This is a genomic window from Enterobacter sp. ECC-219, assembly GCF_043966805.1.
GTDB classification, from domain to species: domain Bacteria; phylum Pseudomonadota; class Gammaproteobacteria; order Enterobacterales; family Enterobacteriaceae; genus Enterobacter; species Enterobacter cloacae_N.
The window spans coordinates 3,199,598-3,428,732 of sequence record NZ_CP143680.1 but is presented as its reverse complement, the minus strand read 5'-3'; the positions used below and the strand labels follow the sequence as shown (position 1 = coordinate 3,428,732).

221 protein-coding genes and 3 pseudogenes (2 of these 224 cut by a window edge) are annotated in these 229,135 nt (G+C 54.1%); 141 read left to right on the top strand and 83 right to left on the bottom strand.

The window, feature by feature from the left end:
• A protein-coding gene (locus V1603_RS16285; protein WP_395312954.1) for a YciK family oxidoreductase crosses the window boundary here: on the bottom strand, nt 1–216 show its 5' end (the start). Its footprint begins 546 nt before the window's first position; 216 of the gene's 762 nt are visible here — the first part of the coding sequence; it begins with the start codon at nt 214–216; its stop codon lies off the left edge, out of view.
• A gap of 251 nt (nt 217–467) precedes the next feature.
• Here V1603_RS16285 and sohB point away from each other — a divergent pair, with 251 nt between their 5' ends.
• Nucleotides 468–1,514 carry a protease SohB gene (gene sohB, locus V1603_RS16280; RefSeq protein ID WP_395312953.1) on the top strand — a complete coding sequence of 349 codons (1,047 nt, stop codon included), beginning with the start codon at nt 468–470 and terminating at the stop codon, nt 1,512–1,514.
• A 34-nt stretch (nt 1,515–1,548) separates the two neighbouring features.
• Here sohB and V1603_RS16275 read toward each other — a convergent pair whose 3' ends face one another.
• Entirely contained in the window at nt 1,549–1,800 is a 252-nt protein-coding gene (locus V1603_RS16275; RefSeq protein ID WP_003856804.1) for a YciN family protein, read from the bottom strand.
• A gap of 399 nt (nt 1,801–2,199) precedes the next feature.
• Between V1603_RS16275 and topA the strand changes: the two genes are divergently transcribed.
• The 6 genes from topA (at nt 2,200) to acnA (ending at nt 9,686) form a co-directional block, all read left to right on the top strand.
• Complete coding sequence (gene topA / locus V1603_RS16270; protein ID WP_395312952.1) at nt 2,200–4,797, top strand: type I DNA topoisomerase; 2,598 nt, start codon at nt 2,200–2,202, stop codon at nt 4,795–4,797.
• Between the two features lie 187 nt (nt 4,798–4,984).
• The gene (gene cysB / locus V1603_RS16265; RefSeq protein ID WP_061097998.1) at nt 4,985–5,959 is read left to right on the top strand and encodes an HTH-type transcriptional regulator CysB; all 975 of its coding nucleotides are present in this window, start codon (nt 4,985–4,987) and stop codon (nt 5,957–5,959) included.
• A gap of 338 nt (nt 5,960–6,297) precedes the next feature.
• Complete coding sequence (locus V1603_RS16260) at nt 6,298–6,438, top strand: YmiA family putative membrane protein (protein WP_213743510.1); 141 nt, start codon at nt 6,298–6,300, stop codon at nt 6,436–6,438.
• A gap of 2 nt (nt 6,439–6,440) precedes the next feature.
• Nucleotides 6,441–6,611: a hypothetical protein gene (locus V1603_RS16255; protein WP_032644881.1), complete on the top strand. Its 171-nt coding sequence runs from the start codon at nt 6,441–6,443 to the stop codon at nt 6,609–6,611.
• Between the two features lie 137 nt (nt 6,612–6,748).
• The gene (ymiC, locus tag V1603_RS16250) at nt 6,749–6,847 is read left to right on the top strand and encodes a small membrane protein YmiC (RefSeq protein ID WP_226857662.1); all 99 of its coding nucleotides are present in this window, start codon (nt 6,749–6,751) and stop codon (nt 6,845–6,847) included.
• A 163-nt stretch (nt 6,848–7,010) separates the two neighbouring features.
• Nucleotides 7,011–9,686: an aconitate hydratase AcnA gene (acnA, locus tag V1603_RS16245; protein ID WP_116339493.1), complete on the top strand. Its 2,676-nt coding sequence runs from the start codon at nt 7,011–7,013 to the stop codon at nt 9,684–9,686.
• A gap of 37 nt (nt 9,687–9,723) precedes the next feature.
• On the opposite strand, the gene ribA is transcribed toward acnA, so the two are convergent.
• Nucleotides 9,724–10,314, bottom strand: coding sequence for a GTP cyclohydrolase II (ribA, locus tag V1603_RS16240; protein WP_028013401.1), 591 nt, complete (start codon nt 10,312–10,314; stop codon nt 9,724–9,726).
• A gap of 197 nt (nt 10,315–10,511) precedes the next feature.
• Between ribA and pgpB the strand changes: the two genes are divergently transcribed.
• The 5 genes from pgpB (at nt 10,512) to yciH (ending at nt 14,159) form a co-directional block, all read left to right on the top strand.
• Nucleotides 10,512–11,279, top strand: coding sequence for a phosphatidylglycerophosphatase B (pgpB, locus tag V1603_RS16235; protein ID WP_395312951.1), 768 nt, complete (start codon nt 10,512–10,514; stop codon nt 11,277–11,279).
• A gap of 148 nt (nt 11,280–11,427) precedes the next feature.
• Nucleotides 11,428–11,736, top strand: coding sequence for a LapA family protein (locus V1603_RS16230; RefSeq protein ID WP_014884085.1), 309 nt, complete (start codon nt 11,428–11,430; stop codon nt 11,734–11,736).
• A gap of 6 nt (nt 11,737–11,742) precedes the next feature.
• The gene (gene lapB, locus V1603_RS16225) at nt 11,743–12,912 is read left to right on the top strand and encodes a lipopolysaccharide assembly protein LapB (RefSeq protein ID WP_116339499.1); all 1,170 of its coding nucleotides are present in this window, start codon (nt 11,743–11,745) and stop codon (nt 12,910–12,912) included.
• Nucleotides 12,913–13,095: 183 nt separating this feature from the next.
• Nucleotides 13,096–13,836 (top strand): orotidine-5'-phosphate decarboxylase, encoded by a 741-nt coding sequence (gene pyrF, locus V1603_RS16220; RefSeq protein WP_116341110.1) that lies wholly within the window; start codon nt 13,096–13,098, stop codon nt 13,834–13,836.
• Nucleotides 13,833–14,159 carry a stress response translation initiation inhibitor YciH gene (yciH, locus tag V1603_RS16215; protein ID WP_063942363.1) on the top strand — a complete coding sequence of 109 codons (327 nt, stop codon included), beginning with the start codon at nt 13,833–13,835 and terminating at the stop codon, nt 14,157–14,159. Before pyrF ends, yciH begins: the two co-directional genes overlap by 4 nt.
• 104 nt (nt 14,160–14,263) lie before the next feature.
• Here yciH and osmB read toward each other — a convergent pair whose 3' ends face one another.
• The 9 genes from osmB to V1603_RS16170 form a co-directional block, all read right to left on the bottom strand.
• On the bottom strand, nt 14,264–14,482 hold the full coding sequence (osmB, locus tag V1603_RS16210) for an osmotically-inducible lipoprotein OsmB (protein ID WP_008501216.1): 219 nt from the start codon (nt 14,480–14,482) through the stop codon (nt 14,264–14,266).
• A 261-nt stretch (nt 14,483–14,743) separates the two neighbouring features.
• Nucleotides 14,744–15,496, bottom strand: a complete 753-nt coding sequence (locus V1603_RS16205; protein ID WP_116339501.1) for a DNA-binding transcriptional regulator YciT — start codon at nt 15,494–15,496, stop codon at nt 14,744–14,746.
• A gap of 43 nt (nt 15,497–15,539) precedes the next feature.
• Entirely contained in the window at nt 15,540–15,722 is a 183-nt protein-coding gene (locus V1603_RS16200; RefSeq protein ID WP_041909652.1) for a hypothetical protein, read from the bottom strand.
• A gap of 118 nt (nt 15,723–15,840) precedes the next feature.
• Nucleotides 15,841–17,832: a cyclic di-GMP phosphodiesterase gene (gene pdeR / locus V1603_RS16195; protein WP_163330857.1), complete on the bottom strand. Its 1,992-nt coding sequence runs from the start codon at nt 17,830–17,832 to the stop codon at nt 15,841–15,843.
• Between the two features lie 324 nt (nt 17,833–18,156).
• A complete protein-coding gene (locus V1603_RS16190; RefSeq protein WP_395312950.1) occupies nt 18,157–20,091 on the bottom strand; it encodes an exoribonuclease II in 1,935 nt (644 codons plus the stop codon).
• An 88-nt stretch (nt 20,092–20,179) separates the two neighbouring features.
• Nucleotides 20,180–21,166, bottom strand: coding sequence for a CMD domain-containing protein (locus tag V1603_RS16185; RefSeq protein WP_116339507.1), 987 nt, complete (start codon nt 21,164–21,166; stop codon nt 20,180–20,182).
• Between the two features lie 156 nt (nt 21,167–21,322).
• On the bottom strand, nt 21,323–22,111 hold the full coding sequence (gene fabI / locus V1603_RS16180; RefSeq protein WP_003856831.1) for an enoyl-ACP reductase FabI: 789 nt from the start codon (nt 22,109–22,111) through the stop codon (nt 21,323–21,325).
• Nucleotides 22,112–22,364: 253 nt separating this feature from the next.
• A complete protein-coding gene (locus tag V1603_RS16175) occupies nt 22,365–25,460 on the bottom strand; it encodes a multidrug efflux RND transporter permease subunit (protein WP_395312949.1) in 3,096 nt (1,031 codons plus the stop codon).
• Between the two features lie 228 nt (nt 25,461–25,688).
• On the bottom strand, nt 25,689–26,075 hold the full coding sequence (locus V1603_RS16170) for a transporter (protein WP_302218150.1): 387 nt from the start codon (nt 26,073–26,075) through the stop codon (nt 25,689–25,691).
• 271 nt (nt 26,076–26,346) lie between these two features.
• On the opposite strand from V1603_RS16170, the gene V1603_RS16165 reads away from it, so the two are divergent.
• Together V1603_RS16165 and V1603_RS16160 are read left to right on the top strand one after the other, a co-directional pair.
• Complete coding sequence (locus V1603_RS16165; RefSeq protein WP_395312948.1) at nt 26,347–27,051, top strand: response regulator; 705 nt, start codon at nt 26,347–26,349, stop codon at nt 27,049–27,051.
• Nucleotides 27,048–28,112 carry an ATP-binding protein gene (locus V1603_RS16160; protein ID WP_395312947.1) on the top strand — a complete coding sequence of 355 codons (1,065 nt, stop codon included), beginning with the start codon at nt 27,048–27,050 and terminating at the stop codon, nt 28,110–28,112. Before V1603_RS16165 ends, V1603_RS16160 begins: the two co-directional genes overlap by 4 nt.
• 14 nt (nt 28,113–28,126) lie before the next feature.
• Here the strand turns inward: V1603_RS16160 and V1603_RS16155 are convergent, their stop codons facing one another.
• From V1603_RS16155 to pspF, 7 genes are all read right to left on the bottom strand, one after another.
• Nucleotides 28,127–29,041, bottom strand: a complete 915-nt coding sequence (locus V1603_RS16155; protein ID WP_395312946.1) for an ATP-grasp fold amidoligase family protein — start codon at nt 29,039–29,041, stop codon at nt 28,127–28,129.
• Nucleotides 29,042–29,202: 161 nt separating this feature from the next.
• Nucleotides 29,203–30,009, bottom strand: coding sequence for a putrescine export ABC transporter ATP-binding protein SapF (sapF, locus tag V1603_RS16150; RefSeq protein ID WP_028013385.1), 807 nt, complete (start codon nt 30,007–30,009; stop codon nt 29,203–29,205).
• A 1-nt stretch (nt 30,010) separates the two neighbouring features.
• The gene (sapD, locus tag V1603_RS16145) at nt 30,011–31,003 is read right to left on the bottom strand and encodes a putrescine export ABC transporter ATP-binding protein SapD (protein WP_047958816.1); all 993 of its coding nucleotides are present in this window, start codon (nt 31,001–31,003) and stop codon (nt 30,011–30,013) included.
• Complete coding sequence (gene sapC / locus V1603_RS16140) at nt 31,003–31,893, bottom strand: putrescine export ABC transporter permease SapC (RefSeq protein ID WP_061098012.1); 891 nt, start codon at nt 31,891–31,893, stop codon at nt 31,003–31,005. Before sapC ends, sapD begins: the two co-directional genes overlap by 1 nt.
• Nucleotides 31,880–32,845, bottom strand: coding sequence for a putrescine export ABC transporter permease SapB (sapB, locus tag V1603_RS16135; protein ID WP_061098013.1), 966 nt, complete (start codon nt 32,843–32,845; stop codon nt 31,880–31,882). The genes sapC and sapB overlap by 14 nt, the downstream gene beginning before the upstream one ends.
• The gene (gene sapA / locus V1603_RS16130; protein WP_116339519.1) at nt 32,842–34,482 is read right to left on the bottom strand and encodes an ABC transporter substrate-binding protein SapA; all 1,641 of its coding nucleotides are present in this window, start codon (nt 34,480–34,482) and stop codon (nt 32,842–32,844) included. The genes sapB and sapA overlap by 4 nt, the downstream gene beginning before the upstream one ends.
• Nucleotides 34,483–34,570: 88 nt before the next feature.
• Nucleotides 34,571–35,563, bottom strand: coding sequence for a phage shock protein operon transcriptional activator (gene pspF, locus V1603_RS16125; RefSeq protein ID WP_163330862.1), 993 nt, complete (start codon nt 35,561–35,563; stop codon nt 34,571–34,573).
• 151 nt (nt 35,564–35,714) lie between these two features.
• On the opposite strand from pspF, the gene pspA reads away from it, so the two are divergent.
• From pspA to V1603_RS16050, 15 genes are all read left to right on the top strand, one after another.
• Entirely contained in the window at nt 35,715–36,383 is a 669-nt protein-coding gene (gene pspA, locus V1603_RS16120; RefSeq protein WP_116339523.1) for a phage shock protein PspA, read from the top strand.
• Nucleotides 36,384–36,436: 53 nt separating this feature from the next.
• Nucleotides 36,437–36,661 carry an envelope stress response membrane protein PspB gene (gene pspB, locus V1603_RS16115; RefSeq protein WP_116339525.1) on the top strand — a complete coding sequence of 75 codons (225 nt, stop codon included), beginning with the start codon at nt 36,437–36,439 and terminating at the stop codon, nt 36,659–36,661.
• Complete coding sequence (pspC, locus tag V1603_RS16110) at nt 36,661–37,020, top strand: envelope stress response membrane protein PspC (RefSeq protein WP_116339527.1); 360 nt, start codon at nt 36,661–36,663, stop codon at nt 37,018–37,020. The genes pspB and pspC overlap by 1 nt, the downstream gene beginning before the upstream one ends.
• Before the next feature lie 12 nt (nt 37,021–37,032).
• The gene (pspD, locus tag V1603_RS16105) at nt 37,033–37,257 is read left to right on the top strand and encodes a phage shock protein PspD (RefSeq protein ID WP_028013376.1); all 225 of its coding nucleotides are present in this window, start codon (nt 37,033–37,035) and stop codon (nt 37,255–37,257) included.
• Between the two features lie 195 nt (nt 37,258–37,452).
• Nucleotides 37,453–39,138: a sugar phosphorylase gene (locus V1603_RS16100; protein ID WP_395312945.1), complete on the top strand. Its 1,686-nt coding sequence runs from the start codon at nt 37,453–37,455 to the stop codon at nt 39,136–39,138.
• Nucleotides 39,139–39,151: 13 nt separating this feature from the next.
• A complete protein-coding gene (locus V1603_RS16095) occupies nt 39,152–40,444 on the top strand; it encodes an ABC transporter substrate-binding protein (RefSeq protein WP_395312944.1) in 1,293 nt (430 codons plus the stop codon).
• Nucleotides 40,445–40,466: 22 nt separating this feature from the next.
• Nucleotides 40,467–41,348 carry a carbohydrate ABC transporter permease gene (locus V1603_RS16090; RefSeq protein WP_028013373.1) on the top strand — a complete coding sequence of 294 codons (882 nt, stop codon included), beginning with the start codon at nt 40,467–40,469 and terminating at the stop codon, nt 41,346–41,348.
• Entirely contained in the window at nt 41,335–42,177 is an 843-nt protein-coding gene (locus tag V1603_RS16085) for a carbohydrate ABC transporter permease (protein ID WP_151413656.1), read from the top strand. Before V1603_RS16090 ends, V1603_RS16085 begins: the two co-directional genes overlap by 14 nt.
• Before the next feature lie 30 nt (nt 42,178–42,207).
• Nucleotides 42,208–43,260, top strand: coding sequence for a zinc-binding alcohol dehydrogenase (locus tag V1603_RS16080; RefSeq protein WP_395312943.1), 1,053 nt, complete (start codon nt 42,208–42,210; stop codon nt 43,258–43,260).
• A gap of 17 nt (nt 43,261–43,277) precedes the next feature.
• Complete coding sequence (locus V1603_RS16075) at nt 43,278–44,066, top strand: sugar phosphate isomerase/epimerase (RefSeq protein ID WP_166711400.1); 789 nt, start codon at nt 43,278–43,280, stop codon at nt 44,064–44,066.
• 11 nt (nt 44,067–44,077) lie between these two features.
• A complete protein-coding gene (locus tag V1603_RS16070; RefSeq protein WP_302218172.1) occupies nt 44,078–45,136 on the top strand; it encodes a Gfo/Idh/MocA family protein in 1,059 nt (352 codons plus the stop codon).
• A complete protein-coding gene (locus V1603_RS16065; protein ID WP_395312942.1) occupies nt 45,130–47,409 on the top strand; it encodes a glycoside hydrolase family 65 protein in 2,280 nt (759 codons plus the stop codon). The genes V1603_RS16070 and V1603_RS16065 overlap by 7 nt, the downstream gene beginning before the upstream one ends.
• A complete protein-coding gene (gene pgmB / locus V1603_RS16060) occupies nt 47,399–48,064 on the top strand; it encodes a beta-phosphoglucomutase (RefSeq protein ID WP_116339541.1) in 666 nt (221 codons plus the stop codon). The genes V1603_RS16065 and pgmB overlap by 11 nt, the downstream gene beginning before the upstream one ends.
• Before the next feature lie 13 nt (nt 48,065–48,077).
• Nucleotides 48,078–49,160 (top strand): ABC transporter ATP-binding protein, encoded by a 1,083-nt coding sequence (locus V1603_RS16055; protein ID WP_061098026.1) that lies wholly within the window; start codon nt 48,078–48,080, stop codon nt 49,158–49,160.
• A gap of 66 nt (nt 49,161–49,226) precedes the next feature.
• The gene (locus tag V1603_RS16050) at nt 49,227–50,141 is read left to right on the top strand and encodes an OmpG family monomeric porin (protein WP_302218179.1); all 915 of its coding nucleotides are present in this window, start codon (nt 49,227–49,229) and stop codon (nt 50,139–50,141) included.
• Nucleotides 50,142–50,174: 33 nt separating this feature from the next.
• Here V1603_RS16050 and V1603_RS16045 read toward each other — a convergent pair whose 3' ends face one another.
• Nucleotides 50,175–51,185, bottom strand: coding sequence for a LacI family DNA-binding transcriptional regulator (locus tag V1603_RS16045; protein WP_163330868.1), 1,011 nt, complete (start codon nt 51,183–51,185; stop codon nt 50,175–50,177).
• 155 nt (nt 51,186–51,340) lie between these two features.
• Between V1603_RS16045 and V1603_RS16040 the strand changes: the two genes are divergently transcribed.
• From V1603_RS16040 to tyrR, 3 genes are all read left to right on the top strand, one after another.
• Entirely contained in the window at nt 51,341–52,738 is a 1,398-nt protein-coding gene (locus V1603_RS16040) for a YcjX family protein (RefSeq protein ID WP_302218180.1), read from the top strand.
• Nucleotides 52,735–53,787: a YcjF family protein gene (locus V1603_RS16035; RefSeq protein ID WP_302218182.1), complete on the top strand. Its 1,053-nt coding sequence runs from the start codon at nt 52,735–52,737 to the stop codon at nt 53,785–53,787. The genes V1603_RS16040 and V1603_RS16035 overlap by 4 nt, the downstream gene beginning before the upstream one ends.
• Nucleotides 53,788–53,899: 112 nt before the next feature.
• Nucleotides 53,900–55,441, top strand: coding sequence for a transcriptional regulator TyrR (gene tyrR / locus V1603_RS16030; RefSeq protein ID WP_163330870.1), 1,542 nt, complete (start codon nt 53,900–53,902; stop codon nt 55,439–55,441).
• 33 nt (nt 55,442–55,474) lie between these two features.
• Here the strand turns inward: tyrR and V1603_RS16025 are convergent, their stop codons facing one another.
• Both V1603_RS16025 and tpx read right to left on the bottom strand, forming a co-directional pair.
• On the bottom strand, nt 55,475–56,683 hold the full coding sequence (locus V1603_RS16025) for an aldose 1-epimerase family protein (RefSeq protein ID WP_395312941.1): 1,209 nt from the start codon (nt 56,681–56,683) through the stop codon (nt 55,475–55,477).
• 275 nt (nt 56,684–56,958) lie between these two features.
• Nucleotides 56,959–57,465 carry a thiol peroxidase gene (tpx, locus tag V1603_RS16020; RefSeq protein ID WP_116339558.1) on the bottom strand — a complete coding sequence of 169 codons (507 nt, stop codon included), beginning with the start codon at nt 57,463–57,465 and terminating at the stop codon, nt 56,959–56,961.
• A 107-nt stretch (nt 57,466–57,572) separates the two neighbouring features.
• On the opposite strand from tpx, the gene ycjG reads away from it, so the two are divergent.
• Nucleotides 57,573–58,538, top strand: coding sequence for an L-Ala-D/L-Glu epimerase (ycjG, locus tag V1603_RS16015; protein ID WP_116339560.1), 966 nt, complete (start codon nt 57,573–57,575; stop codon nt 58,536–58,538).
• Here the strand turns inward: ycjG and mpaA are convergent.
• On the bottom strand, nt 58,529–59,242 hold the full coding sequence (mpaA, locus tag V1603_RS16010; protein WP_116339562.1) for a murein tripeptide amidase MpaA: 714 nt from the start codon (nt 59,240–59,242) through the stop codon (nt 58,529–58,531). The two genes, ycjG and mpaA, sit on opposite strands and share 10 nt — an antisense overlap.
• A 185-nt stretch (nt 59,243–59,427) precedes the next feature.
• On the opposite strand from mpaA, the gene V1603_RS16005 reads away from it, so the two are divergent.
• Nucleotides 59,428–61,044: a peptide ABC transporter substrate-binding protein gene (locus V1603_RS16005; RefSeq protein WP_163330873.1), complete on the top strand. Its 1,617-nt coding sequence runs from the start codon at nt 59,428–59,430 to the stop codon at nt 61,042–61,044.
• A gap of 96 nt (nt 61,045–61,140) precedes the next feature.
• Here the strand turns inward: V1603_RS16005 and V1603_RS16000 are convergent, their stop codons facing one another.
• Nucleotides 61,141–61,896, bottom strand: a complete 756-nt coding sequence (locus V1603_RS16000; RefSeq protein WP_395312940.1) for an SDR family NAD(P)-dependent oxidoreductase — start codon at nt 61,894–61,896, stop codon at nt 61,141–61,143.
• Between the two features lie 157 nt (nt 61,897–62,053).
• On the opposite strand from V1603_RS16000, the gene V1603_RS15995 reads away from it, so the two are divergent.
• Complete coding sequence (locus V1603_RS15995; protein ID WP_116339568.1) at nt 62,054–62,923, top strand: AraC family transcriptional regulator; 870 nt, start codon at nt 62,054–62,056, stop codon at nt 62,921–62,923.
• Here the strand turns inward: V1603_RS15995 and V1603_RS15990 are convergent.
• Nucleotides 62,916–63,845: an aromatic alcohol reductase gene (locus V1603_RS15990; protein WP_395312939.1), complete on the bottom strand. Its 930-nt coding sequence runs from the start codon at nt 63,843–63,845 to the stop codon at nt 62,916–62,918. The genes V1603_RS15995 and V1603_RS15990 overlap by 8 nt on opposite strands.
• 142 nt (nt 63,846–63,987) lie before the next feature.
• Between V1603_RS15990 and V1603_RS15985 the strand changes: the two genes are divergently transcribed.
• Complete coding sequence (locus V1603_RS15985) at nt 63,988–64,887, top strand: LysR family transcriptional regulator (RefSeq protein ID WP_395312938.1); 900 nt, start codon at nt 63,988–63,990, stop codon at nt 64,885–64,887.
• Nucleotides 64,888–65,077: 190 nt separating this feature from the next.
• On the opposite strand, the gene V1603_RS15980 is transcribed toward V1603_RS15985, so the two are convergent.
• The 3 genes from V1603_RS15980 to V1603_RS15970 all read right to left on the bottom strand — a co-directional run bounded on the left by V1603_RS15980 (nt 65,078) and on the right by V1603_RS15970 (nt 68,747).
• The gene (locus V1603_RS15980; protein WP_162874963.1) at nt 65,078–65,218 is read right to left on the bottom strand and encodes an Ecr family regulatory small membrane protein; all 141 of its coding nucleotides are present in this window, start codon (nt 65,216–65,218) and stop codon (nt 65,078–65,080) included.
• Nucleotides 65,219–65,292: 74 nt separating this feature from the next.
• Nucleotides 65,293–66,525, bottom strand: a complete 1,233-nt coding sequence (locus V1603_RS15975; protein WP_395312937.1) for a diguanylate cyclase domain-containing protein — start codon at nt 66,523–66,525, stop codon at nt 65,293–65,295.
• A gap of 92 nt (nt 66,526–66,617) precedes the next feature.
• Nucleotides 66,618–68,747: a putative bifunctional diguanylate cyclase/phosphodiesterase gene (locus V1603_RS15970; RefSeq protein ID WP_395312936.1), complete on the bottom strand. Its 2,130-nt coding sequence runs from the start codon at nt 68,745–68,747 to the stop codon at nt 66,618–66,620.
• 454 nt (nt 68,748–69,201) lie between these two features.
• On the opposite strand from V1603_RS15970, the gene V1603_RS15965 reads away from it, so the two are divergent.
• The 4 genes from V1603_RS15965 to dbpA all read left to right on the top strand — a co-directional run bounded on the left by V1603_RS15965 (nt 69,202) and on the right by dbpA (nt 73,339).
• The gene (locus V1603_RS15965) at nt 69,202–70,344 is read left to right on the top strand and encodes a methyl-accepting chemotaxis protein (protein WP_163330880.1); all 1,143 of its coding nucleotides are present in this window, start codon (nt 69,202–69,204) and stop codon (nt 70,342–70,344) included.
• Nucleotides 70,345–70,498: 154 nt separating this feature from the next.
• Nucleotides 70,499–71,482, top strand: coding sequence for a zinc transporter ZntB (zntB, locus tag V1603_RS15960; RefSeq protein ID WP_116339581.1), 984 nt, complete (start codon nt 70,499–70,501; stop codon nt 71,480–71,482).
• A 291-nt stretch (nt 71,483–71,773) separates the two neighbouring features.
• The gene (locus tag V1603_RS15955; protein WP_306464030.1) at nt 71,774–71,938 is read left to right on the top strand and encodes a hypothetical protein; all 165 of its coding nucleotides are present in this window, start codon (nt 71,774–71,776) and stop codon (nt 71,936–71,938) included.
• Between the two features lie 27 nt (nt 71,939–71,965).
• The gene (gene dbpA / locus V1603_RS15950) at nt 71,966–73,339 is read left to right on the top strand and encodes an ATP-dependent RNA helicase DbpA (protein WP_395312935.1); all 1,374 of its coding nucleotides are present in this window, start codon (nt 71,966–71,968) and stop codon (nt 73,337–73,339) included.
• Between the two features lie 42 nt (nt 73,340–73,381).
• Here the strand turns inward: dbpA and ttcA are convergent, their stop codons facing one another.
• The 9 genes and pseudogenes from ttcA to V1603_RS15905 form a co-directional block, all read right to left on the bottom strand.
• Nucleotides 73,382–74,317, bottom strand: a complete 936-nt coding sequence (gene ttcA, locus V1603_RS15945) for a tRNA 2-thiocytidine(32) synthetase TtcA (RefSeq protein WP_193055551.1) — start codon at nt 74,315–74,317, stop codon at nt 73,382–73,384.
• 49 nt (nt 74,318–74,366) lie between these two features.
• The gene (locus V1603_RS15940) at nt 74,367–75,605 is read right to left on the bottom strand and encodes a site-specific integrase (protein ID WP_248198111.1); all 1,239 of its coding nucleotides are present in this window, start codon (nt 75,603–75,605) and stop codon (nt 74,367–74,369) included.
• Nucleotide 75,606: 1 nt separating this feature from the next.
• A complete protein-coding gene (gene xisR / locus V1603_RS15935; RefSeq protein WP_014884030.1) occupies nt 75,607–75,819 on the bottom strand; it encodes an excisionase family protein in 213 nt (70 codons plus the stop codon).
• Nucleotides 75,820–75,883: 64 nt separating this feature from the next.
• The gene (locus tag V1603_RS15930) at nt 75,884–76,126 is read right to left on the bottom strand and encodes a DUF4060 family protein (RefSeq protein WP_020882485.1); all 243 of its coding nucleotides are present in this window, start codon (nt 76,124–76,126) and stop codon (nt 75,884–75,886) included.
• A 38-nt stretch (nt 76,127–76,164) separates the two neighbouring features.
• Nucleotides 76,165–77,250 carry a RecT family recombinase gene (locus tag V1603_RS15925; RefSeq protein ID WP_248198112.1) on the bottom strand — a complete coding sequence of 362 codons (1,086 nt, stop codon included), beginning with the start codon at nt 77,248–77,250 and terminating at the stop codon, nt 76,165–76,167.
• 9 nt (nt 77,251–77,259) lie between these two features.
• On the bottom strand, nt 77,260–80,397 hold the full coding sequence (locus V1603_RS15920; protein ID WP_248198113.1) for a RecE family exodeoxyribonuclease: 3,138 nt from the start codon (nt 80,395–80,397) through the stop codon (nt 77,260–77,262).
• A 140-nt stretch (nt 80,398–80,537) separates the two neighbouring features.
• Nucleotides 80,538–80,702 (bottom strand): YdaE family protein, encoded by a 165-nt coding sequence (locus tag V1603_RS15915; RefSeq protein ID WP_047651444.1) that lies wholly within the window; start codon nt 80,700–80,702, stop codon nt 80,538–80,540.
• Nucleotides 80,695–80,850: pseudogene (locus tag V1603_RS15910) on the bottom strand (hypothetical protein); the annotation flags it as partial. The pseudogene V1603_RS15910 and the gene V1603_RS15915, both read right to left, overlap by 8 nt.
• A 365-nt stretch (nt 80,851–81,215) precedes the next feature.
• Nucleotides 81,216–81,608, bottom strand: a complete 393-nt coding sequence (locus V1603_RS15905; protein WP_022651301.1) for a helix-turn-helix domain-containing protein — start codon at nt 81,606–81,608, stop codon at nt 81,216–81,218.
• 99 nt (nt 81,609–81,707) lie between these two features.
• Between V1603_RS15905 and V1603_RS15900 the strand changes: the two genes are divergently transcribed.
• From V1603_RS15900 to V1603_RS15880, 5 genes are all read left to right on the top strand, one after another.
• Nucleotides 81,708–81,935 (top strand): YdaS family helix-turn-helix protein, encoded by a 228-nt coding sequence (locus tag V1603_RS15900; protein WP_022651300.1) that lies wholly within the window; start codon nt 81,708–81,710, stop codon nt 81,933–81,935.
• A 2-nt stretch (nt 81,936–81,937) separates the two neighbouring features.
• Nucleotides 81,938–82,489, top strand: a complete 552-nt coding sequence (locus V1603_RS15895) for a toxin YdaT family protein (RefSeq protein ID WP_047651446.1) — start codon at nt 81,938–81,940, stop codon at nt 82,487–82,489.
• 84 nt (nt 82,490–82,573) lie between these two features.
• On the top strand, nt 82,574–83,491 hold the full coding sequence (locus tag V1603_RS15890) for a replication protein (RefSeq protein WP_164712085.1): 918 nt from the start codon (nt 82,574–82,576) through the stop codon (nt 83,489–83,491).
• A complete protein-coding gene (locus tag V1603_RS15885; RefSeq protein ID WP_100121961.1) occupies nt 83,488–84,174 on the top strand; it encodes a replication protein P in 687 nt (228 codons plus the stop codon). The genes V1603_RS15890 and V1603_RS15885 overlap by 4 nt, the downstream gene beginning before the upstream one ends.
• Nucleotides 84,175–84,344: 170 nt before the next feature.
• Entirely contained in the window at nt 84,345–84,869 is a 525-nt protein-coding gene (locus V1603_RS15880) for a phenolic acid decarboxylase (RefSeq protein ID WP_100121962.1), read from the top strand.
• A 532-nt stretch (nt 84,870–85,401) separates the two neighbouring features.
• On the opposite strand, the gene V1603_RS15875 is transcribed toward V1603_RS15880, so the two are convergent.
• Both V1603_RS15875 and V1603_RS15870 read right to left on the bottom strand, forming a co-directional pair.
• Complete coding sequence (locus tag V1603_RS15875) at nt 85,402–86,343, bottom strand: DMT family transporter (RefSeq protein WP_164712086.1); 942 nt, start codon at nt 86,341–86,343, stop codon at nt 85,402–85,404.
• Nucleotides 86,344–86,398: 55 nt separating this feature from the next.
• Nucleotides 86,399–86,731, bottom strand: coding sequence for a gamma-glutamylcyclotransferase family protein (locus V1603_RS15870; RefSeq protein WP_100121963.1), 333 nt, complete (start codon nt 86,729–86,731; stop codon nt 86,399–86,401).
• A 115-nt stretch (nt 86,732–86,846) separates the two neighbouring features.
• Between V1603_RS15870 and gcvA the strand changes: the two genes are divergently transcribed.
• From gcvA to V1603_RS15855, 3 genes are all read left to right on the top strand, one after another.
• A complete protein-coding gene (gene gcvA, locus V1603_RS15865; RefSeq protein WP_238139164.1) occupies nt 86,847–87,749 on the top strand; it encodes a transcriptional regulator GcvA in 903 nt (300 codons plus the stop codon).
• A gap of 271 nt (nt 87,750–88,020) precedes the next feature.
• Nucleotides 88,021–88,239: a hypothetical protein gene (locus V1603_RS15860; protein WP_100121964.1), complete on the top strand. Its 219-nt coding sequence runs from the start codon at nt 88,021–88,023 to the stop codon at nt 88,237–88,239.
• 443 nt (nt 88,240–88,682) lie between these two features.
• Nucleotides 88,683–89,666 (top strand): MDR family oxidoreductase, encoded by a 984-nt coding sequence (locus V1603_RS15855; RefSeq protein ID WP_248198114.1) that lies wholly within the window; start codon nt 88,683–88,685, stop codon nt 89,664–89,666.
• Between the two features lie 51 nt (nt 89,667–89,717).
• On the opposite strand, the gene V1603_RS15850 is transcribed toward V1603_RS15855, so the two are convergent.
• Both V1603_RS15850 and V1603_RS15845 read right to left on the bottom strand, forming a co-directional pair.
• Nucleotides 89,718–90,374 carry a TetR/AcrR family transcriptional regulator gene (locus V1603_RS15850; protein ID WP_045903081.1) on the bottom strand — a complete coding sequence of 219 codons (657 nt, stop codon included), beginning with the start codon at nt 90,372–90,374 and terminating at the stop codon, nt 89,718–89,720.
• Nucleotides 90,375–90,645: 271 nt separating this feature from the next.
• Entirely contained in the window at nt 90,646–91,827 is a 1,182-nt protein-coding gene (locus tag V1603_RS15845; RefSeq protein WP_248198115.1) for a diguanylate phosphodiesterase, read from the bottom strand.
• A gap of 488 nt (nt 91,828–92,315) precedes the next feature.
• On the opposite strand from V1603_RS15845, the gene V1603_RS15840 reads away from it, so the two are divergent.
• The 35 genes from V1603_RS15840 (at nt 92,316) to V1603_RS15670 (ending at nt 120,257) form a co-directional block, all read left to right on the top strand.
• Nucleotides 92,316–92,765, top strand: a complete 450-nt coding sequence (locus V1603_RS15840) for a VOC family protein (protein ID WP_028013337.1) — start codon at nt 92,316–92,318, stop codon at nt 92,763–92,765.
• A 365-nt stretch (nt 92,766–93,130) separates the two neighbouring features.
• Nucleotides 93,131–93,355, top strand: coding sequence for a DinI family protein (locus V1603_RS15835; protein ID WP_028013336.1), 225 nt, complete (start codon nt 93,131–93,133; stop codon nt 93,353–93,355).
• 105 nt (nt 93,356–93,460) lie between these two features.
• Nucleotides 93,461–93,703, top strand: a complete 243-nt coding sequence (locus tag V1603_RS15830) for a hypothetical protein (protein WP_224065701.1) — start codon at nt 93,461–93,463, stop codon at nt 93,701–93,703.
• 39 nt (nt 93,704–93,742) lie between these two features.
• The gene (locus V1603_RS15825) at nt 93,743–94,345 is read left to right on the top strand and encodes a DUF1367 family protein (protein ID WP_025913039.1); all 603 of its coding nucleotides are present in this window, start codon (nt 93,743–93,745) and stop codon (nt 94,343–94,345) included.
• Nucleotides 94,345–94,551 carry a hypothetical protein gene (locus V1603_RS15820; RefSeq protein WP_248198116.1) on the top strand — a complete coding sequence of 69 codons (207 nt, stop codon included), beginning with the start codon at nt 94,345–94,347 and terminating at the stop codon, nt 94,549–94,551. Before V1603_RS15825 ends, V1603_RS15820 begins: the two co-directional genes overlap by 1 nt.
• 2 nt (nt 94,552–94,553) lie before the next feature.
• Nucleotides 94,554–94,916, top strand: coding sequence for a crossover junction endodeoxyribonuclease RusA (gene rusA / locus V1603_RS15815; RefSeq protein WP_248198130.1), 363 nt, complete (start codon nt 94,554–94,556; stop codon nt 94,914–94,916).
• Nucleotides 94,913–95,746, top strand: coding sequence for an antitermination protein (locus tag V1603_RS15810; RefSeq protein ID WP_395312934.1), 834 nt, complete (start codon nt 94,913–94,915; stop codon nt 95,744–95,746). The genes rusA and V1603_RS15810 overlap by 4 nt, the downstream gene beginning before the upstream one ends.
• A gap of 192 nt (nt 95,747–95,938) precedes the next feature.
• Complete coding sequence (locus V1603_RS15805; RefSeq protein ID WP_048223536.1) at nt 95,939–96,130, top strand: hypothetical protein; 192 nt, start codon at nt 95,939–95,941, stop codon at nt 96,128–96,130.
• Nucleotides 96,131–96,797: 667 nt separating this feature from the next.
• Nucleotides 96,798–97,100: a hypothetical protein gene (locus V1603_RS15800; protein WP_014832171.1), complete on the top strand. Its 303-nt coding sequence runs from the start codon at nt 96,798–96,800 to the stop codon at nt 97,098–97,100.
• Nucleotides 97,100–97,636, top strand: a complete 537-nt coding sequence (locus V1603_RS15795; RefSeq protein WP_100170183.1) for a lysozyme — start codon at nt 97,100–97,102, stop codon at nt 97,634–97,636. The genes V1603_RS15800 and V1603_RS15795 overlap by 1 nt, the downstream gene beginning before the upstream one ends.
• Entirely contained in the window at nt 97,633–98,151 is a 519-nt protein-coding gene (locus tag V1603_RS15790) for a hypothetical protein (protein WP_248198814.1), read from the top strand. Before V1603_RS15795 ends, V1603_RS15790 begins: the two co-directional genes overlap by 4 nt.
• Before the next feature lie 389 nt (nt 98,152–98,540).
• A complete protein-coding gene (locus tag V1603_RS15785) occupies nt 98,541–98,954 on the top strand; it encodes an Ivy family c-type lysozyme inhibitor (protein ID WP_248198816.1) in 414 nt (137 codons plus the stop codon).
• 451 nt (nt 98,955–99,405) lie between these two features.
• A complete protein-coding gene (locus V1603_RS15780) occupies nt 99,406–100,392 on the top strand; it encodes a terminase small subunit (RefSeq protein WP_248198817.1) in 987 nt (328 codons plus the stop codon).
• Nucleotides 100,370–101,677 (top strand): terminase large subunit domain-containing protein, encoded by a 1,308-nt coding sequence (locus tag V1603_RS15775; RefSeq protein ID WP_085841759.1) that lies wholly within the window; start codon nt 100,370–100,372, stop codon nt 101,675–101,677. Before V1603_RS15780 ends, V1603_RS15775 begins: the two co-directional genes overlap by 23 nt.
• A 1-nt stretch (nt 101,678) precedes the next feature.
• The gene (locus V1603_RS15770; protein WP_395312933.1) at nt 101,679–103,043 is read left to right on the top strand and encodes a DUF4055 domain-containing protein; all 1,365 of its coding nucleotides are present in this window, start codon (nt 101,679–101,681) and stop codon (nt 103,041–103,043) included.
• 79 nt (nt 103,044–103,122) lie between these two features.
• On the top strand, nt 103,123–104,076 hold the full coding sequence (locus V1603_RS15765; RefSeq protein ID WP_038419633.1) for a major capsid protein: 954 nt from the start codon (nt 103,123–103,125) through the stop codon (nt 104,074–104,076).
• An 8-nt stretch (nt 104,077–104,084) separates the two neighbouring features.
• The gene (locus V1603_RS15760) at nt 104,085–104,357 is read left to right on the top strand and encodes an Ig-like domain-containing protein (protein WP_136343382.1); all 273 of its coding nucleotides are present in this window, start codon (nt 104,085–104,087) and stop codon (nt 104,355–104,357) included.
• Nucleotides 104,358–104,393: 36 nt separating this feature from the next.
• Nucleotides 104,394–104,876 carry a DnaT-like ssDNA-binding protein gene (locus tag V1603_RS15755; protein WP_395312932.1) on the top strand — a complete coding sequence of 161 codons (483 nt, stop codon included), beginning with the start codon at nt 104,394–104,396 and terminating at the stop codon, nt 104,874–104,876.
• Nucleotide 104,877: 1 nt separating this feature from the next.
• Entirely contained in the window at nt 104,878–105,228 is a 351-nt protein-coding gene (locus tag V1603_RS15750; RefSeq protein WP_248198823.1) for a hypothetical protein, read from the top strand.
• Nucleotide 105,229: 1 nt separating this feature from the next.
• Nucleotides 105,230–105,814, top strand: a complete 585-nt coding sequence (locus V1603_RS15745; protein WP_042713350.1) for a hypothetical protein — start codon at nt 105,230–105,232, stop codon at nt 105,812–105,814.
• A complete protein-coding gene (locus V1603_RS15740) occupies nt 105,811–106,221 on the top strand; it encodes a DUF4128 domain-containing protein (protein WP_248198825.1) in 411 nt (136 codons plus the stop codon). The genes V1603_RS15745 and V1603_RS15740 overlap by 4 nt, the downstream gene beginning before the upstream one ends.
• Before the next feature lie 69 nt (nt 106,222–106,290).
• Nucleotides 106,291–107,226, top strand: coding sequence for a phage tail tube protein (locus V1603_RS15735; protein ID WP_248198827.1), 936 nt, complete (start codon nt 106,291–106,293; stop codon nt 107,224–107,226).
• A 39-nt stretch (nt 107,227–107,265) separates the two neighbouring features.
• Nucleotides 107,266–107,577 (top strand): phage tail assembly chaperone, encoded by a 312-nt coding sequence (locus tag V1603_RS15730; protein ID WP_038419624.1) that lies wholly within the window; start codon nt 107,266–107,268, stop codon nt 107,575–107,577.
• Entirely contained in the window at nt 107,574–107,888 is a 315-nt protein-coding gene (locus V1603_RS15725) for a DUF1799 domain-containing protein (protein ID WP_248199021.1), read from the top strand. Before V1603_RS15730 ends, V1603_RS15725 begins: the two co-directional genes overlap by 4 nt.
• Nucleotides 107,885–110,797 carry a phage tail tape measure protein gene (locus tag V1603_RS15720; protein ID WP_248198829.1) on the top strand — a complete coding sequence of 971 codons (2,913 nt, stop codon included), beginning with the start codon at nt 107,885–107,887 and terminating at the stop codon, nt 110,795–110,797. The genes V1603_RS15725 and V1603_RS15720 overlap by 4 nt, the downstream gene beginning before the upstream one ends.
• Nucleotides 110,798–110,874: 77 nt before the next feature.
• Complete coding sequence (locus V1603_RS15715; protein WP_203466050.1) at nt 110,875–111,312, top strand: hypothetical protein; 438 nt, start codon at nt 110,875–110,877, stop codon at nt 111,310–111,312.
• A gap of 56 nt (nt 111,313–111,368) precedes the next feature.
• Nucleotides 111,369–111,716, top strand: a complete 348-nt coding sequence (locus V1603_RS15710; protein WP_248198830.1) for a phage tail protein — start codon at nt 111,369–111,371, stop codon at nt 111,714–111,716.
• Complete coding sequence (locus V1603_RS15705) at nt 111,713–112,468, top strand: phage minor tail protein L (protein ID WP_248198832.1); 756 nt, start codon at nt 111,713–111,715, stop codon at nt 112,466–112,468. The genes V1603_RS15710 and V1603_RS15705 overlap by 4 nt, the downstream gene beginning before the upstream one ends.
• A gap of 1 nt (nt 112,469) precedes the next feature.
• Nucleotides 112,470–113,180 carry a C40 family peptidase gene (locus V1603_RS15700; protein ID WP_248198834.1) on the top strand — a complete coding sequence of 237 codons (711 nt, stop codon included), beginning with the start codon at nt 112,470–112,472 and terminating at the stop codon, nt 113,178–113,180.
• Between the two features lie 312 nt (nt 113,181–113,492).
• On the top strand, nt 113,493–113,996 hold the full coding sequence (locus V1603_RS15695; RefSeq protein WP_248198836.1) for a DUF4365 domain-containing protein: 504 nt from the start codon (nt 113,493–113,495) through the stop codon (nt 113,994–113,996).
• Entirely contained in the window at nt 113,993–115,132 is a 1,140-nt protein-coding gene (locus V1603_RS15690) for a hypothetical protein (RefSeq protein ID WP_248198839.1), read from the top strand. The genes V1603_RS15695 and V1603_RS15690 overlap by 4 nt, the downstream gene beginning before the upstream one ends.
• A 68-nt stretch (nt 115,133–115,200) precedes the next feature.
• The gene (locus V1603_RS15685) at nt 115,201–115,830 is read left to right on the top strand and encodes a tail assembly protein (protein ID WP_248198842.1); all 630 of its coding nucleotides are present in this window, start codon (nt 115,201–115,203) and stop codon (nt 115,828–115,830) included.
• A 52-nt stretch (nt 115,831–115,882) separates the two neighbouring features.
• Nucleotides 115,883–119,323 carry a host specificity protein J gene (locus V1603_RS15680; RefSeq protein ID WP_395312931.1) on the top strand — a complete coding sequence of 1,147 codons (3,441 nt, stop codon included), beginning with the start codon at nt 115,883–115,885 and terminating at the stop codon, nt 119,321–119,323.
• Nucleotides 119,317–119,619: a hypothetical protein gene (locus tag V1603_RS15675; RefSeq protein ID WP_395312930.1), complete on the top strand. Its 303-nt coding sequence runs from the start codon at nt 119,317–119,319 to the stop codon at nt 119,617–119,619. The genes V1603_RS15680 and V1603_RS15675 overlap by 7 nt, the downstream gene beginning before the upstream one ends.
• The gene (locus V1603_RS15670; protein ID WP_395312929.1) at nt 119,616–120,257 is read left to right on the top strand and encodes a hypothetical protein; all 642 of its coding nucleotides are present in this window, start codon (nt 119,616–119,618) and stop codon (nt 120,255–120,257) included. The genes V1603_RS15675 and V1603_RS15670 overlap by 4 nt, the downstream gene beginning before the upstream one ends.
• Here the strand turns inward: V1603_RS15670 and V1603_RS15665 are convergent.
• Nucleotides 120,222–120,584, bottom strand: coding sequence for a hypothetical protein (locus tag V1603_RS15665; RefSeq protein ID WP_395312928.1), 363 nt, complete (start codon nt 120,582–120,584; stop codon nt 120,222–120,224). The two genes, V1603_RS15670 and V1603_RS15665, sit on opposite strands and share 36 nt — an antisense overlap.
• A 126-nt stretch (nt 120,585–120,710) precedes the next feature.
• Between V1603_RS15665 and V1603_RS15660 the strand changes: the two genes are divergently transcribed.
• Entirely contained in the window at nt 120,711–121,892 is a 1,182-nt protein-coding gene (locus V1603_RS15660) for a tail fiber domain-containing protein (RefSeq protein ID WP_395312927.1), read from the top strand.
• A gap of 53 nt (nt 121,893–121,945) precedes the next feature.
• On the opposite strand, the gene V1603_RS15655 is transcribed toward V1603_RS15660, so the two are convergent.
• Nucleotides 121,946–122,905 carry a tail fiber domain-containing protein gene (locus tag V1603_RS15655; protein ID WP_395312926.1) on the bottom strand — a complete coding sequence of 320 codons (960 nt, stop codon included), beginning with the start codon at nt 122,903–122,905 and terminating at the stop codon, nt 121,946–121,948.
• A gap of 200 nt (nt 122,906–123,105) precedes the next feature.
• Between V1603_RS15655 and V1603_RS15650 the strand changes: the two genes are divergently transcribed.
• The 3 genes from V1603_RS15650 (at nt 123,106) to V1603_RS15640 (ending at nt 125,526) form a co-directional block, all read left to right on the top strand.
• Complete coding sequence (locus V1603_RS15650) at nt 123,106–123,663, top strand: recombinase family protein (RefSeq protein WP_395312925.1); 558 nt, start codon at nt 123,106–123,108, stop codon at nt 123,661–123,663.
• A 172-nt stretch (nt 123,664–123,835) separates the two neighbouring features.
• Nucleotides 123,836–124,255 (top strand): translesion error-prone DNA polymerase V autoproteolytic subunit, encoded by a 420-nt coding sequence (locus V1603_RS15645; protein WP_395312924.1) that lies wholly within the window; start codon nt 123,836–123,838, stop codon nt 124,253–124,255.
• Nucleotides 124,256–124,257: 2 nt separating this feature from the next.
• A complete protein-coding gene (locus V1603_RS15640; RefSeq protein WP_395312923.1) occupies nt 124,258–125,526 on the top strand; it encodes a Y-family DNA polymerase in 1,269 nt (422 codons plus the stop codon).
• A 113-nt stretch (nt 125,527–125,639) separates the two neighbouring features.
• Here the strand turns inward: V1603_RS15640 and V1603_RS15635 are convergent, their stop codons facing one another.
• From V1603_RS15635 to V1603_RS15625, 3 genes and pseudogenes are all read right to left on the bottom strand, one after another.
• On the bottom strand, nt 125,640–126,680 hold the full coding sequence (locus V1603_RS15635) for a hypothetical protein (protein WP_395312922.1): 1,041 nt from the start codon (nt 126,678–126,680) through the stop codon (nt 125,640–125,642).
• Nucleotides 126,681–126,819: 139 nt separating this feature from the next.
• Nucleotides 126,820–127,491, bottom strand: a complete 672-nt coding sequence (locus tag V1603_RS15630) for an SOS response-associated peptidase (protein ID WP_395312921.1) — start codon at nt 127,489–127,491, stop codon at nt 126,820–126,822.
• Nucleotides 127,492–127,867: 376 nt separating this feature from the next.
• A pseudogene (locus tag V1603_RS15625) lies at nt 127,868–128,007 on the bottom strand (site-specific integrase); the annotation flags it as partial.
• Between the two features lie 374 nt (nt 128,008–128,381).
• On the opposite strand from V1603_RS15625, the gene V1603_RS15620 reads away from it, so the two are divergent.
• The 6 genes from V1603_RS15620 to V1603_RS15595 all read left to right on the top strand — a co-directional run bounded on the left by V1603_RS15620 (nt 128,382) and on the right by V1603_RS15595 (nt 131,828).
• Nucleotides 128,382–130,007: a mechanosensitive ion channel domain-containing protein gene (locus V1603_RS15620; protein WP_395312920.1), complete on the top strand. Its 1,626-nt coding sequence runs from the start codon at nt 128,382–128,384 to the stop codon at nt 130,005–130,007.
• 123 nt (nt 130,008–130,130) lie between these two features.
• Nucleotides 130,131–130,475, top strand: a complete 345-nt coding sequence (locus V1603_RS15615; RefSeq protein WP_192985269.1) for a DUF1294 domain-containing protein — start codon at nt 130,131–130,133, stop codon at nt 130,473–130,475.
• A 95-nt stretch (nt 130,476–130,570) separates the two neighbouring features.
• Complete coding sequence (locus V1603_RS15610; protein WP_116339591.1) at nt 130,571–130,993, top strand: VOC family protein; 423 nt, start codon at nt 130,571–130,573, stop codon at nt 130,991–130,993.
• Between the two features lie 65 nt (nt 130,994–131,058).
• Complete coding sequence (locus V1603_RS15605; protein WP_116339592.1) at nt 131,059–131,256, top strand: hypothetical protein; 198 nt, start codon at nt 131,059–131,061, stop codon at nt 131,254–131,256.
• Nucleotides 131,257–131,259: 3 nt separating this feature from the next.
• Nucleotides 131,260–131,682, top strand: a complete 423-nt coding sequence (locus V1603_RS15600) for a GFA family protein (protein WP_116339594.1) — start codon at nt 131,260–131,262, stop codon at nt 131,680–131,682.
• Between the two features lie 68 nt (nt 131,683–131,750).
• Nucleotides 131,751–131,828, top strand: a complete 78-nt coding sequence (locus tag V1603_RS15595; protein ID WP_223239581.1) for a hypothetical protein — start codon at nt 131,751–131,753, stop codon at nt 131,826–131,828.
• A 332-nt stretch (nt 131,829–132,160) separates the two neighbouring features.
• Here V1603_RS15595 and ompC read toward each other — a convergent pair whose 3' ends face one another.
• Nucleotides 132,161–133,270 (bottom strand): porin OmpC, encoded by a 1,110-nt coding sequence (ompC, locus tag V1603_RS15590; RefSeq protein ID WP_116339596.1) that lies wholly within the window; start codon nt 133,268–133,270, stop codon nt 132,161–132,163.
• 389 nt (nt 133,271–133,659) lie between these two features.
• Complete coding sequence (gene nifJ, locus V1603_RS15585) at nt 133,660–137,184, bottom strand: pyruvate:ferredoxin (flavodoxin) oxidoreductase (RefSeq protein ID WP_395312919.1); 3,525 nt, start codon at nt 137,182–137,184, stop codon at nt 133,660–133,662.
• Nucleotides 137,185–137,455: 271 nt separating this feature from the next.
• Here nifJ and V1603_RS15580 point away from each other — a divergent pair, with 271 nt between their 5' ends.
• Nucleotides 137,456–137,722: a DUF333 domain-containing protein gene (locus V1603_RS15580; RefSeq protein WP_028013313.1), complete on the top strand. Its 267-nt coding sequence runs from the start codon at nt 137,456–137,458 to the stop codon at nt 137,720–137,722.
• Here the strand turns inward: V1603_RS15580 and hslJ are convergent, their stop codons facing one another.
• From hslJ to V1603_RS15560, 4 genes are all read right to left on the bottom strand, one after another.
• On the bottom strand, nt 137,723–138,160 hold the full coding sequence (hslJ, locus tag V1603_RS15575) for a heat shock protein HslJ (RefSeq protein ID WP_116339600.1): 438 nt from the start codon (nt 138,158–138,160) through the stop codon (nt 137,723–137,725).
• 126 nt (nt 138,161–138,286) lie between these two features.
• Entirely contained in the window at nt 138,287–138,415 is a 129-nt protein-coding gene (locus V1603_RS15570) for a DUF2474 domain-containing protein (protein ID WP_008501283.1), read from the bottom strand.
• Nucleotides 138,415–139,425, bottom strand: coding sequence for a cytochrome d ubiquinol oxidase subunit II (gene cydB / locus V1603_RS15565; protein ID WP_116339602.1), 1,011 nt, complete (start codon nt 139,423–139,425; stop codon nt 138,415–138,417). The genes V1603_RS15570 and cydB overlap by 1 nt, the downstream gene beginning before the upstream one ends.
• Complete coding sequence (locus tag V1603_RS15560; protein WP_116339604.1) at nt 139,425–140,825, bottom strand: cytochrome ubiquinol oxidase subunit I; 1,401 nt, start codon at nt 140,823–140,825, stop codon at nt 139,425–139,427. Before V1603_RS15560 ends, cydB begins: the two co-directional genes overlap by 1 nt.
• A 391-nt stretch (nt 140,826–141,216) precedes the next feature.
• On the opposite strand from V1603_RS15560, the gene V1603_RS15555 reads away from it, so the two are divergent.
• The 9 genes from V1603_RS15555 (at nt 141,217) to V1603_RS15515 (ending at nt 149,735) form a co-directional block, all read left to right on the top strand.
• On the top strand, nt 141,217–141,405 hold the full coding sequence (locus V1603_RS15555; RefSeq protein ID WP_058654517.1) for a hypothetical protein: 189 nt from the start codon (nt 141,217–141,219) through the stop codon (nt 141,403–141,405).
• 82 nt (nt 141,406–141,487) lie between these two features.
• Nucleotides 141,488–142,897 carry a PLP-dependent aminotransferase family protein gene (locus V1603_RS15550; protein WP_116339607.1) on the top strand — a complete coding sequence of 470 codons (1,410 nt, stop codon included), beginning with the start codon at nt 141,488–141,490 and terminating at the stop codon, nt 142,895–142,897.
• Between the two features lie 271 nt (nt 142,898–143,168).
• Nucleotides 143,169–144,314 carry a putative ABC transporter substrate-binding protein YdcS gene (ydcS, locus tag V1603_RS15545; RefSeq protein WP_395312918.1) on the top strand — a complete coding sequence of 382 codons (1,146 nt, stop codon included), beginning with the start codon at nt 143,169–143,171 and terminating at the stop codon, nt 144,312–144,314.
• 17 nt (nt 144,315–144,331) lie between these two features.
• Nucleotides 144,332–145,345: an ABC transporter ATP-binding protein gene (locus tag V1603_RS15540; protein ID WP_395312917.1), complete on the top strand. Its 1,014-nt coding sequence runs from the start codon at nt 144,332–144,334 to the stop codon at nt 145,343–145,345.
• A gap of 7 nt (nt 145,346–145,352) precedes the next feature.
• Entirely contained in the window at nt 145,353–146,291 is a 939-nt protein-coding gene (locus V1603_RS15535) for an ABC transporter permease (protein ID WP_395313993.1), read from the top strand.
• Complete coding sequence (locus tag V1603_RS15530; RefSeq protein WP_166711343.1) at nt 146,281–147,087, top strand: ABC transporter permease; 807 nt, start codon at nt 146,281–146,283, stop codon at nt 147,085–147,087. The genes V1603_RS15535 and V1603_RS15530 overlap by 11 nt, the downstream gene beginning before the upstream one ends.
• A gap of 24 nt (nt 147,088–147,111) precedes the next feature.
• Complete coding sequence (gene patD, locus V1603_RS15525; protein WP_395312916.1) at nt 147,112–148,536, top strand: aminobutyraldehyde dehydrogenase; 1,425 nt, start codon at nt 147,112–147,114, stop codon at nt 148,534–148,536.
• 183 nt (nt 148,537–148,719) lie between these two features.
• Entirely contained in the window at nt 148,720–148,893 is a 174-nt protein-coding gene (locus tag V1603_RS15520; RefSeq protein ID WP_013096478.1) for a GhoT/OrtT family toxin, read from the top strand.
• A gap of 86 nt (nt 148,894–148,979) precedes the next feature.
• On the top strand, nt 148,980–149,735 hold the full coding sequence (locus tag V1603_RS15515; protein ID WP_395312915.1) for an alpha/beta fold hydrolase: 756 nt from the start codon (nt 148,980–148,982) through the stop codon (nt 149,733–149,735).
• 71 nt (nt 149,736–149,806) lie between these two features.
• Here the strand turns inward: V1603_RS15515 and V1603_RS15510 are convergent, their stop codons facing one another.
• Genes V1603_RS15510 through V1603_RS15500 form a run of 3 tightly spaced genes read right to left on the bottom strand, consistent with a single transcriptional unit; the run spans nt 149,807 to nt 156,304 of the window.
• Entirely contained in the window at nt 149,807–151,981 is a 2,175-nt protein-coding gene (locus tag V1603_RS15510; RefSeq protein WP_395312914.1) for a virulence factor SrfC family protein, read from the bottom strand.
• Complete coding sequence (locus V1603_RS15505; RefSeq protein ID WP_395312913.1) at nt 151,978–154,959, bottom strand: virulence factor SrfB; 2,982 nt, start codon at nt 154,957–154,959, stop codon at nt 151,978–151,980. The genes V1603_RS15510 and V1603_RS15505 overlap by 4 nt, the downstream gene beginning before the upstream one ends.
• A 4-nt stretch (nt 154,960–154,963) precedes the next feature.
• Nucleotides 154,964–156,304, bottom strand: a complete 1,341-nt coding sequence (locus V1603_RS15500) for an SrfA family protein (RefSeq protein ID WP_395312912.1) — start codon at nt 156,302–156,304, stop codon at nt 154,964–154,966.
• A gap of 283 nt (nt 156,305–156,587) precedes the next feature.
• On the opposite strand from V1603_RS15500, the gene V1603_RS15495 reads away from it, so the two are divergent.
• Both V1603_RS15495 and V1603_RS15490 read left to right on the top strand, forming a co-directional pair.
• A complete protein-coding gene (locus V1603_RS15495) occupies nt 156,588–158,186 on the top strand; it encodes an ABC transporter substrate-binding protein (protein ID WP_163329578.1) in 1,599 nt (532 codons plus the stop codon).
• 95 nt (nt 158,187–158,281) lie between these two features.
• Nucleotides 158,282–158,515 (top strand): YdcY family protein, encoded by a 234-nt coding sequence (locus tag V1603_RS15490; protein WP_116339629.1) that lies wholly within the window; start codon nt 158,282–158,284, stop codon nt 158,513–158,515.
• A gap of 3 nt (nt 158,516–158,518) precedes the next feature.
• Here V1603_RS15490 and V1603_RS15485 read toward each other — a convergent pair whose 3' ends face one another.
• Nucleotides 158,519–158,968, bottom strand: a complete 450-nt coding sequence (locus tag V1603_RS15485) for a DMT family transporter (RefSeq protein ID WP_116339631.1) — start codon at nt 158,966–158,968, stop codon at nt 158,519–158,521.
• Nucleotides 158,965–159,483, bottom strand: a complete 519-nt coding sequence (mddA, locus tag V1603_RS15480) for an L-methionine sulfoximine/L-methionine sulfone acetyltransferase (protein WP_395312911.1) — start codon at nt 159,481–159,483, stop codon at nt 158,965–158,967. The genes V1603_RS15485 and mddA overlap by 4 nt, the downstream gene beginning before the upstream one ends.
• Nucleotides 159,484–159,631: 148 nt before the next feature.
• Between mddA and V1603_RS15475 the strand changes: the two genes are divergently transcribed.
• The 3 genes from V1603_RS15475 (at nt 159,632) to V1603_RS15465 (ending at nt 162,236) form a co-directional block, all read left to right on the top strand.
• Complete coding sequence (locus V1603_RS15475) at nt 159,632–160,207, top strand: XRE family transcriptional regulator (RefSeq protein ID WP_116339635.1); 576 nt, start codon at nt 159,632–159,634, stop codon at nt 160,205–160,207.
• 65 nt (nt 160,208–160,272) lie between these two features.
• The gene (locus tag V1603_RS15470) at nt 160,273–161,313 is read left to right on the top strand and encodes an NADP-dependent oxidoreductase (protein WP_395312910.1); all 1,041 of its coding nucleotides are present in this window, start codon (nt 160,273–160,275) and stop codon (nt 161,311–161,313) included.
• 254 nt (nt 161,314–161,567) lie between these two features.
• The gene (locus tag V1603_RS15465; protein ID WP_116339639.1) at nt 161,568–162,236 is read left to right on the top strand and encodes a GntR family transcriptional regulator; all 669 of its coding nucleotides are present in this window, start codon (nt 161,568–161,570) and stop codon (nt 162,234–162,236) included.
• A gap of 119 nt (nt 162,237–162,355) precedes the next feature.
• On the opposite strand, the gene pqqU is transcribed toward V1603_RS15465, so the two are convergent.
• Entirely contained in the window at nt 162,356–164,470 is a 2,115-nt protein-coding gene (gene pqqU, locus V1603_RS15460; RefSeq protein ID WP_163329575.1) for a TonB-dependent receptor PqqU, read from the bottom strand.
• A gap of 242 nt (nt 164,471–164,712) precedes the next feature.
• Here pqqU and V1603_RS15455 point away from each other — a divergent pair, with 242 nt between their 5' ends.
• Entirely contained in the window at nt 164,713–165,774 is a 1,062-nt protein-coding gene (locus V1603_RS15455; protein WP_116339643.1) for a YncE family protein, read from the top strand.
• 50 nt (nt 165,775–165,824) lie between these two features.
• Here the strand turns inward: V1603_RS15455 and ansP are convergent, their stop codons facing one another.
• Nucleotides 165,825–167,321: an L-asparagine permease gene (ansP, locus tag V1603_RS15450; protein WP_032640809.1), complete on the bottom strand. Its 1,497-nt coding sequence runs from the start codon at nt 167,319–167,321 to the stop codon at nt 165,825–165,827.
• A gap of 416 nt (nt 167,322–167,737) precedes the next feature.
• Between ansP and V1603_RS15445 the strand changes: the two genes are divergently transcribed.
• The 11 genes and pseudogenes from V1603_RS15445 to V1603_RS15395 all read left to right on the top strand — a co-directional run bounded on the left by V1603_RS15445 (nt 167,738) and on the right by V1603_RS15395 (nt 178,016).
• Entirely contained in the window at nt 167,738–168,277 is a 540-nt protein-coding gene (locus V1603_RS15445) for an AAA family ATPase (RefSeq protein ID WP_116339645.1), read from the top strand.
• Between the two features lie 110 nt (nt 168,278–168,387).
• Nucleotides 168,388–169,389: an LLM class flavin-dependent oxidoreductase gene (locus tag V1603_RS15440; RefSeq protein ID WP_395312909.1), complete on the top strand. Its 1,002-nt coding sequence runs from the start codon at nt 168,388–168,390 to the stop codon at nt 169,387–169,389.
• Nucleotides 169,386–170,507 carry an amidohydrolase gene (locus tag V1603_RS15435; RefSeq protein ID WP_116339649.1) on the top strand — a complete coding sequence of 374 codons (1,122 nt, stop codon included), beginning with the start codon at nt 169,386–169,388 and terminating at the stop codon, nt 170,505–170,507. The genes V1603_RS15440 and V1603_RS15435 overlap by 4 nt, the downstream gene beginning before the upstream one ends.
• 16 nt (nt 170,508–170,523) lie before the next feature.
• Nucleotides 170,524–172,787: pseudogene (locus V1603_RS15430) on the top strand (NtaA/DmoA family FMN-dependent monooxygenase).
• A 9-nt stretch (nt 172,788–172,796) separates the two neighbouring features.
• Nucleotides 172,797–173,306 carry a GNAT family N-acetyltransferase gene (locus V1603_RS15425; RefSeq protein ID WP_395312908.1) on the top strand — a complete coding sequence of 170 codons (510 nt, stop codon included), beginning with the start codon at nt 172,797–172,799 and terminating at the stop codon, nt 173,304–173,306.
• A gap of 9 nt (nt 173,307–173,315) precedes the next feature.
• Nucleotides 173,316–174,242, top strand: coding sequence for an amino acid ABC transporter permease (locus V1603_RS15420; RefSeq protein ID WP_116339655.1), 927 nt, complete (start codon nt 173,316–173,318; stop codon nt 174,240–174,242).
• Nucleotides 174,226–174,999, top strand: a complete 774-nt coding sequence (locus V1603_RS15415) for an amino acid ABC transporter ATP-binding protein (protein WP_163329568.1) — start codon at nt 174,226–174,228, stop codon at nt 174,997–174,999. The genes V1603_RS15420 and V1603_RS15415 overlap by 17 nt, the downstream gene beginning before the upstream one ends.
• A 9-nt stretch (nt 175,000–175,008) precedes the next feature.
• Complete coding sequence (locus V1603_RS15410; RefSeq protein ID WP_116339659.1) at nt 175,009–175,896, top strand: ABC transporter substrate-binding protein; 888 nt, start codon at nt 175,009–175,011, stop codon at nt 175,894–175,896.
• A 41-nt stretch (nt 175,897–175,937) separates the two neighbouring features.
• Nucleotides 175,938–176,555 (top strand): glutathione S-transferase family protein, encoded by a 618-nt coding sequence (locus V1603_RS15405; protein WP_116339661.1) that lies wholly within the window; start codon nt 175,938–175,940, stop codon nt 176,553–176,555.
• 37 nt (nt 176,556–176,592) lie between these two features.
• Nucleotides 176,593–176,823 carry a tautomerase PptA gene (gene pptA / locus V1603_RS15400; RefSeq protein WP_047348369.1) on the top strand — a complete coding sequence of 77 codons (231 nt, stop codon included), beginning with the start codon at nt 176,593–176,595 and terminating at the stop codon, nt 176,821–176,823.
• A 191-nt stretch (nt 176,824–177,014) separates the two neighbouring features.
• Entirely contained in the window at nt 177,015–178,016 is a 1,002-nt protein-coding gene (locus V1603_RS15395; protein ID WP_116339663.1) for a Kdo(2)-lipid IV(A) acyltransferase, read from the top strand.
• Nucleotides 178,017–178,102: 86 nt separating this feature from the next.
• Here the strand turns inward: V1603_RS15395 and V1603_RS15390 are convergent, their stop codons facing one another.
• Complete coding sequence (locus tag V1603_RS15390; RefSeq protein ID WP_116339665.1) at nt 178,103–178,564, bottom strand: helix-turn-helix domain-containing protein; 462 nt, start codon at nt 178,562–178,564, stop codon at nt 178,103–178,105.
• A 60-nt stretch (nt 178,565–178,624) separates the two neighbouring features.
• On the opposite strand from V1603_RS15390, the gene V1603_RS15385 reads away from it, so the two are divergent.
• The gene (locus tag V1603_RS15385) at nt 178,625–178,861 is read left to right on the top strand and encodes a tautomerase family protein (protein WP_116339667.1); all 237 of its coding nucleotides are present in this window, start codon (nt 178,625–178,627) and stop codon (nt 178,859–178,861) included.
• A gap of 40 nt (nt 178,862–178,901) precedes the next feature.
• Here V1603_RS15385 and V1603_RS15380 read toward each other — a convergent pair whose 3' ends face one another.
• The gene (locus V1603_RS15380) at nt 178,902–179,201 is read right to left on the bottom strand and encodes a helix-turn-helix transcriptional regulator (RefSeq protein ID WP_116339669.1); all 300 of its coding nucleotides are present in this window, start codon (nt 179,199–179,201) and stop codon (nt 178,902–178,904) included.
• Between the two features lie 160 nt (nt 179,202–179,361).
• Here V1603_RS15380 and fusA point away from each other — a divergent pair, with 160 nt between their 5' ends.
• Nucleotides 179,362–181,461, top strand: coding sequence for an elongation factor G (gene fusA / locus V1603_RS15375; RefSeq protein WP_395312907.1), 2,100 nt, complete (start codon nt 179,362–179,364; stop codon nt 181,459–181,461).
• Between the two features lie 213 nt (nt 181,462–181,674).
• Here the strand turns inward: fusA and V1603_RS15370 are convergent, their stop codons facing one another.
• Nucleotides 181,675–182,247 (bottom strand): flavin reductase family protein, encoded by a 573-nt coding sequence (locus tag V1603_RS15370; RefSeq protein ID WP_192982130.1) that lies wholly within the window; start codon nt 182,245–182,247, stop codon nt 181,675–181,677.
• Between the two features lie 108 nt (nt 182,248–182,355).
• On the opposite strand from V1603_RS15370, the gene nhoA reads away from it, so the two are divergent.
• On the top strand, nt 182,356–183,192 hold the full coding sequence (gene nhoA, locus V1603_RS15365) for an N-hydroxyarylamine O-acetyltransferase (RefSeq protein WP_395312906.1): 837 nt from the start codon (nt 182,356–182,358) through the stop codon (nt 183,190–183,192).
• An 8-nt stretch (nt 183,193–183,200) separates the two neighbouring features.
• Here nhoA and V1603_RS15360 read toward each other — a convergent pair whose 3' ends face one another.
• The 3 genes from V1603_RS15360 to V1603_RS15350 all read right to left on the bottom strand — a co-directional run bounded on the left by V1603_RS15360 (nt 183,201) and on the right by V1603_RS15350 (nt 185,957).
• Complete coding sequence (locus V1603_RS15360; protein ID WP_395312905.1) at nt 183,201–184,154, bottom strand: GlxA family transcriptional regulator; 954 nt, start codon at nt 184,152–184,154, stop codon at nt 183,201–183,203.
• Nucleotides 184,155–184,215: 61 nt separating this feature from the next.
• Nucleotides 184,216–184,929, bottom strand: coding sequence for an isochorismatase family protein (locus tag V1603_RS15355; protein WP_395312904.1), 714 nt, complete (start codon nt 184,927–184,929; stop codon nt 184,216–184,218).
• Nucleotides 184,930–185,030: 101 nt separating this feature from the next.
• Nucleotides 185,031–185,957 carry a LysR family transcriptional regulator gene (locus tag V1603_RS15350; RefSeq protein ID WP_116339681.1) on the bottom strand — a complete coding sequence of 309 codons (927 nt, stop codon included), beginning with the start codon at nt 185,955–185,957 and terminating at the stop codon, nt 185,031–185,033.
• Between the two features lie 154 nt (nt 185,958–186,111).
• Here V1603_RS15350 and V1603_RS15345 point away from each other — a divergent pair, with 154 nt between their 5' ends.
• The 12 genes from V1603_RS15345 (at nt 186,112) to V1603_RS15290 (ending at nt 199,400) form a co-directional block, all read left to right on the top strand.
• On the top strand, nt 186,112–187,200 hold the full coding sequence (locus tag V1603_RS15345) for a 4-oxalomesaconate tautomerase (protein ID WP_233003353.1): 1,089 nt from the start codon (nt 186,112–186,114) through the stop codon (nt 187,198–187,200).
• A gap of 75 nt (nt 187,201–187,275) precedes the next feature.
• Nucleotides 187,276–188,520 (top strand): MFS transporter, encoded by a 1,245-nt coding sequence (locus V1603_RS15340; protein ID WP_395312903.1) that lies wholly within the window; start codon nt 187,276–187,278, stop codon nt 188,518–188,520.
• Between the two features lie 70 nt (nt 188,521–188,590).
• The gene (locus V1603_RS15335; protein WP_116339687.1) at nt 188,591–189,454 is read left to right on the top strand and encodes a fumarylacetoacetate hydrolase family protein; all 864 of its coding nucleotides are present in this window, start codon (nt 188,591–188,593) and stop codon (nt 189,452–189,454) included.
• An 18-nt stretch (nt 189,455–189,472) separates the two neighbouring features.
• Nucleotides 189,473–190,540: a [citrate (pro-3S)-lyase] ligase gene (citC, locus tag V1603_RS15330; RefSeq protein ID WP_395312902.1), complete on the top strand. Its 1,068-nt coding sequence runs from the start codon at nt 189,473–189,475 to the stop codon at nt 190,538–190,540.
• Between the two features lie 24 nt (nt 190,541–190,564).
• A complete protein-coding gene (citD, locus tag V1603_RS15325) occupies nt 190,565–190,855 on the top strand; it encodes a citrate lyase acyl carrier protein (RefSeq protein ID WP_116339691.1) in 291 nt (96 codons plus the stop codon).
• Nucleotides 190,855–191,730, top strand: coding sequence for a citrate (pro-3S)-lyase subunit beta (citE, locus tag V1603_RS15320; RefSeq protein WP_116341116.1), 876 nt, complete (start codon nt 190,855–190,857; stop codon nt 191,728–191,730). Before citD ends, citE begins: the two co-directional genes overlap by 1 nt.
• Before the next feature lie 30 nt (nt 191,731–191,760).
• A complete protein-coding gene (citF, locus tag V1603_RS15315; RefSeq protein WP_395312901.1) occupies nt 191,761–193,281 on the top strand; it encodes a citrate lyase subunit alpha in 1,521 nt (506 codons plus the stop codon).
• A 5-nt stretch (nt 193,282–193,286) separates the two neighbouring features.
• Nucleotides 193,287–193,826, top strand: a complete 540-nt coding sequence (citX, locus tag V1603_RS15310; protein WP_116339695.1) for a citrate lyase holo-[acyl-carrier protein] synthase — start codon at nt 193,287–193,289, stop codon at nt 193,824–193,826.
• A complete protein-coding gene (gene citG, locus V1603_RS15305; RefSeq protein WP_395312900.1) occupies nt 193,801–194,676 on the top strand; it encodes a triphosphoribosyl-dephospho-CoA synthase CitG in 876 nt (291 codons plus the stop codon). Before citX ends, citG begins: the two co-directional genes overlap by 26 nt.
• 27 nt (nt 194,677–194,703) lie before the next feature.
• Nucleotides 194,704–195,252: an alpha/beta hydrolase gene (locus tag V1603_RS15300; protein ID WP_116339699.1), complete on the top strand. Its 549-nt coding sequence runs from the start codon at nt 194,704–194,706 to the stop codon at nt 195,250–195,252.
• Nucleotides 195,253–195,269: 17 nt separating this feature from the next.
• Nucleotides 195,270–197,864, top strand: coding sequence for a bifunctional aconitate hydratase 2/2-methylisocitrate dehydratase (gene acnB / locus V1603_RS15295; protein ID WP_395312899.1), 2,595 nt, complete (start codon nt 195,270–195,272; stop codon nt 197,862–197,864).
• Between the two features lie 96 nt (nt 197,865–197,960).
• Nucleotides 197,961–199,400 (top strand): anion permease, encoded by a 1,440-nt coding sequence (locus tag V1603_RS15290; protein WP_395312898.1) that lies wholly within the window; start codon nt 197,961–197,963, stop codon nt 199,398–199,400.
• An 82-nt stretch (nt 199,401–199,482) separates the two neighbouring features.
• Here V1603_RS15290 and narI read toward each other — a convergent pair whose 3' ends face one another.
• The 6 genes from narI to V1603_RS15260 form a co-directional block, all read right to left on the bottom strand.
• Nucleotides 199,483–200,163, bottom strand: a complete 681-nt coding sequence (gene narI, locus V1603_RS15285) for a respiratory nitrate reductase subunit gamma (RefSeq protein ID WP_233003347.1) — start codon at nt 200,161–200,163, stop codon at nt 199,483–199,485.
• Nucleotides 200,160–200,855: a nitrate reductase molybdenum cofactor assembly chaperone gene (narW, locus tag V1603_RS15280; RefSeq protein ID WP_395312897.1), complete on the bottom strand. Its 696-nt coding sequence runs from the start codon at nt 200,853–200,855 to the stop codon at nt 200,160–200,162. Before narW ends, narI begins: the two co-directional genes overlap by 4 nt.
• On the bottom strand, nt 200,855–202,399 hold the full coding sequence (narH, locus tag V1603_RS15275) for a nitrate reductase subunit beta (protein WP_008501747.1): 1,545 nt from the start codon (nt 202,397–202,399) through the stop codon (nt 200,855–200,857). The genes narW and narH overlap by 1 nt, the downstream gene beginning before the upstream one ends.
• The gene (locus tag V1603_RS15270; protein WP_116339708.1) at nt 202,396–206,136 is read right to left on the bottom strand and encodes a nitrate reductase subunit alpha; all 3,741 of its coding nucleotides are present in this window, start codon (nt 206,134–206,136) and stop codon (nt 202,396–202,398) included. The genes narH and V1603_RS15270 overlap by 4 nt, the downstream gene beginning before the upstream one ends.
• Before the next feature lie 67 nt (nt 206,137–206,203).
• Entirely contained in the window at nt 206,204–207,589 is a 1,386-nt protein-coding gene (locus V1603_RS15265; protein WP_395312896.1) for a NarK family nitrate/nitrite MFS transporter, read from the bottom strand.
• A gap of 209 nt (nt 207,590–207,798) precedes the next feature.
• A complete protein-coding gene (locus tag V1603_RS15260; protein ID WP_163329529.1) occupies nt 207,799–208,374 on the bottom strand; it encodes a TetR family transcriptional regulator in 576 nt (191 codons plus the stop codon).
• Between the two features lie 116 nt (nt 208,375–208,490).
• Between V1603_RS15260 and V1603_RS15255 the strand changes: the two genes are divergently transcribed.
• Nucleotides 208,491–209,978 (top strand): MFS transporter, encoded by a 1,488-nt coding sequence (locus V1603_RS15255; RefSeq protein ID WP_395312895.1) that lies wholly within the window; start codon nt 208,491–208,493, stop codon nt 209,976–209,978.
• Nucleotides 209,979–210,039: 61 nt separating this feature from the next.
• On the opposite strand, the gene V1603_RS15250 is transcribed toward V1603_RS15255, so the two are convergent.
• From V1603_RS15250 to V1603_RS15220, 7 genes are read right to left on the bottom strand one after another with little or no spacing between them, the layout of a single operon-like run.
• Nucleotides 210,040–211,266, bottom strand: coding sequence for a Zn-dependent hydrolase (locus tag V1603_RS15250; RefSeq protein WP_395312894.1), 1,227 nt, complete (start codon nt 211,264–211,266; stop codon nt 210,040–210,042).
• Entirely contained in the window at nt 211,263–211,745 is a 483-nt protein-coding gene (locus V1603_RS15245; RefSeq protein WP_116339718.1) for an L-2-amino-thiazoline-4-carboxylic acid hydrolase, read from the bottom strand. The genes V1603_RS15250 and V1603_RS15245 overlap by 4 nt, the downstream gene beginning before the upstream one ends.
• An 18-nt stretch (nt 211,746–211,763) precedes the next feature.
• A complete protein-coding gene (locus V1603_RS15240; RefSeq protein WP_395312893.1) occupies nt 211,764–212,921 on the bottom strand; it encodes a branched-chain amino acid ABC transporter substrate-binding protein in 1,158 nt (385 codons plus the stop codon).
• A gap of 28 nt (nt 212,922–212,949) precedes the next feature.
• The gene (locus tag V1603_RS15235; protein WP_302218283.1) at nt 212,950–213,669 is read right to left on the bottom strand and encodes an ABC transporter ATP-binding protein; all 720 of its coding nucleotides are present in this window, start codon (nt 213,667–213,669) and stop codon (nt 212,950–212,952) included.
• A complete protein-coding gene (locus V1603_RS15230) occupies nt 213,662–214,429 on the bottom strand; it encodes an ABC transporter ATP-binding protein (protein ID WP_395312892.1) in 768 nt (255 codons plus the stop codon). The genes V1603_RS15235 and V1603_RS15230 overlap by 8 nt, the downstream gene beginning before the upstream one ends.
• Nucleotides 214,426–215,532: a branched-chain amino acid ABC transporter permease gene (locus tag V1603_RS15225; RefSeq protein WP_395312891.1), complete on the bottom strand. Its 1,107-nt coding sequence runs from the start codon at nt 215,530–215,532 to the stop codon at nt 214,426–214,428. The genes V1603_RS15230 and V1603_RS15225 overlap by 4 nt, the downstream gene beginning before the upstream one ends.
• 8 nt (nt 215,533–215,540) lie before the next feature.
• Nucleotides 215,541–216,491, bottom strand: a complete 951-nt coding sequence (locus V1603_RS15220) for a branched-chain amino acid ABC transporter permease (RefSeq protein ID WP_395312890.1) — start codon at nt 216,489–216,491, stop codon at nt 215,541–215,543.
• 170 nt (nt 216,492–216,661) lie between these two features.
• Here V1603_RS15220 and V1603_RS15215 point away from each other — a divergent pair, with 170 nt between their 5' ends.
• The gene (locus V1603_RS15215; protein WP_116339731.1) at nt 216,662–217,606 is read left to right on the top strand and encodes a LysR substrate-binding domain-containing protein; all 945 of its coding nucleotides are present in this window, start codon (nt 216,662–216,664) and stop codon (nt 217,604–217,606) included.
• Nucleotides 217,607–217,655: 49 nt separating this feature from the next.
• Here the strand turns inward: V1603_RS15215 and V1603_RS15210 are convergent, their stop codons facing one another.
• Together V1603_RS15210 and yddG are read right to left on the bottom strand one after the other, a co-directional pair.
• Nucleotides 217,656–218,765: a porin OmpC gene (locus V1603_RS15210; protein ID WP_061098128.1), complete on the bottom strand. Its 1,110-nt coding sequence runs from the start codon at nt 218,763–218,765 to the stop codon at nt 217,656–217,658.
• A 476-nt stretch (nt 218,766–219,241) separates the two neighbouring features.
• Nucleotides 219,242–220,120 carry an aromatic amino acid DMT transporter YddG gene (yddG, locus tag V1603_RS15205; protein ID WP_116339733.1) on the bottom strand — a complete coding sequence of 293 codons (879 nt, stop codon included), beginning with the start codon at nt 220,118–220,120 and terminating at the stop codon, nt 219,242–219,244.
• A 220-nt stretch (nt 220,121–220,340) separates the two neighbouring features.
• Here yddG and fdnG point away from each other — a divergent pair, with 220 nt between their 5' ends.
• The 3 genes from fdnG to fdnI are packed head-to-tail and all read left to right on the top strand — an operon-like array spanning nt 220,341 to nt 224,933.
• A complete protein-coding gene (gene fdnG, locus V1603_RS15200) occupies nt 220,341–223,388 on the top strand; it encodes a formate dehydrogenase-N subunit alpha (protein ID WP_395312889.1) in 3,048 nt (1,015 codons plus the stop codon).
• 11 nt (nt 223,389–223,399) lie between these two features.
• Complete coding sequence (gene fdxH, locus V1603_RS15195; RefSeq protein ID WP_166711265.1) at nt 223,400–224,284, top strand: formate dehydrogenase subunit beta; 885 nt, start codon at nt 223,400–223,402, stop codon at nt 224,282–224,284.
• Nucleotides 224,277–224,933 carry a formate dehydrogenase-N subunit gamma gene (fdnI, locus tag V1603_RS15190; RefSeq protein ID WP_080329188.1) on the top strand — a complete coding sequence of 219 codons (657 nt, stop codon included), beginning with the start codon at nt 224,277–224,279 and terminating at the stop codon, nt 224,931–224,933. Before fdxH ends, fdnI begins: the two co-directional genes overlap by 8 nt.
• A gap of 60 nt (nt 224,934–224,993) precedes the next feature.
• On the opposite strand, the gene ppk2 is transcribed toward fdnI, so the two are convergent.
• Nucleotides 224,994–225,812 carry a polyphosphate kinase 2 gene (ppk2, locus tag V1603_RS15185; RefSeq protein ID WP_080329185.1) on the bottom strand — a complete coding sequence of 273 codons (819 nt, stop codon included), beginning with the start codon at nt 225,810–225,812 and terminating at the stop codon, nt 224,994–224,996.
• A gap of 165 nt (nt 225,813–225,977) precedes the next feature.
• Between ppk2 and araJ the strand changes: the two genes are divergently transcribed.
• A complete protein-coding gene (gene araJ, locus V1603_RS15180; protein WP_116339739.1) occupies nt 225,978–227,153 on the top strand; it encodes an MFS transporter AraJ in 1,176 nt (391 codons plus the stop codon).
• 6 nt (nt 227,154–227,159) lie between these two features.
• Here the strand turns inward: araJ and V1603_RS15175 are convergent, their stop codons facing one another.
• Together V1603_RS15175 and V1603_RS15170 are read right to left on the bottom strand one after the other, a co-directional pair.
• Complete coding sequence (locus V1603_RS15175; RefSeq protein WP_166711259.1) at nt 227,160–228,251, bottom strand: alkylhydroperoxidase domain protein; 1,092 nt, start codon at nt 228,249–228,251, stop codon at nt 227,160–227,162.
• 10 nt (nt 228,252–228,261) lie between these two features.
• On the bottom strand, nt 228,262–229,135 hold the 3' portion of the coding sequence (locus V1603_RS15170; RefSeq protein ID WP_395312888.1) for a putative FMN-dependent luciferase-like monooxygenase. 116 nt of this gene lie beyond the right edge of the window; 874 of the gene's 990 nt are visible here — the last part of the coding sequence; its start codon lies off the right edge, out of view — the gene reads right to left on this strand; its stop codon occupies nt 228,262–228,264.

Here is a 229,135-nt window from a genome sequence, read left to right as displayed (position 1 = left end):
CAGCAAATCGAGCGTGTACCAGGGGGCCGGCGTGCCGCCTGCGGCTTCAATTTCCTTTGCGACCCCTTTGAGCTTTTCTTCGTTGCGCCCAATCAGAATGACGCTCGCGCCATACTCGGCATACGTCAGGGCCGCTTCGCGACCAATACCATCGCTGGCGCCGGTGACAAGAATGATCCGGTTCTGCAGCAGGTTTTTTTGCGGTTGATAATGCACGGTGACTCCTCAGGCGCACGGTATCTCAATCACGCCTTCATAATGACTTTTCGGCTTTATGCCCGAATTAGCGTGAGAATTCAATCAGTCTACAGGACGTATTACTGTAAAATTAACAATTTGCAAATATTTAAACCGCGGAGCGGGGATTCCTGAAGACGGCTCGCAGAGGTAATGTCACGGGCGAGACGCAGAGGCAGGGCTGTTGTACACTGCCGTGAAAGATTCGTGGTTAAATCAAGGTGGAACGCGTGGAATTACTTTCTCAATATGGGTTGTTTTTGGCCAAAATCGCGACGGTGGTAATTGCCATTGCGGTGGTTGCCGTTCTGATTGTTAACCTGACGCAGCGCAAGCGTCAGCGTGGGGAGTTACGCATTACCCGCCTGAGCGTACAGTATAAAGAGATGCAGGAAGAGATGTCCCTCTCGCTGCTTGATAGTCATCAACAAAAGCTGTGGCTGAAAGCCCAGAAGAAAAAGCATAAGCAGGAAGCCAAAGCCGCGAAGGCGAAAGCGAAGCTCGCGACGCCACAGTCTGACGCAAAACCTCGCGTCTATGTGCTCGATTTTAAAGGCAGCATGGATGCGCATGAAGTCGCCTCGCTGCGCGAAGAGGTGACTGCCGTGCTGGCTGTGGCAACGCCTCAGGATCAGGTCGTGGTGCGTCTTGAGAGCCCGGGCGGGGTGGTTCACGGTTACGGGCTGGCCGCCTCACAACTGCAGCGCCTGCGAGAGAAGCAGATCCCGCTTACCGTGGCGGTGGATAAAGTCGCGGCGAGCGGTGGCTATATGATGGCCTGCGTGGCGGACAAAATTGTTGCGGCGCCGTTTTCCATCATTGGTTCAATTGGCGTGGTCGCACAGATCCCTAACTTTAACCGCTTCCTGAAAAATAAAGAGATTGATATCGAACTCCACACGGCGGGTCAGTACAAACGCACCCTGACGCTGCTGGGTGAAAACACGGAAGAGGGGCGTCAAAAATTCCGTGAAGATCTGAATGAAACCCATCATCTGTTTAAAGACTTCGTACACCGCATGCGCCCAACGCTGGATATCGAACAGGTGGCCACCGGTGAGCACTGGTATGGCATTCAGGCGCAGGAAAAAGGGCTGGTGGATGAAGTGGGTACCAGCGATGACCTGCTGCTCAACCTGATGGAAGGCCGTGAACTGGTAGGCGTGCGCTTTACCCAGCGCAAACGACTTATGGACCGCTTTACCAACAGTGCGGCGGAAAGCGCGGACCGCCTGCTGCTTCGCTGGCTACAGCGCGGACAAAAACCGCTGCTGTAAACAAAAACGCGAGGCATCTGCCTCGCGTTTTGCATTAATCGACCAGGTGATATTTCTCTGAAAGCGTATGCGCCAGGTATTTGAACATATTAAACACGGCGGTGCTTTTCGGGGTCGGTAACCCCTGCTCGTCAAGGAAGTATTCGCCGCTGAAAACCAGCACGCCATTACGCTGCTCAACGCCGGTGGCTTCAATGCCGGCGAGCGTATCTTCATGGTCACGAATAAGCTTGTTTGCTTCGATAAGCAGAGAGGCTCGGTCAATAGGTTGGGTCGTATTCTGCATAATCCACTCCTTAAACAGTGACAATAGTCTACGCCGGGGGCGCTTTGGGGGCAAATTTTCCCTGTAATGTGAGGGGATAAGATGCAGAGGGCAGGTTGGCGGGATTTGCTTTTGCATGCTAATAAAGTTGCGTAACGAATTTTATCAGGTAGAGTGTGCGCTTTCGTCATTCTGGCAACAGAATTGCTTGACATTCGACCGGGAATTCGTCACGAATTATACGAGATGTGAGAAAAATACCCGATAACTCAATGACCTGGATGTCGCCATTCTGACGTTCGGTAAGACATAGGGGTTGATATCCCCTGACGCAGTCGCAATATCATTGGCTCGTCGTCAGCGGAAGGGAAATCAACGTGCGGCGTATTCCTGGAAGAATTAAATTAGGTAAAGGTGAATATGGGTAAAGCTCTCGTCATCGTTGAGTCCCCGGCAAAAGCCAAAACGATCAATAAGTATCTGGGTAATGACTACGTGGTTAAGTCCAGCGTTGGTCACATCCGCGATTTGCCGACCAGTGGCTCAGCCAGCAAAAAGAGCGCAGACTCTACCTCCACCAAAGGGGCTAAAAAGCCTAAAAAGGATGAACGTAGCGCGCTTGTCAACCGCATGGGTGTTAACCCATGGCACAACTGGGATGCACAATATGAAGTGCTGCCCGGGAAAGAAAAAGTCGTTAACGAGCTGAAGCAGCTTGCTGAAAAAGCAGACCACATCTATCTCGCAACCGACCTTGACCGCGAAGGGGAAGCCATTGCGTGGCACCTGCGGGAAGTGATCGGGGGAGATGACAAACGCTACAGCCGCGTAGTGTTTAACGAAATTACAAAGAATGCGATTCGTCAGGCGTTTGAGAAGCCGGGCGAGCTGAATATCGACCGTGTAAACGCCCAGCAGGCGCGTCGCTTTATGGACCGCGTTGTGGGTTACATGGTTTCTCCACTGTTGTGGAAAAAGATTGCCCGCGGCCTGTCTGCGGGACGCGTGCAGTCGGTAGCCGTGCGTCTTGTCGTTGAGCGTGAACGCGAAATTAAAGCCTTCGTGCCGGAAGAGTTCTGGGAAGTTGACGCCAACGTCACCACCCCGGGCGGTGACGCGCTTCCGCTGCAGGTCAGCCATCACAACGATAAGCCTTTCCGCCCTGAAAACCGCGACCAGACCATGGCCGCCGTGGCGCTGCTGGAAAAAGCGCGATATCAGGTGCTGGAACGCGAAGATAAGCCGACCAGCAGCAAGCCTGGCGCGCCGTTTATCACGTCCACACTGCAACAGGCGGCGAGCACCCGTCTGGGCTACGGCGTGAAGAAAACCATGATAATGGCCCAGCGTTTGTATGAAGCAGGTTACATCACCTACATGCGTACTGACTCAACGAACCTGAGCCAGGACGCGGTGAACATGGTGCGCGGCTATATCAGCGACAACTTTGGTAAAAAATACCTGCCGGAGAGCGCCAACCAATTCGCCAGCAAAGAGAACTCTCAGGAAGCGCACGAAGCGATTCGCCCTTCTGATGTCTCTGTGCTTGCCGAGTCGCTGAAAGATATGGAAGCCGACGCCCAGAAGCTGTATCAGTTGATCTGGCGTCAGTTCGTCGCGTGTCAGATGACGCCGGCGAAGTACGACTCCACTACGCTGACCGTTGGCGCGGGCGATTTCCGTCTGAAAGCGCGCGGCCGTATCCTGCGCTTCGACGGCTGGACGAAAGTGATGCCTGCGCTGCGTAAAGGTGATGAAGACCGTACGCTGCCTGCGGTAAACAAAGGCGACGAGTTGTCGCTTGTCGATCTGGTTCCGGCCCAGCACTTCACCAAGCCGCCTGCGCGCTTTAGTGAAGCGTCGCTGGTTAAAGAGCTGGAAAAACGCGGAATTGGCCGTCCGTCAACCTACGCGTCAATCATCTCAACCATCCAGGACCGCGGTTACGTTCGCGTAGAAAACCGCCGTTTCTATGCCGAAAAAATGGGGGAGATTGTCACTGACCGTCTGGAAGCTAACTTCCGCGAGTTGATGAACTATGACTTCACCGCGCAGATGGAAGACAGCCTCGACGAGGTGGCCAGCCACAAGGCTGAGTGGAAGAAGGTTCTCGACAGTTTCTTCAGCGACTTTACCAACCAGCTTGAGAAAGCGGAGAAAGATCCTGAAGAGGGCGGCATGCTGCCTAACCAGATGGTTCTTACCAGCATCGACTGCCCGACCTGTGGCCGTAAGATGGGTATTCGTACCGCGACAACAGGCGTCTTCCTGGGCTGTTCAGGCTACGCGCTGCCGCCAAAAGAGCGCTGCAAAACCACCATCAACCTGGTGCCGGAGAACGAAGTTCTCAACGTGCTGGAGGGTGATGATGCGGAGACTAACGCCCTGCGCGCCAAGCGCCGCTGCAAAAAATGCGGCACGGCGATGGACAGCTACCTGATCGATCCTAAACGCAAATTGCACGTTTGCGGTAATAACCCAACCTGTGATGGGTATGAGATCGAAGAGGGCGAGTTCCGCATTAAAGGCTATGACGGCCCGATCGTGGAGTGCGAGAAGTGTGGCTCTGAAATGCACCTGAAAATGGGGCGTTTCGGTAAGTACATGGCGTGCACCAACGACGAGTGTAAGAACACGCGTAAGATACTGCGTAACGGTGAAGTGGCTCCGCCGAAGGAAGATCCGGTTCCGCTGCCAGAACTGCCGTGTGAGAAATCCGACGCGTACTTCGTGCTGCGTGATGGCGCTGCAGGAGTCTTCCTGGCCGCGAACACCTTCCCGAAATCGCGTGAAACGCGTGCGCCGTTGGTGGAAGAGCTGTATCGCTTCCGCGATCGCCTGCCTGAAAAACTGCGTTATCTGGCCGATGCGCCACAGCAGGATCCTGAAGGCAATAAGACGGTGGTCCGTTTTAGCCGTAAAACGAAGCAGCAGTACGTGGCGGCAGAGAAAGAGGGCAAAGCGACCGGATGGTCCGCCTTCTATGTCGATGGTAAATGGGTTGAAGGCAAGAAATAATCTTCCTTAACCGTAACTTACCTGTAAAAGGGCCGGACATCCGGCCCTTTTTTATTACCTTATTATTATTTTTTGTTCCGTACTATACAGTCGGGCTATAAATGATATAGTGGTTATAGTTAACCCTTTTCTTATTATCAAATCGTCTTAAGCGATTGACCGCGTGCGCTAAATCGGATGGTCTGGCATGAAATTACAGCAGCTTCGTTATATCGTTGAGGTGGTGAATCACAACCTTAATGTCTCTTCTACCGCCGAGGGGCTCTATACCTCGCAACCGGGCATCAGCAAGCAGGTTCGCATGCTGGAGGACGAATTAGGTATTCAGATTTTCGCCCGCAGCGGTAAGCACCTTACCCAGGTGACGCCAGCAGGGCAGGAAATCATCCGTATTGCGCGGGAAGTCCTCTCCAAAGTCGATGCGATTAAGTCTGTGGCGGGGGAACATACCTGGCCGGATAAAGGCTCGCTGTATATTGCCACGACGCACACCCAGGCGCGCTATGCGTTACCGGGTGTTATTAAGGGCTTTATCGAGCGCTATCCGCGCGTCTCTCTGCATATGCACCAGGGTTCGCCGACGCAAATTGCTGAGGCGGTGTCGAAGGGCAATGCAGATTTTGCCATCGCGACGGAAGCGCTCCATTTGTATGACGATCTGGTCATGCTTCCGTGCTATCACTGGAACCGCTCCATTGTGGTGACTCCCGATCACCCGCTGGCGGGCAAAGGGTCGGTGACAATCGAAGAGCTGGCGCAATATCCTTTAGTCACCTACACGTTTGGCTTCACCGGACGTTCTGAGCTTGATACCGCCTTCAACCGGGCCGGGTTAACGCCGCGGATTGTCTTTACCGCAACCGATGCTGACGTGATTAAGACCTATGTACGGCTTGGCCTGGGGGTAGGGGTGATCGCCAGCATGGCGGTCGACCCGGTATCAGACCCCGACCTGGTGCGTCTTGATGCGCATGATATTTTCAGCCATAGCACGACAAAAATTGGCTTCCGTCGTAGTACCTTCCTGCGAAGCTATATGTATGATTTTATTCAGCGCTTTGCCCCGCATTTAACGCGTGACGTGGTGGATACCGCCGTGGCATTACGCTCAAATGAAGATATTGAAGAGATGTTTAAAGATATCAAACTCCCCGAAAAATAATCACACCCGGTATCTTTCCCTGAGGGAAAGATACCGAAATATCGGCTTAAAGCTAAATTAGAATTATCATCATCTGCACTTTCCCTGTCATATATTGCCATTATCCTTTTAATTTGTGTGGTTTTAATGTCGTGAATTGGCGACAAAAATAGAAACTAATTAACGGCTACGCAAATTTTTCTTTTCAAATATTTATTTCTGGTCAAAAGATTGAATATTTCATGCCTCCTGATGCGTAAATTCACTGGCTTTTCGGCTAAAGTTTCTTTAGGATTTATCTCAACAGATGATTAATTGTACCAATTGTTTGGTCCTAAATGATAAGCGATATCGATTGTATGAGGTTAGCAATGCCTTCAGGAAGTGAAGAACCGCAAAGGGATCCTGCGCTCAAGCGTAAAGCCTGGCTGGCGGTCTTTCTCGTTTCCGCCCTGTTCTGGGTGATGGTTGCTCTCCTGGCCTGGAAATATTGGGGTTGAATATGGCAGTGACGGTACGTACAGAAACGGCAAAACGGATGTGTCAGCATCATGACACTGTTCACAAAGGACGCAAAGCCCCTGCGACAGCTGTGCCAGCGTCCTGGAAACTGACGCCGCAGCAGCAGGCTTTTATTGATGTGTTCGCGGAAGACGAACCCAAAAAACAATAATTTAGTTTATTGCGTAATGATGCAGCTAGTCTGAATAATGATTGTGCACCTTTGTACTCTTTAATAAATACACATCAGCAATATAGCACGAGGACCTGCCTCGGAATGTTTAATAAATAATGCCTGGTGTCCCTATGATGAATAACATGATGTCTCAAAAATACTGGTCATGGATCGGCGTTTTTACCCTGTCGATTCTTTTCTGGAGTCAGCTCATCTGGCTGGCCATCCACTAAATGATAAAACCTCGCTGCGGCGGGGTTTTTTGTTTTGCTCTCCTCTGGACCATTCCTAAATTTATCAATTCGGGTTGTTATCAAAACGTTACGACATCTTTGTGTTATCTTTAATTACGGCCCTGATGATTGTCAGGACATCTCTGTAATTAAGGAGGAGCTTATGTCGTTAACCCTACGCGAAGCCAGTAAGGACACATTACAGGCAGAAAATAAAACCTGGCACTACTATAGCCTGCCGCTGGCTGCCAGAACGCTTGGGGACATTTCGCGTTTACCCAAGTCATTGAAAGTTTTGCTGGAAAACCTATTGCGCTGGCAGGACGGTGATTCCGTCACTCTCGACGATATTCAGGCGCTGGCGGGGTGGCTTAAGAATGCCCATGCCGACAGAGAAATTGCCTACCGCCCGGCAAGGGTCCTGATGCAGGACTTCACCGGCGTGCCTGCCGTGGTGGATCTCGCCGCCATGCGTGAGGCGGTTAAACGCCTCGGTGGCGATACGGCTAAAGTGAACCCGCTTTCCCCCGTCGACCTCGTGATTGACCACTCCGTAACCGTTGACCACTTCGGTGATGACGATGCCTTTGGCGAGAACGTGCGTCTTGAGATGGAGCGTAACCACGAGCGTTACGTCTTCCTGAAGTGGGGCCAGCAGGCGTTCAGCCGCTTTAGCGTAGTTCCACCCGGCACCGGTATCTGTCACCAGGTTAACCTTGAATATCTCGGTAAAGCCGTCTGGAGTGAATTGCAGGACAAAGAGTGGGTGGCTTATCCGGACACGCTGGTGGGCACAGATTCCCATACCACTATGATTAACGGCCTCGGCGTGCTGGGCTGGGGTGTCGGCGGTATCGAAGCGGAAGCCGCCATGCTCGGTCAGCCGGTCTCCATGCTCATCCCTGATGTTGTGGGCTTTAAGCTCACCGGGAAGCTCTCTGAAGGCATTACCGCCACCGATCTGGTGCTCACCGTTACCCAGATGCTGCGTAAGCATGGCGTAGTGGGCAAATTTGTTGAATTTTACGGTGACGGGCTGGATTCGCTGCCGCTGGCTGACCGTGCGACCATCGCCAACATGGCGCCAGAATATGGCGCAACCTGCGGCTTTTTCCCCATTGATGACGTCACGCTGGAGTACATGCGCCTGAGCGGTCGCAGCGAAGAGCAGGTGGCGCTGGTGGAGGCGTATACCAAAGCGCAGGGCATGTGGCGTAATCCGGGCGATGAGCCGGTATTTACCAGCACGCTCGCGCTCGACATGGGAAGCGTTGAGGCGAGCCTCGCCGGTCCGAAGCGTCCGCAGGATCGCGTGGCGTTAAGCGACGTGCCAAAAGCGTTTGCCGCCAGCAATGAGCTGGAAGTCAACGTGGCGAAAAAGGACCATCGCCCAATCGACTATGTTCTGAACGGACATCAGTATCAGCTCCCGGACGGCGCGGTTGTCATTGCCGCCATTACCTCCTGCACCAATACCTCGAACCCCAGCGTGTTGATGGCGGCCGGTCTGCTGGCTAAAAAAGCGGTTGAGCTGGGGCTGAAACCCCAGCCGTGGGTCAAGGCCTCGCTGGCACCAGGCTCGAAAGTGGTTTCGGATTACCTGGCACAGGCCAGGCTAACGCCGTATCTTGACGAGCTGGGCTTTAACCTCGTGGGCTACGGCTGTACCACCTGTATAGGTAACTCCGGCCCGCTGCCTGAACCTATTGAAACGGCAATCAGGCAGGGCGATCTGACGGTTGGCGCAGTCCTTTCCGGCAACCGTAACTTTGAAGGGCGTATTCACCCGCTGGTGAAAACCAACTGGCTCGCTTCGCCGCCGCTGGTGGTGGCCTACGCGCTGGCCGGAAACATGAATATTAACCTGGCGACCGATCCCATTGGTCACGACCGCAAGAATGAGCCTGTCTACCTGAAAGATATCTGGCCGTCCTCGCGTGAAATTGCGATGGCCGTTGAAAAGGTTTCTACCGAGATGTTCCGCAAAGAGTATGCGGAAGTGTTTGAAGGTACGCCGGAATGGAAAGCCATCAACGTTGTGGGCTCGGACACCTATGACTGGCAGGACGACTCAACCTATATTCGTCTGTCGCCGTTTTTTGATGAGATGCTGGCCGAGCCTGCACCGCTTAAGGATATCCATGGCGCGCGCATACTGGCGATGCTGGGAGACTCCGTCACCACTGACCACATCTCTCCGGCGGGGAGTATCAAAGCCGACAGCCCGGCAGGCCGTTATCTGCAAAGCCGGGGAGTGGAGCGCCGCGATTTTAACTCTTACGGCTCGCGCCGCGGTAACCATGAAGTGATGATGCGCGGAACGTTTGCCAACATCCGCATTCGTAACGAAATGGTTCCGGGTGTGGAAGGGGGGATGACGCGCCATCTGCCGGGGACTGAAGTCGTGTCGATTTATGACGCAGCCGTCAAATATCAGCAGGAAGGTACGCCGCTGGCGGTTATCGCCGGGAAAGAGTATGGTTCCGGCTCCAGCCGTGACTGGGCGGCGAAAGGTCCACGTCTGCTTGGCGTTCGCGTGGTCATTGCCGAGTCATTTGAACGTATTCACCGCTCGAATCTAATTGGCATGGGGATCCTGCCGCTTGAGTTCCCGCAGGGCGTCACGCGCAAAACGCTGGGCCTGACCGGGGAAGAGCAGATTGATATTAGTGGCCTGCAAAACCTGCAGCCGGGCAAAACGGTGCCGGTGAAATTAACGCGGGCAGACGGGAAAACCGAGGTACTGGAATGCCGCTGTCGTATTGATACCGCAACCGAACTGACCTACTACCAGAACGACGGCATTTTACATTATGTGATCCGTAAGATGCTGGATTGATAAAAAAAGCCCGGCGTTTGTGCCGGGCTTTTTACTCTCACTCTTTCAGCAGATGGCCCATTTTGGCCGCTTTGGTATCGAGATAGTGGGCGTTTTTCGGGTTGCGGCCGACAATCAGCGGCACGCGCTCGACGATGTTGATCCCCGCTTCGGTGAGGATCTCAACTTTTTTCGGGTTATTGGTTAGCAGGCGAACCTCGTCCACGCCCAGCAGCTTGAACATATCGGCGCACAGCGTGAAGTCGCGTTCATCGGCGGCAAAACCGAGCTGGTGGTTGGCTTCCACCGTATCGTAACCCTGGTCCTGCAGTGCATAAGCGCGGATTTTATTCAGCAGACCAATGTTACGCCCTTCCTGACGGTGATAGAGCAGCACGCCGCGGCCTTCTTCGGCGATATGGGTAAGGGCTGCTTCGAGCTGGAAACCGCAATCACAGCGCAGGCTGAACAACGCGTCGCCGGTCAGACACTCCGAATGGACGCGGGAAAGTACCGGCGTCTGCCCTGAAATGTCGCCGTAGACCAGCGCGACATGATCCTGTCCGGTTGCCAGTTCTTCAAACCCCACCATCAGGAAATCGCCCCATGGGGTTGGCAGTTTGGCTTCTGCCACACGTTTAAGCTGCATGTGATTCTCCAGAGTAGGCTGACACGTTTCGTGCCTTACGCCTGTTTTGCTTTCTGTATTTGTTCATTTTGCCACAAGCTCAGCACGTTCGCCTAATGGGCACCATGCTATATGAACGTTAAACGCACGATCCGACATATCCACCCATCGAATGAATTTCAGTTATGATTGTGAGGCTTAGCGAAAAAGGAGAAGACATGCTTTCAATCGCCAGACGTACGGCAGCAGGCGCGGCCATTTTACTGATTATGCCTTTGGCCGTGTGGGTCTCCGGCTGGATGTGGCAGCCGGGGCAGAATGCCACGTGGCTGAAAACGTTATACTGGATAACGGAAACGGTCACGCAACCGTGGGGAATTATTACCCACGTCATCCTTTGCGGCTGGTTCTTGTGGTGCTTGCGCTTTCGATTGCGCGCGGCGCTAATGCTCTTTGCTATCCTCGGCGGCGCGATCGTTATTGGACAGGGTGTGAAGTCCTGGGTAAAGGATCATGTTCAGGAGCCAAGACCTTTTGTCGTCTGGCTGGAAAAAGCGCACCATGTTCCGGTGGATGAGTTCTACAATTTAAAGCGTAAAGATCGCGGTGCGCTGGTGAAAGAACAGCTTGCGGAACAGGAAGATATACCCAAATTCCTGCGTAAGCACTGGCAAAAAGAGACGGGTTTCGCGTTTCCTTCCGGCCATACGATGTTTGCGGCCAGCTGGGCGTTGCTGGGCGTTGGGCTGCTTTGGCCTCGACGTCGCACGATGACCATCGCGATTTTACTGGTTTGGGCGACAGGGGTTATGGGCAGCCGCTTGCTGCTGGGGATGCACTGGCCGCGGGATCTGGTGGTTGCTACGCTGATCTCCTGGATGCTGGTAACGCTGGCAACCTGGCTTGCAGAACGGTTCTGCGGCCCGCTCACGCCACCGCCTGAAGAGAAAGAAGAGATCGCCGAAAGGGAGCAAAGCGACGCCTGACGGTTGATATTGTGCATTTCGCCCATAAATCCATGACGTGCGCGTTACTTTTTCCGTTTCGCGCCCGTCGCTAAAATGGTAGTTTATAAGGCTGATTGCGGTGGGTTGAACACACTTTATTCGCTTGAACCACATAACGGGAAGTAATGTGAAATATTTACTCATTTTCTTACTGGTATTGGCGATTTTTGTCATTTCAGTCACATTGGGTGCACAAAACGATCAGCAGGTGACGTTTAACTATCTGCTTGCGCAGGGCGAGTATCGCGTATCAAGTCTGCTGGCGGTCCTGTTTGCTGCAGGCTTTGCCATAGGCTGGCTGGTTTGCGGCCTGTTTTGGTTGAAGGTTCGTGTTTCTCTTGCGCGCGCTGAACGTAAAATTAAACGACTTGAGCATAATATTGCGCCTGCGTCCGACATTCCGGAAAGCTCAGGTGTGCCGGTCGTGAAGGAATAATCGACTATGCTGGAGTTGTTGTTTCTGCTTTTGCCTGTAGCCGCAGCCTATGGCTGGTATATGGGCCGCAGAAGTGCGCAACAAACAAAACAGGATGAGGCTAACCGACTCTCCCGCGACTACGTTGCGGGGGTGAACTTCCTCCTGAGCAATCAGCAGGACAAAGCGGTAGACCTGTTCCTCGATATGCTGAAAGAGGATACGGGGACCGTAGAAGCCCATCTCACTCTCGGTAACCTGTTCCGCTCTCGCGGCGAGGTTGACCGCGCCATCCGTATCCACCAGACCCTGATGGAAAGCGCCTCCCTGACATACGAACAGCGTCTCCTGGCGGTACAACAGCTGGGCCGAGACTATATGGCCGCGGGGCTGTACGATCGCGCTGAAGATATGTTCAACCAGCTGGTAGATGAAACGGATTTCCGCATTGGCGCGCTGCAGCAGTTGCTGCAGATTTACCAGGCCACCAGCGACTGGCAGAAAGCCATTGATACGGCCGAGCGTCTGGTGAAGCTGGGTAAAGACAAGCAGCGCGTTGAAATTGCGCATTTCTACTGCGAGCTTGCCCTACAGCAGATGGGCAACGACGACATGGATAAAGCCATGGCGTTACTGAAGAAAGGCGCCGCCGCGGACCGCAATAGCGCGCGCATCTCTATCATGATGGGGCGTGTTTTTATGGCCAGCGGCGACTACGCTAAAGCCGTTGAAAGCCTGCTGCGGGTTATTGACCAGGACAAAGAGCTGGTCAGCGAAACGCTTGAAATGCTGCAAACCTGCTATCAGCAGTTGGACAAGCAGGAAGAGTGGGTGGCATTCCTGCGCCGTTGCGTGGAAGAGAATACCGGCGCGACCGCTGAGCTGATGCTCTCAGACGTGGTTGAGCAATATGAGGGGAGCGACACCGCACAGGTTTATATTACCCGTCAGCTGCAGCGTCATCCCACGATGCGCGTATTCCATAAGCTGATGGATTACCATCTTAACGATGCGGAAGAAGGGCGCGCCAAAGAGAGCCTGATGGTGCTGCGCGACATGGTTGGTGAGCAGGTGCGCAGCAAACCGCGTTACCGTTGTCAGAAGTGTGGTTTTACCGCGTATACGCTCTACTGGCACTGTCCTTCCTGCCGTGCCTGGTCTACCATCAAGCCTATTCGTGGCCTTGACGGGCAGTAATTTTTTAAAATCCCTCATTTTAGTTACAACATACTAAAGTTTTACCTCTCTCTCAGCACCGTGCGGTTTGTCGGTCTGGCAGGCACGTAAATGGATTCTGTCAATTTAGGGCGGCGGCAGGTAGAATGCTGGCCGTTTATCTGTTCCGCGCCGCTGCGCGCCCATAGACGAAAAGGGCTGGTCATGACGTCTGTTACTTCTTCCACTTCCCGCGTTATTACGGATTCTCCTGTTGTTGTCGCGCTTGATTACAATAAGCGCGATGCTGCACTGGCCTTTGTCGACGGTATCGATCCCCGCGATTGTCGTCTGAAAGTTGGTAAAGAGATGTTCACGCTGTTTGGACCGCAAATCGTCCGCGATCTGCAGCAGCGCGGTTTCGATGTCTTCCTCGATCTTAAATTCCATGATATCCCGAACACCACGGCGCACGCCGTTGCCGCCGCTGCGGAACTGGGTGTGTGGATGGTCAACGTGCACGCGTCGGGCGGGGCGAGAATGATGACAGCCGCTCGCGAAGCGCTCCTGCCGTTCGGCAACGATGCGCCATTACTGATTGCGGTCACCGTGCTGACCAGCATGGACGAAAGCGATTTGCGCGACCTTGGCGTGACGTTGTCACCAGCCGAGCACGCTGAACGCCTGGCGCGTCTGACGCAGAACTGCGGCCTTGATGGCGTCGTCTGCTCTGCTCAGGAAGCGGTGCGCTTCAAGTCAGAGCTGGGCAACGCGTTTAAGCTGGTTACGCCGGGCATTCGTCCGGCAGGCAGCGACGTGGGCGATCAGCGCCGTATTATGACGCCTGAGCAGGCGTTGGCCGCAGGCGTTGATTACATGGTTATCGGGCGTCCGGTGACGCAGTCTGCGCACCCGGCAGAGACGCTTAAGGCTATCAACGCATCACTGAAAAAGGGGGCGCAATGACCGATTCCAACAGTCGTCTGGTTTACTCAACGGAGAGCGGGCGCATAGACGAACCGAAAATGAAAGCGGAGCGTCCGAAAGGTGACGGTATTGTCCGCATCCAGCGTCAGACCAGCGGACGAAAAGGAAAGGGGGTCTGCCTGATCTCCGGGATTGATCTGGATGATGCGGAACTGAACAAGCTGGCAGCCGAACTGAAAAAGAAATGTGGCTGCGGCGGTGCCGTTAAGGACGGCATTATCGAAATACAGGGCGATAAACGCGATTTAATTAAATCGCTGCTTGAAGCCAAAGGCATGAAAGTTAAACTGGCAGGCGGTTAAAATAAATAAGCCACGGCAAATGCCGTGGCTCGTGTTATATACGTGCGTTAGTCAGACCTGAAATGCGATGCTAAATCGCCATAACGGGAAGGCTTATAGAATAATTATTTGCCGACCTGGTGACCGATAATACCACCGACAGCGGCGCCGCCTAATGTACCCAGCGTACTACCATCCGTTAATACTGCACCACCGAGCGCACCAGCACCGGCGCCAATAGCGGTGTTACGGTCACGTTTAGACCAGTTAGAGCACGCGCTCAGGGACATTGCTACAGTGATTGCCAGAACAGCGGCGGCTAATTTTTTGCTGGTTAAGGTCATAATACTTTCTCCTGAATTATCGATTCACGGAAAGATGTACACGTTAAGTATAGTCAAAATGAATACTTAATTCTTTTCCCGTGAAAGCTGGTCGCGCAGGCGTTACGTAATCACGCAAGTGATAGTCACTTCCTGTTATATCGCTAACATTAATTTTACGACTTTACGGCAGGTTAAACAGGTAAAAACTCTTAAAGGAAGGTTAGGAATCCTCTCAGACGAAGGGGGCATATGCGCCCGGCATACGGGCGCAAAATGGAGTCAGGCGGAGGTTTTAATAATATCGACAATGAGACCGTCTTCTTCCAGTTTAATACGATGTTCGTCGCTTAACCTTTCGTCGGTAATTACGCGGCTGAAGCGCGCGGCTGGACCCATGGTGTAAGGATGAACGGCACCAAATTTGGAACTGTCGGTCAACACAATGGCTTCACACTCTTTTTCCAGGACGGCATTAACCACGTCAGATCGCATCATATCCCGGCCGGTGAAGCCTGTCTCCGGCTGCCAGCCGTCAATCCCGATAAACGCCTTACTGAAATGAACCTGCTGGACATACTGCCGGGTCAGCGGGCCTACCATGCTCTCACTCTTTTTCTGGTAAATGCCGCCCAGTAAAATCACCTCACAGCGTGTCTCTTTGAGCAAATGGGCGATATAGCTGCTGACGGTGATGATGGTAACGTCTTTTTGTTCGGCAAGCGTACGTGCCAGCAGGGCGTTGCTGCTGCCGTTTTCAATAAAGACCGTCTCGCCTGGGTTTACCAGCGATGCGGCAAATTCTGCCAGTTCTCGTTTAAGCGCGTAGTTATTCATCATGCGCGTCTCAACGTCGTCGCTGTCCAGCGGCACGGCATAGCCATGCGCACGGCGCAGGTAGCTCTGTTTTTCCAGCAGATTAAGATCCTGACGGATGGTGACTTCGGAAACGCCGGTGGTTTTCGCGAGTTCGACTACGCTTACGCGCCCCTGATCGATGACCATCTGCAAAATGAGTTGTTGTCGGGAATTCATAGCATCCAATTAATAAAGCGAAACGAGGTCTTGGACAGTGGGATTAAACTTCCCACGGCGCTTTAGGCTGTCGGTTTTCGGGGGCATTGTCAGCGCCATCCTGAGCGAGGAGTTCAGACTTCAGGATCTCGAGATTACGGATCGCAGAGTGATAATCACCCGCCACCAGGATATCCAGCACGGTATCAATACGTTGTGCTACAGCTTGTGGATCAATAGTAGACATAATCTCTCCCCAGGAACGAAAAGTTAATAATTTCAATGATGCAGAAAATAGGGTCAAAAGAGAAGGGAAAAAACGCCATAACGAAATTACATAAACGAAAGTGAACCTCTTTATGGCCTTAACGCTGTTGTCGCGCTTGATATCGTTTTAGCCAGCGCTCGAATGCGGCAGCGGGCATCGGCTTAGCGAAAAGAAAACCCTGTCGTTCGTTGACGCCGTTCTTGGTCAGAAAGGCGTCCTCTTTTGCGTTCTCCACCCCTTCGGCAATCACCTGCAGATTTAGCGCCTGCGCCACTGCGACAATGGCGCGCACCAGAGACTGGGAGACAGAGTGCTTATGAATATCTCTGACAAAAGCCTGATCGAGCTTAATAGCGTCAATAGGAAAACGCGCCAGCTGTGAGAGAGAAGAGTAGCCGGTACCGAAATCGTCCAGATGAATTTGTGCCCCGAGCCGGCTGAATTGCTGGATCACAGAGAGCGCCAGCTCTTCGTTTTCGATAAGACAGCTTTCGGTCAACTCGACATCGATAGGGCAGTACTCAAAATGCAGATCCTTAAGCGCCTGCTTTAACTCACTGAAAATTGTCTGGTCGGCGAGCTGACGTGCTGAGACGTTCACCGCCACGCGCAGGTTAATTCCCTTGTCTCGCCATTTTGCCACCTGTCGAACCACATCAAGCATCACCCAGCGACCCAGCGGGACAATCAAACCGGACTCCTCGGCATAAGAGATAAATTCCAGAGGAGGGATCAGCCCGCGCTCGGGCGACTGCCAGCGGACCAGCGCTTCAAGGCTTCTGACCTCTCCGCGCCAGGTGATTTTTGGCTGGTAGTGGATCAGGAGCTGATCGTTATCCAGCGCTTTACGCAGGTTGGTGTCCAGCCACAGATACTCAAACACGCGCTGGTTCATCTCGGGGGAGAAGACGCAGAACTTGCCACGGCCGTTTTCCTTGGCGGTGTACATAGCGGTATCGGCATTGCGAATCACGCTTTCCCGATCGTTCCCGTGTTGCGGCGCGAGGGCGATTCCCAGGGAGCAACCGGTGTAAACCTCAATCAGACCGATTCTGAACGGCTGACGCAGGCGGGTCAAAATGCGCGACGCCATCGCTTCCAGAGAGCCCTGAGAGGTATGGGTGGCCATAACGATAAACTCATCGCCACCGAGCCGCGCTAAAACTTGCCCCTCATCCAGGCAACTCAGAAGGGCAAGTGCAACCGCCTGCAGCAGCTGATCGCCGAACATATGTCCGTAGGCATCGTTGACCTTTTTGAAGTTATCCAGGTCGAGGTACACCACGCCAACCTGCGTATCACCGCGGTTGGCTATGGCGCCTGAAATCAGCTCGTGGATCGCGTTGCGGTTTGGCAAGCCGGTGATGGTATCAGTATTGGCCAACACGCGCAGGCGCTCCTGCGCCCGCCGTTCTTCGGTAATGTCGGTCCCTGAACAAATAAGAAAAATTTCATTTTTACCGCTGCCGCTGTGAACGAATTTATTTCTGAACAGAAACAAGCGTTGCCCTTTCCGCGTTTTGATCCAGCGTTCGACTTCGTAGGAGCTGCTGTTGCGAAAGATACCCGCAATGTTGCGCTTCGAAGCTGCCGCTTCACTGCGGCTCATGAACAGTTCAAACACGTTCTGGCCAATGACTTCGTGTTCTTTCAGACCGGTGTACTCTTCACTCAGGCGGTTAAAACGCTGGATATTGCCGTTTTGATCGAGAATAACAATGACGGAATTCGCTTCAGAAACAACCTGTTCTGCAAAGGAGAGCCCCTGAGCCAGATCGCGTGCCACGGAGGGTGTATCGTTCCAGGCGGAGGCCGTGCCGGCCCACTCGTTGCGGGTTATTTTTCGTCCGACAAGATGGACGGGAACTTCTTCGCCATAAAGAGACAGGTTCATAGAAATGCTGGAGGTAATCACCGTTAGCTGGCGGATCAGTGCGGCCTGATCGTCGGCCAGCGTGACCACCTGAGTGACGTCTGCATTTTCGCTGGCAGCAAGGTGCAGAGCGTTGCTATCAGCCGACAATCGCCACCACGGGCTGTGAGTACCCGTGTAACGAAACAGCAAATTCTGCACAAGTTCGTCGATCATGATTTCTCCCGCCGCGACGTATTAGCGCACAAATTATTCATTTGCCGTCGACTTTTCCGTTGAAAATTGCGGCAAAGCCGCAGTGAAAGTATTGTTTTTCTGAGCTTTTTTATAATAAAACGCATCAGGCATATAAAAATGCTGAGCGTATAAAATCCACGTGCCCGAACAGGACAGCACTCTTTTACTGTAGATAATTATGGCCATTTTGGGCGAGCCGGGACTGAAAAAAGTAAGAAAAATGATGCTTTTGCGGGGGGAAAGACGGGAGAAAAAATTGTCGGCCTTTCCGAACGGAAATGACCGACAATTTAGCAGAGGTTATCAGGCGACAGGGCGCGCAATAATACTGCGGGTTTCCATGCGAACTTCAGCGATAGTCACCTCAATCACGTCAGTGACTTTGTAAACCGTCTCGCCTTTAATTTGCACGGTGCCGCTTTCCTGACTGCAGATCAGTTCGTCACGAACGGCGTGCAGGAACGGAGCAGGGATAAAGGCTACCGCACCGTTATCCACCAGGCGTACGCGCATTCCGCCGCGGCTGATATCAACGATCTCCGCCGCGAAGCGGGTATCGGTACCGGCTTTATCCTGCAGGAAACGCGCATAAAGCCAGTCTCCCACGTCACGTTCCGCCATGCGATTCAGACGGCGACGCTCGGCCATCTGCAGGGTCGTGTCGTCCTGAGGCCGGGCAATGGTTTCGCCCTTGATAATCGCTTTTAGCAGGCGGTGGTTAACCATATCGCCGTACTTGCGGATTGGGGATGTCCAGGTGGCGTAGGCCTCCAGACCGAGGCCGAAGTGCGGGCCTGGCTCGGTGCTGATTTCCGCGAAGGACTGGAAGCGGCGAATACGGCTATCCAGGAAACCGGACGGCTGAGCGTCCAGCTCGCGGCGAAGCTTGCAGAAGCCTGGCAGCGTCAGCACTTCTTCCGGATCAACATGCACATCGTGATTCTTCAGCAGAGCCGCCAGCGCTTCGGTATTGGCCGGATCGAATCCGGTGTGAACGTTGTAAATACCAAAGCCCAGCCTGTCGCGCAGCACGCGTGCGGCACAGATGTTGGCGGAAATCATTGCCTCTTCAACGATGCGGTTCGCAATGCGTCGCGGTTCGGCCACGATGTCCAGCACTTCACCTTTCTCGCCCAGAACAAAGCGATAATCCGGTCGGTCTTTGAACACCAGCGCGTGGGTTTTACGCCACTCGCCGCGGTTCAGACAGATGCGGTGCAGCAGACGGAGCTGCGCGGCTATGGCGTCTGATTCAGGTTTCCAGCTGCCGGTATTTTCCAGCCAGTCGGAGACGTTATCGTAGGCCAGCTTGGCTTTGGATTCGACGGTGGCAGCAAAGAACTCGATGTCGTCTTCAATCGCGCCATCGGCGGCAATGGTCATGCGGCAGGCAAGAACCGGACGCACCTCATTTGGGCGCAGCGAGCAGAGGTCGTCAGACAGTTCGCGCGGCAGCATCGGGATGTTAAAGCCCGGCAGGTAGTTCGTGAACGCGCGGATTTTCGCCGTTTCGTCCAGCTTGCTGCCTTCTACGATCCAGGCGGTGGGATCGGCAATGGCGACGGTCAAATGCAGTTTGCCATCGGCGATCTCTTCAGCGTAGAGCGCATCGTCCATATCTTCGGTGCTGGCGCTGTCGATGGTGACAAACTCCAGCGCGGTGAGATCGCGGCGCGTCAGACCTTCATCCTGCATCTCGGTTGCCACGCCGTTCGGCGCTTCTTTTTCAAGATTATGGCGCGCCAGCGTGACCCACCACGGGACGAAATGGTCGTCGCCAAAGGTGATGAACTGGGTCAGTTCAGCATAGAAACCGCGGTCGCCTTTCAGAGGATGACGGCGCATTTCTGCTACGGCCCAGTCACCTTCTTTAAAATCATGCTCAACGCCGCGGGCGGCGCGGCACGGAATGGCATCTTTCAGCAGGGGGTGATCCGGCACGACAGAAAGACGATCGTCCTTTCTCTGCACTTTGCCCACAAAGCGGGTCAGGAACGGCTCGATCAGTTCTTCCGGCTCGGCGGATTCACGTTCTTTCTCGGTATGGATGACGGCCATGACGCGATCGCCATGCATCACTTTCTTCATCTGCGGTGGCGGAATGAAGTAGCTTTTCTGCGCGTCAACTTCAAGGAAGCCAAAGCCCTTTTCCGTGGCTTTCACGACCCCTTCTGCACGCGGCGTCTGGGAATGCAGTTGCTGTTTAAGCTGCGCTAGCAGCGGGTTGTCCTGAAACATAATGTTCTATTTTCGTAGCCATTGAGCGGCTGACAGTTTTACGCGATTCTCACTGCTACAGCAAGCGCTCTTTGGGGAAAGAGTGTGGTTATTCCGCTTTGCCGGAAGCGACTTTTAGCCGATTGAGCCAGCCCTCCAGCGCACATTGGCTCAGCAGGTTGATCGCCTGAACGGCAGTAAGTCCTTCTTCCGTTAGCGGGGTAAATTGTGCGGCACTGAAGCGGTCCGGCGAGCGTGTCAGCAATTCGGCTGCTGCCGTAAGCGCCGGAGGAGGATGCGAAATCGTTTCCCGGCTGTTTATCAGGATCTCACCCGTCAGGTCGAGCAAGGTCGGTTCATGACACAGTACCGGCGTCAGCGCCTCAAGCGCGGGCTCTGCCTGCCAGCGGGAGAGGGACTCAAGTTGATGCGCACTGGCATAGCGAAGCTCGACCACTGGCAGAAGCACTATCCACGCGTCGGAGCACGCCGGCAGGCTGTGTGGCTGAATATGATGGCCCGGCAACCAGCGAACGGGATGGCCAAGCAGCGCCTGAAAGACGGCGACCACGCGCGCCTGAAAACCGATAAAGCCGATTATCTGGTTAATCACCACTATGTCATAGGTAGACAGACCTACCTCATCAAGCTCGTTTCGCGCCTTATCATCAATGACGTCAGGCGAGCTGGCGAGCTGGCGGGCGTACTGGGTGATTTGCGCCAGCCGTCGGTTACTTTCGCGGGAGGAGTCGGGACCCGGCAGCGGGGCGAGGAGGGCGGCGTAGTGGTTGCACAGCCGCTGAACGCCGCAGGCCTGCGCCACCGTCAACGCGGTACTTAACCGATCGTAGGCGCTGAGCGTTCGCAGGCGGTTTACGGGAAGTGAGAGTGGGAACAGCTGGTGGCATAAGGATCTGGCTGGAGCAAGCCAGCCGGTACAGGCGGCGACAATCTCATCTGGCAGGGCTAAATCGAGCAAAAAACGATCGTCGACGTTAGCGGCTTCGGGCACCAGAGGCAGCACATCCGGCTGCGCGTGGTTTGACTGGGTTTCGTGATACCAGTGGCCTTTGCCGGAAAAACGGCGTTGTTCCATGTGCGTTCCTTGATCTCAAAATGGCGATCAATATCCTGGCGTAAGGCAGATAAAGGGAAAAATATTGTTAGGTGATAACAAATAGCAGAACGGAATAACGAAGGGGGGAGTGCGGAGGGGGAAAGCTCTCTTCCCGTGCGGGAAGAGAGCCACAGCTTATTTAATTTCCAGCTCGTTCATTGCAGCGATGTTGAAGCCGCCGTCAACGTGAACCACTTCGCCGGAGATACCTGCGGAAAGATCAGAGCACAGGAATGCAGCAGAGTTACCCACATCTTCAATGGTAACGGTACGACGAATCGGGGTAACCGCTTCGCAGTGTGCCAGCATTTTACGGAAATCTTTGATGCCGGACGCCGCCAGGGTACGGATAGGACCCGCAGAGATGGCGTTAACACGCACGCCTTCAGGACCCATTGCGTTTGCCATGTAGCGTACGTTGGCTTCCAGAGACGCTTTCGCCAGACCCATAACGTTGTAGTTAGGGATAGCACGTTCAGCGCCCAGGTAGGACAGGGTCAGCAGGGCTGCACCCGGGTTCAGCATCGCGCGGCAGGATTTTGCCATCGCTACGAAGCTGTAGGAGCTGATGTCGTGAGCGATTTTGAAGCCATCACGGGTAACCGCGTTCACGTAGTCGCCGTCCAGTTGGTCGCCAGGAGCGAAGCCAATGGAGTGAACGAAACCGTCGAATTTCGGCCATGCTTTTGCCAGTTCAGCAAACATGCCGTCGATGCTTTCGTCTTGTGCAACGTCACATTCCAGAACAATGCTGGAACCCAGCTGCGCGGCAAACTCTTCAACACGGCCTTTCAGCTTGTCGTTCTGGTAGGTGAACGCCAGCTCAGCGCCTTCGCGATGCATTGCCTGTGCGATGCCGTATGCGATGGACAGTTTGCTGGCAACGCCAGTCACCAGAATGCGCTTACCGGAAAGAAAACCCATAGCTTTAATCCTTATATTCATTGCTTATTTTGCCTTGTAATTCATAGCGTTACAGGCAGTATTTCAAAATCATTCGAAATTAGCTCGAAATTATAGCCCACTCACGGCCCCTTGTGTCACGATATTTCTCGCCGATCTCTGAAGACGAATGCCCTAAAAGGTGAGGCGCGGGCTGGCGGGGGCTCAAAATTTCAGCATTCGTCCAGTATATCACCCGGCAGCAGCTTCGCCTCATCCAACCAGCGAGGATCCGCTATCCGTCCCTGGCGTCTTCAACGAAACGCGCAACGACAATAAAGAATACCGGGACGAAGAAGATCGCGAGAAGCGTGCCGCTAATCATGCCGCCAAACACCCCGGTGCCGATAGCGTGCTGCGTGCTGTCACTCGCGCCACGCGCCAGCATCAGTGGCACCACTCCTAACGTAAAGGCTAACGATGTCATCAGAATAGGGCGCAGACGCTGGCTTGCGGCCTGTATCGTTGCCGCCAGCAGGGATTGTCCTTCCCGGTGGAGCTGCCTTGCAAACTCGACAATCAGAATGGCGTTCTTGGCGGAGAGGCCTATCAGGGTAATAAGACCGACCTTAAAGAAAACATCATTCGTCATGCCCGCAACGGAAACGGCAGCCACCGCACCGATAAGCCCCAGGGGAACGACCAGCATCACCGCAAAGGGAATTGACCAGCTCTCATACAGGGCAGCGAGCACCATGAACACGACCAGTATCGACAGAACGATCAGACCCGGGAGTTGAGATTCGGATTTTCTCTCCTGCAATGAACTCCCGGCCCACTCGCCGGCCATCCCCTGCGGTAAATCTCGTGACAACGTCTCCATGGCCTTCATTGCGGTACCGCTGGATGTGCCCGGGGCTGCACTGCCGGTAATGCGGATAGCAGAATATCCCTGATAACGCGTCAACTGCTGCGGCGCAACGTTCCAGGAAAGCGTCGCAAACGTAGATACTGGCACCATCTGCCCCATACGGTTTTTTACCGATAATTTCAGGATCTGCTCAGGCTGCATGCGGTAAGGGGCATCGGCCTGAATAATGACCTGCTGAACGCGGCCATTGTTCGTGTAGTCATTAACGTAGTTCGACCCCATGGTGACCGAGAGCGTCTGGTTGATTTCATCAAATGAAACGCCCAGTGCTTCTGCTTTTTCCCGGTCAATGTGAAGGGCCAGGCTTGTTCCTTCCGGCAGACCGTCTATATACACGTCACTCAGTTCAGGACGCTGATTAGCCTTCACAACCAGCGCATCGGCCGCACTCTTTAACGCCTCGTAGCCCAGTCCCGCCCTGTCCTGCACGTACCAGGTGAAGCCCGAGGAGGTGCCCATATCCGAAATGGCCGGCGGGAGCAGGCTCATCGTGACGGCATCAGAGACGCTCGCCATGCTGGCCTGTATATGGTCAGCTTCATTTTGTGCCGTCGAGCCCTGCCGATCTTTCCAGTCTTTCAGCGTGGTGAAGCCCATGGCCGAATTCGGGCCCGATCCTGAAAAACCAAACCCCAGGATCATAATGTTGCTTTCAATATCCGGCCGGGCCGCAATTTCCTCTTCAAATTTTTTAACCACGTTCAGGGTGCGCTGCATTGTGGCATCGGAAGGCAGCTGAATTGAGGACATAAAATAGCCCTGATCTTCATCCGGCAGAAAGGACGAGGGCAGCGAAGAAAGCCCCAAAAACAGCGCAGCGCAAAGCGCAACGTACAGCAGCAGCATACGCCCGGTTCGTCTCAGCACCGCGCCCAGCCCGGATTCGTACCACCTCGTGAGCGTACGAAAGCGGGCGTTAAACCCTGCCGCGAACCTGCCACCACCGTGCTTCTCTGCGCTGTGAGGTTTAAGTAGCGTCGCGCAAAGCGCGGGAGTCAACGTGAGGGCAAGAAATGCCGACAACAGTATCGATACCGCCATGGAGATACAAAATTGTCGATAAATAATACCGACGGATCCTTCGGCGAAACCCATGGGAATAAAGACGGCGGTAAGCACCAGCGTGATCCCGATAATTGCCGGCGTGATTTCATTCATGGCCTCCCGGGTCGCGTCGCGCGGAGAGCGTTTTTTTTCTTCCATCAGACGCTCAACGTTCTCCACGACCACAATAGCGTCATCTACGATAATCCCTATCGCCAGAACCATGCCGAACATGGTCAGAATATTGATGGAGTATCCACTCAGTAGCATCACCGTGAAGGTGCCAAGAAGTGCGACGGGGGCAACAATCGCCGGGATAAGCGTACAGCGTATCTTGTGCAGAAACAGCAGCATCACGAGGAAGACCAGGACCATCGCTTCCACAAATGTCTGCACCACCTTCATGATGGAAAGCTTCACAAAAGGCGCGGTATCGAAGGGAACCGTAAACATCATTCCTTCCGGCAACACCTGAGAAAGTTCGTCGATGCGCGCGCGTACGCCTGCAGCCGTACTCATCGCATTGGCGCCGGGCGATAACTGGACTGCCGCAGCCGTTGCGGGTACCCCATTTTCGCGGATGCCGAAAGCGTAGCTTTGCAGGCCGGACTCAATGCGTGCGACGTCGGACAGCTTCAGCCTTGCGCCGGACGCCTCTGATTTCAGTGTAATATTCCTGAAAGCCTCTACGGAAGCGAGCTGCCCCTTGACGGCGATCGGATACGTTACGCCTTGCCCTTCAGATGCCGGTTCATCTCCCGTCTTGCCGGGTGAAACCAGGGCATTTTGCTGGCCAACAGCGGTAAGCACATCGCTCACAGAAAGTCCGTAGCTATGAAGCTTCATTGGGTCCAGCCAGATGCGTAGCGCTTTTTCGCCACCAAAAAGCTGAATTTTCCCTACTCCAGGTACGCGGCGAAGTTCGTCGCTGACATGCCGGGCGAAATAATCGCTTAAATCGGCCTCCTCAAATTTACCGGTTGGAGATTTCAATCCCACCATCATTAAAAATCCGGAATTTGCCGCCTCGACGTTGATACCATTTTGCCTGACCGCCTGTGGCAAACGCGGCTCCACAATTTTGATCTGGTTCTGAAGGTCCATCTGCGCCAGCTTGATGTCCGTGCCGGGCTTAAACGTCACGGTAATAGACGCAGAACCGGTTGTGTCACTGGATGATTCGAAGTAGAGCAAATTATCGACGCCAGATATTTCGCGCTCAATTAACGACACCACTGAAGTATTCATAATATCGGGGCTGGCACCCGGGTAGGTGACAGAAATAATGATCCCAGGCGGTGCCACCGCCGGATACTGCGCAACCGGCAGCCGGGGGATAGACAAAACACCTGCCAGGACGATAAAAAGCGCCACTACCCAGGCGAAAATTGGACGTTCAATAAAAAAATGAGGCATTAATTTAACTTCCAGATACGTGAATTTCGTCGTCGGTTGACACGCGCTAGCCGGTATCCCTGAGGAGAACGACGGTTATTAGTGAGGTTTATCATTATGGGTAACAGGTATATGGCTATTTCAGTGAGTTATTTTTGTTCAAATGGTGTGATGGAAACTCTACAGCTCGCCTGTTTAGCGGACATGGGCGGTTTATGGAGAGAGTGTGGAGCGAAACAGCGCGGTTGTTTAAATCATTCTCATGATGAGGTAAAGCGGTGCACCGCCAAAAAACAGAATTAAATAACACTCGTAGTAAAACACCAGATCGTTAAAATCTGGCGTAGCGTTCAGCAGAACAGTGAACGTAATAATGAGATAAACAAAAATCACCATCAGCCAGAAGGCGATGAGAAGTAATTCTGTGAACGCACCTGCTTTGTTTTGTATTATCAGAGAGACAACCGACAAGGCAATGCAGCCATAGATAATGGGGGAAGAGGGCAGCGTTGTGGCGACTTTTTCATCCATTTTATGCATCAGTATCAGCCACGTATAAAGTAATCCCCACGTTAGCAGCAGGAACAGGGAAAATATGCCGATTTTTTTAGGAGAGAGGTATTTCGAAAGTTCCATGTTCATTATCTCAACCAAATTCAGAAAGCCTTTAAGCGACAGGGGTATTTACTACGTTAAACGGAAGACGGTTTAACTCCGAATAACTATTCTGGACTGTTATTGTCGAGCCTTTATTGACTGAATGTGTAGGCTGTATGGAGAAATTGCCGGACACTTAAATTAACCCAGGAAATTTTCGCGGCCACGGCACTTTTTCCCGGAGCCTGTGTCTTATTGTGCTAAAGATATCTGATAGCGTGCTCAAAGGGATTTCACCCGCGGAGATAAAATGAACAAAAATACTCTAATCCTTGTTGTTGAAGATGAAGACGAAATTGCCGATATACTGATGAGTTACTTAGAGCGTTCAGGGATGAAAACGCTGAGAGCCCGGCAGGGCGAACAGGCGATAGCGCTCAATCGACTCCATAAACCGGATCTTATCTTGCTGGACATCCATTTGCCCCTGTGCGATGGCTGGAGCGTACTCACGACGCTCCGCCAGGAAAGTACCGTGCCTGTTATTATGGTGTCCGCTCTCGATCAGGACGTGGATAAGCTTATGGGGCTGCGGCTTGGCGCGGATGATTACGTCATCAAACCTTTCAACCCATCCGAAGTGGTCGCGCGGGTTGAAGCGGTGCTGCGCAGAACCAAACCGGCTCTCCAGCAGGCGGGGGCCGTGCCTCTCAGGACGCCTTTTATTACGGTCTATCCGGACGATTTCTACGTTGAGGTCACCGCTGGCGAAGAGGTGGTCTCGCCGGTATTAACGACGACGGAATTTAAACTTCTTACTTATCTGGTGAGATACCCGCGTAAGGTCTGTTCCAGGGAAGAGTTACTCAACGCATGTCTGCCGGAGGGCGATACGCTCGACAGAACGGTAGACAGCCATATGAGCAAGCTGCGTAAAAAGCTGGAGCTTGCGGGCCTTTATGGCATTCCTGAAAGTATTCGGAGGATGGGCTATCGGCTTGGGGAGAAAAAATGAACAGAGATTCTGTCCTGAGTCGGCAGATCTTAACGTATATGCTGCTGCTGACGTTTACGATAATTGCCATTGCGGTACTGGGCTCCTGGTTTTTTTACTCTTTTATTCTCGATCACCTCCCCGGCGGCGCCGTTGCGGGTGATGATGAGCAGATGACGATGTGGGACTGGGTGTGGATCGGGACCGCCACAACAATCAGTCTGATAATCGCGATATTTTTAACGATCAAACTTTCTTCGCGAATACTCACCCCGTTAAACGCGGTAGCGTCCAGCCTGAGAAAAATTTCTCAGGGTCAACTGGACGCCCGGGCTTATTGTGCCAGCTCCCGGCTCGGAGAGGTCAATCATCTGGTCACGGATTTCAATGAAATGGCGGAAAAACTCCAGACGCTGGATATTCAGAGGAAATCCTGGAATGCCGCCATTGCCCATGAGCTGAGAACCCCGGTTACGATTTTACGCGGTCGGCTTCAGGGGCTGGTTGACGGCGTCTTTGAGCCAGATCCGCAACTCTTTAATAACCTTCTCAGGCAGACTGAGGGGTTAACCCGTTTGATTGAAGATCTCCGGGTGATCAGCTCGGACGGCGGGGCGGGTTATACGTTGTATAAATCCAGAACAGACCTCAAAGCCACAATCCAGGATGCGTTTGATACTTTCATGCCCGAGTTCAAACGCAACCAATTTACGCTTAAGACTGAGCTGAGAGAACAGCGATGCGTGTTCGACCCCTTGCGCATCAATCAGTGTCTGGCCGTTCTGTTTGACAACGCATTACATTATTCAACTTCGCGGAAACTCATCGTAAAAAATGGCGTCTCTGATAAAGGCAATTTTATTCTTATTCAGGATGGCGGGCCGGGCATCCCCAGAGAATTTCATGATTTCTTATTTCAACCCTTCCAGCGGGATAATGGTGCCAGAGAGTTGAATCCTGAAGGATGTGGTTTAGGCTTATCGGTGGTAAAAGCCATCATGCTGGCTCATGGTGGCGACGTAACGTATACCTTATCGAAGCAAAACCACTCCCTGTTCAAGCTGACCTGGCCCGATGCCTGAGCCCTGGCGGGAGGTCAGCCTGGCCTGTCCGCCGATAGCGGCAACTGCCATATAGCGCCTAATTTTGTATCCCACTCCAGCGGGGTAATACGCAGTTTGCCTCGTTTTGGGCTTAAGGTTATTTCACTGAAGTAAATTTCATTGCTTTTTAGCATGAGGTCAACGCGGCAGTAGTCAAGGCCATTCGCCAGCTCCTGAGCGGCCAGCAAAGCCTCACGGAACAACTCCGGCTCGCCGGGCGCTACCGGCGTATTAGGGTATTCCATCCGGAAAGGCTGTAAATTCCAGTATCGGTCGTAAACGTTGATAAACTCTCTGCCGCGGTCATCCGTAAAATCGGCCTCAACATAGTGTGCGATGCCGTGAAAACAGTGAATTCGCAGCATTTCCGGCGTGCTGTTCCTGTCCGCATTATTGAAAAGATCGACATAAGGCTCACACAGTATAACGGGTATAATATTTTTGTACTGCCACTCGCGCGTGGTGTAATACAAATTCTTCTTTAATGCGAGATTGAGCTTTTTTCGGGCCTGCCGGTAATTGAACTGGTCTTTGTTTGTACAGATTATTGTGCTACCACTATCATGATTGCACTTAAGGACGAATTGATCGGGCAGTGTTGAAAAATCAATATGCGAAAACCTGCGGTATACTCCAATCAGAGGGACCGCTTTTACTCGCGTTGTTCTGGACGCAACGTATTCGCGGACGGCGAGTTTATCGGCAAGCATTGTGTAGAGATTATTATGGTCATAGACCAGTCGATGGCATATTTTTTCACTCAACGTAGTGGGTGATTTAATGTCAGGGGTTTTCCCTGATGTCTTTTCGAGCCTTGCAGTATGAAAATTAAGGTCCGTCATTAAATATGAACGGCATTTTCTGATGAGATACTCTGCGTATTTCAGAACATAGGTGGCGGTGTTCATTTCTTCTCCTCCGTAATATCCGGATATTCTGGAGAAGAACTGTTGATGGATAGTGCTTAAACTATGGAGCAGAGATGGAGACAAAAAATTAAAGGATTAAATAGCGCGTGCAGACTATTTAATCCTTATTTAAGCGGAGCAATCTGTGTTTACCGCGGCACTTAACGGTCCTTTCTCCACGCATCGGCGGTCAATGCTTCACCGAAATGACCGGCAATCAGCCTTTTCGTCAGCTCATGAAGCGGGGAGGCCATCACATCCGCCGTGCTGCCGCGCTCGACGACTTCCCCCTGGTGCATAACCATCACCTGGTCGCTGATGTGCTTCATCATTCCCAGATGCTGGGTGACGTAGATATATGAGATCCCCTGTTTTTCCTGCAATTCCAGCATCAGGTTAATCAGCTGCGAACGCATCGACATATCCAGCGAGGCAAGCGCTTCGTCAGCAACGATCACTTTCGGGCGCAGAATCAACGCGCGCGCCAGGCCCAGACGCTGTTTCTGACCCGGGGCCAGCATATGCGGGTAGTAGCTTTCATGATCCGGTAACAGCCCAACCATACGCAGGGTTTCGAAGATACGCTTGCGGCGCGCCTCTGGCTCCAGTTCGGTATTCAGACGCAGAGGGAAATCAAGGATCTGCGAAATGCGCTGGCGTGGATTAAGCGAGGTTGACGGATCCTGGAAGATCATGCGGATGCGCTGGCTGCGGAAAGAGTAATCGCCAAACTGCAGAGGATGATCGTCAATCAACACTTCTCCAGCGGTGGGCTCGACCATGCCGGCAAGCATCTTCGCCAGCGTGGATTTGCCGGAGCCGTTTTCGCCAATGATCGCCAGCGTCTGTTTTTCACGCAGGGTAAAACTCAGCGGCTTCACCGCTTCGACAGTCTGACGATGAAACAGCCCCGTGCGGTAGCGAAAGGTCTTACTCAGATTGCGGACTTCCAGCAAGGTTTCGACCATTTCACTCTCTCTCCATGTTCAGCGGGAAATGACAGGCATAAAGATGATTTTTGGCGCCGGTCAGGCGCGGTGTTTCGATACATTTACGCTGAGCATACGGACAACGCGGCCCCAGACGACAGCCTATTGGCAATGATTCCAGCAGCGGAATCGCCCCGGGCAGGGTATTCAGACGGCTCTTGTGCGGCATGGCGCTGCCAAAATCCGGAATGGCGCGGATAAGCGCCTGCGTGTACGGATGGTGCGGCGCGGTGATCAGGTCTTCACTGGGGGCAGTTTCGACCGTTTGTCCGCAGTACATCACGTCAATTTTATCCGCCCACTTGCTGAGCATTTGCAGGTCATGGCTGATCAGCAATATGGTGGTATTGTTGTTCTGGTTCAGGCGCGACAGCAGGCGGAAAATTTGCGCCTGCGTGGTTGGCTCCATTGCGTTCGTCGGCTCATCCGCAATCAGCAAACGCGGCTGATTAGCCAGCGCGATGGCAATCATCACTTTCTGGCACTCGCCGTCGGTAAGCTCGTACGGGAAGCTGCGCATCGCGTCTTTATGATCTTTGATCCCGACGCGGTGCAACAGCTCAATGGCGCGGCGTTTGCGCCAGCCGAAACGCTGCCACCAGCGGCCTTTATAGGTCCAGCCGGGAATGTTCTGCATCAGCTGTTTGCCTACGCGCTCGGACGGATCGAGGCAGGACTGTGGCTCCTGGAAAATCATCGAGACGTTATGGCCGACCAGCTTACGCCGCTCGCGCGGGGAGAGGCGCAGCAGGTCGATATCGTCAAACCGCATACGGTCGGCGGTCACGCGCCAGTTATCTTTCGCCACGCCGCAGATAGCTTTGGCGATCAGGCTTTTGCCCGAGCCGGATTCCCCCACCAGCCCGCGAATCTCGCCCTCTGCGAGGGTGATGCTGATGCGATCGACGGCTTTTACCCAGCCTTCACCGGTTTTGAATTCAATGGTGAGGTTGCGAATATCAAGAAGCGGCATTATTGCACCCCCGCGTTAATTGCACGGCGAATACCGTCGCCCAGCAGGTTGATCAGCAACACGCTTACCATAATCGCCGCCCCCGGCAGCATAACCGTCCACGGTGCCACGTAGATCAATTCCAGCGCGTCACCGAGCATCGCCCCCCATTCAGGGGACGGCAGCTGCGCACCGAGGTCGAGGAAGCCGAGCGCAGCGATGTCCAGGATCGCCATCGACAGCGCCCGGGTGATTTCGGTGACCAGCCCGGCAGCGATGTTTGGCAGAACGGCAAACCACAGAATGTTGAAGGTCGTCGCACCGTCCAGACGGGCCGCAACGACATACTCTTTTTCCAGCTCGTCATGCACCATGCTGTAAACCGAGCGCACGATGCGGGGCAGGATAGCCAGCCAGACGGCGAACATGGCATGTGACAGATGCGGGCCGGCAAAGGCAACCACGATGATTGCCAGCAGCAGAGAAGGAATCGACAGCAGCGTGTCCAGAATGTGGTTCAGCACCGCCGAGCGAAGGCCATGCGTGGAGCCCGCGAAAATACCGAGCGCCAGTCCACAGATCGTCGCCGCGAGCGTCACGACAAACGCGCCGCCCACCGTCGGGGCGGCCCCGCTTAACAGACGGCTTAACACGTCGCGTCCGAGGTCGTCAGTGCCGAGGAAGAAAGAGACTTCGCCGTAGCGAGACCAGGAAGGCGGCAGCAGCTGATAGCCAAGGAACTGCTGATCGATGCCATAAGGCGCAAACCACGAGCCAAAGAGGCAAAGCAATACCAGACCGGCACAGCCATAAAGACCAATCATTGCCGTGGTGTCACCATAGAACTTACGCCACACGGTACGCAGCGCACCGGGCGTGCGCTTTTCACTGTATACGTTATCGTAAGGCATACCATTCCTTATGCTTCAATGGGTTAGCCATCGCACCCAAAATATCGGACAACACGTTAACAATAATGACCAGCGAACCAATCACCATCACACCCGCTGAGATAGCGGCGTAATCCTGCTGGCGGATGGCGTTAATCAGCCAGCGTCCCAGCCCTGGCCAGCTAAAGACCATCTCGGTGATCATGGCCAGCGTAAGCATGGTGGAGAACTGCAGCCCAAGACGCGGAATCACCGGCGGCAAAGCGTTGTGCAGGACGTTGCGGCGCAGTATGGTCAGGCGCGATAATCCGCGCGTGGCAGCAGCTTTGACATAGTTCTGCTCAAACACCTCGATGGTGCTCAGGCGCATCAGGCGGATCACCTCGGTCGTCGGCGCAACCGCCAGCGTCAGCACCGGCAATACCATATGGCGCAGGGCGCTGACGATCATCTCATGGCGCCACACCGAATCGGAAAGCCACGCGTCAATGATGGCAAAACCCGTCACTGTTTTAACTGTATAGAGCAGGTCAAAACGGCCAGAGACCGGCAGCCAGCCCATCGTCAGCGAGAAGAATAGCGTCAGCAGCAGCGCCAGCCAGAATACCGGGATAGAGAAGCCGAGCAGGGCGAGGGCGCTGATAAACTTATCCTGCCATTTGTTGCGGTAGATCCCGGCCAGCATGCCCACGGGGATACCCACCATCAGGGCAAAGCCGAAGGCCAGAATGCACAGCTCCATCGTGGCCGGGAACACCTCTTTCAGCTGCTCGGAGATAAGCTGCCCGTTGATGCTCGACACGCCGAAATCCCAGTGCAGCAGACCGTTAAACCAGAACAGCCAGGCATCCCACAGCGATGAGCCCTGAAGCGGGGCGTGCGGCGTAAAATAGCTCAGGCTGAAGCCGACAAAGGTCAGCAGAAAGAGCGTCACCAGCAGCAGCAGGAGTCGACGTAAGGTAAAAATAATCATGGTTTTTTCACCTCTTGTTCTTTTTCGCGCGACACGCCGGCGAACGAGGCGTTGCCGAACGGACTCAGCACCAGACCTTTAATATCGTAGCGATAGGCCTGAAGACGCAGGGAAGAGGCCAGCGGTAGCACGGGCAGTTCCTGAGCGAGGATCTTCTGCGCTTCATCATAGGCGTCAATGCGCGAGGCCAGTTGCTGGGAAGAGAGCGCTTTTTGCAGCACGGCGTCAAACTCCCGGTTACACCAGTGAGCGTAGTTGGTCTGCGAATTTATCGCCGCACAGCTCAGCAGCGGCCGGAAGAAGCTGTCCGGGTCGTTACTGTCGGTGGCCCAGCCTGTCAGGGTGAGATCGTGATTCATGTCCATCAGGCGCGCCTCCTGAAAACGGCCCTCAACCGGTACAATGATCACTTTGACGCCCACCTGCGCCATATCCGCCTGCAGCAGCTCGGCGGTTTTCAGCGGGCTCGGGTTCCACGCCTGGGAACTGGTTGGCACCCAAAGCTGCAGCGTCAGGTTTTCTGCGCCCAGCGCCTTCAGCTGTTCACGCGCCTTTGCCGGATTGTATTCCGTAATTTTAGCCTCACCGTCGTAGGCCCACGAGGCGCGCGGTAAAATTGATGCTGCGGTTTCTGCCGTGCCGTAGTAGATCGACTGCATCAGGCGCTGATTGTTAATCGCCAGCGCCAGCGCGTGGCGAACGGCAGGGTTGTTCAACGGCGGCTTATCGGTGTTAAAGGCCAGATAAGCGATGTTCATACCCGGGCGTAACGTCAGACGCAGACGCGGATCGTCGCGTAAAATCGTGAGCTGGCTGGCGGCAGGCCAGGCGAGCACGTCACACTCCCCGGTGAGTAGTTTCGAGAGCCGTCCCGTTCCGCCAGAACCGAGATCGACCACCACCTGCGGCATCAGCGGCGTGCCGCGCCAGAAATGTTCGTGACGCTGCAGGCGAATATATTGCCCCGCGCGGTATTCGGCCAGCTGGAACGGCCCGGTACCGACCGGTTGGCGGTCTAGCAGTTCCTGGCGATCTTTTTTCGTCAGCTTCGCCGCGTATTCGGCGGACATGACGGATGCATAGTGGGTCGCCAGGTGCCAGAGGAAGGAGGCATCCGGGCGCGCCAGCGTAAATTCAACCGTCCGGCTGTCCAGCTTGCGCACGCTTTTAACAGTGTCTGCAAACTGCAGGCTGTCGAAATAGGGGAAATTATCCCCGTTAACGTTATGCCACGGGTGGTTACGGTTAAAGATGCGCTGGAAGGTGAAGACAACGTCATCCGCGTTCAGCTTGCGCGTGGGGGTAAACCACGGCGTGCGCTGAAACGCGACATCGTCGCGCAGGCGAAAACGGTAGGTTGCACCGTTGTCCAGGACTTCCCAGCTTTCCGCAAGTTCAGGCACCAGGCGGTAGGTGTACGGGTCGACATCAAGCAGGCGGTCATACAGCTGCGCGGCGAGCGTATCCACAATCAGGCCGCTGCCCGCTTTTTGCGGGTTAAAGGTATCTACCTGGCCGCTCACGCAATAAACGAAGCCGCTGTCACGGATGTCAGGCTGTGTAGTTTGCCCGGGCGCAGCAAACGCCAGGCCGCTGAACAGACCGAGTGCAAAAAAGGACGATAAAACCAGACGCATAATTTTTAAGGTTTTTAGGTTCGATCTGCAAAGTGTATCGCACTTACGCCTGCTTCGTAAAAATGTCTGCGGGCAAGTGCCGATATTGTCAGCGCATTTGATGCTTTTTGAGCAATGCCCGTAACTGATGGTAGGTCAGGCCCAGAAGTTCAGCCGCCCGTTTCTGGTTATATTTCGCCGCCTTCAGGCTTTGCTCCAGCAGCTGTTGCTCCTGGTCGTGCTGGAACTGGCGTAAATCCAGCGGGAGAGTTGGGGCGTCGCCTGAAGACGATGGCATGGGTAGCGATGGCGCATTGCGCTGAAAAGGATCGATAATGATATTGTCCAGCTCCGTCTCGCTGCTGCCGTGGCGGTATACAGAACGCTCCACAACGTTCTTCAGCTCGCGGATATTTCCCGGCCAGCGGTAGGCCAGTAGCGTCTCCCGCGCATAATCGCTGAAGCCGGGGAACAGGGGGAGGCCGAGCTCGCGGCACATCTGGATCGCAAATTGTTCAGCCAGCAGCATGATGTCGCTTCTCCGATCGCGCAGGGGCGGAAGCTGAACGACGTCAAAGGCCAGACGGTCAAGCAGATCGGCACGGAATTTCTCCTCCGCAACCATCTCCGGCAGATTGGCGTTGGTGGCGCAGACCAGGCGCACGTTAACCTGCAGCGGCTGACTGCCGCCGACGCGTTCCAGTTCGCCATACTCAATGACGCGCAGCAGTTTTTCCTGCACCAGCATCGGCGCGGTGGCGAGTTCATCAAGGAACAGGGTGCCGCCGTCGGCGCGCTCAAAACGCCCCGGATGACGCTTCTGAGCGCCGGTAAATGCCCCCGCCTCGTGGCCGAACAGCTCGGTGTCGAGCAGGTTTTCATTCAGCGCCGCACAGTTAAGAGAAATGAAGGGGCCGTCCCAGCGTCCGGATAAGTAGTGCAGACGGTTGGCAATCAGTTCCTTACCCGTGCCGCGCTCGCCGATAATCAGTACCGGTTTGTTGAGCGGCGCAAGGCGAGAAACCTGTTCCAGCACCTCAAGAAAACTGTTGGCTTCGCCGAGTAAGTTATCTTTATATTGAGCCATGATGAAATTAACCACTCCTTAGCGATATTCACCAAGTCAGCATAGTTCTGCAATGAATAAAAATCAATCACCCTCTGGAAAATCAATAAGATAAAAAGTTGGCACGGGAATTGTATTATCAGTACAGCAGGGCATAGCCCGATAACAGAACTATGAGGATTTGATTATGGGTATTTTTTCTCGTTTTGCCGACATCGTGAACGCCAACATCAACTCGCTGCTGGAGAAAGCGGAAGATCCGCAGAAGCTGGTGCGCCTGATGATTCAGGAGATGGAAGACACGCTGGTTGAAGTGCGTTCTACCTCCGCTCGTGCGCTGGCTGAGAAAAAACAGTTAACGCGCCGTATTGAGCAGGCCACCGCTCAGCTCAATGAATGGCAGGAAAAAGCGGAACTCGCCCTGCGCAAAGATAAAGAAGATCTGGCACGCGCGGCGTTAATTGAAAAGCAGAAGCTGGCGGAGATGATCGCTACGCTTGAGCATGAAGTAACGCTTGTGGACGACACGCTCACCCGCATGAAGAAAGAGATTGGTGAGCTGGAAAATAAACTGAGCGAAACCCGGGCGCGTCAGCAGGCGCTGACCCTGCGTCATCAGGCGGCAAGCTCTTCTCGCGACGTGCGTCGTCAGTTGGACAGCGGCAAGTTGGATGAGGCTATGGCGCGTTTTGAGTCATTTGAGCGTCGTATCGATCAGATGGAAGCGGAAGCAGAGAGCCACAGCATGGGTAAGCAAAAGTCGCTGGATCAACAGTTTGCCGACCTGAAAGCGGACGATGAAATCAGCGAGCAGCTGGCGGCATTGAAAGCCAAAATGAAGCAAGATAACCAATAATAATGTAGCGGCACCTGAGCGTGCCGCTAAGCATCCTACGACAAGGAGTACACATGAGCGCGCTTTTCCTGGCCATTCCCCTGACGATTTTCGTGCTGTTTGTTTTGCCGATTTGGTTATGGCTGCACTACAGCAACCGGTCATCGCGGGACGATTTATCCCAGAGTGAACAACAACGTCTGGCGCAACTTACCGAGCAGGCGAATAAGATGCGCGATCGCATTCAGGCGCTGGAAGCAATCCTGGATGCAGAACATCCTAACTGGAGGGACCGTTAATGTCAGGACTGAATCTGAATAAAAAATTGTGGCGAATTCCACAGCAGGGCATGGTGCGCGGCGTTTGCGCCGGGCTGGCCCATTATCTTGACGTTCCGGTCAAACTGGTTCGCGTGGTCACGGTGCTGTCGATATTTTTTGGCCTGGCGTTTATCACTTTCGTGGCATACATCGTTCTGTCGTTTGTACTTGACCCGATGCCGGAAGGAGAGCTGGCTGCCGAAGGCGCGCCTACCAGTAACGATCTTCTCAATGCGGTTGACGATCAATTGGCAGCCGGTGAGAAGCGGTTGCGTGAGATGGAGCGTTATGTCACATCCGATACCTTTACGCTGAGAAGTCGTTTTCGTCAGCTTTAAGAGAGAATATACATGAAGAAAAACTGGCAGCAGGCCGGTCAGAAGGTAAAACCCGGCCTGAAAATCGCAGGTAAACTGGTTCTGATGACGGCGTTGCGTTACGGCCCGGCAGGTGTGGCGGGCTGGGCGATCAAATCTGTTGCCCGCAAGCCGGTCAGAATGTTGCTGGCCGTAGCCCTTGAACCCCTGTTGCAAAAAGCGGCAAAGCGCCTGTCACGCCGCTACTTATCCCGATAATTCACGCTCGCGTTAGCCCTTTCTCTCCCTGGAAGGGCAACGACATTTCATCCTTTTCCCTCACTTTCTTTGCGGCAGCTCACATTACTGCACAGAGCTGCTTTGTAATTGCGTTTTTCAGCCTCCCGGTTCGTTGACAGATATTTTTCATGGGAGTAGATTGCCCTTCATGGGACCGCTACCACGGAAAATAATGTGAACGCAAAAATTAAAAATCTTATCAATCATATTTACGGTGAATCATTTTCTGAAGCACATTTTAAAATGTTATTAACAAAGCTTGAACAAGCTGCTGTTGATATTACAGAAAAGCGTAAATCAGGCTGGGATGAAAAAGACGTTGTTCTGATTACCTACGCCGATCAGTTCTCCGCGAAAGGGGAGAAAGCGTTGCCGGTATTTACCCGCTTTTATAATGAGTGGCTTGCTCGCACGTTTTCCCATGTCCACCTTTTACCTTTTTATCCGTGGTCCTCTGATGACGGGTTTTCCGTTATTGATTACCACAACGTTGCGCCTGAAACCGGAACCTGGCAAGACGTTGCTGATTTAAAACAGTCCGCCAGTTTAATGTTTGATTTCGTGTGCAACCATATGTCAGCAAAAAGTGAATGGTTTGCTAATTATCTTGCGCAGAAACCTGGCTACGAAGATTTCTTTATTGCTGTCGATCCTGAAACCGATTTATCTGCGGTAACGCGTCCTCGCGCATTACCGTTGCTGACGCCATTTACGCTGCATGATGGCAGCGTGCGTCATCTTTGGACCACCTTCAGTGATGACCAGATCGATCTCAACTTCGCCTCGCCTCAGGTGCTGATTGCGATGGTTGACGTGCTGCTCCATTACCTGGCGGAAGGGGCGCGTTATATCCGTCTGGATGCTGTCGGGTTTATGTGGAAAATCCCTGGAACAAGCTGCATCCACCTGGAACAGACCCACTGTCTTATCCAGCTTTTCCGTGCCATTACCGAGGCCGTGGCACCAGGAACGGTGATCATTACTGAGACTAACGTTCCTCATAAGGACAATATCTCTTACTTCGGTGACGGTGAAAATGAAGCCCAGATGGTCTATCAGTTCTCCTTGCCACCGCTGGTGCTGCATGCAGTGCACCGTCAGGATGTTAAAGCCCTCTGTCAGTGGGCGGGATCGCTGGCGCTGCCTTCAACAAAAACAACCTGGTTCAACTTCCTGGCGTCTCATGACGGTATCGGTCTGAACCCGCTGCGCGGCATTTTGCCGGAATCAGAAATCCTCGCACTGGTTGAGAAACTTCAGCAGGAAGGGGCACTGGTCAACTGGAAAAATAATCCTGACGGAACGCGCAGTCCTTACGAAATCAATGTGACCTATCTTGACGCGTTAAGTGCGCAAAACAGTTCCGATGATGAACGCATTGCGCGCTTTATTCTGGCGCATGCAGTACTGTTAAGTTTCCCAGGCGTACCTGCCGTGTATATTCAAAGCATTCTTGGCTCCCGTAACGATTATGAAGGGGTCGAGCGCCTCGGCTATAACCGCGCGATAAACCGCAAGAAATATACCGCGGGTCAGGTTGATCTTGAACTTAATAATAAAAATAGCATTCGTCATAAGATTTATTCCCGTTTAAGCGAATATATTGCGATCCGACGTGGGGAAAGTGCGTTTCACCCTGATGCACAGGCAATTTTTGAATCACTGGATGAACAAATTCTTAAAATTGTTCGCGTGGCTGAAAATGGTGAGCGAATTACAGCGCTGTTTAATTTTAGTAATAGCGTTCATACCGTTTATGGGGACACGCTTACTGGTATGGAATTACTATCAGGACAAGCTGTTAGCGGTAAAGAACTGACCCTCAATCCATGGCAGGTTATGTGGATTAAAGAAAACTAAAAAGGACCCTAAAATGAAAATGCCCAAAATTGTGCTGTTATCAGCGCTGGTTTCGTGCGCCCTGTTATCAGGCTGTAAGGATGATAAAGCGTCTGCTGTGACCATTGAGTTCATGCACTCGTCAGTAGAGCAGGAGCGTCAGGCGGTTATTACGAAACTGATCGAAAAATTCGAGAAAGAAAACCCTGGCATTACGGTGAAGCAGGTACCGGTGGAAGAAGACGCCTACAACACCAAGGTGATTACGCTCGCCAGAACGGGCGCGCTGCCTGAAGTGATTGAAGTCAGCCATGATTACGCGAAAGTCATGGATAAGGAACAGCTGCTGGATCGCAAGGCTGTCGGCGACGTCATTAAAGCGGTAGGCGAAAAGACCTTCTATGACGGGATCCTGCGCGTTGTACGTACCGAAGACGGTACAGCCTGGACGGGCGTGCCGATGAGCGCCTGGCTGTCCGGCGTCTGGTATCACAAAGATGTGCTTGCTGCCGCGGGTATCCAGGAGCCGCATAACTGGGAACAGCTGCTGAACGCCAGCCAGAAACTTAACGACCCGGCCAGGAAACATTACGGCATTGCACTGCCCACCGCGGAAAGCGTCATGACCGAGCAGGCGTTCTCTCAGTTTGCTCTGTCCGGCGGCGCGAACGTTTTTGATGCCAACGGAAACGTTGAAATTGATACCCCTGAAATGGCGAAAGCACTGGCGTTCTATAAAACGCTGGCCGCGACCACCATGCCGGGCTCGAACGACGTCATGGAGATCAAAGATGCCTTCATGAACGGTTCTGCACCGATGGCCGTCTATTCCACCTACATCCTGCCGGCAGTATTCCAGGATGGTAACCCTGCCAACCTTGGCTTTGTCGTGCCTACAGAAAAGTCCTCTGCCGTTTACGGCATGGTCACGTCGCTGACGATCACCACCGGCCAAAGCGAAGAAGAAACGCAAGCGGCTGAAAAGTTTGTGACGTGGATGGAGCAGGCTCAAAACGCAACCGACTGGGTCATGATGTCGCCGGGCGCGGCGCTGCCGGTGAACACGCTGGTGGTAGGCACGGACACCTGGAAAAACAACGACGTGATTAAAGCGTTTGGGCAACTGCCTTATGAGCTGATCGCCCAGTTCCCGAACGTGCAGGTATTTGGCGCTGTCGGCGACAAAAACTTCACGCGCATGGGCGATGTGACAGGCTCCGGCATTATCAGCTCCATGGTGCATAACGTCACTGTGGGTAAACAAGATCTCAGCGCAACGCTTAGCAAGAGCCAGAAGCGACTGACTGACCTGATTTCACAACGATAGGAGCGCTCTGCGGAAGGAAATTATGAAGACGTTGTTTTCTGGTCGTTCAGATATGCCTTTCGCCATGCTGCTGTTGGCCCCCAGCCTGATTTTGCTGGGGGGCCTGGTGGCCTGGCCAATGATTTCCAATATTGAAATCAGTTTTTTACGTCTGCCGCTTAACCCGCGTATTGATGCGGTGTTCGTCGGCCTGGATAACTACATCCGCATTCTGGGGGATGCTGCGTTCTGGCATTCACTGTGGATGACGTTCTGGTATACGGCGCTGGTCGTGCTCGGCAGCACCGGGCTGGGGCTTGCCGTCGCCATCTTCTTTAACCGTGAGTTTCGTCTGCGTAAGACGGCGCGTTCGCTGGTGATTTTATCCTACGTGACGCCGTCTATTTCCCTGGTGTTTGCCTGGAAATACATGTTCAACAACGGCTACGGCATTGTGAACTATTTGGGCGTCGATCTGCTGCATCTGTATGACCAGGCGCCGCTCTGGTTCGACAACCCTGGCAGCAGCTTTGTGCTGGTGGTGCTGTTCGCCATCTGGCGTTACTTCCCGTATGCCTTTATCTCATTCCTGGCAATTTTGCAGACCATTGATAAATCGTTGTACGAAGCGGCAGAGATGGATGGGGCAAACGCCTGGCAGCGTTTCCGTATCGTCACGTTGCCCGCCATCATGCCTGTGCTGGCAACGGTGGTCACGCTGCGAACTATCTGGATGTTCTACATGTTTGCGGATGTTTATCTGCTGACCACGAAGGTCGATATTCTGGGCGTGTATCTCTATAAAACCGCCTTTGCATTCAACGATCTGGGTAAAGCAGCCGCCATTTCCGTTGTGCTGTTTGTGATCATCTTCGCCGTCATTCTGCTGACCAGAAAAAGGGTAAACCTCAATGGCAACAAATAAACGCATACTGGGCCGTATTGGTTTCTATCTGGGGCTGGCGGTATTTCTGATTATCACGCTGTTCCCGTTCTTCGTGATGCTGATGACGTCATTCAAGAGCGCGAAAGAGGCCATATCGCTGAATCCGACTATTCTGCCGCAGGCGTGGACGCTTCAGCATTATGTCGACATCTTTAACCCGCTGATCTTCCCGTTTGTGGATTACTTCCGCAACAGCATGGTGGTGTCGCTGACGTCGTCGGTAATTGCGGTGTTTCTCGGCACGCTGGGCGCTTACGCCTTGTCCAAGCTGCGTTTTAAAGGACGCACGACGATCAATGCGAGCTTCTACACCGTCTATATGTTCTCCGGGATATTGCTGGTGGTGCCGCTGTTCAAAATCATTACCGCGCTCGGCATTTATGACACTGAACTGGCGCTGATCATCACCATGGTGACCCAGACATTGCCTACGGCGGTATTCATGCTGCGCAGCTATTTCGACACCATTCCGGACGAAATAGAAGAGGCCGCGATGATGGATGGTCTGAACCGACTGCAAATCATCTTCCGCATTACCGTGCCGCTGGCCATTTCCGGTCTCGTGTCGGTGTTTGTTTACTGCTTCATGGTGGCATGGAACGACTACCTGTTTGCCTCCATTTTCCTGTCCAGTGCCAGCAACTTTACCCTGCCGGTCGGGCTGAACACGCTCTTTAGTACGCCAGATTATATCTGGGGTCGCATGATGGCGGCATCGCTGGTGACGGCGCTTCCGGTGGTCATCATGTACGCACTCTCTGAACGTTTTATTAAAAGTGGTTTGACCGCCGGTGGCGTCAAGGGCTAAGGCGGCCAATTTTTTTATCAGGAGCAAGTTATGAAGAAGTTAGTTGCGACAGCGCCACGCGTGGCGGCGCTGGTGGAATATGAAGACCGTGCTGTGGAAGCACATGAAGTGAAAATTCGCGCCCGCTTTGGCGCCCCGAAGCACGGAACGGAAGTCGTGGATTTCCGCGCGGCAAGCCCGTTTATTGATGAAGAGTTCAACGCAGAGTGGCAGATGTTCACGCCGCGTGAAGAGGGCGCTGCGCGCGGTATCGAATTCGGTAAGTTCCAGCTGGGTAACATGATCGTTGGCGACATTATTGAATGCGGTGCAGACGTGACGGAATACCAGGTCGGCGACAGCGTCTGCTGCTACGGCCCGCTGCAGGAAACGGTCATCGTTAACGCGGTGAACAACTATAAGCTGCGTAAAATGCCGCAGGGCGCGTCCTGGAAGAATGCCGTTTGCTACGATCCGGCGCAGTTCGCCATGAGCGGCGTGCGTGATGCCAACGTCCGCGTGGGTGACTTTGTTGTCGTGGTCGGTCTGGGAGCCATTGGACAAATTGCAATTCAGCTGGCGAAAAAAGTCGGTGCGTCAGTGGTTATCGGCGTTGATCCGATTGAACACCGCTGTGAGATCGCTCGTCGTCACGGTGCGGACCACTGCCTGAATCCAATCGGTACCGATGTGGGTCTGGAAATTAAAAAGCTGACCGGCAAGCAGGGCGCAGACGTGATCATCGAAACCAGCGGGTTTGCGGATGCACTGCAGTCGGCGCTGCGCGGACTCGCCTATGGCGGAACCATCTCCTACGTGGCGTTCGCCAAGCCGTTTGCCGCGGGTTTCAACCTCGGCCGCGAAGCGCATTTCAACAACGCGAAGATTGTCTTCTCCCGCGCCTGCAGTGAACCCAACCCGGACTATCCGCGCTGGAGCCGCAAGCGTATCGAAGAGACCTGCTGGGAATTGCTGATGAACGGTTATCTGAATTGTGAAGATCTGATCGACCCGGTCGTGACCTTCGCCACCAGCCCGGAAAGCTATATGAAGTATGTCGATCAGCACCCGGAACTCAGTATCAAAATGGGCGTCACTTTTTAAGCTGAGGACAGCAAATCATGAAGATCGCAACACAAAACCAGGCCTTTTTCCCGTCCAGCATCATGGAAAAATTCGAGTACATCAAAGCAATGGGCTTTGATGGCTACGAAATTGACGGCCGCCTGCTGGTTGAAAACCTCGACGAAGTGAAAGCCGCTATCAAAGCCACTGGTCTGCCGGTGACGACAGCATGTGGCGGGTACGATGGCTGGATCGGTGATTTCATCGAAGAACGCCGTCTGAACGGGTTACAGCAGATCGAACGCATTCTGGAAGCGCTGGCGGAAGTCGGCGGAAAGGGCATTATCGTGCCTGCTGCCTGGGGGATGTTTACCTTCCGTCTGCCGCCAATGACCTCCCCACGCAGCCTCGACGGTGACCGCAAAGCGGTTAGCGCCTCGCTGCGCTGGCTGGATGAGGTGGCGGCGCGCACCGGTACTACCGTCTACCTGGAACCGCTGAACCGCTATCAGGATCATATGATCAACACCCTGGCAGACGCGCGTCGTTACATCGAAGAGAACGGCCTGAAGCACGTGCAGATCATCGGCGACTTCTATCATATGAACATTGAAGAAGACTCGCTGACGGACGCGCTGCATCAGAACCGCGATCTGCTGGGTCATGTGCACATTGCAGATAATCATCGCTATCAGCCGGGCAGCGGGAGCCTTGATTTTGCCAGCCTGTTCGACCAGCTGCGTGCCGATAACTATCAGGGATACGTGGTATATGAATGCCGTGTTCGCGCCGAGGATCCGGCTAAGGCTTATCAGGACTCTCTCACTTATTTGCGTGAATGCTAAGGATGACGAGCGTGATGAGTGCTTCTACACCTTCGCCTCTGCGCGTCGCCATTATTGGCGCCGGGCAGGTCGCGGACAAAGTGCATGCCTCGTATTACGCCACGCGCAGTGATGTTCAAATGGTGGCTGTCATGGACAGCCGCCTTGAGCAGGCACAGGCGTTCGCGGAACGTTATGCTATTCCATCGGCATGGCAGGACGCTCACGAGATGTTGCAGGCAGTAAAACCGGATGTGGTGAGCGTCTGTTCGCCCAACCGGTTCCATTTTGAACACGTGATGGCGGCCCTTGCAGCAGGTTGCCACGTTATGTGTGAAAAGCCCCCGGCGATGACGCCGGAACAGGCCGACCAGATGCGCATCGCGGCGCGCAAGGCAGGAAAAGTCCTGGCGTACGATTTTCACCATCGCTTTGCCCTGGATACCCAACTGCTGCGTGATGCTGTAATGAACGGGACGCTCGGTGAAGTTTACTTTACCTCGGCGCAGGCGCTGCGCCGCTGCGGCGTACCGGGATGGGGCGTTTTTACCAACAAATCGTTACAGGGTGGCGGACCGCTGATTGATATCGGCATTCATATGCTTGACGCCGCAATGTATGTTCTGGGTTTCCCGGCGGTAAAACGGGTGACCGCGCACAGCTTCCAGAGGCTGGGAAACCGTAAAAGCGCCGGTCAGTTTGGCGAGTGGGATCCTGCGCAATTTACCGTGGAAGATGCCCTGTTTGGCACGATTGAATTCTGCAACGGCGGCATTCTGCGTCTGGACACTTCCTTTGCGCTTAACATTCGCGAGCAGTCCATCATGAACGTCTCTTTCTGCGGAGAAAAGGCGGGTGCAACGCTGTTCCCGGCGCACATCTACAACGACGAAGCCGGTGTTTTAGAAACCCTTACCCAGCGCGAAGAGGCGGACGATCAGCGCCATCTGCGCAGCATGGATGCCTTTGTGCGCCATGTGCAGGGAGAGCCCGTCATGATTGCCGATGCAGAACAGGGACTGGTTATTCAGCAGCTTGTCGCCGCGCTGTATGAATCAGCAGAAACAGGGGAAAGCGTGACATTATGCTGAACGTGTCTGTATTAACCGATCCGGGCTTTTGTCCTCACAGCCTGAATAAATATGCCTCTGTCATGGCCACCGGCAATGGCTACATGGGCATTCGCGCTGTGCACGAAGAAGATTACACCCAGCAGACCAGAGGCATGTATCTCGCGGGGCTGTATCATCGCGCGGGGCGCAATGAGACCACTGAGCTGGTCAATCTGCCGGATATCACCGGGATTGATGTTGAGCTGGATGGCATCAATTTCACCCTCCTTTCAGGGGAAATCCTTGAGTGGCAGCGCAAGCTGGCCTTTGCGAACGGCGAGCTGCATCGTAACGTGGTCTGGCGTTCACCCAATGGGAAGCGCTATAAGCTGGAGAGCCGTCGTTTTGTGTCGCTGGACCAGTTGCCTTTAGTGGCTATGCAGCTCTCGATCACGCCTCTTGATGACGCCACGCACGCGGTGCTGAAAACCGGCATCGATGCAACGCAAACGAACAGCGGCAGACAGCATCTGGATGAAATCTCGGTCAGGGTTTTTGACCAGCACTACATGCAGGGCGTGTATGAAACGCAGGATCGGGCGTCAGAAGTAGTTGTTTCGGCGTTTTGTCAGCTCTCAGCGAAGAGCGACAGCTGCTTCACCGCCAAAAATCGACGTCTCAGCGTTCACCATTCGCTGACGATTGCTCAGGGTGACACTGTCACGCTTGAAAAAATCGTCTGGCTGACGCATCGCAGTGATAAAGCGCTGTCGCAGGAGTCTTTCGCGCGCAACGCACTGGCCGATCTCAAAGTCTCTGCGGCAAGAGGTTACGACGCGTTGCTTGAAAGCTCAGCGTATGCCTGGAAAGACGTCTGGCGTGACGCTCGGGTGGAGGTGGCTTCCGCTGAACATCAGGATCAGATGGCGCTGGATTATGCTGTCTGGCATCTGACCACGATGACGCCTGCCCATGATGAGCGAAGCAGTATTGCTGCAAAAGGGCTGACGGGAGAGGGTTATAAAGGCCACGTTTTCTGGGATACCGAAATTTTTCTGCTGCCTTTCCATCTGTTTACCCGCCCGCAGATTGCCCATAGCCTTCTGCGCTATCGCTGGCTTAATCTCTCAGGCGCCCGGGAAAAAGCCCGTCGTAACGGCTGGCCTGGCGCGCTGTTCCCATGGGAAAGCGCCGCAAGCGGAGAGGAAGAGACGCCAGAGTTCGCGGCGATTAACATCCGCACCGGGGTACGCCAGAAGGTGGCTTCCGCACTCGCTGAACATCACATCGTGGCAGATATCGCCTGGGCCGTCGTCGCTTACTGGCAGGCGACGCACGATGATGCCTTTATGCGTAACGAAGGCCTGACGCTGCTGATGGAAACGGCCTTGTTCTGGATGGGACGCGCCACTGAAATCAATGGTCGTCTGGAAATCCATGACGTGATCGGACCGGACGAATACACCGAGCACGTGAACAACAACGCCTACACCAACTATCTGGCCTGGCACAACGTTGCCTGCGCGCGCCAGTTTATAGCGATGTTTGAGCGTGAGGATACGCGTTTTACGGAGAATGCCACGCAGTTCCTGGCGCGCTTATGGCTGCCAGAGGCTGATGCAGACGGTGTGATCCCGCAGGATGATACCTTCATGTCTAAACCTGCCATCGATCTGAGCCGCTACAAAGCCAAAGCGGGTAAACAGACGATTCTGCTCGATTATTCCCGCGCGGAAGTGAACGAGATGCAGATCCTTAAGCAGGCCGATGTGGTGATGCTTAACTACCTGTTGCCGGAACGGTTTACGCCACAGCAATGCGCCACCAATCTGGCGTTCTATGAGCCACGCACGATCCATGACTCATCCCTGAGCAAGGCCATTCACGGGATTGTCCTCGCGCGCTGCGGTGACACGCAGGGGGCCTATGCCTTCTGGCGCGACGGTATCGCCATTGATTTGGGCGACGATCCGCACAGCAGCGATGAGGGCATTCATGCCGCGGCCACCGGTGCGATCTGGTCTGGCGCAATTCAGGGGTTTGCTGGCCTGCAAATCATTGAAGGGGAACTGCATCTCGCGCCGAAACTGCCTGCTCACTGGCAGAAACTCGCTTTCCCTCTGCGGTGGCGGAACGCAACCATGCACTTCACCTATGAAAACGAGGTGTTAACCATTGAAACCACGGCACCTGCCACGCTGACGCTGTGGGGCAAAACGCTGCACGTATCGGAGCGAAAAGTTTGCGCCTGTAAGGACTTTTTTGCATCCGCAGTTGGGACCGCTACCACGGAGGGGCACCATGACGCTTAAGGCTGTCGTATTCGATCTGGACGGTGTGATCACCGATACCGCACATCTCCACTTTCTGGCGTGGCGCGCCGTGGCGGAAGACATTGGCATCACCTTTGATGAAGTTTTTAACGAACAGCTGAAGGGGATAAGCCGCATGGATTCCCTCCAGCGCATTCTCAAGCATGGCGATAAAACGGGGATGTTTAGCGAGGAGCAGTGCCTGGCGCTTGCGACGAAAAAAAACGCGCTTTACGTCCAGTCTCTGGCATCACTAACGCAGGATTCTCTGCTGCCGGGGATCCGCGATGTGCTGGCGGAGATCCGTGCCGCGAAGGTCAAAATTGGGCTGGCATCCGTATCGCTCAATGCCCCAGGGATTTTGCACGCGCTGGGCATCGATCGGGCCTTCGATTTTTGCGCTGATGCTTCCCGCATTCGCCGCTCAAAGCCGGACCCGGAGATCTTTCTTGCGGCCTGTGCGGGGCTGAATGTGCGCCCTGAAGAGGCCATCGGCATTGAAGATGCCGCTGCGGGTGTTGAAGCAATCAACGCCGCAGGAATGCTGTCGGTCGGGATTGGGCCTGGCCTTAACCATGCGGGATTACAACTTCATTCAACGCGGGAACTGACCTGGAAATGCCTGACAGATTTCTGGGCGTCCCGGGCGTATTGATAAGGAATAAATTATGGCTCAACTGTCTCTGAAACATATTCAGAAAATCTATGATAACCAGGTCCACGTGGTTAAAGATTTCAACCTCGAAATTGAAGACAAAGAGTTTATTGTTTTCGTCGGTCCGTCGGGATGCGGTAAATCCACCACACTGCGAATGATTGCCGGTCTTGAGGAGATCAGCGCGGGTGAACTGATTATCGACGGCGTTTGCATGAATGACGTGCCCGCCAAGTCTCGCGATATTGCGATGGTATTCCAGAACTACGCGCTTTATCCGCATATGACGGTCTACGACAACATGGCGTTTGGCCTGAAAATGCAAAAAATAGCGCCCGCGGTGATTGAAGAGCGCGTTAACTGGGCGGCGCAGATTTTGGGGTTACGTGAATATCTGAAGCGTAAACCCGGTGCTTTATCGGGTGGTCAGCGCCAGCGCGTGGCGCTGGGCAGGGCGATCGTGCGTGAAGCGGGCGTCTTCCTGATGGATGAGCCGTTATCCAACCTCGATGCCAAGCTTCGTGTGCAGATGCGTGCCGAAATCAGCAAGCTGCACCAGAAGCTTAACACCACCATGATCTATGTAACGCACGACCAGACGGAAGCCATGACGATGGCGACCCGCATCGTGATCCTAAAAGACGGCATCATTCAGCAGGTGGGTGCGCCGAAGCAGGTATACAACGAGCCGGCAAATATGTTTGTCGCAGGGTTCATTGGCTCTCCGGCGATGAACTTCATTCGTGGCGCTATCGACGATCGCTATTTCGTAACGGAAACGCTGCGTCTGGAGATCCCTGAGGACAAGCTGGCCGAGTTGAATGCGCAAGGTTACCAGCGTAAAGCGGTCGTCTTCGGGATCCGTCCGGAAGATATTCTCACCCTGCAGAGCAGCGGAGAAGATATCACGGCGAAAGTCAGCGTCGCCGAGCTTACCGGAGCCGAATTTATGCTTTATGCCACCGTGGGCGGCCATGAACTGGTTGTCCGTGCGGGCGCGGCCAATGACTACGTAGCCGGAGATACTATCGGCATTCAGTTCGATATGAATAAGTGCCATTTCTTCGACGCCGATACCGAAGCGGCTATTAGATAAGAAAGGTGTTTGCCGGAAATGCAAATTTCCGGTTTTTTTGTTTGTTAATTATAAAGGGAATATTTAATGAGTACTCTACTAAGAAGTGCTGCGCTCGTTCTGTGCGCAGGGGTTAGCTGCGCGCAAGCAACAGAATCCGCAAAGCAGTGGGCGTTTAATATCGGTGCCATGTATGAAATTGAAAACGTCGAAGGTCAGGGCGACGATAAAGATGGATTATATGAACCTTCCGTGTGGTTTAATGCAACATGGGATGCCTGGACGATCTCTCTGGCAATGTATCAGGAAGGACCGGTTGATTATAGCAGCATGACGCGTGGTACCTATTTCGATCGCCCGGAATTTGAATTACGCTATCGCTTTATCGGCACCGATGACTTTACTTTCGGTCTGACCGGTGGCTTCCGCAATTATGGTTATCACTTTAAAGATGAGCACGGTGCCAAAGATGGCAGCGCTAATATGCAGCGCTACAAAGTTCAGCCTGACTGGGATATTAAATTAACCGACGACTGGCGCTTTGGCGGCTGGTTTGCCATGTACCAGTTTGCCAACGATCTGGAAAAAACCGGTTATTCTGACAGCCGCGTCGAGACTGAAACGGGCTTTACCTGGACTATTAATGAAACCTTCTCCGCCAAGGTGAATTACTATTTAGAGCGCGGCTTCAATATGGACAGCTCGCGCAATAACGGCGAGTTTTCTACCCAGGAAATTCGTGCCTATCTGCCGATTTCGTTAGGCCAGACGACGTTAACGCCTTATACCCGACTGGGTCTCGATCGCTGGTCAAACTGGGACTGGCAGGACGATCCAGCGCGTGAAGGGCATGATTTCAACCGTCTGGGTATGCTGTACGCCTATGATTTTAACAACGGTTTATCCATGACGCTGGAATATGCCTACGAATGGGAAAACCACGATGAAGGTGAGAGCGATCGCTTCCACTATGCGGGTGTCGGCGTGAACTACGCGTTCTGATAACGTTTTACCAGGGGCGATTGCCCCTGGTTTTTAGCGCAAGGACGCTGCATCCGAAAAATGCGTTTCAACCAATACCTTATGCGGCGCAGGTTTACCTGCAATACGCTTAAATAACACGTTGCAGCTCTCTTCGCCGAGCTTTCTCGTCGGGATATCAAACCCACCGGGAGCAGGAGTTAATACGAGAGACAGCATCGGATCGCTGTATCCTGCCATGGCAACCTGCTCGGGAACCATCAGATTTAACTCATCCGCTGCCCGATAAAGACCCAGCAATTTCATGCTGTCTGTGGCAAAAACGGCATTGGGCGGGTTATCGGACGAGAGTAATTTGCAGGCTGCCTGAAGCGCGCTTTCATGGGTATATCCGCCATCAATGACCCAATCCGGGTTAATGGCGATACCCTGCTTCTCAAGGCTGGATTTATAGCCAGCAAGGCGATCGATAGAAACGTGATAATCGAGCGGGGCATGCAGACAGGCAATTTTTGTTCGTCCATGTTTAATAAACGAATCGACCAAAATAGCGCTGTCGTGGAAATTGTCCGTATCAACAGAATAAATATTCTGGAACTTACCTTCTACTTTCCCAATAACCACTACGGGCACACCGTATTCGTCCAGCGTGGTGAAAAAAGATTCGTTTGCCGGTGAACTCAGCATGATGATCCCTTTGATCATCTTCTGCTTTATTTTCCCTACGCACTTCTGCAGATCGTCCTCACTGCTTTTCGAGGTTTGTAAAATAACGTCGAATCCTTCTTCTTCCGCTTTTGCCGTAATGGCATGAAGAACGTCGGAGAAAAAAGGGTTACCGGCTGTGGTTTTGGTCGAGCGGGTCGAAATAACCATAATGGCATCGAAGCCAGAAGAGGTCAGGGCGCGGGCCAGTTTGTTGGGCTGATAATTTAATTCGTCTATCGCCTTCAGCACTTTGTCTCGCGCTTCAGGGGAAATATTCGTTTGTTTATTCAGAACTCGGGAAACGGTTGATTTCGATACGCCCGCAACCCGTGCGATATCATAGATGGTGGGTGACATACACCTTACTCACTCCGGACTGACAGCAATGTGGTTCATCTTACTGGAGAGAAAACGGCAATAGCAATAAATAAGAATTGATAATCAACGATCTGCCCCCATTTATTGTATTCTGAAGCCATACATTCCAGGCTTCCGGGCAATGAAGGATGGCGATGAAGCGATTTAAGAACGAATTCAACTCACTGGTGAACCGCGGCGTTGATCGACATCTGCGTCTGGCTGTCACCGGCCTGAGCCGCAGCGGTAAGACGGCGTTCATCACCGCGATGGTAAACCAGTTGCTGAACCTGCACGCCGGCGCGCGCCTGCCGTTGCTCAGCGCCGTGCGGGAAGAGCGTCTGCTGGGCGTTAAGCGCGTCCCTCAGCGTGATTTTGGCATACCGCGTTTTACCTATGACGAAGGGCTGGCGCAGCTTTACGGCGATCCGCCTGCGTGGCCGACGCCGACGCGAGGCGTCAGTGAAATTCGCCTTGCGCTGCGCTTTCGCTCTAATGAATCGCTGATACGTCACTTTAAGGATACCTCCACCCTGTATCTGGAAATTGTCGATTATCCCGGCGAATGGCTGCTCGACCTGCCGATGCTGGGGCAGGACTACCTCAACTGGTCTCGTCAGATGACAGGCTTGTTGCAGGGGCAACGCGCAGAGTGGTCGACGAAGTGGCGACAGCTGTGCGAAGGCCTGGATCCGCTGGCGCCTGCGGATGAAAACCGTCTGGCGACCATTGCTGAAGCCTGGACGGCCTATCTGCATCAGTGCAAACAGGAAGGGCTGCACTTTATCCAGCCGGGCCGTTTTGTCTTGCCGGGTGATTTAGCAGGCGCGCCCGCACTGCAGTTCTTCCCGTGGCCGGACGTGGACGGCGCAGGCGAGTCGAAGCTGGCGCAGGCAGACAAACACACGAACGCCGGAATGCTACGCGAGCGTTACAATTACTACTGTGAAAAGGTGGTCAAAGGTTTTTATAAAAACCACTTTTTACGTTTCGACCGCCAGATTGTGCTGGTGGATTGCCTGCAGCCGCTCAACAGCGGGCCGCAGGCATTTAACGATATGCGCCTCGCGCTGACGCAGCTGATGCAGAGTTTCCACTACGGGCAGCGGACGCTGTTCCGTCGTCTGTTCTCACCGGTGATCGACAAGCTGCTGTTTGCAGCCACAAAAGCCGATCACGTTACGGTCGATCAGCACGCCAACATGGTTTCTCTGCTGCAGCAGCTGGTGCAGGACGCCTGGCAAAACGCCGCGTTTGAAGGCATCAGTATGGATTGCCTCGGGCTCGCATCGGTGCAGGCGACGCAAAGCGGCCTGATTGACCTTAACGGCGAGAAAATACCGGCATTACGCGGGAATCGGCTCAGTGACGGCGAGCCGCTCACCGTCTATCCCGGCGAAGTCCCCGCGCGGCTGCCGGGCCAGGCCTTCTGGCAGAGCCAGGGCTTCCAGTTTGAAGCCTTCCGCCCTCAGACCATGAGCGTCGATCGGCCGTTACCGCACATCCGTCTGGATGCGGCGCTGGAGTTTTTGATTGGAGATAAATTGCGATGACGGAACCGTTAAAACCGCGCATAGACTTTACCGGAACGCTTGAACCTGAGCGTCAGGACGCCTTTAAAACGGCGCAGACGTTCAGCGGCGCGCAGGCGGAGAACTTTGCCCCGGCGCTGCCGGACGATACCGCCGTTGAGGAAGGTCCGGCGGAGGCGGTCGTGGAAGCCGCTCTGCGCCCGAAACGCAGCCTGTGGCGCAAGATGGTCACCGCCGGTCTTGCGCTGTTTGGCGTCAGCGTGGTCGGGCAGGGCGTGCAGTGGGCGATGAACGCCTGGCAAACCCAGGATTGGGTCGCGCTGGGCGGTTGTGCCGCGGGTGCGCTCATCGTGGGGGCGGGTATCGGGTCGGTTGCCACCGAGTGGCGCCGCCTCTGGCGTTTGCGACAGCGCGCGCACGAGCGTGATGAAGCGCGGGATCTTCTCCACAGCCACGGCACCGGCAAAGGCCGCGCCTTCTGCGAAAAACTGGCCAGCCAGGCCGGTATCGATCAGTCACATCCGGCGCTTCAGCGCTGGTATGCCGCCATCCATGAAACCCAGAATGACCGGGAGGTGGTCACGCTCTATTCCCATATGGTTCAGCCGGTACTGGATGCGCAGGCGCGACGTGAGATTAGCCGCTCGGCGGCGGAGTCTACGCTGATGATTGCCGTCAGCCCGCTGGCGCTGGTGGATATGGCCTTTATCGCCTGGCGTAACCTGCGCCTCATCAACCGTATCGCGAACCTTTACGGCATAGAGCTGGGTTACTACAGCCGGCTCAGGCTGTTCAAACTGGTCCTGCTCAATATCGCCTTTGCGGGCGCGAGCGAGCTGGTGCGCGAAGTGGGAATGGACTGGATGTCGCAGGATCTGGCGGCGCGTCTCTCCGCCCGTGCCGCTCAGGGCATTGGCGCGGGCTTACTGACGGCGCGTTTGGGTATCAAAGCGATGGAGGTGTGCCGACCGCTGCCGTGGATTGATGGCGATAAGCCGCGGCTGGGGGATTTCAGGCGAGAGCTGATCGGTCAGCTGAAAGATACGCTCAATAAAAAGCCGGCTCCGTGAGGCGTTGTTCATTAATCGTGCTGGCTGTCAATATTTGTTGACAGCCATCTTCCGGTTCACCGTGTTCTGACATATCATTTTAAGGTTATTGGCTTAAAACGGTGAATTTCCCATGCGTCTTGAAGTCTTCTGTGAAGACCGTCTCGGTCTGACCCGCGAGTTACTCGATCTTCTTGTTTTACGTAGCATTGATTTACGTGGCATTGAGATCGATCCTGTCGGGCGAATTTACCTCAATTTTGCCGAAATTGAATTTAACACCTTCAGCAGCCTGATGGCGGAAATCCGCCGTATCGCTGGCGTTACGGATGTACGCACCATCCCCTGGATGCCCTCCGAACGTGAGCACCTCGCCCTGAGCGCGCTGCTTGAAGCGATGCCTGAGCCGTTCCTCTCTCTGGATCTGAAAAGTAAAGTCGAGCGCGTTAACCACGCGAGCTGCCAGCTTTTCGCGCAGAGCCAGGAGAAGCTCAGCAATCACCACGCCGCGCAGCTGATCCCCGGTTTTAACTTCCAGCGCTGGCTGGACAGCAATCCGCAGAATACGCATAGCGAGCACGTGGTGATAAACGGGCAGAATTTCCTGATGGAGATCACCCCGGTCTATCTGAAAGGGGAAGGAGACACCCGCGTATTGACCGGTTCGGTGATCATGCTGCGCTCGACGTTGCGCATGGGTCGCCAGCTGCAAAACCTCTCCAGCCAGGATGTTGGCGCGTTCAGCCAGATTATTGCCGTCAGCCCGAAAATGCGCCATGTGGTTGACCAGGCGCGCAAGCTTGCCAGCCTGACCGCGCCGCTGCTGATTACCGGCGATACCGGTACCGGGAAAGATCTGCTGGCGCACGCCGTGCACCTGGCAAGCCCGCGTGCGGCAAAACCGTATCTGGCACTTAATTGTGCCTCGATTCCGGAAGATGCTGTTGAAAGCGAGCTATTTGGTCACGCGCCGGAAGGCAAGAAAGGGTTCTTCGAACAGGCCAACGGCGGCTCCGTGCTGCTGGATGAAATCGGCGAAATGTCGCCGCGTATGCAGGCCAAACTGCTGCGCTTCCTGAACGACGGGACCTTCCGCCGCGTCGGAGAGGATCACGAAGTGCATGTGGACGTGCGCGTTATCTGCGCCACCCAGAAAAACCTGGTGGAGCTGGTGCAAAAGGGGATCTTCCGTGAGGATCTCTATTACCGCCTTAACGTCCTGACGCTGAACATTCCGCCGCTGCGCGACTGTCCGCAGGACATCATGCCGCTAACGGAGCTGTTTGTGGCCCGCTTTGCCGACGAGCAGGGGGTTCCGCGTCCGAAGCTGTCTGCCGATCTCGGCACGGTGCTCATGCGCTACGGCTGGCCGGGCAACATCCGTCAGCTTAAAAACGCCGTTTATCGCGCGCTGACCCAGCTGGAAGGCTATGAACTGCGCCCCCAGGATATCCTGTTGCCGGATTACGACGCCGGGACGGTGTCGGTAGGCGAAGAGGCGATGGAAGGCTCGCTGGATGATATCACCAGCCGCTTTGAGCGTTCCGTGCTTACGCAGCTGTACCGCAGCTATCCCAGCACCCGAAAGCTGGCAAAACGTCTTGGCGTCTCGCATACCGCGATTGCGAATAAGCTACGTGAGTATGGGTTGAATCATAAGAAAGGTGACGAATAACAAAAAGCCTCTGTAAAGAGGCTTTTTTGATGGTTATTCCTTTGCCAGCGGCGTGGTTACGATTTCTGTTTTTGTCTCTCCCTGAATCGACGCAATCCTGCTTTCGACATCCTTCACCTGCTGCGCGCTGTGTAGCAGGGTATAGGTCAGATCAAACTGAGCGCTGGCCCCTGGCGACAGCTGCTTAACCCGCTTCTGCTCGCGTTCAATGGTGACGGGGTAGGCGTAGCTGGTGCCCGGCTCAATCCCTGTGACATAGCCCTGTTTTGGCGTATCGGTATTTTTCCACAGGGTCAGCACCGGCAGCTGGCGGGCATCAAACTGAATCGACGCGCCTTTGTCACCGGCTTTATTCACCACCGCAGCGAGGGTTTCGTGGTTGCTGTCGGCGAGCGGTTTGATGTTAAAGACCATCTCATCAAAGCCTTTTGTCGGCCCGGCGTAGGTTTGCCAGTCGTTAACGCCCGCTTTCGCGTAATCATTGAACGGGCTTACGCTTGCCGCGGGGGCAAGGAAGCGCGCGCCTTCTTCGAGGACTGGCGCCCCGAAGTTGCTGTGATAGATGATTTGGTAATCATGAGGGTAATCGGCATGGTTTGTCAGAACGTCATGCAGGCTGAACTGGTTGGTTCCCGGAACGTAACGCAGTTCGGTCATAGTTTGCAGATCCGCTTTTTTAAACGTGCTTTCTTTGATGAGACCGCGAATACGAATTTCATGCGGGGCAGCATCCGCAATTTCTACCTCCACCTGAGAGGCCGGGGTATTGCCTGCCTTACCGTGCAGGGTGTAAATCTGGCCGTCAGCGGTGACCGGGTGCCCAGTCCATTCGTAGCCACAGCGGACCATCATCTCGTTGAAACCTTCCAGCCAGCCAAGCCCGTTTCGGCTTTCCAGATTAATATACGCCGGGTTAACGACCTCCTTAACGGGCGAGTTCCAGCCCAGTCTGGTGCCAAATCCTTCCACATGCAGAAGGTTCATCCCGCGCGTCGGGCTTAAGGTGATGGTCAGGCCATTTTTACTGCTGATGACGATAACTTTACTGCCTTCCTGCCTGCCGCCGTGCAACACTTTTTGCTCAATGCTGAACGTTCGATCGTAAATTTTCAGCTCATCGCTGGAAATCTTCCAGTTTCCTTTTTCCACGCTGCTTTCAGCGCTTGTCAGCACCCAGGTTTTAGCTGCGGCATGGCCCGAAAGCAGTACCGAAAGGAGCGTTAAAGCCAGTTTTATTTTCATATTTATCCCTTTTTGCTGAAACGATTATTTAACATCGTAAGCAAATCTAATGTTTTGGCGATGAGGGAAATGTGATGTGCCTCACTGAGAGTAAATACAGGGATATTTAACGATTGATTTGCGGGTGTGATCGCTTTATCGCTGAATTTTCAACGCTATTTTGCATAAATATTGTGATCCAAATTGATTGTTGCTTTAACGATTCAGTGGGCGATTAATAAAAAACCCCGCCATAGCGAGGTTTTGAAAAAGCGGTATAAAATGCTAAGTAATGATTATGCTTTCAGCTTGTCCAGCGCGGCGGTGTAATCCGGCTCGGTAGTGATTTCATTAACCAGTTCGCTGAAGACTACAGTGTCGTTTTCATCAAGAACCAGTACCGCGCGTGCTGCCAGACCTTTCAGAGGGCCTTCGGCGATGCTGACGCCGTAATTTTCGAGGAAATCCGGGCTGCGCAGGGTGGAGAGAGTGATAACGTTGCTCAGGCCTTCAGCGCCGCAGAAGCGAGACTGGGCGAACGGCAGGTCAGCAGAAATGCACAGCACAACGGTGTTGTCCATTTCAGTTGCCAGCTGGTTGAACTTACGCACGGAGGCGGCGCAAACCCCGGTATCAATGCTCGGGAAAATGTTCAGCACTTTGCGTTTACCCGCAAACTGAGCCAGTGTGACGTCAGACAGATCTTTAGCCACCAGAGTAAAAGCCTGCGCTTTGCTGCCAGCCTGCGGAATGGAACCTGCAACAGCAACCGGGTTGCCCTGGAAATGAACGAGTTGTGACATAGATATCTTCCTGTTTACATATAGTTAACGTCGGGGCTAGTGTATGCCATCCGCGGATAACACGGCAAACCAAATTTTTCGCCTTTTCGGGCCGCAAGGAGTCAGTGATGAGAAGCGTTAAGGTCTATGAAGAAGCCTGGCCATTGCATACACCGTTTGTGATCTCCCGCGGCAGCCGAAGCGAAGCCAGCGTGGTGGTCGTTGAAATCGAAGAGGACGGTTTTAAAGGCGTAGGGGAGTGCACGCCTTACCCACGCTATGGAGAAAGCCTCGCGTCGGTGATGGCGCATATCATGACGCTGGTGCCGGACCTGCAAACCGGGCTCACGCGCGAGGCATTACAGCAGCGTTTGCCCGCCGGTGCCGCACGCAACGCTATTGATAGCGCGCTCTGGAGCCTGGAGGCGGCGAAGCAGCAGCAACCGCTGACAGCATTGCTGGGCGTGGCGCTGCCGGAATCGGTGGCTACCGCACAAACGGTAGTGATTGGCGAGCCGGAACAGATGGCCGCCAGCGCAAAAGCGCTTTATGACGCAGGGGCCCGGCTTCTGAAGGTGAAGCTCGACGATCGTCTGATTAGCGAGCGAATGGTCGCCATTCGCGCGGCGGTACCCGCAGCCACGCTGATTGTTGATGCTAATGAATCATGGCACCCGGAAGGGCTGGCTGCCCGCTGTCAGCTGCTGGCCGACCTGGGGGTGGCCATGCTGGAGCAGCCTCTGCCAGCAAAAGAGGATGCGGCGCTGAAGAATTTTATCCATCCGTTGCCCGTTTGTGCGGATGAAAGCTGCCACACCCGCGCGAGTTTGAGCGAGCTGCAGGGCCGCTACGAGATGGTCAATATTAAGCTCGACAAGACCGGCGGGCTGACAGAGGCACTGGCCCTGGCGGAAGAAGCCCGGGCGCAGGGTTTTTCGCTGATGCTGGGCTGTATGCTCTGTACGTCCCGGGCGATCGGCGCGGCGCTACCGCTGGTCAATCAGGTCCGTTTCGCCGATCTGGACGGCCCGACGTGGCTGGCGGTTGACGTATCACCCGCGCTCCATTTTACCAGCGGCGTGCTTCATCTCTGAGGCTGCCAGCGCAAAAGCTCCACCATGGCTTTTAAGTATTTTTCGCTGGCTTCGTCGGACGAGATTGCCGGGAATTCAGCGGTAATACAGGGCAGGCTCAAATCGGCGCACCAGCTACCGAACGAGCCTGGCGTTTCATAGCCCACGCTGGTCACGAGCGGCAGGGCGAACGCGTCTGCCAGCCACGCGCCGAGCTCAGAGTGGCGCGGATCTTCAATGCAGGCCAGCGGATCGTGGAACGAGACCACCCACGCGGGGTGGATCTTATGGATTAGCTGGCACAGCGCCTGGGTTTCCGGCTCTGAGCCCGGCTTATCTCCCGTCAGCAGAACCACATCACGCTCCTCGGCGGAGCTGTTCCAGCGATACACCGTTTCCCCGGCGCGCCAGTTTGCTGCCGGGAAATTACGGTTTAAGTCAACGCCTCGCGCATTGGCGCGAAGCCCCAACTGACAGCCGTCCGGATTTACCGCCAGAATCACATGATGACGTCGCAATGAAGGCGTCAGCGTCCGCAGCGCGCAGGAAAGCGTCACGATGGAGGAGTTCTCGTCCCCGTGTGTGCCGGCAAGAATCAAGCCGCTGTCGCGGTCTGCGTCAGGGGCGGGGAACCAGATCAGCGATGCGCCTAAAAACGAGCGGCCATATTGCTCAGCGCCCGGCGGAAAGGCGCCGCGTTCCGCTCTCGGTCGGGTGGTTGCCATACGAAATCCTGATAAAGAAAGCACTACTGGCAGTGTTGTGCAAAACACGCTGTTAATCAAATAGTTTCCGTAACGGCTGAGAATTGCCTTAAATCACTATTCAGGAGTAAGTTATTTGCATTTCACTTTGTCGAAACAAATAATTACGCATCTGCTTATTACCTGAATTTATTAAAGGGGATCTTATGAAGCATCCTGTTTCGCGTCTTTTTGCCGCACTGTGCCTGTGCGGACTCTCTTCACTTACTTTTGCTGCTGATGTGCCGCAGGGCACTGCGCTGGCGCAAAAGCAGGAGCTGGTCAGGCATATTAAAGACGAACCGGCTTCGCTGGACCCGGCGAAAGCCGTGGGGTTGCCAGAGATTCAGGTGATTCGCGATCTCTTCGAAGGTCTGGTTAATCAGAATGAGAAAGGGGAGCTGATGCCGGGCGTGGCGACGCGCTGGCAGAGTAATGATAACCGCATCTGGACGTTTACCTTACGCGATGACGCGAAATGGTCCGACGGTTCCCCTGTCACCGCCCAGGATTTTGTCTACAGCTGGCAGCGTCTGGTTGACCCGAAAACCACCTCTCCGTTTGCCTGGTTTGCCGCGCTGGCGGGAATCAATAACGCGCAGGCCATTATTGACGGTAAAGCCGCGCCCGATACGCTGGGGGTGACGGCGGTGGATGCCAGGACGTTACGCGTCCAGCTGGACAAACCGCTGCCGTGGTTCAGCAACCTGACGGCGAACTTTGCCTTCTATCCAGTACAAAAAGCTAACGTAGAAAGCGGTAAAGAGTGGACGCGGCCGGGCGCGCTGGTGGGGAACGGCGCTTACGTTCTGAAGGACCGCGTGGTGAATGAAAAACTGGTTGTGGTGCCCAATACGCACTACTGGGACAATGCCAAAACGGTACTGCAAAAAGTCACCTTCGTGCCGATTAATCAGGAATCGTCGGCCACCAAACGCTACCTGGCAGGGGATATTGATATTACCGAATCGTTCCCGAAAAATATGTATCAGAAGCTGCTGAAGGATATTCCGGGGCAGGTGTATACGCCGCCTCAGCTGGGCACGTATTACTATGCGTTTAACACGCAAAAGGGCCCAACGGCCGATGCCCGCGTCCGTCTTGCGCTGAGCATGACTATCGACCGTCGCATTATGGCGGAAAAGGTGTTAGGCACGGGAGAGAAACCCGCCTGGCACTTTACGCCTGACGTGACGGCAGGGTTTACCCCGGACGCCTCGCCGTTTGAGCAGATGTCGCAGCAGGAGCTGAACGCCCAGGCCAAAACCTTGCTGCAGGCCGCAGGCTACGGTCCTCAGCGCCCCCTGAAGCTGAACCTGCTGTACAACACATCCGAAAACCACCAGAAAATCGCCATTGCGGTGGCCTCCATGTGGAAGAAAAATCTCGGAGTGGATGTCAAACTGCAAAACCAGGAGTGGAAAACCTACATTGATAGCCGTAATACCGGCAACTTTGACGTGATCCGCGCCTCATGGGTAGGCGATTACAACGAGCCATCAACCTTTTTGTCGCTGCTGACCTCAACCCACAGCGGCAATATCTCCCGTTTCAGTGACCCGGCCTACGATAAGATTATCCACCAGGCGACGCTGGAAACCACGGCGAAAGCGCGTAATGCCGACTACAACATGGCGGAGAAAATTCTTATGGAGAAGGCGCCCATCGCGCCAATTTACCAGTATACCAACGGCCGCCTGATTAAGCCCTGGGTGAAGGGTTACCCCATCAACAACCCGGAAGACGTGGCGTATAGCCGGACGATGTATATTGAAAAGCACTAATCAAGTACTGGCGCGGCTTGCGGCGCCAGTTCCTCCTTCTGACCATCACCCGTCACAGCTGAAAGCATCATTTTTCTGACGGTATTTTTGGCCTGTTCAGATGGTTTGCCCGCCCGACACTTCAATGCGCTGTGCGGTTACCCAACGGTTATCATCACGCAGCAGGCTGGCGACCATCGGCCCGATATCGTCGGGAACGCCGACCCGCCCGAGCGCGGTCATGGCGGCAAACTGCGCGTTGACATCTGCGTTGTCGCGAACCAGGCCGCCGCCAAAATCGGTTTCAATGGCGCCTGGCGCGATGGTATTGACGGTGATGCCGCGCGGGCCCAGCTCGCGTGCCAGATAAACGCTGAGCATTTCCACCGCCGCTTTTGCCGCCGCGTAAGCGGAGAACCCAGGGTACGATACCCGGGTCAGGCCGGACGAGAAGTTGATGATGCGCCCGCTGTCCGCCAGCAGGGGTAAAAGGGTCTGGATCAGGAAAAATACCCCTTTGACATGGACACTGAACAGCCCGTCGAACTGCGCTTCGGTGGTCTCGCCCACCCCGGCAAACTCGCCATGACCTGCGTTATTTATCAGGTGGTCGAAGGTGCCGCGCTGCCAGACCTCGGCGAGTTGTTGACGCAGAGTTTCGGCAAATGCCGGGAAAGTCGTCGTCTGCGCCACATCCAGTTGAATCGCAATCGCCTTACGACCAAGGGTGCGGATTTCCGTGACAACCGCTTCAGCCTGAGGGGTATTTCCTCTGTAAGCGACGATAATATCGCCCCCCTGACGCGCGATAGAGAGGGCGGTGTTACGGCCAAGACCACGATTGGCGCCGGTGATAAGTGCAATTTTACTCATGGTGTATCCTCTGTTTGGTGGAGCTTTTACAGTAGGAGAAGGCCACTCATCCACTTTGCCTGATTCTGGTTATCTTTTGCCTGTTTCTCTTTTCATGGTTTGTTCTGTTGAGAATGACCGCATACTATGGCTTAAAAACTTGCCTGAAAGAGTGTCTATGCGCGATCTCCTGTTCGATCTCTGCCGCCGGTATGCCGATGCTCACGTCGACCGTAGCGGGGTTGCCGTAACGCCGGTTCCAGGGTTGACGATTATCCGGGCTTTGCATCCGGGCGACCTGCAGGCGGCGATCAACAGACCGCTGATGGCGATGCTGTTGCAGGGTCGCAAACGCGTCGCTACGGGGACGGAAAGTTTTGAATATGGCCCCGGCGAGGCGATGGTGATTGCCGCCGATGTGCCGACCCTCAGTCAGATTACCCAGGCCAGCCTTCGCCATCCCTACTATTCCCTGGTGCTGGAACTGGATATCGCCATACTGCGCGAGTTGCAGGATGCTGTGCAAGCAGAGCAGAGGGACGCGCCTTGCGTTGGGGTTGAGCCAATGAATGCTGACGTGACGGATGCGGCTTACCGGCTGGCCAGGTTATTTGAACAACCGGAGGCGATGGCGGTTCTTGGGGATGGGCTACGGCGAGAGCTGCATTACTGGTTGCTTCGCAGTGTCCATGGTCCTGCTATTCGCGCCCTGGGCGCGGCGGATAGCCATTCCGGACGAATTAGCCGTGTGGTCGCAATGTTGCGTAAGGAGTTTACACGTACGATAAGCGTTGAGGAGCTTGCTGACGTGGCGGGCATGAGCGTGTCCGTATTCCATCAGCATTTTCGCGCTATAACCACGATTTCGCCCCTGCAATTTCAGAAACAGCTACGCCTTATCCATGCCCGCCGCCTGATGCTTGTCGATGGCGCAGGGATCGCACAGGCGGCGTATACGGTCGGTTATGCCAGTGTTTCGCAGTTTACCCGTGAATATGCCCGTATGTTTGGCGCGCCACCGGGGCGGGATAAACGCATGGCTACATAACGGTTTTAAGCCATGATTCAATATCTTGAGTCGGTATATTATTCTGTACATTCCAGGTGTTACTCATCGGCCACCACATGCCGTCTCCTCGGGCGAAGGCCGCGCGATAGCGGAGCATCTGGTCATCCGGATTTAAATGCAGTGCATCCAGCAGATCCGGGAGCGTTAATACGTTTTTGGCAAAGGCTTGTCTTGTCGTGCGTTCAACCGTTTCGGCCAGTTTTCCATAAGAAGTGGTTTCACCTGCGACAAATATCACTTCATTTACGATCCGCGGATGATGCAAATAAATTTCGGTGGTCAGCCGACCAATATCCGCGGGAGACGTGACCGTGACCTGCGTGTCCCATCCTCCGAGCGCATTAATGGTTTTTTCGGATAAATTCACCACATTAAATGCCGGTTCGAAGAGAAAGCTGGTAAACATACCGGTTGAAACAATCACCCATTCCGTCGTGTTCTGTTCCCGCAAGAGCGTCCTGACATCATACTGCTCGTCCCAGACGGGCTGGCCGCTCCCTTTGCCGACCACATCGTAATTCACGCCAAACTGCCAGGGGAAATAGCGGTTTACGTCGGCTTCCAGTACCGCGCGGGTAATTTTGAGCTGTGTACCTGCTCCGGCGACAAACCCCATGCAGTTGATCACGGTGTCAAAATCCACAAAACGGGTTTTTAACGTTTCAGTGGAGCTGACGGCGACATCGACCGCGATGAATTCTGCCCCTGCATCAGCCAGTTTTTGATGAATTTCGGACTGAAGTTTACCCCGGCTGTCCCAGGATCCGGGCGAAACGATAACGGTAACAGCGCCATCGCGCTGCGTGACTGCCGGAACCAGATGCTCCAGTACGGCAGCACCCAATTGTCCTGCACCAAGCACTAATACTTTTTCACCTGTCTTGATATCACGTTCTTTCATGTTGAGCCTCTCTTTGTTAAATCGCCTTTCTACAGCAACTTGAGCAAGGTTATGTCAGATAGCTGCATTCGATAAGACCACAGGCATAAGTTAGACTGTTCGTAATAATGGGATAATCGATCTTTTCAGGCGCGGTGGGAACATGGATAAACTGGAATCAATGCGGGTATATGTTTGCGTGGTCGATACCCATAGCTTCGCCAGGGCGGCAGAAGCGCTGGGGCTACCACGTTCAACCGTATCGCGGGTCGTTAAGGAACTGGAGACATACCTGGGTATTCAACTTTTACAACGCACCACCCGGAAGCTCAGCGTGACCGCAGAGGGCCGACGTTACTATAACGAGAGCAAACGGCTGCTGGCGGATATTGCGACAGTGGAGTCTTCCTTTCCCGCCAGATCCGCACAGCCCAGAGGCCGTTTAAAAGTCGGGATGCCGCAGTCTCTTGCCCGACACTGCATTCTTCCCTGTCTCCCGGAATTTCTGCGCCAGTATCCCGGGCTGGAGTTGGTACTCTGTTCAAGCGATAGCGTGGAGGACATCATTCAGGAAGGGTATGACTGCGTGATCCGCACCGGGAGGATCGAAGATTCAACGACGCTGGTCGCGCGCCCTCTGGCGAACTTCAGATGGGTTGTTCTGGCTTCTCCGGGCTATATAGACGCCTGTGGTAAGCCGGAAAATCTCGACCAACTGGAAAAGCATTGCGCCGTCGGCTACCTGAACCACCGTACCGGGCGCACCATCGACTGGTTTTTTACGCGTGATGACGGCGATTGTGCAATCCACATGAAAGAGTCGCTGATCGTCGATGATACCGACGCCTATATCCAGGCTGGAATTCAAGGGCTAGGATTAATTCGCGTGGCCAGCTATCTGGCTGAGCCGTATCTGAAGAGCGGGGCGTTGGTTCGCTGTATGGAGAACCTCTCTTACGATTTACCGCTTTCGCTTCTCTATCCACAAAACCGCTATCTTCCGCCTTCGGTGCGCGCCTTTTATGACTGGAGCAGAGCGGTGCTGCAACAACATGGCGACTGACGGACAAGAATCGTTGTTTTGCTTAATAGCCGCAAATAAAAAAAGCCCGTCAGAGAACGGGCGAAATAAGCAAATGATTTAGTGATTCGTTATCAACATTGTTGGAGGATAACGCCGCGTATCTTACGTGGCTAAGGGCAAGGCAGAAACCTGACAAATTCGGTAGGTGAAACAATAAATTAAACGTGCACTACAGTGCGTCAAAAGTGGGGTAGAGACTGTTTTCCAGATATTCAACGAAATACCAAATCTCGCCGCTGAAAATAAACCATAAGCCAAATATAATAAGCAAGAAAATAATTAAGGTGAGTATTAATTCTGTCTTTCCCATTGTCGCCACAACCCACCCGTCGTTAATTTACTTAAGCTGGGCATTGTAGCGGGGCTTTTCCCGATACTCCAGTTTCATGCCGCAAGGACTTTATTACGCCCATCGTTTTTGGCGCGATAGAGCGCATCGTCGACACGTTTAAACAGTGCGTCGATACTCTCTTCCGGGTCATGCCGCGCCACGCCAATGCTGACGGTAAACCGTGGTAAGCCTGGAAGGGTGATATGGGCGACCGCCGCACGGACGGATTCGGCAATCTTCAGAGCCGTTTCAAGAGACGTGCGCGGCAACAGGATGACAAACTCTTCACCGCCCCAGCGGAACACCAGGTCATCTTGTCTGCAGCAGGCTTCCAGCGTTCGGGATAGGGCGATAAGCACTTCATCACCTTTCAGGTGACCGAAAAGATCATTGATGTTTTTAAAATGATCGGTATCCACCAGCAGCAGGCTAAACTGCTGCTGTGCAGAAAGGTGGCTCAGGCTGGTTTGGTCGATAACATTGTAAAACTGTCGTCGGTTGAGTAACCCCGTCATCGAGTCACGTAATGCAGCATTTTCCAGCTCCTGCTCAAGCCTCTTTTGCTCCGTAATATCATGGATTATGCACAGCATCAGTTTGTCACCGTAGATCTCGATGGGTCCCGCATAGGTCTGGACATGGCGGGTGGTGCCATCGGCAAGGCGGTGAATAAAATTGAGCGGCTTATGTCCGCCGGGCAGTGCGGCGATCTCCGTCATGATGGGCATGACGCCTCTGCCAAGCGTGTTAATTTCCCAGGTATGCTTGCAGCACATCTCATCATGCGAATAACCGTAAAAGCTGAGCGCGGCCAGGTTTGCATCGACAATTTGCCCGTCACGGGCAGGATCGATGAGCAGCATCGGCGCGCTGTTGGTCAGGAAAAAGCGTGCGTAAAATCCCTGTTTCTTGCGCTGATAGGTTGCGGAACGGCTGGCTTTCAGGCCTGAGGGGGCGTGGGAAGAGATCCCTTCGAAAACGATAACATCACCATACGGCGTGGCGTGGGTGAGTGAGAGGCGACAGCTTAAGGGGGCGTCCTGCCCGCCCCGGCTAATTGTCCAGATCTCGACAATATCGTGATGATTTTTCAGTTCGGGAACGTACAACGACAGTACGGTTTGCGCACTGGCAGAACAGGAACCTTTGCGCAGGTCGTTCAGCGTTTTATTACCCGTCAGCTGTATTGCGGCCACATTTGCAAAAATAATCTGTTCCGAAACAGGAGAAATGAGCCACACGGGCGTTTTAATTGCATTAAGCGCATCAAAACTATTTTGCGACATAGTATTTTCCTGTTCATCGGCACGATATACCTGACAATCATGGCGGAATTGACTCGCATGTACTCCCTTGAAACATACTCTACTCAATCCCGTCAGGCATGATTTTTTTGTGAAATAAATGCGTTGTCCGTTTGAATTTTATTCATGGGTATAATTTGTTTATCTGAGTTTTTCTGTAGCAGTAGCCATGGAACCTGTTCAGCGGGCAATGGGCGGGAGAAAAGGTAGCCCTGGAGATAATCACAGCCGAGGCTGGTCAGTATTGCCTGCTGTTCGTCCGTTTCAATTCCCTCGGCAACGACACGCATCTCCATGGTGCGGGCAATATTAATAATGGTTTCCACCAGCTTGCGGCTTTTTTCATTTTCCAGCATAGAGGCCACAAAGCTCTTGTCGATTTTTAGCTCTTTTGCCGGAAGAACGCTCAGCATCAGCAGGTTGGAATAGCCCGTACCAAAATCGTCAATAGAGACGGTGATCCCCGCATGGTTAAAGGCATTGAGCAACTCGATGCTGCGATCGAGATTTTTTAGCGCGGTACTCTCCGTTACCTCCAGGATCAGCCTTGAAGGCGACAGATTATATTTTTCCAGCATTGAGGACACGATGTGAAAGATATCCGGCTGTTCGAACTGAACGGGGGATAAGTTGAGCGATAACGTCCACTGGCTGAAGCCTTGTTCAGTCCAGAAATGAAGCTGCCGACACGCGGCTTCAATGGCCCAGTTGCCAACCGGAATAATCAAACCCGTTTGTTCCAGCGTGGGCAAAAAAAGACCTGGCAGCAAAACGCCTTGCTCCGGATGCCGCCAGCGCAGAAGGGCCTCAAAACCGTGGATCGTCTTATCTTCAGCATGCCAGGTTGGCTGATACCAGAGTTCAAACCGATCGCGTTCCAGCGCCTGAGAAAGTTCCTGCAGAAAACCCGGCTGCGCCGGAACTGCCGTTGACATCTCAGGGCAGTAAACCGCCCAGCCGTTACGACCGTCTTGCTTAACGTGTTGTAAGGCGGCATCCGCCTTAAACTTCAGTTCATGCAGCGTTTCGCCGTCCTGAGGATAGAGGCTAACACCCGCGCTCATTGTCGTACTCAGCGTATGTCCGTAAAGCGAAAACGGACGGCGCATATCCGCGAGCAGCGTCGTGAGTAGGGTAGTGAGCTTTTCTTCGTCACATTCGGGAACCAGCAGGATAAAGGCATCCCCACCCAGCCTGGCCAGCGTCATCTCGCGGGTAAGCCGGGACGTGATGCGTTGGGCAATGGTGATTAATAACTCATCGCCGACGCTGTGGCCCCAGGTATCATTCACGCGTCTGAAGCGATCGACATTCAGGAAGATCACGGCAAATTGTTTGTTACTCAACAAGGCGCTGTGCAGACAATCCTGCATTCGGATATCCATCTGGTGGCGGTTTGCGAGGCCGGTGAGAGCGTCAAAGCGGACCTGTAGCTCAAGCTGACGGTTGAGCTGGCGCAAGTTGTCCGTCAGCCGGCTGGTCCGCCAGTGCGAATCAATAAGCGAAATAATTAACATCATGCCGAGCAGGGAGAGCGTGGTGACGGAAACCCAGATGGATAATCCCAGTTCGCTGACCCCGCCGGGGAGCGTACGCGCCATCTCATGGAAATGCGCGGCGCTCATGCCCGTATAGTGCATTGCACAAATGGCGGCACCCATGACTAACGCGGCAAGAATGCGAGTAACAAAGACCCCTTTGTGCTTATCCCTAAGGCGGAAAGCCAGCCACAACGCCACGCCGGAGGCGACAACGGCAATGACCACGGACAAACCCACAGTGCGCCGATCCCAGAGGATGCTTCCTTCCAGCATCAGGGCGGCCATACCGATATAGTGCATGGAGACCACGCCAGCGCTGAGAATGACCGTGGCGAAGAACAGCCGAAAGAGCGAGAGGTGTTTGCCCGTAACGGCAATGTTAATTGCTATTGTGGAAGCAACAACCGCCACGCCGAGAGACGCCAGGGTTAGCCATAGGTCATAGCTCATCATCATCGGCATTTGCATGGACAGCATGCCGATGAAGTGCATTGACCAAATCCCGATACCCAGCGTGACCCCGCCGGCAATCCGCCAGAACAAAGCCGTTTTTCGGCTGGAAAGGGGAATTTTCCCGGCGCTATCCAGGGCCACAAAGGAGGCGATAAACGCCACCAGACAGGAGACAGCGATCAACACAGGGTCCCACGATATATTGAGCATTATGCAATCCCACGCCTGAGAGGGTTACCGATTTCGCCTGCCGGCACGTCTTTATCTGGCAACGAACATGCGCATTCAAACCATATTAGTTATTTATCGTGAAAAATGACCAGTCATATAAAATGCCAAACTTACTCGTAATATAAAATATATTCTTTTTTATTGAACATTAAGCACTGCTAAACATAGTCGAATAATTGTAGCAAAGCGTCTTAAATATGTGTGCAAATGGCCGATTTTACCGCAGGTGATGGTATCGCTTCAGTGGGCTCTGGACCAGCAACACAGCATGCTGAACAGAACATTTCTGCTAAAACGCCTTTTTTGTCTGACTTAAGTTAAATACTGGGTGGGTAACGGCGAAACGAGAAGCCAGCGTATTTTGTGAGGACAAACGCAAAAGTGAATGCTATAAGTCTTAATGCCGACCAAAATATAAGTTGTGGGTAAAATCATGCTAAGAAATATTAGTGTCAGGACCTTCATTGCCTGGTTCCTGTTGTGCCTTTTTTTTGTGAATGCAGGTATCGTTGTTCTATTTTCCAGCAATCTTTCTCTTTTCGTTTCGATTAATGTGGTCAATTTCGTTGCGTTATTTTTGCTCTGGAGTTATATGACGAAGTTTCTTGTGACGCCGATCAATACTGTGAAAAAAAGTATTGAAGAAGTTACCGCAGGCAACTTAGGCGTCTCTATCCCCGAGTTTGGCAATAACTGCGCGGGGCGGTTAATTCCCGGGATTAATAGTCTTTCCAGCAACATTGCTACACTGGTGCGTGAGATCAGGGCTTCATCACAAAACGCCATGACCTTGTCGGATCAGCTCTCTTCCCGCAGTGCTCAGCTTTCGGTGAAAACAGAGCAGCAGTCTGCATCTCTGGTGCAAACTGCGGCAAGTATGGAGCAGATGGCAGCAAGTACCCGAAACAATGCCGATAACACCAGGCTGGCGAGCGAGCAGGCGAATGCCGCGACGGTGCAGGCGCGCAAGGGAGGAGAGCTGATGGAACAGGTTGCCAGCAATATGCAATCCATTACCGAATGTGCGCAGCAGATGACGGAAATTATCTCGCTGATCGACGGCATTGCATTCCAGACGAATATTCTGGCGCTTAACGCGGCCGTCGAGGCTGCGCGGGCAGGCGATCACGGTAAAGGGTTCTCCGTTGTTGCAGAGGAAGTACGAAATCTGGCGCACCGCAGTGCGGAGGCGGCGAAAAATATCAAAACGCTGATTGACGTTACCAGCAGTAATGTCACCCAGGGTGCCAGCGTTGTGTCGGAAGCGGAGAAGAATATGCATGACATCGTGACCGGATCCGGCAACGTCAGCCGGTTAATGGATGAGATTTCTACCTCGACCGCAGAGCAGGAGAAGGGCATTTCCCAGATCACGCTGGCGCTGTCCGAACTGGAGCGGGTCACGCAGAGCAACGTTGCGATGGCGGAGGAGCTCAACGGTTCCTCTGATGTGCTGCGTAATCAGGTGATCGAACTGCAGACGCGGACACGAAATTTCAGGCTGGACCAGGGGCACTCCCCGTCACCCGTGACAGATTCTGTCTCGTTCCTTCAGCGCCCCGGGCACTCACTCTGACATCTTTCCGAAGCCTGGCATGCCGGGCTTTTCAATTCTCGAAATACAGCGTGTACAATTCCTGAGCGATTTCAGCGCGATGCGAGACATAGTTGTTGCTTAACCCCTGATGGAAGCTAGACTGACATCGAAAGAGCCAAACAGGGGAGGCACTGTGGAGAGCATTAAAGGATCTGAACTTAACGTTCCTGACGCAGTTTTTGCGTGGGTGCTGGACGGTCGCGGCGGTGCGCGACCGCTGGAAGATGATGATGTCATTGATAAAGAGCATCCCTGCTGGCTACATCTGAACTATACCCACCCGGACAGCGCTGACTGGCTGGCCTCGACTCCGCTACTGCCTAACAACGTACGTGATGCGCTGGCGGGTGAAAGCCTGCGGCCCCGCGTGAGCAGGATGGGGGACGGAACGCTTATCACCCTGCGCTGTATAAACGGCAGCACGGATGAACGTCCCGATCAGCTGGTTGCGATGCGCGTCTATATGGACGACGGGCTGATTGTTTCCACCCGCCAGCGTAAAGTTCTGGCGCTGGACGACATTGTGAACGACCTCAAAGAGGGGACCGGACCGGTCGACTGCGGCAGCTGGCTGGTGGACGTCTGCGACGCTCTGACCGATCATGCGAGCGAATTTATTGAAGAGCTGCACGATAAAATCATCGACCTGGAAGATAATCTGCTCGATCAGCAGATCCCCCCGCGCGGCTTTCTGGCGCTATTGCGCAAGCAGCTGATCGTGATGCGTCGATATATGACGCCACAACGGGATGTGTATGCTCGTCTGGCCAGTGAAAGACTTGGCTGGATGAATGACGATCAGCGCCGCCGAATGCAGGACATTGCTGACAGGCTGGGACGCGGGCTGGATGAGATCGATTCCTGCATCGCCCGAACGGCGGTGATGGCGGATGAAATCGCCCAGGTGATGCAGGAGTCGCTGGCGAGAAGGACCTATACGATGTCCCTGATGGCGATGGTCTTTTTACCGAGCACATTTCTGACAGGGCTTTTTGGCGTCAATTTGGGCGGTATACCCGGCGGGGAATATCGGTACGGCTTCACCGCGTTTTGCGTCATGTTAGTTGTTTTGATTGGAGGTGTTGCATGGTGGTTGCATCGTAGTAAATGGCTGTAAATTTACGTTTTTTTCACCTTTTACGGGGATTAAAACGCTCTTTTAATTGAGCGAAGTCAATAAACATTTACCCCGTAAGGTGCAATATTACTCCCGCAGGTGAATGCAACGTCAAGCGATGGGCGTTGCGCTCCATATTGTCTTACTTCCTTTTTTGAATTACTGCATAGCACAATTGATTCGTACGACGCCGACTTTATAGTCGGCTTTTTTTTGCCTCCTGTTTCTCAGCGTCTACCCTAAAAGGGACGACAGCAAATCCTGGAGGGAAAGATGAGCATTTTACTCGCTCTGCTACTGCAACACTCGCGTCAGTCCGATCCTGTCCCCACCGATCCCGTGCCGATGCCCGATCCCATTCCGCGTCCGCAGCCGATGCCAGATCCGCCGCCGGACGAAGAACCGATTAAATTGTCGCATCGAACCCCGAGATCTGCGAGGATACGCGCCATCTGACCGTAAAGATGACCACGAGAGACTATTGTGACCGCTTTTTCTACCCTGAATGTTCTGCCTGCCGCCCAGCTCGACAACCTCAACGAGTTGGGATACCTCACGATGACGCCTGTTCAGGCGGCCGCGCTGCCCGCTATCCTCGAAGGCCGTGACGTGCGCGTGCAGGCGAAAACGGGCAGTGGGAAAACGGCCGCTTTCGGTCTTGGCCTGCTGCAGCATATTGACGCGTCGCTGTTTCAGACCCAGTCACTGATCCTGTGCCCGACGCGAGAGCTGGCAGACCAGGTCGCGGGTGAACTGCGCCGCCTGGCACGCTTTATGCCCAATACCAAGATATTAACCCTCTGCGGTGGGCAGCCGTTCGGCGCGCAGCGCGATTCGCTCCAGCACGCGCCGCACATTATTGTCGCGACGCCAGGCCGCCTGCTGGATCACCTGCAAAAAGGCACCGTCTCGCTGGATGCCTTAAGCACACTGGTGGTGGACGAGGCGGATAGAATGCTGGATATGGGCTTCAGCGATGCCATTGATGAGGTGATCCGCTTCGCACCAGCCGATCGTCAGACGCTGCTGTTCTCTGCGACCTGGCCGGAAGCCATCGCTGCGATTAGCGGTCGCGTGCAGAAAAAACCCCTCACCATCGAGATCGACAGCGTCGATGCCCTGCCAGCCATCGAACAGCAGTTCTTTGAAACGTCGCAGCAGGGGAAAATCCCGCTCCTGCAAAAACTGCTGAGCCAGCACCAGCCTGCGTCCTGCGTGGTGTTCTGTAATACCAAAAAAGACTGTCAGGCCGTCTGTGACGCCCTCAATGCGGCGGGGCAGAGCGCGCTGTCGCTGCACGGCGATCTGGAACAGCGCGATCGCGATCAGACGCTGGTGCGTTTCGCCAACGGTAGCGCACGTGTTCTGGTGGCGACCGACGTGGCTGCGCGCGGCCTGGATATCAAATCCCTTGAGCTGGTAGTTAACTATGAGCTGGCATGGGATCCCGAAGTGCACGTCCACCGTATTGGCCGTACGGCACGCGCCGGGAACAGCGGCCTGGCCATTAGCTTCTGTGCCCCGGAAGAGGCGCAGCGTGCCAATATTCTTGCTGAAATGCTCCAGATCAAGCTGAACTGGGTGAACGCGCCGGGCAGCGTCAGGCTCGTGCCGCTGGAGGCCGAAATGGCGACGCTGTGCATTGATGGCGGCAAAAAGGCCAAGATGCGTCCGGGAGATGTGTTAGGTGCGCTGACCGGCGATGTGGGTCTGGACGGGGCGGACATCGGGAAGATTGCGGTGCATCCGGCACATGTTTATGTGGCTGTTCGCCAGGCGGTGGCCCATAAGGCGTGGAAGCAACTGCAAAACGGCAAGATTAAAGGTAAAACCTGCCGCGTGCGTCTGCTGAAATAAGGCATAAAGCGTCTCAGAAGACCTTTCTGAGACGCTAGTAGCTTATTTCACTTCAAGCACGTTCAGACGTAACTCTTCGAACTGATTGTCATCGTCTTCCGGCTGCCAGCCCGCAGGCTGCATGGGGATCTCTTCCCGGTCAAACGCCAGATCGCCGCCATTCACCACCTCCGATCCGTGGTTGATACCTTTGAAGTCGAACAGCTCTACATCCGCGAGGTGGGAAGGAACCACGTTCTGCATCGCGCTGAACATGGTTTCGATGCGCCCCGGATAACGCTTATCCCAGTCGCGCAGCATGTCGCCAATCACCTGACGCTGCAGGTTCGGCTGAGAGCCGCACAGGTTGCATGGAATGATCGGGAACCCTTTCGCCTGAGAAAAACGCTCAATGTCTTTTTCACGACAGTAGGCCAGAGGGCGGATCACAATGTGCTTGCCGTCATCGCTCATCAGCTTAGGCGGCATGCCTTTCATCTTGCCGCCGTAGAACATGTTCAGGAACAGCGTTTGCAGGATATCGTCGCGGTGATGGCCCAGCGCGATTTTGGTCGCGCCCAGTTCCGTCGCGGTTCGATAGAGAATGCCGCGGCGCAGACGGGAGCAAAGCGAACAGGTGGTTTTCCCTTCCGGGATCTTCTCTTTCACAATGCCGTAGGTATTTTCTTCGACGATTTTGTACTCAACGCCCAGCTGTTCCAGGTACTCCGGCAGAATGTGCTCCGGGAAGCCCGGCTGTTTCTGGTCAAGGTTGACTGCCACCAGAGAAAAATTCACCGGCGCGCTTTGCTGAAGATTACGCAGGATCTCCAGCATGGTGTAGCTGTCTTTACCCCCTGACAGGCAAACCATGATGCGGTCGCCTTCTTCAATCATGTTGAAGTCTGCAATGGCTTCGCCCACGTTACGGCGCAGGCGCTTTTGCAGTTTGTTCAGGTTGTATTGCTCTTTCTTTGTATTTTGTTGATTTTCTTGCATTTATTACTACCTTCGGAGCCAGTAGGGGCATAATAGGGGCAAAAATTTTTCAGCGTGCGAGCTTATCGTTAAGCATCAGCACCTGTTCGCCATTCATTTCTTCAATCCACGCACCGTAGACTTCATAAACCATTTGCGCGTTTTCATGCCCCATCTGGCTGGCTATGAAAGACGGGTTAGCGCCGGCAGATAACAGCCAGCAAGCAAAAGTATGCCGCGTATGGTACGGATTCCGGCGGCGAATACCAGCACGTTTTACAGCTGCGTTGAATCTCGCACCTATGCTCGATAAAGAGTAGTAGGCTTTCTGTTCTCCCTTGCGCATCCGGGGTATGAAAACGAATCGCAGACTTTGATGTTCCACTGCGCCATACTCGCGATGATTAAAGACAATTTCGGTTTTAGGCTGCAGCGCCGTCAGCTTGCGCTGTGCTTTCAAGGCTTCAAGTGCCGGCTCTAAAAGGGTGATAACCCGGTTACCTGCTTCGGTTTTTGGTGGGCCGAACATGCCCAAGGCATTAAGATTGCGCTGTATATGAGCCGTACCTTTTTCCCAGTCAATATCTTCCCAGGCAAGGGCTGCGAGCTCTCCATGACGGACACCTGTATAAACTGCGAACGTCCACATATTGAGGCTTTGACCACGCTCGGATTCCGCAAGCAAACTAAACTCCTGCTTCGTTAAAGGATCCGGTTTTACTTTCCCTTTGTGTAATTTCTTGACCCCTTCGAAGGGCTTACCACTGATAAAGCCTGATTTGTGTGCAAACCGAAGCAGGGAGCACAGAAGCGATATATAGTTGTTCACGGTACGCACAGTGCGTCCCTGTTTGTTGCTTCTGGGATTTGTCAGGTAAAGTGTCTCACCGTTCAACAACTCCTTCCTGTATTTAAGAATGTCGCTGTGGCGTATAGTTGAAACAGGCGTATCTCCGTTAATGATGTGCATTAACGTACCGAGTTGTGAGCGCGTCTTACGCATCGTATTCGCGCTAATTTCGGTTTCTTTAATGCTCGTCCACAGTTCACACAGCTCTGAAAAGGTTTGAACTGAAACAGTGGTTACGGTTTTTTTTGCTCTTGATGATGAAGGAAAGCGCTGGTTGTAATCAAACTCTCCAAGGTTGATCTCGCTAATGATCACAGCCCGAAGATTCCCGGCTTTTTTGATGTTCGCCGGGGTGTTGATCCAACCTTTTAGAATTTCTCGGCAACGCTTTCCCCGGTACATAAACCAGATACAAATCTTATTGTTTCTGATTTCGACACCCGTAGGCAAAGCTGACATCTTACGCATCCCTTATTAACTGATTAATTCTCGGATAGTTGTACCAGGTTGTGCCACGCAAGGTTTTTTCTCCGGAAGGAGAAACTCGTTTAAAATGGACACCTTCCACCCAACAGCCCTGGCGATACTTCTCAATCTGTCGTTCGGTCAGGCCTGTTTTTTCTGTGAGTCTTGCGCCAACAACCCATTCTTCGTTAAAAATTACCTGCGACATGGTTCACCTCAGGTAACCGGCATGAGTATAGATATGCCGGTCTTTATTCGTTGATATTTCAGTTTCAGTTTGCCTGGCCGGGCAGGGAACGCAGTCGGCGCATGCCGGTCATTGCTGTGGCCACGTAGCTTGCCTTGCAGTTGACCACTTCAACCCAGACCTTCACGCCTTCCACTCTCACCGTATAGGTCTCTTTCATCTTGCTGCGCCCATAGTCACCATATCTCTGCTGGTGGGCTGCGAGTGCGATTTCACATGCCTGGCGAGCTAAAGGGGATTGCTTACTGCCTCGATTAATCAGCCGCATTTCTTCTCCTTGAGGGAGGGGGTTCCCTCCCGATCTCGTTAGTCCACGTATTCCGGTTTCATATCCGCTAGGGTGATGCTGAACTGATCGTGCAGCTCGTCGCCCAGGTGACGCTTTGAAGATGCCAGCACGCGCTCGGCTTCCGCGAACCGTTCGGCGGCATTCGGCTCGTCGGGCTGTGGCAGGGAGTTAATAGCGGCCTCAACCTTGTTGCGTGCGTCCACCAGGTAATAACGCTTCACAGCTTTGTTCTTCAGTTCAGTGAACAGGGCAGAACCCAGCGTAACTTTGACTGTTTCAATATCTGCGCGCAGAGCTTTAGCACTATCCACATCCTGAGCCGCCTCGATGCGATCACGGAAATCATCAGCAAGTGCATCGATATTTTGAGCTGATTCCTGAGCCGGTTGAGTAGTAGTGACGTTGTCACCTGAAATATCAGCAAGGCTAAGGTGCTGCGCCGGTGCGGGATTTACCTCTCGTTCTTCACGGCGATCATCGAGTTCATCCGGGGTATATACACCAAGAATCACATCCGGGCAGAACAGTCTCGCCCAGCGTTTGACGGCCAGATACGCCAGCTGCTGGCGAGGATCGTCTGCCCACAGGGTAGAGTTTCTGGTGCGGGCCTGAGCCAGCAGTAAATCAAGTTCCCTCGGCTGATCTTCGCCTTTCAGGGTTGCGCGGATAATGATGCCGATCCCGGTTTCGTCAGCCAGGGTCCAGCCCGGGACGCGGTACTCGCCTTTGTCGCCTTTGCGGATATGGAATTTTCCAACGACCTTTTCCCATGGCCCATACCATTCATATTCAAACCGGCTGGCCAGCACGCCGCTGCGTGAAATGACGGCATTAACCAGCTGAGCTTCATACCCGAGCACACCGTTAATCAGGTGCGTCTTCTGCGCCACGGCAAAGGGATTCATCTGCCACTGTGCCGCTTGCATCGCCACAGCCATGCAGTCGGCTTGATTGCCCTGCAGGTGCTTAGGAACAGTAGCGGTGCCTTGGGCCATAATCTGCGCGAACGTGCTGATGGCGTTCAGATACTGGGAATCGAACAAAGCCACGTTGGAGTTAATAACGGTGTTCTGGTCAGCAACGGTAACGTTTGTGTTATGCATAAATCCCCCTTAAGCCTGAGCGCGCAGCGCTTCGAGGCGGCGCAGGTCGAAATCGTTCAGTTCATCTGTGTAATCGGTAGTGATCGGCGCTGGCCATTCGCCCGTGTCGAATCCAGTTGCGATGGCGCGCATTGTTTTGCGGTACTCGAGCATGCCCAGCTCCAGCAGTTCGGTTGACGCCTCAATGATGGCGATCCAGTGGTAGTTCTCGTCTTTGTTGACGAAAATCCAGAAGAACTGGTCCAGCGCCGCGGTCTCGCAATACATAGCCGCACTGAGGTGGTAGTCACGGTCAATGATTTCCCGATGCAGCCTGGCGCGCAGGCTTTCCTGCTTAACGTTCCACATGCTGATGGTTTTCAGGTCAGCACCGATGCGCACGCCGTCCAGTTCAATCTCGAGGTCAGGGCGTACACGCACTTCTAATCCGGTTTCGTCGTCGAAACCGAAATAGCTCACTTCAACGGCGCGGCTTGGATGTGTCAGCAGCATGCCGGCGGTCGGGTGCGCAAGGAGTGCAGACTGAATTGCACGCGCTGTGGCCAGTTGCTGGCGGGTAACCAGAATCTTTTCGCCAGGGTTGTCGCGCCAGGCATCCAGCAGTTCGTCGGCAAATATGGCATCGGACTTAACCGACTTAACTGCCTGGATCATTTCTGCTTTGCTGCCGGAGACTTTCAGCGGCGTTGGTTTCTGCGCTTCCTGTGCCACCAAATCAGGATTGATGATCGCTAATTGCTCGAGTAGCGCATCGCGGCTGCCGCTGGTTTTAACCGGCACGGGCAGGGTAGCGTTGTACTCTTTAATGCATGCCTTCATTGCCGTTGCCGTTTGCTTCTGGCCTTCTTCAATACGCTGGTACTCAGCAGGGAGAGCCATATAGCTTTGAGCCGTTTCTTCCAGGCTGGTGCCAAGCGGCACTGGCGCGGGAAGGGACGCGTTATGTTCTTCAAGTAACGCTTTAATCTCGTCAGCGCTTAGCAGCGCCGGTAGGCTGGCGTTGAACGCATCGATGAACTCGCGCAGAGTTGCGGTGGTGGTGAAAGCACCCTCTGGGATCTCAGGTTCTACGCTGAACTCTGCTTCAAGGTTTTCCGGCTGCAATGCAAGGGCGTGCACCAGGTTTCCCATGTCCAGCACTTTGGATGTCGTGCGCGGGATAGTTTTAGCCACATGGCGCGCGTTGAAGTACATCAGGCTAACGCGGGCATCTTTTACTTGGGTTGAGCTAATACCGTTTGCTGCGTGATAAACATCATTCGGCAGACCTTCGTAGCGGCCAGGCTCGAAGTAAGCCGGGTATTGGATTACTGGCTCTGACTGCTGCTCTTCTGGCGCTATGGAATCTGTCTGCGAATTAGCTGCATCAGTGCTTTCGCCCGATGGTACCGAACCAACATCTTCGTCTTTCTCTGGCTGAGTCGTTTCCATCTGCACATCGCTGGTGATCTCCGCTGTGTTTTCAGTTTTTTTGACTTCATTTGAGGAGGTATTGATGACCGGGGCGGTATTTCCAACCATCAGACCATCGATGGAGAACACGCCGCTGCCGAGATTTTCAACCTGCGGTTGTTCACCTGAGGCTTCAGTCTCAACTGCAGGGGTAGGCAACGGCAGTAACTCCACAGCAGAGTTAAACTCAGCCGTCATGGTTTTATTCACAAACTCAAGATGAGCCGCTGGCGTGTGATGAATGTTCTCTGGTGCGATGCGGATCAGATTGAAGATTGCCGCACGGTTCACCGCCAGTACGCCGGGCTGATTACGCAGGATGGCGCTCCATGATTTCCATGGTTCTTCTTTCCTAGCCACGATTTCTTTGGCACGTCGTAATACGCTCGAAGGAATTTCGAAGTGGTGGAAGTCCATAGGCAGTAGGGCACAGGCAATTTCAAGATCGAGAGTGTCCAGAGTGTGGTGCGCGCCTTCGCCGCGATCCGTTACATAGCCGCCGTCTGCATTGGTACCAGAATCAGTGCGCTGAATATTACTGATGCGATTACCGGTAGCCCATTCGCGAACGAGAATGCCGCGATCGATATAATCAGTCACCGCCCAGATTCTGGTGAAACGGAGAACCAAGGCGAGTTCGTGACGCTTCTCCTGGCTGAACACCTTGCGAATGGCGTCGGTATAGCGCCAAAGGTCTTTGGTATCGTAACCCTTCACCTCTTCGCAGTTTTCTGCCGCCAGCAGCAGGTTCTGGACATAGCTGTTGTCAGTGTCCATCTCCAGCGCGCTGATAGCTTCGTACTCTTCGCGGGTTAAGTGGTGGCGCAGTTCGTTGGCGGTGAACTGGCCGAGTAGCTGCTTCCGGAACGGCATACGAACGACTGGATAACGAGTGGTTTCGTCATCATTCTCGTCAATCTGGATACCGTTATCAGATTCCAGAACCTGATCGGTTGTAACGTCGGAGTTGCTGGTGCTTTCTGATTTGAGCAGAGAAAGCTTTCCGCTTCTCCACTCCCTAACTAACTCATTGCGGTCACCTGCATCTACTCTCAACCAGTCGGCCATGAAAGCAGCAAGTAGCTTTACTTCGTGCTCTTCATCTGGCGCGAATACCTGCTTTATCGCCTGAACGAGTTTCCACTCAGCATTCAGGCTGAGTTCGGCAACTTCAGGGATGTCGTTTTTCGCGAGCAGCAGTTTCTGGAGATAGGTGTTGCCTTCATCCAGTGACATTTCGCTGGCAGCCAGTTGCTGCTCTTTAGTGATATGTGACTGGTATTTGTCGCTGGTCAGGTGGACGGCATAACGAACCGCTGGAGTGCGGTTTTCAACCGGGACACTCTCGACGGTCGTTTCGACTTTAACTGTAGTTTCCGGTGCGGCAGAGTTGTCCACGGGTCCAGTCGACTCAGCACCAGCCTTTGGCAGCCAGGTGCGTCCATCGTCCTGCAGTTCGTAGCGTTTGCACCAGGTGTAATCCACTGTGGTTTCTTCAGGCAGATCGTTACAAACAGGGAAATCGGTGCGAACCGGTTTGGCGTAATCCTTACCGCGTCCGGTTTCAATACCAGCATCTTCCAGCTCGACATCGAGCTGCAGGTTGGCTCGGACTTCAGATTTCGCAGTGAACCAAATCACCGCGTCTTCTTTGCCAGATTTCTGCGTAGCCTTAACTACATAGAAAAATTCCATGTGAGATCCTCTTTTTTGGATGTAAGATCCCCGGGCCAGAGATAGCGCCCATTGGGTGAACTTTGGTTTTATAAGTAGTTTTCCGGTGTAACTTTGGTCGGGAGCACCGGACGTACGGGCCGCCTTGCGCGGCTTTTACGTTATGCCTCGTGGGCCATCTGGTCGTACGAAGCACAACGTTCAGAGCAGTATTCTTTTTCTTTGCGCGCCAGCTGTGCGCCGTTGCGATAGAGAAGGGTACTTTTGACTACTTTCTCCGGTTCAACCGGCTTGCCGCAGTACCCGCATTTTGTTGAGTTACACATCTGGATTCCCCTTTTGCGCCAGCAGGTAGCACAGGCGGCGAAGAATCACTTCGAACAAGTTAAGTTTTACGGCCTGCTGCCGTCCTGGTTTGCGTGCGAAATCAATCATTCTCACCCTCGTTTGCCTTATCGCCGGCCAGCGGAACGTTTAAACCTGATGCGCGTTAATCTCTCCACCTCATCCGACTATTCGTATGCCGTCGGCGGCTACTCCGTGGGCGTCCTGCCTTGGTGGTTCGTAGTGCGTCCTGGTGAGTTAGATTAAACACAAAGTTTAAGCTTTAGTCAACAAAATGAGTAATTTTAAATAAACAAAATGTTTATGTGGTGCTTATGGAGAGTGAAATTTTGTTCTTTGGAGGCAAAAAATTCGACGAAATGGTACGGGCTGGAAGTCCGGGGAATGGGCGTTTAATACAAAAGATGTGCTAGTTATTCGAGGGGTATAAAAAAAGGCCACTTTATGGCCATTTCTTATAGTAGGTATTTACGAATCATTGCTGAAAGGATTACTCAATCATCCTGCGAACGAATACGGCCTTTCATATACTTATCATATAGTTCGTCCAGCTCTTTCAGGCGAAGTGCGAAGATGCGAAGCATGTTCTGTTGCTCTTCTTCGGGAAGCTGACGGTAAAGTTCTAGCAGGCGTTGTTCGTCTGGCTTCAGTCCATCTTTCTCGCCAACATCTTGGCCAAGCAGCCACTCAAGGCTCACCCCAAGCGCATCCGCCAGCTTAATCGCTGAGCTTTTACCAATCGTCCCACGAACGAACCAGTTATTGACCGACTGAGCACTGACGCCACAAATACGGGCCATGTCTGATTTGGTCAACTTCTTGAGCTCAAGAACCTCGTTAAGCCGCTGAACTTGTGGGTGGTTAATTTGATGAGTTTTTTCTTTCATGGACGAATTCTAAACCAAATGTTTATTAGCTCAATATTCAAAATGTTGACATAAACATAAACAATATGTTTAATTGCGTGGTTGTTACAGGAGCTATTTATGAAAGCAATTGATAAAGCAATTACCAAAGCAGGAACTGCTACGCGCTTAGCCCAACTACTAACCGTAAGCGCCATGACTGTTAGTCATTGGCGAAATCGATATCAGGGCGTCGTCCCGGCAGATCGAGTCTTGCAAATTTATGGGGTTACTGGCGTAACTCCGCACGAGCTGCGCCCAGATCTCTACCCAAACCCAACTGACGGTTTACCTAAACAGGAGCCTTAACTATGCAAACTGTTTCAGTTCAACAGAGTAGCAGAGCTGCCTCTAATCCTCTGATATTCCAGTGTCATCAAAGCGAATCTACAGCGCAGGATATTGCTCATCGTGATCTCTGCTCTGCGGTCCGGGCGTGGGCGGCAGCAGAAGGGCGCGTAACTGTTGCGCTTCAAATTCAAGACGCGGCGGAAGAACTTCAACTTGATGGCGTGGATTTAACAGGCCAGGCCGATGTCTGGAACGTGAAGCTGTTCCGCTGGCTAGACAACAAAGAAGACTCCGCATCTTACCGAAAGAACGTCGAACAACTGTTGCCAGCGATCATGTCCGTACTACCGCTTCGATACCGCGACCGTGTCGTAAAGAACGACTCGTTCGCGTATCGCATGGCCAGATTAGAAAAAGAGGTAAGTGAGGCGAAGCAAGCTCTGATGCTCGATGCACCGAAGAAGGAAAAGCTGAAGGAGTTAGGCGAGGGGATTTTTGAGATGTTCCGTGTCGATCCGGACCTTACTGCGCCGCTGCTGGCGATGGTAACAACCATGCTGGGGGCAGTGTGAAGACTTCAGAAAAGGCGAAAGCCGGTCTGCGCTAACAGAACCGACTTTCAGGTGCAAGAACGGAGTGTAATTGCGGAGCTAAGTATGTCAAACACAGCTGAAATTATCAATTTCCCCCACAGAACCGAACAACCGGGAGGTCGTATGGCCGACCTGTCGAACGGGTATACCAAGGTCGCTAACGAGATCCAACAGCTTAAGCCTCGCCTGAGAATGTCAGGCAGGGAGTGGCAGTGTTTTGAGGCGGTGATCTGGCTTACCTACGGCTGGAACAAGAAACAGGACCGCGTTACGAACACGGTAATCGCTGAGCTTACAGGGCTAAGTGATTCGCACGTTTCTGATGTGCTCAAATCACTAGCAGAACGCAAAATCATCTTCTGTCAAAAGCAGGGCGTAATGAAAACGATCGGTATAAATACTGACCTTTCCGCCTGGATTTTAGACAAACCGAAAACGGCAAAAGTCTTCCCGAAATCGGGAAAAGTGTTACCGAAAACGGGAAAAGTCTTCCCGGAAACGGTAGACACCCAAGACTATAACAAGAACAATATTAAAATATCCTCGTCTCGGAATTCTGACGAATCCCGAAACCAGAAAACTCAAAAGTTTCTCTCACGCCATCCTGAAGCTGCCGCCGGGATATACACCCCGGCAGGTAAATCATGGGGCTCCGCTGACGACCTTAAGGCCGCTCGCTGGATTTACGACAGGCTTCTCACCGTCAACGCATCGCTATCTGAACCAAACTGGGCTGAATGGGCAAACACCATCAGACTGATGCGTGTCCAGGATAAGCGTACTCACTACGAAATCTGTGACCTGTTCCAGTGGGCTAACCGGGACGAGTTCTGGAAAGACAACATCCTGAGCCCCTCGAGTCTGCGAAAACAGTGGGATCAGCTCACCACCAAGCGGCTGCGCGCAACCGGAACGGCAAAACCTTCCCGGGGCAGCATCGACCTGCATAACACCGACTGGATTGACGGGGTGCTGGAATGAAAAATCTCGCAGAGAGCATTCGCAATTTTGATCGGGAACAGGCACGCCGTGTGGCGAATAACTTGCCTGAGCAGTACACCGAGCGCGAACAAACGCAGCAGGTGGCGCAGATTATCAATGGGCTATTTGTACAGCTGGCCGCCGCGTTCCCGGCAAGCCTGGTTAATCGCAGCCAGGAAGACGTGAACGAGATTCGCCGTCAGTGGGTGCTGGCCTTCAAAGAAAACGGGATCACCACTCTGGAGCAGGTTGAAGCCGGTATGCGCATGGTGCGTCGCCAGGATCGCCCGTTCCTGCCTTCGCCAGGCCAGTTCATCAAGTGGTGCAGGGAAGGGCGCTGCGTGCTGGGGATCACCACCGCTGACGTGATGGCTGAATACTGGAAGTGGCGCAAACTGGTGTTCCGGTACCCGAGCAGTGAGCAGTATTCCTGGCCAAAGCCGGTTTATTACCATATCTGCCTCGAGCTACGGCGCCGCGGAACTGACGGCCAACTGAGCCAGAAAGAGCTTGAGCGTCAAGCCAGCGATATTCTGGATATGTGGGAAAAGCGGGTGCTGGCCGGGAAGCCGATTCCGCCTGTTCGAAGAGCGCTGGCAGCGCCAGTATCGTCGAAGGGGCCGACACCAGTGGAGCTTTTGAAAGCTAAATATCAGCGGATGAAAGCCGATGGCAGGACATAGGGAGGAAATGGTCCGCTAAGAGCGATCTGCTGACATTACTAATCGCATTCTGTATGAATAACGGGGAACTGGTCAGCATAGCTGTTAGCTCCAGCGACTGCTCCCCTAAACCTGGTAAGGTTGAATTTTCACGGCTATCGTTAAATATCTGGACACCGGAGGACGTATAAATGACTGAAGAAGTATATAAAGATGTTTCAGAGGATCTGTCTGAGTTTGTCGGAACGCATTTTGTTTACACCTATGACAACGGCTGGAAGTATGAGTGGTATGCGCGCAACAGCAATACCTGCGACTACCGTATCCACCAGGGACTTGTCGGCGGGCGCTGGGTCACTAATCAGAAAATGAATGCCGTACAGTTTGCACCCGGTATTTTCAAGGTTGACTGGCACGAGCCTACGGGGACCTGTGTAAGCTTGTTGTTCGATATAAGGAGAAAGGTAATTCACGGCACGATCTTCTTCCCGCAATGGATCGCTGGAGAAGGACAGCATCCTGAGAAAACAATCTGTTACCAGAACGAATTCATTGAAGACATGCATCGCTTCCGTGACGAAGGTCCGGCTTATCCTTATGTGATTATTCCTGAATTTGCAAAAGTAACGTATATGAAAAATGAAGGGCCTGATAACGACGAGGTGATCAATATGCCACCAGGTCAGCTACCTTCTGATTTCTTCGATGATAAATAGCCAGGTGTATTCGGATAAAGGGAGGCCACCTCCCTTTTTTAGTGGGTAAAGTATTCCTCTTGATTTAACTTCACTCCGGTATATTTACAGTCAATCACCGAAATACTACTCACTTACAAACTCGTTTCTGTCATACGCGACCATTCCACTCAGGACAATAAAATAATGGTGATTTTCTTTTAACTGCAACAATGCAATGTTCGCAACAAAAATAATTAATTTTTGCTTATTATGCAGTAAACATTCTTCTTCCCTGCCTGGATCCGAAAACCTACAAAGTCGGATCTTTACTGACTATTCTCAGGAAGTGATGAGGAGCTACGGCAGGATTTAAAGGCGGTAAGCATCTGAAGGTCCGCTATGAGCGAGAAGCAGACATAAATCGGGCTAAAGATTTATGCATTATGAATGATTTATACTTTGCATTAGAGCCTGTAAAGCGTACTAGCATCTTTGGTCGTTAAATCAGCCATCTCTGAACAGGCTCGCTGAAATTGTCACATTACCTGTAATAATCCGACAGTCATCTTTATTATTTAACTAACCCAGTTAAAAATCTCGACCTGAACCAGGACCAGCCGCTAACGATACTTATGCCACTCAGAATTAGCATCGCTCCTGAAATAAACCCTGGCTGTAGCTGTTCTCTCAAAATAAATACTGCTGTAATGACCCCAAATAAAGGCGTCATGAATGAGAGAACACCGAGCTGAGATGCCATGTATTTCCGCATTAAACTGTACCAAGCTAAATAACTCAGAAAGCCAACTATTACGCTTTGAAAGATTAAACTAATAATCCCGATGGTGCCGGGTACAAAGTGATTTTGGCCGGAGAAGTATGAATAGGTTGATAAAACTAAAACACCTCCTGCAAGCTGAAAAAAAAGCGTATGAGAAGCCGGCGACTCACTAAGAGATGAGCATCGGACGAGTACGGTAGTGGCTCCCCATGACAGTCCAGCAAATAAACCCATTATATCTCCTGCCATAGTCTGGCTGGAACAATCCCCTGAAGCATTACCTGACAGAAACGCAACACAAATCCCTGCAAATGTAATTGCTATCCCTATCCATTGCGGTGCACTTAGTCGTTCATCGCGCCTAAAAAACTGTAGCCCCAGAGCAGCAAAAATTGGTGCGGTATATAGGAATACTGACATGTGCGATGCCGACGTATATCGCAGGCCTTCAGCAACAAAGAGGAATTGCAAACCAAAAAGTATACCCACAGCTCCCCCGGGAACTACGCAAATAGCAAAGTTTCTTAGAGACGTTTTTTTTAGAATAAACAATAAACATATAAGGCCTGCAGCAGCTCCACTTCTGATTGCTACCTGTAGAACCGGAGAAATTTCATTGGCTACGCTTTTAATTGCAACTTGCTGAATTCCCCAGATAACGCACAGCAAGGTCATGACCAGTGTGGCATAAGTGTCGATCTGTTTTCGCTCTATTGTCACTTGATTGTCCATCAAATCGATTTATTTAGGGTGCACTGGGCATTGTTTAACCCGCCCACTGCGGGCCTCATAATTTATGCTTTAGCATATAGATACATGATTGCACTGTCTGACCGGTTAATGTGGTTACCTCTACCGGAACACGTTCATATTCAGAACCTTCGAACTCATCAAGCATGTGCCAGTGATTTTGTAAATTCTCGGACGTGAAAAGAAAGCCCTGTACACGATTACCTGAGCCATCCAGCACAATTCCCGGATAACCCATCTCTGCACCCCAGCCTTTCTCTAATAAATAACCACCAACATGGCCCTCCTGCCATGTTCCCCCGATGCTTTCAAGGATATGAGCATTAGGACGGCCAGGACCGAGAGTCCCGTAAACAAACAAACTTTCCATTATTCCTCCGGTATCGCTATGAAAATAGTAATATCATTTATGTTAATTTTGATTTTCGGACTCTGACCTGACAAATCATTTGTTCTCACAACACGCGTGAATTATTATCACGCATATGATGTACGATCGCCTTCCACCATTGCAGACTCTGCGCGCTTTTGAAGCCACTGCCCGCCTCTCAAGTATGACGCTGGCGGCTGCGGAGTTGCACGTTACGCACGGCGCGATAAGCCGGCAAATCCGGAAGCTCGAAGAGCATCTGGGGTTAAAGCTATTTTTCAGGCTGACACGGCAGATCATTCTGACGGAGCAAGGGGCTGAATTTCACCATGTGGTTACCCGTCTTTTGAGTGATTTAATGAGGGAAGCTGAGCGCCTGCGTGGAAGAAACCAGATGAAGAGTTTGCGTATAAGTACAACGGTTTCATTTGCCAGCAAGTGGTTAGCACCGCGCCTCAGCCGTTTTAGGCAGAGATATCCTGAATTTGATGTTGAACTGGATGTTACTGACATTAATGTGGATCTTAATGATGGTCAGGTAGATGCTGCCATTCGGTACGGCTTTGGTAATTATCGAGATGTTTCGTCTGAACGTATGTTCGATGAAACAGTTACTCCTGTCTGTAGCCCTGATTTTCTTAAGAAACATAATGGACTGACAGATATTAAGGGACTTTTAAACTGCGTTCTTCTTCATGAGTACAGAATGCTGGCTAACTGGAAGGCATGGTTTGAGATGGCCGGAGAAAAGAATTATAGCTGCCAGCAGGGGCACTTATGGACTCTTGGCAGCATGGCTACTGAGGCTGCTATGCGTGGCGAAGGTGTTGCTCTGGGACGCAGTGTTCTGATTGCGGATGATGTTGCTGCTGGAAGGCTTGTTGTTCCCTTTCCCCAGTACAAACTTAAGGCGGAGCGGGGATACGATTTAGTCTACCGTTCAGATAATCAAGATTCATTAAAAATATGCATTCTAAAACAGTGGCTCTCTGAAGAATTGAGTTCTCTGAAAGATTGAATGCTGTCTAAAAAGTCCGCTATTGGCACAAAGTTGACGTCTCAGCCTGTGTATGACCGTAAAAGCTACCTTCACGTGATCAGCCGCTTCTGGTAATGACGAGGCGCTTGTGTGGCATGCTGGGAAACCAACTTAGATGTTCACTGAAAGCCCGGTTACCCTGGCTAAACGACCCTTAGAAATTTCTAAGGCGAAATAGTCACATAAGTCTTCTCTACGTGTGCTATAACCGAGTTACAAATCGCCACTACTGGCGGTTAAGAGGCATCTCATGAAACTACGTATCACAAGAGCAATCGGCCTCAGCAAGTTCTCGCCACGTTGGGTTAAGGTTATCTGTTTACGGTTGACAAAAAATGATATTGAGCGCTCCCTCAACGCGCTTCTGGCCACAATTGACGAATCAGAACTCTCTCCGGAGCAAGTCAAAGCATTAAGGGAATGCATTGACAGAATTAACATCGCAAGGGGGAAGGGTATGCAGGCGTGAGCACTTTTGATTAAAGGTAAGCCAACACTGTATTTGCGCGGCGCGTTTGCTGCGCAAGTATCGCTGACCGTTCGATACCAGCTGAGCTTTTAAAGCCAAATTTAATTGGATCAATGCTGGTGGGAGGGGGTAGAGATGAACTGGTTCCTGTGAGCGAAAATGAGGCCAACAATCTAAGCCTGCTGGGTTTACCGTTATCAACTGAGTACTGAAGCATTGCCTTTGCACCCGCCGGATCCGCTTACATTTCCCTATGTATTAGTTTACCCACCTCCAGCTTGACACTGATCAATTATGACTGCGTTAAGCCTATGAAAAAAATAATAAGTCTTGAATCCTGACAAAATACTGGGATAGTAGGATTGATTATTAGACGATCGGTCAATATTATTTGTACATGACTTAATAACCGAACGATAAACGCCCAAATAGACGAGGTGAAAGTGTTTAAATCTTTATTAATAAACAAAGCAGATGAACGCTACAGTGCGCAACTTGTTGAAATTGCTGAAAGTGAGCTGCCGCAGGGGGATGTTGAGGTAAATATTGAATATTCCTCCATCAACTACAAAGATGCGCTTGCCATTACGGGCCGAGGCCCAATCGTCCGACACTTTCCAATGGTGCCAGGCATTGATTTTGCCGGTACGGTGTCCGCCAGTTCACATCCTGAATATCAGCCCGGAGATAAGGTTCTACTGACAGGCTGGGGTGTAGGGGAAAAACACTGGGGTGGGCTGTCTGAAAAAGCACGAGTGAAAGGCGACTGGCTGACGCCGCTTCCGGCAGGCGCAAATAGCAAACACGTCATGGCTATCGGGACGGCTGGGTTTACCGCGATGCTGTGTGTCGACGCGCTGCTCAATCATGGTGTTAAGCCTGAAGATGGGTCCGTACTTGTTACCGGTGCCAGTGGAGGTGTCGGTAGTATTGCGGCCATGATCCTTTCGTCTATGGGCTTCCATGTGACCGCTTCTACCGGTCGGCCGGAAGAATCCTCGTGGCTATATAAAACGGTCGGGGTGAACGACATCATTAACCGTGCTGAGCTTTCAAGCCCGGGCAAACCTTTACAAAAAGAACGCTGGGCTGCTGCCATTGATACAGTCGGCAGCCACACGCTCTGTAACGCCTGTGCAGGGGTACGCTATGGCAGTATTGTTGCAGCCTGTGGCATGGCTCAGGGTATGGAGTTGATGGGAAATGTGGCTCCGTTTATTCTTCGTGGTGTTACGCTGAAAGGGATTGATAGTGTCATGTTCGCGAAAGAGAAAAGAGCGGCGATCTGGCAGCAGGCGTTAAAGCATTTACCAGAGTCCAGGCTGGATAGCCTGACGACTGTATATCCGCTAAGTGAGGCCATCACTGTAGCCGAAAAACTTCTGAATGGCGGAATTCACGGCCGAGCGGTAATTGAATGTAGCTAATTATAGATACGGAGTTGCAGATCGAACGAGGGGCCGCTAACGGCTCCTCTTTTACTGTACTTCAGTTGCTTCCTGCGACGACTGGTAACGGACAGATGTTTTGAAATAGTTCCAGAAATCGTACACAGGTTGGGTTGAACTATAAAGTTTGGAACGCATAACGGCACCCTCCCAGCCACTCCAGAAAATTGCTGCCAGTTGTTTGTCGTTCATTTCGGAGCAAATTTCGCCTGAAGTTAGTGCATCGGACAGACAGGAAGCAACAAGTTCTTGCCAGCTCTCAAGAACATCTTGTAGCTGCTGGATAAAGGATTGTGGCAGTCCCGGACTTTCCTGCATCATATTTCCAACAAGGCAGCCTCGGGTAAAATTGTACTTTTTAATCCCGTTGCAGGCATCGTGGATAAAATTTTCCAGCCGTAACATTGGTTCGCATAAAGGTTCATGAAGGTGTTTTTTAAGTTTATGCTCGAAGAAACTGTCATAGGCATGGAGGACGGCCTGCGCATACTCCTCTTTGCTCTTGAAGTAATAATAAAATGAGCCTTTAGGCACACCGGCATTTTTGACAATGGCATCGACTCCAGTTGCAAGAAAACCATTCTGCGTCAGCAACTCAAGACCGCTGCGGATCAGATCATTACGAGTATCTGCATAGGTGCTCTCTGTTTTCCGTGGTCTTCCCCGTCTGCGGATTTCACTGGTCATGGCTCTTCTCCTACATGTTTAGCGGCAAAGAATAAGTGATTTTGCCTAACAGCTACAACCAGTTTCACCTCGGCATTTTTGAAGGGCACTATTGCCAACTACAAGTCTCAGTACCGTCTTACTTAACTCAACTGCAGCGCATATGAGCGACCTTGCTGTCCCTCATGTCAAATTTTATTAATGAGTGCAGCAACGAATTGGCTGCGCCCGCTTTGTGTACTTATCGGACATTACACTTTGCTTATCACAGAAGAATGTCTCAAGTTTCATTTTAACATTCTTTAAACTCATTAGGTTCTGGCCAGAAGATCGTTAAAGATCCATTTTTATCATATTTTGAAAAAAGATTGCCCTGGAAGCAAAATATCCCAGCGGATTCTAACCACATCCATTCTTCTGGTTGTTCGACACCTGTTGCACAAATCCTTATCTCTAAAAGTTCGCCGCAACGTATTAAGCTTTGCAGTATCGCCTGTTTGGTACCGTCTTTATGTATGTTTTGGATTAGTTGAGGGTGTATTTTTAGCTTCTCAGGCTGAAATTTTGAAAGAAACAATAAACCTGCATTTCCTACACCAAAGTCATTAATAGCAACGCTTAAACCGCAACTTTTGAGTATCTGCACTGAATGCGCGAACTCATCAATTTCAGGGATTATTTCGCTCTCTGAAAACTCAACTATAACTTGTTCTGGGTATAAGTTACTTTCTCTGATGTAATCGAGCAATATCTCAATCGCATTAGGTACCCTCAGTAAGGTTAAAGGCAGGAGTGTTATTGATACTCGTTGTGAAGAGGTAATGAAACTCCCTGCGATTTTTAACAAATCTCTCTTCGATTCCAAATCAAAAAATAAATTATTGGCTTTTATATCGTCTTTATCTGATTTTGCACTCAAGACAAAAGAATGAATTTGAGCAGCCAGAGGGTCTATAACTGCATGCATGTCTTCGATAATATCGGGATCAGCCGATGATACATTTATTTGATCGGATGAAAAAAACCAACTGTATCTATCAGGAAGTTCATAATAGCTGTCTGTCTCAGCAGAATCTATAAATGTACGGAAAAACCGTAATGCTCTGTCGTTGTAAAGCAATTTATGTTTGGTTGTTCCACGTTGAAGAACCCTGTCCAGACACTCTTCTTTACTGAATAGTCTTATATCAATTAATTCCATGCCTGAGCGACCAAATCGTCGATAGGGGGCATAATCGGATAAGAGTTCTACAATGTTAAAGTGAAGTGCATCCATACAAATTTTTTTATAGATTTGCCTTACAGCGGTTTCATCTCCTTCCAGAAGCTGGAAGAAATGAACGCCATTAAAAAGTAAAACACCAGTTACCCCCGCACGTTCATTTCGGGAATTGGCTTCACTAACCATGTCAACTATGGATTGAATTGGTGTATCAGCTCGCAGGTGGCTTCGGTAGATGAGAGTGGTAAGCATAGTTGCACACTTTAAAGGATTTTCTACTAAAGTAGCATGCGAAAGGTCAGTTAGTGCTATTTTACTGAAAAAATTTACAAAAAAGAGTTCTGTGACCTTAAAATTGTCTATGAAGGGTAAAATGCTTCACAAAAAAACCAATCAATAAACGTGGTTAAAGCCCGCGAGATATGTTTGGCTCTGCAACATCAAATCGCCTGGTGTGCACACGTGATAAAGTAAAAATTAATTCTAAGATTGTGGTAGTAAAAATGATTACATGGAGTTTCGAATGGTTTTTATTGCGGCTTTAACTTTATCTTTTCTTCTGTGTGTAGCGGGCCTTATCTTCATTTTGCTGGAGTTAGTTAGCATAGGCTGCAACCCTGAACGACATTGAACAATACGTGCAAGAAATCCAGCAAAATCACTGATTGAAAGTCTCTTGACCTCACGTTAACTTGAGCTTTTAAAATGGCGATTCTGGAGATAGTTAAAGGATTAGCCTAATGAAAGAGATTGATGTCGGTTTTACGCACGTTGCGTTTGTTGTTAGAGATTTGGAAAAAAGTATCGATTTTTACGGCCGTTATGCTGGCATGGAAGTCGTACACAGGCGAGAGCCTGACCTTCCGGAGGCACGTAAAGTCGCGTGGTTAAGTGACCTAACTCGCCCTTTTGCGCTTGTCCTTGTCCAGGTTGATGCTGTGGCTGACACCCCTTTAGGTAATTTTGGTCACTTGGGAGTAGCTTGTTCAAGCATTGAAGAAATCGACAATAAGGTAGCGATGGCCAGAATGGAAGGCTTCTTGCGAAAAGAACCGGTTCAGGCAGGGGAACCGGTAGGTTATTATGTCTTCTTCGCTGATCCTGATGGTAACACACTTGAACTTTCTTATGGTCAGAAAGTCGGGATCGAGGCTTTTCGTCATTATGATACAGTGCCTGCATCTCAGTAAATTTCGATAACCGGTTGGATTACATTACGCTCTGGTAATGTTTCATATCGTTTTAGAGCTTGCTGATTAATTTGTTGCTAGTAACAGCAAGCTCCATATTAGCCTTTACAGATTTTCATTTTATTAATCTCATTTCTAAGCCACAATTTAGTAGCGAAACTGCACCAAACTCTGCTGAAATCTATTCAACATAACTATTGTGTAGACCTCCAAATCTGAGATCTGCCCCATATCGTACTTAAAACATATACCTGTAAGCCTGCAGGCGATCCATCCTTCTAACACTCTTTAATCGTTGCAAAATCCGTAAGATATGTTTATAAATATCCTGTATATGCATACAGTTGTTCATTGCGGAGGGAAAAATGAAAATCGAGTTAACCATTGATCGCATGAAGAAACTTCCTGTTGGAGCTATACCTGCGCTCGAGTCAGAACTGCTCAAAAGACTTAGCAAGCAGTTTGATGATTGTCAGTTAACGATCAGGCGTGCCAGCAATGATGGGCTGACTGTTTTCGGAGGCGATAAGAAGGAGGTCGAACATATCCTGCAGGAGACCTGGGAGAGCGCGGACGAGTGGTTTTATTAATCGCGTGAATTTCACTGGAGCAGTTTCAAAGAGTATCGCTGTTTGCGTTCCCCTGGCTGTTCCCGATTACTGTTTACCGCGTCATAAGTCGCTCTGGGGGAAAAAGTGTGTAGTGCAGATGCCTTTAATGCAGATGATCAATGGTACGACGTGGTCAGAAGGGCCGATAAAGCAGTTATCTATAGCTTCCCGGCGGAAGGGAGATATCTGGTTTATCGAGTAAATGGAATAGTTTCATTAAGACCGTTACTCGAAGAGGAAGAAATCTTCACTCTGAATGGGTTTATGCAATTTGCAAAACGGCTGGGGTACCGAGTTACACCACCGTCTGATATTATTCTTTCATAGGCCTGAACACCCTATACCTGATGCGCCACGGAGAGAACCATGGCGCTAGAATTACAACTTATCAAACACCACTCAGGAATACTGATCCCGGCTACGCCCGAGACCAGCGATATTCTGCAATCAAAAACCCGGCTCGGCGATGTTCTTGTTGCCGAGTTCAGGCGGGTACGTAACCCGGCATTCCATCGGCGCTTTTTCGCGCTTCTCAATCTCGGTTTTGAATACTGGGAACCAACCGGCGGGGCTATCTCGAGTAACGAGCGGAAGCTGATCACCGGCTACGCCAAGTTCCTGGCTTCTTATGGCGGGAATGAGGGGGCGCTTATCGATGCTGCCGAGCAGTATCTTGAGCAGGTTGCTTACCGGCGCGTCACGAATGGCATTAGCCTGTGCAAATCCTTCGATGCTTACCGCTCCTGGGTGATCGTCGAGGCAGGGCACTTTGATGCCATTCAGTTGCCAGACGGAACACTCAAAAAGCATCCTCGCAGCATCTCGTTTGCCAATATGGACGAGCTCGAATTTCAGCAGCTCTACAAAGCTGCGCTCGATGTCCTCTGGCGATGGGTCCTGTCCCGTTCATTCCGCAGCCGTGACGAGGCCGAAAACGTCGCCGCGCAGCTGCTTGGCTTTGCGGGGTGATGGGCATGAAACATTCTTGGTTCCATCATACCGATTGCAGCACCGAACAGGCCGACGAGCTGGTTAAGCGTTACAAAGCGCGCGGCGTGCGAGTTGAGCGCAGCCTAAACCAGGATTACGTGACCTGGACTGTCAGTGCATTCCTTCCGACCTCCAATACGCCAGCGCGCCCGGATAGCCGCTGGCGAAACCGGATGTGGGAGTGAACGTGAAGACATATCAACTCACTTTGCCCTGGCCGCCGAGCAATAACCGGTATTACCGGCACAACCGCGGGCGTACACACATTAGCGCTGATGGCGTTGCGTACCGTTACGCGGTCGCAAGTGTCATTCGAAGCGCCCGGCTTAATATCCGCACGGCCGCACCACTCAAAATCCGAATTGAATGTCACATGCCCGACCGCCGGCGCCGTGATCTGGATAACCTGCAAAAAGCTGCATTCGACGCTTTAACCAAGGCGGGGTTCTGGCTGGATGACTGCCAGGTTGTGGATTATCGCGTTGTTAAAATGCCTGTCGTTAAGGGCGGGAAATTAGAACTCACTATTACCGAGCTGGAGACCGCATGAACCTTGAAAACACTCTCAAATATCACTTTGCCAAATCGACAATGATTAGCGACTCTCCGCGCGCTACGGCGTCAGACTCATTAACCGGAACGGATATCATGGCTGCGATGGGCATGACGCAGGAACGGGCCGCCATGGGTTACAGCGCTTTTCTCGGGAAGATGGGTATCAGCAAGAATGACCGGGAGAGGGCGATCGAATTGCTGGCCCAGTATGCGCTGACCAAGTGCGATCGGGTGGCTGCGCTGCGCAAACTGGATGCCGAAGTTAAGCCACTGGTGATGCATCAGCTGGCCACCTGCGCTTTCGAGGATTATTCCCGCAGCGCCGCCAGCGTGAAGCAATGCGATGGCTGCAATGGGGAAGGGTTTATTGATGCTGAGGTCTACAGCATGAAGTCTCACACTCCTGCAAAAGAGAAGAAATACGTGAAGATGTCCCTGAATATGGGCGTCGAAAATATACATCCTTCTGAGTACGAGGTGCGAAGAGAGGTCAGGGAGGTAGCGCGCATTCTCTGCCCTCAGTGTAAGGGCAAGAAGGTTGTAAGTTGTGCCTGTAAAAATTGCCATGGACGCGGGAAAGCCATTAAGCAGGCTCTTACAGCACAGCAGGGCTTTCCGGTTCTGGCTGATTGCAAACGCTGCAGTGGTCGTGGGTATGAACGAATCCCATCGACCGAGGCATACGCCACAGTGTGTCAGATAACGGGTGCAATCAGCCTCGATACTTGGAAGAAGTCTGTAAAACCCTTCTACGATCAGCTCATCACCAAGTTTGACATCGAAGAGGCCTGGGCTGATACGCAGCTTAAGCAAATAATAAAATAGGGTGTTATTTTATCGTGAGCTATTTACTTTTCCCGAAACTGTGGTAATTTTGCTCTAACGATGGGTTATTGCCTTCGTTTAAAGCCCTGCGGTTTAGCCCGTGGGGCTTTTTGCTTAATAGCAACTTTAGAATATCTAAAACCATCCAACCCTGCGGTGACTTATAATTTCCCTAACAACGCAGGAGGGAATATGGAAGAAGGTTTCTACTGGATTCAGCACAACGGCAGGATTCAGGTTGCTTACTACAGCAATGGCGTTACCGAAGACCTTGAGACGGGACTAACATTTAATGGCATTTGGCATCTTACACAGGGTGACGACATCTGCGACAACGGAGAAGCTGAGGTGATTGAAGGCCCTCTGCCTGTACCATTTAGATGAATATATTCATCTGATTATGTGGCAGATTCTTAATACTGCACATATGCTTCTTAAGCATCCTGCGGAATGGATGTTTCTGAAAGCGTTTTTGTGGTGGATCCCCCTAAGCGGAGGGGCGGTTCAGCAGGACATTTCTCCAGAGTGTCCAACCAGCGCGCGGAAATGAATGCTGTGATCATTTCCACCGGGAGGCACCCGGCACCACTCCCTCAGTTATTGCCAACTTAGCTATTTATGCCTGCTTGTCCGAGCAGGCTTTTTTTTATTTTTCCCTTGTGTTTTGTAAGGGACCTCAGGGCTAAGAAGGGGTGCTAAACCTCAGTACGTGTTTTAGCAAAACGATCCTCGAAATATTACAAGCTCGTATGAGACAAAAAAGCGCGGAGAACGACATCACTCCTCTCCGCAATAATAATTCCATCTTCAGCCCGATTGTCTTTCTTTTATCCACAAAAGCTAAAGGCATGATCTAATGTAAATAATAACAGCTTTAAACTATGTTAAAGGTTAATTATTTTTTTGTTTAAATGACTCTCCTTAAGGATTGTTTAATCTATTGCTTTCTTAAGGAGAGAGAAGCGCCGAAGAGTATAAATCATCATCAGGCTGCCGTTTGGCAGCCTTTTTTTTCTAGCAACAGCACCCGCACTTAGCGAGGTGAGAGACCATGAAAATGAATGATTCAGGGAACATCTTCACGCAGTTCTTCGCGTGGGTAGCAGCTCTGGCGTCAGCCATTGGATTTACCACTCAGGATCTGGTGTTCATGTTCTTTGGCGCTGCTGGTCTGCTTATCTCGCTAGCCTCGTACATTAACGGGCGGGTAGATGCAAACCGTAGGCGCAGAGAGGATGAGAAGCGAACAAAAATGGTCAATGACTACCTGAAAGGTGTTGGTGATAAACCCCTTCACGAGCGTCCTGCTGCTGCAAGCGTGGTCGTTGAGGCATTACAAAAGGAAGGTGAGTGATGGGAGCCAGAGCAAAGTTGAGTACAGCAGTTCTAGGGCTGATACTGGCTGGTGCTCCTGCATCCTTAATCCTCGACCAGTTTCTGAATGAGAAAGAGGGTAACAGCCTCACGGCCTACAAAGATGGCGGCGGTATCTGGACTATTTGCCGCGGCGCAACGATGGTTGATGGTAAACCGGTTGTGCAGGGCATGAAATTGACTCAGGCCAAATGCAATCAAGTGAACGCCATCGAACGCAATAAGGCTCTGGCGTGGGTTGATCGCAATATTACGGTACCGCTTACCGAACCGCAAAAAGCCGGGATCGCATCTTTTTGCCCGTACAACATCGGGCCAGGTAAGTGCTTCCCGTCCACGTTCTATAAGCGCATTAATGCCGGTGACCGCCGCGGGGCATGCGAGGCAATCCGCTGGTGGATTAAAGACGGTGGTCGCGATTGCCGCATGACTAAAGGTCAAAAGAACGGCTGTTACGGTCAGGTAGAACGGCGAGACCAGGAAAGTGCGCTGGCGTGCTGGGGGATAGACCAATGAAATTTAATTTTTTACCAATCGCGGTTGTGGTTATTGCAGGTCTGTCAGTCGCACTCGTTAAGAGCTGCTCGGAGGCCAGTAATTTTCAGAGCGAAAACGAAGTTCTGCGAAGTGACAACTCTTTGCAGGGGCAGGTGATCGCTACCCAGGCATTCAACTTCAATCGATTCAATCAGGTTGCAGAACATGCCAATAGGCTTAACTCTCTGATTGACACCAGCACCGAAGAAACCGTAATCGAATACCGGGAGATTCTCCGCCGTGAAAAAACCTGTGATCTGCCTGTTCCTGCTGATATCGCTGGCGGGTTGCTCGAATACGCGCACCGTTTACGTGCCAGCGCCTTGCACACCGATACCAACAGACCTGACACAGCCGATGATCGTGCCGCTGCCGCCAGCTCAATGACGTACTGTCAGGCGGTCTTGTGGATAAAGCCGCTACTGGCCGTAATTGAGAAGGGCAACAATAATTTCGCTGGCATAAGGCAGATCGAGCTGGAAAGAAATTACTAGGGATGGCTCGTCCTTGAGCACACGGGTATTCCTGAACGACGGCTTTACCTGACATAGCAAAGCACTATTAAATTGTAGAAAAGACTCAATATTTAACAAGAGAAGCGCAGCAATGTAAAAAAAATGCCCTCACATGGAGGGCTACCAGAGTCTCAGTTTCACTTGCTCTTTTTATTGATGATTCCCTGGAGTTGGCAAACTCCTCATCAGAGTCCTAAACAGCCTGGCAAATAGCCAGTAATCAACAAGCATAAGCGGTAGCGATTAGGATAATCCTTACCTGATCATTTGGGCCGGGCAGTAACATCAAATGCTCTGATTATCCATAGGGCTGACATAGCGACTGTAAAGGTATAGAGTTGAGGTGTCTTTATGGAATGAGGATTAACATGAAAGGTAAAGTGATTATCGCTGCTATGGCTTTTGTATCTTTCAGTGCTCTTGCCGACGAGGGGCAGTCTCTTTCTGACTTCGCCAGTGCAAAAAGCACGTCTAAAAGCTACTCCCAGCTGATTAGTAAAAACAAACTACCTGCATGGGTAAAAAGTGGTGGTACGAGCACGCCATCAACCGAAGTAACAGTTGCGGGCAAAAAGTATATTGCGCTGTCAGGATGTAAACCACACAGTTGTCCAGAACAGAATATTGCTATTCTCTACTCACCTGATAGCGGTGATATCCATGGTGTGTTTTCAGATTTCAATGCAGAAAAGAATCGTGAGACATTGACTTGGTTAAACCTGGATCCGATTGATTCTGATGCGATAAAAAATGCCCTTTTCAATCGGCTGTACGGCAATTAAATAACCCAAGCTTCAAACTGTAATCTACCAGTTTGAAGCTTCAATACACGAATCAATCGTCTCACAGTGTGTTTGTCGCTCACATCGCACCCTCATTCCTCTTAACTTTAGCAATGAATTCCTCTGTGATTGATAGACCCGCTATGATTTCCGAATTTAAGACGGAAGCACCAAATTGGCTTACAAGGTCCAGAAGCGTTTCATATGTCTGGATGAGTTCCATTAGATCGGAAATCACTAATTGGTCATGCTCAGTGCGCAAATGAGACCGGGCAGAGGCTTGATGCACTATCCACTCGAGATTGGCCTTGATTTTCTGTACGTCATCGTAGTTATACATATATCATAAGCTTAAATCCTCATTTCAAGATTTCTTTGAGAAAAATACTTCATTGCTTCAAATACTGAAGCTGTGAGTGACGTCTAAAGTTCATTCAGTTTAGAGGTAACAATGGCTAAGCCGGACTGGGGCGAGCTGCAGAAGCGGTTCCTGTCTGATCACGCTGCTACTGGCATATCCCCTAAGGAATGGTGCGAGGCACATAACCTTAATTATGTAACTGCTCGCCGCTATATCAAGAAAACTGCTGCGCAAAATACAAAAATTTACCCGCGAAAGATAGTGCGCACTGCGCAGAAAAATAAAAGCGCAGAAGAGCTGGTGGACATAAAGCTAAGCGCGAAGGTAAAGCGCTTTATTGCTGAATATCTGAAGGACAATAACGCCACGGCCGCCGCTGCGCGTGCTGGTTATAGTGACCCAAATTACGGTCGTCAGCTCATAGCGAATCCTAACGTTGCGCAGGCTATTGCGCAGCAGCAAAAAGCGTCCATTGCACGCACGCTTGGCAGTGCCGATGAAGTCCTCGCGCAGATGTGGCAGCTCGCCACCTTCGATGCAAACCAACTCTCACAATACCGCCGCGGCGCGTGCCGTTACTGCTGGGGATTCGGCCATCAGTACCAGTGGCGCGATGCCGTTGAGTTCGAAGAGAAAAGACTCGAGGCGCTTGAGCGAGACAGACGTGAACCCGAAGATTCCGGCGGTTACGGTTACGACCACACCCGAGAGGCCAATCCAGAATGCCCGCGCTGTAATGGTGACGGCATCGGCCAGCCTTATTTCCCCGATACGCGCAAACTCCCGGCAGCTTCTCGGCTCGCTTACTCCGGTGTAAAGGTCGGCAAAAATGGCGTCGAAATCACAGCAATCAGCCGCGAGCGAATGTTCGAAGCTGTTATGAAGCGCCTTGGCCTGGCTGATAGCGAGTTTGCGCAGCGCCTGCAGCAGATTGAAATCGAACGTCGGCAGCTGGAGGTTGAGAAACTCCGCAAGGAGCTGGCCGGAGATGGTGACGACGACGAACCAACCCCAGTGCAGATCAATATCAACGTAGTGGATGCGAGGGCAGACGATGGGGATCAGCCCGACACTTAACATTCCTCAGGCGCGCTTCCTCGCGATGCAGCACAAATTCAAAGCCTATGTTGCCGGGTTCGGTTCCGGTAAGACGTGGGTGGGTTGTGGGGGCATCTGCAAAGGGATGTGGGAGCATCCAAAAATCAACCAGGGTTATTTCGCGCCGACGTACCCGCAGATTCGTGACATCTTCTACCCGACGATTGAAGAGGTAGCCTTCGACTGGGGGCTCAGCGTCAAAATCAACGAGGGGAATAAAGAGGTTCACTTCTACGAGGGGCGACGATACCGTGGGACTACTATCTGCCGCTCGATGGAGAAACCCGGCTCGATAGTCGGTTTCAAAATCGGTAATGCGATGGTTGATGAGCTGGACGTCATGGCGGCTGCTAAAGCGCAGCAGGCCTGGCGAAAAATCATCGCTCGTATGCGTTACAAGGTTGATGGGCTACGTAATGGCATCGATGTAACGACAACGCCAGAAGGGTTCAAGTTCGTCTACCAGCAGTTCGTGAAGGCGGTACGTGAAAAGCCAGAGCTTGCGGCTCTATACGGACTAATCCAGGCCAGCACGTTCGACAATGCGAAGAATCTACCGCCTGATTACATCCCATCGCTGCTGAGTTCTTACCCTGACGAACTGATTCAGGCCTATCTGCGCGGGAAGTTCACCAACCTTAACAGCGGGACCATTTACCACACCTTCAACCGTAAGCTAAATAACTGTTCTGACGAGATTCAGGATGGGGATCCGCTGTTCATTGGTATGGACTTCAACGTGGGAAAAATGGCCGCGATTGTTCACGTTAAGCGTAATGGCCTGCCGCGTGCGGTTCGTGAGCTGGTCAAGGTCTATGACACGCCGGCGATGATTAAGCGCATTCAGGAAGAGTTCTGGCGCTACGAGGATGGTCGCTACGTTAAAAACCGGGAGATTTACATCTATCCGGATGCATCAGGGGACTCACGCAAATCCCAGAACGCCAGCAAGACCGACATTGCTCAGCTCAACGATGCCGGATTCAGCGTCATTGTAGATGATGCCAACCCGCCGGTTAAAGACCGCATCAACTCGATGAATGCTATGTTCTGTAACGCCAACGGTGAGCGCCGCTATCTGGTGAACGTCCAGAACTGCCCGGTTTATACCGAGAGCCTTGAGCAGCAAATCTGGGCGGCAAATGGCGAACCGGACAAATCAGCAGATAACGATCACCCCAATGATGCTGGTGGGTACTTCATCGTGAAGGATTACCCGATCGTGAAACCGGCATACTCAATCACCATGGACACCACTTTCTGATATGGCAAACGACGACATCACCTGGGTTCGACCAGAACACCGGGCGGCTTCTGCTGCCTGGCGGAAATACAGGGACTTTTGCAAAGGAGCTGAGGCCGTAAAGGCAGCGGGTAATAAGTACCTGCCTTATCTCGACCCAACTGATAAATCCACTCGCAATCGCAAGCGCAATGAGGACTATCTGAGCCGCGCGGTGTTCTATGCCATTGCCGGTAATACGAAAATCGGCATGCTTGGGATGGCGTATCGCAAGGACCCCACGTTTAACGGCCCTGAAAAGCTCAATTACCTGTTGGACAATGCTGACGGTGCCGGCACCAGTATTTATCAGCAGTCGCAACTGGTTGCCGAGAACGTGCTGGAAGTTGCGCGAGAGGGGCTTTATGTCGATTACGCAGAAGCCTCCGATGAGGCGATCATCCTCCGCTATCCGGCAGAGAACATCATCAACTGGCGAACAAAGCGAATTAACGGGCGCGATCAGCTGGTGCTGGTGGTACTGCGTGAATGCGTAGAAGAGCCGGATGGTTACGCTTATAAGGATGAAATCCAGTACCGCGAACTGGCGCTGGAAGAAGGCCGGTTCATCTGCCGGGTATGGCGCCGGGCTGGTGGCACCGCGAGCGGAACCTACACTGTTGACAGTGAGTACCACCCAAAGCCGAAAGGAAAGGACTACTGGGACGAAATCCCGTTCACCTTTGTTGGTGCCCAAAACAATGATCCTACTATCGATGATTCGCCGCTGGCCGCGCTGGTGGAAATAAACCACGGACATTACCGCAATAGTGCTGACTATGAAGACAGCGTGTGGTTCTGTGGCCAGGTACAGCCGTATATAACCGGGCTTGATACCAACTGGCGCGATCACCTCGAGAAGAAGGGCGTGAAAATTGGTTCCCGATCACCGCTTTTGCTTCCTAAGGAGGGCTCGTTTGGTTATGCCCAGGCGCAGCCGAACATGCTGGCTAAAGAGGCCATGGACAGCAAACGCGATTACATGGTGCAGCTTGGCGCCCGATTGATTGAGCAGAACGCCACGGCGAAGACTGCTACCCAGGCGAGCGGTGAGCAAACATCCTCAACGTCTGTGCTCGGTATCTGCGTTTCAAACGTTTCTGAGGCCTATACGCTGGCGCTTGGCTGGTGTGCGAAATACCTCGGCATCAAGGGCGAAACGACGAGTTACACCATCAATCAGGAATTCATCGCGAAGGTTGCTGAGTCGGGCATGGTGATGGCAATCGTCAATGCCTGGCAGTCCGGTGCGCTGCGCGATAGCGATATGATTCGCGCGCTGCAGAAGCTCGATCTCATTGACCCGGCCGACAGTCCGGACGAGGTTATTGATGCGCTTCGCAAATGAGCGCCAGCGACAAAGCGGACTACATCCGCAAGCATGGCCAGCAGGCCTTCCTCAAACTTCCGAAATAAGGGATTAACCCATGCCTACCACTGTTAATAGTGACCTGATCATTTATGACGATCTGGCGCAGACCGCTTTCCTCGAGCGCCGCCAGGACAACCTGGCAATTTTCAACGCGTCCTCCAACGGAGCGATCCTCCTGGATAACGAGCTGATTGAAGGCGACTTCCGCAAGCGTGCCTTCTACAAGGTTGGCGGCTCAATCGAATCGCGTGACGTTAACTCCACCGAAAAAGTGACGGGTAAGAAGATTGGCGCCGGTGAAGCGGTATCCGTCAAAGCACCGTGGAAATATGGCCCGTACGAAACCACGGAAGAAGCGTTCAAACGCCGCGGCCGCTCGGTTGACGAGTTCTCCGAAGTGATCGGCACTGATGTGGCTGACGCGACGCTGGAAGGCTACGTGAAATATGGCCTGAAAGCGCTGACTGCGGCGATTGGTGCTAACGCCGACATGGTGGTCACCGCCGATATCGAAACAGACGGTAAGAAGACCCTGACACGTGGCCTGCGTAAGTACGGCGACAAGTTCAACCGTGTCGTGCTCTTCGTTATGCACTCCGCTACTTACTTCGACATCGTGGATGAGGCGATCGCCAACAAAATCTACGAAGAAGCTGGCGTGGTGGTTTACGGCGGGCAGCCGGGTACGTTGGGTAAACCTGTGCTTGTGACCGACACCATGGACGCTGATGCGATCCTTGGGCTGGTAGCCGGAGCGGTTACCGTCACCGAGTCGCAGGCGCCGGGGTTCCGTTCCTACGACATCAACGATCAGGAAAACTTGGCGATCGGCTACCGTGCTGAAGGCGTTGTTAATGTCGATTTGCTGGGTTACAGCTGGGATACCTCCAAAGGCGACAACCCGGACCTGACCAAAATCGGCACTGCAGGTAACTGGAAGAAGCACTTCACCAGCAACAAATCGACGGCTGGTGTACTAATTAAACTGGGATCCGCAGCGGGGGAGTAACGCTGTCAGTGGATAAAACCTCCGCAACCGCTGACAGCACCGATGCGGTCACCATTTCCCTGAAGTACACGCTAAACGGCACAGGTGTTTCCGGTAAAACCGTCGCATGGACATCAACAGGCGGCACGCTGAGCACGGCCAGTTCTCAGACCGGTTCTGCAGGTGGGGCGACGGTGAAACTCACATCAGACGTTGCTGGCACCTTCATGGTAACCGGCACGGTTGAAGGAGTGGCGAAAACCACTGATGAGATCACCTTCACTGCGCCTGGCGGAGAATAACAAATGGGGCGAAAGCCCCATAAACAGGATGATTCGATGATCAATACCGATATCACCTCTCCTGATGCCAACAGCTACGCCAGTGAAGAGGATCTTGCCTCGTTTGCGGCAATACGCGGCATTGAACTGCCTGACAACCTCACTCCTTTGTTGATTAAGGCGATGGATTACCTAGAGGTGCTGGACTGGGTTGGCTCAAAAACTGACCCGAGACAGGCTCTGGCATGGCCACGTGTGAATGTCGTTCTGGATGGTCATGATTTCCCACACGACCAGGTGCCGCGGCAGGTTACCTCCGCACAATGTATGCTGGCTATCGAGGCGATTGAGGGCGATCTGCTTTCAAGCGTTCGTGAGGCCGCGGTTAAAACCGAACGTGTCGAAGGCGCCGTAACCATGACCTATGCGGTTGCCGATGGTGAAATCTTCACACCGGCCTATCCTGCCGTGATGGCGCTGCTGGGCGACCTCGCTGGTGGTCGTGGTTACGCCATTAATGCATTTGCAGAGAGGGCCTGATATGGCGATTGATTACCTACGTATGCAGGCCAGAACGACCCGCATGCTCAGGCAGAACGGCGCGACGTACAACGTCACCCGTAAAGGCTCGGTAACGGTTATCGGCGGCGTTGAGCATAAAACTGAAGCGGTCCGTTTTACTGCTGTGGGCGTGAAGACCGAATACGCGCCAGGCGAAATAGATGGAACGGTCATCGTTAACGGCGACGTGCAGATCGTTTTTACGGCAGAGCAGGAAATTAAAATCGGTGATGTGGTTGATATTGACGGCACAGCCTACCGTGTTGTCAAAGCGAACCCGGCAAAACCTGCCGTGCTGGTGCTCTGCTACAAAGCGCAACTGAGGGCTTAGTATGGGCGAGAACGCGGCTTTCCTGGCTGAAATCACGGCTTTCGTTAATAAGGCGAAAACGAATCAGGAAGCAGTGGTGCGCGCCGTCGGAATCAAAATTCTTAACCAGCTGGTGGTGATGTCCCCAGTGGGCAACCCGGAGTTGTGGGAAGTTAACCAGACAGCCGTTTCCTATAATCGCGCTGTTTACGACCACAACGAGGCGCAGCGGGCCAATCCCGATAACCTGACCAAAACCGGGCGACTGAAGAAAAAAGCCCGGGTGGTGGATGGGATGGATATCAAAGCACCGCCGGGGTATACAGGCGGACGCTTTCGCGGTAACTGGCAGGTGTCCTTTGATGCGCCAACGACTGACGAGACAGGCCGGGTTGATAAGACAGGTGATCTGACAAAAGCGGCCGGGAACTACACGCTGTCGCTCTTCAAAGTCGGGATGAAGGCCATTTATTTCTGCAACAACGTGCCCTATGCCTACCCGCTTGAAATGGGGCATTCCACACAGGCTCCTGGCGGTATGGTCCGCATAACTGCAGCTGAGTTTCAACGCTTCTTTGAGGAAGCTGTCAGGGAGGTGACTAAGTGATTCCTGATATTGCATCTGCACTGGCCGCCAGATTGGGTGCCTGGTCCGATGCCGAGGCCATTTCGGTTGCATGGGAGAACGTGCCGTTCACACCTCCTGCTAACGAGATGTACCTGGCCGTTCACGATATGCCTGTTACGCCGCGAACAATCGATCTCGGCTTGCGCTGCCGGACTTTTTCTGGCGTGTACCAGATTAATGTCGTGGCGCCAGCCGGCTCCGGCCGGACCTCCGCCGTTGCCCTGGCGGGCAGAGTAGCGGAATTGTTCCCCGAGGGGCTGGAAATTGCAGGCAAAGACTTTACCTGCTGGATTAGCAGCGAGCCTGGCATATTCCGCGGCGTCCCTACACCTGTGTCATACACCGTTCCTGTCAGCCTGAATTATCGGGCAGACATTACCAACTGATTCCCTCTGTGATGTCCCACAACTGACCGGCCTTGAGCCGGTTTTCCCGTTTCTAAAGGAGTAACCATTATGGGCTTTGCATTGCCTAACGGCGCTCATGTCTATCTGGCATCGGGCTACGGCCCGGCCATTACGTTCACCGGCGCGACGAATGCTGAGCACGCGGTGATCACCGTTAGCGCCGCAGACGATATCGTGGTAGGCGATATCGTTCACGTGAACTGCAACTGGTCGGGTATTGATAACGTTATCGCGAAAATCGACGCGATTGCGGAGAATGCTGTCACTCTTCGCAACATCAATACCACAAACACAAACAAATACGCGGCGGGCGGCGGTTCCGGCTCTATTCGCAAAATTGAAGAATGGACCGAGCTGCCACAAATCACTGAGGTATCGAAATCTGGTGGTGATCAGAACACCACGCAGATTCAGTTCCTCAGCGATGATCGCCAGCGCAACCTGAATACCTATAAATCCGCTGTCTCTCAGACTTACTCGATTGCTCACGACTCAACTCTCCCGGTTTATCCGCTGCTGCGCCAGCTGGACGAAGACGAAGAGACTGTGGCGGCGTACATGTACGTGCCGAAGGCGAAGGAGAACCGTTACTGGGCGGCCACGGCATCTTTTGATGACACGCCGGCCACGGCGGTGAACGAAGTCGAAACGGTAAGCGTCGTGCTGAACCTGCAATCGCCTGCAATGACCTTCTACAAGGTCGACTCGGGAAAAGCTGAGACAGTAGCGGTTACCGGCGTCAGCCTGGATCGGCCAACCCTGAGCATTAAACAAGGGGCAACCGCCACGCTGATCGCTACTGTCGAACCATCTAACGCCACCAATAAAACGGTGATCTGGACATCTTCAGATGAGTCGATCGCAACGGTTGATGCCTCTGGCAAGGTCAGTGGTGTTGCGGAAGGCAATGCCACTGTCACAGGTACGACCGCCGATGGCGCGAAAACCGCGACCTGTGATGTCACCGTTACTGCTGCAAATTAATCCCGGCCCCACTTGGGGCCACAACTCTACGGGAAAAATATGGCTACCAAATTCACCCTCCAGCCCAAACCAACTTTTAAGGCCAACGTCTCGATCCCGCGCGCCGGCGATGAGGATGGCGTGCTGACCTTCACGTTTAATCATAAGCCACTCAAAGAGCTGGCTGATCTGGAAAAACTGGAAGGCAAAACCGCCACTGATTTTCTGATGGAAATTATTTCTGGCTGGGCGCTCCCCGATACATTCAACGCGGAAAATCTTTCGGTGCTGCTGGAAAACTATCCGGCTGCAATGAAGGCTATCCCTGAAACCTACTATCGCGAACTGATGGGGCAGCGCGAAAAAAACTGATAGCGGTTGCCTCTGCATTCTATACGCCTGAACCCACAGCGGCAGACCTGGCGCCCTATGGGCTTTCGCCGGATGACTACGATGATCAATACATCGACGTCTGGCCAGATGTATGGCCTTCATTCCTGGTGTTTCAGGCTGTCAGTACGCAGTGGCGCACGGGCATGGGAGGCGCATCAGGGCTTGATTACAACGTTTTGCCCTGGGTAATGCGCCTGCACAACGTCGAGGACGAGGCAACCGCACTTTCGGACATCCGAATCATGGAGAGCGCCGCACTAAAAGTTATGCATAAAGAGAGGGCGGAATGAGTAACGATATCGCCACGATTTCCCTGCGCGTAAATACCACTGAGCTGGAGCGCGGTAACCAGGCACTGGATCGCTTTCAGGAGACCGCATCCGCCGCGGCAGGTAAAGCGGATGACCTGAACAGCACGTTCCGGACCGGTATCGATAACCAGAAGAAAAACAGCGAAAGCCTGAAGCAGCAGCGTCAGGAACTGCAGAACCTGCTGAATAAAATCAGCCCGGTAAACAAGGCGCTGGATGAACTGGACACTATCCAGGAGAGCCTGGCGAAATTTCGCGGTAAAGGGCTGGTGGGAGACGAGGATTTTACTCGTTACAACAGCGTGCTTGAGACGACGCGGGCAAAACTGGCACAGGTAATGGAGTCTGAAACCGCAGAGGGGCGGGCTCGCATTGAACAGGCTCAGGCAGCGCAGCGTGCAGCTGTGGCGGGCAAAACCTTCATCGATTCGCTGGAGGAGCAGGTCACAGCAATCGGAAAAACGCGCGCAGAGCTGTTAGAGCTAAAAGCTGCCCAACTCGGCGTATCCGATCGTGCTGCACCAATGATCGCAAAGCTGAAAGAGCAGGAGGAAGCGTGGAAGTCTGGGGCTATCAGCGCGGGGCAATACCGCAATGCTATGCGTTATCTCCCGATGCAAATTACCGACATTGTGACCTCACTTGCTTCCGGTATGCCGGTTTATATGGTTGCCATTCAGCAGGGCGGTCAGCTCCGTGACTCGTTTGGCGGTGTAGGCAATGCGCTGAAAGCGATGTTGTCGATGGTGACCCCTGCCCGAGTCGCAATTGGTGGCCTGGCCGGTGCTGTACTTATAGCGGCCAAAGCGGGATCGGACTACTTCACCGCCTACGACGAAATCAACAAGGCCATTATCAGGACTGGCAACATTGCTGGCACGTCAGCGCTCCAGATCATGGCTTCCTCCCAGTCTATTGCTGCCTCTACTGGCGCTACTGTAGGAACCGTTCAGGGTCTGATGACTGAGCTGGTTGGCATGGGATCGCTGACACAGCAGCAACTTGAAAAAGCAGCGGGCTCCACGGCGTTGGTGGTTCAGACCGGTATAGTCTCGGCGCAGGACATCGCCAAAGCCTATAAGGACATCGAAAAAGACCCTGTTAAAGCGCTGCAGAGTCTCAACGAACAATATAATTTCCTGACCGTTTCACAACTTAAGCATGTTGACGATCTGATAAAGCAAAAGGACCAGACCGCGGCCGTTACGCAGGCTATGGACCTGTTTGGCGATACGATGGCAAAACGTGGGGAGGAGGCTTACGACTCGCTGACGCCGTTTGGTCGCCTGTGGCTGGATATCAAGGGTTGGGCGTCTGAGGCCATGCAGAGTATCGGTCAGTGGGTAGCTGAGCTGGCATCAAACACACTGAAGGAATTCAACGCAATTTATTACAGCGTTGCGATCGTTTTCCAGAAGCTGAACCAGATTATTTCTTCCTCTATCGCTGCCGCGATTAACCTCGTTCCCGACTGGGCGAAAACAGATACTTTGCAGGGATGGCAGGACTACAACGAACAAATGGCCGGCGCATATGGTGACAGCGTCTCTCAGCTGAAAAAAGACTGGGATGCGGCTGATATCAGTGCAGGTAAATACCTCGATACGACCAGAAAGATAAGTACCGCAACCACCCAGAAGGATCGGGAAGGAGTCGCTGCTTTTGACAAAAAGACCAAAACCGGAAAGCAGGGCACTTTATCGGCTGGCGATCGCAGCACGGATGCTGCCCAGGCCGAATTACTGGCGCTTCAGGCTCAGTTACGCGCGCTGCAGCAGCATAAAGGGCTGAACGACACTATCAGCCAGCAGCGCAAAGATCTGTGGACGACTGAAGCGAAATTTCAGGTGCTGGAGGAGGCCTCGCGTTCACGTTCACTGACAAAGCAGGAGAAATCCCTGCTGGCGAGTAAAGACCGGGTGCTGCAGTTGGCACGGCAGAAAGCCCTGTTAGGTGATCAGATTACCGCACAGGAAGAGCTGAACAAGCGAATGGATACCTCTCAGAAATACGTCACTCAGATGGCAGAGAAGCAGGCTGCATTAGTGAACGGTGCCGGGATGAGTGACCGTCAGGCACAACGTGAACTCGCGAAAAGTCAGCTTGCCGCTGGCTGGAAGAATGCTGGAGGTTCGCTTGACGACGAGGGCTATCAGAAGCAGCTTAAAGCGGCGAATGATTACTATGATGCCGAGGACAGGTTGCGTGGCGACTGGCTGACCGGCGCGAAAAAGGGCTGGGCTGAATTTGAGGACAGCGCGACCAATGTTTACTCGCAGGTGCAGACGATTACCAGCAATGCGTTCACCGGGATGGCCAGCACCCTTACTGATTTCTTCACCACAGGTAAATCTAACTTCTCAGATTTTCTGACTACCTTCCTGAAGGGCATCGCCCAGATGCTGACGCAACTGGCTCTGGTTAATGGATTGAAGTCAGCCTTTGGTGGAACGGGTATCGGTGCCTTCTTTGGTTTCTCTGGTGGCGGTCTGGTGCCGGGATTCGATAGCGGTGGCTACACCGGTGATGGTGGTAAGTACCAACCGAAAGGCGTAGTTCACGGTGGTGAGTTTGTGTTTACGAAGGAAGCGACCAGTGCGCTGGGTGTCGGTAATCTTTATGCGCTTATGCGGGGGGCTCAGGGCTATGCAAACGGCGGCTACGTCGGAAACGCACCGATGTACGGATTACAGGCTGCTGGTTCAGGGAATGTGACGGTGCAAACGTCAGTCGTTGTGCAGAACCAGAACCCGCAACAGCAAACCAACGCTGGTAGCGATGCGATGTCCCGAGCCTATAAGCAAACTATTGATCAATCAGTTCGTGAAGGTATAGCGAAGCAATTGAGACCTGGAGGACTTATCTGGAATGCTTCTAAAACACGTTAAATACTCTTCATTCTTTGATTTGATCATGTAAATCATAATGTTAAGATATTTCCGATTGCAATCGAAGGGAATGCTTAATGAAAAACGTAATTGCGTTAGCTCTTGGGGTTATGTTGTTGTCTGGTTGTGCTGGTCAGGAACCATTAAAGAAGCAAACCGCATCAGGTAAGCCTGAAGCTGAATACCCAGGGAAAACCAAAGCCCAGGTAAAGGATGCATTAGTTGTATTCTGTAACAGTAAAGGACTTAATGTTTTCGAGGCCACCGATACGAATGTTGTATGTGGTAAACCGACTGATAGCGTTCTTGCGCAGATGATGGTTGGCAACGCTTATTCCACGCCAGCTATGGCTAAACTGCGGTTTACTATCGCATCGGTGAACGAGACACCAAAAGTCTGGAGCGATATGTGGATAGAAAGCCAAATGCCAGGGGGGCAGGTAAATCAGGTGGCTTCCACCAGTAACAAGGATAAGAACTCAGTTCAGGCTATCCTGGACAACCTCAAGCCATAGAAAAATATGACTAACGAGCCCGCCAATTGGCGGGTTTTTTTATGCCCGGAGAAAGCATGGCAATCGAAACATTCACCTGGCGAACACAGATACAGGCGGGAATGGAAGGGTCGTTCAGCCTTAAAACTCGCTCTGCAACCTTTGGCGACGGCTATGAGCAGATCGCCGGGGAAGGCATTAACCCTGAAAAACAGTCATGGCCTGTCACACTCACGGGGAAAAAGGGGGACATGCTTCAGGCTCTGAAGTTCTTTCGTTCTCACGTCACCAAATCATTCATCTGGACATCGCCAGTTGGCGAAACTGGGCTCTACCGGATTGAGGCCGAATCAATCAAGTCACAGCCCTTATCCAGCAACGTTCTGACCATTTCCGCAACATTCAAACAGGCGTACGCTCCATGATCACAGAAGACTATCAAAGCCTTGAGCCCGGCAACAAAGTCCGGCTTATCGAAGTTGATGGCTCGACGTTCGGCGTGGATGATGTACTGCGATTTCACGCGTACAACCTCCCGCACACGGAAGAAGAAATCGCCGCCGCTGGTGGTGATGAATCAAAGCTGAAGGCGAAAAGCATCTGGTGGCAGGGGGAAGAATATGCCGCCTGGCCGTATCAAATTGAAGGGCTTGAAGCATCCACAGAAGGCAACAGCGCCCAGCCAACGCTGACGGTTGCAGATATCGAAAGCAAGATTACAGCGCTGTGCCTTGCCTATGACGATATGCTGCAGGCGAAAGTCACTATCCATGACACCTATTCGCACTATCTCGATGCGAAGAACTTCCCTGCAGGTAACGCAACAGCTGATCCGCAACAGGTCAGAAAACGAGTTTTTTACATTGATAGTAAAGCCAGCGAAATTCCAGGAGAGAGTATCGAATTCGTACTCGATAGCCCGATGTCGTTACAGGGAAAGATGATCCCTACACGTCAACTTCATTCTCTGTGTACCTGGTGTATCCGGAATAAGTACCGCACCGGCGATGGGTGCGATTATACGGGCACGCTTTACTTCGACAAAAACAACAATCCGGTAAGCGATCCCTCATTGGATGAATGTAACGGCACGCTCACCGCCTGCAAGCTTCGGTTTGGTGAACACAATGAACTTCCTTTCGGTGGTTTTCCTGGAACATCTTTGATCAGGAGTTAACATGCGTCAGAAAACAATTCAGGACATCCTGGCGCATGCTGCGAAAGAATATCCCCGCGAATGCTGTGGCGTGATAGCGCAGAAAAGCCGGGTGGAACGCTATTTCCCATGCCGTAATCTGGCTGCCGAACCAACGGAACAGTTTCACCTTGCACCAGAGGATTACGCTGCTGCTGAAGACTGGGGGACGATAACGGGAATTGTACATAGCCACCCGGACGCGACGACCCAACCAAGCGAACTGGACAAGGCTCAATGCGATGCAACGTTGCTGCCCTGGCACATTGTCAGTTGGCCGGAAGGAGACTTTCGTACCATTACTCCCCGCGGAGAATTGCCGCTGCTCGGGCGCCCGTTTGTGCTCGGACACTATGACTGTTGGGGCCTAGTGATGAGTTATTTCCGGCAGGAGCACGGGATCGAGCTTAAGGATTACCGGGTGGATTATCCCTGGTGGGAGAACGACTATCCGGACAACTTCTATCAGGATTGCTGGTATGAATGCGGATTTCGTGAATTCGACGGGCCACCTAAACCAGGCGATATGGTGATCATGCAGGTTCAGGCTGATAAGTGGAATCATGCTGGGATTCTGCTGGAGGGCAACATGCTACTGCATCACCTTTATGGGCATCTGAGCCAGCGCATACCTTATGGAGGGTACTGGATGGAAAGGTCCACGAAGGTTGTTAGACATATATTGTTGCTCTGAAAAGGTTCTTTTCTTCGATGTTCAACGGCATTTAATTCAGTGTTTTTCTTAAGTAAACGACATCCGCATCACTTACACAACCTCGTTACTTTAAGACACTCTTGTCTAAAACTGATGTTATCCGTTCTGATTGATAGGTAAAAACTGATTGTTAACTAATGCAGGAAACTATACTGTTTATTTGTACAGTTGTTAGGCCTGTTCAAAAAACCAGATACCACATTTGACTGATATTGTTAGTATGTCTGTAAAATTTATGAATTTTCTACGGATAGAAGGTGCCTCTATTCGTGTTGGGAAGATGAATATTGAATGGACATATCTCACAGAAAAGAGCAATTTCAGGTCGGTTACATCAGAGCTCTCGCATCGTGTGCGGGACTGGTCTCCGGCGACTGGACAGTTGATAACGATTGTATTGATATCACTCTCAAAGGTACGGGATATCCTAAGCCTTATATTCGCAATCCTGGTATTGATATCCAGTTAAAGGCAACCGAAAGCTTAAGAAAGGTGGGGGATTGTTTTGCATACGATATCAATATTCGTACTTATGATCATCTAAGAGATGAAGATGTCAGTTATCCTCAATATCTTATGGTCTTACATCTGCCAAAAAACTTATCAGACTGGATCGATCATAATGGTGATGGCATTACACTTAAGAATAAATGCTACTGGGTTTCCCTTAAGGGACTGCCCGAAAGCGCGAATAAAACCAGTGTAACTGTACATATCCCGGAAAATCAGATCGTTACGGTTGATGTTTTAAGAGGGTTTGTGGATCAGGCAAGCAAGATGAGGCTGTCAGCATGAGATTAAATAATATCCAATTTATTGCTACTGCTGAATTTGGTAAGTATCTGCTTGCTAAGGGCTGGAATACGACAACCGGCTTAGAAGGAAGAGCTACGCTGTGGGAGTCAGAAAAACATAAAGACTATGAAATATTGCAGCCGATTAACCCTAATGCTTCCGACTATGCAAGAAGAGTAAGGGATTTAGTTGAAGTTTTAGCCGAAACAGAAGATAAAGCAGTCGATCAAATTGCCCAAGAAATTAATGAGATAAGTGACGACGTTATCAGAATAAGAATCATACATGATGATGTCAGTGATGGGAGCATACCGTTTAATGATGGGGTTGAGCTATTTCTCAAGGCGAAAGATTTGCTTTCATCTGCTGCAAGATCTCTGATTAGTCCCAAAAAGGAAGCCTATAGCGGAAAGGCTCCAAAAATTGTTAGTAACTATTTCGACAATCTCAGGTTATCCCAAACTGAAATAGGTAGTTATGTTCTTAAGATAGAGTCGCCTGTTCTTCTCGAAAACGAAGAACAAAATGATCATCTCAAAGAGCCGTTCGGGCGAAGTGTCTCAAACCGAGTTATGCATAGCCTTACTAAACTTGATCATGCAGTGGAGTTGTTCAGTAAGACGGGTAAATTTAAATATTTTGAAGAGGTTGTGAGCGCTGGTGTGGGGGCATCTCTGTGCTCAGCCTTGGTCGGTTTGAGTGGGCGCGATAAAAAAAGATCGATCGAAATTTCCTTACAACCTTCACCTTACGCAGACTTACTCAACGTAAGTCATTTATCTGTAACCGTAAAATCTGAGCATATCCCTATAATTGAGAAGGCTATAGGCTATTATCTCAATGAGTATACAGTGCCGTTTTATTCTTTGGTAGGAAGGGTGACGAAGTTAGCTAGAGAGCTTGATTTCGGTGAAGGTAACGTGACAATTTTTGAGAAAAAAAATGCTCAAACAGGAAAGGCAAAGCATGTTGAAGTAACGCTGGATGAGAATCTTTACAACGACGCTATCCAAGCACATGAACAGTCATCGGATATGAAACTAACAGGAACTCTAGTTATATCAGGCAGAAAAGCTTATCTGACTGATGTGACGAATGAGCAAAATCAACCGGACCTGTTTTCCGACAAGTCATAATGTGTTTAGTTGCTTTGCAGACCAGCAAATCGGAACCCGCCAATCGGCGGGTTTTTTATGGAGTAAATATGGCAATTTCACTCGATAAAGAACCGCTCAGAACCGTCCGGCTTTACGGCGTGCTAGGTGCCACATTCGGGCGTGAATATCGTTTATCAGTAGCTTCACCTAAAGAGGCCATCCGCGCTCTGAGCGTTATCGTGCCGGGTTTTGAGCGTTTCCTGAATACCAGTAAGCAACGAGGTTTAACATATGCGGTATTCAGCGGGAAACGAAACCTCTCAAACGATGAGCTCAGTATGGACAGGAGCACAGAGGAAATCCGCATCGCGCCGGTGATCATCGGCAGTAAGCGAGCCGGGGTGTTTCAGACAATCCTCGGGGTTGCCCTTGTCGCTGTTGCAGCGTTCTTCACGGGAGGGGCCGCGATTGGGATTGGTGGTACCGCTTTCGCTGGTGGATGGGGCGCTGTGGCGGGGATTGGGGCATCAATGGCGATCGGCGGCGTAGTCCAGATGCTTTCTCCACAGACAACCGGGCTCGCCAGTAAGCAATCTGCGGATAACCAAGCCAGCTACGCCTTTGGTGGAGTAACAAACACGACAGCCCAGGGGAATCCGGTACCACTTCTTTATGGCCGCCGGCGAATCGGCGGCGCGATTATTTCTGCCGGGATTTATGTCGAAGATCAGCAATAAATAAATACCTTCTTTCAGGCCACCTTCGGGTGGCTTTTTTTATGGGCGCAATATGGCAACTGCAATCGCTATAAAAGGCCGCAAGAGCGGCAGCTCAAGTTCCCGAACCCCTACCGAACAGCCTGATGATCTGCAATCTGTAGCAAAGGCAAAAATCCTCGTTGCACTAGGAGAGGGGGAATTTGCTGGGCAGCTGACGGCGAAAAATATCTACCTGGACGGAACGGCTCTGGAGAATGCTGACGGCTCTCAAAATTTCAGCGGCGTTACGTGGGAATTTCGCGCGGGAACTCAGGCGCAAAAATATATTCAGGGCATACCCGGTACCGAAAACGAAATCAACGTGGGAACTGAGGTATCGAGCGCTACAGCGTGGACCCGCACGTTTACCAATACGCAGCTTTCAGCTGTTCGCCTGCGCCTGAAATGGCCTTCGCTTTTCAAGCAGGAGGACGACGGCGATCTGGTCGGTTACTCGGTTAATTATGCGATTGACCTGCAGACGGACGGCGGCACATGGCATACGGTACTCAATACCAGCGTGACCGGCAAAACGACGTCAGGTTACGAGCGCAGCCACCGTATTGATTTACCTCAGGCTGGCAGCACCTGGACAATCCGACTCCGTAAAATTACGTCTGATGCCAACAGCGCGAAGATCGGTGACACGATGCTGCTGCAGAGCTTCACCGAGGTAATTGACGCCAAATTACGCTATCCAAACACAGCGCTGCTTTATATCGAATTCGATTCCAGCCAGTTTAACGGCTCTATCCCGCAGATCTCCTGCGAGCCCCGCGGCCGCGTTATCCGCGTACCAGATACTTACGACCCCGAAACCCGCACTTATAGCGGTATGTGGGCCGGGACATTTAAATGGGCCTGGACCGATAACCCTGCATGGATTTTCTACGACCTGGTGGTTAGCGACCGTTTCGGACTTGGGGATCGTCTTACAACGGCCAACATAGATAAATGGACGCTCTACCAGGTTGCACAGTATTGCGATCAAATGGTACCGGACGGCAAAGGCGGAAGTGGTACCGAACCACGCTATACCTGCAACGTGTACATTCAGGAACGCAACGACGCTTATACGGTCCTGCGTGATTTTGCCGCCATCTTCCGTGGGATGACCTACTGGGGTGACGACCAGATTGTGGCGCTGGCGGACATGCCGAGAGATGTTGATTTTACATACACGCATGCGAACGTTATTGATGGGCGCTTTACCTATTCAAGCAGCACCACAAAGAACCGTTACACCAATGCGCTGGTGTCCTGGTCTGATCCTGATAACGCTTATTCTGATGCGATGGAGCCTGTTTTTGAGCAGGCGCTGGTTGCGCGTTATGGGTTTAATCAGCTTGAGATAACCGCGATCGGTTGTACCCGTCAGTCAGAAGCGAACCGGAAAGGGAGATGGGGGATCCTCACCAACAATAAAGATCGCGTTGTTACTTTCAATGTAGGGGAAGACGGCAACATTCCACAGCCCGGCTATGTAATTGCGGTCGCGGACCGAAATCTCTCGGGGCGCGACCTGGGCGGCCGTATCTCTGCGGTGAATGGTCGCGTGCTGACGCTGGACAGGGCGCCGGATGCTTCGGCAGCCGACAGGATGATTGTCAATCTTCCATCGGGTGTTTCACAGTCACGCACCATTCAGTCGATAACGGGCAATAAAGTGACCGTTACGACCGCTTACAGTGAAACGCCTGTGGCTGAGGCCGTATGGGTCATTGAGTCTGATGAGCTCTACGCACAGCAGTATCGCGTTATTACGGTAACTGATAATAGTGACGGCACGTTCACAATCATCGGTGCAAATCACGATCCGGATAAATTCGATCGCATTGATACCGGAGCCATCATTGACCAGCGGCCGGTGAGCGTGATCCCGCCGGGCAACCAGTCGCCGCCTGCGAACATCGTGATCAGCTCGTTTTCCGTGGTTCAGCAAAATATCAGCGTCGAAACGATGCGCGTGAGCTGGGACCAGGCGCAGAACGCTATCGCCTATGAAGCGCAATGGCGCCGCAACGACGGGAACTGGGTTAACGTGCCGCGCAGCTCCACCACGTCATTCGACGTCCCGGGGATTTATGCCGGGCGCTATCTGGTGCGCGTGCGCGCAATCAACGCCGCTGAAATTTCATCTGGATGGGGGTATTCAGAAGAGAAAACGCTGACGGGTAAAGTGGGCAATCCACCGAAGCCGGTTGGCTTCATCGCTTCTGAAAACGTGGTTTTCGGTATCGAGCTGAACTGGGGATTCCCGGCGAATACCGACGACACGCTGAAGACCGAAATTCAGTACAGCCTGACGGGTACTGAGGACGATGCGATGTTGCTGGCAGATGTGCCATACCCGCAGCGTAAATATCAGCAGATGGGATTGAAGGCAGGACAGATTTTCTGGTACCGCGCGCAGCTGGTCGACAGAACGGGTAACGAGTCCGGGTATACGGATTGGGTGCGCGGGCAGGCCAGTATCGATGTTTCCGACATAACCGATGTGATCCTGGAGGACATCAAAGGGTCTGAGACGTTCAAGGACCTGATAGAGAATGCTGTAGATACCAGCGAAAAAATTGCTGGTATGGCTGACGATATCCTGCAGGCAAACAATGAACTCGAACAGCAGGCGCTTGCCATACAGAAAAACTCTGACGGACTGGCCAAGGCTGAGGTGAAAATCGATGAAATGTCTGTCTCTATGGACGGCATGACAGGAGGCGTAAAAAACTCAGCAATAGCCATTATTCAGAACGGGCTGGCGCAGGTGGCCGCGCGTAAAACGCTGTCGGCATCGGTCGCAGGTAACAGCGCGCAGTTAGACCGTCTCGACGAAGTGATAGTAAACGAGAAGGAGGCAACAGCACGCGCATTGCTGAGCCTGCAGACAGATGTCAACGGCAATACGGCATCGATCAACAGCCTGAGCCAGACGGTTTCGAATTATCAGCAGGCCACGTCCACGCAGATAAACTCCATCACGGCGACCGTTAACGGTCATACGGCGGCGATTACAACGAATGCCCAAGCAATTGCGAACGTAAACGGCGAACTCAGCGCGATGTACAACATCAAAGTTGGGTTAACGAGTAACGGCCAGTATTACGCGGCAGGCATGGGGATCGGCGTTGAGAATACGCCATCCGGTATGCAGTCTCAGGTTATCTTCCTGGCTGACCGTTTTGCTGTCACCACGGCAGCTGGCAACGGTGTGGCGTTACCGTTTGTTATCCAGAACGGGCAGACGTTTATCCGGGCCAGCTTCATTCAGGACGGTACTATTGAAAACGCCAAAATCGGCAACTTTATTCAGTCCAATAACTATGTGGCGGGATCTGCCGGCTGGAGACTCGATAAAGGGGGAACGTTTGAAATTAACGGTGTGGGCGGCGGCGGAAGGATGCTGATATCCAGCACGCTCATTCAAATCTACGACAGCAACAACGTGCTGCGCGTCAGAATGGGGTTATGGTAATGCCACAGGGTTTACAGTGCTGGGACGGCGCGGGGCGTATTGCCGTCGATTTAAGTGATTACGCTATTCGGTATATTGGAAGCACTTCAGTAACATTTGCGGCGGGGGAAACGATTAAGGATGTTTCCTATCCCGGCATTACTCAAGACGGTACATTTATATCGATTGTCACGGCAGGCGTTACTGCAAACGAATATTACTGTCGTGCTTATAATGGCGGCTTTACTGCATTCTATTTGCCTATCACAGGTAGCCCGGCATTCACTTTTAATGTTGAGGTTTATAACTTTCAATGAGTGGATTTGAAGTTTACAACAGTGCCGGCAAGTTGCTCGTCGATTCGCAAAACAGATCCACCCTTTTTTATGATCAGCGCTCTCTGGGGGCTGTGACTGAAAAAGGGTTTTACCGTGTAGACAGCCCGTTTGGTGACGGAAGCACGCTGGGATTTACCCAGCAACATTTCTGGAATGACGGGAATTTGCGCTGGCTTCAACTGGATGCAAATAAGTATGGTTTACCCGGCGCCGATCTTCTTGAAGATAATGCAGGGAGGATGATACGCACGACGCGAAATATTGGAATGCAGAGCGGTTACCTTGATGTATTCGACGCTGGTGGAAACCTTATTTGGAGCGCTGCATCAGCATCGAAAATGCCCAGGGTAGTTGGTTTTTTTGATGTGCCAGCGAGTTATGATCTGCAGAACAATACCTTTACGATAAACCTCGGCTTTAACCCGTGGATTCTGGTTAACAACTGTCCGGGAAATCTAAGTGATGATGGCGGGGCGACGGGTTACTCAGGGATCGCTTTAAAATGGACTGGCTCACAGCTGCAGGGCAGGTATATATCCAAAAATCAGCGCAACTGGAGCCAGACACTACAGGGACGAGGGTTACGAATTCCCATCGCTCAGTTTGTCGGAATTTGATACTGGCGGGACGCGGGGGTATTGAGTAGCGATCATGTCTTGCTTTACACCCTTTGCAGGTTCGAATCGGTATACAACATCAAGCTTATCCGTTTTCTTATAACAGATATTGCTGAGCCGCTTATTTGCATGTCGGCTGAAGATGCCATTACTGCTGTCTGAAATTACGTTAACTTCCCTCGTAGCGCAGTCAATATTCACGTGAATATCTCCCCCAAGGGATAAGCGCGCCGCATCCACCGGGTAAACCATTTTGAATGCATAGTCTCTGTCTTTATCGGCACAGCCAGCCGCCAGCAAAAGTGCCACGGCAAATAATCGTTTCATTTCTACATTCCTGTATCTGCGGGAATATCCATTTTATTTGAGTTTAAAAAATAGTCAGATTGATAAGGGCGATCAATTTTACATTATTGATCGCTTTAAACGATCGTTATTATCGTGAGGTAGTTCATGCTTTATAACACTGGCACTATTGCTATCAACGGAAATACCGCCACCGGGACGGGTACAAACTGGACGGCGCCAGCCAGCCAGGTTCGCGCTGGCCAGACGATTATCGTCATGTCGAGCCCGGTTCAAATTTTCCAGATCTCAAGCGTGGACAGCTCCACCTCGATGACGGTTACACCTGCTGCCGCTCCGGCACTGAGTGGTCAGAAGTATGGAATCCTGGTGTCCGACAATATCTCTGTAGACGGGCTGGCACAGGCGATGTCACAGCTCATCAAAGATTATGACGAGAACATTGGCGCGTGGGAGACGTTCGCCACAACCTCAGCCAACCAGAGTATTACCGTTACGATCAACGGCACCTCCGTCACCATCCCTGGCATCGGTAAACTGGCACAGAAAGGGAGCAACGGTGCGGTTGCTGTCGCAGACGGCGGAACCGGCGCAACGAATGCCGAAGACGCTCGCATAAACCTCGGTTTGGGAAACAGCGCCACCAGGAACGTTGGAACGGCGGCGGGAACCGTGGCGGCCGGGGATGATTCACGGTTCGGAACTGTGAACGGAAAGAGCGGAGGTACTATCAATGGCGGTACATCTATCAATGGTGACGCTTTATATATTGATCACTCCTACGGCCATACAACGATGCTTGAAACGGTAAAGCCGGGTGACCAAGGGGCTATTTATGGAGGGATGAAACTAAAAAGACCAAATTCACAGGGATTTATTGTTGCCGCTTATAGCACGAATGATTATGAGACTGAGCAAATATTGATCGGGGTAAATGCTCCAAGAGGTAACCCTGTATGGAGTTTTAATGTCGATGGCCGTGCGGTCGGCAATTGGGTAAATACATCTGATGCCAGAATCAAAGACAATATTAAAACTATCGAGGATGCTCTGGATAAGATGAAATTATTCAGGGGGGTAGAGTGGGATCGTAAAGATAACAATCTGCATGGTTACGGTTTTATCGCTCAGGAGGTTAAAAAAATTTTCCCTGAAGCGGTAAAAGAGTATGGGGAAACAAGGCTGGGAAATGGCGAGATTGTGGAAAAAACACTGGCCTTAGACACATCAGGTGTGGCGGCAGCTCTGCACCATGAGGCCATTCTTGCCCTAATGGTTAAGGTCGATGATTTGACGAGTAAGGTTGAAAAACTGGAATCAGGAAGCTGAATATTTTGCAGCCCGTCATTTGCCGGAACGGGCTGCAACTGAATGCTCGGGCTTCATGATGCCGCTATTTTTAGCTTAAGATCCTCCAGCTCGTTCTGTGTAGCCTCCAGCTTCTTGATGACGTAATTCAGGGCCAGCACCGTATCAAGCATAATGACGTTCGTATCAAGCGCCAACGTATCATCAGCATCAATCCTGTTGCCCTCACTGTCGAACGCTGGTGATGCAGGAACCAGTTTGACGTACTCGCTGTCAATTTTCATGACATCCTGGGCAATGATACCCCGGCGAATCCTCTCACGAGGGTCGTCGTTGTAGACGTAAGTTGCTGGCAGGAGCTTCTTTATATTCGCGTATGACTGATAACCATTATCATATTTCACATCGTGCTTTAGCGTAATATCACAGTTAGGCTGTTTCTGGAAAATATAGTTACCGGAAAGATTTCCACCAGCATTAGCATATATATCACCGTTTGCTGTCGTGAATTGAAATATACGCTGTCCGGCAGAGCCACCATCCCCGAGTGTTGTTATTGCGACATCCGCCCATGAACTAGGCCCGGTAGCTATAGAGCCAAGCCCTACAGTGGAAGAATATCCGCCACTGCATTGACTATGCCAGCGGGCAAAGGGAATAAACCCTGCATCATTATTAACAGCTAAGTTCCCCCTAAAAAAAGAGATATTCCTTTGCCATGTGTTAATGTCTGACCAAGAGCCACCATATCCAGCCCCATCAGCTCCACACGAAGATGATTTGAATCTTTCATCAGGGTAAAATAAAAATGACCCCGCCGTACCAGTTCCGCTATTAACATTTAACTGCGCTCTGTCTAAATTAGACGCGCCTCCCCGAACGCCGCCAAGAGTCCAGTTCCCGCCATACCAGGCCCCTCCCACCGCGTTTACATAACCTCCTTCAGTCCCATCCCCTGTGATGTTGTATAGCTTAATGGTCTTATCACCGCCGGCCTGAGTGGATACTCCAATACTATTGCCCTGAGTTACCATCAAACTGCCAGTAACATTTCCCCCTGTTTTTTTATCGACAGTATTAAACCGCGAATCATCCCCGGCCGCCACGGTTCCGGTAGCCGTTCCGACGTCTTTCGTCGCGCTACTTCCTAAACCGACGTTTTATAGATTGCTCTTGAGCGGCCTGGCCGATAACTTCACCTGATTTTTTTTGCAAAAATAACTGGGTGAAAAATATGCAAATTGGCTACGTTAGGGTGTCAACAAATGACCAAAATACGGATCTTCAGCGGCAAGCGCTCGAACGCGCAGGATGTGAACAAATTTTCGAAGAAAAAATGAGCGGAACGGTAGCGAATCGGCCAGCACTCAAAAGGCTTCTCAAGGCATTAAATGAGGGGGATACGCTGGTGGTCTGGAAACTGGATCGACTCGGTCGCAGCATGCGGAATCTGGTGCTGCTGGTGGACGAACTCCGGCAACGCGGCATCCACTTTAAGAGCCTCACGGACAGCATCGACACATCAAGCCCGATGGGGCGCTTCATCTTTCATATCATGTCAGCGCTGGCAGAAATGGAGAGGGAATTGATAGTAGAGCGCACCCGGGCAGGGTTGGCCGCAGCTCGTGAGAAAGGACGAATCGGCGGGAGGAGGCCAAAGCTCACCCAGGAACAATGGGCGCAGGCGGGTCGACTGATAGCGAACGGCGTGGACAGGAAGCAGGTGGCAATCATCTATGATGTGGCGGTTTGTACACTGTATAAAAAATTCCCAGTTTCGAAATCGGCTTAAATCTGTTCACACTGAGTTACGGCCATAAAATTTACAAAACTCATAATTCGAAGCTGAATAGAAACTTAGAAACGAAACGGCGAAGCTTTAAGCAGTGACGGTAGGGCCTGCATCTTGCGGACACTTACAAATAAAACTACTGTATATAAAAACAGTGTTTGAGGTGTGGGTTATGGAATTCATCAGGCCAACAGAACTGCGAGAAATTATCGCTCTTCCGCTTTTCAGTGACTTAGTACAGTGTGGTTTCCCAAGCCCTGCGGCTGATTACGTTGAACAGCGCATCGATCTCAATGAGTTACTTGTCGCTCACCCGAGCTCAACGTATTTCGTTAAAGCGGCGGGTGATTCAATGATTGAGGCTGGGATCAGCGACGGCGATCTGCTGGTGGTTGATAGCTCGCGAACAGCTGAGCATGGAGATATCGTGATCGCATCGGTAGAAGGGGAGTTCACTGTTAAGCGTCTGCAGCTACGCCCAACAGTCCAGCTCATGCCGATGAACAGCGCTTACTCACCGATCATCGTTGGCAGTGAAGACACACTGGACGTGTTTGGCGTTGTTACTTTCATCGTTAAATCTGCGAGCTGAATATGTTTGCCCTCTGTGATGTGAATTCGTTCTACGCATCATGCGAGACTGTATTCAGGCCGGACCTGAGAGGGAGGCCGGTTGTTGTTCTCTCAAATAACGATGGCTGTGTAATCGCACGCAGCGCCGAGGCCAAGGCGGCTGGAATTACCATGGGCGAGCCGTTCTTTAAGCAAAAGGATCTATTCAGGCGAGCTGGTGTTGTTTGTTTTAGCAGTAATTACGAGCTCTATGCTGACATGTCAAACCGGGTAATGACGACGCTTGAGGAAATGAGCCCTCGCGTCGAAATTTACAGCATCGACGAAGCTTTTTGCGACCTGGCAGGTGTTCGCAACTGCCGGGACCTGACGGAGTTCGGCAAAGAAATCCGCGCTACGGTTCTTAAGCGTACGCACCTGACTGTCGGGGTTGGCATTGCGCAAACAAAAACACTCGCTAAGCTCGCAAACCACGCCGCCAAGAAATGGCAGAGGCAGACGGGCGGAGTTGTTGATTTGTCCAATATCGATCGCCAGCGTCGGCTGTTGGCTATCGTGCCTGTAGAGGACGTATGGGGCGTCGGAAGGCGCATCAGCAAGAAGCTGAACGCCATGGGCATAAAAACTGCCCTCGACCTTTCTGAACAAAGCACGTGGATTATTCGGAAGCACTTCAATGTCGTCCTCGAGCGAACGGTCCGTGAGTTACGCGGCGAGCCTTGTCTTGATCTGGAGGAGTTTGCTCCGGCAAAGCAGGAAATCGTCTGCAGTCGCTCATTCGGCGAACGCGTCACCGAGTACGAACAGATGCGCCAGGCTATTTGCAGCTATGCGGCGCGTGGCGCCGAAAAGCTTCGCGGCGAGCATCAGTACTGCCGCTTTATCTCTGCATTCGTGAAAACCTCTCCCTTTGCGCTTAATGAACCGTATTACGGTAACAGCGCGTCCATGAAGCTTCTCACCCCAACCCAAGATTCCCGCGACATCATCAACGCTGCGGTAAAGTGCCTGGACAAAGTCTGGAAGGATGGTCACCGCTATCAAAAGGCTGGCATTATGCTGGGCGACTTCTTCAGTCAAGGTGTGGCTCAGCTCAACCTGTTTGATGAGAACGCGCCGCGTGCAGGTAGCGAGAGGTTGATGGAAGTGCTCGATCACCTAAACGCTAAAGATGGAAAAGGCACGCTCTACTTTGCCGGGCAGGGCATTCAGCAGCAGTGGCAGATGAAACGCGAAATGTTGTCACCGCGGTATACAACAAGATATTCAGATCTGCTCAGGGTTCGATGAAGCTTTGTTATGTAGTAATCCGCAATGCGTCAAAAGCAATCATCGAAAGCGCTAATAATAAATTTAAAATCAGGCACTAACATTGATGCTTGCAGTAAGACACATTGCTTGAATTAATATAAATTTAACCCTAGTTTTCTAATTTCACCTCTGCGATATCTAAAGAATATATCGCTATTTTTAGAAATGAAAGAAGCAATGTATCGGTCATTGTCATCAATGCCTTCCCATGAGAAAGGTACGTTGTTATTCATTAGGCTTTCGGCAAAGCTTATATGGGTTAATGCCAAGAAAATCCTAACAAAATTAGACGGCTCATTAAAATCATTATTCAGCAAATGTAGCGTTAAATGTCTATTGAAACTGCCCTCATTAATACCTCCAGTCGGTTTGTAGATTACGTTTTTAAAAAACGTTCTGGTTGAGTTTAATACATCGCACTGGGGGTTTATATGTGTGAAGAAATCAATTTCACTTTCAATGTCATAACCTTTCCCTGGATGCCAATCGAATCCATCAACCTCACGTAATCCCCAGTTAATAATTAGCTTCCTTATTTCTTTCTCGAATCTATCAGCGCTGGTATTAGTGTTGTCACCATCAGCATATATAACGAATAAGCTCCTTAATCCTCCCTCAAACACAGGAAAAAGAGACATGATAGATATGTGATCGTAACCTAGGTAAAAGGCTTCTATAGCTTCAAAAATAATTGTTTTATAATTCTTAAGTGATTCGCTCTTACTAAAGTATTTATTGAAATAAGCAATGGCCACCTCTAGCGAGAAGTTTTCGAATAGCCATTTATTGGCATTGTCTAAGGGGCTTTCTGATTTTTTTATTTCATGAATGGCCTTAGAAATTGTGCCCTCTCCTATATATAATGGTAAGGCTATGCCTAGAGGGTTTGCATGCTCCTGAATAACTGTGCAACGACCCCAGCGTTTATTAAGGTATGATATGGGTCTTTCAGTCAGTAAAAAGTTTAAACCATCAACTGCTACTTTAAAAGAACCATAGCAGAGTTCTGTTTTAAAGATTGCAACATCTTTATTGTGATGTTTTTTGAATTGCTGAGAAATATCATGCTCAGTAAGTTTATCTAACTTGGATAATCTTTTCAACGTTGGGAGATATTCTAGATAATCAGACATGATGAGCCTTCTATTAATGGTATTCATTCAATTGAAACATAATACATAAAAAAAGCTAAAAGTGAAAAGATTAAACAATTAAAAATTGATTTATGAACTCACTTTCGGGGTTAATCTAAGTACGAATAATCATATTTTATCAACTTATAGGACTAATCAATTCAGCACTTTGATGTTTCGGATTCCCCACTTCGCGCGACACGGCGTGCCAGATAAACTTGTCGGCGGGCACAACTCCGTCAGCAGCTATCTCTTCCGCTTCTTTCCCTCCTAAATCCTGACGCATCCACTCACGTGCTGCTTTCGGAGACAAAACCAGCGGCCGGCGGTCGTGAATGTCGACCAGTCCTTTGTCAGCTGCAGACGTCACTATCAGAAAACCTTCTGCTTCATCTCCGCGTTCGAACGGTGTGCTGCCGATCGCGGCCATAAATATTGGCTGGCCGTCAGCCCGGTGAATGAAGTAGGGCTGTTTCTTGTCGCCTTCCTTTTTCCATTCGAACCATCCGTCGGCGAAGCATATTGCCCGGCCATGCTGCCATAACGTTTTAAACATGCGGCTTGTGGCCGCCGTCTCGACTCGCGCGTTAATCAGTGGTGCTTTGTCCCACCACCCGGGCGCGTATGACCACAGAACCGGATCGAGATGCAGTTGCTCGTCTCGTTCGCTCAGCAGCAGGACCTTTGTACCGGGCGCCACGTTGTAACGTCCAATAGGCTCAGGGTCGTATGCGATGTCGCGATCGGCTTCATCGGCCAGGTAAGCCAGATATTCTTCACGCGTTTGAGCTTGTGCAAAGCGTCCACACATAGAAACCTCCAGTCAGTCAGACTGAAAGTATAGGGCAGGGAGAAAAAGAGGTGCGCACTGGGTAAAGTTAGGGGCAAATTTAGGGGCAAAAATGCGGAAAAGGGGCAAAAAAAGGGCACTAAAAATGTAGTTATGGGTAGCTTTAGGGGGAAGTTATTATGCTATAACTAATTGAATTAAATGATAATATAAATGATATCAATGAGTTGGCTAAATCAGCGTAGCTTATTCAGGTTGTATTGCTCTTTCTTTGTACTCGATTGATTCTCTGGCATTTTTATTTGTCTCGGGAGGCGTCAGGGCACCATAGGGGTAACCTCTTTCTAAATCGACGGCCGTACTTCCGGCATGACGATCAGATTCTGGCTCATTTCCGCTATCCTGCCCCGTAAATTTCGTAAACCCTTTTCGCGTTTTCAAGCCCCTCTGATCGGCAATGAAAGACGGGATAGCGCTGGCAGATAAACGCCAGCAGGCGTAGGCATGCCGCGTATGGTACGGATTACTGCGACGAATTCAATACGCTTAGGGATTGCATCGAAAGATTTAGCCTGACAAGAAGGAAAAGGGATGCAGGTTAACAACTCGTGATGGACAAGAGGTTAGTGCCTTTCATTACAAATACAACGCGTTAATTTTCGGCAAGTAACTTGCTGATTGTGTATCACCACTTATATTTATTCATGCTTCCTTTCATTAAGCGCTTAATAACAAAAACCTCTATGTGATGTAGCAGAACGTTGAGAGGTTTTCAAGAAATTCAACATGATAGCCAAGAGCTTTGCCCTGCGAACGGTATTTCTCGCAGGGACGTTTTCGACGGCTGTAGGTCGGCATGATGTTAATACAATGCCTGGTGAAAACGCATAATTCATGAAATACAGGTAGATATGAACAGGTTAGTGCTCGCTCTATTATTATGTTTACTCTATTTCCCTGCTCATTCCGTTTTTGCTGCCGAACCCCGACAGGAACCGACTGAAAGTGAGCGGGCACGCACGCTATATATCTTTCATCAACCGATCGTCATGCTGCAGGCAAAGTTCGGTTTCACCACGCCAGAAGAGCGTGTATTACGGATTCGAAATACGTTACGTAATTTCTCGCAGGAAGATGTTAGCAAACCTCTGACAATTATCCCTGTCACCCGGTATAACCAGCAGGGAAGACTGTTCGTGATGAATGGTAAGCCGGTCATGCTGCTGACAGAATCAGATCTGGATGAAGGGGACGATCTTACCCTGGATCAGGCCGCTCAGCGCGTCCTGGCTCGTCTGGAAGCGCAGCGTAACTCGCTTCGCGATCAATATGATACCCGATGGCTGGTGCTTTCCACCGCTAAGACTGCGGCCGGTATTTTGATTTGGTTCCTGCTTGGGTATGGTGCGTTGCGCTCCTGGAAATGGGTAAGAGGGCACTATCGTCGAAAGGTCGCAGAGAAGCGGAGCTGGGTACCCCAACGCTGGCGCCGTTTCATCGGCCTCATCGAAGCGCGCCTGTACGGCCTGTTGATGTTGGTTGTGATGATTTTGGCTTTTTACGGCTGGCTTAGCTGGTCGTTCAGCCTGTTTCCCTGGACGCGAGTCTGGGCAACATCGTTGGGTGACTGGACGTTACATGTCATACGGCAGATTGCCTTAGCCGTTGCCTCTGCGCTGCCAGGACTGGCAATTGTTTTCATCATCTTCACCATCACTGCGGTAATCCTCAAAGTGTTAAAGATGGTACTCAACCAGGTAGAAGTGGGGCGTTTACAGTTTCCAGGGCTGCACCCTGAAACCGTCGGGGCGACCAGAAAACTTCTCTCAGTTGTGGTGTGGTTGTTCGCGCTCTCCGCCGCATACCCGTTTCTTCCCGGGGCCAATTCGCTGGCTTTTAAGGGCATAAGCGTCTTCTTTGGTCTGATGCTGACGCTGGGTTCTGCTGGGGTGATGAATCATGCGATGAGCGGTCTCGTACTGATTTATTCGCGCGCGCTGCGCAAGGGCGACGTCATTCGGGTCGCGGATAATGAAGGGAAGGTGAGCGAAATTGGTATGCTCGCCACCAAAATTATCACCCGCGAAAACTATGTGGTCACCGTGCCTAATGCCGTCGTGGTGAGCGGCAAGATAACGAACCTCAGCGCTCAAAACAATGACGGCAGCGTCAACTTAACCGTAAGCGTCACCATTGGGTATGACACCCCCTGGCGGCAGGTGCATGCCATGCTTGAGCTGGCCGCCAGGCGGACAGCGTGCGTGGATCCTTCGACGCCGCCGCTGGTGCGTCAGCTGTCGCTAATGGACTGGTATATCGCCTATGAGCTTCAGGTCAGGCTGCTACCCGGGCAGCCTCTGGCCGTCGCGCGCAATGCGCTGTTCAGCAACATTCAGGATGTCTTTAACGAATATAACGTGCAAATCATGTCGCCCAACTTTGTCATGCAGCCTGAAGGAAGCGTCATGGTCGCCAAAGAAAACTGGTATTCCGCTCCTGCCGTCGCACCGAGCGGGACGCATAACGCTGACAAGTGAGGGCGTGAAGACGGCGCAGGACTGAATGGGTATGTTTGACGAAAGATGGCCTCAGGCTGATACATGCGTAAGAAAGCGTATAATGCCTTTCGAAATCCGCATACCTGTCCAGTGGCTGTCACTATGACTTTGAATCGTTTTTGCTTTTTGCTCCTGTTCATCGCTGCAGCTGGCAGCGTTTTTACCGCGTATCCCTGCGCCATGTGGTTCTTGCTGATTAACGTTCTGACGATAGCCATTTACGGCGCCGATAAAACCGCTGCGCGGAAAGGGATGCGCAGGGTACCGGAGAGGACGTTACTGGTATTTGGCATTGTAGGCGGGTGGCCTGGCGCTATTGTGGGCCAACAGCTCTTTCGCCATAAAACGCAGAAGCAGCCATTCAAAACCTGGTTTTTACTGAGCGTCGTCGTAAGCGTCTCGGCTACGGCGGGGCTGTATTATTTTTATCCCTTCATCCCCAATTGAGCATCAGCAGGACCGCACAAATTCACCGTTGACCTCAAGTTAACTTGAGCTTTTAAGATGGCTTCGACACGTTAATAGAGGAGTAACATCTTAAAATGAAAGACATTGACGTAGGATTCACTCATGTTGCGTTTATGGTCCGGGATCTGGAGAAGAGCGTTGCTTTCTACCGCCGATATGCCGGGATGGAGGTCATCCACTCGCGTGAGCCCGATCTCCCCGATGTCCGCAAAGTGGCGTGGCTGACTGACCATACGCGTCCTTTTGCGCTGGTTCTGGTGCAGTCTGACAACGTGACCGATACGCCGCTGGGGCATTTTGGCCACCTTGGGATTGCCTGCGCCACGCGCGAAGAAATTGACAGAAAAACCGCGATGGCCATCGAAGAAGGAGCGTTACGGAAAGCACCGGAAGATCTGGGCGATCCCGTTGGGTATTATGTATTCTTTGCCGATCCCGATGGAAATACCTTAGAGCTATCGTACGGCCAGCGCGTCGGGCTGACAGCGATTCAGTGAATACGGCCTGACGCTGCGTTTTTAAAAATCCTGCTACGCTTGTTTGTTGTATCAGGAGCATGAGTATGAAGAACAAAGACGAACAAACAGGATTAGTGGGGCTGGCGATTGGTGCCGCCGTTATTGGGCTGGTTTCCGCCCAGAGACCGATCGATCGCGACAGCATTGTTGAAGAGCTGGTCAGGCTCGGCAGGCAGAAAGGCGATGGCGTAGAAGATGAGGTTTTCGTTAAGGCCGCCGAGTTGGTGAGAAAAGGGGTCTAACCGATGACAGATATTCGTCATGCACAGTGCCATTGTGGCGCGGTGGCATTTACCGTCGAACTCACGGACGGTTTTAATACTGCGCGGCGCTGCAGTTGCTCTTTTTGCCGTATGCGGGGCGCAGTTGTGGTCTCTGCACCGTTGTCGGGTATTACCGTGACAAGAGGTGAGGATAAACTGACGGAGTACCGTTTCAACACGGTGACTGCGCGGCATTTCTTCTGCTCGGTCTGCGGGATATACACGTTCCATCAGCGTCGCTCTAACCCAAATGAATACGGCGTCAATGTGGCCTGTTTTGAAAATGTGTCGCCGTTTGATTTCCCCGAAGTGACGGTGATGGACGGCGTGAACCATCCGAGCGATGGTGAAAGCGGCGTTTTTGGATACCTCTCGTTTCGCAAAAAAGAGAGCAATATAGGTTGATTACCGCCTGGCCAGGATCTGTTCACACTGGCTATAGTGGGAAGTGGTTAACTGAAACAGGAGACATTATGCTCTGTGTTGAAAAAGACGATCCGCGCGAGGCCCCCGAATCAGGGGATAAAAAACCTCAACCCGTGAAAAAGTAACGCTCGAAATGCGTATGACCGCCACCGGCAAAGCTGGTGGCTTTTTTCTGGGAATAACTGTTAATGGCGATCCAGATGGTTTAACAGCGTGCCGAGATGCCCGACAATATCGCGAAAATCAAAGATCAACGCCATCCATAAACACGCCAGAAGAGTCAGTATGGTAACGGATATGCGGCCAAACAACGCTATCATCCTTAGTGAAGAAGGGGATATGCGCGCAGTCTAACCCGTTTTCTTTCAACTTATCCTCAACAATACCGAAATAAAGCGCTCTTTTGAGACGAAAATCAAAAAAGAATGAGCCCGCGTAACGCTGCGGGCTCTGACCATCAGAACTGGTAAACCAGGCCTAATGCAACGACATCGTCGGTGCTGATGCCGTTGTTTTTGTAGAAGCTGTCATCTTCATCCAGCAGGTTGATTTTATAATCAACATAGGTGGACATGTTTTTGTTGAAATAGTAGGTTGCGCCTACATCTGCATATTTCACCAGGTCCTGGTCGCCCTGACCTTTACCCAGGTCTTTACCTTTTGACTGCAGATAAGAAATTGCCGGACGCAGACCGAAATCGAACTGGTATTGCGCGGTCACTTCGACGTTCTGAGTTTTATTCGCCACGGCGTCGGTGTTATCACCATAAGGCGTCATGTTACGGGTTTCAGAATACATGGCGGCCAGATAGATATTATTGGCGTCATATTTCAGGCCAGCTGTCCAGGCATCTGCTTTGTCACCGCCCGCAGTGGTATGCGTAACCTGGTCGTTGGTACGGTCAGATGAGGCGTAGGCGGCACCGGCGCTGATCCCCATGCCGAAATCATAGGTTGTAGAAATACCGAAGCCGTCGCCATTCTCATGACGCGTGTCGCGGCCGTTGTTGGTGCCTTCCTGATTGTTGCTGGCATCTTCATTGTTACCCTGATACTGCAGCGCGAAGTTCAGGCCCTGCACCAGACCATAGAAATCAGTGTTACGGTAGGTTGCCACGCCGTTAGCGCGGCCGGTCATAAAGTTATCAGCATAGGTGTATGAGTCGCCGCCGAATTCAGGCAGCATATCGGTCCAGCCTTCCACGTCGTACAACACGCCGTAGTTACGGCCATAATCGAAGGAACCGTAATCGCCCACTTTGACCCCCGCGAAAGCCAGACGCGTCCAGGACTGGTTATCAGACCCTTCGGTATTATTTGCCTGAATGTTATATTCCCACTGCGCGTAGCCGGTCATCATGTCGTTAATCTGCGTTTCACCTTTGAAACCCAGACGCATGTAGGTTTGATCGCCGTCTTTAGAGGCATCATCGGAGAAATAGTGCAGACCATCCACTTTTCCGTACAGATCCAGTTTGTTGCCGTCTTTATTATAAATTTCTGCCGCATGCGCGGCGCCAGCCATTAACAGAGCCGGAATCATCAGAGCCAGTACTTTTCTTTGCATAGTGATATTCCTTTGCAGTTGTTTTTATTTGATTACCTGTTGAACTTCCCGAATAAGAAAGTTGTCTCATGCTAGATCACTCCTGTGGAATAGTAATAAAATACAATTGTTACGAATTAAGTAAAATCTAAACCAGATAAAACTGCGGAAATGGTCATTTGCTTGATGAATGAGTTAAAATAAACCATATTAAATAAAAATTATTAATTAGCGGTTAAATCAGGTAATCTCTGCCCCGTTATATGCCTTTAAGATTATTTATCCATAATTATCGTGAATGTCTTTTGGGAAACTAAAGAGAGATTCATTAATTATCTGGATTAGCCCGATGTGAAAACATCGGGCTTTTTTTATGGAAAAAAAATGCCCGGACGAGCCGGGCATAGGGTTTAGTCGCTGGTGGATTTTTCAGCTTTTCCTGCCAGCTGCGCCAGGAAGTCATACCGTTTTTGCAGATCCGCGGCGGCGTCTTGCCAGAGCTGCTCTGCCACCTCAGGCTGCTGCGCATTCAGGCGGCGGAAGCGCTGCTCCTGCATTAGCGTCTCTGCCAGGGCATCGGACGGCGGACGCGAATCCAGCGCCAGCGGTAATTTCCCCTCATCTGCACGACGCGGATCGAACCGGTAGAGCGGCCAGAAGCCGGTGGCCGTCAGTTGACGCATCTGATCGTGGCTGAGGGCCAGGTCGTAGCCATGCTCTTCGCACGGGCTGTAGGCAATGATCAGCGACGGACCCGGATACGCTTCCGCTTCCTGAATGGCCTTCACCGTCTGGTTAAGCTGCGCGCCCAGCGAGATTTGCGCGACGTAAACGTGGCCGTACATCATCATGCTCACGCCCAGATCCTTACGCGCCTTGCGTTTACCGTGCTCACCGAATTTCGTGACGGCGCCCAGCGGCGTGGCTTTCGACGCCTGACCACCGGTATTGGAATAACACTGCGTATCCAGGACCAGAATGTTGACGTTTTCGGTCAGGCTCAATACGTGATCCAGCCCGCCAAAGCCGATGTCGTAAGCCCAGCCGTCGCCGCCAATCAGCCAGATCGATTTTTCGACCAGGGCATCAGCGTCGGTCAGAAGCTGTTTAGCCCCGGCCACCCCCTGAAGGGCGTGACGCAGCTCGGCCACCTGCTCGCGGCGCACCTCGGGCGTGGCGTCAGCGTGTAGTGCGGCATTGAGCTCGGCAGGGATCTGCCCGGCAAACTGCTCCAGCAGGCGCATCACGCGCGCGCGGTGCTGGTCAACCGTCAGGCGGAAGCCCAGGCCAAACTCGGCGTTATCTTCGAACAGAGAGTTTGCCCATGCCGGACCGCGCCCATTCGCATCGGTGGTGTAAGGCGTGGACGGTAAATTACCGCCGTAGATCGATGAGCAGCCGGTGGCATTGGCAATCAACATCCGGTCGCCGTACAGCTGGGTAAGCAGCTTAATATACGGCGTTTCGCCGCAGCCGGAGCAGGCACCGGAGTACTCGAACAGCGGCGTAATCAGCTGCGACGTACGAATATCAATGCGCTCCAGCTTGCTGCGGTCGATTTCCGGCAGGTTCAGGAAGAAGTCATAGTTCACTTTTTCTTCTTCAACGTGCTCAAGACGCGACATCATATTGATGGCCTTGATGTCCGGGTTCTGCCTGTCTTTCGCCGGGCAGACCTCAACGCACAGGTTACACCCGGTGCAGTCCTCCGGTGCGACCTGCAGAACGTATTTCTGGCCGCGCATGTCGCGGGATTTTACATCCAGCGAGTGCAGGCTGGACGGGGCATCTTCCATCGCTTCCGGCGACACCACTTTGGCCCGAATGGCCGAGTGCGGGCAGGCCGCGACGCAGTGGTTGCACTGGGTACAGAGCTCTTCTTTCCAGATGGGGATCGCTTCGGCGATGTTGCGTTTTTCCCAGCGCGTGGTGCCCATCGGCCAGGTTCCGTCCGGCGGCAGCGCAGAGACGGGCAGGGCGTCACCCAGCCCGGCCAGCATCGCGGCCGTCACGGTTTTCACGAAATCAGGTGCCGCATCCGAGACCACCGGAGGGCGATTCGGGCTGGCGTCATTTACCGGCTGCAGCGGCACCTCGAACAGTGACTCGCGCGCCAGCGCCAGAGCCTGCCAGTTACGCTCTACCAGCTCCTGGCCCTTGCTGCTGTAGCTTTTGGCGATGGCCCCCTGCAGTTCCACCAGCGCGCTGTCGCCCGGCAGGATATTGGTCAGATGGAAGAAGGCCATCTGCATCACGGTATTGATACGCGCGGCCAGGCCACATTCGCGGGCAATTTTCGCCGCGTTGACGACATAGAAACGGGCTTTTTTCTGGTTCAGCACCGTCTGTACTTCCTGCGGCAGGCGCGTCCAGACCTCATCGGCGCTGTAAGGCGTGTTGAGCAGGAAGATACCGCCGGGCTTCAGGCGCTCGGCCATCTGATACTTGTCGATAAACTGCAGCTGATGGCAGCCAACAAAGTCGGCCTGAGAAATAAGGTAGGCAGAGCGGATAGGCTGCTCGCTGACGCGCAGGTGAGAAACGGTCAGACCGCCGGCTTTCTTGGAGTCGTAGACGAAGTAACCCTGCGCGTACCACGGCGTTGAATTGCCGATGATCTTGATGTTGTTTTTGGTCGCCGAGACGCTGCCGTCGCTGCCCAGACCGTAGAACAGCGCCTCAAGTTTGGCGGTCGAGGGCAGGGTGTTTTCCGGCAAGGGCAGGGAAAGATTTGTCACGTCATCATAAATACCCACCGTAAAGCGCGGCTTGGGTTTTGCTTCCCTTAGCTCGTTAAACACGGCCAGCACGCAGTCCGGCCCAAACTCTTTGGAAGACAGGCCATAACGACCGCCGATAACGCGCGGTAGCGTTTCACGTTCGCCGTTATTAAAGGCTTCAGCGAGGGCGGTCATCACGTCCAGATAGAGCGGTTCCGCGTGTGCGCCCGGCTCTTTGGTTCGATCGAGCACCGCCACGGTACGCGCGCTTTCTGGCAGCGCAGCGAGCAGATGTTTAGCCGAGAACGGACGGTAGAGACGCACTTTAAGCACGCCGACCTTTTCGCCGCGGGCCAGCAGCTCGTCAACGACCTCTTCACAGGTGCCGATAGCAGAACCCATCAGCACAATCACGCGCTCGGCCTGCGGGTGGCCGTAGTATTCGAACGGTTTGTACTCGCGTCCGGTTGCGGCGGCAAAGTCGTTCATTGCCTGCTCGACATGGTCATAAACCGCGTTGTACCACGGGTTTGTGGCCTCACGGGACTGAAAATAAGTATCCGGATTTGCCGAAGTCCCGCGGATAACCGGGTGCTCCGGATTCAGGGCGCGGGCGCGATGCGCGTCGATTTCCGCCTGCGGCAGCAGATCCAGGATAGTCTCGTCCGCCAGCGGGACGATTTTGTTGATCTCGTGAGACGTACGGAAACCATCAAAGAAGTGAATAAACGGAACGCGGCTTTTAAGCGTGGCGATATGCGAAATTAAAGCAAAGTCCTGGGCTTCCTGAACGCTGCTGGCGCACAGCATCGCACAGCCGGTCTGACGCACGGCCATCACGTCGGAGTGATCGCCAAAAATAGAGAGTGCGTGGGTGGCCACAGTACGCGCCGCGACGTGCAGGACGAAGGGGGTCAGTTGACCGGCGAGTTTGTACAGCGTTGGGATCATTAACAACAATCCCTGAGAGGAGGTAAACGACGTGGAGAGCGCGCCGGTTTGCAGTGCACCGTGGACCGTGGCAATTGCTCCCGCTTCGGACTGCATTTCAACCACTCTCGGAACATCGCCCCAGACGTTTTTTAACCCATTCCCCGCCCAGGCATCCGCCTGCTCGGCCATGGTAGAGCTTGGCGTGATCGGATAGATGGCGATAACTTCACTGGTGCGAAACGCGACTGAGGCAACTGCACCATTACCGTCAATAGTTTGCATAGGACGACACCCTTACATTGCGCAAAAACAGAGAGGCTGTCATAAGGCGACCAGCCCTGAATATTATCTCTGTAGTCTAGCAAACAGGGGGTTTTACGATTTTCGCTTTTGTGTCCTCAGTATTCTCACCATCAATGGTTAGATCAAACTTAGGGCGAAAAAATTGCGAGAAATTGTTTCAGTAGCGCATAAATACGCACTTCCGCTCTCGACGACACGGGATGTGATGCCTATTATGCTTAGGTTTCGCACTATTTACGGGGAAGAGAGCATGCGTTCAGCATTTTGGGTAGGGTGTGCCGCGTTATTGTTGTCGGCATGCAGCAGTGAACCTGTTCAGCAGGCCACGGCGGCCCACGTGGCGCCGGGAATGAAAGCGGCAATGTCCAGTTCAGGCCAAGCCAACTGTGCCATGATTGGCGGCTCGCTGTCCGTTGCCCGCCAGCTTGATGGTTCGGCGATCGGGATGTGCGCCTTGCCAAACGGCAAACGCTGCAGTGAACAGTCGCTTGCCGTTGGAAGCTGCGGTAGCTACTGATTACTCCGCGCGCTTAAACATCAGCGTCTTATCGGCCGTTGCCAGCGTCAGCTGGTCTTCAGTCAGGTCGACCTGCGCCCCTTTGCGCAGCATGTCGCCGATGGCCTGATCCAGCTCGTTAAGCTGCGGTTCGGTACAAAGTTTGCGGGTCATCGCCAGCGTTTTAACTTTTAGCTCACCTTCGGACAGCTTTCCCTGCCCGTTGAAGCGGTTACACATCTGGCCGGAAACGCTAATGTTATCAACGAGGCTGATATCGGGAAGCGCGTTAAAAGCGATCTCAGGCTGCGCGGTCATCCCCTTCACGGCTTTGCCGTCCACGTTTTCCAGCACAAAACGGTGGCTCTTCAGCTGATCCGGCTGAACAGATGCTTTGCCAGGATTAACGCAGCCGCTAAGGACAAGGCTGATAACACTTAACGCAATGAGCTTTTTCATTTTTCTTCTCAAATTATAAATTCTGTGAATCTTTTACCAGTGTAACGATACTCTGCGGTGCGTTAATGGGGTTTATCTGAAAGTGCGGGGTGGTGCCGGGCAACGCAGGGCTGCCCGGAATGAAGTTTAATGAGATTTAAACCCGGCAGCCGTCATCAGCATACGGAAGAGCATACTGACCGCTGCCAGCGCCAGTACGCTGCCGCCCCAGATAATGGCCAGCCACAGCAATCTTTTCCAGACAGGTTGTTGCATCAGTGATAACCCTCCCCAGGCTGAACTTTGCCGCGAAAGACGTAGTAGCTCCAGAAGGTGTAGACCAGAATGACGGGAATGATCAACAGCGCGCCCACCAGCATAAAGCCCTGGCTTTGCGTCGGGGCGGCGGCCTGCCACAGGGTGATTGACGGCGGTATGATATGCGGCCAGATGCTGATCCCAAGCCCGCTAAAGCCGAGGAAGATCAGCCCCAGCGTCAGAATAAACGGACGAGTATGGCTATCAGGATTACTCAGGCAGCGCCACTGGTAGAGGCTAAACATGACGACCAGGGCAGGGACCGGCAGCAGATAAAACAGATTCGGCAGCGTAAACCAGCGCGCCGCGATGGCCGGGTGCGCCAGAGGCGTCCAGAGGCTGATCGCCGCGATAAACGCCAGCAGCACGATTAACAGCGTTTTCGACACCTCACGCATCCGCTGCTGTAGTGCGTTTTCGCTTTTCATCACCAGCCAGGTCGAGCCTAACAGCGCGTAGGCCACCACCAGACCCGCGCCGCAAAACAGGCTGAACGCGGTAAACCAGTCAAAGGGGCCGCCGGTATAGGCCCTGCCTGTCACGGTAAAGCCGTTAATGACGGCACCCACCGTCACGCCCTGGGTAAAGGTCGCCAGAACGGAACCGCCAATAAACGCCTTATCCCAGAAAGGACGGTGGGCCGGCGTGGCTTTAAAGCGAAACTCAAATGCCACACCGCGAAAAATAAGTCCGATCAGCATTAACGTCAGTGGAATAGTGAGGGCATCAACGATCACCGCATAGGCCAGCGGAAACGCGCCGAACAGGGCAGCACCGCCTAGCACCAGCCAGGTCTCATTGCCGTCCCAGACCGGCGCGACGCTGTTGACCATCACGTCGCGATCGTCGGCGTTTTGCGTTGCCGGGAACAGAATACCGATCCCCAGATCAAACCCGTCCATGACGATATACATCAACGTGGCAAAGACGATGATGACAAACCAGATAATGGAAAGATCGATACCCATTATGGCTGCTCCTTCTGTTCAGTTGTGACGGCAGAAAGCGGGCGTGTCGGGCGTCCGTCGGCCTCGGTGGCGAATGATTCATACGGCTGTGGCCCTTTTCGGATGAGGCGCACCATATAGCTGTAGCCCACGCCGAATACCGAGGTGTAGACGACGAAGAAGGCCAGCAGGCTCACGCTCATATGCAGATCGCCATGGGCAGAAACCGCATCCTTCGTTCGCTGAAGCCCATAAACCACCCACGGCTGGCGGCCCACTTCGGTGGTGACCCATCCGGCCAGAATGGCAATCAGCCCGGATGGTCCCATCAGCAGCGCAAACCACAGGAACGGACGTGAAGAATAAACCCGCTTTTTATAACGCAGCCAGAGCGCCGCTACCCCAAGCAGCAGCATCAGCATCCCTAAGCCCGCCATAATGCGGAACGACCAGAAAACGATGGTGGAATTAGGGCGATCCTCCTTTGGAAACTCTTTGAGCGCAGGGACCTGTTTATCCAGGCTGTGCGTCAGGATAAGACTACCCAGCGCCGGGATCGCCAGTCCAAAGCGAGTGCGCTCCTGCTCCATATCCGGCCAGCCAAACAGCAGCAGGGGGGTAGGCTCGCCCGGCGGGTTTTCCCAATGGCCTTCAATGGCGGCAATCTTGGCGGGCTGGTGCTTTAAGGTGTTCAACCCGTGCATATCGCCAACCAGGGCCTGGAGGGGGGCGACAACCAGCGTCATCCACAGCGCCATCGAAAACATCGCCCGGATGGCGGGGGTATTATTCCCGCGCAGCAGGTGCCATGCCGCGGATGCACCGACAAACAGGGCGCTACTCAGGAATGCCGCAATCGACATATGCAGCAGGCGGTAGGGGAAGGAGGGGTTAAATACCACGGCGAACCAGTCCACCGGCACGACCTGACCATTGACGATCTCGTAGCCCTGCGGGGTCTGCATCCAGCTGTTCGAGGAGAGGATCCAGAAGGTGGAGATAATGGTGCCCAGCGCCACCATGCAGGTGGAGAAGAAGTGCAGACCTGGCCCCACTTTATTCCAGCCGAACAGCATCACGCCGAGGAACCCGGCTTCGAGGAAGAAGGCGGTAAGCACTTCATAGGTCAGCAGCGGGCCGGTAATGCTGCCCGCAAACTGTGAAAAGCCGCTCCAGTTGGTGCCAAACTGGTAGGCCATCACCAGCCCGGAGACCACGCCCATGCCAAAGTTGACGGCGAAAATCTTCGACCAGAAATGGTACAGCGAGCGCCAGACCGGATTTTTTGTTTTCAGCCACAGCCCTTCGAGCACGGCAAGATAGCTTGCCAGGCCGATGGTGATGGCAGGGAAAATAATGTGAAAGGATACGGTGAAGGCAAACTGTATCCGTGCAAGGTGAAAAGCATCTAAACCAAACATGCACAGCCTCAATGTCAAACGGTGTGCTGTTATGGTATAGGGGCAAAGATCGGAGGAGCAGACGCAGAAAAGCGAATTTTAACCATAACAGTTAGCGTAAATTTCACCCTTTAGCCATCTGATATACCTCGCAGTTGTGGAATAAAAATATTCTTTTTATGATTTTTACGCATTAAACTGCTTGCTATGTCGTCACCGCCGTGCGTTAATGGTCATCTGGTTTTGAGTCCAAATAAATATCTGACGTAGTTTTATAAAGCAGTTCTCATCACGTTGTGCCTCTCCGCAGCCTCTCTTGGGTCTTTATCTACATTCCGATTAGTTTTGTTTAAAACCATTATGCCCAATCGGCCCATTAGTAATTTACGTTTTTACGTTTCAGGAGAATCCTATGACTTCTTATATCCATTTTCGCTGCCCATGCTGCCATGGTTCGCAGTACCGTACCTCAGCCTTTGACGTGTCTGAGAAAAACCCGTTTGGCGCGAAATGCATTTTTTGCAAATCGCCGATGATTACGCTCGACCACCTGGCCGCCGCACGCTCTGCTCAGAGCCACGTGACCGAATACCGTAAGTAATTCATCTTCCAGACTATAACAGTTAGCAAAATCTTCTCTTTTTCTCCTGCTGATATACACTGTCGGCAATAAGGAGAATCTGATGAAAAAATACCAGCGTCTGGCGCAACAAATTATCTCGCAGATTGAGCTTGGCGTATGGCTGCCGGGCGATAAGCTGCCTTCCCTGCGAGAGCAGGTGGCAAGCAGCGGCATGAGCTTTATGACCGTTGGCCACGCGTATCAGATGCTGGAAAGCCAGGGGCGCATTGTCGCCAGGCCGCAGTCGGGCTATTACGTTGCCTCGCGCCCGACCGCACAACAGCCTGCGCCGCCTGCCCAGGTGATGCGTGATGAAGCGGTAGATATCAACACCTATATCTTCGAGGTCTTACAGGCCAGCCGCGATCCGTCCGTTGTTCCTTTCGCTTCCGCCTTTCCCGACCCCCGACTTTTCCCGCTTCAGCAGCTCAACCGCTCGCTGGCAAACGTCAGTAAAACCGCTACCGCAATGAGCGTGATTGAGAACCTGCCGCCCGGTAACGCTGAACTCCGTCACGCCATTGCGCGCCGCTACGCGCAGCAGGGGATGAACATCTCGCCGGACGAAATTGTCATTACCGCAGGCGCCCTTGAAGCCCTGAACCTGAGTTTGCAGGCGGTGACAGAGCCAGGAGACTGGGTGATTGTCGAAAACCCCTGTTTCTACGGCGCGCTGCAGGCGCTGGAGCGCCTTAAGCTAAAAGCGTTGTCGGTCGCCACAGACGTGCGGGAGGGTATTGATTTGAATGCGCTGGAACAGGCGCTGAACGACTACCCGGTAAAAGCCTGCTGGCTCATGACTAACGGCCAAAACCCGCTTGGCTTTACGCTGAGCGCGGAGAAAAAAGCGCGTCTGGTCGCGCTCCTGACGAAGCACAACGTCACCCTGATCGAGGACGATGTCTACAGCGAGCTCTATTTTGGCCGGGAAAAACCCCTTCCGGCGAAAGCCTGGGACCGGGAGGAGATGACGCTGCACTGTTCCTCCTTTTCAAAATGCCTGGTGGCCGGTTTTCGCATCGGCTGGGTGGCGGCAGGAAAACACGCGCGACGCATTCAGCAGCTGCAGCTGATGAGCACCTTATCAACCAGTTCTCCCATGCAGCTGGCGCTGGTGGACTACCTGGCGACCAAGCGCTACGACGCCCATCTGCGCCGCCTGCGACGCACGCTCGCCGAGCGGAAACAGCAGGCCTGGCAGTCACTTCTGCGCCATATGCCTGCCGGCGTCAAAATTCACCACAACGACAGCGGCTACTTTTTATGGCTGGAACTTCCGGCGCAGCTGGACGCGGGCCTGCTCAGCGAAAAGGCCTTAACGCACCACATCAGCATTGCGCCTGGAAAGATGTTTTCCACCTCTGACGCGTGGACGCCGTTCTTCCGCTTTAATACGTCCTGGGCATGGGGCGAGCGGGAAGAGCAGGCGGTCATTCAGTTAGGTAAATTAATTAGCACGATGCTGGAATAATCCTTCCCTCGTTATTTAAATAATCATTTCTTATCCTGACGACGGCACGGCGAATATTTTTCGGTGCCGTATCATATGAAATCTGCATACCGGCCTTCGCGTCTAACTCCTTGTCTATAATCCAGTTAACGGGGAATGCGTCCTCGGTCACACCTTGATGAAATTTCCTTAAGCCGAACGGTGCGGCGCATACGTGCGGTCTACGTTTAATAAGGGAGATATTTTTACGGCACGGCTGCCGCTAAATTTCATTGCGACAGGAGTAACCCTTATGAGCAAAAAATTTGCCCGCAGCAGCCTGTGCGCGCTCGGCATGACTATCATGACCGCGCAAGCCGCAGAACCACCAAAGGCCATCGGCGACGGGGAAGGTCGTCTGGATATTATCGCCTGGCCGGGATACATCGAACGCGGACAGACGGATAAAAATTATGACTGGGTCACCCAGTTTGAAAAAGAGACCGGCTGTGCGGTCAACGTCAAAACGGCGGCCACGTCCGACGAAATGGTCAGCCTGATGGCAAAAGGCGGATATGACCTGGTCACCGCCTCAGGTGACGCCTCCCTGCGCCTGATCATGGGCAAACGCGTTCAGCCGATTAACCCCGAGCTTATCCCTAACTGGAAAACCCTCGACCCGCGCATCGTGAAGGGCGAGTGGTTTAACGTAGGCGGCAAGGTCTATGGCACGCCGTATCAGTGGGGGCCAAACCTGCTGATGTACAACACCAAAACCTTCCCGACGCCGCCGGACAGCTGGAGCGTAGTCTTTACCAAACAGGATCTGCCGGACGGTAAAACCAATCAGGGACGCGTGCAGGCGTACGACGGCCCGATTTATATCGCCGATGCCGCGCTGTTCGTTAAAGCCACGCAGCCGCAGCTGGGTATTAGCGACCCGTACCAGCTCACTGAACAACAGTATGCCGCCGTGCTCAAGGTGCTTCGTGACCAGCATGCGCTGATCCACCGCTACTGGCATGACACCACCGTCCAGATGAGCGACTTCAAAAACGAAGGCGTCGTAGCCTCCAGCGCCTGGCCGTATCAGGCGAATGCCCTGAAGGCTGAAAACCAGCCCGTTGCCACCGTCTTCCCGAAAGAGGGGGTAACCGGCTGGGCGGATACCACCATGCTGCACGCGCAGGCAAAACACCCTATGTGCGCCTACAAATGGATGAACTGGTCGCTCACGCCGAAAGTGCAGGGCGATCTGGCGGCATGGTTTGGCTCGCTGCCCGTCGTGGCTGAAGGATGTAAGGCCAGCACGCTGCTGGGCGACAAGGGCTGCGCAACCAATGGCCATAACTATTTTGACAAAATCATGTTCTGGAAAACCCCCATCGCGGAAGGCGGTAAATATGTACCTTACAGCCGCTGGACGCAGGATTACATCGCCATTATGGGCGGCCGTTAATCGTCCGGGAGCTGAACATGACGTACGCAGTAGAGTTTAACAATGTTTCCCGGCTGTACGGCGACGTGCGGGCGGTGGATGGGGTCACCATTGCGATTCATGACGGGGAATTTTTCTCCATGCTGGGGCCTTCTGGCTCCGGCAAAACCACCTGCCTGCGTCTGATTGCCGGCTTTGAGCAGCTGTCAGGCGGCACGATTTCTATCTTCGGTAAAGAGGCGAGCGAACTGCCTCCCTGGGAGCGGGATGTGAACACCGTCTTTCAGGACTACGCGCTGTTCCCACACATGTCGATCCTCGATAACGTCGCCTACGGGCTGATGGTCAAAGGCATCGACAAGAAAAAACGCCATGCGCAGGCCCGTGATGCGCTGGAAAAAGTGGGCCTGAGCTTTGCCGTCGCCCGCAAGCCTTCGCAGCTTTCCGGCGGCCAGCGCCAGCGTGTTGCCATTGCCCGGGCGCTGGTGAATGAACCGCGCGTCCTGCTGCTCGACGAGCCGTTAGGCGCGCTCGATCTCAAGCTGCGGGAACAGATGCAGTTCGAGCTGAAGAAGCTTCAGCAGGAACTCGGCATCACCTTTATTTTTGTCACCCACGATCAGGGCGAGGCCCTATCCATGTCAGATAGGGTCGCGGTGTTCAATAACGGGCGCATCGAGCAGGTGGACACCCCGCGCGATCTCTACATGCGTCCGCGCACGCCGTTTGTCGCCGGTTTTGTCGGCACCTCTAACGTCTTCGATGCGGGTCTGGCGCAGAAAATATGCGGCATGGAAGGCAGCTATTCCCTGCGTCCGGAACATATTCGCCTTAATGAGGGCGGAGACGTTCAGGTTCAGGGCGTCGTGCAGGCCGTTCAGTATCAGGGGGCCGCCACGCGGCTGGAGCTGAAGCTCGCCGACGGTGCCAAACTGCTGGTAAGCCAGGCCAACCTCAGTGAAACTTCGCCGCTGAGCGGCATTGCGCCGGGGCAGGCGGTCACGGCGTCGTGGTCACGCGAGGCGATGATTCGCCTGCACGAGGAGAGGTGAAATGGCTATGAGCGTTGCGCATCCTCCCGCCTCCTGCAGCCGCGTAAGCCGCGTGACGGCTCTGTTCTGGCGTAAACCGTCGCTCGGCCTGTTCCTGCTCCTGCTCGCGCCGCTAATGTGGTTTGGCATCGTCTATCTGGGATCGCTTCTTACCCTGCTGTGGCAGGGGTTTTACACCTTTGACGATTTCACCATGGCCGTCACGCCGGATCTGACCCTGGCGAACATTCAGGCGCTCTTCAACCCGGCAAACTACGACATTATCCTGCGCACGTTGACGATGGCGATTGCGGTGACAATTGCCAGCGCCATCCTGGCATTCCCGATGGCCTGGTACATGGCGCGATACACCCGCGGCAGGTGGAAAGCATTCTTCTATATCGCCGTGATGCTGCCTATGTGGGCAAGCTACATCGTCAAAGCCTACGCCTGGACGCTGCTGCTGGCGAAGGACGGGGTGGCGCAGTGGTTTCTTAATCATATGGGGCTGGAGCCGATCCTGACCTCGATCCTTACGCTACCCGCGATTGGCGGCAACACCTTGTCCACCTCCGGGCTGGGACGGTTTCTGGTCTTCGTCTATATCTGGCTGCCGTTTATGATCCTGCCGGTCCAGGCGGCGCTGGAACGTCTGCCTGCCTCGCTGCTGCAGGCCTCAGCTGACCTCGGCGCGCTGCCGCGCCAGACCTTTCGCTACGTCGTTCTGCCGCTGGCGATCCCGGGTATTGCGGCAGGTTCAATATTCACTTTTTCCCTGACGCTGGGGGATTTCATCGTTCCGCAGCTGGTAGGCCCGCCGGGCTATTTCATCGGTAACATGGTCTACTCGCAGCAGGGTGCCATTGGCAATATGCCCATGGCCGCCGCGTTCACGCTGGTGCCCATCGTGCTGATTTCACTCTATCTGGCGTTCGTGAAGCGTCTGGGAGCATTCGATGCACTCTGAACGCGCACCGCTGTTCCTGAAAGTGGCCGCCTGGGGAGGGGTTATCTTCCTGCACTTCCCGCTGCTGATTATCGCGACCTATGCCTTTAATACCGAAGACGCGGCCTTCAGCTTTCCGCCGCAGGGGCTGACGCTGAAGTGGTTTAGCGCGGCGGCGGGTCGCGGCGATATTATTGAATCCGTGACGTTGTCACTTCAGATTGCAGCGCTATCCACCGCGATAGCCCTTGTGCTTGGCACGCTTGCTGCAGCGGCGCTGTGGCGAAGCGAGTTTTTTGGTAAGAACGCGATCTCGCTGTTGCTGCTGCTGCCGATTGCGTTACCGGGGATCATCACCGGCCTGGCGCTGCTGACGGCCTTCAAAACAATCAACCTGGAACCGGGATTTTTCACCATCGTGGTTGGGCACGCCACCTTCTGCGTGGTGGTGGTGTTTAACAACGTGATTGCCCGGTTCAGACGCACCTCCTGGAGCCTGGTGGAAGCGTCGATGGATCTCGGGGCCGACGGATGGCAAACCTTCCGCTATGTGGTGCTGCCCAATCTGGGTTCCGCGCTGCTGGCCGGGGGAATGCTGGCGTTTGCCCTGTCGTTTGACGAGATAATCGTCACAACGTTTACGGCGGGACACGAGCGCACGTTACCGCTGTGGTTGCTCAACCAGCTCGGGCGTCCGCGCGACGTGCCGGTCACCAACGTCGTAGCACTGCTGGTGATGCTGGTGACAACTATCCCCATTCTGGGAGCCTGGTGGCTAACCCGCGATGGCGAGAACATCGCCGGCAGCGGGAAATAACAGTGATTTCAACAGGACAATGCTATGCAAACACAACTGCTGATAGAGGGAAAACTGGTAACCGGAGAGGGAGAAAAACAGCCGGTCTATAACCCGGCCACCGGAGAGGTACTGCTGGAGATTGCTGAAGCGTCAGCGGTACAGGTCGACGCGGCGGTTCAGGCGGCCGACCGTGCTTTTGCGGCATGGGGGCAAACCACGCCGAAAACCCGCGCCGAGTGCCTGCTGAAGCTGGCGGATACGATTGAAGCGCATGGGGAGGACTTTGCCCGGCTCGAATCCCTCAACTGCGGCAAGCCGCTGCACTGCGTGCTGGGCGATGAAATTCCGGCAGTGGTCGACGTTTTCCGTTTCTTTGCCGGGGCCGCCCGCTGTCTGAACGGGCTGGCAGCCGGTGAGTACCTTGACGGGCACACGTCTATGATCCGCCGCGATCCGGTGGGCGTGGTTGCCTCTATTGCCCCCTGGAACTACCCGCTGATGATGGCGGCCTGGAAGCTGGCCCCCGCGCTGGCGGCAGGGAACTGCGTGGTGATTAAGCCCTCAGAAATCACACCGCTGACCGCGCTGAAGCTGGGAGAGATGGCAAAAGATATCTTCCCGGCAGGCGTTCTGAACGTCCTGTTTGGTCGCGGTAAAACGGTGGGCGACCCGCTTACCGGCCATGAGAAAGTCCGTATGGTCTCACTGACCGGGTCAATTGCTACCGGGGAACATATCATCGGCCATACCGCGTCCTCCATTAAACGCACCCATATGGAGCTGGGTGGTAAAGCGCCGGTTATCGTGTTTGATGATGCCGACCTGGATGCGGTTGTCGAAGGGGTGCGGACGTTTGGTTTCTACAATGCCGGGCAGGATTGTACGGCGGCCTGTCGTATTTATGCTCAGAAGGGCATCTATGCCCAACTGGTGGAAAAGCTGGGCGCAGCGGTTGCCAGCCTTAAAATGGGTGTCCCGGACGATGCCTCTACCGAACTGGGACCGCTCAGCTCGGCTGCCCATCTTTCACGCGTCTGTCAGGCCGTCGATGAGGCGAAAGCGCTCGGCCATATTCGCGTTGTCACGGGCGGGAGCAAAAAAGAGGGGGCGGGCTACTACTTCCAGCCAACCCTGCTGGCGGGGGCAAAGCAGGACGACGCCATTGTTCAGCGAGAGGTGTTTGGCCCGGTGGTGAGCGTTACTGAATTTGACGACGAGGCGCAGGTGCTGGCCTGGGCGAACGATTCGCAGTACGGCCTGGCGTCATCGGTCTGGACCAAAGACGTGGGCCGCGCCCATCGCCTGAGCGCGCGCCTGCAGTACGGCTGCACCTGGGTGAATACCCACTTTATGCTGGTGAGCGAAATGCCGCACGGCGGCATGAAGTTATCCGGCTACGGCAAAGATATGTCGGTGTACGGGCTTGAGGATTATACGGTCGTGCGGCATGTCATGATCAAACACTAGGCCCATCTTGCCTGGTCGCTTGTGCGGCCAGGCCTTCCTGTTTTTCACTATGAGTGTTACACAAGATACTCAATTGTTATTATCCGTAATTTTTAAGTGGTTATTCTGTAACGAAAAAACTTGATCTGTGTCAACATATGACGCATATTGCGTGCGGTTATTTTTTCGGCTCTGGTATACAGAATGACGTTGTATCAAAAGATGTTGGTTTTTTACGCAATCATGGCTTCCATCTGCGCATTAATTACCTGGTTCCTTTCTAAAGATCGCAAGCGCATTCGCCTGCTTAGCGCGTTTCTGGTAGGATCGACCTGGCCGATGAGTTTCCCCGTTGCGCTGCTGGTCTCGCTTTTCTGAAGCATCCTTCCATTTTTAAACGATGAATATGGCATTCCGGTTATGATGACTGTATAAATAAACAGTGCATCGTAAAAGGAGTGCTTATGAACAGTTTTTACTCGCAGCATGCGGGTTGCATCGTGCGCTGGCATGATTTGCCCGGCTCTGGCGATCCCGTAGTCTTCATCCACGGATTGGGCTGCGCCTCTTCCTATGAATATCCCCGCGTCGTTTGTGACCCGCTGTTTGGCGCGCGCAGAGCGATTCTCATCGATTTGCCCGGCAGCGGTTACAGCGATAAACCTGACCATTACAGCTATAAAACCACCGACCAGGCACGCGTTGTGGCGGAACTGATTGACCATCTTCAGCTGGATGCCTTTTGGCTATATGGCCACAGCATGGGCGGCAGTATTGCTATCGAAACGGCGGGGCTGCTGGCAGCACGCATAAAGGGATTGATGGTGTCAGAGCCCAATTTTCATGCGGGCGGGGGCATGTTCAGCCGATCTATTGCAGCGCAAACTGAACAACAGTTTCTGGAGCAGGGCTATAACGCCATGCTCGGCTCAGAAACCACCGCGTGGGCAGGGTGCCTGAAGAGTAACGCGTCATATGCCGTCTGGCGGGGCGCATCGAGCCTGGTGGCGGGCGTTGAGCCGGACTGGGAAATCCAATTTTTGTCGCTGCCTTGCCCGGTAACGTTGATTTTCGGTGAGCTCTCACTGCCGGATGATGATGTAGACAATCTGAAGCAGAAGGGCGTTGAGGTAAAAATTATCCCTGCGGCGGGGCATTCCATGTCGTGGGAAAACCCGTCCGCACTGGCAAAGACGTTAGCCGAGTGTATGGCGGCGTGATTATTGTGCAGTTTATTATCGTTGCGGAATGTTGGCCGGGTAAGCGCAGCGCCACCCGGCAAAAAAGGCGGTTACATGATTAAAGTCCGTAGTGCCCGACGTGCGTCAGGCTGAACATCATGCGGATGCTGATAATCAATATTCTCTATTGCCCGGCTATAGAGTGCGACCAGCCAGTCGTAAACGTACGCGGTGGCTGCATGGACCGGCTGTTCCCCCAGGCGCGTCAGGCGCGGTGCGTCACTGCTGACGACGGGCGTAACAAAGATTGCCTGACCTTTGCGGATGCGGCTTGCTGGGCGCTCTGCTGCAGGTGACTGATCGTAACCCAGCCAGCCAACGAAATTCCCCATCACGGCGTGCAGCTGCGCCGCGCTGCTTTTATCCGCTTCGACAATTCGCTGAAGCTGTTGCGGCAGATTAAGCCGATAGCTGGTTACCACCAGCACATCCGCGATTTGCTGCAGTACCGCAGGCTCCAGCCCAAGACGGGCGGCCGTAGCTTCATTGCGGCTCCACTGGCGCAGATGATTTATCCATACTTTGTGCGCCAGACGCGCGTTGTCTTTTGTCTGGAATCGTCCTGCGCTTTCCTGGGCGTTATCAGCGAACAGATCGATGGTGTCCGTAAACAGTCCGTTCACCTGCTCCTCGCGCGGCTGCTGAACGGCGAGCAGCGTTTCAAAGGCTTTCAGCGGCGGGAGCAGGCCCTCAAGCAGCTCGCCGTGACGGGCAGCGCTGCTTTGCAGCGTGCGCACCATGTTTTCGGCCTGAGCGCGTCGCGTACCCGGTTCCTCAACCAGCGGCGCCAGGTAGCTTTGCATCAGCGACGCGATCTCCTGCCGCAGCAGGTTTTTCAGCGTGCCGAGACGCTTCTGCCGCTGTGCGGGTAGCGTAGCCTGAGACAACCACTCAATGACGCGCTGCATGCTGTGGCTGTCCAGCGCCTGCAGTGTTCCCCAGCGCAGGCCAGGCTTGCCAAGCAGATGCTGTACGGCTTCATCGAGATTCTGTCGGGTGGTGAAGCGAGCGTCATGCGGGGTGATCGCCCACACCAGACCCGGCAGGGCAGACTCCTCGGCAGGCTGGGTCTCTTTTACCCAGTTAGTTAACAATTTTGCTTTTTGGGCAGTCTGCTCGTGCTGCGCCGTCGCATTGCAGATCACCAGCACATCCGGCTGGAGCTGCTGGCGGTAATGTTCAAGCAACCACTGGCATTTAGCCTGTACTAAAGGATCGGCACTGCGGTCTTCAAAGACCGGAATGTCAATGATATCAACATTATCCAGCGCTCCGTTCTCAACCGGCAAGGCCAGCTCGCGGGTCAGGAAGGCAAGCACGTCGACCGGGATGCTGATGGCGTTGAGCATTTCACCGTTGTTCAGCGGATGCAGCAGCGTCTCCTGAGCCTCCTGCTGGGTTAAGGTGCCGTGCGTCAGGAAGCCTTCGCCGGGCAGGCCAAAGCTGTCCACCAGCAGGCTCAGCGGCGCAGCCAGCTCGCTGGCATGGCTGGTCTGATGCAGCACGTGGGCAAGCTTCAGCCACTGCTGGGTTAACTCCTGTTGCTCGCCCCACAGCAGCGACCAGACGCTGGCGCGGGTGCTGAGATCGAGCGATGGCACCAGTTGGGCAAATTCATGCCACAGGGCATCGTCAATTTGCTGTTTTGCGGCGGGTACGGTGCTTTGCCAGAAGCGGGCAATCGCACCCACTTCCTGAGCGGTGATGCCGGGCACGCCCTGCGGCTGGCGCAGGCCGCGCCATTTCTCCAGACGCGTCTCAATGACCGCTTTATCCACCGCGCGCATCTGCGGGTGCAGCGTCGTGCGGGCAATAAACAGCTGTACCAGTTCGGCCTCGGTGACGAGGCTCAGACGTAGCGGAAACGCCTCATCCGCTACCTCCGGGATGTCGCGGGTGAAGCGCACGGCCATGTTGGTCAGGGCATGACCCGGATTGATATGCGAAAAATAGTCAAAGGTGCGCTGGCCCGGCGTCACGTTCAGGCGCCCGTTACCGCTGCCGCACAGCGACAGCAGCAGGTGTGCTTTGGCGCTCTGAGAATGACCGTAAAGCCCAATGCTGCTACGGCGGGTCAGGGCGCGTTCAATGGCCTGCTCCCGCGCCTGCGCCGTGTTGATGCGAGCAAGCAGGGCGTCAGCATCGTTATCCAGCACAGGGGCGTTCAGGCGCGTCTCGTTAATCCACTCGATTAAGGCCTGAGTGGTGGTCGTCGTCGCTGTCATTTCAGGTATACGCTCCCGCTGTCGATCCAATAGTGGCTGCCGCTGTGTCGGCGATCGGCCAGAGTATTCAGTTTGAAGGTTAACGCGTCAGGCGCCACCGGCGTGCCGTCCTGTAGCCAGGCATCGCTCAGCTCGAAGGCCTCCGGGCCCTCCTGCTTGCTGCCGCCGCAGAGCTTAAGCCGCACGTTCAACACGCCGTCGCCGGCAATCGCTTTTGCCAGCTCAGCCGAGTTGATGCTGAGCGTATAAAGCGGCGTAGCGGGCCAACGCGCGTTTGCCAGCTGGCGGAAGCCGAGGGTGACGTTGCCGCGCAGCGGGAAGTGCAGACGCGCGTCGAGCTTCGCGCCAGGCTTATCCAGGTCGATATCCTGATACCAGACGTTTTCCTCGCGCAGAGTATTGACGGTGTTATCCAGCACGCCGAGATAACGCACGGTGGAATACGCGCCAATGTCCGCGGCTTTAAAGTTGAAGCGCGGCAGACGCAAATCGAGCGCCAGGCTGCAGAGCATGGCCCCCACTGCGGCGGTCGATTTCGGGTTGCCTATGCGCCCCTGCTGGCTGAACGGATACCACTCGTGCACCTGGTATTTATCCAGCCAGACGATGCGATTAACCGGCACCGGCTGCAGGTGACGAATCAGCGCCTGAACGCCCGGCAGGCAGCCTGGACGCCCGGTGATCAGCAGAATATCGCAGCTGTAATGGGAAATCGCTTCACACACAGCGTGGAGCGGCGAGGTCAGCGTAAACTGACCGGCCAGCATTGCATCCTGCATTTCGCGGAAATTCACGTGCAGCGGCACGGCGAACAGGTCGAAGGCTTCTGAGCCCGCCGGCAGGGCATGATCGATCGCCTGCTGGAGATAATTCATCACGTTGCGGGTCGGCTTCTGCGGCAGCAGATCGCCGAAGGTGGCATGCAGGCCCGCCAGCGGATCGTCAATGTCGCTGGCTTCCCACGCGGAAAGAATGGCGTGGCCAATTGGCATAAAGAGCTGAAGCGCCGTTTGCTGGCGCAGTACCGCCTGGGTATCAATACGTCCGGAGTCGCCGAACAGCGACGCCATCAGCAGCGAGGCGTCCGCAATGCCGGATTTCTGCAGCTGCGTTTGCAGGGCGGGCAGGACATAGCGCTGAATCACGTCCAGCAGGGTATCGTCGCCCGCCACTTTAAACCCTTCGCGGAACAGCAGCTGCGGGGTAATTTTGACGTTATTACCGGAGCCGTCATCAAGCTGGTAGTGGGTGATCGCCATATCCGTGGTGCCGCCGCCGATGTCGATAGAGGCGACGCGTAATGCGCGGCCCGGCAGCACCCCTGGCTCTGGTTCACGATCCGTGCGGGCGAGGGAGGCGAAAAAAGCTTCCGTCTGGCCGCCAAAACGGGAGATCGCTTCGTTATACAGCCAGACCAGTTGACCACAGCTGGCTTCATCCCACTCCATCTGGATCTCAGGGACCGGCACCACGCTTTTTTCCTGCTGCTTGCGGGTAGCAAAATCTTCATCCTGCGGATGCCAGCCCATCGCTTTCCAGACGATGGCAATGGCTTCAAACATGCGGCGACGGAAAATCTCGCGCTCCTGCTTTGGCATAGCCGAGGGCAGGGTCAGTATCAGCGTGCGCAGCTGGCGCGGCGAGGCCGGGAAGCCCAGCCGCAGGCGCGTGGCGACGCTGTTGATCTGACCCAGCGCCTGCGCCAGCAGCTCGCACAGCATGTGCGTCATCAGCGTGCTGCGGCTGTACTGCGGCGAAAAGACCGGCAGCCGTTCGTCCTGCGGTAGCGTAAACAGCGGTTCACCGTCATCGTTCATCAGGTTCATCAGCGGAAACGCCGTGGCGAGCGGTTCACGCTGGGTTTTGCCGTTCATCTGGCTAAAGCGCCAGTCCTGCACGACCGGTGTTTCATCCCACAGGTAGCGACGCGGGCTGGAGATGCCGCTGTTACCTTCGGTTCCCAGACGCTGCATCGCCAGCTTGCGGGCTTCATCACCCACGCGAACAATCGACGGCCAGACAAACGCATCTTCGCGACCGCTTTCCACCGAGAAGTGCTGTTTGCCAAAGCGCGCTTCGGAGAACTCAAGACGGCTGGTGAACAGGGGCTCGTTGAGGAACTGCGGCTCGCTTAACGAACGAACCTGCAGCTCGGCGGTTTGCCGAAGCCCATCGTTTGCATCACCGTGGTCTTCAATAATCACGCCGCAGGTATGGGTGTTGCCCACGTCGAGGATCAGGTCGACCGGAATGGCAGGCGTGCTGAGCGTATGGGTGACAAATTTCACTTCCGGCACGGTGAGCTGTTCACCGAGCATGGTCAGCAGATTGAGCCAGTGGGCCTGATATTCAAAACTGCGCATTGCCTGATGCAGGTCTCGTTCAGAGCGGTTTTCAACGCCGTCGGCATACTGGGTAAACGCCTCGCGCAGCCAGCCGTCAATCCAGGTCTGGTCAAGGAAGCTTTCAACCTCATTATCCCGCCAGGCCAGCGCAAAGCGGGTTCCGTTCAGAATATCGTTTTCAACCGGCGACAGGGCGGAGGTAGCATGCTCCGCGATCTGGCTGTCGAGCGCGAGGGTGACGCGGTGCGTGTTGCCTGCCGTGTCGGGCTTATCGAGCTTGCGCACCTGAACGCGCGCCCAGTTATCCGGTCCTTCCACAAAGGTCCGCGGCGGGTTAAAGCGCAGGAAGGGGACGGGAAGCCAGACGCCGTCAAGCACGGCAAGGGACTGATGCAGCGGGATCGTCGTTTCCGGTTTAACCACTTCAGGCTGCCCGCCGTTCGTCCCCGGCAGGGTATAGCGCCCGTTCACCAGGTCGAAATCGAGTCGCAAAAGGGGGCCGTTCGCGGTTTTACGTACGAAGCGTCCGTTGCTGGCGGTGTCCTGCGGCGTCAGACCGAAATCCAGGAACTGCACGCCGCTGTTGGCAATAAGCGTGACGCTTTGTTTATAGTCGCAAAGATTTACCAGCATAGGATCAGGCACCTGCTTTCTTGAACGTCAGTGGGACGACGGTGTTGGCATCATAACGCGCGCGACATTCTGCGATATCGCTGGTCCCGGCTTTACAGGCGACTTCCGGCATCGGGTAGCGGGAACCGTCGGTGCAGCGGGCGGTGCCGCGACTCTTAATCATCAGCTCTCCATTGCTGTGCAGCCCGGAGAAGATCTCCGCGCGGCAGACAACGTTGTCGCCGTGCACGATGCGGGCGAAACCTTTATTGTTCTGGATTTGATAGCGCATGGACGGCGGCTTGCCGGTGACCGGATCTTTCACGTCGAGAACCGCTCGCCAGGTACCGTTCAGGAAGCGCGTTGACCCGGCTTTCACCTGACTGGCTTCCATCACCATGGCATCTTTCGGGATTGGAACAATCACCACCGGCGCGGCTTCAGGCGCAGGAGCGGGTTCTTTTTCTTTACTTGCTACGACTTCAGCCTGATGCAGCGGTAAATTCATGGCCAGCGGCTCCACCGCTTTAATCGGCTGTGGTGCAATAGCCACGGGCTCAGGTGCTGGCGCCGGTACGGGCTCAGCGGAAGGTGACGGTTTTGGCCACAGCAGCGGCGCGGCAACGGCTGCCACAATCACGGCGGCAACCGGCAGCGTCCACAGGGGGACGCGGCGCTTTTTCGTGACGGCAACAGGCGCAGGCTCCTGGGCAGGTTGCGCAACAACCGGCGCGGGCTCCGGCTCATACAGTTCTTCCGGCGTAATGCGCACGGCGGCGACAGGGGCTACCAGCGGCTCGTCTGCTTTTTCAAAGCTGATAACGGGCTGGGGCTCAGGCTCCGGCTCGGGATCTTCAATCACAACGGGCGCGGGCTCGGGGATCAGCGATTCGCGCAGGCAGTCGAGGACATCGTCGCGCGCATTTTCGTTCAGGTTTACAAACCCCCAGAAGCTGATGACCGGCTTTCCGTCTACCAGGAAGAGGAAGTTTTCACCCGGGAACTGAAACGCCTTCGACAGCAGAGAACCAAAAAGCTGCTGCGCGGTTTTAGGCGACTGTAGGCATTTCTTACTTAACGACTCCACGCTGGCGAGCGTATTTTCCAGATAGCGCAGGGCGCGATAGCGGTCATCTTCATCGGCCGCTTTCCAGCTGGTTACGCTCCCTTCAACAGGAGAGTACCAGTCCACGCGGTCACCGCTGTCGTTGACCTGAGGAATAGCCAGACAGTCCACAATGGCCTGCTGTTTGCGCAACCGGAGCGCTTCCCGGATTTGTAACGCTGATTCAAAAACGGCCTGTCCGCCGCCGCCAACGGCCTGAAAATCATCCAGATTACCGCTGCGTAAAAGAGTTTTTGCCACGATTTGATCCCATATACTTCTTCACACCGTTACTTTAACGAAATGAGGAAGCAACCAAACGGAGGAAGAGACGCTAAAAGCGCCGATTTCTTGCGGCATAGAAAATGACGGTTGTGCTTGACGAATAATGGCCCTTAAGGCAAATCACGGTTTTGGGCGCTGACGGTTAAATCAGCAAAAAACGCGGCTTTAGAATAACCTGATAGTGTTTCGTTATTTGCCAGGTCATAACGGCTGTGCTGTTATTACTGACCTATATAATAAAACTGTCAGGGTTATAACCATGTCTACAGGGAAAACACTGCTCGCCCTTGCGCTGAGCGCTCTTTTACCAGCCGGTGCCGCATGGGCGGCAAACAACGACACCCTTATCTACTGCTCGGAAGCCTCCCCCGAATCGTTCAACCCGCAAATCGCCAGCTCCGGCCCGTCTTTTGTCGCCAGCTCTCAGGTGCTGTACAACCGCCTGATCAATTTCGATCCGGTGAAAAATACCCCGGTCCCGTCTCTGGCGGAATCCTGGACAATTTCACCGGACGGCAAGACCTATACGTTTACCCTGCGCAAAGGGGTGAAGTTCAACAGCAACAAATACTTCAAACCAACCCGCGACTTTAACGCCGATGACGTTATTTTCTCGGTGATGCGTCAGAAAGACCCTAAGCATCCGTACCACAATGTCTCGCAGGGCAACTACGAATACTTTAACGACGTTGGGCTCGATAAGCTGATTCAGGACGTTAAAAAGGTTGATGATTACCACGTCCAGTTCACCCTGAGTGAACCAAACGCCGCATTTCTGGCCGACTGGGGGATGGATTTCGCCTCGATTCTTTCCGCCGAATACGCCGATGCGATGCTGAAAAAAGGCACGCCGGAGAATGTGGACACCTGGCCAATTGGTACCGGGCCGTATGTGCTGCAGCAGTACAAGGTAGACTCGCTGATCCGCTACGTCGCTAACCCGAACTATTGGGATGGCGAGGTGCCGACCAAACATCTTATCTTCTCCATCACGCCAAACGTGGAAACCCGCCTGGCGAAATTGCAGACCAACGAATGCCAGATTATTCCTGCGCCGTCTCCGGTCCAGTTTGACGTGATTAAAAAGAACAAAGACCTGACGCTGCACTCGGTCGATGCGCTGAACGTCGGCTATCTGGCGTTTAACACCGAGAAAAAGCCGTTCGATAACGTGCTGGTGCGCCAGGCGCTGAACTACGCGACCGACAAGAAGGCCATCGTTAATGCGGTCTTTATGGGATCTGGCACGGTGGCAAAATCGCCGATCCCGCCAAATATGCTGGGCTTTAATAAAGACCTGAAGGACTACGGCTACGATCCTGAAAAAGCGAAAGCGCTGCTGAAGCAGGCGGGTCTGGAGAAGGGGGCGGAAGTCACGCTGTGGTCAATGCCGGTTCAGCGTCCGTATAACCCTAACTCGCGTCGTATCGCGGAGATGATCCAGAGCGACTGGGCGAAAGTCGGCGTGAAGGCCAAAATTGTCTCTTACGAGTGGGGGGAATATCTCTCCGGAATGCGTAAAGGCGAACATGACTCCGCGCTGTTTGGCTGGATGTCCGATAACGGCGACCCGGATAACTTCGCCGACGTGCTGCTGGGCTGCAACAGCATTAAAACCGGATCAAACGCCGCGCGCTGGTGCGATAAGGGTTATGATGCTCTGGTGCAAAAAGCGAAGCTGACCAGCAGCCCGGCCGAGCGTGCGAAACTGTACGGCCAGGCGCAGGAGATCTTCTACCAGCAGGCGCCGTGGATCGCGCTGGCAAACGGCAAAACATTTTACGCAACCCGCAGCAACGTGACCGGATACAGCGTGAGCCTGATGGGCAGCGATTTCTCCAAAGCGAAGCTGAACTAGTTTGTTGCCCGGTGGCGCTGCGCTTACCGGGCCTACGGTTCCCCTGTAGGCCGGGTAAGGCGTAGCCGCCACCCGGCAATTAACAAGGAGTGACAATGTCACATTTAAATGAAGTTACCGCCCGTGTGGATGCCGCCATTGAAGAGAGCGTGATTACCCACATGAATGAACTGCTGATTGAACTGAGCGATGATGCCGATCTCAGCCGTGAAGATCGCTACACCCAGCAGCAGCGTCTGCGTACCGCGATTTCACACCACGGCAAGCAGCATAAGGAGGAGATGGACGCGCGTGAAGAACAGCTGACCAAAGGCGGTACCATACTGTAATAGTCAAAACTGGCGTCGCGCCACCAGCCAGGCCCCCACGACCAGCATCACCGCGCCGCACGCCGGGCCTATCAGGGCGCGCAGCGGAACGCCGTGGCTCCTCAGTACGTCCAGAACCAGCCCGCCTATGAGCTGGCTTGCCACCAGCACGGCGATGGTCGTCGCCGCGCCCACGTTCTGGTAGCCGCTAATGCTGGCAAATACAAAAAACGACCCCAACAGCCCCGGGATCAGCGTCCACCAGCGCACCGTTGCGGCCAGCTCGCTGAATCCGGCGACGCCCTGCTTCAGCAGCAGAATACTGACAAACAGCACAATGCCGACCAGGGAGTTCAGCAGCATCGCGATAAGAATGGTGGAGGAGGACTGGGTGATACGCACCATTAAGGTGTTTTGCACCACCAGACCGATCCCCGCCGCCACCAGAAACGCCAGCGTCAGTGACTGATTCATGGGATAGCGTCCGGATCGCTGCGTTCGTCCAGCTGAAGCTGCATAAAGGTTAAGTCCAGCCAGCGGCCAAACTTGGTGCCCACCTGAGGCATCTGCCCCGTGGTGACAAAACCGAGCGTTTCGTGGAGGTGAATTGAGGCCTCATTTTGCGCCTCAATGCCGGCCACCATCACGTGTTTGCCGATGATGCGAGCCTCGTTAATCAGCGCCTTCATCAGCGTGCGGCCAATCCCTTTGCCCTGATGGGCCGGGTGGACGTAGACCGAGTGCTCAACCGTATGACGGAAGCCGTCGAAGGCGCGCCAGTCGCCAAAAGAGGCGTAGCCGGTGACAACACCGTCTTCTTCACTGACCAGAACCGGGTAACCCGCGAGCGTGCGGGCCTCAAACCACGCGATTCGGTTATCGGTATCGACGGTTTTATCGTTCCAGATTGCGGCAGTATGCAGTACCGCGTGGTTGTAGATCTCTCCTATCGCGGCGCAATCTTCCTTGCAGGCATGACGAACGATCATGATTAATCCTCTGTGTGTTGTTCACTATAGTATTACGTTATAGATACGATATTACACAACTGCTTCCTAAGAGCGCTACGTCATAAAGCCTGTTTTTTTGTTATTAGAACCCCATTGAAATGCCGTCCATACACTATAGTATGACGTCATGAGCACAATAACAGACACAATGAATCAACGCATTAGCGCCAGAATTCGCCTTGAACGCGAGTCTCGCGGATGGTCTCTGAGCGAGCTGGCTGAGCGGGCAGGCGTTTCTCGCGCCATGATCCACAAAATAGAGCGTGGAGACAGCAGCCCGACGGCAACCCTTCTGGCACGCCTGTCCGGCGCGTTTGGGATCAGCATGTCAACGTTGATTGCCAGAGCCGAGATGCAGGAGGGAAAACTCTTGCGACTGGCAAACCAGCCCGTTTGGCGCGATCCCCAAACGCACTATCTTCGTCGCCACGTTTCCCCGCGTACCGATCTGCCTATCGACCTCGTCCAGATTGAACTGCCAGCGGGGAGCGACGTCCCGATGCCGGCGTCGTCCTACGCGCTGGCGCGTCAGCTGATCTGGCTGCAGTCCGGCGAGCTGGTATTCCAGGAGGGCGATACGCGCCACGAGATGAAGGCCGGAGACTGTCTGGAGCTGGGGCCGCCAAACGACTGCCGTTTCATCAATGAAACCAATGAAACCTGTATCTATCTTGTGGTCCGGCTTAACCAGTCTGCCTCGTAATGTTAAGGCGATAATGCCGATCGTGAGCCAGGCTGTAATGACATTTGTACCAGAAGGAGCTCCTGATGAATCAATCTGTTTCGCAAAATCGTCGCTGGGTGCTGGCCTCTCGTCCACAGGGTGCGCCGGTGGTGGAGAATTTTCGTCTGGAAGAGCAGCCTGTTCCTGCACCTCAGGCGGGGCAGCTGGTGCTTCGCACCGTCTGGCTGTCGCTGGATCCTTACATGCGGGGGCGCATGAGCGATGCGCCATCCTATTCTCCGCCGGTGGAGATTGGTGCGGTGATGGTGGGGGGAACGGTTAGCCGCGTTGAGCAGTCAAATCATCCCGACTTCAAAGCCGGGGAGTGGGTGCTGGGCTACAGCGGCTGGCAGGAGTACGAACTGTCAGACGGCAGCGGCCTGGTGAAGCTGGGCGACAATCCGTCACATCCTTCCTGGGCGCTGGGCATTCTTGGGATGCCGGGCTTTACCGCCTATATGGGGTTACTGGATATCGGGCAGCCTAAAGCGGGCGAAACGCTGGTGGTGGCCGCGGCGACGGGCCCTGTGGGCGCGACCGTTGGGCAGATTGGCAAAATTAAAGGCTGCCGGGTGGTTGGCGTAGCCGGTGGGGCAGAAAAGTGCCGCCACGCCATAGAGGTTCTCGGGTTTGACGAGTGTCTGAATCACCACGCGGCGGATTTCGCTGAGCAGCTGAAACGCGCCTGCCCGAAAGGCATTGATGTCTATTTTGAAAACGTCGGTGGGAAAGTGTTTGACGCCGTGCTGCCGCTGCTGAATACCTCCGCGCGCGTGCCGGTGTGTGGCCTGGTGAGCGGCTACAATGCAACGGGCCTGCCTGAGGGGCCGGACCGTTTGCCGCTTCTGATGGGCACCATTCTGAAGAAACGCATTCGGATGCAGGGCTTTATCATCGCCCAGGACTACGGTCACCGCATTCATGAGTTTCAGGAAGAGATGGGGCGCTGGGTGCAGGAGGGCAAAATTCACTATCGTGAACAGGTGACGGACGGGCTGGAGAACGCGCCTGAGGCGCTGATTGGCCTGCTGGAAGGAAAAAACTTCGGCAAAGTCGTGATTCACGTCGCGGGTGACAATAAATAAACAGCAATATGGCGGGGTTTCCCGCCATATTTATTTGTGAAGATACGATATATTGTCTTTAATTAACGGACATGGCTTTTCGCGCCATCATCCCGGATGAGCCCGAAACCGATAAAAAAACACATTTTGCATTTTTGGCTGTTTTACGTACTTCCCACCACCAGGCATGACGATACAGGATATATCGGACCAGCGTCGTTTTATTAAAACTGACGTTTATAAATAGCATTAAGTTTTAGCTACAGGAATTGAACATGCTTGATTTGGATCACTTAGAAAAAGCCCAAAGGATCAGTCTTACCATGCAAGTTGAACTCAGTTTGAAAGGAGCGTTAATTACGGGCTCCCTTAAACCTGGTGCAAGACTGATTACGAAAGAGATCGCCGATAAATTAGGAACCAGCATTACCCCAGTACGCGAGGCGCTGCTGCGTCTGGTGTCAGCAGGTGCATTACATGCCACGCCAGCACAGGCATTTCTGGTGCCGGAGGTCACGCTGGACCGTTATAACGAAATCAACGCTATTCGCAAGCAGCTTGAGCCCATGGCGGTTGCCGCAGCCTGCCAGAATATGTCTGAACAAAAGCTGGAGACGTTGCGCAAATTGTCGGAAGCGTTTCATGAGGCCATGCGCAACGGAAACGTACAGCAGGCACTGCATGCGAATCGCGTTTTCCGCTTTACGCTTTACCAGTACGCGGAAATGCCCACGCTTAATGCCTTAATTGAACAGCTTTGGGTGCGCATCGGCCCGTGCATTAACTATCTGCACCAGGAGCTTAATGACATTAAAGAAGCGACGTATCACTATGACGAGTTGCTTTCAGCCCTGGAACGCCGGGATGTCGACGCCAGCCAGAAGGCAATAGAAAAGTTGATTGATGAAGCGAATACGCTTTTACAGCGACAATATTTTAACTGAGAGATTATTTAACAGAGCGACTATATACGCTATCCAATTATTTATATGGTGAATAACTCCTGATGGCATATTGCCATCAGGAGCGTTATTTTCTTTATAAAATAAACTTTACTTATTTCTTACTCGAATCGATAAGAGACAGACAGCCCTACGCCGTAGTTGCGGCCCGGCGCGGGCTCGTAATACCGCCCGTTGGATTCATTTACAATAACTGAGCCGACGTACTCTTTGTCGAACAGGTTATCTACGCGGCCAAAGACGTCCATCCCCCAGTTACCATAGTTGAATTTGTACCCGGTATTCAGCCCGACCACCGTGTACGACGGCGCTTTCGCCGTGTTCTCGTCGTCGGCCATGATATCGCTCATGTAGCGCACGTCCGAGCCCGCGTACCAGCCTTCTTCAGGCTGCCAGCCAAATGACGCGTAGCCCATATTGCGGGCAATGCCCGGCATGCGGTTGCCGTTACAGTCTGCGTCGCCGCAGACGTTGGTGCGGTAGGTGGCGTCCAGATAGGTCCACGCCATTTTCAGCTTCCAGTTTTCAGCAAACTGCTGATCGAGAGACACTTCGACTCCCTGACGACGGGTTTTCCCGGCATTTTTATAGCTTGTCCGGCCGCCAGCGCTGGCATCCACCACGATCTCGTCATCCGTATCGGTGCGGAACAGCGCTGCCGTCAGCAGGCCATTGCCGATGCGGGTTTTGCTGCCAACTTCGTACGTGTTGTTGGTGGACGGCTTCAGGCCAATGTTCAGGCCGCCCTGGTTATCGGCGCGATAGGAGAGCTCGTTGATGGTTGGCGTTTCGAATCCACGTCCTGCGGCAGCGTAGAGGTTCCATGCGTCCGTCACCGCATACTTCACGGCGCCCGCCGGGAGCCACTTGTGATAGCTCGCATCACCGCTGTCGTCGCCGTTGCCCGGCGTAACGTAATGGTCGTTGGAATCAAACCAGACCGAGCTGTAACGCACGCCCGCATCGACGGAGAGTTTCTGCGTCAGCTGCCAGCGGGTCTGCAGGTAAGGGTCAACGTTCCACATCAGGTTACGTTCGTTCCGGCGTTTATCACCTTTCACGCCGTAGTCCGGCACCCCGTTATTCATCACGAAGTTCTCGTACCCGCGGCGGTCTTCACTCATGTTTTCATAGTTCAGACCGGTGGTGAAGGTGACCGGCACCAGCAGCTCGCCGCGGTGCGTCCAGCGGGTATCAACCCCCTGATAATGACGCTGCATATCGATCACGCCGCCGGAGTGAGAAGGCCTCAGCTGCGGCTGGTAGGGAATCGACTGGTACTGCGTCATTTCACGCTCGCCGGCGTACATCATCACGCTGAGATCGTCCTGAGCGCTAAGCTGGCGATCGTAGCGCAGCCCCGCCTGAGTCTGCTTGATGGTCTTGCGCGTGTTGTACTGATCGCCGCGCGGGGACTGACGCGGGTTATCCTGCCACTCCTGATAGCTCAGCCCGCCCGGATCGTTGGCCTTCATGTCCACGCTGTTGAAAACCAGCGTCAGCTTGCTGGCGTCGTCAATGCGTACGCCCAGTTTGGCATTAGCGAGATTCTTCCGCGCGCCGCTGTGGTCGCGGTAGCCTTTGGTGGTGAAGCGGGTGGTGGATACAGTGTAATCCACATCCCCCGCGTGGGTGCCGTCACCCATCGCGCCGGTGGCTTTCATGCCGTAGCGCCATGTCCCGTAACTGCCGTAATAGCTGCTGGCTTCAATGGTTGGCGGCTGCTGTCCGGTCTGGGTGTTGATGTTAATCACGCCGCCAGAGGCGTTGCCGTACAGGGCAGAGAAGGGGCCGCGCAGCACCTCGACGGTATCAATGCTGGAGAGATCGATGTTGGAGGTCTGGCCCTGTCCGTCCGGCATGGTGGCAGGAATACCGTCGACATACATGCGGATGCCGCGCACGCCAAACGTTGAGCGGGCACCAAACCCGCGCATCGAAAGCTGGAGATCCTGAGCATAGTTCTGACGGTTCTGAATCTGTAGTCCCGGAACGCTGCCAAGCGATTCGGAGAGATTAATACGTGGCGCGGCGTGGCGCATATCATCGCCATTCACGACGCTGACCGCCGCCGGGGTATCAAGCTCTGATACGGTTTGCGGCGCGGCGCTGACGATCATGGTCTGTTCCTCGGCGCTCATTGCACTCAGAGGTGCAAAAACAACGGGAACCAGCAGCAGCGGGAGAGATGCCTTACGGGCAGATATGATTTTCATGAGTAAAACCGGTTGTGATGTATAAACGAACCAAATGGAACATGCCCATACATGTTAAAGGTTTTGTAAATGTTTTGAAAACTATAACCGCACATTGCGTTAATGAAAGGCAATAGAGAAAAGAAAAACTCCACATTCAGCTCATTAATGATTACTATTCTCATTATCAAAAGGCGATGCCATGACGTTGCCTGCCGGAAGTGATGTCAGCGGAAACCCCTCTTTTCAAAAAAGGAATTGTTATGTCTTTACGCCATCTGTGCTCGCCACGCCTGAGTACGTCTCTGCTGTCTGCCGCTTTACTGTTTGCCGGAACCTTCCAGGCGCATGCCGCCGAAGAGATGCTGCGTAAAGCGGTGGGTAAAGGTGCCTATGAAATGGCGGTCAGCCAGCAGGAGAACGCCCTGTGGGTTGCGACGTCGCAAAGCCGTAAACTCGACAAGGGTGGCGTTATCTACCGCCTCGATCCTGCCACGCTGGAGGTGACGCAGGCCATTCACAGCGATCTCAAACCGTTTGGCGCCACCCTGGACGGCGCGACGCAAACCCTGTGGCTGGGTAACACGATCAACGGCGCGGTGACGGCCATTGATGCCAAAACGGGCGACGTGAAAGGGCGTCTGGTGCTTGATAGCCGTCAGCGAAGTGAAACCGTCAAGCCGCTGCAGCCGCGTCAGCTGGTGGCGGATGATGCGAGCAACACGATTTACATCACCGGTGTCGGCAAAGAGAGCGTGATTTGGGTCGTGGATGGCGCAACGCTGAAGCTGAAAGAGACCATTGCCAATACCGGCACATACAGCACCGGCCTGGCGCTGGATGCTAAAGCGAAACGCCTGTATACCACTAATGCTGACGGCGAACTCGTCACCATTGATACCGCCACCAATAAAATCCTGAGCCGTAAAAAAGTGCAGGACGACGGTAAAGAGCACTTCTACCTGAACCTGAGCCTCGACACCGCCGGCCAGCGCGCGTTCCTGACCGATTCAAAACAACCGGAAGTGCTGGTGGTGAGCCTGAAAGACGGCAGTGTGATCGAGAAAATCGCCGCGCCGGAGTCCCTGGCGGTCCTGTTTAACCCGGCTCGCAATGAAGCCTACGTGACGCACCGTGAGGCCGGTAAGGTGAGCGTGATTGACGCGAAAACCTACAAAGTAATGAAAACATTCGATACGCCGGTCTACCCGAACAGCCTGGCGCTCTCGGCGGATGGCAAAACGCTCTATGTAACGGTGAAGCAGAAATCTACCCGTCAGCAGGAAGCGACCCAGCCTGACGACGTGGTGCGTATCGCGCTGTGATATAAAAAAGGGAAGGCAGATGCCTTCCCTTTTTAATGCTTAATTGGTGCTTAACGCGAGGTCTCTTCCACCAGCGGCGCGTCGTGTTTTTCATCATCTGGATGAACCGGCGCGGTGCTGTGAATTTCGTGAACGCGCTTACGCACGCCAAACCAGCCAGCGATCAGCAGCACGGCAAGCAGCGGAATGGTGGCGATGGTATAGGTACCGTTCGGGTAGTCGAACGCCATCAGAACCAGCACGCTGAACAGGAAGAGCAGGGTGAGCCAGGAGGTCACCGGGGCGCCCGGCAGCTTAAAGCTGACGTCAGCGGCTTTGCCTTCTTTAATGGCTTTACGCAGACGCATCTGGCAGACCACGATGAAGCCCCAGGAGGCGATAATCCCAAGTGCGGCCACGTTCAGCACGATCTCGAAGACCTGAGACGGCACCAGGTAGTTCAGGAACACCCCGAAGACGTACACCACCAGCGTAGCCAGAATGCCCGCGTACGGTACGTGCTGCTTGCTCATTTTCGACATGAACTTCGGCGCGGAACCGCCCATGGACATGGAGCGCAGGATACGTCCTGTAGAGTAAAGGCCGGAGTTCAGGCTGGAGAGCGCCGCCGTCAGCACAACGATGTTCATGATGCTGCCCACGTAAGGCACGCCGAGCTTAGAGAAGAAGGTCACAAACGGGCTCTGACCGGCCTGATAGGCGTTCCACGGCAGCAGCAGAACCAGCAGCACCACGGAACCGACGTAGAACAGACCGATACGCCAGATCACGCTGTTAATGGCTTTTGGCACCATGGTCTGCGGGTCTTTACATTCACCCGCTGCGGTACCGACCAGCTCGATAGACGCAAAGGCAAACACCACGCCCTGAACCAGAACCAGCGCAGGCAGCAGGCCGTGCGGGAAGAATCCGCCGTTATCGGTTATCAGGTGGAAACCGGTGGCATTACCATCCAGCGGCTTGCCGCTGCCGAGGAAGACCGTACCGACCACCAGGAAAATCACAATGGCGAGCACTTTTACCAGCGCAAACCAGAACTCCATCTCGGCGAACCACTTCACGCCGATCATGTTCATGGTGCCGACAATGGCCAGCGCGCCAAGGGCAAAGACCCACTGCGGCACGTCACCGAACGCGCCCCAGTAGTGCATATACAGCGCAACGGCGGTGATATCAACGATACCGGTCATCGCCCAGTTGACGAAGTACATCCAGCCGGCAACGTAGGCCGCTTTTTCACCGAGGAATTCTCGGGCGTAAGAGACGAAGCTTCCGCTGGAGGGGCGATGAAGTACCAGTTCACCCAGCGCGCGAAGAATGAAGAAGGAGAAGATCCCGCACACCAGATAAACCAGTGCGAGAGCCGGGCCCGCCATCTGCAGACGTGCGCCAGCACCTAAAAACAGACCCGTACCGATAGCGCCGCCGATGGCGATCATTTGAACCTGACGGTTGCCCATCGCTTTGTGGTAGCCCTCTTCGTGGGAGTTCAACCAGCGACGTTTCGCAGCATGATGATCGGCTGCGCTTTTATTGCTTGTTTTCATTGAGTTACCTGTTTGCCTGTCTGAACCATTATCGTGATAGTCCTGCCTGGCAGAAAGCAATACAAACGATTGCTTCTGCGCAAACACATGCCGCCTTCCCAGTCATTCTGCGTATGGATAAGGCGAAACATGGCGAGGCATCCTACCTGCAATTCATAAGCGACGCAAAATATAACCGTGCCGAAAGTGATGCGCGTCGAAGGAAATCGTGTGGTCAGAGCAGACAAGGATTACAACGCGCTGAATCGTGGTGAGTTTTTAGACAAAACAAACAGTGAAGTGCTGCTTTAATCATCAGAAACCCTTAATAATTACGTTGAGGTAGAGCGCCAGGAGGTGCGCTTCGCTGGCGTTTCATTAACAAAACTAAAACGATATGATGCGATCCCTTTTCTTCAGCACGATCGGGCGGAACGGTGAAAATCAATATTATCGGTACCAGCGGAAGTGGAAAAAGTACGCTTGCCAGACGCATCGCGACGGAGCTGTCGCTCCCGTATATTGAGATGGACAGGTTGTACTGGCGCCCTGACTGGCAGGGCACACCGGATGAAGTGCTGCTAAATACGCTGGCGGATACGCTCGCTGCCACGCCCGGCTGGGTGCTTGACGGCAACTACAATCGCACGCGCCCGGTGAAGTGGCGTGATGTAGATGTGGTCGTGTGGGTGGACATCGGGTTTACCCGTACGCTCTGGCAGGCGGTCACGCGCGCGTTCACACGCGCATGGCACCAGCAGGAGCTTTGGCCCGGCACCGGAAACCGTGAAAGCTTTCGCCGCTCATTTTTCAGCCGGGAGTCCATCATCATCTGGACAATTAAAACCTGGCGCAGCAACCGCGAACGCTACGAAGCCGACATGAAAAACCCGCAGTACAGCCATATCAAGTTTGTCCGAATCACCCGTCGTCAGGAGGCGGATGCGCTGATTTCATCGCTGAAATCACACCCTTAGCAGGGTCATGTATATCTGATTTCCGGCAAACCAAATGTAAATTAATTGTTTCTCTGTGGTGAAATACGCCTTTAATAATGTCGACATGTTAAGTCAAACGAGAACGCAACATGTCATGGCGAATCAGCATTCTGGACAAAAGCCCCATCGCTGAAAACGAAACGGCAGCCGATGCACTGGCGCGCACCCTGACGCTGGCGCAGCAGGCAGAAAGTCTGGGCTATCACCGCTTCTGGATTGCCGAGCATCACAACACGCCACACCTTGCCAGCCCCTCGCCGGAGCTGCTGATTGCCTGGATCCTTGGGCAAACCACGCGCATCCGCGTCGGTTCCGGCGGCGTGATGCTTCAGCACTACAGCCCCTATAAGGTAGCCGAGAATTTCAACCTGCTGGCCGCGCTGGCGACCGGTCGCGTGGATCTCGGCGTCGGAAAAGCCCCCGGCGGGCTACCGCTCTCGACCCGCGCGCTGCAGCAGGGTCTGCATCAACAGGAAAAAGGCAGCTTTGCCGAACAGCTGGCCCAGCTCGATCGCTGGATCCGTCCTGAACGTCAGTCTGCGGATGAAGCCGTTCGCGCCACGCCGCTGCCGCCGGTTCCTGCTCAGGGCTTTTTGCTGGGCGCCAGCATCGAAAGCGCGCTGCTTGCCGCCTCGCTCAACTGGCACTTCGTCTTTGCCGCACATCTCAACGGTGACCCGGAACTGCTGCGAGACGTGGTAACGACCTGGCGTAAGAGCAGCACGCGGGACGTAATTGTGGCGGTACAGGCGATTGTCGCGCCGACGCAGGCCGAGGCAGACGCGCTGGCGCAAAAGGTCGAAGTGTGGGGCGTTGAGCTGGCAAACGGCCAGCGTGTCACCGTGGCCAGCGAAGAGCAGGCCTACGCCTTTGCGCGTCAGGCGGGAAGCGAGCCGGTTCGCATTGCCCGTCGGGCCCAGTCGCTGCTGGCGGGCACGGCTGAGTCGGTGCTGGAGCAGCTCAACGCGCTGCACCAGCTGTGGGGCATTGACGAATTCATCATCGACACGCCTGTCGCGGAGGGGGCAACGCGCGTCGCGTCGCTGCGTCTGCTTGCCGAGGCGCGTCTTAACAGGGAGGTCACCGTATGAGCTTTAGCGAACAGCTGATAGCCTGGCGCCGCGAGCTGCACCAGAACCCTGAGCTGTCCGGTCAGGAAGTGGAAACCACGGCACGCCTGCGCCAGTGGCTGACGAATGCCGGGATTACCCCACAGCCTTACGACCTGTCGACCGGGCTGGTGGCGGAAATCGGCTCGGGCAACAAACTGATTGCGCTGCGGGCAGATATTGATGCTCTGCCGATTGAGGAGCGCAGCGGCGTGCCGTTTAGCTCGCAGCGTGCAGGCGTGATGCACGCCTGCGGACACGATATCCATACCAGCGTGATCCTCGGCGCCGCGTTAAAGCTAAAAGAGCGTGAAGCCTCGCTCAACGGCCGGGTGCGTATCCTCTTCCAGCCTGCCGAAGAGAACTTTGGCGGGGCGAAGAGCATGGTGCGGGCCGGTGCCCTGCGTGACGTCAGCGCGATTTTCGGCATGCACAATGAGCCCGGCCTGCCGGTCGGTGAGTTCGCCACCCGCGGCGGACCGTTCTATGCCAACGTCGACCGCTTCGTGATCCGCATCACCGGCAAAGGCGCACACGCCGCGCGCCCGCACGAAGGCAACGACGCCATTGTGCTGGCGAGCCAGCTTGTAACGGCGCTACAAAGCGTCGCCAGCCGCAACGTCAATACGCTGGATTCAGTGGTGCTGAGCGTGACGCGCATTGCTGGCGGCAATACCTGGAACGTGCTGCCGGAAAGCGTCGAGCTTGAAGGCACGCTGCGCACCCACCGCACGGAGGTGCAGCAGAACGTGAAGGCCCGCGTGGGCGAAATCGCCGCCGGGTTTGCCAGCGCCTTCAGCGCACAGATTGATATTACCTGGTATGCCGGACCCACCGCGCTGGTGAACGACGAGCGCTGGGCCGATTTTGCCACCTCGGTTGCCCGCGAGGCAGGGTACGAAACCCGGCACGCGGAACTGCATATGGGCGGAGAAGATTTCGCGGTTTATCTGCAGTCTATTCCCGGGGCGTTTGTCAGCATCGGCAGTAATAGCCCGTTTGGTTTACACCATCCGGCATTTAATCCGGACGAAGCATTAATTGAGCCCGCTGCCCGCTATTTTGCACAGCTTGCGGAAAAAGCGCTGCAACACGTTTAATTCTGGAGAGGTAAATATGTCTGCACATCGTCAACTGCGGCTCGGGACCATTTTGCATGGTGCGTCCGGAAATATGTCTGCCTGGCGTCACCCTGAGGCCGTCGCCGATGCCAGTATTAATTTTAATTTCGTAAAAGAAACGGCATTAAAAGCGGAGGAGGGCAAACTCGATTTTTTGTTCGTTGCCGACGGCCTCTATATAAATGAGAAATCTATTCCGCACTTTTTAAACCGCTTTGAACCGTTAACGGTACTCTCCGCGCTGGCAAGCATCACTTCACGCCTGGGGCTGGTGGGAACCTTATCCACATCCTACAGCGAACCCTTTACCACGGCGCGCCAGTTCGCCAGCCTCGATCACCTGAGCAACGGCCGAGCGGGCTGGAACGTGGTGACTTCCCCGCTGGAAGGGTCAGCAAAGAACTTTTCCCGCGAAAAACACCCCGAGCATGCGCTGCGCTACCGCATTGCCGATGAGTATCTCGACGTGGTGAAAGGGCTGTGGGATTCCTGGGAGGGCGACGCCTTTGTGCGCAATAAAGAGAGCGGTCAATTCTTTGATTCGGCAAAATTGCATACCCTGGATCACCACGGGGATTTCTTCCAGGTCGCCGGGCCGCTGAATATTGGTCGTACGCCACAAGGGCGACCGATTGTCTTTCAGGCGGGCGCGTCGGACGACGGTAAAAAACTGGCGGCGAAACATGCTGACGCCATTTTTACCCATCACGAAACCTTAGAAGAAGCGAAAGCGTTTTATCGCGACGTGAAGCAGCAGCTGGAAACGAACGGCCGCCGCGCGTCAGATCTACATATTTTCCAGGGCGTCAGCGTGATAGTGGGGAAAGATGCCGATGACGTGGAAAAACAGTATCAAACCACGGCGGCGCTGGTATCGATTAACGATGCCCTCAACTACCTCGGCCGTTATTTTGAACATCACGATTTCAGCCAGTATCCGCTCGACGAGCCGTTCCCGGATATCGGCGACTTAGGCAAAAACAGCTTCCGCAGCACTACCGATGAAATTAAGCGTAATGCCCGCGAGCGCAGCTTAACCCTGCGTCAGGTGGCGTTTGAAGCCGCTTCGCCGCGCCCGCGCTTTTCCGGCACGCCGGAGGAGGTGGCTGACGGTTTGCAGGCCTGGTTTGAAGGTTATGCCGCAGACGGCTTCATTATTCAGGGCGGTACGCCGGACACCTTCCCGCGCTTTGTTGACCAGGTTGTACCTGTTCTGCAGGCCCGTGGCCTGTTCCGCACCGACTATCCGGGCACCACGCTGCGCGAGAGCCTGGGCTTAGACCAACCAAAAAACCAGTTCACACAACAATAAAAGAGAACACCGCTATGCAGAAAACATCGCTTATTCTGGCGCTCGCGCTGGCCTTTACCCCTGCCGTCTGGGCAGAGAATGTGAATATTAACGGCACTGGCGTGAGCATCGAGGCCAACAAAACGCCGATCAACACCGCCAAAAACAGCGAGGCGGTGGCGCAACTCCCGAAAGATTATCGCTTTGCCGTGCCGGGGAAATTTACCGTGGCGGTGGCGGGCCTTAATCAACCGCCGCTGACGGTATTTTCCGACGACAACAAAACGCTGCTCGGCAGCGAGGTTGACGTCGCCCGTCTGGTGGCCGATAGCCTCGGGCTGGAGCTGAACGTGGTGCCGACCTCGTGGGAAGACTGGCCGCTGGGGGTGGCATCGGGGAAATACGATGCGGCCATCAGCAACATTACCGTCACCAAAGCGCGCAAAGAGAAGTTTGATTTTGCCACCTACCGTAAGGACTCCCTCGGTTTCTACGTGAAATCGACCAGCCCGATCAAATCGCTTCAGAAAGCGGAGGACATTGCCGGGCTGCGGATTATCGTCGGTTCCGGCACCAACCAGGAGGCCATCCTGCTGGCGTGGAATGCCGAAAACCTGAAGAAGGGACTGAAGCCCTTTACCCCGATCTACACCAAAGACGATGCGGCACAAACGCTGGCGCTGCAGTCCGGGCGCGCGGATGCCTACTTTGGCCCGAACGTGATTGGTGCCTGGAAAGCGGCACTGAACGGGAAAACCAGGCTGGTGGGTAGCGTCGACGGCGGCTGGCCGAAGGCGGCGCACATCGCGGTGACGCTGAAAAAAGGCAGCGGGCTGGTTGAGCCGGTGCAAACCGCGCTGAACGGCGTCATCAAAAACGGCGATTACGACAAAGTGCTCAACCGCTGGGGGGAAGGCGTTGAGCGCATTCCTCAGTCAGAAGTCAACCCGGCTGGCCTGGGCGATTAAGGAGGCGCTATGAGTGAACGATTTCGTGACGTGTCGCCGGAAGATGCCGAGCTTCAGCCCATCATCGAGGGGCTGTTCGGTGAATATGCCGCCCGCTACGGGGACTACTTCTCTAAAGACGCGGAAGTGGAACTCACCGAGTGGTACTTAGCGCCGCAGGGGCTGTTTATCGTCCTGGAGCGCGACGGGAAGATTATCGCCACCGGCGCGTACAAGCCCTTCGACGAACGCACCGCGGAAATCAAACGCATCTGGACGGACAAAACCCTGCGCCAGCAGGGACTTGCCGGGCGCGTGGTGCAGGAGCTGGAGCGCAGGGCGGTGCTGGCGGGGTACAGCCAGATCTACCTGACAACCGGTTTTCGCCAGCCGGAAGCGGTCAGGCTTTATCTTAGCCAGGGCTATCAGCCGCAGTTCGATCTGAAGCGGGATCCGGAAGAGTACAGCCAGCCGCCCTTTGACGGTCGGCTGCGCTTCACTAAAACGCTGGTACGCGAAGCGTTCAGTAAAACCGCATGAGGAACGACGATGAGCAACGTTGAAACCATTAAGGTGGTCCCGGCGCGTTATCCGCTGCGGGCCGTCGGCGCCGCGGTGGCGCTGTTTGTCCTGGCCGTCGTGATTCAGTCCGTGGCCTTTAACCCGCGCTGGGAGTGGGCGGTGTTCGCCCGCTGGTTCTTTGACCCGGTGATCCTAGAAGGCGTAGGGCAGACCCTGCTCCTGACGCTGATCGGCACCGCGCTGAGCGTGGTGATTGGCGGCATGCTGGCTCTGGCGAGACTGTCCTCGTCATGGCTGTTGAGCAGCCTGGCGTGGGCCTACATCTGGCTGTTTCGCTCGCTGCCGCTGATCGTGGTGCTGATCATCCTGTACAACTTTTCCTATCTCTACGACACGCTCTCTCTCGGCGTGCCGTTCACCGGCATCACCTGGGGCAGCTTTGAGACCATTAACGTGCTGGGGCAGTTCTCCACCGCCGTGGTGGGGCTGACGCTGGTGCAGAGCGCCTATACCGCCGAGATCATTCGCGGGGGATTCCTCGGGGTCGATCACGGCCAGTATGAAGCCGCCGCCGCGCTGGGTCTCCCGGCCTGGCGCCGCACGGTGCGGATCATTTTGCCTCAGGCGCTGCGCACAATCCTGCCGTCGGGATTCAATGAAATCATCAGCCTCGCCAAGGGCACGGCGATGGTGTACGTCCTGGCGATGCCGGAGCTGTTCTATACCATCCAGATGATCTACAACCGCACGCAGGAGGTGATCCCGCTGCTGATGGTCGGGGCTGCCTGGTACCTGGTCATTACCACCGTCTTGTCCGCAATTCAGTATGTTGTCGAGCGCGGTCTGGCACGCAGCGAACGCCGCTCCGCAGTGAATCAGAACCGCGACACCCGCCGCGCCCGTTCCGTGACCACCACGCCAGCACAGGAGCCAGTCCATGCAAGCCTCTCCTGAAGGACATATCTCGATCACCGGCGTCAGCAAGTTTTTTGGCCGCCATAAGGCGCTCGACAACGTTTCGCTTGAGATCCCTCCCGGGTCAGTAACGGTGATCCTCGGGCCGTCCGGGTCGGGCAAATCGACGCTGCTGCGCACCATTAACCACCTGGAGCGCGTCGACGAAGGCTTTATCCAGATAGACGGGGATTACATCGGCTACCGTCGTCAGGGCGATAAGCTCTACGAGCTGAAGGAGAAGGAGATCCTCAGGCAGCGCGTCAACGTGGGCTACGTGTTCCAGAACTTCAATCTCTTCCCGCATCTTACGGTGCTGGAAAACCTGATAGAGGCGCCCATAGCGCATAAAAAGCTCGGCAAAAAAGAGGCGGTGGAAAGGGCGTACAGCCTGCTGGACGTGGTTGGGCTGCGGGATAAAGCCGATGCCTGGTCACGCCATCTTTCCGGCGGTCAGCAGCAGCGTATCGCCATTGCCCGCGCGCTGGCGCTGCGTCCCCGCGTGATGCTGTTTGACGAGCCCACCTCGGCGCTCGACCCTGAACTGGTCGGCGAAGTGCTGGACGTGATCAAAAAGCTCGCCCGTTCCGGCACCACGCTGGTGGTGGTCACCCATGAGATCGGCTTTGCCCGTGAAGTGGCGGACCAGGTGGTGTTTATGGTTGACGGGAAAATCGTTGAGCAGGGGAGCAGCGACGAGGTGTTGAACCGCCCGTCGCACCCGCGAACGCGCCAGTTCCTCTCGAAAGTCTTATAAGGAGTGCCAATGAAATATGGGCTTCTGGCGGGGCTGATCTTCACAACGGCGAGCCACGCCAGCATTGATCTGAAAGCCAACGAGCAGCCGCTGCCGGTGACGGTGGATCCGCAGGCCGTGGCGAAGATCCCCGCCAATTACAAATTCGTTGAGCCGGGTACGCTGACGGTCGCCATCTCGATGCTGAATTCTCCGCCGCTGGCTCTGCTGGCCAGCGATAACCGTACGCGCATCGGCAGCGATCCGGATATGGCCCGCCTGCTGGCGGGCAGCCTGGGGCTAAAGCTGAAGCTTGTGCCCACGGCGTGGGAAGACTGGCCGCTGGGGATTGCCTCCGGGCGCTACGACGTGGCGCTGGTGAACATTGCGGTGACCGAGCAGCGTAAAGAGAAGTTTGATTTTGCGACCTACCGCGTCGATTCTCTGGCGTTTTCGGTGAAATCCACCAGCGAGATCCAGTCAATCAAAAGCGCGGAAGATCTGGCCGGGAAAAAGGTGATTGTCGGCTCCGGCACGAATCAGGAGCGCATTCTGCTGGGCTGGAACGAAGAGAACAAAAAGGCGGGGCGGACGCCCGCGCTGCCGGTTTATCTCCACGACGATGCCTCGGGCAATCTCTATATCCAGTCCGGCAGGGCGGATGTGTTCTTTGGCCCTCAGTCGGTTTCAGCTTACAAAGCAGCGCTTACGGGCAAAACCCGCGTGGTCGGTTTAGGGCCAAAAAAAGCCTATGTTGCGACCACCACCAAAAAAGGTAATGAGCTGGTGTACGCGCTGCAGGCCGCGCTTGACGGCGCGATTAAGCGGGGAGATTACCAGAAGGTGCTGGCGCGCTGGGGCGAACAGGGGGAAGCGGTGACGCAGTCGGAGGTCAACCCGCCTGGGATAACCTACTAATGGTGCTCTACACTTAGGGTTTTCATCCCGCAGGGGGCAACATGATTAAACTCTATGGCGTACCCGGCTGGGGCTCGGCGATCGGTGAAGCGATGCTCACCCTGGCTGATATCCCTTATCAGTTTGTGAACGTGGACGGGTTTGACCAGCCCGGCCCGCAGCGCGAGCTGCTGCAAAAGCTCAACCCGCTGTGTCAGGTGCCAACGCTGGCGCTGGAAAATGGCGCCATCATGACCGAAACCGCGGCAATTGCCCTGATGGTGCTCGACAGATGTCCCGATCTTGCTCCACCCGTGGGGCAGGCCGAGCGTCAGCAGTTTCAGCGTCTGCTCATCTGGTTTGTGGCCAACGTCTATCCCACGTTTACGTATGCAGACTATCCCGAACGCTGGGTGCCGGATGCGCCGGAACAGCTGCAGAAAAACTGCATCGAATACCGGAAATCCCTCTACTTGTGGTTTGAAAGCCAGCTTAAGGCTGCCCCGTTTGCACTGGGGGAACGGCTGACGCTGCTGGACGTATATATTGCGGTGGCGCGCACCTGGGGGCCTCGGCATGACTGGTTTGCGGCAAACACGCCCAGGTTTACGGCGATTGCGGATACGGTGTGTCAACTGCCAGAACTGCACAAGGTGTTAAAGGCCAACAACATAATCTGATAACGTGGAAGGCTCACACATAACAGGAAGCCTGCATATGCCACACGTAGATATCAAATGTTTTCCCCGCGATCTTAACGACGAGCAAAAAACCGCGCTGGCGGCAGATATCGCCGAGGTGATTATTCGCCATTTCAACAGCAAAGACAGTTCGGTATCGGTGGCGTTGAACCAGGTGAACCAGGAAGACTGGAAAGCCCAGGTCTGGGATACCGAAATAGGACCGAAGCTGGACGAGTTAATTAAGAAGCCTGGGTATTCAATGTAATTTTTGGGGCCGGGTAGCGTCGTCTTACCCGGTTTCTCCTGACTCTCAGACCCTCATTTCGCAAAAAACGATAAAAGTGAGTTTTATCCGATCCGTTACACTTAACGTTTCTGACTGACATTTAATAAATCCTTAGGAAAGATCGACAACAGAATCAATTAAGGACAGCAACGTTAAAGGATAATTTTCTCATGACAAAATTACCCCGGTTTTCACCTGCCTTTTTCCACCCTCGATACTGGCTAAGCTGGACAGGCATCGCCGCGCTGTGGCTCATCATGCTGCTCCCTTATCCGCTACTGTTCAGAATCGGTCATGGCCTTGGTCGGCTGGCGATGCGCTTACTTCCTCGCCGCGTCGAGATTGCCCGCAGAAACCTGGAGCTTTGCTTTCCGCAGATGAAAGCAGAAGAGCGTGAATCTTTGCTGCAGCGTAATTTTGAATCCGTTGGGATGGGGGTAATCGAAACCGGCATGGCGTGGTTCTGGCCTGCATGGCGGGTGCGGAAATGCTTTACCGTGACGGGTTACGAGCACATGGAAAAAGCCAGGGCGCAGGGAAAGGGCGTGGTGCTGGTCGGGATGCATTTTCTGACGCTTGAGCTGGGCGCGCGGATATTTGGCATGCTCAACCCCGGTATTGGGGTGTATCGCCCTAACAATAATGCGCTCCTGGACTGGCTACAGACGCGCGGGCGTCTGCGCGCCAATAAAACCATGCTCGATCGCCATGATTTAAAGGGCATGATCCGCTCGCTGAAACAGAATGAGATTTTGTGGTACGCCCCGGATCATGACTATGGCAAAGCCAATAGCGTGTTTGCGCCGTTTTTTGCGGTTCCGGATGCCGCCACGACCGCTGGAAGCTATATGCTGGTCAAAAGCGCGAAACCTGCCGTGATTCCGTTCGTGCCGCGCCGCAGGGCGGACGGTACAGGATACGAGCTGATTATTCTGGAAGATATCAGCGAGGCGTTACAGGGCAGCGACAAAGTCGCCGTGGCGACGCAGATGAACAGGGCGATTGAGCGCGCCGTGCGGATGGCACCTGAACAATATATGTGGCTGCACCGTCGCTTCAAAACGCGTCCTGAAGGCGTACCTGACCGGTATGCCCGCCAGAAACAGACGGCAACACGGAGCGATCTTCTCTCCGCCAGCGATTTTTCTGACCGCTCGGGCGTTCAGCACTAAAAGCGTGCCGTTTGCGCTGAGCGCCACGCTGCAGAAGGTTTGGATTAGGTAACCTGACAGGGGAAGCAGGGGGCACACCGCCCGGCTTACCCCTCTATTGACGGCACAATCTGAACCTGGCTTCGCATGACCTCATGGCCCTGCGTATTCACATAGCCAATGCGCACCGGTTCACCACTCGCTTTATCCACCAGCGTGATATGCGGTGCGGTGTGTAAAACATGCAGGTGTCCCCATTCCATCAGAGATAGCAGCACCGGGGCAAGAGCGCGGCTTTTGTCGGTAAGCTGGTATTCATACCGTTCCCGCGATCCTTCTTCCCGGTAAGGTCTTCGGGAAAGCAACCCCAGCTCCGTCATCAACTTTAAGCGCGTTGCTAACGTCTGCTTAGTGATGCCGGTATGGTTGCGCATGGTCTCGAAGCGAGTGATGCCGTAAAAAGCCTCCCTCAAAATCAGCAAAATCCATTGATCGCCAACGATTTTAGCCCCTTCTGCGAGCCCGCACAGTTCGGGTGAGAGGTAAGGCAATGATTTATCTTTTGACACAGGGTGTTTTCCTTTCTAATCTGAGTATGATTTTTAGACCTTGATTCTAGGGAGGATACAATGCCATTTGTGAATGTACAAACGATTAAAGGGATCATGAACGCCGAGCAAAAAAGGGAATTGCTGCGCCGAATGACGGACTTAATGGTGGAAATCGAGGGGAAAGGGGATCCGGCATTCCGGAATTCGGTCTGGATCCGTATTGATGAACACGAGCCGGAGCAATGGAGCCTGGGGGGATTACAGCCTACTGCTGAAATGATTGCGAAGAAATTCGCGTCGACGCAGTCGTCCTGATACGTCCGGGAGGCACATATCCCTCCCGGCGATAAGAGGTTTAATGAGCACGTAAAAGGATGTCCATCAGCCCCGGAAAGCGGGCATCCAGATCCTCTCTTCGCAATGAAATCATATTTTCTCGTCCCTGCGGACGCTGCCAGATGACCCCGCTGTCGCGTAGAACGCGCCAGTGATGGGTCATCGTGGACTTCACCACGTCGTCCGGGCGCAGCGCGTTACAGCTGAGTTCACTGCCATCGGCCAGCCGGCGGATAATCGACAGCCGGAGCGGGTTGCCGAGGGCAAACAGCACATTTTCCAGCAGTATTTGTTCAGTTTCAGGGTGGTTTGGGATCATCGTTTTCCTGCGTTTGGCGTCAGATTGAGCTATATCAACAATAGGTCAACCGTTAAAAAATAGTTCGATAATACTCGTACAATAGGACTATTATAGCAAACGAACGAATGCACGACCATCCCGGTCGTCACAGACAAGTCATGAGACTTAAGGAAATATCATGCCCCGACCCATCCCTCTCGAACGTTATCGCAACATCGGTATCTCCGCGCATATCGATGCCGGTAAAACCACCACCACTGAGCGCATCCTGTTTTATACCGGGATGAGCCACAAGCTGGGTGAAGTACACGATGGCGCGGCAACCACTGACTGGATGGCGCAGGAGCAGGAGCGCGGGATCACGATTACCTCCGCGGCGGTCAGCTGCTTCTGGCCGGGTATGGACAGAGGGTTTGAACCGCACCGGATTAACATCATCGACACCCCGGGACACGTGGACTTCACCATTGAAGTGGAGCGTTCTATGCGCGTGCTCGACGGTGCCGTGATGGTGTATGACTCCGTGGGCGGCGTGCAGCCGCAGTCGGAAACCGTCTGGCGTCAGGCCAATAAATATCACGTTCCGCGACTGGCCTTCGTCAACAAAATGGACCGTCCGGGTGCCGATTTCTTCCGCGTCGTGCGGATGATGCAGGAACGCCTGAAGGCCAATCCTGTGCCGATTGTCATTCCGGTGGGTGCCGAAGACCATTTCACAGGCGTGGTGGATCTCATCAAGATGCGCACCATTCTGTGGGACGATGCGACGCAGGGCATGGTATTTACCTATGCGCCCGTGCCGGATGATTTAGTCAGCACCGCCAGAGAATGGCGGGAGAAAATGGTCTCTGCGGCGGCGGAAGCCAGCGACGATCTGCTGGACAAATACCTGGAGACGGGCGATCTCGACGAAGCGGAAATCATCAGGGGACTGCGTATTCGCACCATCTCGGGCGAAATCCAGCCGATGCTGTGTGGCAGCGCGTTCAAGAATAAAGGCGTACAGCGCATGCTCGATGCGGTGATTGAGCTTATGCCGTCGCCGCTGGACGTGCCGGCCATTGATGGCGTGGATGAAAAAGGGCAGCACGCGGAGCGTCACCCGAGCGATGATGAGCCGTTCTCGGCCCTGGCATTCAAGCTGATGAGCGACCCGTACGTCGGGCAACTGACCTTTATCCGCGTGTATTCTGGCGTGCTGCGCAAAGGCGACGCGGTGTATAACCCGGTGAAAGGGAAGAAAGAGCGCATCGGTCGTATCGTGCTGATGCATGCCAACGATCGCCATGAGGTGGACGAACTGCGCGCGGGCGATATCGCAGCATGCGTTGGGCTGAAGGACGTGACCACCGGTGATACGCTCACCGATCCGAACGCCGTCATCACGCTTGAGCGCATGGAGTTCCCGGACCCGGTTATCTCGCTGGCGATCGAGCCGAAAACCAAGGGCGATCAGGAGAAAATGGGGATCGCGCTCCAGCGTCTGGCGGCGGAAGATCCGTCGTTTCGCCTGCACACTGACGAAGAGTCCGGCCAGACGATTATCTCCGGGATGGGCGAGCTACACCTTGAGATCATCGTCGACCGCATGAAGCGTGAGTTTGGCGTCGAGGCGAATATTGGTCGTCCGCAGGTGACGTACCGCGAAACCCTGCGCAAGGCGGTGAAGGATATCGAAGGCAAATTTGTCCGGCAGTCCGGTGGTAAAGGGCAGTACGGCCATGTGGTCCTGAGCCTGGAGCCGCTGGAGCCTGGAAGTGGTTTTAAATTTGAAGATGCCACCAAGGGCGGCGTGGTGCCGCGCGAGTATATCCCGTCCGTTGAGAAGGGGCTGCGGGAGGCGATGAACAGCGGCGTGCTGGCGGGCTATCCGGTTGTTGACGTCAAAGCGACGCTGACGTTTGGCTCGTACCACGACGTCGACTCCTCGGAGATGGCGTTCCGCATGGCGGCGATCCTCGGCTTCAAGGAGGGCGCTCGGAAAGCGGATCCGGTTATCCTGGAGCCGATCATGCACGTGGAGGTGGAAACGCCGGAAGAGTACGCCGGTAACATCATGGGCGATCTCTCTTCCCGCCGCGGCATGGTGCAGGGGATGGCGGAGCAGTACGGAAGCCAGATTATTCGCGCTGACGTACCGCTGGCGGAGATGTTTGGTTACGCCACCACGCTGCGCTCGATGTCCCAGGGACGCGCGACGTATACGATGGAGTTCCATCATTTTGCGGAAGCACCGCGGAATGTTGCGGATGAGATTATTTCACGGCGTGCGAAGTAATAAGATCACCCTCTCCCTGTCGGGCTGAGGGATCCCCACAAAATAATGCCTGCATGGACGACCCCCTCTCCCTTGAGGGAGAGGGCTGGGGTGAGGGGGAACATACGGCTCTGGTGGTCATTCCGTTCACTTTATGTTCCTTGCTACTCTGTAACGGCATGGCCTGTGAACGTGCAAATTACTGGGGATTCCTAAGCCCTGTGGGAGAGTTTCTCAATCCAGTGCCTTGACTATTTTCCCGCTCGCCACAAATGTCCCCGCGCCCAGATGATGCAGTGTATTCAGCTTATCCCCGTCAAACTGCCAGCGACCGGCGACAAACGCGCGGTCATCGGCCGCCGCGGAAACCACTTCGCCAAACAGCGTATCGTATTTTTCTGCCGCGGAAGTGACGGGTAGCAACCGGCACTCCATCCACGCCAGGCATTTCTCTTCAATCACCGGCAGGCCAAGTTCAGGACCGTTAACGACCGGGATCCCGTAGCAGTTGAATTTGTCTTCATCGCGCCCGCTGACGCTACCGACCGCATATGTCCAGTTGGCCGCCGCCACGCCGGGGATGACGATGCCAAACTTTCCGCTGCGCTCGATCAGCTCGCGTGACCAGGTGCTTTTATCCACGACTATCGCGATGCGCGGCGGTTCAAACTCAACGGGCATTGACCATGCGGCGGCCATCACGTTGCGTCTGCCGAGGGTGTCATCACGGCTGGTGATAAGCACAGTCGGGCCGTGGTTCAGCAGACGGCTGGCATGACGTAATTCAACAGGGCGAAAGTGATTCATAGAGGCTCCTTATTTACTTTGATGAGTATGACGAAAAAGCACGTAAATCAAAGTGACTGCGTAAAATTAGTTTATAAACAGAACATCACAATCAAAGGAAACTGATGTATGTCCCCATTTCTGACCGCTTATTTCGCCCGCATCGGCTGGGCGCAACCGATGCGGGTGGATATCGATACCCTGCGCGCGCTGCATTTACACCACAACTGTGCGATCCCTTTTGAGAATATTGATGTTGTTCTGCCGCGCGAAATCCATCTTGAAGATCAATGTCTGGTGGACAAGCTGGTGACGGCGCGGCGCGGGGGATATTGCTTTGAGCAAAACGGTCTTTTTGAGCGCGTTTTGCGTGAAGTCGGGTTTACCGTGCGCAGCTTGCTGGGTCGGGTCGTGCTGGCAAATCCGCCGCAAATGCCGCCGCGCACGCATCGCCTGCTGCTGGTCGAGCTGAACGGCGAGCGCTGGATTGCCGACGTGGGGTTTGGCGGACAGACGCTGACGGCGCCGATTCGTCTGCTTGCCAACGAGGAGCAAGAGACCCCGCACGGGCTGTACCGTCTGCTGAGCGAGGGCAACGACTGGGTGCTGCAGTTCCGCCACCACGAACACTGGCAGTCGATGTACCATTTTGACCTGACGACGCAATATTTCAGCGATTACGTGATGGGGAACTTCTGGTCGGCGCATTGGCCGCAGTCCCATTTCCGTCATCATCTGTTGATGTGTCGCCATCTGCCGGACGGCGGCAAGCTGACGCTGACCAACTTCAACTTCACCCACTGGCAGAACGGTCACGTGGAGGAGCAGATCCATTTACCGGATGCCGGGGCGCTGTATCAGCTGATGCAGGAGCGCTTCGGGCTGGGCGTTGACGATCCGAAGCACGGTTTTTCACTGGCGGAGTTGACGGCGGTGATGGCAGGGTTTGAAACTCAGGGGAAATAGCCTCCTCGCTATCGGCCGCGAAACTCGCGCCGATAGCGAGATGGCGAGGTGTTAAGCAGCTTGTGAAAGTGACGGCGCAAGGACGTTGTTGAGGGAAAACCGACACGCTCGGCAATGTCATCCACAGGCTGGTCGGTTTTTTCGAGATAGCGCTGTGCGACGATAATGCGCTGGTTTAGCAGCCAGCGCGAAAAACTCTCACCGATGGTTTGCTGAAAACGCCGGGTAAAGCTGCGACGGCTCATGCAGGCCTTTTCCGCCACGCAGTCCAGCGTGAGCGCAAGCTGGAGGTTTTCCGTCGCCCAGGCTAGCGCGTCGGTAAAGTTATCTCCACGACGCGTGTTCTGAACCGGCAGTTCTACGTATTGACGTTGTCCACCCTGGCGATGGGGCGGCACCACCAGCAACCGCGCTACGCTATTTGCCACTTCCGCACCCCAGGCCTGACGCACCAGATGCAGGCAACAGTCGATACTGGCCGCCGTGCCCGCAGAAGTGACAACGTCACCATTATCGATATAAAGAACGTCTTTATCCATCTGCACGGAGGGATAAAGGCGCTGAAAATCAGCCGCCCATCGCCAGTGCGTCGTAGCAGGGCGATGTTCCAGTAACCCGGCGGCGGCAACCACAAACGCGCCCATACACAAACCCACAATACGCGAACCCGCGGCATGTGCTTTTTGCAGGGCCTGCAGGAGATCGGAGGCCGGGGCATGCTCGGGACTGTCCCAGCTTGGGACGATCACCATATCCATTCCGGCCAGCTCATCAAGCCCACGTTCGACAACGATAGAGAATCCGGCATTGGTTTTAAGTGCGCCGGGCGTAGTGGCGCAAACGACCAACTGACAAAGGGGCTCGCCTTGTGGCGTTAGCGCTTTCTCAAATACGGCATAGGGCACCGAGAGGTGAAAAGGGATGATGCCATCAAATACCACAATACCAATTTTAAGCGTCATAAAAGCCTCCATGTGCCAGCCAGTATAGAAGCCTGGCTGGTGACAGGGAGCAAGCCCGGTCTTATTTTGTGACCGGCAGTGCCATAACGTCTTTGGTGGTCATTACCTCAGCAAATACATCGGCCACACCGGCTAATGCCGCCCGCTGAAGCGTTTTGTGATCCACCACGCCACCCTGACCGTCATCCAGATCGCGTGTTGCCGTTGCATCGTCAGGAATAATCACGCTGTAACCCAGCGGTACAGCGTCACGCGCGGTGGACGAAATGCACATATGCGTCATCAGGCCAATCACAATCACCTTTTTAATCCCTTTTTTCTTTAATTGCGTATCCAGATCGGTGCCAACAAAAGAGCTCGGGGTCGCTTTGGTGATAATGGCGTCTTGCGCAGAAGGCTGCAGATCTTGATGGAACTGCGCATAGATAGAGCCCTCGGCAAACAGTGGACTGTCTTTCGGCCCCATATGACGAACGAAGTAGACCGGCATCCCCTTTTGGTGGGCATAGCTAACCAGCTTTTGGCTATTCTTCAGTACCTTATCACCATCAGGGATCACCATCTGACCACGAAAATCTTTACCTGCGTAATATTCGTTTTGGATATCCACCACGATTAACGCAGTTTGTGAGGCGGATAAAGACGAAGTCGCCGTTGCGCCCGTCATTGCACGAATGGTTTTGGTATTCATGCGGGTTGTCTCCTGTGCGGTAGCCTCAGTGGAAAATGCGCTCATCATGCCGATCAGCAATGCTGTACGAAAAAATGGTTTCATCACGCGAACTCCTTCTGTGTTGTGTTCGGGAGCCATTATTTCGCACTGTCGCTAACGGTATGAGTCACCTGGAGAACCAATAACGATACTTTTGGGCCAAATTACTGAGTAAATTTGCTGATCCAGGGGCTGTTGTTTTCACCAGACCAAAGTTGAACAAGCATCTCTCTGAATTTTTCCGCAGCCGGGCTTAGCGGCGTTTCACGGCGTTGGACCAGCCCCAGCGTACGCCGTATGACGGGTTCAATCAGCGGACGGCTGACAAGAACATGATGTTCGTCGGTCGGCATCGCCAGGCTGGGAACGACAGACACGCCAAGACCCGCTTCTACCATCCCCAGCGACGTTGACAGATGACGCACTTCATAAAACCAGTTCGGTTTCCAGGCCATTTTCTCGAACGCCTGATCGATAAGCGAACGGTTCCCACTGGAGCGCCTTACGCCAATTAGCTTCATGCCTGCCAGATCGTCCCATGTCACCAATGGTTTCTTCGCCAGCTCGTTGTCTCGTCGGCATGCCAGAACAAAGGGTTCATTCACCAGCGGCGCAAAATCAATATTGGGATGTGTGACGTTTATCATATTTATGCCGAAATCTGCGTCGCCATTTAACACCGCTTCGAGACAATCGCTGGCACTGTGCTCAAGTATACGGATACGGATGTTTGGATAGTCATTGTTATAATCTCGTATCACTGAAGGCAGAAAATAGAACGCGGCAGTTGGGATACAGGAAACGGTAATAACCCCTGCCTGATGCGTCGCCATCTCTTTAATACTCAGGATCGCGCTTTCATAAAAATCTATTAAATTCTTAGCTTTAGGTAAAAACTCCCTTCCCACGGTTGTGAGCTTGACGCTGCGCGTGGACCGTTCAAACAGCGTGGTTCCCAGGCTCTCTTCCAGTTTCTGAATTCTTCGTGTTAAAGCCGGTTGTGAAATATGAAGAAATTGCGACGCTTTTGTAAAACATCCGATTTCTGCAATTTTTACAAACGCTTGTATTCCCTGTAATTCATGCTGCATATCCGCACCTGATTATGACTTTCCTATACCCACAGTATCGTAATGGCTATTAATACGCAAAGCGTATTAATCCTGCTTTTTTTGACATTAGAGTTATCAACAGGAGTGTGAAAACCTTATTGCGTTCCTGATAAACGCGAAATGAGAAAAAGACATGTTAAAGATCCCTTGCGTATTAATGCGTGGCGGCACCTCAAAAGGCCCGGTCATTCTGGCCAGCGATCTGCCTGCGGAAACTGAAGCGCGTGACGCGGTTTTACTCAGCCTGATGGGCGCAGGCCACGAACTCGAAATTGACGGCATTGGCGGTGGAAGCCCGCAAACCAGTAAGGTGGCGATCGTCAGTCCATCCGACAGTCCGGATGCTGATGTGGATTACTTATTCGCACAGGTGATGGTGAACGAGCGTCGCGTCGATACCACGCCAAACTGCGGCAATATGCTCTGTGCCGTGGGCCCCTTTGCCATTGAAAAAGGGCTGGTGAAGGCGCAAAGCCCGGTGACGACGGTGCGGATACGCAATCTCAATACCGGAACGCTGGTCGACGCAGAAGTGCAAACGCCTGATTATCGGGTCGAGTATGAAGGTGATACCCAGATTGATGGTGTTCCGGGTACGGCCGCACCCGTTGGCTTAACCTTCCTGAATTCTGCGGGTTCAAAAACAGGGAAATTGCTGCCGACGGACAGCGTCATAAACGTATTCAACGGTATTGAGGTTACCTGTATTGATATGGCAATGCCGATGGTATTGATAGAGGCATCGGCCCTTGGGAAAACAGGAGGGGAGTCACCCGCGGAACTGGATGCCGATACGGCGTTTAAAGCAAGACTGGAAAACCTGCGTCGTCAGGCGGGCGAGGCGATGGGCTTAGGGGACGTGGCAAATAAAGTGATCCCTAAACCGGTTCTCCTGAGCCGGGCGCGTAATGGTGGAACGCTTCAGGTGCGGTATTTCATGCCACACACCTGCCATAAATCACTGGCCATTACCGGCTCGATTGGAATTTCGACCGCAACGCTTATTGAAGGCTCCGTCGCCGCTAAAATTGTCGCCGATCGCCCAAAAGAGCGCTTTACCAATATTATTGATATTGAACACCCAAGTGGAAAAATATCCGTATCATTACTGAGGGACGGGAATAATATCGAAAACACCCGAGCCGCAGTAATTCGCACTTCCCGTAAGCTATTTGAGGGTGTTGTCTGCGTGCCTGAAAAAATGCTCTCTGAAGTTGATTAGGTAAAAGCCAGACTAAGAAATATATCTACCTTAAACAATTACATTCTGTACCTTAACTATAATACTGAGGTTATTATGGCGTTAACGCATGCTAACAATACCCTGAAAGCTCCCGATCCGGTAAAAGCCAGTGCGCATATTCGCGTGATTCTGGCGCTGGCATTATCCGGGCTTGCGGAACTTGCTTCGTTGTTTTTTATTCAGCCACTGCTCCCGACGCTTGCTGTGGAATATAATGTTCCGGTCAGCCAGGTGAGTATTATCTTATCCGCAGAAACGGCATTGCTGGCAATTGGGCTGCTGTTTACCGGAACGTTATCCGACCACTATGGCAGGAAGCGGTTAATTATCGTCTCCCTCCTGTTGGGCGGCATTCTGACGCTGCTCTGCCCGCTGGTGGAATCCTGGGCGATGCTGGTGGCGCTGCGTGCGGTGATTGGTCTGGCGCTGAGCGGCATCGCGGCGGCGGCCACCGCCTACATCAGTGAAGAGGTCGCCCCGGTGGCGGCTGGCATCGTGACGGGCTATTTTGTCTTCGGTAACTCGATGGGCGGCATGTCCGGGCGTATTGTTGCCAGCCAGCTTATCGATCACGTTTCCATCAATGTCATCTTTTACGGGTTTGCGGTCAGTCTGATTGCAGTTGCCATTCTGGTGAAGTTCCTGCTGCCAGAATCGAAGAACTTCACGCCTACGCAGAGTCTGAATGTGATGCGCATGGTAAAAGGGGCGGCATCGCATTTCAAAAACAAAAATCTGGCGCTGGCGTTTGTTATCAGCTTCATTATTTTCGGCGCATTTACCTCACTTTATAACTATCTGGCCTTCTTCCTGAAAGGCGAGCCGTTCCATATTTCACCGGCAAACGCGGGTCTGCTCTCCTTTAGCTTCGCCCTGAGCTTCTTTACGGCTCCGCAGGCAGGTCGCTTATCGGCGAAATATGGCGCTATGAAAGTCTTGCGCGTGTTGTTCCTGATCATGGCGCTCGGCATGCTGCTGACACTCACGTCGAATGTGGTGACCTTTATCGTTGGCGCCGTGATTTTTACCGGCTGTTTCTTCGGCTGCCACTCTATCGGTTTAAGCTGGGTCAGTAAAAACGCAACGCATGCAAGAGGCCAGGCCGTCGCGCTCTATTTATTCTTCTACTACATGGGCGGTTCGGTTATTGGTTTTATTAACGGTTTTGTTTTCCATTCGATGGGCTGGCAGGGGATGACTGGATTTATTCTGGCATTGCTTGGGGTTGGCGTCGTGGTGGCGACGTATCTGGCATCCGGTAATAAACCGGTACTGGTACCCGCCCAGTCCGCAGAATAAAAAGCAGGCAATGTGTTCACGCCCTGGGGCGTGAACACAGAAAGAACACGTATATCAATCGGGTATTATCATGAAATTAGCAAGCTATATTTATCAGGGCCGTAAAAGCTACGGAATTTATACGCCATCCGGCTTTATCGATTTGGGTAATAAAATCGGCCATCAATATGCGACATTGAAAGACCTTCTTCAGTGGGACGCGATAGACGTCGCCAGACAGTATCTCGATTGCCCGGTGGATATTAGTCCTGAAGAAATCATCTTTTTGCCCGTTATAGAAGAGCCCGGAAAGATTTTCTGCGTGGGGATGAATTACGCTGAAAAAAGAAAAGAGTTTGCTGAGACGAATAATGCCCCCACGCTGTTTATCCGTTTTCCTGATTCGCAAACCGGGCATGCGCGGCCGGTAATAAAACCGGTTCTCTCCAGCGAGTTCGATTACGAAGGCGAGCTGGCCGTGATCGTCGGTAAACCCGGCAGCCGGATTGACGTCAATAACGCGCTCAGCCATGTCGCGGGATACAGCTGCTATATGGACGGCTCCGTGCGCGACTGGCAGCACGCCTGGTTCACCGCCGGTAAAAACTGGACGCAAACCGGCGCCTTCGGCCCGTATATGACCACGGCGGACGAGATCCCCGATCCTCACGCGTTGACCATTCACACCTGGCTGAACGGTATGCTGGTCCAGAATGACTCCACCGGCAGCATGATCCACAAAGTGGCGGATCTTATCGCCTACATCAGCACGTTCACCTCCCTCAGCGCCGGCGACGTCATTATTACCGGTTCGCCGGGCGGGGTCGGCAAAAAGCGTAACCCGCCTCTGTTTATGCACGATGGCGATCGCGTTGAAGTGGAGATCGAAAACATTGGCCGACTGGTTAATACCATTGTGGAAGCTCAACCGCAGCCACAAGCGTTAGCTGTCTAAACGCTCAGGAGAGAGAAGATGTACACCGACAGAACACCCGAGTTTGAGGTTATTCACGCCGGTAACGCCCAGTCCCGGGAAGAGGTTGTCCGCTTCCTGGCCCGCAACGGTTTAGGCATTGATGATGATATTGAGCAATTTATTGTTGCGCGCTATCAACGCAATCTTGTCGCCTGTACCGGCATTGCGGGTAACACGCTGAAGTGCATCGCGGTGGATCCCGCGTGGCGGGGCACGTCGTTAAGCCTGACGTTAATTCATGAGGCCGAGCTTCAGGCGGCGCAGAACGGTGAACATCAGCTCTTTCTTTTTACCTGTCCGGATAACGTAAAGTCGTTTCGCGGATGCGGGTTTTATCCGCTGGTGACGGTCGAGAACCGTGCGTCATTAATGGAGAATACGCCGGTAGGTATTCATCGTTATTGCAGCCAGCTGCGCCGCCTTCATTTCATGCCGGGGAAAAATATCGGCGCCATTGTGATGAACGCCAATCCGTTCACCCTCGGCCATCAATATCTAATTGAACATGCGGCAAGCCGCTGCGACGCGTTACATGTTTTCGTGGTCCAGGAAGATGTCTCCGCATTTTCGTTTAAAGAACGGTTCACGATGGTCAGGGACGGGTCGCGGCACCTGCCAAACGTCACCGTTCATCCGGGGTCGGCATATATTATTTCGCGCGGCACTTTCCCGGGCTATTTCCTGAAAGATAAGCAGGTCATCGATAAAACCTACGCGGCCATTGATCTCCTGCTGTTCAGAAATTACATCGCCCCCGCGTTGAATATCAATCATCGTTTTGTGGGTACCGAGCCGTTTTGTCCGTTAACCGCCGAATATAACCGGGCGATGCACCGCTGGCTGGAAGAAGAGACGAGCGCGGCGGCCTGTATTAGCGTACACGAAATAGCAAGAAGAACGGACGGTAATAATGTGCCGGTATCGGCTTCAGCCGTTCGTCGTTTATTAAAAGAAAACAACATCGCTGCCGCCAGCCGCATGGTGCCTGCCACCACGCGCGCGTTTCTGAATAACGGATCGCTGCATCAGCCCTGTTTATCCGAGCCGCTGACGGCAGCGGTTTAAGCGCATTATCACAGGAATAAGAATATGAAAATTGTGCAAGCCGCGATGGCGGGAACGCTGGAGTCCAGCGACCTGATGGTTAAGGTCAGTCCCGTCGAGAGCGGGCTGGATGTGGTCATCCAGAGCGAAGTGTATAAGCAATTTGGCGACCGAATTACTGAGGTTGTCAATGAAACCCTGGCCGCGTTCAACATCGAGCAGGGGCTTGTCGTTATTGATGATAAAGGCGCGCTGGATTGCGTGATCCGCGCCCGCGTGCAGGCTGCTCTGCTCAGAGGTACAGCCCGGGAAGACATTGCATGGGAAACGTTATGATGAAAAAGCTACGCCGCAGTATGTTATTTATTCCCGGTTCAAGTGCCGCTATGCTGTCGACGGCATTTATCTATAAACCAGACTCAATTATGTTTGACCTGGAAGATGCCGTTGCGCTGAAAGAAAAAGACAGCGCGCGTCTTTTGGTATTTCACGCCCTGCAACACCCGATGTACAACGATATTGAAACTGTTGTCAGAATTAACCCGCTGAATACCCCTTTTGGCTTAAAGGATCTGGAAGCCGCCGTCAGGGCAGGGGTGGACGTTATTCGTCTGCCGAAAACCGATACTCCGGAAGATATTTATCAGCTCGAACGTGAAATCGTCCGCATTGAAGAAAGCTGCGGGCGTCCTGTTGGCTCAACGAAATTAATGGCGGCAATCGAATCCGCCGTCGGCGTCATTAATGCTGTCGCCATAGCGAAATCCTCCGACCGTTTAATGGGGATTGCGCTCGCCGCCTTTGACTACGTGATGGATATGCAAACTGAGCGGGGCGATGGGACCGAACTGTTCTATGCCCGCTGTGCCGTACTGCATGCCGCGCGCGGGGCAGGGATCGACGCTTTTGACGTGGTGTACGCCGACGTGAATGACGAGGTCGGTTTCCTGAAAGAAGTGGATCTCATCCGCAGGATGGGCTTCAACGGAAAATCGCTGATTAATCCGCGACAAATTGAAATTCTTCACAACGCCTACGCGCCCACGCAGGAAGAAGTGGATTACGCCCAGCGCGTGATTGCTGCCGCAGAAGAGGGAGAACGCAACGGACTGGGGGTGATTTCGCTGAACGGAAAAATGATCGATGCGCCAATCATCAACCATGCCCGCGTCGTTATCGAGCGCAAAAATGCCTCGGGCATTCGTCAGTAATCCCTTTAACCGCAAGCGACAGGATGAATAATGAAAAGTCTCACTGAAACCCTGCACCACATTCCTGGCTCTCGCCGTGAGTACGTCGCCTTCAGCGGCGCCAACGCGACGACGCCTTATCTTGCTGATCCTCAGCAAAAGTCTCACCGCAAGCTTTTTGCCAGTGTGGACGACGTGCTGGCCCGCTGCGATCTGCATGACGGCATGACCGTATCCTTTCATCACGCGTTCCGCGAGGGCGATAAGGTCATTAATTACGTGATGGATAAGCTGGCTCAGCGCGGTCTGAAAGGGATCACACTCGCCTCCAGTTCATTGATGTCGTGTAATGCGCCGCTTATTGAACACATTCGCAGTGGCGTGATTGGCAAAATCTATACCTCCGGCATGCGTGGCGAGCTGGCGGATGCGATTTCACACGGGCTGATGGACGAGCCGGTACAGATCCACTCCCACGGCGGGCGGGTGAATCTGATTCAAAAGGGTGAAATTGCCATTGATGTCGCCTTTCTGGCGGTGTCCTGCTGCGATGAATATGGCAATGCCAGCGGCAACGGCGGCACATCGCAGTGCGGCTCGCTCGGTTACGCCATGGTCGACGCGCAATATGCCAAAAAGGTGGTCTTGCTTACTGAAACCCTGAAGCCGTTTCCCAACCTGCCGGCCAGTATCGTTCAGGATCGGGTTGACTATGTGGTGCAGATTGAGAGCGTCGGCGACCCGGCAAAAATCAGCGTAGGCGCCGCCAGGGTCACCAGTAATCCACGTGAGCTGATGATTGCCCGTTCTGCCGCCGACGTTATTGAACATTCAGGCTATTTCCGCAACGGCTTTTCCATTCAGACCGGTTCAGGTGCGGCGTCTACCGCCTGTACGCGGTTTATGGAAACCCGTATGCGCAAACACAATATTGTCGCTCGTTTTGCGCTCGGCGGGATCACCGGCAGCATTGTCGATCTGCATCAAAAGGGGCTTATTGAAAAGATCCTCGATACGCAAAGCTTTGATGGTGCTGCGGCCGCTTCCATGACCGTCAATCCCGACCATGTGGAAATTTCCACCAACGTCTATGCGAACCCGGCTGCAAAAGCTGCCTGCTGCGACAGGGTAGACGTGGTCATCCTCAGCGCGCTGGAGGTGGACACGCTGTTCAACGTCAACGTGCTGACCGGTTCCGACGGCGTGATGCGCGGCGCGTCGGGCGGGCATTGCGACGTCGCCGCGGCGGCCAATCTCACCATTGTAGTTGCCCCGCTGATCCGCAGCCGAATTCCTACCGTTGTCAGGCAGGTCACCACCCTGGTGACGCCGGGCGAAAGCATTGACGTTCTGGTTACCGATCACGGTATTGCCGTTAACCCGGCGCGTCCGGAGATCCGCGAACGTCTGATTAACGCCGGGCTGGCCGTCGTCGATATCGATGCGCTGTACCACAAAGCGCTGCTCATCTCGGGTGAGCCTAAGCCTGTCGAATTTACTGACCGGATCGTGGGCGTGGTGCGCTACCGCGACGGCAGCGTGATTGATGTGGTTCGCCAGGTTAAGGAGTAATTCCCATGACGGATAAAGCCTCAAACATGAAGGTCTCTCTGGAACAGGTGTTGAACGGCAGAGAGCAACGAGCCCGTCGCCAGCAGGCGTGGCTGTTTCAGTCGGATCATGCGGTGGTTTCCGTCACTCTGGTCTGGCCGGGGGAGGTCAAAGATACCGCGCTGGCCAGACGGGTGATGGCCGCCGCCAATGACGCGATCGGTGACCTGTTACGGACCCATCAGTGGACGGTCTGCCGCCAGCAGACCCTACAGCTAGTCACGGGCCCGGAAGCGCTCTGGTCGGTGGCGGCCCCCGCGTGGATGATCAAACACGTGACGGCGCATCTGGAAGATAACCATCCGCTGGGACGCTTATGGGATATCGACGTGCTGTGTCCGAAAGCGGGCCTGCTGAAAAGAAATGCCATCCAGCAACCGATGCGCAGATGCTTTATCTGTCATGAACCTGCTCATGTTTGTTCCCGCATGCGACGTCATTCGCAGGCCGAGCTCACGCGCGTAATCGAGGCGTTAACCGATGACTACTTCGCTTGCCAGATGTAATGCGCCGGACGTCAAGCAACCCTTTGCGGAACTGGCTGTCGAGGCGATGTACCGGGAAATTCGCTTGACCCCAAAACCGGGTCTGGTGGATCGCGTAAACAGCGGGGCGCATAAGGATATGGATTACGCCCTGTTCATGGCCAGTATCGCGGCGATTGCCCCCTGGTTCTCAACGTTTTTTAACGTTGGCAGAGAGACGGCTTGTCTTGCTGGCCCGCAAACGCTGCGGGCGATAAGGCCAACCGGTCTGGCCTGCGAGCAGGCGATGTTTAACGCCACCGGCGGGGTGAATACCCATAAAGGCGGGATCTTCTCGCTGGGGCTGCTGTGTGCGGCGGCGGGACGTCTGACACAAAGGGATGAAACGCTCACGCAGCGCAGTTTATGCCATGAGACCCGCATTATCTGTACCGGCATCGTTGAGCAGGAGCTGAAAACCACCGGCATCGCCAGAACGAAGGGCGAGCAGCAGTTCCAGGCATACGGCTTTACCGGGGCGAGAGGGGAAGCTGCCAGTGGTTTTATGACCGTCCGCCAGGCGGGTCTCCCGCCCCTGCACACCGCGTTAGGTCAGGGCGAATCCGAAGACGTGGCGCTTTTGAGGATGCTGCTGGGTTTGATGGCCGTGAATCCGGATACCAACTTGGTTTCCCGTGGGGGAATAGAAGGTCTGAACTACGCCAGACGCTATGCGAGGCGGTTATTAAAAATAAAACGTCTCCCGGCGGATAAATTGGTTAACGCGCTACTCAGAATGGACGCGGAATTTATCAAACGCAATTTAAGCCCCGGGGGTAGCGCCGATCTTATTTCCGTTGGCTGGTTATTGTCGCAGTTTCCACCCGAATAATCGCGAATAGCGTAACAGGAAAACGTCATGATTGAACAACGCCTGCAGCAGCTCAGTAACGTTTATACCCCTATTCTGGTGCCGGGGCTGAGAGACAGCGATGAACATCACTGGCAAAGCTGCTGGGGGCGGCGTTTTCCTTTCTGGAAACGGATCCAGCAGAAAAACTGGTTCGAGCCCGACATTGAAAACTGGGTCTCCGCCATTTCCCGAGAGCTGGCAGCGTGTCAGCTGCCCGCCATTCTCGTCGGCCACAGTTTTGGCGCGCTGGCGGCATGCCGGCTGCTGCAAACGCGTCAGGTCAACGTCGCCGGGGTGGTGATGGTCGCGCCGGCAGAACCCGCTTTTTTCGGCCTGGAAGAGGCCATTCAGCCAGCGTCATTACCGGTTCCCTGCCTGATGTTTGCCAGCAGAAACGACCCCCTGATGCCTTTCGCGCGCGCTCAGATCTGGGCGGCACGCTGGGAGGGACACTTAATCGATATCGGTGAGGCCGGGCATATTAATGCCGAATCAGGCTTTGGTGAATGGCCTTACGGGCTCGAACGACTAACAGAATTTTGTGAACAACTTTAGCTTTAACAGGAGTACGTATGTTAGATGATTATAATCAGCACCTGAAAGCGCGCGCTGAATCGGGTATTCCGGCAAAACCCTTAACTGCGGAGCAGACCGATGCGCTTATTTCTCGTTTAATTCACGATGCGCCCACGCATCATCCGCGATTAATCGATTTATTAACCCATTGCGTTCCCCCGGGCGTCGATCCCGCGGCTAAGTTAAAAGCCGAATTTTTATTTAAGCTGGCACTACAGGAATACCGTATTGACGGTCTCTCTCCCGAAGCGGCCACGACACTGCTGGGTTCCATGCAGGGTGGCTATAATGTTCAGCCGCTGATCGATCTTCTGGACCACCCGAGCCTGGCACCGCTGGCCGCACAGCAGCTTTGTTCGACTATCCTTATCTTCGAAAAATTCAGCCAGGTGGAAGCCAAAGCGCTGAACGGTAACGTCAGGGCAAAAGAGGTGCTTCAGTCATGGGCAAATGCCGAGTGGTTTACCCGCCGTCCGGCGATGCCTGAAAAAATCACCCTGAAGGTGTTCAAGGTTCCGGGCGAAACCAATACCGACGATTTGTCTCCGGCACCGGAGGCGTGGTCACGTCCGGATATTCCGCTGCACGCGCTTTCCATGCTCAGTAACGCCAGGGAAGGGGTTGAGCCTGATGAGCCCGGCGCGCGCGGCCCTTTGCGCCAGCTGGCAGAATTAAAAGAGCCAGGCTGGCCGCTGGCGTACGTCGGCGACGTCGTGGGAACCGGGTCATCGCGCAAGTCCGCCACCAACTCGATCTTATGGCACATCGGGAATGATATTCCTTTCGTGCCGAACAAGCGTAACGGTGGGTTTGTGTTCGGCGGCAAAATTGCCCCGATTTTCTTCAATACGCTGGAAGATTCCGGTGCCTTGCCGGTAGAGATGGACGTCTCCTCGCTGACGACCGGGATGCTGATCGATCTGTATCCCTACAAAGGCGAAATTCGCGAGACGGAAAGCCAGCGTCTGGTGACGCGCTTTACGCTTAAAACCGAGGTGCTTCTGGATGAAGTGCGGGCCGGCGGGCGGATCCCGCTAATTATCGGACGCAGCCTGACCGCGAAAGCGCGGGAATCGCTGAAGCTTGCGCCTTCAGAGGCATTCCGCAAGCCCTCCGCTCCAGCGCCATCCACCGCCGGTTTTACGCTGGCACAAAAAATGGTGGGTAAAGCCTGCGGCGTCGCGGGGATCCGTCCCGGACAGTATTGCGAGCCGAAAATCACGACCGTGGGCTCTCAGGACACCACCGGCGGGATGACGCGCGACGAGTTAACCGATCTTGCCTGCCTGACGTTTTCAGCCGATCTGGTGATGCAGTCTTTCTGCCACACCTCTGCGTACCCTAAGCCCGTCGACGTTCAGCTTCATGAGACCCTGCCGCAGTTTATCACCCGTCGTAACGGGGTCGCGCTGAAACCGGGCGACGGCATTATCCACTCCTGGCTTAACCGTATGCTGCTGCCGGATACGGTGGGCACCGGTGCCGACTCCCATACCCGCTTCCCGCTGGGGATCTCTTTCCCGGGCGGTTCCGGGCTGGTGGCGTTTGCCGCCGCAACCGGCATTATGCCGCTGGATATGCCGGAATCGGTACTGGTTCGCTTTACGGGTGAGATGCAGAAAGGGATCACCCTGCGCGACCTGGTGCATGCGATTCCGCTCTACGCCAGAAAGCAGGGCCTGTTGACGGTCGAGAAAAAGAATAAGCGCAATATTTTCTCGGGCCGGATCCTCGAAATTGAAGGGCTGGAAACACTGAGTGCAGAGCAGGCGTTTGAGCTGACTGACGCCTCCGCTGAACGGTCCGCTGCCGCCTGCGTGATGCGCCTGGCGGAAGACAAGGTCGCGCAGTACCTGCGTTCCAACGCGGTCCTGCTGCGCTGGATGGTTAAGCAGGGATATGAAAACGCCAACACGCTTGAACGACGCATTGCTGAAATCGAGGCGTGGCTGGCTAACCCGTCGTTGCTGTCGGCCGATCCTGAAGCGGAATATGCCGCAGTCATTAACATTGATCTCAATGAAATCACCGAACCGGTGGTCTGTGCACCTGACGATCCGGATGACGCTCGCTTACTTTCTGAGGTGGCCAGCACGCCGATAGAGGAGGTCTTTATTGGCTCCTGCATGACCAACATCGGTCATTTCCGCGCTGCGGGTGAAATCCTGGCCGACGCCCGTGAAAGCCGGGCGCGGTTGTGGATTGCGCCTCCCACCAAAATGGATGCCGGGCAGCTTTCCCGCGAGGGCTATTTTAGCCAGTTTATAAAGTCGGGGGCACGAATCGAGCCTGCGGGCTGCTCCCTCTGCATGGGGAACCAGGCGAGGGTACGCGAAGGGAGCCACGTGGTATCGACATCCACCCGAAATTTCCCGCATCGTCTGGGAACGAATGCCAGCGTGTTCCTTGCCTCGGCAGAATTAAGCACCGTCGCGGCCATACTGGGTAAAATGCCAACCGTTGAAGAATATTTAAGCTATACGGAAAAACTTCATGGCGCGCATGAAAATATCTATCGCTATCTCAGTTTTGACACCCTGGCCGAATATAAAATCACAGAAGGTGATAATATCCCGGTTGTTGGTGTGTAGTTTCTTATTATTTATTTAGAAAATGTATTTATCCGGCAGAGGCGTCTCCCAGGAGAATCCTCTGCTATTCAGGGACCCTTTTCTCATGGGTGAGATATGCTTAAGTCCAATATTTTAAAAACAATCTTACTTGCCTTAATAATATTATTATCAATATTTATCCCTCCGCCTGATGGATTAACTAAAGAGGCGTGGATACTGGCAGGAATATATTTGTCCGCTATCGTTGGCCTGGTCATTAAACCGTATCCCGAACCCGTCATCATGCTCGTTGCGGTCGCGTTAACCTGTTTTACCGTGACAAAATTCCCGGATTCACCTGTCAAATCAATGGATGTGCTGAGCGGATACGCCTCAGGCACAACCTGGCTGGTGTTCAGCGCCTTTACGCTTAGCGCGGCGTTCGTTACGACCGGCCTGGGAAAGCGGCTTGCTTACTGGTTCATCCTCAAATTTGGCAGTACGACGCTAAGGCTGGGGTATGTTACCGCCTTACTGGACCTGGTGCTGGCACCCGCTACGCCCTCCAATACCGCGCGGGCAGGTGGGGTGGTTTTTCCGATTATTAACAGTATCGCGACCGTTCTGGGGTCAACGCCAAAAGAGACACCGTGCAAGGCTGGCCGTTATTTAATGGTTAATGTCTATATGGTCACTAAAACGACCAGTTATATGTTTTTAACGGGCTTTGCCGGAAACGCGTTAGCGCTTCAGCTCATTTCAGATATTTTCCATATTCATATTAGCTGGATCGGCTGGATGCTGGCGGGTGCCCCGCTGGGGTTATTGATGCTGTGTATCATTCCCTATATTTGCTACCGAGTAGCCTCGCCGGAAATTAAGCATATTGATAATGTCGCGATTGCGACCAGCGGGCTGGAAAGTCTTGGGACAATGAGCCTTAAAGAGAAGGGACTGGTGGTTATTTTTATCGCCGCTTTATTGGGCTGGATCTTCTCACGTCATCTTGGACTCACTGAATCCGCCGTCGCTATTATCGCGATGGGGGCGGCGCTGCTGTTTAATATTATTGGCTGGAGTGATGTTCAAAAAAATAAAGGCGGCTGGAATACCCTGATGTGGTACGGGGGTATCATCGGTCTGAGCGCCACCCTGAGCAAGGAGGGATTTTTCCGCTGGCTGGCGGATTTCCTGTCTGCGCATCTGGATTTTCTCAGCGCCGGTAATATGACTATCGTGATTATCGTGTTTCTCAGCGTGCTGGTTCGCTATTTCTTTGCCTCCGGCGGGGCATACGTTGCGGCCATGGTGCCGGTGTTTGCCACCGTGGGTCTGGTCACCGGAACGGCGCCTGTTCTGCTGGCGCTTGCTATTCTGTTTTCCAATTCCTACGGCGGATGTATCACGCACTATGGTGGCGCAGCAGGACCTATTATCTTCGCCTCGGGGTACAATGACATTAAGTCATGGTGGACAATCGGCACGATCGTGGCGCTGTGCACGTTTTTAGTCCACATGTTCCTCGGCATTCCCTGGTGGGGATTCCTCATGCAGCACGGGATGCTGCAGTTTTAATCGCCCGGTAGCGGCATCGCCTTCCCGGGCCTACACTAGCTTGAACGCAGGTCGGGTAAGGCGAAGCCGCCACCCGACAAAATCAACGGCGCGATCTCACCACCTGATACCGCCGGGTAAAGTACTCAAACGGCGCGCTCCACACGTGCACCAGGCGGGTGAACGGGAAGATAAGGAAGATCGTCATCCCCAGCACCAGATGAACGCGGAAGATCGGCGCAACGCCGCTCAGCATCTCCGACGAGCCCCCCTTAAACGTCACGATCCCCTGCGCCCAGCCGACCAGCTTCATCATCTCGCTTCCGTCAGGGTACTGGGCGGAGAAAGGAATGGTTGAAAGCCCCAGGATGCACTGGAACAGCAAAATACTCATGATGATGATATCCGGCGTGGTGGACGTAGCGCGCACCCGCTGGTTGAACAGGCGGCGGTAAAGCAGCATTGACCCGCCAATCAGCGTCAGCACGCCGCAAATCCCGCCCGCAATCATGGCTAGCTGCTGCTTAACCGCGACGGGTAAAAACCAGGCGTACATCCAGTGCGGGGTTAACATGCCGAACAGGTGCCCGAAGAAGATCCCCAGGATACCGATATGAAACAGGTTAGAGGCCCAGTTCATACCGCGCTTGCTGAGCATCTGGCTCGACGAGGCGCGCCAGGTGTACTGCCCGTAGTCGTAGCGCAGCCAGCTGCCGAGGAAAAACACGGTGGCGCAGATGTAGGGGTAAATGTCATAGAAAAACACGTTCAGGTAATGGATCATTTTGGGCCTCCGGCGCTGACGTCCACGTACTGCGGCGCGACGTCCTGGCTAAAGCGTCGTTGATATTGCTGCATCGGCGAGCTGTCGCACGATGTGGCGTTGTCTTCGATAAACTTCACCTGTTCCTCTTCCCATACGGCGTCCAGCGCCTGGCGGGTATCATCCCGTTTTTCACCGGATACCTGTTTCGCCACGCTGTCGCTGGAGAGCCGCGTGCCCGCAAGCGTCAGCAGGGCATCAAACAGCTGATAGTGCGCCACGCCGCGCTGCTTCAGGCGGCCGCCAATCAGCGCCAGGATCGGTGCGACGTTCTGCAATCCTTCGCGCGCCTCTTCATCAGTAACGATGCTGAGGTACTCCAGGTAGAGCGGCAGATAGTCCGGCAATTCGCGGCAGTCGAGCTGTAGCCCGGCTTTCTCATACTGCCCCATCAGGTCGACCATCGCCTGACCGCGATCGCGGGACTCGGCGTGAACGTGCTCGAACAGCAGCAGGGACGTTGCGCGCCCGCGTTCAAACACTTCGCACCACTCGGCCTGCTTATCCAGCAGCGGGGCGCTCAGGTGCTGCTGCGCAAACGGCAGCAGCATGGGCGCGTCCTGCTCAACCAGGGAAAGCGCCTCAGCGCGGTTTTCCCACAGCAGCTCATCGGGATACTCAATCAGCAGCGCGATGATTTTAAAGATCTGCATTATTCTCCCTCCCCGTGTTCGCGCACCTCGGTGATGTTGATCGCGTCGATGCGGCTGCTGTTGAAGAGGTTGAATTTGGTGTCGGAGCCGTGGCAGCCGTCGCCAAAGGTGAAGCCGCAGCCGTTTTTCTCCGGGAAGGCGTCGCGCGCCATTTCGCGGTGGCTGGTCGGGATCACGAAGCGGTCTTCGTAGTTGGCGATGGCCAGATAGCGGTACATCTCCTCAACCTGCGCTTCGGTCAGGCCGACCTCTTCGATGGCGCGGGTATCGGTTACGCCTTCCACGGTCTGGGAGCGTTTGTAGTGACGCATCGCCATCATGCGCTTCAGGGCGCGCAGCACCGGGCCGGTATCGCCCGCGCTGAGCATGTTTGCCAGGTACTGCACCGGAATACGCAGGCTTTCCACGGCAGGCAGGACGCCGTCGCTCTGCGGCAGGCCGCCGGCGTCCGCGTAGGACTGAATCGGCGACAGCGGCGGCACGTACCAGACCATCGGCAGAGTACGGTATTCCGGGTGCAGCGGCAGGGCGAGCTTCCAGTCCATCGCCATTTTGTAGACCGGCGAACGCTGGGCGGCGTCAATCACGTTCTGCGGAATACCCTGTTTCAGCGCTTCCTCAATCACCGCCGGATCGTTCGGGTTGAGGAACACGTCGCACTGGCGCTCGTACAGATCGGTTTCATGCTCGGTGCTTGCCGCCTCTTCAATGCGGTCCGCGTCGTACAGCAGCACGCCGAGATAGCGGATGCGCCCGACGCAGGTTTCCGAGCAGACGGTCGGCTGGCCGGACTCAATGCGCGGGTAGCAGAAGATGCATTTTTCTGACTTGCCGCTCTTCCAGTTGAAGTAGATTTTCTTGTACGGACAGCCGCTGATGCACAGGCGCCAGCCGCGGCATTTGTCCTGGTCGATCAGCACGATGCCGTCCTCTTCGCGCTTGTAAATTGCGCCGCTCGGGCAGGTGGCGACGCAGCTCGGGTTCAGACAGTGCTCGCACAGGCGCGGCAGGTACATCATGAAGGTGTTTTCGAACTGGCCGTACATCTCCTTCTGGATCTTCTGGAAGTTGCGGTCGCGGGCGCGTTTTTCGAACTCGCCGCCCAGCAGCTCCTCCCAGTTGGGGCCCCAGACGATTTTGTCCATCCGCTTGCCGTCAATCAGCGAGCGCGGACGGGCGGTAGGGAGGTGATCCCCTTCCGGCGCGCGGTGCAGATCCTGATAGTCAAAGGTGAAGGGTTCGTAATAATCGTCAATCTGCGGCAGGACGGGGTTGGCGAAAATTTTCGACAGTACGCCCATTTTGCCGCCGAGGCGCGGCGTCAGCTTGCCGTGTATGCCGCGGATCCAGCCCCCTTGCCACTCCTCCTGATCTTCCCAGTTTTTCGGGTAGCCGATGCCCGGTTTGGTTTCGACGTTGTTAAACCACGCATACTCCATCCCTTCGCGCCCGGTCCAGACGTTCTTGCAGGTGACCGAGCAGGTGTGGCAGCCAATGCATTTATCGAGATTCAGAACCATGCCAACCTGTGAGCGTATTTTCATTTTTTCGCCTCCTGTACCTGATCCCGACCTTCGCCGTCCAGCCAGTTAATGTTTTTCATTTTGCGGATCATGATGAACTCGTCGCGGTTGGAGCCAACGGTGCCGTAATAATTGAAGCTGTAAGCCAGCTGGGCATAGCCGCCGATCATGTGCGTCGGTTTCGGGCAGACGCGGGTGACTGAGTTGTGGATCCCGCCGCGCCGTCCGGTCACTTCTGACCCCGGAATGTTCAGGATGCGCTCCTGGGCGTGGTACATCATGGTCATACCCGGCGGCACGCGCTGGCTGACCACCGCGCGGGCGGTGAGGGCGCCGTTGGCGTTGAAGGCTTCGATCCAGTCGTTGTCCTCAATGCCCAGCTCGCGCGCGTCGGTTTCGCTGATCCAGACGATGGGGCCGCCGCGCGACAGGGTCTGCATCAGCAGGTTTTCGCTGTAGGTGGAGTGAATGCCCCATTTCTGGTGCGGCGTCAGGAAGTTGAGCGCTTTTTCCGGGAAGCCGTTCGGTGGGATCTCGCGCATATGGGTGACGCTGCGGGTGTCAATCGGTGGACGATAGGCCACCAGGCTCTCACCGAAGGCGCGCATCCAGGGATGATCCTGATACAGCTGCTGCCGGCCAGAGAGGGTACGCCACGGGATCAGCTCGTGGACGTTGGTATAGCCCGCGTTGTAGGAGACATGCTCGCTTTCCAGACCGGACCAGGTCGGGCTGGAGATGATTTTACGCGGCTGCGCCTGGATATCGCGGAAGCGGATCTTCTCGTCTTCCTTGTTCAGCGCCAGGTGGGTGTGATCGCGCCCGGTCAGTTCCCCGAGCGCTTCCCAGGCCTTCACCGCCACCTGGCCGTTGGTTTCCGGCGCGAGGGCGAGGATCACCTCGGAGGCATCAATGGCGGTTTCAATACGCGGTCGGCCTTTCGCCGGGCCGTCGAGCTTGACGTAGTTGAGCTTGCCGAGGAAATCCACCTCGTTCTGGGTGTTCCACGATATGCCTTTTCCGCCGTTGCCGAGCGTGTCCATCAGCGGGCCGAGGGAGGTGAAGCGCTCCCAGGTTTCCGGGTAGTTACGTTCGACCACGGCGATGTTCGGAGCCGTTTTACCGGGGATCAGATCGCATTCCCCTTTGCGCCAGTCCTGAATATCAAACGGCTGCGACAGTTCCGCCGGGGAGTCGTGCTGTAACGGCTGCAACACCACGTCAGTTTCAGTGCCCAGGTGGCCGACGCAGACCTCGGAGAAAACTTTGGCGATGCCTTTGTAGATCTCCCAGTCGCTGCGCGATTCCCACGCCGGGTCGACGGCGGCCGAGAGCGGGTGAATAAACGGGTGCATGTCCGAGGTATTCATATCGTCTTTTTCATACCAGGTGGCGGTCGGCAGAACGATATCCGAGAACAGGCAGGTGCTGGACATACGGAAGTCGAGCGTTACCAGCAGGTCCAGCTTGCCCTCGATGGCGGCGGTTTGCCACTCCACTTCCTCAGGCTTCACGTCGTCCGTTGAGCCTAAATCCTCGCCCTGAATGCCGCTCTCGGTGCCGAGCAGGTATTTCAGCATGTACTCGTGGCCTTTCCCGGACGAGCCGAGCAGGTTAGAGCGCCAGACGAACAGGTTGCGCGGATGGTTCTTACCGTTGTCCGGCTGCTCGCAGGCGAAGCGGATATCGCCCGATTTTAACGCCTGAACGGTGTACTCCTGCGGCGTCATGCCTGCCGCGTCTGCGCGGGCTTTTATGTGCAGCGGGTTGAGGCTGAGCTGCGGCGCCGACGGCAGCCAGCCCATGCGCTCGGCGCGGACGTTGAAGTCGATCAAGTGTCCGGTGAATTTCGACGTATCTGCCAGCGGGGAGAGCAGCTCCTGCGCGGTCAGCTTCTCATAGCGCCACTGGCTGGCGTGGTTGTAGAAGAAGGAGGTGCTGTTCATCTGGCGCGGCGGGCGGTTCCAGTCCAGCGCGAAGGCCAGCGGCAGCCAGCCGGTTTGCGGGCGCAGCTTCTCCTGGCCCACATAGTGGGACCAGCCGCCGCCGCTCTGCCCGACGCAGCCGCAGAAGACCAGCATGTTGATCATCCCGCGGTAGTTCATGTCCATGTGGTACCAGTGGTTCACCCCGGCACCGAGGATGATCATTGAGCGACCGTGCGTTTTGTGCGCCGTGTCGGCAAACTCGCGGGCGATTTTTTCAATCAGCCAGGCGGGCACGCCGGTGATCTGCTCGCCCCAGGCGGGGGTATAAGCTTTGATCTGGTCATAGCCTTCTGCGGCGTTACTGTCTTCCAGGCCGCGATCGAGACCGTAGTTAGCCAGCACCAGATCGTAAACGCTGACCACGCGTTTCTCGCTGCCGTCGGCGAGCGTCAGGGTTTTGCTCGGCACGCGGCGCGTCAGCACCGGCTCCTGCTTCACGCTGCGGAAGTGCGGGTTTTCGTTGCCGCCAAAGTAGGGGAAGGCAACGTCCGCAACGCTATCGTGGGTAATGAGCAGCGAAAGCGTCAGTTCGGTTTCCTGGCCTGCGGCAAGTGATTCCAGGTTCCATTTGCCTTTTTCTCCCCAGCGGAAACCGATAGATCCGTTTGGCACCACCAAATCCCCGGCAATATTGAAGGCGACGGTCTTCCACTCTGGGTTATTAGTTTCCCCCAGCCCGTCGACAAGGTCCGAGGCGCGTAGCATGCGGCCCGGCACCACGCGACCGTCTGCCTGCTCATCCAGCAGGACCAGCATCGGCATGTCGGTATAGCGGCGGCAGTAGTTAAGGAAGTAATCGCTCGGGTTATCGAGGTGGAACTCTTTGAGGATCACGTGGCCCATCGCCATAGCGAGGGCGCTGTCGGTGCCCTGTTTAGGGGCAAGCCACTGGTCGCTCAGCTTAGCCACTTCAGAGAAGTCCGGCGTAATGGCGACGGTCTTGGTCCCCTTGTAGCGCACCTCGGTGAAGAAGTGGGCGTCCGGGGTACGGGTTTGCGGCACGTTCGAGCCCCAGGCAATGATGTAGCTGGAGTTGTACCAGTCGGCGGACTCCGGCACGTCGGTCTGCTCGCCCCAGGTCATCGGCGACGCAGGCGGCAGGTCACAGTACCAGTCGTAGAAGCTCAGGCAGGTGCCGCCCAGCAGGGAAAGATAGCGCGTGCCGGCGGCGTAGGAGACCATCGACATCGCCGGAATAGGCGAGAAACCGGCCACGCGGTCCGGGCCGTAGTGTTTGATGGTCCAGACGTTGGCGGCGGCAATCAGCTGGTTTAGCTCTTTCCAGTTCGAGCGGATAAACCCGCCTTTACCGCGCGCCTTCCTGTAGCTCTGCGCCTTTTGCGGATCGTTTTGAATGGCATCCCAGGCGAGCACCGGATCAGTATGCTGCGCCAGCGCCTCGCGCCAGAGTTCAATCAGCCGGCGGCGCACCAGCGGGTATTTGAGACGGTTGGCGCTGTAGAGATACCACGAGTAGCTTGCGCCACGCGGGCAGCCGCGCGGCTCGTGGTTGGGCAGGTCAGGGCGGGTGCGGGGGTAATCGGTCTGCTGGGTTTCCCAGGTCACCAGGCCGTTTTTGACGTAAATCTTCCAGCTGCAGGAGCCGGTACAGTTCACGCCGTGGGTGGAACGGACAATCTTGTCGAACTGCCAGCGCTGACGGTAGCTGTCCTCCCAGTCGCGGTTGGTGTGATACACCTGCCCGTGCCCATCGGCGAAACTGTCACCTTTTGTTTTGAAGTAACGGAAACGGTCCAGCAGTTTGCTCATGACATTTCTCCTGCTTCGATAGCATGGCCGGAGAGTGCTGCATCACGCTCCGGCGAAGATGTAATTTTTATTTTTGTGAGGATTTGCGGCCGTACACCAGCCAGGTGACAAGCACGCAGACGATGTAAAACGCGAGGAAGACCTTCATGGCACCGACCGGTGACCCGGTCATCGCCAGCGAGGTGCCAAAGGCTTTGGGAATAAAGAACCCGCCAACGGCGCCGATGGCGGAGATAAAGCCCAGCGCGGCGGCGGTCTCCGTCACCGCTTCGTGCTGCGCCTGTTCGTCCGTGCCGCCCTGCTTTTTGACGCGGTCGAGGGTGATTTGGCGGAAAATAATCGCAATCATCTGGAAGGTCGAACCGCTACCCAGCCCGGCGGTAAGGAACAGGCCCATAAACACCAGATAGAAGGCGACAAAGCTGCCGGAGCCAGAGCCGGGCAGGGTCAGGAAAATCAGGGCGCTAAAGAGGGCCATAAAGACGAAGTTAATCAGCGTGACGCGCACGCCGCCCAGCTTGTCAGAGATCATCCCGCCCGCAGAGCGCGCCAGCGCGCCGATAAGTGGGCCAAAGAAGGCGAGGTGCAGGATGTTCACGTCCGGGAACTGGGTTTTTGACAGCATGGCAAAGCCCGCCGAGAAGCCGATAAAGGAGCCGAAGGTCGCCAGATAGAGCAGGCTCAGCAGCCAGAGGTGAAAGCGCTTCAGCACCGGCAGCTGGCTGGCGATGGAGGCTTTTGAACTGGCAATATCGTTCATGCCAAAAAACGCCGCAAGGGTTGCCAGCAGCAGCAGCGGCGCCCAGATCCAGGCCGCATTGGCCAGCCACATCGTCGAGCCGTCCTCCTGCGGCACGCCGTGCACGCCGAGGAAGGTAAACATCGGCAGAAATATCACCAGTGGCGCAACCAGCTGCATCACGCTGACGCCCAGGTTGCCCAGCCCGCCGTTGATGCCCAGCGCGCTGCCCTGTCTGGCTTTCGGGAAGAAGAAGCTGATGTTACCCATGCTGGATGCGAAGTTGGCTCCGGCAAAACCGCAGAGCAGCGCGATGATGATAAAAACCCAGTACGGGGTGGCCGTATTTTGAACGGCAATCCCCAGCCAGACGCAGGGAATAATCAGGATAACGGTACTCAATACCGTCCAGTAACGTCCGCCAAATATTGGCACCATAAACGAGTAGGGGACGCGTAATATCGCGCCGGAGAGCGAAGGTAATGCCGTTAGCATAAAAAGCTCATCGGTGGAGAAATTAAATCCGACTTTATTGAGGTTGACCGCAACGGCGCTAAATAGCATCCACACGCAAAACGCAAGGAGCAGACAAGCCACAGAAATCCATAGGTTTCTTCGTGCGATATGTTTTCCTTTATTCTCCCAAAATTGCGCGTTTTCAGGTTTCCAGTTACTCAATAGATGCTGATTATTCTTTTCACTTTGTTGCGACATATCGCCCTCTTGCTTACCTTGACGGAGAGAAAAATGAAGTAAAAACAAAAAGATGGGTGGTTATGTATTATTGGGTTTTTAGGATGTTTTGGGATACATCTGAAAGGATAGATAAAAAAGCGAACCCCCGAGATTAGAATGGAAATAAGGGTTCGCTTAATGTGTTACTAATTGTAACTAGTGCAAAAATTAATACTCCAGAAGGAGTATTAAAACAATTCCAGCGTGATAAGTTTGTCGAGATGCTTATTAAACGCCGCCTCGTCCATTTCTGGCATATTTAATACGGCGATCCCATCCAGGCCACAAACCAGCCCTATTAAACGCCAGGCGATATTTTCCGCCCGATCGCTAAGCGTGAACGCGCAGGCAGCCGCCCCGGCACGGATAATCGCCACGGTCTCCTGATGCCACATCTCCATGGTCAGGACATAAGCCGCTTTGATCTCGGGATCCCGGCTGGCGAGAATTTGGGCTTCCCGCCAGAGGCGAATGTAAGGTTCAAGGCCACCGTCGTCACTGCCGAGCATGCTGTGCAGCCGTTCCCGCCAGCTGGCGTTTTCGCCCACCACGTCGGCATCCAGCAGCTCGCGGATCACGCGCACAAACGCCAGCGATTTTAACTCGCCGCCGGAGGCAAAGTGGTGGTGGACCTGTCCGGTCGCGACGCCCGCTTCTGCGGCAATGCGCCGTACCGTCATAGCGGCCAGCCCCTCGCTCAGGGCCACACGCATCGCGGCCTGGAGGATTGCTTCCCGTCTCTCTTCCTTGTTCAAATACCGCATTTTTTTCTACCCTCAATAGGACCGAAACGAGTGTAACAAAAAGCTGGACATGCGTTCAACTTTACGTAGGATCGCATCCTGGACATGTGTCCATGTTTGAAATAAAAAGGAAATTTATGTTTCGTCAGTGGTTAGCGTTAGTGATTATCGTGCTGGTGTATATCCCGGTGGCGATTGACGCGACGGTGCTGCACGTGGCGGCGCCGACATTGAGCATGACGCTGGGCGCCAGCGGCAATGAATTGCTGTGGATCATCGATATTTACTCGCTGGTGATGGCGGGAATGGTGCTGCCGATGGGCGCCCTGGGTGACCGCATCGGTTTTAAACGGCTATTGATAATCGGCAGCACGCTGTTTGGCCTGTCGTCGCTGGCGGCCGCGTTTGCCCCCTCAGCAGGGTGGCTGATAGCGGCGCGCGCCTCGCTGGCGATCGGTGCGGCAATGATCATCCCGGCTACGCTTGCGGGGATCCGCACGCTCTTTACCGACGCGAAAGATCGCAACATCGCGCTCGGCGTCTGGGCGGCGGTGGGTTCAGGCGGGGCGGCGTTTGGTCCGCTGATTGGCGGTATGCTGCTGGAGCACTTCTACTGGGGCTCGGTATTTTTGATCAACGTGCCGATCGTGCTTATCGTCGTTACCCTTGCCGCGCGCTTTGTCCCGCAGCAGGAAGGGCGCCCTGAGCAGCCGTTAAATATCAGCCATGCGATCATGCTGATTGTGGCCATTCTACTGCTGGTCTACAGCGCCAAAACCGCGTTAAAAGGCGTTCTGTCGCCGTGGCTTGTGGCGTGTACCTTGCTCACGGGGGCCGTGATGCTGTTTATTTTCGTGCGTATCCAGCTGCGCGCCCGGGTGCCGATGATCGACATGCGCCTGTTCTGTCACCGCATCATTTTAAGCGGCGTGGTGATGGCGATGACGGCGATGATCGCGCTGGTGGGCTTTGAACTGCTGATGGCGCAAGAGCTGCAGTTTGTCCACGGCTTTACGCCCTTCGAGGCGGGCATGTTCATGCTCCCGGTGATGGTGGCTAGCGGATTCAGCGGGCCGATCGCCGGTGTGCTGGTGGGCCGTCTGGGGCTGCGCATTGTCGCTGCGGGTGGTATGGGCCTCAGTGCGGTCAGCTTTATCGGTCTGTCGATGCTTGATTTCAGCACGCAGCAGTGGCAGGCGTGGGGCCTGATGGTGCTACTGGGCTTTAGCGCCGCCAGCGCGCTTCTGGCCTCGACCTCGGCCATTATGGCGGCCGCGCCGAAAGAGAAAGCAGCCGCCGCAGGGGCCATTGAAACCATGTCCTATGAACTGGGCGCCGGGCTGGGGATCGCCATCTTTGGTCTGCTGTTGACCCGCAGCTTCTCCGCGTCAATTAATCTGCCGCAGGGGCTCAATGCATCGCTCGTCGACCAGGCTTCGTCATCCATAGGTGAGGCAATGAAGGTAGCGCAGGATCTGACGCCAACGCTGGAGGAGCCGGTGATTGAAGCGGCGAAAAGCGCGTTTATCACCTCGCACAGCGTGGCGCTGGGCAGCGCAGGAGGAATGCTGTTGCTGCTGGCCGTCGGGATCTGGTTTAGCCTGGCGAAGGTGCCGAAGCCGTAAAATGTGCCAGGTTGAGCTTACCGGGTCTGCGGGAGCGTTTTTGCAGGCCCGGTAAGGCGGCTTATGTGTCCTGCGCGGCGGCAAGCACGCTGTGCAGCAGCACGTTTGCCCCTTTCTCTGCCCACTCCGGCAGGATCTTCTCGGCTTCGTTGTGGCTGATACCCTTCACGCAGGGAATGAAGATCATGCTGGCAGGCGCGACTTTGCTGACGTAGCAGGCGTCGTGTCCCGCGCCAGAGACCATGGATTTCGACGAATAGCCCAGTTCCGCTAGTGCTTTCTCCGTGCGGGCCAGGCATACGGCATCAAACGCAATCGGCGCGTAGTCAAAAATCCGTTCCACATCAGCCGTTACGCCCCGCGCGCTCAGGCTTTGCGCCGCCAGATGCAGCGCTGTCTCCATCGCTTCCAGCGCCTCCCGGGCAGGATGTCTGAACTCCACGCTGCACACCACGCGAGACGGCACTACGTTGCGCGAGTTTGGCGTAACCTGCGCCATACCGATCGTCGCGCGTCCGTCCGGCGCATGCCGATAGCCAATCTCTTCCACCTTCAGCGCCAGATCGGCAAATGCGGTTAACGCATCGCGGCGGCTGTGCATCGGCGTGGTGCCTGCATGGGCGGCGAATCCGTCCAGCGTGAGGGTAAACCAGCGCTGGCCCATTGCCGCACGGACTAACCCGATATCGACGGCTTCATCTTCCAGGATCGGGCCCTGTTCGATGTGCAGTTCGTAGCAGGCGTGAACCGGAAACGCGCGGGCAGGGGCTTTCCCCCGGTAGCCGATGTTATCCAGCGCTTCCCCCACGGTGATGCCTTCGTTATCCGCGCGGGAATGCGCGTACGCTTCGCTAAATTGTCCCGTCCAGACCCCTGAAGCGAGCATGGCCGGCGCAAAGCGCGCGCCTTCTTCGTTAGTCCAGTTCACCAGCACAACGTCACGTTCAGTCTCAACGTGACGATCGTTTAGGGTACGCAGCAGCTCCAGCCCGGCCAGCACGCCGTACACCCCGTCGTAGTTACCGCCCAGCGGCTGGGTATCCACATGTGAACCTGTCATGACCGGAGCAAGCTGCGGGTTTTTCCCGGCGCGGCGGATAAACATAGTGCCCATGCTGTCGATGTCGCAGGTGAAACCCGCGTCCAGCGCCCAGTCGCGCAGCAGGTTACGCGCAATGCGATCTTCCTCGCTCAGTGCCAGACGGGTCACGCCACCGGCGGGCGTGCCGCCGATCTGCGCCATCATCTCAAGCGTTGACCACAGCCGTTCGGCGTTAATGCGGATCATGTCTTGTCCTTACTGCTGCGGTAGCGGAAATCACAGCACGAACCGCCCTGCATGATGGTGGTCGTGCGGGTCAGCTTTACGTCCGGCGCATAGCCAACGATGAATTTTTCATCGCGCGCGCAGGAGAGCAGATGACCAATCTCTCCCAGCCCCATTTCGTGATACATCTCCGCGTAGCGGCAGCGGGTCACGTTGTAGTTGTACTGCTGGTCGTCGGCGTCGATCACCTTCACGTCAAGCGCGTTATCTTTTTCCCACAGATACTGCAGAGCGATGAAACTCTTGACGTCCGCGCCGTTGGGTTCTTTGCTGGCAAACGCTTTGCCTGCGTCAATCGCGGCCTGCTCGATAGCCTCGCCAATGACCGCCTGTGCGCGAGCTTTTCCTATCTCGCGCACCAGGATTTCATAAATTGGCTTAATAATTTCTGCTTCAATTTTGCGGCGGGCGAGAATGCCCAGCTCGTTATTATCACTCATCACATTGCCCTCACTGCGTTACTTCGCTTTTGCCCCACCCAGCACGGTCTGCGGCTGCCATTTGCCATCGACAACTTTGTAAACGGTGAAAGACGGCGATTTCAGGTTACCTTCTTTATCAAACGCGATCTGTCCGGTGACGCCGGCGTAGCTGATGGCGCGCAGGGCGGGCAGATAGTCGGACGGCTCAACGGAGTCTGCTTTTTCCATCGCCGCAACCAGCACGCGGGTAGCGTCATAGGCGAACGGGGCGTGCAGTTCGATATGGGTGTGGTAGCGTGACTGGTACGCCTGTTCGAACACTTTACCGCCCGGCATCTGCTCAACCGGCAGGCCTGGTTCGAGGGCGACCACGCCTTCGCCTTCTTTCTGCGCCAGCTGCAGGAACGTCTGGCTGACAAATCCGCCTGCGCCCATCAGGGTGGCGTTCATGCCCAGCTGTTTGATACGACGCGCCAGCGGTGCGGCCTGGCTGTCGACGCCGCCGAAGAAGATCAGATCGGCGTTTTTACTCCGGATAGCGGTCAGCACGGCGCTGAAGTCCACCGTTTTGTCATCCACATACTGACGATCGACAACCTTCACGCCCTGCGCTTCAAGCGATTTAATAAACTGGTCCGCCAGACCCTGACCAAAGGCGGTACGGTCGTCGATCACCGCAATGCGTTTGGCTTTCAGCGCGTTGACCGCGTACTGGCCGGCGAGCTGGCCGCCGTCATCGTCGTGGCCCATCACGCGGAAGCTGGTGTCAAAACCCTGTTTGGTATAGGCATGGCCGGTTGCGACCGGTGCCACCTGGGCGATGCCCGCATCGTGATAAATGCGGGCCGCAGGAATGCTGGTGCCGGTGTTCCAGTGGCCGACCACGCCCGCCACGCCGCTATCCACCAGACGCTGCGCGACGGCTACGGCAGTGCGCGGGTCTGACTGATCGTCTTCGGACTGCAGTTTGAAGGTTACCGCTTTGCCGCCGATGGTCGGGTGCTGCTTGTTGATGTCATCGATAGCCAGCTGCGCGCCGTTTTCCAGATCTTTACCGATACGGGCGGACGGGCCGGTGAGCGGGCCTGCCAGACCGATAACCACGGTTTCCCCTTCGGCTGCCCAAGCTGCCGTCGAGGCAAAGCTGCCGAGGAGGATAGCGGCGCTGAGCGCACTGATTTTTACTGTTTTCATTGTATTTCCCTGATGTTGGCTGGTGTTGTTAAATGGGCATTTCGCCCAAATAAATCTGTGCAATCTGGTCGTCATTGAGCAGCGCTTTCGATTCGCCATGATGAACAATGCTGCCGCTGTCCATGACCCACGCGCTGTCGGTGACTTCCAGCGCGAGACGGGCGTTTTGTTCGATGAGCAGCAGGGCAACGCCGCGCTCGCGCAGGTCGGCGATGACGGAAAAAATGTTATCTACCATCTTCGGCGCAAGGCCCATCGAGGGTTCGTCGAGGATCAACAGCCGCGGGTGACTGAGCAGGGCACGGTTAAGGGCCAGCAGCTGTTGCTCACCGCCGGACAGCAGGCCGGCAAGCTGATGCTGACGTTCGCCCAGACGCGGGAAGCGCTCGAAAATCTCGTTTATCTCGCGCTTGATGGTGACAGTGTCACGCCTGAGCCAGGCGCCCATCTGCAGATTTTCCAGTACCGTCATGCGGGAGAAGATCCCGCGTCCCTCCGGGACCATGACCAGACCGTCGCGGAGCAGGGCTTCGGGGCTGTGTTTACGTACCGCTTTACCGCTGAATTCAATGCTGCCGCTAAAGCTTTCCAGCCCGGTAACGGCGCGCACGGTGGAGCTTTTCCCCGCGCCGTTAGCGCCGATCAGCGTAGCCTGTTCGCCCTCGTGAAGGGTAAAGGAGACATCGCGTACGGCCTGAATGCCGCCGTAATGCACGTCCAGACGTTCTACCTTCAGTAATTCAGACATGGCCGTTGCCTCCAAGCCAGGCGGCGATCACCGCCGGGTCGCGACGCACGCTTTCCGGCGTGCCGGTGGCGAGCGTTTTGCCGTAATCGAGCACCGTCAGACGGTCGCAGATGCCCATCACCAGCTTGACGTCATGCTCAATCATCAGCAGGGTTTTACCGTCATCCCGAATACGGGTAAGTAGTTCGCCAAGCGCCACTTTTTCCGCCGCGTTCATCCCGGCGGCGGGTTCGTCCAGCGCCAGCAGCAGCGGTTCCGTTGCCAGCGCGCGGGCAATTTCGAGACGGCGCTGGTGACCATAGGCCAGATCGCGGGCGCGGTAGTGGGCGAACTTCGCAATACCGGTGTACTCCAGCCAGTGCCAGGCCAGCTCCCGGGTCTGCCTCTCTTCCTCGCGTGCACGCCTGTGGCGGCTCAGCGCGGCCCACAGACCGTTACGGGTGCGCACGTGGCGGCCCACCATCACGTTTTCCAGCACCGACATGTCGCTAAAGAGGCGCACGTTCTGAAAGGTGCGCGCAATCCCGGCGGCGGTAACTTTCTCAATGTGCTTCGGGAAATAGGGCTTATCGGCAATAGAAAACTCACCGCTGTCCGCCGGATAAAGCCCGGTGATCAGGTTAAAGCAGGTGGTTTTTCCCGCCCCGTTAGGGCCGATGAGTCCGTAGATCTCACCCTTATTTACGGAGAGCGAAACGTCGTCCACGGCGGTAAGGCCGCCGAAGCGTTTTGACATATTACGCACGGTTAACAGACTCATGTATTCACCTCCTTGTGGCGTACCGGCCAGATCCCGGCAGGGCGCACCAGCATGACCAGTACCAGCGCCAGGCCGTAGAAAAGCTGACGCAACACTTCCGGGTCAATCAGTACCGTGCCGAACAGCGCCTGCTGTATCGGGGCTGCCTGGCTGCGCAGCAGTTCCGGCAGGGCGGTAAGCAGTACCGCGCCGAGGATCACGCCGGGAATGTGCCCCATACCGCCCAGCACCACCATCGCCAGCACGGCAATGGATTCCTGTAACGTGAAGGATTCCGGGGAGACAAAGCCCTGAAACGCGCCGAACAGGGCGCCCGCCACGCCACCAAAAGAGGCGCCCATCGCAAAGGCCAGCAGCTTGTAGTTACGCACGTTGATGCCCATCGCGCGGGCCACATCCTCGTCTTCACGGATGGCGTGCCAGGCGCGGCCAATACGCGAGTGCTGCAGGCGCAGGCAGACAACAATAATCGCCACAATGACCAGCATCAGCAGGTAGTACCACAGCCACAGGGCAGGCACTTTGAAACCAAACCAGTGGTATACGCCGCTGAACTTCAGGCCGAACAGATTCAGCGTATCCACCCCGGTAATGCCCTTTGCACCATTGGTGATGTTCACCGGACGGTCGAGGTTACGCATCAGGATGCGGATAATTTCCCCAAATCCGAGGGTCACTATCGCCAGGTAGTCGCCACGCAGCTTCAGCGTGGGAGCACCCAGTAAAATGCCGCAGACTGCGGCAACAAGCGCAGCCAGCGGAATAATCAACAGATATGACGTGTGCAGCCCGTCCGGGAACCAGACGCCGAGGAGAGGAAATACCTCCAGCAAATGTGGCGAGGCCATTAGCGCAGCGAGGTAAGCCCCGACCGCGTAAAAGGCGATAAACCCCATATCCAGCAGGCCGGTATAGCCCACCACAATATTGAGCCCCAGCGCCAGCATGATGTAGAGCAGGGCGAAGTCGATAACGCGCACCCAGTAGTTGCCGCCCAGCTGCGTGGCTACCATGGGGGCAACCAGCAGCGCAAGGCAGAACAGGCTCATGCCTGACCAGAATTTGCGCGTCGTTGCCCGGGTCTGGAGTTGAAGTGTTGTCATGGTATTCCTTACGCTCTGTGCGCCATGCGCTCGCCCAGCAGGCCAGCCGGACGGAAGACCAGCACCAGGATCAGCACCATAAAGGCAAAGACGTCCTGATAGTTGCTGCCAAATACGCCATCGGTTAGTTCACCCAGGTAACCTGCGCCCAGCGCTTCGATAATACCGAGCAGGATGCCGCCAACCATTGCGCCACGAATGTTGCCAATGCCCCCCAGTACGGCGGCGGTAAAGGCTTTAATCCCGGGCAAAAAGCCCATCGAGAAGCTGGCGTTGCCGTAGTTGCTCGCCATCATCACGCCTGCCAGCGCGGCAAATACGCCACCAATGGCAAACGTCAGGGTAATAATGGCGTTTGGGTTAACCCCCATCAGCGTGGCCACGCGTGGGTTTTCCGCAACGGCGCGCATGCCGCGCCCCAGGCGGGTGTATTCCACCAGCAGCCACAGCCCAGTCATTACCGCCAGCGCCAGGACAACGGTGACGATACCGGTGACGGTGACGATGGCAGGAGGATGCGCTTCGCTGCCGGATGTGACGGCGATAGGGGCCATCGGCAGGATCTGCGGGAACATCAGCGGGTTGCGTGTCCAGATAATCATCGCCAGGGTTTGCAGCAGGACGGAGACGCCGATACCCGAGATCAGCGGCGCCAGGCGCGGGGCATTGCGCAGCCGGCGGTAGGCAAAGCGCTCAACGGCCATGGCCAGCAGGGCGCAGACGGCCATCGCAATCACCAGGGCAACGCCAAGCTGCAACAGCAGCGGCATGTGCGGAAAGGTGGCGTTCAGGGCGTTAATGGCGGAAAGCGTGGTGAGCGCCCCGACCATCAGAATATCGCCGTGAGCGAAGTTAATAATGCGCAAGATGCCATACACCATGGTATAGCCCAGCGCGATCAGCGCGTAAATGCTTCCCAGCATCACGCCGTTGATCAGTTGTTGTATGAGTGTATCCAACGTTTGTACCCGCAAAGAGCTTCTTCTGCGGCTACCATCCGATAAATGAATTAAATTGTAAAATACACATATATTATTTCTTATGATAAACCGATATTGCTTTATCTGGATGATTTATATAAAGATAGTGTAAGCCTGTTTTTGGCGGATAAGCCTAAAGAAATCAATATATGAATAAAACAGAACAATTAGCGGATGCGTCTGCTTATGCAGACAGTCGCCTGGCAAACGATCCACCGCTTCGGGCCGTACGTGCCTTTGAGGCCATTGCCCGGCTGGGCAGCGTCACGCTGGCCGCGCAGGAACTTGAGATCTCACCGTCGGCTGTCAGCCATCAGCTCAAGGTGCTCGAAGGCTATCTGCAAATGCCACTGACGGAGCGTCAGGGGCGAAGGCTGGTGCTGAGCCAGCACGGACGTGAATACTATCGCTCGATCCGTGCGGCGTTTAACGTGCTGCGCCAGGCAACGGAGCATCTGGCTGAGCAGGCGCAAACGCGTCAGGTCACCATCAGCCTGATCCCGCTCTTTGGCATGGGGTGGTTTATCCCGCGTCTGCCTGCTTTTATGCGCGCGAATCCGCAGACCGAGATCAACGTAGTGTATGCCAACCATCGTAACTATCTGAGCGATGCGTCGGATATGTCGATTCGTTTTGGTAACGGTCAGTGGGCGGGCTATCAAAGTGAAAAGCTAATTTCCGGACAGATGGTGCCGGTGTGCAGCCGCACGTTTTTGCGTATTCATGGCCATATCGACACGCCTGAGCAGCTGCTGCAAATGCCGCTGCTGCATGATGAAGAGCGCACCACGTGGGCGCAGTGGTTTCTGTTGCAGGGGGTAAAACGTCCTCTCCGGCGCAGCGGCCCTCTGTTTGAAGACGGGCTGTTGACGCTGGCAGGTGTGCAGGCTGGGCTGGGCTGCGCGTTAATGCGCGAGCCGCTGATCGCACCTTACCTGGAGAGCGGTGAGCTGGTGAAGATATTTGACCTACCCATCGATGACGGGCGCGACTATCACCTCTGCGTACGTACAGATTCAGAGATGACCGAGGACGGTAAGCTGCTGCAAAACTGGCTTCGCAGGGCTGCGGGCGGGGAGTCGTCTGCGGGGTAAAGATAAGAAAAAAGCCAGCTTATTCAGCTGGCTTTTGTACAAACAAGGTTTAGAACTGGTAGGTCAGACCCAGCGCAACGATGTTGTCGGTACCGATACCTGCCTGGCGAGTGAACTGGTTATCGTCCAGCAGGTTGATTTTGTAATCCACGTAGGTGGACATGTTTTTGTTAAAATAGTAGGTCGTGCCAACATCGATGTATTTAACCAGATCCTGGTCGCCGAAGTTCTCGATGTCTTTACCTTTAGACTGCAGGTAAGCAATGGATGGACGCAGGCCAAAGTCGAACTGGTACTGAGCCACAACTTCGAAGTTTTGCGCCTTGTTTGCGAAACCGTAAATGTCGCTGCGGTTGCCGTTAGAGGTACCGAAGCGGGTCGCGTTGTAGGTCTGAGAGTACTGCGCGGCAAGGTAGATATTGTTCGCGTCGTACTTCACGCCGCCGCTGTACACTTCAGCGCGGTCGCCCTCACCGTATACGCCAGCCGCATTCTGGTCAGCGGTACGTTTGGAGGAGGACATTGCCCCCCCAACGCTGAAGCCTTCACCCAGATCGTAAGTCAGGGATGCGCCGTAGCCGTCGCCGTTCTGGTTCAGCAGGCTGCGGCCGTTGGTGTTTTCACCGCTTACGCTGCCGTTTTTACCCTGGTACTGCAGGGCAAAGTTCAGGCCGTCAACCAGACCGAAGAAGTCCTGGTTACGGTATGTTGCTACGCCGTTTGCACGAGACTGCAGGAAGTTGTCTGCGCCGTAGGTGTCTCCGCCGAATTCTGGCAGAACGTCGGTCCAGGAGGTCACGTCGTAAATCACGCCGTAGTTACGACCGTAATCGAATGAACCGGCTTCAGCGAACTTCAGACCTGCGAAGGCTACACGGGTCCAGGACTGGTTGTCGCCTTCGTCTTTGTTACCCTGAATCTGGTATTCCCACTGGCCGTAGCCGGAAAGCTGGTCGTTAACCTGGGTTTCACCCTTGAAGCCGATACGCATGTAGGTTTTATCACCGTCTGCGCCAGCGTCATCAGAGAAATAGTGCAGACCTGTCACTTTACCGTACAGATCCAGCTTGTTACCGTCTTTGTTATAAATTTCAGCTGCGTTTACAACGCCTGCTGCCAACATGGAAGTGACTGCCACTGCAACTAATTTAAGTTTCATCTTAAATATTCCTTATAATTTTTTTTCAGTATTTCCTGAACCATTGCGAGCAATTTCTATACGAGGCTGTTCGACAACGGCGTGCTATTTTTAAAAATCTTGTCGCTGCCTTTCAATAATAAGTTTCAAAATATGAGTAATAATTTCATTTAGTGTGATCGAGATCGGGTTAATGACGCCATGATAATTTGAGGTGGCGAATATTTAATCGGTGTGGATTTATTTTTAAACGGTTCCGGAGGCGTGGACTATTGCATTTCTTACTATTAAGGACGGTAATATTCGCAGGGAAGTAGTTACGCGCAGGTGTCAGGTTATGTCAATTTAAGGTGTGTGGCATTTACGAAAGGAAGATAATATAAACAGAACCTAAACGATCTCACTAATGTTCAGATTAATATTTTCTGGTGCGATCACATATTAAATTTATGTTAATTTTCTGCCGGGTTTAATCACACCCGGCAGAAATCTGGACGCTATTTCCGGGTGGCGTACCAGCAGAGCAATGACCCGGCGCAGACCATCAGTGCGCCCTGCCAGAACGAGAAAGAGAGGGGAGAACTCAGCAGCACGGCAGCAAGCGCGGCAGAGAGAACGGGAGTAAAATAGGACACGGCAGCGAGGACCGTAACGTTACCGTGCAGAATGCCAATATTCCATGCGGCATAGCCAAACCCAAGCGCGATACCGCACATAACGAGCTTCACGATAACCGGAAAACTGAACACCATTTCCGGCTGATCGCTCAGAGAATATTTCACCCAAAGGCTGAGCGCAGTTAACAAAACAAAGAGGGTAATACCGTTTTGGCCTCTGGCAAATTTAGCGGTTACCGTGCAGTAAGCGGCCCAGATAAATGCCCCCGCAAAGGCCAGCGCATAGCTGAGCGGGTTCGAGACGATATTGCGGGTTATTTCATCAATATGTAGCCCTTGCTCACCGCCTAATACCCAACACACGCCGAGCAGCGCGATAGCTAACCCGGGAATGACCCACAGCGTTGATTTCTGTCCGTTGAATAAAATAGCAAAGACGATCGTCAGGCTCGGCCAGAGATAATTTACCATACCGACTTCAATGGCCTGCGCTCGCGTGGCGGCATAGCCTAACGACAGCGCCAGGCAAATTTCGTAACTGACAAACAGTACGCTGCCTGCAATAAGATACCCGGGAGAAAAACGTTTAATATCAGGAAATCCCACCGTCACCAGGCAAAGCAATCCGCTGAGGGTATATATCATCGCCGCGCCGCCGACCGGCCCAAGCCCTTCACTCACGCTGCGAATCAGGCCCACCATGGTGCTCCACAACAGTATTGCCGCCAGTCCTGTGAGCGTTGCTCTCTTTCTGTCCATTACGTCTTCATCGCTAAAAAAACAAAGGAAAAATGTATCGCATTAATCCTGACCCTGTCGCGAATTATTCTCTCAGGCGTTTAACCCTAAAGGATTATTCAAACGCGGCAGCGGTGACTATTAAGGGGGCGAAGTCAGGCGACCTTGATTTGACGCAAAAAAAACAGGGACTTTGCTGTTAGTTTGCGGCGCGAAGTCTTATCAGATAACGAGGACAACAATGGACGTCAGCCGCAGACAATTTTTCAAAATCTGCGCGGGCGGTATGGCCGGAACCACAGCCGCAATGCTGGGATTTGCTCCCAAAATGGCGCTGGCTCAGGCACGCAACTATAAGCTGCTGCGTGCGAAAGAGATCCGTAACACCTGCACATACTGCTCCGTGGGTTGTGGGCTATTGATGTATAGCCTGGGCGATGGCGCGAAGAACGCCAGAGAAGCGATTTACCATATTGAAGGGGATCCGGATCATCCGGTGAGCCGCGGGGCACTCTGCCCGAAAGGGGCGGGCCTGCTGGACTATGTCCACAGCGAAAACCGCCTGCGCTACCCGGAATACCGCGCGCCGGGCTCCGACAAATGGCAGCGTATCTCCTGGGATGAGGCTTTCTCTCGTATTGCAAAACTGATGAAAGCCGACCGTGACGCCAACTTTATTGAAAAGAACGAGCAGGGCGTAACGGTCAACCGCTGGCTCTCTACCGGGATGCTGTGCGCATCTGCGGCAAGCAATGAAACCGGCATGCTGACACAAAAATTTGTGCGCTCTCTCGGCATGCTGGCGGTAGACAACCAGGCACGCGTCTGACACGGACCAACGGTAGCAAGTCTTGCTCCAACATTTGGTCGCGGTGCGATGACCAACCACTGGGTTGATATCAAAAACGCTAACGTCGTGGTGGTGATGGGCGGTAATGCCGCTGAAGCCCATCCGGTGGGGTTCCGCTGGGCGATGGAAGCGAAAAACAACAACGATGCGACGCTTATCGTCGTCGATCCGCGCTTTACGCGTACAGCATCTGTGGCCGATATCTATGCGCCGATTCGCTCCGGTACGGACATTACGTTCCTGTCCGGCGTGCTGCTGTACCTGATCGAAAACAACAAAATCAACGCGGAATACGTTAAGCACTACACCAACGCGAACCTGCTGGTGCGGGATGATTTTGCCTTTGATGACGGGCTGTTCAGCGGCTATGACGCTGAAAAACGCCAGTACGACAAGTCCTCGTGGAACTATCAGTTCGACGAAAACGGCTATGCGATGCGGGATGAAACCCTGACGCATCCGCGCTGCGTGTGGAACCTGCTGAAGCAGCACGTTTCCCGCTATACGCCGGACGTGGTGGAGAACATCTGCGGCACACCGAAAGCGGACTTCCTGAAGGTGTGTGAAGTGCTGGCCTCCACCAGCGCCGCCGACAGAACCACCACGTTCCTGTATGCGCTGGGCTGGACACAGCACACCGTGGGCGCGCAGAACATCCGCACCATGGCGATGATCCAACTGCTGCTCGGCAACATGGGGATGGCAGGCGGCGGCGTGAACGCGCTGCGCGGCCACTCTAACATTCAGGGCTTAACCGATCTCGGTCTGCTCTCCACCAGCCTGCCGGGCTACCTGACGCTGCCGTCTGAAAAGCAGGCCGATCTGCAAGCGTATCTTGAGGCCAATACGCCAAAAGCGACGCTGCCGGATCAGGTGAACTACTGGAGCAACTATCCGAAATTCTACGTCAGCCTGATGAAATCCTTCTACGGCGACGCAGCGCAGAAGGAGAACGACTGGGGCTTTGAGTGGTTGCCGAAGTGGGACCAGGCTTACGACGTCATCAAGTATTTCAACATGATGGATAAGGGCAACGTCACGGGCTATATCTGCCAGGGCTTCAACCCGGTGGCCTCCTTCCCGGACAAGAACAAAGTCGTTCGCAGCCTGAGCAAGCTGAAGTACATGGTGGTTATCGATCCGCTGGTGACCGAGACCTCCACCTTCTGGCAGAACCACGGGGAGTCAAACGATGTCGATCCGGCGTCGATTCAGACCGAAGTGTTCCGCCTGCCATCTACCTGCTTTGCGGAAGAAGATGGCTCTATTGCCAACTCCGGCCGCTGGCTGCAGTGGCACTGGAAAGGGCAGGACGCGCCGGGCGAAGCACGTAACGACGGCGAAATCCTGGCCGGCATTTACCATCGCCTGCGCGAAATGTACCGCACTGAAGGCGGCAAAGGCGCTGAGCCGCTGCTGAAGATGAGCTGGCACTACAAGCAGCCGGATCGTCCTGAGTCTGAGGAAGTCGCGAAAGAGAACAACGGCGTGGCGCTGGCAGATCTCTACGACGCCAACGGCAACCTGGTGGCGAAGAAAGGCCAGTTGCTGAACAGCTTCGCGCTGCTGCGTGACGACGGTACCACGGCATCATCCTGCTGGATCTACACCGGCAGCTGGACGGAGCAGGGTAACCAGATGGCGAACCGCGACAACGCTGACCCGTCAGGCCTGGGCAACACGCTGGGCTGGGCTTGGGCATGGCCGCTGAACCGTCGCGTGCTGTACAACCGTGCGTCCGCCGACGTGAACGGCAAGCCGTGGGATCCGAAACGGATGCTGATCCAGTGGAACGGGACGAAGTGGACGGGGAACGACATCCCGGACTACAACACCGCCGCGCCGGGCAGCAACACCGGGCCGTTTATCATGCAGCCGGAAGGTCTGGGACGCCTGTTCGCCCTCAACAAGCTGGCGGAAGGGCCGTTCCCGGAACACTACGAGCCGATGGAAACGCCGCTCGGCACTAACCCGCTGCACCCGAACGTGGTCTCCAGCCCGGTGGTGCGGATCTACGAAGAGGACATGCTGCGCTTAGGTAAAAAGGACAAATTCCCGTATGTCGGAACGACCTATCGCCTGACCGAGCATTTCCATACCTGGACCAAGCATGCGCGGCTTAACGCCATCGCGCAGCCGGAACAGTTTGTGGAGATCAGCGAAACGCTGGCGAAAGCGAAGGGCATTGCCAACGGCGACCGCGTGAAGGTGAGCAGCAAGCGCGGCTTTATTCGCGCGGTGGCGGTGGTCACCCGTCGTTTGCAAAGTCTGAACGTGCACGGCCAGCAGGTAGAAACTGTCGGTATCCCGCTGCACTGGGGCTTTGAGGGCGTTGCGCAAAAAGGCTACATCGCCAACACCCTGACGCCAAACGTCGGCGATTCCAACTCGCAAACGCCGGAGTACAAAGCGTTTCTGGTCAACATCGAGAAAGCGTAAGGAGCGATTAAATGGCGATGGAAACACAAGACATTATTAAACGCTCCGCGACCAACCCGATCACCCCCGCGCCCCGCGCGCGGGACTATAAGGCAGAGGTCGCCAAGCTTATCGATGTCTCCTCCTGCGTGGGCTGTAAAGCCTGCCAGGTGGCCTGTTCGGAGTGGAACGATATCCGCGACGAGGTGGGGCACTGCGTCGGGGTCTACGATAATCCGGCGGATCTGAGCGCCAAATCCTGGACGGTGATGCGCTTTAGCGAAACCGACCAGAACGGCAGGCTGGAGTGGCTCATCCGCAAAGACGGCTGCATGCACTGTGAAGATCCGGGCTGCCTGAAGGCGTGCCCGTCTGCCGGCGCGATTATTCAGTACGCCAACGGGATCGTCGACTTCCAGCAGGACAACTGCATCGGCTGCGGGTACTGCATCGCGGGCTGTCCGTTTAATGTCCCGCGCCTCAATAAAGAGGATAACCGGGTATATAAATGCACCCTGTGCGTGGACCGCGTCAGCGTCGGGCAGGAGCCTGCCTGCGTCAAGACCTGTCCCACTGGTGCTATCCACTTCGGCACCAAAAAAGAGATGCTGGACGTGGCGCAAGAGCGGGTGGACAAGCTGAAAGCGCGCGGCTACGACAAGGCGGGCATTTACAACCCGCAGGGCGTGGGCGGCACGCACGTAATGTACGTGCTCCACCATAACGATCAGCCGGAGCTGTATCATAATCTGCCGAAAGATCCGGCGATCGATACCTCCATCAACCTGTGGAAAGGGGCGCTTAAACCGCTCTCTGCGGCGGGCTTTATCGCCACCTTTGCGGGGCTGATTTATCACTACATCGGTATCGGGCCAAACAAAGAGGTGGATGACGACGAGGAGGAGCACCATGAGTAAGTCGAAAATGATTGTGCGCACAAAGTTTATCGACCGCGCCTGTCACTGGACGGTGGTGATCTGCTTCTTCCTGGTGGCGGTGTCGGGGATTTCGTTCTTCTTCCCAACGCTACAGTGGCTGACCGAAACCTTCGGTACGCCGCAAATGGGGCGCATTCTGCACCCGTTCTTCGGCGTGCTGATTTTCGTGGTGCTGATGTTTATGTTCGTGCGCTTTGTCCACCATAACATCCCGGACAAGCAGGATATCCCGTGGCTGAAAGGTATCGTCGAAGTCCTGAAGGGCAACGAGCATAAAGTCGCGAAGGTGGGCAAATACAACGCCGGACAGAAGATGATGTTCTGGACCATCATGAGCATGATTTTTGTGCTGCTGGTGACCGGGGTGATTATCTGGCGTCCGTATTTTGCGCACTATTTCCCGATCCAGGTGATTCGCTACGCGCTGCTTATCCACGCGACGTCGGCCATTATTCTGATCCACGCTATCCTGATCCATATGTATATGGCGTTCTGGGTAAAAGGGTCGATTAAAGGCATGATTGAAGGGAAGGTGAGCCGCCGCTGGGCGCAGAAACACCATCCGCGCTGGTATCGTGATGTGGAACGTCTGGAAGCGAAACAGGAAAGTACGGAAGGGATCAAGTAAGACCTGCGCCGTCGGCTTTGCCCGGCGGCGCTGCGCTTGCACGGGCCTACCCCTGCTATATCAGAACCGCTCTTCCACATACCGGAACGGATATTTTGTGGGTTTAACTTTACCAATTTTACGTTTCGGTAAATCCACCTTGTCTACGTGTATTTCTTTATAGGGGATTTGCGTCAGCAGGTGCGAAATAATATTCAGGCGCACGCGTTTTTTATCTTCTGAACGGGCCACAAACCACGGCGCCCAGGCTGTATCGGTGGCTTCAAACATGGCGTCGCGGGCGAGGGTATACTCGTCCCACAGGTTAAAAGATTTAATGTCCATGGGGGACAGCTTCCAGATTTTGCGCCCATCGTTGATGCGGTCGCGCAGGCGGCGCTCCTGCTCTTTTGGCGTCACCTCCAGCCAGTATTTCAGCAGGATAATGCCGGCATCGACCATCGCTTTTTCCATGACCGGCGTGCCGTCCAGAAATTTCTCCACCTGTTCTTCGGTACAGAATCCCATCACGCGCTCGACGCCCGCGCGGTTATACCAGCTGCGGTCGAAGATGACGATTTCGCCCGCTGAGGGCAGATGCGGCACGTAACGCTGGAAGTAGAGCTGGCTTTTTTCTTTATCGGTAGGCGCGGGAAGCGCGACGACGCGAAAGACGCGCGGGCTGACGCGCTCGGTAATCGCTTTGATGGTGCCGCCTTTACCGGCGCCGTCGCGCCCCTCAAAAACGATACACACCTTCAGTCCTTTGGCGACAACCCACTGCTGGAGCTTGACCAGTTCAACGTGCAGGCGGCGCAGCTCTTTTTCATATTCTTTAGTCTTTAGCGGAGCACTCTTTACGACTTCAACAGCGACAGGGGCTTTCTTTTTACTTCCCATAATTGTCATCCTCTGGTTGTCCGGCACGGGAAAAACGAGGCCGCACTACAAAGTGTAATCCACCTGAATTAATGGATTAATGTGTCAGCCAGCTGATTTGAACTGGCTCACCATACAAGATTGTTCAATAATGCCCGTCGCGAGTTTTTAACCTGTGGTTGCGGTATGAAAAAGACAATTTTTTCGCTGGCGCTTGGCACGTTTGGCCTGGGAATGGCTGAATTTGGCATTATGGGCGTGCTAACCGAGCTGGCGCATGACACCGGCATTTCGATTCCCTCCGCCGGGAATATGATCTCGTTTTATGCTTTCGGTGTGGTGGTTGGCGCCCCGATTGTGGCGCTGTTTTCAGGCAAGTTCTCCTTAAAAACCACGCTGCTGTTTCTGGTGGCGATGTGCGCTGTAGGCAATGCCCTGTTTACGTTTTCTACGTCGTATTTCTGGCTGGCGCTGGGGCGGCTGATTTCCGGTTTTCCGCACGGGGCCATTTTTGGCGTCGGGGCGATAATCCTCTCCAAAATTGCGCCACCGGGTAAGGTGACGGTCGCGGTGGCCGGGATGATCGCCGGTATGACCGTAGCCAACCTGGTGGGCGTGCCGCTGGGGACCTGGCTGGGGCACGCCTTTAACTGGCGCTATACCTTTTTCCTGATTGCGGTGTTCGACGCGCTGGTGATCCTCTCAGTTCTGCTCTGGGTGCCGGACATCCGCGACACGTCAGAAATCAAATTGACCGAGCAGTTCAAATTTCTGAGGAAACCTGAACCCTGGCTGATTTTTGCCGCCACGATGTTTGGTAATGCCGGGGTGTTCGCGTGGTTTAGCTTCGTTAAGCCCTTTATGGTCAATGTTTCCGGTTTTTCGGAAGGGCTGATGACGGTCATCATGATGCTGATGGGGCTTGGCATGGTGTTAGGTAATCTGCTGAGCGGTAAGCTCTCTGGCCGGTTTAGCCCGCTGCGCATTGCGGCGGCTACCGACATGGTGATTGTCGCCTCACTGCTGCTGCTTTTTGCCTTTGGCGAACTGCAAGCGGCCTCGCTGGTCATGGGCTTTATCTGCTGTGCCGGGCTGTTTGCACTCTCCGCGCCGCTGCAGATCCTGCTGCTGCAAAATGCGAAGGGCGGTGAGATGCTGGGGGCGGCAGGAGGGCAGATGGCGTTTAATCTCGGCAGTGCGATCGGTGCGTACTTCGGCGGGATGATGATTACCCTCGGCTTTAGCTGGCGTTACGTCACGCTGCCAGCGGCAATACTCTCTTTCTCGGCCATGAGCGCGCTGCTGATTTACGGTTACCTGCGGGCGAGACGGGCTCAGGCTAACGCTCGCGCGCTAGCCTGATGGGGTTCACGCAAGCCAGGGTTCACCCAGGGTCAGCATCAGGCGGTTGGCCCAGGCGAAAAACGCGGCAGACTGCACCAGATCAAGCTGCGCCAGGGTATCCAGCCCCTCTTTTTCCAGCGCGGCGAGGTGTAGCGGCGTGGCGGCAGGCGGCGTGACAGACAGCGCCCCCGCAAAGTTAATTTCCGCCTGCCAGCGTGCAGACTGCCCCTCGCTGAGGGACTGCCCCGGCCGCACGGCCAGCAGGGCCTCTACCGCAGCGTCATCCTTTGACAGCTGGCTGGCTTTACGCGCATGGACAGATGCGCAGTAGATGCAGCCGTTAATTTTACTGGCGACCGTTGCGGCCAGCTCGCGCTCGGCGCGCGGCAATCCCCCCGGCGTATAAAAAATTCCTTTATCCGTTAGCGTGCGCTGTTCAAGTACCGGCAGGTTGCGCCCCAGCAGGCGGAAGTAGTCGGAATCGGTATGGCCAAATTTCGCCAGGATGGCAACCTCATCGTCACGGAAGTCCGCCAGCGGTTTGGCCGCTATCCACGGTTCCCATCCCAGCTCCTGCTGGGTGAACGCGACGGGTGCCGCCTTCCCGGTGACCGTGGTTGCGGTCGTGTGCCAGACGCCTGCCGCCACCGGCGTTTCGCTTGCCGCGACGGGCCTGTCGTTCAGCAGACGCAGCCCGGCGACGAGTCGGCTCTGGAAGCTCACAAACGCGACGAGCTGCGCCAGGGTAACGATGCCTTCCTTGCTCCACCCGGCCTGGGTCAGCGCCGTTAACGCGGCCGGCGTGGCTTCGACGGGTGAAAACGTCAGCAGGCGCGCGAAGTTCAGCGCCGGGGTCAGGCGGTCCGAGGTGGGGTCGGCCAGTCCAAACCCCGCATAGTGCGCGGCCAGCGCCTCCGCGCTGTGCCACCTGGCGACTTTGGCCGCCACGGCGAAGCGCTCGTCGAGTGCAAAATCATTATCCTGCTGGCTAAACAGAATTTCGTAGCTGCCCTGGGCGTGGCGTGTGGCGGCATCTCGCGTAGCGCGCGCCTCTGCCAGAGGGGAACCGGGTTTAATTTCCGCCAGCTCGGCGAGAATGTCCTGACTTAATGACATAGGTGTCTCCTCAAAGGATGTGGGGGGCAATCTTTTCTGCGATCAGCTCAACAGAGCGCAGCGTGTCGCGGTGCGTGGGTTCGACCGAATGGACCTGGAATGAAATATCCGTTGCGCGCCTGAGAACGGAGTCAGCATTCAGCGAATGCAGGACCGTATCGGGGGAACCGATATGCGCGTCAAACTGGCGGATATAATCGGTGACGGTGTCACCTTTAACTGCGTACCCGGCAGCGCGATGCTGCCGGGCCTGTTTCGTGAGGCCCGGCGTTGCGACCCTGAGTGCATAGTCATCGCTGTCGGCGACGAACGCCGTACGGGAGGCCAGAATACGCGGCGCGATGTCCGCAGGTAGCGCATCGAGGTAGGCATCCACAATCGGGGTCTGGATCGCGTCGAGCGTTAAATCCGGGCGGTCTGCCGGGCGAGGCTGCGTGCGGGAGAGCATTAAACCGTGTCCAGCCCGGGCGGCGCGAACGGCACCGTCAACGGAGAAGGTGGCAATCCAGATACGGTCGGCAAGCTGTGGCGCCGGCGGATAAAGGTGGTTATCCGGATGGGTCAGTGAATCCCCGCGCCAGGCGCTTTGGATCACATGCAAATGGTCCGCAAAGGCCGCGCCGCGATCCTCAAACGTCAGGCCGAACGGCAGAAAGGAGGTCGGTGTTCCGCCCGATCCAAAACCGACTTCAAGACGGCCATCGGCGAGTAAATCGAGCACGGCGGCATCTTCCGCCACGCGCAGCGGGTTTTCCATCGGCAGGGTAATGATGGCCGTGCCCAGCCGGATGGTTTCGGTATGCGCGGCCACGTGCGCCAGAAACAGCAGCGGCGACGGCAGGCCGCCTTCACTTTCATGGAAGTGGTGCTGCGCGATCCAGGCG

What these genes read in the sequence shown, in the direction of transcription:
- V1603_RS16275 (WP_003856804.1), bottom strand. Translation starts at nt 1,800, where the DNA reads ATGCAGAATACGACCCAACCTATTGACCGAGCCTCTCTGCTTATCGAA.
- topA (WP_395312952.1), top strand. Translation starts at nt 2,200, where the DNA reads ATGGGTAAAGCTCTCGTCATCGTTGAGTCCCCGGCAAAAGCCAAAACG.
- cysB (WP_061097998.1), top strand. Translation starts at nt 4,985, where the DNA reads ATGAAATTACAGCAGCTTCGTTATATCGTTGAGGTGGTGAATCACAAC.
- V1603_RS16260 (WP_213743510.1), top strand. Translation starts at nt 6,298, where the DNA reads ATGAGGTTAGCAATGCCTTCAGGAAGTGAAGAACCGCAAAGGGATCCT.
- V1603_RS16255 (WP_032644881.1), top strand. Translation starts at nt 6,441, where the DNA reads ATGGCAGTGACGGTACGTACAGAAACGGCAAAACGGATGTGTCAGCAT.
- ymiC (WP_226857662.1), top strand. Translation starts at nt 6,749, where the DNA reads ATGAATAACATGATGTCTCAAAAATACTGGTCATGGATCGGCGTTTTT.
- acnA (WP_116339493.1), top strand. Translation starts at nt 7,011, where the DNA reads ATGTCGTTAACCCTACGCGAAGCCAGTAAGGACACATTACAGGCAGAA.
- ribA (WP_028013401.1), bottom strand. Translation starts at nt 10,314, where the DNA reads ATGCAGCTTAAACGTGTGGCAGAAGCCAAACTGCCAACCCCATGGGGC.
- pgpB (WP_395312951.1), top strand. Translation starts at nt 10,512, where the DNA reads ATGCTTTCAATCGCCAGACGTACGGCAGCAGGCGCGGCCATTTTACTG.
- lapB (WP_116339499.1), top strand. Translation starts at nt 11,743, where the DNA reads ATGCTGGAGTTGTTGTTTCTGCTTTTGCCTGTAGCCGCAGCCTATGGC.
- pyrF (WP_116341110.1), top strand. Translation starts at nt 13,096, where the DNA reads ATGACGTCTGTTACTTCTTCCACTTCCCGCGTTATTACGGATTCTCCT.
- yciH (WP_063942363.1), top strand. Translation starts at nt 13,833, where the DNA reads ATGACCGATTCCAACAGTCGTCTGGTTTACTCAACGGAGAGCGGGCGC.
- osmB (WP_008501216.1), bottom strand. Translation starts at nt 14,482, where the DNA reads ATGACCTTAACCAGCAAAAAATTAGCCGCCGCTGTTCTGGCAATCACT.
- V1603_RS16205 (WP_116339501.1), bottom strand. Translation starts at nt 15,496, where the DNA reads ATGAATTCCCGACAACAACTCATTTTGCAGATGGTCATCGATCAGGGG.
- V1603_RS16200 (WP_041909652.1), bottom strand. Translation starts at nt 15,722, where the DNA reads ATGTCTACTATTGATCCACAAGCTGTAGCACAACGTATTGATACCGTG.
- pdeR (WP_163330857.1), bottom strand. Translation starts at nt 17,832, where the DNA reads ATGATCGACGAACTTGTGCAGAATTTGCTGTTTCGTTACACGGGTACT.
- V1603_RS16190 (WP_395312950.1), bottom strand. Translation starts at nt 20,091, where the DNA reads ATGTTTCAGGACAACCCGCTGCTAGCGCAGCTTAAACAGCAACTGCAT.
- V1603_RS16185 (WP_116339507.1), bottom strand. Translation starts at nt 21,166, where the DNA reads ATGGAACAACGCCGTTTTTCCGGCAAAGGCCACTGGTATCACGAAACC.
- fabI (WP_003856831.1), bottom strand. Translation starts at nt 22,111, where the DNA reads ATGGGTTTTCTTTCCGGTAAGCGCATTCTGGTGACTGGCGTTGCCAGC.
- V1603_RS16175 (WP_395312949.1), bottom strand. Translation starts at nt 25,460, where the DNA reads ATGCCTCATTTTTTTATTGAACGTCCAATTTTCGCCTGGGTAGTGGCG.
- V1603_RS16170 (WP_302218150.1), bottom strand. Translation starts at nt 26,075, where the DNA reads ATGGAACTTTCGAAATACCTCTCTCCTAAAAAAATCGGCATATTTTCC.
- V1603_RS16165 (WP_395312948.1), top strand. Translation starts at nt 26,347, where the DNA reads ATGAACAAAAATACTCTAATCCTTGTTGTTGAAGATGAAGACGAAATT.
- V1603_RS16160 (WP_395312947.1), top strand. Translation starts at nt 27,048, where the DNA reads ATGAACAGAGATTCTGTCCTGAGTCGGCAGATCTTAACGTATATGCTG.
- V1603_RS16155 (WP_395312946.1), bottom strand. Translation starts at nt 29,041, where the DNA reads ATGAACACCGCCACCTATGTTCTGAAATACGCAGAGTATCTCATCAGA.
- sapF (WP_028013385.1), bottom strand. Translation starts at nt 30,009, where the DNA reads ATGGTCGAAACCTTGCTGGAAGTCCGCAATCTGAGTAAGACCTTTCGC.
- sapD (WP_047958816.1), bottom strand. Translation starts at nt 31,003, where the DNA reads ATGCCGCTTCTTGATATTCGCAACCTCACCATTGAATTCAAAACCGGT.
- sapC (WP_061098012.1), bottom strand. Translation starts at nt 31,893, where the DNA reads ATGCCTTACGATAACGTATACAGTGAAAAGCGCACGCCCGGTGCGCTG.
- sapB (WP_061098013.1), bottom strand. Translation starts at nt 32,845, where the DNA reads ATGATTATTTTTACCTTACGTCGACTCCTGCTGCTGCTGGTGACGCTC.
- sapA (WP_116339519.1), bottom strand. Translation starts at nt 34,482, where the DNA reads ATGCGTCTGGTTTTATCGTCCTTTTTTGCACTCGGTCTGTTCAGCGGC.
- pspA (WP_116339523.1), top strand. Translation starts at nt 35,715, where the DNA reads ATGGGTATTTTTTCTCGTTTTGCCGACATCGTGAACGCCAACATCAAC.
- pspB (WP_116339525.1), top strand. Translation starts at nt 36,437, where the DNA reads ATGAGCGCGCTTTTCCTGGCCATTCCCCTGACGATTTTCGTGCTGTTT.
- pspC (WP_116339527.1), top strand. Translation starts at nt 36,661, where the DNA reads ATGTCAGGACTGAATCTGAATAAAAAATTGTGGCGAATTCCACAGCAG.
- pspD (WP_028013376.1), top strand. Translation starts at nt 37,033, where the DNA reads ATGAAGAAAAACTGGCAGCAGGCCGGTCAGAAGGTAAAACCCGGCCTG.
- V1603_RS16095 (WP_395312944.1), top strand. Translation starts at nt 39,152, where the DNA reads ATGAAAATGCCCAAAATTGTGCTGTTATCAGCGCTGGTTTCGTGCGCC.
- V1603_RS16090 (WP_028013373.1), top strand. Translation starts at nt 40,467, where the DNA reads ATGAAGACGTTGTTTTCTGGTCGTTCAGATATGCCTTTCGCCATGCTG.
- V1603_RS16085 (WP_151413656.1), top strand. Translation starts at nt 41,335, where the DNA reads ATGGCAACAAATAAACGCATACTGGGCCGTATTGGTTTCTATCTGGGG.
- V1603_RS16080 (WP_395312943.1), top strand. Translation starts at nt 42,208, where the DNA reads ATGAAGAAGTTAGTTGCGACAGCGCCACGCGTGGCGGCGCTGGTGGAA.
- V1603_RS16075 (WP_166711400.1), top strand. Translation starts at nt 43,278, where the DNA reads ATGAAGATCGCAACACAAAACCAGGCCTTTTTCCCGTCCAGCATCATG.
- V1603_RS16065 (WP_395312942.1), top strand. Translation starts at nt 45,130, where the DNA reads ATGCTGAACGTGTCTGTATTAACCGATCCGGGCTTTTGTCCTCACAGC.
- pgmB (WP_116339541.1), top strand. Translation starts at nt 47,399, where the DNA reads ATGACGCTTAAGGCTGTCGTATTCGATCTGGACGGTGTGATCACCGAT.
- V1603_RS16055 (WP_061098026.1), top strand. Translation starts at nt 48,078, where the DNA reads ATGGCTCAACTGTCTCTGAAACATATTCAGAAAATCTATGATAACCAG.
- V1603_RS16050 (WP_302218179.1), top strand. Translation starts at nt 49,227, where the DNA reads ATGAGTACTCTACTAAGAAGTGCTGCGCTCGTTCTGTGCGCAGGGGTT.
- V1603_RS16045 (WP_163330868.1), bottom strand. Translation starts at nt 51,185, where the DNA reads ATGTCACCCACCATCTATGATATCGCACGGGTTGCGGGCGTATCGAAA.
- V1603_RS16040 (WP_302218180.1), top strand. Translation starts at nt 51,341, where the DNA reads ATGAAGCGATTTAAGAACGAATTCAACTCACTGGTGAACCGCGGCGTT.
- V1603_RS16035 (WP_302218182.1), top strand. Translation starts at nt 52,735, where the DNA reads ATGACGGAACCGTTAAAACCGCGCATAGACTTTACCGGAACGCTTGAA.
- tyrR (WP_163330870.1), top strand. Translation starts at nt 53,900, where the DNA reads ATGCGTCTTGAAGTCTTCTGTGAAGACCGTCTCGGTCTGACCCGCGAG.
- V1603_RS16025 (WP_395312941.1), bottom strand. Translation starts at nt 56,683, where the DNA reads ATGAAAATAAAACTGGCTTTAACGCTCCTTTCGGTACTGCTTTCGGGC.
- tpx (WP_116339558.1), bottom strand. Translation starts at nt 57,465, where the DNA reads ATGTCACAACTCGTTCATTTCCAGGGCAACCCGGTTGCTGTTGCAGGT.
- ycjG (WP_116339560.1), top strand. Translation starts at nt 57,573, where the DNA reads ATGAGAAGCGTTAAGGTCTATGAAGAAGCCTGGCCATTGCATACACCG.
- mpaA (WP_116339562.1), bottom strand. Translation starts at nt 59,242, where the DNA reads ATGGCAACCACCCGACCGAGAGCGGAACGCGGCGCCTTTCCGCCGGGC.
- V1603_RS16005 (WP_163330873.1), top strand. Translation starts at nt 59,428, where the DNA reads ATGAAGCATCCTGTTTCGCGTCTTTTTGCCGCACTGTGCCTGTGCGGA.
- V1603_RS16000 (WP_395312940.1), bottom strand. Translation starts at nt 61,896, where the DNA reads ATGAGTAAAATTGCACTTATCACCGGCGCCAATCGTGGTCTTGGCCGT.
- V1603_RS15995 (WP_116339568.1), top strand. Translation starts at nt 62,054, where the DNA reads ATGCGCGATCTCCTGTTCGATCTCTGCCGCCGGTATGCCGATGCTCAC.
- V1603_RS15990 (WP_395312939.1), bottom strand. Translation starts at nt 63,845, where the DNA reads ATGAAAGAACGTGATATCAAGACAGGTGAAAAAGTATTAGTGCTTGGT.
- V1603_RS15985 (WP_395312938.1), top strand. Translation starts at nt 63,988, where the DNA reads ATGGATAAACTGGAATCAATGCGGGTATATGTTTGCGTGGTCGATACC.
- V1603_RS15980 (WP_162874963.1), bottom strand. Translation starts at nt 65,218, where the DNA reads ATGGGAAAGACAGAATTAATACTCACCTTAATTATTTTCTTGCTTATT.
- V1603_RS15975 (WP_395312937.1), bottom strand. Translation starts at nt 66,525, where the DNA reads ATGTCGCAAAATAGTTTTGATGCGCTTAATGCAATTAAAACGCCCGTG.
- V1603_RS15970 (WP_395312936.1), bottom strand. Translation starts at nt 68,747, where the DNA reads ATGCTCAATATATCGTGGGACCCTGTGTTGATCGCTGTCTCCTGTCTG.
- V1603_RS15965 (WP_163330880.1), top strand. Translation starts at nt 69,202, where the DNA reads ATGCTAAGAAATATTAGTGTCAGGACCTTCATTGCCTGGTTCCTGTTG.
- ttcA (WP_193055551.1), bottom strand. Translation starts at nt 74,317, where the DNA reads ATGCAAGAAAATCAACAAAATACAAAGAAAGAGCAATACAACCTGAAC.
- V1603_RS15940 (WP_248198111.1), bottom strand. Translation starts at nt 75,605, where the DNA reads ATGTCAGCTTTGCCTACGGGTGTCGAAATCAGAAACAATAAGATTTGT.
- xisR (WP_014884030.1), bottom strand. Translation starts at nt 75,819, where the DNA reads ATGTCGCAGGTAATTTTTAACGAAGAATGGGTTGTTGGCGCAAGACTC.
- V1603_RS15930 (WP_020882485.1), bottom strand. Translation starts at nt 76,126, where the DNA reads ATGCGGCTGATTAATCGAGGCAGTAAGCAATCCCCTTTAGCTCGCCAG.
- V1603_RS15925 (WP_248198112.1), bottom strand. Translation starts at nt 77,250, where the DNA reads ATGCATAACACAAACGTTACCGTTGCTGACCAGAACACCGTTATTAAC.
- V1603_RS15920 (WP_248198113.1), bottom strand. Translation starts at nt 80,397, where the DNA reads ATGGAATTTTTCTATGTAGTTAAGGCTACGCAGAAATCTGGCAAAGAA.
- V1603_RS15915 (WP_047651444.1), bottom strand. Translation starts at nt 80,702, where the DNA reads ATGTGTAACTCAACAAAATGCGGGTACTGCGGCAAGCCGGTTGAACCG.
- V1603_RS15905 (WP_022651301.1), bottom strand. Translation starts at nt 81,608, where the DNA reads ATGAAAGAAAAAACTCATCAAATTAACCACCCACAAGTTCAGCGGCTT.
- V1603_RS15900 (WP_022651300.1), top strand. Translation starts at nt 81,708, where the DNA reads ATGAAAGCAATTGATAAAGCAATTACCAAAGCAGGAACTGCTACGCGC.
- V1603_RS15895 (WP_047651446.1), top strand. Translation starts at nt 81,938, where the DNA reads ATGCAAACTGTTTCAGTTCAACAGAGTAGCAGAGCTGCCTCTAATCCT.
- V1603_RS15890 (WP_164712085.1), top strand. Translation starts at nt 82,574, where the DNA reads ATGTCAAACACAGCTGAAATTATCAATTTCCCCCACAGAACCGAACAA.
- V1603_RS15885 (WP_100121961.1), top strand. Translation starts at nt 83,488, where the DNA reads ATGAAAAATCTCGCAGAGAGCATTCGCAATTTTGATCGGGAACAGGCA.
- V1603_RS15880 (WP_100121962.1), top strand. Translation starts at nt 84,345, where the DNA reads ATGACTGAAGAAGTATATAAAGATGTTTCAGAGGATCTGTCTGAGTTT.
- V1603_RS15875 (WP_164712086.1), bottom strand. Translation starts at nt 86,343, where the DNA reads ATGGACAATCAAGTGACAATAGAGCGAAAACAGATCGACACTTATGCC.
- V1603_RS15870 (WP_100121963.1), bottom strand. Translation starts at nt 86,731, where the DNA reads ATGGAAAGTTTGTTTGTTTACGGGACTCTCGGTCCTGGCCGTCCTAAT.
- gcvA (WP_238139164.1), top strand. Translation starts at nt 86,847, where the DNA reads ATGATGTACGATCGCCTTCCACCATTGCAGACTCTGCGCGCTTTTGAA.
- V1603_RS15860 (WP_100121964.1), top strand. Translation starts at nt 88,021, where the DNA reads ATGAAACTACGTATCACAAGAGCAATCGGCCTCAGCAAGTTCTCGCCA.
- V1603_RS15850 (WP_045903081.1), bottom strand. Translation starts at nt 90,374, where the DNA reads ATGACCAGTGAAATCCGCAGACGGGGAAGACCACGGAAAACAGAGAGC.
- V1603_RS15845 (WP_248198115.1), bottom strand. Translation starts at nt 91,827, where the DNA reads ATGCTTACCACTCTCATCTACCGAAGCCACCTGCGAGCTGATACACCA.
- V1603_RS15840 (WP_028013337.1), top strand. Translation starts at nt 92,316, where the DNA reads ATGAAAGAGATTGATGTCGGTTTTACGCACGTTGCGTTTGTTGTTAGA.
- V1603_RS15835 (WP_028013336.1), top strand. Translation starts at nt 93,131, where the DNA reads ATGAAAATCGAGTTAACCATTGATCGCATGAAGAAACTTCCTGTTGGA.
- V1603_RS15825 (WP_025913039.1), top strand. Translation starts at nt 93,743, where the DNA reads ATGGCGCTAGAATTACAACTTATCAAACACCACTCAGGAATACTGATC.
- V1603_RS15820 (WP_248198116.1), top strand. Translation starts at nt 94,345, where the DNA reads ATGGGCATGAAACATTCTTGGTTCCATCATACCGATTGCAGCACCGAA.
- V1603_RS15810 (WP_395312934.1), top strand. Translation starts at nt 94,913, where the DNA reads ATGAACCTTGAAAACACTCTCAAATATCACTTTGCCAAATCGACAATG.
- V1603_RS15805 (WP_048223536.1), top strand. Translation starts at nt 95,939, where the DNA reads ATGGAAGAAGGTTTCTACTGGATTCAGCACAACGGCAGGATTCAGGTT.
- V1603_RS15800 (WP_014832171.1), top strand. Translation starts at nt 96,798, where the DNA reads ATGAAAATGAATGATTCAGGGAACATCTTCACGCAGTTCTTCGCGTGG.
- V1603_RS15795 (WP_100170183.1), top strand. Translation starts at nt 97,100, where the DNA reads ATGGGAGCCAGAGCAAAGTTGAGTACAGCAGTTCTAGGGCTGATACTG.
- V1603_RS15790 (WP_248198814.1), top strand. Translation starts at nt 97,633, where the DNA reads ATGAAATTTAATTTTTTACCAATCGCGGTTGTGGTTATTGCAGGTCTG.
- V1603_RS15785 (WP_248198816.1), top strand. Translation starts at nt 98,541, where the DNA reads ATGAAAGGTAAAGTGATTATCGCTGCTATGGCTTTTGTATCTTTCAGT.
- V1603_RS15780 (WP_248198817.1), top strand. Translation starts at nt 99,406, where the DNA reads ATGGCTAAGCCGGACTGGGGCGAGCTGCAGAAGCGGTTCCTGTCTGAT.
- V1603_RS15775 (WP_085841759.1), top strand. Translation starts at nt 100,370, where the DNA reads ATGGGGATCAGCCCGACACTTAACATTCCTCAGGCGCGCTTCCTCGCG.
- V1603_RS15770 (WP_395312933.1), top strand. Translation starts at nt 101,679, where the DNA reads ATGGCAAACGACGACATCACCTGGGTTCGACCAGAACACCGGGCGGCT.
- V1603_RS15765 (WP_038419633.1), top strand. Translation starts at nt 103,123, where the DNA reads ATGCCTACCACTGTTAATAGTGACCTGATCATTTATGACGATCTGGCG.
- V1603_RS15755 (WP_395312932.1), top strand. Translation starts at nt 104,394, where the DNA reads ATGATCAATACCGATATCACCTCTCCTGATGCCAACAGCTACGCCAGT.
- V1603_RS15750 (WP_248198823.1), top strand. Translation starts at nt 104,878, where the DNA reads ATGGCGATTGATTACCTACGTATGCAGGCCAGAACGACCCGCATGCTC.
- V1603_RS15745 (WP_042713350.1), top strand. Translation starts at nt 105,230, where the DNA reads ATGGGCGAGAACGCGGCTTTCCTGGCTGAAATCACGGCTTTCGTTAAT.
- V1603_RS15735 (WP_248198827.1), top strand. Translation starts at nt 106,291, where the DNA reads ATGGGCTTTGCATTGCCTAACGGCGCTCATGTCTATCTGGCATCGGGC.
- V1603_RS15730 (WP_038419624.1), top strand. Translation starts at nt 107,266, where the DNA reads ATGGCTACCAAATTCACCCTCCAGCCCAAACCAACTTTTAAGGCCAAC.
- V1603_RS15720 (WP_248198829.1), top strand. Translation starts at nt 107,885, where the DNA reads ATGAGTAACGATATCGCCACGATTTCCCTGCGCGTAAATACCACTGAG.
- V1603_RS15715 (WP_203466050.1), top strand. Translation starts at nt 110,875, where the DNA reads ATGAAAAACGTAATTGCGTTAGCTCTTGGGGTTATGTTGTTGTCTGGT.
- V1603_RS15710 (WP_248198830.1), top strand. Translation starts at nt 111,369, where the DNA reads ATGGCAATCGAAACATTCACCTGGCGAACACAGATACAGGCGGGAATG.
- V1603_RS15705 (WP_248198832.1), top strand. Translation starts at nt 111,713, where the DNA reads ATGATCACAGAAGACTATCAAAGCCTTGAGCCCGGCAACAAAGTCCGG.
- V1603_RS15700 (WP_248198834.1), top strand. Translation starts at nt 112,470, where the DNA reads ATGCGTCAGAAAACAATTCAGGACATCCTGGCGCATGCTGCGAAAGAA.
- V1603_RS15695 (WP_248198836.1), top strand. Translation starts at nt 113,493, where the DNA reads ATGGACATATCTCACAGAAAAGAGCAATTTCAGGTCGGTTACATCAGA.
- V1603_RS15690 (WP_248198839.1), top strand. Translation starts at nt 113,993, where the DNA reads ATGAGATTAAATAATATCCAATTTATTGCTACTGCTGAATTTGGTAAG.
- V1603_RS15685 (WP_248198842.1), top strand. Translation starts at nt 115,201, where the DNA reads ATGGCAATTTCACTCGATAAAGAACCGCTCAGAACCGTCCGGCTTTAC.
- V1603_RS15680 (WP_395312931.1), top strand. Translation starts at nt 115,883, where the DNA reads ATGGCAACTGCAATCGCTATAAAAGGCCGCAAGAGCGGCAGCTCAAGT.
- V1603_RS15675 (WP_395312930.1), top strand. Translation starts at nt 119,317, where the DNA reads ATGGTAATGCCACAGGGTTTACAGTGCTGGGACGGCGCGGGGCGTATT.
- V1603_RS15670 (WP_395312929.1), top strand. Translation starts at nt 119,616, where the DNA reads ATGAGTGGATTTGAAGTTTACAACAGTGCCGGCAAGTTGCTCGTCGAT.
- V1603_RS15665 (WP_395312928.1), bottom strand. Translation starts at nt 120,584, where the DNA reads ATGAAACGATTATTTGCCGTGGCACTTTTGCTGGCGGCTGGCTGTGCC.
- V1603_RS15660 (WP_395312927.1), top strand. Translation starts at nt 120,711, where the DNA reads ATGCTTTATAACACTGGCACTATTGCTATCAACGGAAATACCGCCACC.
- V1603_RS15655 (WP_395312926.1), bottom strand. Translation starts at nt 122,905, where the DNA reads ATGGTAACTCAGGGCAATAGTATTGGAGTATCCACTCAGGCCGGCGGT.
- V1603_RS15650 (WP_395312925.1), top strand. Translation starts at nt 123,106, where the DNA reads ATGCAAATTGGCTACGTTAGGGTGTCAACAAATGACCAAAATACGGAT.
- V1603_RS15645 (WP_395312924.1), top strand. Translation starts at nt 123,836, where the DNA reads ATGGAATTCATCAGGCCAACAGAACTGCGAGAAATTATCGCTCTTCCG.
- V1603_RS15640 (WP_395312923.1), top strand. Translation starts at nt 124,258, where the DNA reads ATGTTTGCCCTCTGTGATGTGAATTCGTTCTACGCATCATGCGAGACT.
- V1603_RS15635 (WP_395312922.1), bottom strand. Translation starts at nt 126,680, where the DNA reads ATGTCTGATTATCTAGAATATCTCCCAACGTTGAAAAGATTATCCAAG.
- V1603_RS15630 (WP_395312921.1), bottom strand. Translation starts at nt 127,491, where the DNA reads ATGTGTGGACGCTTTGCACAAGCTCAAACGCGTGAAGAATATCTGGCT.
- V1603_RS15620 (WP_395312920.1), top strand. Translation starts at nt 128,382, where the DNA reads ATGAACAGGTTAGTGCTCGCTCTATTATTATGTTTACTCTATTTCCCT.
- V1603_RS15615 (WP_192985269.1), top strand. Translation starts at nt 130,131, where the DNA reads ATGACTTTGAATCGTTTTTGCTTTTTGCTCCTGTTCATCGCTGCAGCT.
- V1603_RS15610 (WP_116339591.1), top strand. Translation starts at nt 130,571, where the DNA reads ATGAAAGACATTGACGTAGGATTCACTCATGTTGCGTTTATGGTCCGG.
- V1603_RS15605 (WP_116339592.1), top strand. Translation starts at nt 131,059, where the DNA reads ATGAAGAACAAAGACGAACAAACAGGATTAGTGGGGCTGGCGATTGGT.
- V1603_RS15600 (WP_116339594.1), top strand. Translation starts at nt 131,260, where the DNA reads ATGACAGATATTCGTCATGCACAGTGCCATTGTGGCGCGGTGGCATTT.
- V1603_RS15595 (WP_223239581.1), top strand. Translation starts at nt 131,751, where the DNA reads ATGCTCTGTGTTGAAAAAGACGATCCGCGCGAGGCCCCCGAATCAGGG.
- ompC (WP_116339596.1), bottom strand. Translation starts at nt 133,270, where the DNA reads ATGCAAAGAAAAGTACTGGCTCTGATGATTCCGGCTCTGTTAATGGCT.
- nifJ (WP_395312919.1), bottom strand. Translation starts at nt 137,184, where the DNA reads ATGCAAACTATTGACGGTAATGGTGCAGTTGCCTCAGTCGCGTTTCGC.
- V1603_RS15580 (WP_028013313.1), top strand. Translation starts at nt 137,456, where the DNA reads ATGCGTTCAGCATTTTGGGTAGGGTGTGCCGCGTTATTGTTGTCGGCA.
- hslJ (WP_116339600.1), bottom strand. Translation starts at nt 138,160, where the DNA reads ATGAAAAAGCTCATTGCGTTAAGTGTTATCAGCCTTGTCCTTAGCGGC.
- V1603_RS15570 (WP_008501283.1), bottom strand. Translation starts at nt 138,415, where the DNA reads ATGCAACAACCTGTCTGGAAAAGATTGCTGTGGCTGGCCATTATCTGG.
- cydB (WP_116339602.1), bottom strand. Translation starts at nt 139,425, where the DNA reads ATGGGTATCGATCTTTCCATTATCTGGTTTGTCATCATCGTCTTTGCC.
- V1603_RS15560 (WP_116339604.1), bottom strand. Translation starts at nt 140,825, where the DNA reads ATGTTTGGTTTAGATGCTTTTCACCTTGCACGGATACAGTTTGCCTTC.
- V1603_RS15555 (WP_058654517.1), top strand. Translation starts at nt 141,217, where the DNA reads ATGACTTCTTATATCCATTTTCGCTGCCCATGCTGCCATGGTTCGCAG.
- V1603_RS15550 (WP_116339607.1), top strand. Translation starts at nt 141,488, where the DNA reads ATGAAAAAATACCAGCGTCTGGCGCAACAAATTATCTCGCAGATTGAG.
- ydcS (WP_395312918.1), top strand. Translation starts at nt 143,169, where the DNA reads ATGAGCAAAAAATTTGCCCGCAGCAGCCTGTGCGCGCTCGGCATGACT.
- V1603_RS15540 (WP_395312917.1), top strand. Translation starts at nt 144,332, where the DNA reads ATGACGTACGCAGTAGAGTTTAACAATGTTTCCCGGCTGTACGGCGAC.
- V1603_RS15535 (WP_395313993.1), top strand. Translation starts at nt 145,353, where the DNA reads ATGAGCGTTGCGCATCCTCCCGCCTCCTGCAGCCGCGTAAGCCGCGTG.
- V1603_RS15530 (WP_166711343.1), top strand. Translation starts at nt 146,281, where the DNA reads ATGCACTCTGAACGCGCACCGCTGTTCCTGAAAGTGGCCGCCTGGGGA.
- patD (WP_395312916.1), top strand. Translation starts at nt 147,112, where the DNA reads ATGCAAACACAACTGCTGATAGAGGGAAAACTGGTAACCGGAGAGGGA.
- V1603_RS15520 (WP_013096478.1), top strand. Translation starts at nt 148,720, where the DNA reads ATGACGTTGTATCAAAAGATGTTGGTTTTTTACGCAATCATGGCTTCC.
- V1603_RS15515 (WP_395312915.1), top strand. Translation starts at nt 148,980, where the DNA reads ATGAACAGTTTTTACTCGCAGCATGCGGGTTGCATCGTGCGCTGGCAT.
- V1603_RS15510 (WP_395312914.1), bottom strand. Translation starts at nt 151,981, where the DNA reads ATGACAGCGACGACGACCACCACTCAGGCCTTAATCGAGTGGATTAAC.
- V1603_RS15505 (WP_395312913.1), bottom strand. Translation starts at nt 154,959, where the DNA reads ATGCTGGTAAATCTTTGCGACTATAAACAAAGCGTCACGCTTATTGCC.
- V1603_RS15495 (WP_163329578.1), top strand. Translation starts at nt 156,588, where the DNA reads ATGTCTACAGGGAAAACACTGCTCGCCCTTGCGCTGAGCGCTCTTTTA.
- V1603_RS15490 (WP_116339629.1), top strand. Translation starts at nt 158,282, where the DNA reads ATGTCACATTTAAATGAAGTTACCGCCCGTGTGGATGCCGCCATTGAA.
- V1603_RS15485 (WP_116339631.1), bottom strand. Translation starts at nt 158,968, where the DNA reads ATGAATCAGTCACTGACGCTGGCGTTTCTGGTGGCGGCGGGGATCGGT.
- mddA (WP_395312911.1), bottom strand. Translation starts at nt 159,483, where the DNA reads ATGATCGTTCGTCATGCCTGCAAGGAAGATTGCGCCGCGATAGGAGAG.
- V1603_RS15475 (WP_116339635.1), top strand. Translation starts at nt 159,632, where the DNA reads ATGAGCACAATAACAGACACAATGAATCAACGCATTAGCGCCAGAATT.
- V1603_RS15470 (WP_395312910.1), top strand. Translation starts at nt 160,273, where the DNA reads ATGAATCAATCTGTTTCGCAAAATCGTCGCTGGGTGCTGGCCTCTCGT.
- V1603_RS15465 (WP_116339639.1), top strand. Translation starts at nt 161,568, where the DNA reads ATGCTTGATTTGGATCACTTAGAAAAAGCCCAAAGGATCAGTCTTACC.
- pqqU (WP_163329575.1), bottom strand. Translation starts at nt 164,470, where the DNA reads ATGAAAATCATATCTGCCCGTAAGGCATCTCTCCCGCTGCTGCTGGTT.
- V1603_RS15455 (WP_116339643.1), top strand. Translation starts at nt 164,713, where the DNA reads ATGTCTTTACGCCATCTGTGCTCGCCACGCCTGAGTACGTCTCTGCTG.
- ansP (WP_032640809.1), bottom strand. Translation starts at nt 167,321, where the DNA reads ATGAAAACAAGCAATAAAAGCGCAGCCGATCATCATGCTGCGAAACGT.
- V1603_RS15440 (WP_395312909.1), top strand. Translation starts at nt 168,388, where the DNA reads ATGTCATGGCGAATCAGCATTCTGGACAAAAGCCCCATCGCTGAAAAC.
- V1603_RS15435 (WP_116339649.1), top strand. Translation starts at nt 169,386, where the DNA reads ATGAGCTTTAGCGAACAGCTGATAGCCTGGCGCCGCGAGCTGCACCAG.
- V1603_RS15425 (WP_395312908.1), top strand. Translation starts at nt 172,797, where the DNA reads ATGAGTGAACGATTTCGTGACGTGTCGCCGGAAGATGCCGAGCTTCAG.
- V1603_RS15420 (WP_116339655.1), top strand. Translation starts at nt 173,316, where the DNA reads ATGAGCAACGTTGAAACCATTAAGGTGGTCCCGGCGCGTTATCCGCTG.
- V1603_RS15415 (WP_163329568.1), top strand. Translation starts at nt 174,226, where the DNA reads ATGCAAGCCTCTCCTGAAGGACATATCTCGATCACCGGCGTCAGCAAG.
- V1603_RS15410 (WP_116339659.1), top strand. Translation starts at nt 175,009, where the DNA reads ATGAAATATGGGCTTCTGGCGGGGCTGATCTTCACAACGGCGAGCCAC.
- V1603_RS15405 (WP_116339661.1), top strand. Translation starts at nt 175,938, where the DNA reads ATGATTAAACTCTATGGCGTACCCGGCTGGGGCTCGGCGATCGGTGAA.
- pptA (WP_047348369.1), top strand. Translation starts at nt 176,593, where the DNA reads ATGCCACACGTAGATATCAAATGTTTTCCCCGCGATCTTAACGACGAG.
- V1603_RS15395 (WP_116339663.1), top strand. Translation starts at nt 177,015, where the DNA reads ATGACAAAATTACCCCGGTTTTCACCTGCCTTTTTCCACCCTCGATAC.
- V1603_RS15385 (WP_116339667.1), top strand. Translation starts at nt 178,625, where the DNA reads ATGCCATTTGTGAATGTACAAACGATTAAAGGGATCATGAACGCCGAG.
- V1603_RS15380 (WP_116339669.1), bottom strand. Translation starts at nt 179,201, where the DNA reads ATGATCCCAAACCACCCTGAAACTGAACAAATACTGCTGGAAAATGTG.
- fusA (WP_395312907.1), top strand. Translation starts at nt 179,362, where the DNA reads ATGCCCCGACCCATCCCTCTCGAACGTTATCGCAACATCGGTATCTCC.
- V1603_RS15370 (WP_192982130.1), bottom strand. Translation starts at nt 182,247, where the DNA reads ATGAATCACTTTCGCCCTGTTGAATTACGTCATGCCAGCCGTCTGCTG.
- nhoA (WP_395312906.1), top strand. Translation starts at nt 182,356, where the DNA reads ATGTCCCCATTTCTGACCGCTTATTTCGCCCGCATCGGCTGGGCGCAA.
- V1603_RS15360 (WP_395312905.1), bottom strand. Translation starts at nt 184,154, where the DNA reads ATGACGCTTAAAATTGGTATTGTGGTATTTGATGGCATCATCCCTTTT.
- V1603_RS15355 (WP_395312904.1), bottom strand. Translation starts at nt 184,929, where the DNA reads ATGAAACCATTTTTTCGTACAGCATTGCTGATCGGCATGATGAGCGCA.
- V1603_RS15350 (WP_116339681.1), bottom strand. Translation starts at nt 185,957, where the DNA reads ATGCAGCATGAATTACAGGGAATACAAGCGTTTGTAAAAATTGCAGAA.
- V1603_RS15345 (WP_233003353.1), top strand. Translation starts at nt 186,112, where the DNA reads ATGTTAAAGATCCCTTGCGTATTAATGCGTGGCGGCACCTCAAAAGGC.
- V1603_RS15340 (WP_395312903.1), top strand. Translation starts at nt 187,276, where the DNA reads ATGGCGTTAACGCATGCTAACAATACCCTGAAAGCTCCCGATCCGGTA.
- V1603_RS15335 (WP_116339687.1), top strand. Translation starts at nt 188,591, where the DNA reads ATGAAATTAGCAAGCTATATTTATCAGGGCCGTAAAAGCTACGGAATT.
- citC (WP_395312902.1), top strand. Translation starts at nt 189,473, where the DNA reads ATGTACACCGACAGAACACCCGAGTTTGAGGTTATTCACGCCGGTAAC.
- citD (WP_116339691.1), top strand. Translation starts at nt 190,565, where the DNA reads ATGAAAATTGTGCAAGCCGCGATGGCGGGAACGCTGGAGTCCAGCGAC.
- citE (WP_116341116.1), top strand. Translation starts at nt 190,855, where the DNA reads ATGAAAAAGCTACGCCGCAGTATGTTATTTATTCCCGGTTCAAGTGCC.
- citF (WP_395312901.1), top strand. Translation starts at nt 191,761, where the DNA reads ATGAAAAGTCTCACTGAAACCCTGCACCACATTCCTGGCTCTCGCCGT.
- citX (WP_116339695.1), top strand. Translation starts at nt 193,287, where the DNA reads ATGACGGATAAAGCCTCAAACATGAAGGTCTCTCTGGAACAGGTGTTG.
- citG (WP_395312900.1), top strand. Translation starts at nt 193,801, where the DNA reads ATGACTACTTCGCTTGCCAGATGTAATGCGCCGGACGTCAAGCAACCC.
- V1603_RS15300 (WP_116339699.1), top strand. Translation starts at nt 194,704, where the DNA reads ATGATTGAACAACGCCTGCAGCAGCTCAGTAACGTTTATACCCCTATT.
- acnB (WP_395312899.1), top strand. Translation starts at nt 195,270, where the DNA reads ATGTTAGATGATTATAATCAGCACCTGAAAGCGCGCGCTGAATCGGGT.
- V1603_RS15290 (WP_395312898.1), top strand. Translation starts at nt 197,961, where the DNA reads ATGCTTAAGTCCAATATTTTAAAAACAATCTTACTTGCCTTAATAATA.
- narI (WP_233003347.1), bottom strand. Translation starts at nt 200,163, where the DNA reads ATGATCCATTACCTGAACGTGTTTTTCTATGACATTTACCCCTACATC.
- narW (WP_395312897.1), bottom strand. Translation starts at nt 200,855, where the DNA reads ATGCAGATCTTTAAAATCATCGCGCTGCTGATTGAGTATCCCGATGAG.
- narH (WP_008501747.1), bottom strand. Translation starts at nt 202,399, where the DNA reads ATGAAAATACGCTCACAGGTTGGCATGGTTCTGAATCTCGATAAATGC.
- V1603_RS15270 (WP_116339708.1), bottom strand. Translation starts at nt 206,136, where the DNA reads ATGAGCAAACTGCTGGACCGTTTCCGTTACTTCAAAACAAAAGGTGAC.
- V1603_RS15265 (WP_395312896.1), bottom strand. Translation starts at nt 207,589, where the DNA reads ATGTCGCAACAAAGTGAAAAGAATAATCAGCATCTATTGAGTAACTGG.
- V1603_RS15260 (WP_163329529.1), bottom strand. Translation starts at nt 208,374, where the DNA reads ATGCGGTATTTGAACAAGGAAGAGAGACGGGAAGCAATCCTCCAGGCC.
- V1603_RS15255 (WP_395312895.1), top strand. Translation starts at nt 208,491, where the DNA reads ATGTTTCGTCAGTGGTTAGCGTTAGTGATTATCGTGCTGGTGTATATC.
- V1603_RS15250 (WP_395312894.1), bottom strand. Translation starts at nt 211,266, where the DNA reads ATGATCCGCATTAACGCCGAACGGCTGTGGTCAACGCTTGAGATGATG.
- V1603_RS15245 (WP_116339718.1), bottom strand. Translation starts at nt 211,745, where the DNA reads ATGAGTGATAATAACGAGCTGGGCATTCTCGCCCGCCGCAAAATTGAA.
- V1603_RS15240 (WP_395312893.1), bottom strand. Translation starts at nt 212,921, where the DNA reads ATGAAAACAGTAAAAATCAGTGCGCTCAGCGCCGCTATCCTCCTCGGC.
- V1603_RS15235 (WP_302218283.1), bottom strand. Translation starts at nt 213,669, where the DNA reads ATGTCTGAATTACTGAAGGTAGAACGTCTGGACGTGCATTACGGCGGC.
- V1603_RS15230 (WP_395312892.1), bottom strand. Translation starts at nt 214,429, where the DNA reads ATGAGTCTGTTAACCGTGCGTAATATGTCAAAACGCTTCGGCGGCCTT.
- V1603_RS15225 (WP_395312891.1), bottom strand. Translation starts at nt 215,532, where the DNA reads ATGACAACACTTCAACTCCAGACCCGGGCAACGACGCGCAAATTCTGG.
- V1603_RS15215 (WP_116339731.1), top strand. Translation starts at nt 216,662, where the DNA reads ATGAATAAAACAGAACAATTAGCGGATGCGTCTGCTTATGCAGACAGT.
- V1603_RS15210 (WP_061098128.1), bottom strand. Translation starts at nt 218,765, where the DNA reads ATGAAACTTAAATTAGTTGCAGTGGCAGTCACTTCCATGTTGGCAGCA.
- yddG (WP_116339733.1), bottom strand. Translation starts at nt 220,120, where the DNA reads ATGGACAGAAAGAGAGCAACGCTCACAGGACTGGCGGCAATACTGTTG.
- fdxH (WP_166711265.1), top strand. Translation starts at nt 223,400, where the DNA reads ATGGCGATGGAAACACAAGACATTATTAAACGCTCCGCGACCAACCCG.
- fdnI (WP_080329188.1), top strand. Translation starts at nt 224,277, where the DNA reads ATGAGTAAGTCGAAAATGATTGTGCGCACAAAGTTTATCGACCGCGCC.
- ppk2 (WP_080329185.1), bottom strand. Translation starts at nt 225,812, where the DNA reads ATGGGAAGTAAAAAGAAAGCCCCTGTCGCTGTTGAAGTCGTAAAGAGT.
- araJ (WP_116339739.1), top strand. Translation starts at nt 225,978, where the DNA reads ATGAAAAAGACAATTTTTTCGCTGGCGCTTGGCACGTTTGGCCTGGGA.
- V1603_RS15175 (WP_166711259.1), bottom strand. Translation starts at nt 228,251, where the DNA reads ATGTCATTAAGTCAGGACATTCTCGCCGAGCTGGCGGAAATTAAACCC.